Raw genomic sequence first — 228,278 nt, forward strand, 5'->3', positions numbered from 1 at the left:
TCAGGTCGCGCGTCTCCAGCAGCGGCCGGACGCCGGCCGCCGCGGCCGTGCCGCGCTGGGCCGCGGGCGACTGCGACGCCGGCAGGCCGGCAGAGCGGGCGGAGGGGGCGGAGGGGGCTGGCGCGTTCATCAGCGTTGGTTGCGCACGGGCACGTTCATTTCTTCGGGCTTGATCTCGCGCACGAGCTCAGGCACGCCCCAGGCAAAGGCCGGATCCACCTTGATCTTGAAGTGGTACATCGACTGCATCGCCTGGTGGTCTTCCTTGCGGAACGTCATCTTGCCCTTGGGCGTCTCGAACGACATGCCTTCCATCGCCATGATCAGCTTGTCGGTGCCGGTGTCGCCGTTGGTCTTCTTCAGCGCCTCGACCAGCGCGATGCCCGCGGTCATGCCGCCGGCGGTGAAGAAATCGGGCGGCGCCTTGAACTTGCTGTAGTGGTTCGACACCAGCCATTCGTTGGCCTTGTTCTTGGGGATGCCGAAGTAGTAGTACGTGGCGCCCTCCATGCCCGGGAAATTCTTGTAGCTGGTCATCGCCGGCAGGATGTTGCCGCCGGTGGCGATCTCGATGCCGTAGCGCTTGGGATCGAGATCGGCGATCTTGAACGGGTTGCCGGCACCGGCCCAGATGATGAAGATCACCTTGCGGCCGGGCTTGTCCTTGAGCGCATCGAACAAGCGCTGCGCGCCGGCAGTGAAGTCCGTCGTGCTGGTGGGCAGGTATTCCTCATGGACGATCCTGGCATTCTTGAGCGCGCCCTTGAACGCCTTCACGCCGTCACGGCCGAACGCATAGTCCTGCGCCAGCGTGGCGATGGTCACGCCAGGCTTGTCCAGCGCCACGGCGTTGGAGATCGCGTCCTGCGACGAATTGCGGCCGGTGCGGAAGATATAGCGGTTCCACTTGTCGCCGGTGATCGAGTCGGCGACGGCGGGCTCGACCAGCAGCACCTTCTTGTATTCCTCCGCCACCGAAAGCATCGCCAGCGCGGTGCCGGACGAGGTCGGGCCGACGGCGATATCGGCGCGGTCATCGCTGTAGGCGGCAGCAAGCTGCGCCTTGGCTACATCAGGCTTGCCCTGCGTATCCTTTTCGATCACCACCAGCTTGTTGCCGTTGACGGTCATGGTGCCGTTGGTGGCGTATTCCAGGCCCATCAGCAGGCCGGTCTGGGTCTGCTTGGCATACGCTTCCAGCGCGCCGGTCTTGTCGTAGACGTGGGCGATGCGGATGTCCTTGGCCAGTGCGGCGCCGGTGGCCAGAAGGCCGGCGGCCATGACCAGGGCGCGTATGGCGAAGGGGTTGCTTTGCATGGCTGTCTCCTGTGTTCGGTTTCTTTTTTCGTCGGAAGGGCTGGAACCTGCTGCAACTGCGTGGAATCTCTGCTGCCGGGCTACTCTCGCGTGCGCCCGGCAAGAAAGCGGCGCATGCCGTCGGCGCTCTCCGCGCTGGCAATCTGCGCGACGAAGGCGGCGCGCTCGCGCTCCAGGTCCGCCGCCAGCGCTTCGGCGTCCCAGCGCAGCAGCGCGCGGGTACGCGCCACGCTGCCGGGAACCTTGTCCGCCACGCCGCGCGCCAGCGCGATCGCCTCGGCCTCTGCCGCACCGGGTGCCGACAGCGCGAAGGCCAGGCCGTGCGCGACGGCATCCGGCGCCGCGACGACCGTGTTGTTCAACTGCCAGCCACGCGCCCGTGCCGGACCGGCCACTGCGGCAGCATCGCCGTCCAGCCGCCATCCGGGCTGAAGCCCACCACCGTGTAGAACGGGGCGATGCGCGCATCCTGCGCCAGTACGGCCATGTCGCACGCCAGCACCAGCCCGAGCGAACCGCCGGTCAGCCAGCCCTCGACGGCGGCCACTACCGGGCAGCGCAGCGCCGCGAGACGCAGGATCGAACGGTTCAGCAGCGCGAGCAGCTCGCTGGCGTAAGCGGCAATGCCATCGCCTTGCGCCGCGAAGGCCGCCACGTCGCCACCGGTCGAGAAATTGCGCCCGGCATGCGTCAGCACCACGGCGCGGACCGACGTGTCGGCCTCGATTTCGTCCAGCGCGCCCAGCAGGGCTTCCAGCAGGGCCGGCACGAGGCTGTTATGCCGCTGCGGCCGGTTCAGGCGCAGCAGCGCCACGCCGTCCCTGCGTTCGAGCAAGACCAGCGGATTTTCGGCCATGGTCATCGCGGCTGCAGGCCGTGGGCGATCAGGTCGAAGGCGGTGTCGACCACCTTCTCCATGGAGGCCGGACGCTTCCAGCGCGCATAGCGCATGCCGAGGAAGTTGCTGATGCCGATCAGGCACCAGGCGCGCACCTCGGCATCGCCGGGGACGATCTCGCCCTGCTCTTCGGCGCGCTCCAGCCGCCGGCTGTAGAGCTCGGCAAAGACCTGAAAATAGCTGCTGTAGATGGTCTCGTCCACCGAATACGAGTCCAGCACGATGCGGTACAGGTTCTTGTGGCGCGAAACGAATGAGAGAAAGGCCTTCAGGCCCAGCCGCTCGGCTTCCATCTGGCTGGCGGCGTTGGCCACGTGCTTGCGCAGGTGGGCGCGCACCAGTTCCAGCATATGGCTGACCAGCGCGCGGAAAATGTCTTCCTTGTCCTTGAAGTACAGGTAGAAGGTGCCCATGGCGACCTTGGCTTCCTGCGTGATCTCGGAGATCGACGCGGCGTAGTAGCCCTTCTCGCCGAACACTTTTTCCGCGGCGCGCAGCAGTGCCGCGCGGGTCTTCTGCCCCCGCGCGGTCTTGGGCGGGCACATGCCGCCGGCGCGGGCCATGCCGTGTGTTTCGCGGGCTTCGCCGACTTCGCCGACTTCGCCAGTCTCGGTCTGGGACATCTTGTCTCCGGTGGCGCCGAGCGCCTTGTCATTGGAATGCCAGCCGCTTCGGGTCACGCCGCAGGCACCTCCTCGCGCCTGCCGCCACCCCGGAAACCGATATGCAGGCAAAACCTGATATCTGATTCATGTTTCATCGTATAAATTGACCGGCATGGATGTCAATAGAGGGGCACCCTGCCCTCCGTTGCATCGCTTCCCACCCACTGCCTGGAGAGACACGCCGTTGGACGCTCCCGATTCGGCTTGTGTCAGTGCCGCCGCCCCGCCCTTTGCCACCCATCCGGCGCATGGCGCCTTGCCGGGCTGGCGCGAAGCCGGCGACGGCCGGCCGCTGCTGCTACTGCACGGCTGGTCGGTCAACGGCGAAGCCTTCGACGGCCAGCGCGCGCTGGTGCAGGCGGGGTTCCGGGTGATTGCGCCCGACCATGCCGGCCACGGACTGTCGAGGCACGGCACCGGCACCACTATCGCGGCGCTCGCCCGCGATGCCGCGGCACTGGTCGGCCACCTTCGACTGGCCGATGTGGTCGTGGTGGGCTGGTCGATGGGCGCGATGGTGGCATGGACGCTGCTGCGTGACCATCCGGGTTGTCCACTGGCGGCGGTCGGCAGCATCGACATGACGCCACGGCTGGTCACCGACCGGCAATGGCCGCACGGCCTGCATGGCCATTACGACATGGACCTTGCCAGGCAGATGGCGGCACGCATACGTGCCGACTGGCCGCGGCTGGCGCCATCGGTGGCATTGGGATTGTGGGCGGCAGGACGGCGCCCGGACGGCGCGGCGATGCGGCGCATTGCGCGGATGGCAGAGAGCTGCGAGGCCGCCACGCTGGCATCGCTATGGGAAGACATGGCAAGGCAGGATTTCCGCGACACGCTGCGCGCCGCGCGCCTGCCGCTGTTCCACCTGTATGGCGAGGCCAGCCGGCTATATGCGCCGGCGGTAGGCATCGCCACCCGCGCCTTGCAGCCCGGCGCGGGCCTGAGCGTGGTCGCCGACGCCGGCCACAGTCCGCACATGGAACAGCCGCAGGCATTCAATGCCGCGCTGCGCGCGCTTGTGGATCAGGCCAGCACGCGGTAAGTCCAGAGCCCCAGCGCGGTCAGCAGCAGCGAGCCGCCCAGGTGCAGCAGCAGGTGCATCGCTGCCCAGCCGTAATCGCCGGCAAGCAGGTTGGCAATCACCTCGCTGGAGAAGGTCGAGAACGTGGTCAGGCCGCCGAGGAAACCGGTGATTGCCAGCAGGCGCCATTCCGGCGGCAGGCCGGCGTGGGTATCGAAAAAGCCGACGGCCAGCCCGATCAGGTAGCCGCCCAGCAGGTTGGCAGCCAGCGTGCCGTACGGCAGCGCGGGGTTGAGCGCATTCCACAGCACCGAGAAGCCCCAGCGCAGCCATGCCCCCGCCGCGGCGCCGACGCCGACGGCAACAAACCCCATCGGACCCATCAGGGCTTGTCCTCGCTGACCTCGCCGCTGGCGTTGATCGACGCAATGCCCCAACGCTTCAGCGCGTCCTCATCGGTCACGCGCGCATCGACCCAGCGCGCGCCTTCCGGCGTTTCTTCCTTCTTCCAGAACGGCGCTTCGGACTTGAGGTAATCCATGATGAATTCGCAAGCCGCGAACGCATTGCCGCGATGCTTCGATGCGACCGCGACCAGCACGATCTGGTCGAGCGGCAGCAGCGGGCCGACGCGATGGATGATGGTCACGCCCAGCAGTTCCCAGCGCGCGCTCGCCGCCGCCTCGATCTGCGCCAGCGCTTTCTCGGTCATGCCCGGGTAGTGCTCCAGCTCCATCGCGCTGACGGCGCTGCCCTCGCTGACATCGCGCACGGTGCCGATAAAGCTGGCGACCGCGCCGACCTGCGGGTTGCCGGCGCGCAGTGCCGCCACCTCGGCGCCCAGGTCGAAATCCTCGCGCTGAACCCTGACGCTCATCTCAGCCTCCGGTAACGGGCGGGAAGAAAGCCACTTCACAGCCATCGGTGATCGCCGTATCAGGGCGCGCCACCGCGTGGTCGACGGCCATGCGCAGCGCGCGGCCTTCGGCCAGGGTCTCGGCCCAGGCGCCGCCGCGCTGGCGCAGCCACTGGCGCAGCTCGCCCACGGTGCGCACCTCGGCCGGCACTTCGGCGCGCTCCTCGGCCACGCCGAGCTGTTCGCGCACGCTGGCGAAGAATCGTAGTTCGATGGTCATGACTGCCTCTTTGTACTGACGGTACTGACGGGTAATGCGGGCCGGCTACGCGAGCAGGCCGTCAAACGGAATGAATTGCACGGTATCGCCGCGCGCGATGGCCTGGTTGGGCGGGTTGTCGATCAGCCCGTCGCCCCATACCGTGGAAGTGAGCACGCCGGAGCTCTGGTTGGGGAACAGATCCAGCCCGCCCTCGGCGTTGATGCGCGCACGCAGGAACTCATTGCGGCGGTCACCCTTGTTCAGCTCGAAATCGGCGCGCAGCGGCAGGCGGCGCGGCGCCACGTCAGTCACGCCCTGCTGGCGCAGGATGAACGGTCGCACGAACAGCAGGAAGGTGACGAAGCTCGACACCGGGTTGCCCGGCAAACCCAGGAAGAACGCTGGCTCGGACCCCGCGCTGGTGACCTGGCCGAAGGCCAGCGGCTTGCCCGGCTTGATCGCGATCTGCCACATGTCGAGCCGGCCTTCGGCCTCGACCGCAGGCTTGATATGGTCTTCCTCGCCGACCGACACGCCGCCCGACGTGATGATCAGATCGTGGCCCTGAGCCGCGCGGCGCAGCGTTTCGCGCGTCGCCGCCAGCGTATCGGGCACGATGCCGAAGTCGGTGACCTCGCAGCCCAGGTTTTCCAGCAGGCCACGCAGCGTGAAGCGATTCGAGTTATAGATCGCACCCGGCTTGAGCGGCTCGCCCGGCATCGCCAGTTCGTCGCCGGTGAAAAACACCGCGACGCGCACACGGCGCACCACGTCGAGCTTTGCCTGGCCAACCGACGCGGCGAGCCCCAGCGCCTGCGGCGTCAGCCGCGTGCCGGCCGGCAGGATCACGCTGCCGGCCTCGATATCCTCACCTGCACGCCGGATCCATTCACCGGATTGCGGCACGTGGTTGACGATCACATCCTCGCCTTCAGCCGTGCATTGCTCCTGCATCACGACGGCGTCGGCACCCGGCGGGATCAGGCCGCCGGTAAAGATGCGCGCGGCGGTGCCAGGCTGCAGTTCGGTGCCGACATGCCCCGCTGGAATACGCTGCGACACGCGCAGCCGCGCGCCCGCTGCCGGGACGTCGGCGGCACGCATGGCGTAGCCATCCATCGAGGTGTTGTCCGCCGGCGGCACGCGCAGCGTGCTGGTCACGGGCGCGGCCAGCACGCGGCCGTTGGCGTCTAGCGTGTCGAGCTGCTCCACCTGCGCCAGCGGGCGCGCGGCGGACAGCAGTGCGTCGAGCGCCTGGGCCATGGTCAGCATCGGGGGACGGGAAGGTGCTGCGGCTTGGGTCATGGTGCGATGTGCAGGAAGGGTTGGCCCATGCGGGTTGACCAAAAAGAAACGGCCCGCGCATTGCCATCCGCCTATGATGGGGAAAGCAATCCGGGGGCCGAGGATCGGGCCCGCAGCCTGATTGTAGCGAGTTGGCGCGGACACGGCACGCGGCGGTGCCGCAGCGTGCCCATGGCGCCAGCGTGCTTACAGGCCGGTGTGGCCGGCGATATAGGCCTTCACCTTGGCCGCGTCGGCCGGCATCACTTCAAAGCGCTGCGGCAGGCTCTCGATGCCTTCGAACCTGGCCGGGCGCTCCGGCTCATGCCCAAGCGCCTCGCGGATGGTGTCGGCGAACTTGGCCGGCAGCGCGGTTTCCAGCACCACCATCGGCACGCCGGCGCTGAGATGCTCGCGCGCCACCTTGACGCCATCGGCGGTGTGGGTATCGATGGTGATGCCATAGCGCGACGACAGGTCGCGGATGGTCGCCACCCGGTCCTCGTGCGTGCTGCGCCCCGAGACAAAGCCGAACTCGCGGATGCGGTCGAATTCCGGCGTGCCCGACAGGTCGAAGCCGCCCTGCTCTTCCACGTCGCGGAACAGCGCCGCCAGCTTGCCGGCGTCCTGGCCCAGCAGGTCAAACACAAAGCGCTCGAAGTTCGAGGCCTTGGAGATGTCCATGCTCGGGCTGGAGGTGTGGTACGTCTCGGCCGACTTGCGCACACGGTAAGCGCCAGTGCGGAAGAACTCGTCGAGCACGTCGTTCTCGTTGGTGGCAACCACCAGCTTGTCGATCGGCAGGCCCATCATGCGCGCGATATGGCCGGCGCAGACGTTGCCGAAGTTGCCCGACGGCACGCAGAACGAGACCTTCTGGCCCGGGCCATCGGTGGCGAGCAGCCAGCCCTTGAAGTAGTACACCACCTGGGCCACCACGCGCGCCCAGTTGATCGAGTTGACCGTGCCGATCTTCTGGCGGGCCTTGAAATCGTGGTCGTTGGAGACGGCCTTGACGATGTCCTGGGCGTCGTCGAACACGCCTTCGATGGCAAGGTTGAAGATGTTCGGATCCTGCAGGCTGAACATCTGCGCGGTCTGGAACGCGCTCATCTTGCGGTGCGGGCTCAGCATGAACACGCGGATGCCGCGCTTGCCGCGCATCGCGTATTCGGCGGCGCTGCCGGTGTCGCCGGAGGTGGCGCCCAGGATGTTCAGCTCCTGGCCGGCACGGGCGAGCGCGTACTCGAACAGGTTGCCGAGCAACTGCATCGCCATGTCCTTGAAGGCCAGCGTCGGGCCGTTGGACAGGCCCAGCAGTTGCAGCCTGGTGCCGCCTTCCTCGCCCAGCGTGCGCAGCGGCGTGATGTCGGCGGTGTTATCGCCTTCGCGCGCATTGCAGTACACCTCGGCGGTATAGGTCTTGCGCGTCAGCGCGCGCAGGTCCTCGGCGGGAATATCATCGCAGAACTTGCGCAGGATCTCGTAGGCCAGGTCGGCGTACGGCAGCTTGCGCCAGGCCTCCAGCTCGTCGGCCGTGACTTGCGGATACTGCTTCGGCAGATACAGGCCGCCATCCGGGGCCAGACCGCCGAGCAGGATCTCGGAGAACGATTGCGGCATGTCATGGCCGCGGGTCGACTGGTATTTCATGTGGCTCTGTGGCTGTACGGTGGCTGCGCTTAGTTCAGTTCTTCCATGCGCAGGCGCGTCACGGCGGACAGTACGGTCGGCAGCGCCTCGATCTTGGCGATGGCGGCGTTGACGTGCTTCTCGCGCGTGATGTGCGTCAGGATGATGATGTCGGTCTGCGGCTCGCCTTCGCGCGATTCCTTTTGCAGCATGGCGTCGATCGAGATGCCGCCCTCGGCCAGGATGCGGGTGATCTCGGCCAGCACACCGGTCTCGTCGGCAACGCGCATGCGCAGGTAGTACGAACTGTTGATCTCTTCGATCGGCAGCACCGGCACGCTCGACAGCTCGTCCGGCTGGAACGCCAGGTGCGGCACGCGATGGTTCGGGTCGGCGGTGTGCAGGCGGGTCACGTCGACCAGGTCGGCGATCACGGCCGAAGCGGTCGGCTCGGCGCCGGCGCCCTTGCCGTAGTACAGCGTCGCGCCCACGGCGTCGCCCTGCACCAGCACGGCGTTCATTGCGCCTTCAACGTTGGCGATCAGGCGGGCGGCGGGCACCAGGGTCGGATGCACGCGCAGCTCCACGCCGTCATCGCGGCGGCGGGTGATGCCGAGCAGCTTGATGCGGTAGCCCAGTTCCTCGGCGTACTTGATGTCGGTGGCGGACAGCCTGGTGATGCCTTCCACGTGCGCGCGGTCGAACTGCACCGGCATGCCGAACGCGATCGCGCTCATCAGCGTGACCTTGTGCGCGGCATCGACGCCCTCGATGTCAAACGTGGGATCGGCCTCGGCGTAGCCCAGTTGCTGCGCTTCCTTCAGGACCACGTCGAAATCCAGGCCCTTGTCGCGCATCTCCGACAGGATGAAGTTGGTGGTGCCGTTGATGATGCCGGCGATCCACTGGATGCGGTTGGCGGTCAGGCCTTCGCGCAGCGCCTTGATGATGGGGATACCGCCGGCGACCGCGGCTTCGAAGGCGACGATCACGCCCTTCTTGCGCGCGGCTTCGAAGATCTCGTTGCCATGCACGGCCAGCAGCGCCTTGTTTGCGGTGACCACGTGCTTGCCGTTCTCGATCGCCTTGAGCACCAGTTCGCGGGCCACGCCGTAGCCGCCGATCAGCTCGATGACGATGTCGATGTCGGGGCGCGTCACCACCTGGTGCGCGTCGCTGACGATCTCCACTTCCCCGTTGGTCAGTTCGCGCGCGCGTTCGGTGTTGAGATCGGCCACCACGGCAATCTCGATGCCGCGGCCGGCGCGGCGACGAATTTCTTCCTGATTGCGCTTGAGCACGTTGAACGTGCCGCTACCGACGGTACCGATGCCGAGCAGGCCAACTTTGATGGGGTTCATGGACAATCTTCTGAGTTGCTAAGGATGGGTTGCGGCGCGGCCCGCGAAATCAGGCCGCTGCCTTGCCGTGGCGTTTCCGGTACGCCTCGAGGAAACGCGCGATGCGGTTGATGGCCTCGCGCAGGTCTTCCTCATGCGGCAGGAACACGATGCGGAAATGGTCGGGCTTGGCCCAGTTGAAGCCGGAGCCTTGCACCAGCAGCACCTTGGACTCCTGCAGCAGTTCGTAAATGAACTCCTGGTCGTCCTGCACCGGATACATCGACAGGTCCAGCTTCGGGAACAGGTACAGCGCCGCCTTGGGCTTGACGCAGGTCACGCCCGGAATCGCGGTGATCAGTTCATAGGCCAGGTCGCGCTGGCGGCGCAGGCGCCCGCCTTCCGCGACCAGGTCGTTGATGCTCTGGTAGCCGCCCAGCGCGGTCTGGATCGCCCACTGGCCCGGCACGTTGGCGCACAGGCGCATCGACGACAGCATGTTCAGGCCTTCGATGTAGTCGATGGCCGGGCGCTTGTCGCCCGACACCACCATCCAGCCGGCGCGGTAGCCGCACGAGCGGTAGTTCTTGGACAGGCCGTTGAAGGTCACCGTCAGCACGTCGGTCGACAGCGACGCGATCGAGGTGTGGGTGACGCCGTCGTACAGGACCTTGTCGTAGATCTCGTCGGCGAAAATGATCAGGCCGTGCTCGCGCGCGATGGAAACGATTTCGAGCAGCAGTTCGTCCGAATACAGTGCCCCGGTGGGGTTGTTCGGGTTGATGATGACGATGGCCTTGGTATGCGGCGTGATGCGGGCACGGATATCGGCCGGATCCGGCATCCAGTCGTTGGCCTCGTCGCAGATATAGTGCACCGGCGTGCCGCCCGACAGGCTGACCGCGGCGGTCCACAGCGGGTAGTCAGGCGCCGGCACCAGCACCTCATCGCCGGTGTTGAGCAGCGCGTTGACCGCCATCACGATCAGTTCGGAGGCGCCATTGCCAACATAAATATCGTCCAGGCCAACGCCTTCGATATTTTTTTGCTGGGTATAGTGCATGATCGCCTTACGCGCGGCGAAAATACCCTTCGAATCAGAATAACCTGCCGAATTCGGCAGGTTTCGCATCATGTCCTGCTGAATCTCTTCCGGCGCGTCAAAACCGAAAACGGCCAGGTTGCCGATATTCAGCTTGATGATCTTGTGCCCTTCTTCCTCCATCTGCTTGGCCTTTTCCAGCACCGGACCGCGGATGTCGTAGCAAACGTTATTGAGTTTGTTGGATTTCTGGATGGGTTTCACGGCGATGTCGGGGCAGGCTGTCGGGCAGGGATAGTGTGCCGCGTCGGCGGCACCGGGCAGAGCATCTGGCTAAATCTGAACGAACGCGGAGGCGCCGTCCGCTGCAATGCAACGCGGGTGTGGCACGGGCGTGGCAAACAGGGAGGCAAAAGCTATAATTTATCGGATTATGACAGACTTCGGCAGGGATTCTTGCATTGCAGCGTACGCCAGCCGCGCGTACGGCAATCGACCGCGGGCCATGGCCCGCCCCTGCGCCTGTCCTGCCCGTCACACCACGACCGCCCGCGCTGCCGGCCATCCGCCCCACGGGCCGGCCAGGCAATCCGCGGCGGCCGCCGCAGAGGCCTCCAAGTGAAACTCCACGCCGACCAGACCCCGTCGCTGAATACCGTCACGGCCTATGGGCCTGACTACATCGAGATCAACCTCGTCCGCCACACCACCTCGATCCTGGTCATGCCCGAAGGCGAGATCCGGCCCTGGCCGGTGAACCGCTTCGAAGACTTGGAGCCGGCTCATTTCGAGCAACTGGCCGAACTCGGGCCCGAAGTGGTGCTGCTCGGCACAGGCTCCCGGCTGCGCTTCCCGCATCCGCGCCTGACCGCGTCGCTGTCGCGCCGCCATGTGGGCGTCGATGCCATGGACATGCAGGCCGCCTGCCGCACCTACAACATCCTGATGGCCGAAGGCCGCAAGGTGGCCGCGGTGCTGCTGCTCGAACCGGCTGCCGACGCCGTCTGACACCGACGCGGCCCCGCGGCGCCCAAGCAAAGTTGAGCCCACGCCACGCTTGAAGTCCGGGTGCGCGCCCCAATCTGCTCACGCTACGGTGGCAGCACCCCCTTCCCGAATCTCCCTGCCCCTTGCCCAGGAGCCACAAGAATGACGATCAGTCTCAACAAGGCCGTACCCGACTTCAGCGCGCCGATGACAGGCGACGCCACCTTCCGCCTTGCCGACTTCCGCGGCAAGACGGTGGTGCTGTACTTCTACCCGAAGGACAACACGCCGGGTTGCACCACGGAGGCCATGAACTTCCGCGACCAGTACGATGACTTCATCAAGGCCGGCGTGCAGGTGTTCGGCCTCTCTCGCGACAGCATCCGCTCGCACGAAAACTTCAAGGCCAAGCTCGAGCTTCCGTTCGAACTGATCTCCGATGCCGACGAAGCGGTGTGTTCACTGTTCGATGTCATCAAGATGAAAAAGCTTTATGGCAAGGAGCATCGGGGCATCGAGCGCAGCACCTTTGTCATCGACGGCAAGGGCATCCTGCGGCACGAGCTGCGCGGCATCAAGGTGCCGAACCATGTCGACGAAATCCTGGAACTGGTGCGCGCCATCTGAGGTATTGCGTGCGTGCATTCCGCGTACAGCCGGCGCCGCAAAGGGTTGGCAAACCCAATTGCCAAACCCGGGACCTTCGGATACATTGGCCCGTAATGAGTTCAGATTCCGGATGCCACGCTGATTCGACTTCCCGGCCCAGGCGGTTCGCGCCACAGGCCGGTCGCGGACCCGCCGTGTCGCCGGTCCGCAAAGAAGCCGCCAACCCTGTTATGCAGGCATGGCGGCTTTTTTGTTTGCACTCATGCCTGTCCGCGCCGGGTGCCTCGCGCATGCATGCCCCGGCCCCTGGCCACGACGCCGCCGTGCGTCGCGGCACGGACGCTTTCGCCCCTCTCTCGTCCCCCTGAAAGGAAAGCCAAGCATGCCGCTGCCTACCATGCCCGCCAAGCCTGCCCAATTGCTGGATCCGAGCGAATTCGCTCCGGTCTCCGCGGTGCCCAAGGCCAAGTCCGCCACACAGGCCAAGAAACCTGTGCCGGCACTCGAGCGCGTGGCATTGCTGGAAACCGGCGAGGCCAAGCAGCCTGCCGTGAAGGCACGCGCCGCCGGTGGCACCCGCGCCCGCAGCACCGAAACCCCGGCAGGGCCGGCGCCGGCGGTCAACGCCCCGCCGGTCAGCCTGGTCAAGCCCGTGGCCGGCACCTCGCGCCGCGCGCGCAAGACCGAAGGCCCGAGCAAGCTGTTCGTGCTCGACACCAACGTGCTGATGCACGACCCGAGCTCGCTCTTCCGCTTCGAGGAACACGACATCTATCTGCCGATGATGACGCTCGAAGAACTGGACAACCACAAGAAGGGCATGAGCGAAGTCGCGCGCAACGCGCGCATGGTCAGCCGCACGCTCGATTCGCTGGTGGGCGGCACCGACGGCGTACTCGACGAAGGCTTGCCGCTGGAAAAACTCGGCAACCGCGACGCGCAGGGCAAGCTGTTCTTCCAGACGCGACTGAACGACATCAAGCTGCCCGAGGGCCTGCCGCAAGGCAAGGCCGACAACCAGATCCTGGGCGTGGTCAGCGCGCTGCAGCAGCAGTACCCCGAGCGCCAGGTCGTGCTGGTGTCCAAAGACATCAACATGCGCATCAAGGCGCGCGCACTGGGGCTGCCGGCTGAGGACTACTACAACGACCAGGTCCTGGAAGACAAGGACCTGCTCTACGCCGGCGTCATGCAGTTGCCCGGCGACTTCTGGGCCAAGCACGGCAAGGGCGTGGAAAGCTGGCAGGACCCCAAGTCCGGCGCGATGTTCTATCGCCTGACCGGGCCGCTGGTGCCGTCCTTCCTGGTCAACCAGTTCGTCTACCTGGAACCGGTCGACGGCAGCCTGCCGCTGTACGCGCAGGTCAAGGAAATCAATGGCAAGACCGCGCTGCTGCAGACGCTCAAGGACTACACGCACCACAAGAACAACGTGTGGAGCGTGACCGCGCGCAACCGCGAGCAGAACTTCGCGCTCAACCTGCTGATGAATCCGGACATCGACTTCGTCACGCTGCTGGGCCAGGCCGGTACCGGCAAGACGCTGCTGGCGCTGGCAGCGGGGCTGGAGCAGGTGCTCGACCAGAAGCTCTACAACGAGATCATCGTCACTCGCGCCACCGTGCCGGTCGGCGAGGACATCGGCTTCCTGCCCGGCACCGAGGAAGAGAAGATGCAGCCGTGGATGGGCGCCTTCGACGACAACCTGGAAGTGCTGCAGAAGAGCGACGACAGCGCCGGCGACTGGGGCCGGGCGGCCACGCAGGAGCTGATCCGCTCGCGCATCAAGGTCAAGAGCATGAACTTCATGCGCGGCCGCACCTTCGTCAACAAGTTCGTCATCATCGACGAGGCGCAGAACCTGACGCCCAAGCAGATGAAGACGCTGGTGACGCGAGCGGGCCCCGGCACCAAGATCATCTGCCTGGGCAATATCGCGCAGATCGACACGCCGTACCTGACCGAGGGCTCGTCTGGCCTGACCTACGTGGTGGACCGCTTCAAGGGCTGGAGCCACAGCGGGCATATCACGCTGGCGCGCGGCGAGCGCTCGCGCCTGGCGGACCACGCCGGCGACGTACTCTGACGCGGGCAGCGGGCCGGCGCGCCTACCCCTTGCGGGCGGGTGCGCCGGCCCGTTGTCGTGAATGGCAAGCGCATTGCGGCTATGATGTCCGCACATGCGCTTGTTGTCCCGCACCCCACTGGAGGCGTCGATGAACCAACAGCATCTCCGCCTGGCCGCGCTGATCGCCGCAGCCATGGCACTGGCCGGCAGCCCGCGCCCTGCGCGCGCCGCGGCTGACGACCTGGTGATCCGCACCATGGGCCCGGTGAGCTATGTCTGCGGCGGTGTCGCCGAAGACGAGCGCCAGGCGCTTGCCGCGCGCGAAAAGGATTTCAATATCGGCATCCTGTTCACCCAGGGCACCGCGGGCGAGTTCCTGTCCGATGTTGCCGTCAAGCTGGTACGCGACGAACAGGAGGTCGCTACCTTCCGCGCCGCCGGCCCCCGCTGCCTGATACGTGCGCCAGAAGGCAGCTACAATATCGAAGCCAGTTACAAGGGCCAGGCCAAGTCGATCAAGGTCAGCACCGGTACGCGCAACGCCCAGCTACGCTGGTAGCGGCAAGGTTTCCGGTGCGCCGGCAGGCCGGCGACCGGAATCCAAGGATGCCATTGCGCCGTACCCATAGTTCTTCCCATCCTCCCGCACCGCCAGGCCTGCTTGCCCGGGCCGGCCTGCCGCTGCTATGCGCCACCGCGCTGCTGCTGGCAGCGTGCGCCAGTTCCCCTCCCTCTCGCCATGGCAGCTTGCCACGCACGCCCGGCAAGCCCATGGTCGATCCGAGCGCCGGGCTGGAAGAAATCTCGATCCAGGCGATGTCGCTGGTCGGCACGCCTTACCGCTATGGTGGCAACACGCCGGACTCCGGCTTCGACTGCAGTGGACTGGTGCGCTATGTGGTATCCCGTGCCGCCAACGTGAACCTGCCGCGCACCACCGAAGCCATGGGGACCCGCGGCAGCACGCTCGACCGCAGCGAAGTCGCTTCAGGCGATCTGGTGTTCTTCAACACCACCGGACGCGCCAACTCGCACGTCGGCATCTATGTCGGCCAGAACCGCTTTGTCCATGCGCCGTCGTCTGGCGGCACCGTGCGGCTGGAGGACATGGGCAAGCCCTACTGGGCCTCGCGCTACAACGGCGCGCGGCGGGTGGTTTCCGGCGCGATCAACCTGCCCCCGCCAGCTACACCAGTCCCTGCGCCGGCCCCGCTGGTACCAGAACCGGCCCCACTGCCTGACGACGACGACCCCATCGCCGCCTTCGCCAACCGCTGAGCGCCCGGCACGCGGGCAAACAAAAAAAAGCCAGGCAGCTGCCTGGCTTTTTGCATGACCGCCCAATCCCGCGTTACAGGATATGGCGCCCGATCCACCATGCGATCGCCGCCATGAAGGCCGATGCCGGAATCGTCAACACCCAGGCCCACACGATATTGCCGGCCACGCCCCAGCGCACCGCGGACATCTTCTGCGCAGAACCGACGCCGACGATGGCCCCTGTGATCGTATGCGTGGTCGACACCGGCACGCCCAGCGCCGAGGCAAAGAACAGCGTCAGCGCCCCGCCGGTCTCGGCACAGAAGCCGCCCACCGGCTTGAGCTTGGTGATCTTCTGTCCCATGGTGCGCACGATGCGCCAGCCGCCGAACAGCGTGCCCATGCCGATGGCCACGTAGCAGCTCACGATCACCCAGGTCGGCGGCTGGCCGCCAGCCATCACGTGGCCACTGGCGATCAGCAGCATCCAGATGATGCCGATGGTCTTCTGCGCGTCATTGCCGCCATGGCCCAGGCTGTACAGCGAGGCCGACACCAGCTGCAGCCGGCGGAACCAGCGGTCTACACGCGACGGCGGAGTGCGGAAGAAGGTCCAGCCCACCATCACCATCATGATCGAGCCCAGCAGGAAGCCCAGGAACGGCGAGATCAGGATAAAGGCCACGGTCTTCAGCAGGCCGCTGCCGACCAGCGCACCGGTGCCGGCCTTGGCCACCGCCGCGCCCACCAGCCCGCCGATCAGTGCGTGCGACGACGACGACGGGATGCCGTAGTACCAGGTAATGACGTTCCAGGCGATCGCCCCGACCAGGGCGCCGAAGATGACGTAGTGGTCGACGATCCCGACATCGATGGTGCCGGTGCCTACGGTGGCCGCCACCTTCAGGTGAAAGACGAAGATCGCGACGACGTTGCACATCGCCGCCATCGCGACCGCATGGTGCGGCTTGAGCACGCCCGTGGACACCACCGTGGCGATCGAGTTGGCCGCGTCGTGGAAGCCGTTCATGAAGTCGAACAGCAGCGCGAGCGCCACCAGCAAGGCGATCACCCACAGGCTCATTTGAATGGTCTGCATGCCGATTGCCGCCTCAGGCGTTTTCCAGGACGATGCCTTCGATGATGTTGGCGACGTCCTCGCACTTGTCGGTGATCGTCTCGAGCTGTTCGTAGATGGCCTTCAGCTTGATCAGGCGCTTGACATCGGTCTCGTCGCGGAACAGCTTCGACATGGCCGAGCGCATCACGCGGTCGGCCTCGGACTCGAGCTGGTCGATCTGCTGGGCGGTCTTCAGGATGGTGCTGGCGTTGCCCATGTCCTCGAGCAGGCCTACCGCGATCTTGACCTGGTCGCAGCACTGCACGCAGATCGCGGCCAGGCGCAGCGCCTCGTCGGTCAGGTTGGTCACGTCGTACAGCGAGATGGTTTCGGCCACGTCTTCCATCAGGTCCAGGATGTCGTCCATGGTCGTGATGAGCTTGTGGATCTCGTCGCGGTCCAGCGGCGTGATGAAGGTCTTGTGCAGCAGGTCGATGGTGTCGTGCGTGATCCGGTCGGCCTTCTTCTCGGTGGCCTGGACGCGGCGGGCATGCGCCTCGGCGTTGGGCAAGTCGTTGACCAGGGCCTGGAGCTCGTGGGCGGCGGTCACCGCGCAGTCGGCATGCTGGTTGAAATATTCGAAGAACTTGCCCTCAGTGGGCATGAATCGGCCGAACATGGAATGTTCCTTAAGGCGGCGCGTGTAGCGCTGCTGATGTGTTACAGATTGAACGAACGCGTGTTATGACAGCCACCGGTTAGGCGGCTGTCATCAAAGCGCAATATTTTACAGGGTTACGCGGACATTGCCCGCCAATTTGGCACAGACGAGACGGTATACGCCGCGATCTCGCAGGCGGCTTGACTTCGTCAGGTGTCGTTGTCGAAGAAGGCCGGGCCGCCGGTGAAGTTGTCGAACTTGGTGAACTGGCCCAGGAAGGTCAGCCGCACCGTGCCGATCGGGCCGTTACGCTGCTTGCCGATAATGATTTCGGCGGTGCCCTTGTCCTGCGAATCCGAGTTGTAGACTTCGTCGCGGTAGATGAACAGGATTACGTCGGCATCCTGTTCGATAGCGCCGGATTCGCGCAAATCGGACATCACCGGGCGCTTGTTGGGGCGCTGTTCCAGGCTTCGGTTCAGCTGCGACAGCGCGATCACCGGGCAGTTGAGTTCCTTGGCCAGACCCTTCAGCGAACGTGAAATTTCTGAAATTTCCGTCGCGCGGTTCTCACCGCCGCCGGAGCCCGACATCAGCTGCAGGTAGTCGATGATGATCAGGCCGAGCTGGCCGCACTGCCGCGCCAGGCGGCGCGAGCGGGCCCGCAGTTCCATCGGGTTCAGCGCCGGGGTTTCGTCGATGAACAACTGCGCATCGTTCATGCGCTGGATGGAATGCGTCAGGCGCGGCCAGTCTTCATCCAGCAGCCGGCCGGTACGCAGCCGGTGCTGGTCCAGCCGGCCGACCGAGCCGAGCATACGCATGGCCAGCTGCGTGCCCGCCATTTCCATCGAGAACACCGCTACCGGCAGGCCCTGCTCCACCGCCACATGCTCGCCAATGTTCAGCGAGAACGCGGTCTTACCCATCGACGGGCGGCCCGCCACGATGATCAGGTCGCCGCCCTGCATGCCGCTGGTCATCCGGTCCAGGTCCACGAAGCCCGTGGGCACGCCGGTCACGTCGCTGGTGCTGTCGCGGTGGTACAACTCGTCGATACGCTCAACCACCTGCGTCAGCAGCGGCTGGATTTCCTGGAAGCCCTGCTGGCCACGCGAGCCTTCCTCGGCGATCGCAAAGACCTTGGACTCGGCTTCGTCCAGCAGCTCGCGCACTTCGCGGCCCTTGGGCGCGAAGGCGGCCGAGGCGATGTCGTCGGCCACGGTAACCAGCTTGCGCAGCACCGCACGCTCGCGCACGATTTCCGCATAGCGACGGATATTGGCCGCGCTGGGCGTGTTCTGCGCCAGCGAATTCAGGTACGCCAGCCCGCCCACCTCCTCGGCCTTACCCGCAACCTGCAGCATTTCGTAGACCGTGATCACGTCGGCCGGTTTGGTGGCCGAGATCAACCGGGCGATGCTCTGGAAGATCATCCGGTGGTCGAAGCGGTAGAAATCCGCCTCCGAAAGGAAGTCCGCAATGCGGTCCCAGGCGGCGTTGTCCAGCAGCAGGCCACCGAGCACCGACTGTTCGGCTTCGATGGAGTGCGGCGGGACCTTGAGGTTGTCGAGTTGGGGGTCGGCGACGGGCGCGTTCATGGGGAGGGATTATAACGGCGGGACGCTGGCAGGAGGACGCACTACGCCGGACATTTGCCAGACACTTGCCTGACAACAGCCGGACATCTGCCAGCCAGCGCCAGCGGAAAACAAAAAAGGCAGGAGCCAGGGCTCCTGCCTTTTCTGCTTGCAGTGCTTCACGCGGCGCCGGGTCCGGCACCGCTGCAGCGGGTCTTCAGACCTGCTCGCCCAGCACCGACACGGTCACGTCGACCACCACGTCGGTGTGCAGCGCGACGCTGATCGGGTGGTCGCCCACCATCTTCAGCGGGCCGTTCGGCAGGCGAACCTGAGCCTTCTCGACCTTGAAGCCCTGGCCTTCCAGTGCCACGGCGATGTCGGCGTTGGTGACCGAGCCGAACAGACGGCCGTCGACACCCGACTTCTGGCTGATCTGGACGGTCAGGCCGTTCAGCTTCTCGCCTTCAGCTTGCGCAGCAGCCAGCTTCTCGGCGGCGGACTTTTCCAGCTCGGCGCGCTTGACTTCGAATTCGGCGATCGCGGTTTGCGTGGCGCGGCGCGCCTTCTTCGACGGGATCAGGAAGTTACGAGCGTAACCGTCCTTCACCTTGACGATGTCACCCAGGTTGCCCAGGTTGATGACTTTTTCCAGCAGAATGACTTGCATCGTGTTTTCTCCGTTACGGACCTAGGGCCTATCAGTTCTTGTGCAGGTCGGAGTACGGCAGCAGCGCGAGGAAACGCGCACGCTTGATTGCCGTATCCAGCTGACGCTGATAGTGGGCCTTGGTACCGGTCAGGCGGGCCGGCGTGATCTTGCCGTTGTCGCCGACGAAGTCCTTCAGGGTGTCCAGATCCTTGTAGTCGATCTGTTCCACGCCAGCCACGGTGAAGCGGCAGAAGCGCTTGCGCTTGAACAGCGGGTTCTGTTGCTGGAAGCGCTTCTTGTTCTTGTTGTCACGTTTGACGAATGCCATGATTCAATCCTTTACGAATGCTTTACATCCGGTGATGTGAAAGACGAGAGCCTTGCTGTTGCGGTGCTTGCGAGCGAGGAATCCTTCGCAGTCGAGCAGCGTGCCGAGCGGTAGCCGCTCAAGCCGCTGGCCGACCGGCCCGATCCCCATCGCTGCGATGGCAAACTCGACCTGGCGTGGCGTTTCCGCCTCGACGGCCTCGCCGCTGTACTGCAGGATGCAGTTCACGACGGGCACCCCGGCCGGGGTAAAGCGCAGGGCATCGCGTTCCGCCAGGGTGGCGGCAAGCCGAAGCTGATTCAACGCGGGGCCTCTCGCTGTTTGCCATCGATGCTGCCGTGGCCGACGCTGTCAGCCATGGCTCGCACCGCAGTCCGCACTCAGGCGGGCTGGCCTTCGGTGGTCGTTTGCGCGGCCTTGCGGGCTTCTTCGCGCTGCACTTCCTTCATCATCGGCGAAGGAGCGGTCTCGGCCTTCTTGGTCTGCACGATCAGGTGGCGCAGGACGGCGTCGTTGAACTTGAACGCGTGTTCCAGTTCAGCCAGGGTGTCCTTGCCGCATTCGATGTTCAGGCAAACGTAGTGAGCCTTGGCCAGCTTCTGGATCATGTAGGCCATCTGGCGACGGCCCCAGTCTTCCACGCGATGAACGTTGCCGTTCTGCGAGGTCACGAGCTGCTTGTAGCGCTCGATCATGGCCGGCACTTGTTCGCTCTGGTCCGGGTGGACGATGAAGACGATTTCGTAATGACGCATTGACGCTCCTTTTGGATTAGCCACCCGGGCGTCACGAGTCCGGTGTGGCAAGGTTGAATAGCCTTAAAGTATAGCTCGGCGACGGACTGGCGCGCAAGCGCACCACTGCATCAAGCCCTGGCAAAAGCCGCCTGCAGGCGCACGGGATCGCCGGCCAGGGCAGGATCCGCCGCCAGCGCCAGCGCCAGCAGCACCCTTGCCTTGTACGGATTCAGATCCGCCGCAGAGACGAAAACGCCATCTGACGGGCTGGGGTGCGGCGGGATCGCCACGTGACCCGCACCGGTACGCGAACTGCGGACCACCGCCACGCCAGCGGCGGCGGCATCCACCAGGGCCTCCGCCAGCACTTCATGGATCGAACCATTGCCGGCTGCGGCCACCACCAGGCCCGCCACGCCGGCCCGCACCAGCGCGTCGACGGCGATACGGCCCGGCTGAGCGTAGCTCGCCACGATCTCAACCACCGGCCATGCGCGCGGCATCGGCCCGATCGCCCAGGCCTGCCGGGGCGTGCGAGCGAACCGCACGAAATCGTCCTGCACCAAGCCAAGCGGCCCGCACTGGGACACAAAGGCATCCACCGCCGACGTATGCGCCTTTGCAATATCGCGCGCCGCGTGGATCTGCTGGTTCAGCACCACCAGCACGCCCTTGCCGCGCGCATCCGGATGTGCTGCCACCCGGACCGCATCAAGCAGGTTGAGCGGCCCGTCGGCTGACAGCGAGGTGGACGGCCGCATCGCCGCTGTCATCACCACCGGGATTGGACACGCCTGGGTCAGGTGCAGCGCCATTGCCGTCTCTTCCAGCGTATCCGTACCGTGCGTAATCACGATGCCCGCCACACCCGCCTGCGCCGACCAGTGCTCGACACGCGCCGCCAGCACGGCCCACAGCGCGAAGGTCATGTCCTTGCTGTCGACTTGCGCCACCTGCTCGGCTTCGATCCGCGCCACCGACTTCAGCGCCGGCACCGCCGCCAGCAACGACGACACGGGCACGGTTGCCGCCTGGTAGTGCGCGCTGCTGGCGGGGTTGCCGGAAGCGCCGGCAATGGTGCCGCCGGTAGCCAATACGACGATGCGAGGCAATTGGGTCATAGGTGCTGGGGGCTCAGGAGACAAGAAGGGAAACGCATGCGCTGGGCGATGGAATCGCGATTGTAATGGCGGACCTCCCCCGGCGGGCCCGCGCCACCGCGGCCGATCGGTCCACGCGCGCCACCAAAAAAATTCTGCTTGCGCTGCCGCCGATACTGTATAAAATCACAGCATACTGTTTAAACATACAGTGCCCGGCGCGCCGGATGCAGGATTTGCGGAAAGCCCCAGCTTGCGGGGCAGCCCTCCCAGCCCTGCCCCCAGCGCGCCCGCACGGAACGGCGATCCCATGGCGACCCTGACACCCCGGCAGCAGCAGATTTTCGATCTGATCCGCAATACGATCCGCCGCACCGGCTTCCCGCCAACGCGCGCCGAGATTGCCGCCGAGTTCGGCTTTTCCTCGCCAAATGCCGCGGAAGAACACCTGCGCGCGCTGGCCCGCAAAGGCGTGATCGAGCTGACGCCGGGCGCCTCGCGCGGCATTCGCCTGAAGGTCTCGCGCAGTGATTCAGAAATGCCGGACCAGTTCTCGCTGCCTATACCCGGCGTATTGCAGCTGACGCTGCCGCTGGTGGGCCGCGTCGCCGCCGGCAGCCCCATCCTTGCCGCCGAGCATATCGACCGCCAGTACCAGGTCGACGCCTCGGTCTTCGATGAACGCCCCGACTACCTGTTGCGCGTACGCGGCCTGAGCATGCGCGACGCCGGCATTCTCGACGGCGACCTGCTCGCAGTGCGCCGCGCCAGCGAAGCGCCCAACGGCAAGATCGTGGTGGCGCGACTGGGTGACGATGTCACGGTCAAGCGCCTGCAGCGGCGCGGCGGCCATATTGAGCTGATCGCCGAGAACCCGGACTTCGCCAACATCATCGTTGAACCCGGGCGCGAAGAGTTTTCGCTGGAAGGCATCGCGGTCGGCCTGATCCGATCCTCCGGCTTCTAGCCGGGCACGGCAGGCCTTGCGCCTGCGCGGACCCACCCGCTTCCATTGCTTTGCAGACGCCGCCCGGCTTGCCGGGTGTTGACCCCGCTTTTGCCTGAAAAAGAGGTGCAACCATGCCGCAAATCCACCACGTCGCCACCCGCCGCCCGGTCAAGCCGGTACCCTTCCGCCAGTGCAAGGGCGTACGCGTCTATCAGGGCGCACAGCGCCGGACTATGGTAGGCAGCATGGCCGCGATCTGCAGGATGCTCGAACTGGAAACCATGGACAAGCTGGCCGTCTGAAGCGGTCCGGTTTCCCGACCAACGGCCTGCCCCGCGTCAGCTACGCGCGCACGCCTTGGTTTCCGTTTCCAGTTCCTGAGGCGTCAACTGCGGAAACCATGTATTGGTCTTGCGCAGCTCGACCGCCGTGCCATCCGGCTTCGCCGTCAGCGAAATCAGATAGGCATACGCAAACTCGCCGGCTCCGTTTAGCTGACCGATCCGAATTTCCGTCTGGTTCTGTGCCGGCAGGCTGACGACCGTGGCGTCATCGCCGAGATTGTTGCGCAGGCATTTGGCAACGTCGGCCATTTTTGCCGGCGTGAACAAGCGCATCGGCGGGCGCGCGCGAACATCTTTCTCCGACGTGCCGGTGGCGCATCCGGCCATCATCGCGGCCACTGCCACGCCAGCGCCAATTACCGCTGCTCGAAGGAACATACGACCTCTTTGGAATTCAAGGCGCGTATGGTACAGGAGCCACATCGATCGCGTGCGGGTCGACATGGAAAGTCACTGCTCCACTAGCGCCTAATGTCGAACATCGATGCTGAGCACCAGCGTTCAGCCAGCGCCGAAACAGCCTGGACCGCACCAGCCTCGCGTCGCACATGCCTACAAAGCAAAACAGCGCCCGTAAAGGCGCTGTTTGCAAAGCAATCTGGGGTGGCTGATGGGACTCGAACCCACGACGACAGGAATCACAATCCTGGACTCTACCAACTGAGCTACAGCCACCGTAGAGGTCATCAGCGAAGCGCTGATCGACGAAAACCAAGATTATACAAACACTTTTTCGAGATGGCTAGTATCCCGCACAAATTTTTTTCAGAATCTGCATCACGCCTTGGGCCGGTGCCACTTGGCCTCCAGCAACACCGCCTGCTTGATGGCTTCGATGGTCTCTGCCTCGGTGTCGAAGTGGCCCAGCAGCCGGCGTGACTTGCCATTGAGGACGGCTTCCTGCAGCGCCCTGCCCGCGCCTTCCGAGATACCGTGGTGCCAGCAGTAGCGCGCTGTCCATTTGCCGTCCTGCAGTTGCTCGGCGACCCAGACCAGCCTGAAGTCCTCAAACACCTCGCCGAATGACTCTTCGTTGTTTGCGTTCGCTTTTTCCACGCTTACTGCCGTCCCTTCGCCTGTGGCGATGCGAAGAATCGTAGCACGCAGGCCAGCTAGCCAGACGGGGCCACAGCGCGCAGGCGCGACAGACCATAGCGGCAAGTCACCAAGCGGCACAGCATATGGCGTGCAAAGCCCCTACCCCTGCAGGGCTCTTGCTTCCTTCCCCGCAGTTTGCTTGGTTTGACAGCAAGGTTCGCTGGAACCTCGCGCATTGGTCATGGCCAAACCATTTTCAGGAATATTGCGAGGATGGAGCATGAGAACAATGCCTGGACGTCTGGCGGGAGTCTTGGCGCTGCTGGGAATGGTGGCGGCGCTGGCAGCCTGTGCGGGCGGCGGAGCCGATGGACGGGAGTCGGGAATCACGACCTATGGAACGCTGGATGTGGGCATCAGCCATACATCGCGATAGCCCTCCCGCCGCAGCGTGACCGGTGGAACTCTTTTCCGGGCAGCCCGGTCAAACCGGCTCGACTGGCGCGATCGCGAAAGATCAAAAAAAGAGTCCGCAGCGCGGACTCTTAACTTTAGCGATCTCAAATGCCCTGAAGGCCGTTGCAATGTAACTGTCATCCGGCAATTGCACCATTCGGGTAAACGAAGAGCGCAAAACGCGCCGACGAAAAAAAGCCCGCCGAGGCGGGCTGAATAATCAGTTGAAGAAAGCCCTGTATTCGAGGGCAGGGCACAGTGTAAAAAAGTGCCCTGCCTCGGCGAATTAGGGGAATCCCTTTGCAGACGCCAGTTACCGGCCGAATTGGCATCGCAAGTGTCGCGCGCGCAACCCTCGGGAATCCCTGCACAATTTGACGATTCGGTGTTAGAGCAAGCACTCAAGCGCTATGTGGCGGCGTCGTTCAGCGCGGCTTGCTTTATGCCGCCAGCGGTTCTGACGCCAGGGGACGCAGGTGTGCGCGCGCCTCTTCAAACAGCGCATCGACATCGGCACGCGTGCGTGCGGCATGCATGCGCTTCGCATCGGACAACACACGGCGCCAGCCGCGCCCTCCGGCAATGCCGCGGTACAGCCCCAGCATATGCCGAGTGACCGCACCCATATACCCGCCGCGTTCGACCAGGTCGCCGATATAGCGCTGCATCGATAGCTCGGCATCCAGCCGCGACCGTACCGGCGCATCAGCATCGCCGTAGAAGCGCTTATCCATTTCGGCCAGGACATAGGGCTGGTGATACGCCTCGCGGCCGATCATCACGCCGTCGACGTGTTGCAGATGCCGCGCCATCTCGTCATGGGTGACGATGCCACCATTGATCAGGATCTCCAGTTGCGGAAATTCCTGCTTCAACTGATAGGCCACTTCATAACGCAGCGGCGGGATTTCGCGGTTTTCCTTCGGACTCAGGCCTTTCAGGATGGCATTGCGCGCATGAACGATAAATGTGTCGCACCCCGCCTCCGCGACCGTGCCGACAAAATCGCGCACAAAATCGTAGTGCTCGATCGTATCGATGCCGATGCGATGTTTCACCGTTACGGGGATGCTGACCGCATCGCGCATTGCCTTCACGCAATCGGCGACCAGTTGCGGCTCCGCCATCAGGCAGGCGCCGAAGGCGCCGCGCTGCACGCGCTCGGACGGACAGCCGCAATTCAGGTTGACCTCCTTGTAGCCCCATTGCTCGCCCAGCCTGGCTGCCTCGGCTAGGTCGGCCGGCTCGCTGCCGCCCAACTGAAGCGCGACCGGGTGCTCTGCCGCATCGAAATCCAGGTGGCGCGGCACGTCGCCATGCAGCAGCGCACCGGTGGTCACCATCTCGGTGTACAGCCAGGTATGGCGGCTGAGCTGGCGGTGGAAGGTGCGGCAATGGCGGTCAGTCCAATCCATCATCGGCGCCACGGATACGCGGCGCGGACTTGCCGCGGCAGGTTTACCTTGAAAATGGGTCATTTCGGAACGGATCGGCGTGGCCAATCCTCATGCTACTCGTAGATATCAACAGCGCCCGGTGGAGGCAGCTCCCGTGCGCCGGGGGCGTCGCACACAATGCAGCCGCAGCGGTATCGCGGCTTTTCGGAAGGCGCATCAGTTTACCACCCCGGCAGATCTTTCGCCGGGGGGCACCAACCTTCAGTAGCGCCCCGGGCCGGTTGCCCGCGAGATCATCGCGCGGCCGCAGTCTTGTCGATCCACGCGCCGAACGTGGTCAGGAATTTGTCGAGGAAGCCCCGCGTCGATTCGTTGGCAATGCCGCCCTGCTCGTCGAACAGCTTGTCGACGCCGCTGATATACGCCTCGGGCTGCTGCAGGATCGGCATATTGAGGAACACCAGCGACTGCCGCAGGTGATGATTGGCCCCAAACCCGCCGACTGCTCCCGGCGAGGCACTGATGATGGCGGCAGGCTTGCCGTCCCAGACGCTTTTGCCGTACGGACGCGAGCCCACGTCGATGGCATTCTTCAGTGGCGCGGGGACCGAGCGGTTGTATTCGGGTGTGACGAACAGCACCGCATCGGCGCGGCGCACGCGGTCGCGGAATGCGGCCCAGGTCTGGGGCGGCTTGTCGTCCAGGTCCTGGTTGTAGAGCTGCAGGTCGCCGATCTCGACGATCTCCAGCTTGAGTTGTGCCGGCGCTTGCGCGATCACCGCCTTGGCCAGCTTGCGGTTATATGACTCCTTGCGCAGGCTTCCCACCAGTACAACGACATCACGAGGATTGCTCATCACGGCTCCTTTGTCTGCGTGGACAGTTGAAGCGGACGGCGCAGGCGCCATGGTTGCCATGGCTGCCCGCGCCGGTCCAGCCACCACTCTACCCGAGTCGCGACTGGCCTGCCGTGAGGGGGGCGGCGCGCGCGGCCGCCGGCGGTTGGACGGACCGATCAGGCGCCCTTTCCCAACGCGGCGAGTGGATGGTCTTCCGTACGCCACGGGCTGTCGAAGAACGACTGGACTGTCTCGCGGCCAACCTCATCCAGCCGGGCATGCTGCCAGCGCGGGTTGTGGTCCTTGTCGATCGCCAGCGCTCGGATGCCCTCGACGCCGTCGCCCTTGCGGAACACGTAATACATCATGTCCAGTTCCATGCGCAGTTCATCTTCGAGCGACATGCCGCGCGCGCGGCGGATCTGCTCCAGCGACACGCACAGCATCAACGGCGAGCGGCTACGCAGCATGGCAGCGGTCTGCGCGGCCCAGTCGCCCGGCGCATCGCTGATGGCCGCCAGGATATCCTGCGCGGTATTGCCGGCGAACAGATCGTCGATCTGTGCGGACAGGCCCGCGAGCGTACTTTGCGCAGGCAGGCAGTCAGCGCGATGCGGCGCGGTGAAGCCTTCGATATGCGCGAGGACGGCATCGCAGCTGGCAAACTGCTGCGCGCGCAGCGAATCGACCAGCTCGGCCAGTCGGTTGCCCGGCAGGTAGGCATCGGCCAGGCCTGCGTACAGCGCATCGGCCGCGTTGATCGCAGTGCCGGTCAGCCCGAGGTATTCGCCGATATGGCCAGGCGTGCGTGCCAGGAACCATCCGCCGCCGACATCGGGGAACAGGCCGATATTGGTTTCGGGCATGGCCATCCTGGTGCGCTCGGTGACCAGGCGCAACCGGGCCCCTTGCGAGATGCCCATGCCGCCGCCCATCACCACGCCGTCCATCAGCGCGATGTAAGGCTTGGCGTAGCGGTGGATCAGGAAATTGAGCGCGTACTCCTCGACAAAGAACCGGTCGAGCAGCGGATCGCCTTCATGCGCCGCCTTGTGGAAGTAGCGGATATCCCCGCCGGCGCAGAACGCCTTGCCGCCGGCCCCGGCGACCACGACTGCCACCACTTCGGGCGCCGAAGCCCACGCCTGCAGCGCCTGGGTGATGGCGCGGATCATGTCCAGCGACAGCGCGTTGAGCGCCTGCGGACGATTCAGCGTCAGGTATCCGATGCCACCATGGACCTCGGTCGTGACGAATTCAGTCATGTCTTACTCCTCCAATGCAACTGGCGATTTTACGCCAGTCGCACCGGCAGGCGTACCCCATGGGCAGCTTGCGGCGCATGCACAGGCGTTGCACGGGCGCCGCGGGCGGTCGCTCAGGCCAGCCTGAATGTCGCCACCAACGAGGTCAGGCGCTGGGCCTGGTCTTCCAGCGAGGCAGCCGCGGCGGCGGCCTGCTCCACCAGCGCCGCGTTCTGCTGGGTCATGCTGTCCATCTGGGACACCGCCACGTTGACCTGCTCGATGCCGTGCGACTGTTCGTCCGACGCCGCACTGATATCGCCAATGATGCCGCTCACGCGCCGCACCGCGTCGACGATGTCCTGCATGGCACGGCCGGCATCGTCGACCAATCCCGATCCTTCGCGCACGTTCGCCACCGAAGTGCCGATCAGCGTCCGGATTTCCTTGGACGCGCTGGCGCAGCGCTGCGCCAGGTCGCGCACATCGCCCGCCACCACCGCGAAGCCGCGGCCGTGCTCGCCGGCGCGCGCCGCTTCGACAGCGGCATTGAGCGCCAGGATATTGGTCTGGAACGCGATCTTCTCGATCACGTCGATGATGTCGACGATCTTGCTCGAACTGCCGTCGATCGAGCGCATGGTATCGACCACGCGCGACACCGCCTCGCTGCCCCGCTCGGCCAGCGCGCTCGCGTCAGTGGCCAGCGTGCGCGCCTCGCGTGCGCTGTCGGCGTTCTGGCGCACGGTGCTGGTCAGCTCTTCCATGCTGGATGCGGTTTCTTCCAGCGATGCGGCCTGCTGCTCGGTACGCTGCGACAGGTCGGCATTGCCGCTGGCGATCTGCTTGCTGGCCGAGGCAATCGCGTCGGCGCCGCCGCGCACGTCACCCACCATCGCCACCAGGCTGTGTTGCATCCGGCCCAGCATGCCGAGCATGCGCGCCGTTTCGTTGCGCGCCGACTCATCGGCATGCGTGCCACCGCTGGTCGCTGCCTGGGCACTCAGGTCGCCGCCGGCGATCCTGTCGAAGCGCGTAATGGCAATGTCGAGCGGCCGCACGATCGAACCGCGCAGGCGCCACGCCACCACCGTACTGAACACCAGGCCCAGCACCAGTGCAATAACCGACGTCGTGAACAGGTTGCGATAGCGATGCTGCGACGCTTCGTAGACCTCCTTCGCGCCGGCGAGCTGCAGCTTGTTGAGTTCGGCATTGACCGCGGTGAAGGCGATGTCGCGCCTGGGGATTTCCTCGAGCACGTACCGCATCACCGCATCACGATCGGCCGCGTGCAGCGCTGCGATCATCGGGGCCACGCCTTGCTTGAACAATGCCTCGCGCTTGGCGGTGACATCATCGACCAGCTTGCTCTCTTCGGCCGAGCGCGGCAGCGCGAGGTAAGCCTTCCATGCCTTCTCGGAATCGCGCGCAAAGCCCTCGGCGGTCGCGGCGCGGGCCCTGGCATCGGAGGGGTCTGTGGCAAAGGTGGCCTGGTCGAGCAACACACGCACCAGCAGTTGGTTCGAGCGCGCTTCGGCAAGATGCACCGCGGCCGACAATTGCTGCGAATAGATCTGGCGCGTGGCATCGTTGCTGCGCGACATGCCGAGCCAACCGACTGCGCCGACAATCAGAATCAACAAGTTGGTAACGATCGTCAGGAACCACAATCTGGCTCCGATGGTTGTGTTCTTGAACATTGAAGCTCCGGGGTAGTAACGCGAAAAATAGCGGGTCGAAGAAGTTTGCGAAATCAGGGACGCGGTATGCCGCCGCCCTGCTCATCTACGGCGCTCACAAGGGTTCCTTAACCCGGATTAGTTGCCTTCCTATGCGCGACACAACTGCGTATCCGTGCAGGAATACGAGGATGGCCGGATGCAGCGCAGCCACATGATGGCGAACGTTTGGAGGAACCCCTCGTAGCAATTCCGGATGGAATGTGCAAACTTGCGGAATGACAACCGAATCGCTCGATCCCGGACTCGTGCTGCTGGCGTTTGCGCCGGTCTTCCTGCTGACCATTGCCGGCGAGGCCTGGTACTGGGCGCGCCGCGACCGGTCGGTGTACAGCCTGCGCGATACCGTCTCCAATGCAGCGCTCGCGCTGATGCACCAGGCCTCTGACGCGTTCTTCCTGTGGCTGATGATTCGGACGGTGTACAGCTGGTGTTACCAGCATGGACTGCGCGCCGTCCCGGAAACGGCGTCGTCGTTCGCGTTATTGCTGTTGCTGCAGGACTTCCTCTACTACTGGTTTCACCGCGCCAGCCATCGCGTGCGCTGGCTATGGGCGTCGCACGTGACGCATCACTCGTCGGAAGGCATGAATTTCTCGACGGCGTTCCGGCAAAGCCTGACGTATCCGCTGTCCGGGATGTGGCTGTTCTGGATTCCGCTGGCGTATATCGGCTTTACGCCGGACTGGGTGATCCTGGCCGTCGGCCTCAACCTGGCATTCCAGTTCTTCGTCCATACGCGGCTGGGGCGGCGCTGGCCGTGGATCGAATCGGTGCTCAATACGCCTTCGGTCCATCGCGTGCATCATGCGAAGAACCCGCAATATATCGACCGTAACTACGCCGGCGTGCTGACGGTCTGGGACCGGCTCTTCGGCACCTTCGTCCACGAGCGGGAGGCTCCGGTGTACGGCATCACGCGCCAGGTAAGCACGCACAATCCGCTGACGCTGACTTTCCACGAATGGCGCGACATGTTCGTGGATGCGTGGCGCGACCGGGATCTCCGCTACCTGTGGAAGCCACCGGAATGGCGCAGCCCGCGCTCGCCCGCGGCGGAGACGCTTCCGCGAACGTAGGTCGGTGCCAGGTGCGCGTGGTGACGCGGCAAAAAAAACCGCGCTCAAAGGCGCGGTTTTTCTGACACCGGGAACGCTTACGCGCCTTCGCGCGAAGCACGCTTGCGCTCGTGCTCCTTCAGGTGGCGCTTGCGCAGGCGGATGCTCTTGGGCGTGAGCTCGACCAGCTCGTCGTCGGCGATGAATTCCACCGCATATTCCAGCGACATCTGGATCGGCGGCACCAGGCGCACCGCTTCGTCGGTACCCGAAGCACGCACGTTGGTCAGCTGCTTGCCCTTGATCGGGTTGACCACCAGGTCGTTGTCGCGGCTGTGGATGCCGATGATCATGCCTTCATACAGCGCATCACCCGGCTTGACGAACATGCGGCCGCGGTCCTGCAGCTTCCACAGCGCGTAGGCCACGGCGTCGCCGTCATCCTGCGAGATCAGCACGCCGTTGTGGCGCTCGCCCAGGCCGCCTTCGCGCACCGGCGCGTAGTCGTCGAAGATATGGCTGATCAGGCCGGTGCCACGCGTCAGCGTCAGGAACTCGCCCTGGAAGCCGATCAGGCCGCGGGCCGGAATGCGGTATTCCAGGCGGGTACGGCCCTTGCCGTCCGACGCCATGTCGAGCAGTTCGCCCTTGCGGCGGCCCAGCTCTTCCATCACGCCGCCCTGGTGGCTGTCTTCGACGTCCACGGTCAGCAGTTCGTACGGCTCGTTCTTGACGCCGTCGATTTCCTTGAACACCACGCGCGGACGCGACACGGCCAGCTCGTAGCCTTCACGGCGCATGTTTTCCAGCAGGATGGTCAGGTGCAGTTCACCGCGGCCCGACACTTCGAAGATGGTGTCGTCGCCGGTATCGGCCACGCGCAGCGCCACGTTCGACTTCAGTTCGCGGTCCAGGCGCTCGCGCAGCTGGCGGCTGGTCACGAACTTGCCTTCACGGCCCGCCAGCGGCGAGGTGTTGACGCAGAAGTTCATGGTCAGCGTCGGCTCATCCACCTTCAGCATCGGCAGCGCGTCCTGGGCGTCCGGCGCGCACACGGTGCAGCCGATACCCAGTTCTTCGATGCCGTTGATCAGCACGATGTCGCCGGCTTCGGCCTCGGATACGATCTCGCGCTCCAGGCCCTGGAACTTCAGCACCTGGTTGATACGGCCCTTGATGGGGTTGCCTTCCGGGCCGAACTTGACCACCACGTCCTGCAGCGGACGGGCGCGGCCACGCGAGATGCGGCCCACGCCGATCTTGCCGACGTAGCTGGAGTAGTCCAGCGAGATGATCTGCAGCTGCAGGGGGCCGTCCCGATCGTCGTCACGCACCGGCACCTTGTCCAGCACGGTTTCGAACAGCGGCTTCATGTCGCCGTCGCGCACGTCTTCGGTCAGGCCGGCAAAGCCGTTCAGGCCCGAGGCGTAGATCACCGGGAAGTCGAGTTGCTCGTCGGTGGCGCCCAGCTTGTCGAACAGGTCGAAGGTCTGGTTGATGACCCAGTCCGGACGCGCGCCCGGGCGGTCGATCTTGTTGACCACCACGATCGGCTTCAGGCCCAGCGCCAGCGCCTTGCGCGTGACGAAGCGGGTCTGGGGCATCGGGCCTTCCACGGCGTCGACCAGCAGCAGCACGCCGTCGACCATCGACAGCACGCGCTCCACTTCACCGCCGAAGTCGGCGTGACCCGGGGTGTCGACGATGTTGATATGGGTGCCGTTGTATTCGACGGCACAGTTCTTCGCGAGAATCGTGATCCCGCGTTCCTTTTCCAGGTCGTTCGAGTCCATCACCCGCTCGGCGACTTGCTGGTTGTCGCGGAAGGTGCCTGCCTGGCGCAGGAGCTGGTCGACCAGGGTGGTCTTGCCATGATCGACGTGGGCGATGATGGCGATGTTTCGGATGGCGCGGGTCATTGCTGCGTCTCGCTAAAAGCGACTCTCGCAAGGAGGGTCGGAGAATCTGAGGTAACCCAACATTCTAGCATGTTGCGGCGCAAGATGCGTTGACCTCAACCGTCACTCCCATAGCAATTATTATTGCCAAAAAAGAAATAACGAATTTCCGTTCTTGCGCATCTTTAAACGCGAACATATATTTGCCTCAGCAAAGATTGCAAAGGCAAAGATGTCAAAGGACGACCCTACCTCCGGCCCCCCGGCGCCGGATTCCGCACCGTTCGATCCCGCCAAGTACCAGATGTCCGACAGCGTCGGCTACCTGCTGCAACGCGCGAAGAACACGCTCGCACATAGCGTCGAGCAGGAGGTCAGCAGCCTGGACATCACACATGCGCAGGCCAGTTGCCTGATCATGATCGCCACCGGGCGTGCCGGCACCGTCACAGACCTGGGCCGTGAACTGAATACCGACATGGGTTCGGTCACGCGCCTGCTGAGCCGCATGGAAAAGCGCGGCCTGGTCGCACGCCAGCGCCGCGACGACGACCGCCGCGTGGTCGACCTGTTGCTGACCGAACAGGGCCAGGCTCTGGCAGACCGCCTGCCAACCATTTTCTGCAAAGTGCTGTCGCAGCACTTCAAAGGGTTTTCCGCCGACGAACTCCAGTTGCTGAAATCCATGCTGCGCAGGGTCATCGATAACTACAGCGGGTAGTGCGGCGCCGGCCAGGCTCCGGCAAAGCAGATCGTCCGGCACGCCGGACACACCTTACTACCCGTCACAAAGCATGGCTCCGTACCCGGAGCGACACCATGAAACACGCCCTCTCTTCACAAGCCCCCCTGTCGGCCCGCCCGCGCGAGCTGGCTCGCCGCGCGGGCACGCTGGCACTGACCGCCGTAGCCGTGGCGGTGCTGGCCGGCTGCGCCGCGCTCGGCAATTCGCACAGCACCCAGACCATGGCCGACCCGGCCGCGATGGCCACCTCGCAAACCCTGCCCGGCGAACACGGCCAGTGGCCCACGCAGGACTGGGTAGACCAGTTCAAGGACCCGCAACTGAGCGCGCTGGTCGACGAAGCGGTCAAGGACAATCCCAGCCTGCAGGCCGCCTTTGCCCGCGTGGAAGCCTCGCGCGCCATGGCCGAGGCCACGCGCAGCGCGCTCTACCCGCACCTGGAGTTCGAAGGCAGCCTGATCCGCCAGCGCTTCTCCAACAACGACCTGTTCATGGGCACGCCGCTGGCCGGCTCCTGGCAGAACCAGTCGCGCCTGCAGGTGGGCCTGTCCTATGACTTCGACTTCTGGGGCAAGAACCGCGACGCCCTTGAAGCCGCGCTGTCAGACGACCGCGCCGCCGAGGCGGAAAGCCAGGCCTCGCGCCTGATCCTGGCGACCTCGATCGCGCGCAACTACGCCCGCCTGGCCGCGCTGTATGCCCAGCGCGACGTCGCCGATCGCGCGATCGCGCAGCGCCGCGACCTGACCGAGCTGTCGCGCCAGCGACTGGCCGCAGGCCTGGATACGCAGGTCGAGACCACGCAGGCACGCGGCACCGTGGCCGCATCGCAGACCGACCTGCAGCGCGTCGACGAAGAGATCGCGCTGGCCCGCAACCAGCTCGCCGCGCTGCTGGGCAAGGGCCCGGACCGCGGCCTGCAGATCCAGCCTCCGGTGCTGCTGGCACAGGCCACGCCCACCCTGCCCGACGACCTGACCATCGGCCTGCTCGGGCGTCGGCCCGACCTGGTGGCGGCACGCTGGCGCGTCGAAGCGGCGTCCAAGGACATCAACGTCGCCAAGAAGGAGTTCCTGCCCGACGTCAGCCTGACCGCCTTTGCCGGCCTGGCCGCGCTGGACCCGTCCAAGCTGCTGATGGGCATCAGCCGCACCTTCGGCATCGGCCCGACCATCCGCCTGCCGATCTTCGAGGGCGGCAAGCTGCGCGCCAACCTGAAGGGCAAGTACGCCGGCTACGACATCGCCGTGGCCAACTACAACCAGGCGCTGGTCGATGCGCTGCGCGAAACCGCAGACACCATGACCAGCATCCGCAGCGTCGACAAGCAGATCCAGACCCAGCGCGAAGCCCTGGACCTGGCCGAGCACGCCTACGCGCTGGCGACCACGCGCTACAAGGCAGGCCTGGGCACGCAGCTGACCGTGCTCAATGCGGAAAGCAACGTGCTGCAGCAGCGCCGGCTCGCGACCGACCTGCAGGCGCGCCGCCTTGACTTGCAAATGGGCCTGATGAAGGCGCTCGGCGGCGGCTACCAGGAGCCCGCCGAAGGCGAGGAAGGCCATGCAGGCCACCGCCAGGCCGGCACCGCACAGCAACAGGACAAGACCCAGGCGGGCGCCCGCGGCTGATCCGCGCACCCAGTGATTGCAGACAAGATTCACCAGAGAACATCATGAGCAATAACCAGCAAGCGGCCGGCACCAATAATCCCCAGCAAGCCCCGGCCACCGACAACAACAGCAAGCGCAAGCGCCTGCTGCTGTCGCTGACCGCGGCGATCGTCGTCGCCGGCATTGGCTACGGCGTGTACTGGGGCATGTACGCCCGCCATTTCGAAAGCACCGACGATGCCTACGTTGCCGGCAACGTGGTGCAGGTAACCCCGCTGGTCGGCGGCACCGTGGTGTCGATCGCCGCCGACGACACGCAGCTCGTCACCGCCGGCCAGCCGCTGATCCAGCTTGACCGGGCCGATACCCAGGTGTCGATGGAACAGGCCGAGGCGCAACTGGCGCAGGCCGTGCGCGAGGTGCGCACGCTGTACGTCAACAACGGTTCGCTCGCCGCCAACGTGGCGCTGCGCGATGCCGATGTCGCCAAGGCGCGCGAAGACCTGCGCCGCCGCCAGGCCATCGCCGGCTCGGGCGCGGTCTCCAACGAAGAGATCTCGCACGCGCAGGCCGCGCTCAAGGCCGCGGAATCGGCACTGCTGGCCGCGCGCGAGCAACTCGCATCGAACAAGGCGCTGACCGACCAGACCACGGTGGAGAAGCACCCCAACGTGCAGCGCGCCGCGGCCAACCTGCGTTCGGCCTATCTGTCGTTCGCGCGCTCGACGCTGCCGGCGCCGGTGACCGGCTACGTGGCCAAGCGCTCGGTGCAGGTGGGCCAGCGCGTGGCCGCTGGCGCGCCGCTGATGGCGGTGGTGCCGCTGGACCAGGTCTGGGTCGACGCCAACTTCAAGGAAGTGCAGATCACCCATATGCGCATCGGCCAGCCGGTGACGCTGGAGGCCGACGTGTATGGCTCCAAGGTGGAGTACAAGGGCAAGGTCGCGGGCTTCTCGGCCGGCACCGGCTCGGCCTTCTCGCTGCTGCCGGCTCAGAACGCCACCGGCAACTGGATCAAGGTGGTGCAGCGCCTGCCGGTGCGTATCGCGCTGGATCCGCAGCAACTCAAGGACCACCCGCTGCGCGTGGGCCTGTCGATGACCGTGAAGGTCGACGTGCACCGCGAGGAAGGCGCCGCCATGGCCAACGCCGCGCCGGCCAGGCCGATGCAGACCGATGTCTATGACAAGGTCGCGCAGGACGCCGACCAGCTGATCTCGCAGATCATCACCGCCAACAACGGCGGCCGCGCAGCAGGGCTGCCCTCTGCTAACGGGGCCAACACCGCCAACGCGGCCAGCGCCGCGAACGCCAAGCCTGCCCATACCTGATCATGGCCAACTCCATCACCGCCGCGCAGTCCGGCGGCGCAACGGCGCGGCCTGCCGCGCCGCTGGCGCCGCAGCAGCCGCAGCCGCTGACCGGCGGCAAGCTGGTGATCGGCACCATCGCGCTGTCGCTGGCCACGTTCATGAACGTGCTCGACTCGTCAATCGCCAACGTGTCGATCCCGGCAATCTCGGGCGACCTCGGCGTGGCGCCGAACCAGGGCACCTGGGTCATCACCTCGTTCGCGGTGGCCAACGCGATCTCGGTGCCACTGACCGGCTGGCTGACCACGCGCTTCGGCGCGGTGCGGCTGTTCATCACGTCGATCCTGCTGTTCGTGGTGGCGTCGTGGCTGTGCGGCGTCGCGCCCAACCTGGAAACGCTGCTGGCCGCGCGGGTCCTGCAAGGGGCGGTGGCGGGGCCGATGATCCCGCTGTCGCAGTCGCTGCTGCTATCGAGCTATCCGCCCGCAAAAAGCACCATGGCGCTGGCGCTGTGGGGCATGACCACGCTGGTGGCGCCCATCATGGGTCCGCTGCTGGGCGGCTGGATCTCAGACAACATGACGTGGCCGTGGATCTTCTATATCAACGTGCCGGTGGGGATCATCACCGCCTACGCCACCTGGGCCATCTACAAGGACCGCGAGACGCCGACCAAGATGCTGCCGATCGACCGCATCGGCCTGGCGCTGCTGGTGATCTGGGTGGGGTCGATGCAGCTGATGCTCGACAAGGGCAAGGAGCTGGACTGGTTCCACTCCACCGAGATCGTCGTGCTGACGCTGGTCGCCATTGTCGGCTTCCTGTTCTTCCTGGCGTGGGAGACCTATGAGAAGCATCCGATCGTGGACATCAGCCTGTTCAAGGGCCGCAACTTCAGCTCCGGCGTGGTGGCCATCTCGGTGGCATACGGGTTGTTCTTCGGCAACCTGGTGATTTTGCCGCTTTGGCTGCAGACTATCGTCGGCTATACCGCGACGGATGCAGGCATCGTGATGGCGCCGGTGGGGATCTTCGCGATCCTGCTGTCCCCGGTCATCGGGCGCAACCTGCCGAAGATGGATGCGCGCTGGGTCGCAACGGCCGCGTTCATCACCTTCGGCATCGTCAGTTTGATGCGTTCGGGCTTCACCACGCAGGTCGATACCTGGACGCTGATGGTGCCGACCCTGATCCAGGGCGCGGCGATGGCGATGTTCTTCATCCCGCTGACGTCGATCATCCTGTCGGGACAGCCGGCCGAGAAGATTCCGGCGGCATCGGGCCTGTCGAACTTCGTGCGGATCACCTTCGGCGGCATCGGCGCCTCGATCTCGACCACGGTTTGGGAGAACCGCTCTGCCCTGCACCATGCGCAGCTGGTCGAGCAGGTGAATCCGTTCAACCCGGCCTACCACGACCAGCTCGACCACCTGATGCAGATGGGCATGAGCCAGGCGCAGGCGGTGGGCGTGATCGAGCGCAACATCAGCCAGCAGGCGGCCATGCTGGGTGCCAACGATATCTTCTGGATCTCGGGGATGCTGTTCTTCGTGCTGATCGGCTTCGTCTGGCTGACGCGGCCTGCAAAGGGCGGTGGGGGCTCGGCGGACGCGATGGCGGCGCACTGAGGCACACGCCTGTTTATGGACAAAGGGACGCTTTCGAGCGTCCCTTTTTTTGCCTTCTCGCCGGACCCCTTGTATTCCGATCCCAGCCGTCCTATGATTTCCGAACCGATTTACGGAACTTAGGTTCCGAAAAACGGAACCTAACGGAAAGACAGCAAGACGGAGCGACGGTGTGAGCATTCTCGAAGGCGTGGAAAGCGTGCTGGCCATGTTCGAACAGGGCCGGCACGAGGTCACGTTTAACGACGTCATTGATGAACTCGGCCTGGCCAAGAGCTCGGCTTCGCGGTTGCTGGCGCAGATGGTGCGCTACCGGCTGCTGGAGCTGCAGCCATCCTCGCGACGCTACCGCCCCGGGACGCTGCTGATCCGCGCCGCCCAGGCGGCGACACAGGCGCATCCGTTCGACGAGCAATGCCGGGCGATCCTGGCCTCGCTGTCGGACTCCACCGGCTTCACCGCCTACCTGTCGATGCTCGACGGTACCGACACCGTGGTCCTGCAGCGCCTGAACGGCAGCAACCCGGTGCAAGTGCTGTCGCCGCCGGGCGCACGCCGGCCGGCATTCACCACCGCGATGGGCCGCGTCCTGCTCTCGCGCCTGCCGGAAGCTGAATTCAGCGCACGCTATGGCACCTCCGGTGCGCGCAAGTTGCCCGGAGCGCCCGCCGGCTGCCCCACTACCGTGGCCGAACTGGCCGAGCGCGTGGCAAGCGCCAGCCGCGAGCGCAGCGCGGTCGCGGTGAATGAAGGCATGCCGGGCATTGGCGCCGTGGCCACCACGCTGGCCGATCCGCTCTCCGGCGATGTGCGCGGCCTGTGCCTGTCCTTCACCGCGATGCAGGTCAGCCAGGCCCAGGCCCACGCGCTGCGCGAAACACTGGTGCAAGCGGTGGCGCCGGTCGGGCAGCGCATCGGCGATCCGCTCTGGCTCCACCCCCGCGACACCGCCTGACTTTAGCAATCCAGCCAGCATATCCCCATGGAACTCCTGTTACTGAGCAATTCCACCAGCGACGCGGGCTACCTCGTCCATGCGCACGCCGCCATCCGCGAACTGGCCGGCGGGCGCACCCGTGCCTGCTTCCTCCCGTTCGCCGGCGTCACGCGCGACTGGGACAGCTACGAAACGCAGGTGCGCGACGCGCTGGCACCGGCTGGCATTGAAGCGCACTCGCCGCACCGGCTGTCCGATGCCGACTGCGTGCGGGCGGTGGAAGCGGCCGAACTGATCGTCATCGGTGGCGGCAATACCTTCCGCCTGCTGCAATGCCTGCGCGAGCGCGGCCTGCTGCCCGCCATTGCGCGCCAGGTGCGCTCGGGCGCCGCGCGCTTTATCGGCTGGAGCGCCGGCACCAACGTGGCCTGCCCGACCATCCGCACCACCAACGACATGCCCGTCGCCGATCCCGGCGGCCTCGATGCGCTCGCGCTGGTGCCCTTCCAGATCAACCCGCACTACTTCAACCTCGTGGTGCCGGGATTCCGCGGCGAAACGCGTGACCAGCGGCTGGCCGAATTCACCGTGCTGCAGCCGCAGATGCCGGTGCTGGGCCTGCCCGAAGGCAACTGTTTGCGCGTATCCGGCGATCGCATGGAGATGGGCGGCGCACATGCCGCGCGCTGGTTCCTCGGCCCGGAGATCGTCGACGTCGCACCCGGCACCTTGTCCGTGCCGGACTGCGCCACCGCCATCTGACCCATCGCACCACAGGAAGCAAGCAAGATGTCCATCAAGCAGGTGATTGAATCGATCGAGCTGCTGTCCGCGGCCAATGTCGACGGCGAAGCCGTTGCCACTTTGCTGCGCGCACGCGGCATCAGCGACGTCACAGTGACGCGCGTGGAAGAAAACGGCCTCTACACCGACTTCCTCGCCTGCACGCTGCCCGGCCGCAACCCCGATGCGCCCGCGCTGGGCGTGGTCGGCCGCCTCGGCGGCGTGGGCGCGCGGCCGGCCGTCACCGGCCTGGTGTCCGATGCCGACGGTGCCATCGTCGCGGTCGCCACCGCACTCAAGCTGGCCGACATGGCCGCCGGCGGCGACGTGCTCGCCGGCCCGGTCCGCATCCACACCCACATCTGCCCGCATGCCGCCACGCGGCCGCATCAGCCGGTGCCGATGATGAAGTCGCCCTTCGCCATGCGCACGATGATGTCGCATGAGGTGCACCCGCAGATGGCGGCGATCCTGTCGGTCGACACCACGCGCGGCAACCGCTTCGTCAACCGGCGCGGCGTGGCGCTGACGCCGGTCGCCAGGGAAGGCTGGCTGCTGCGCCTGCCCGAACGCATGCTGGACCTGATCGGCTGGGTCAGCGGCGAGTTGCCGGTGGTGCTGCCGCTAACCACGCAAGACATCACGCCCTACGAGAACGGGCTGTGGCACGTCAACTCGATCATGCAGCCGGCCATCGTCACCGATGCACCGGTAGTCGGTGTCGCGCTGACCTCGCAGACCACGGTGCCGGGATGCGCGACCGGCGTGACCAACGCCCATGACCTGGACGTGGCCACGCGCTTCTGCATCGAGGTGGCAAAGCTGTTCGGCCAGGGCCAGTGCCCTTTCCATGACGTTGACGAGTGGGCCGAGCTGCAGCGGCGCTACGGCTCGCTGGCGCACCTGCAGACCGTAGGGGTAACGGCATGACTGACATGGCCGAACGCCTGCCGCGCGTGGCCTTCGTCACCATCGGCCAGGCGCCACGCACCGACGTGGTCCCGCAGATGCTGGCCGACCTGGGATTGCCGGTGGCGGCCGAAGAATTCGGCATCCTCGACGACCTCGACGCGGACCAGATCGCCGCACTCGCGCCTGCACGCGACGAATACCGCTTCGCCAGCCGACTGCGCGACGGCTCGCAGGCGGTGATGGGCAAGCCGGTGGCCGAGGCCATGCTCGCGCGGCTGATGGCCTCGCTGGACGATGGCCGCTTCGACGCGCTGGTACCGCTGTGCACGGGCACCGCGCTGCCGCCGATGCGCACGCTGGTGATCGAGCCGCAGCAGGTGGTGGACCACCTGACCGTCGCGCTCGCACAGGGATGCAAGCGGCTTGGCATCGTGCTTCCGCTCGAAGGCCAGGTCGGCAGTTTCCATCTGATCGAGCCCGTGTCCTGCGAACTGCGCGTCACGCATGCGTCGCCCTATACCGACACGGGCACCGGCCGCTTCGCGCAGGCCGGCGAAGCCCTGCGCGGCTGCGACCTGGTGGTGATGCACTGCATGGGCTACACCGAAGCCATGCGGGCGGAAGTCGCGCGCCATGCCCGTGCGCCGGTGCTGCTCTCCAACCGGATGGTGGCCAGGCTGCTCGGCCAGGTATTGGCAGGCCGCAACGAATTTGGCCTGTGATGATTCTTTCGGGTAAGGGCAAGCCCGCTGACAGATTGCCCGTGACACTGCGGAGTGGAAGTAACGATGGAAAAGGTGGCGAAGTGGATGGGGCCGCTGGTGCGCGGCATGGTGTGCATGGGCCTGGGCGCTGTAGCCGCCACCGGCGCGCATGCGCAGGAGTGGAAACCGTCGAAACCGGTGCGGTTGCTGGTGGGCTTCGCGCCCGGCGGCTCCGCCGACCTGCTGGCGCGGCTGGTGCAAGGTCCGTTGTCGGAAAGCCTCGGCGTGCCGGTAGTGGTGGAAAACGTCCCCGGCGCCGGCGGCAATATCGCCGCCGACAAGCTGGCCAAGGCGCCGGCTGATGGCTACACCATCGGCATGGGCGCGGCCGGTGCGATGGCGGTGACGCATGTGCTCAACGCGAAGGGCACGCCCTACAAGGCGGACGATTTCACGCCCATCGCCATGCTGGCGACGCAGCCTAATGTGGTGATCATCAACCCGGCCTTGCCGGTCAAGTCGATGGCCGACTTCGCCGCGTACGTCAAGAAGACGCCGCAGGTCACCTATGGCACGGCCGGGGTTGGCACCTCCAACCACCTGATCGCCGAGACCATGCTGCATCGCCTCGGCGTCGACATGGTCCACGCGCCGTACAAGGGTGCCACGCCGGTAATCACCGACCTGATGGGTGGCCACATCGCCATGACCGTCGACAACATCACCACCGCGGCATCGCTGGTCAAGTCCGGCAAGGTGCGCGCCATCGCCGTCACGAGCAGCAAGCGCTCGCCGCTGTTGCCTGAGGTGCCGACGCTGGCCGAGAGCGGCCTGAAGGACTTCAATATGCCGACCTGGCAAGGCATTTTCGGCCCGAAGGACCTGCCCAAGCCAATTGTGGCCCGTTACAACCAGGCACTGGTGAAGGCGCTGGCGAATCCGGAAGTGAAGAAGAAGATGGCGGAATTCGGCTCCGAGCCGGTCGGCGACACGCCTGAGCATTTCGCCAGCTTCCTGGCGCAGGACCGCAAGATGTGGGCCGACGTGATCAAGGCGGCGAAGATCACGCTCGACTGATCCGGCTGCCGGCGCGGGGCGCGCTTACAGCCTGACCAGCCGCTCCGGGCGCAACGCCCCCTCGCGCATGCGCGCGACGCCGAGCAGGCGTACGGGCTCGCCGGCATAGACGCGTGCCAGCACGCCTTCCGCCACCTCGGTACCGCCCGGCAGGTCCCGGTGCGCAATGCGCTGTCCCTGCAGGAAGCGCCCGGCTGCGGCCTCGTCGAGGGTCACGGGCGGGCACTTCTGCAGCAACGCGTCGACCGGCGCCAGCATGCCCGGCCGCGCGGCATCGTCCTGTTGCTCGATCTGCCCGAGCGTCACGGCACCGTCCAGCGTCAGGTCGCCCACGGCAATGCGGCGCAGCCCGGTCAGGTGCGCGCCGCAACCCAGTGCCTCGCCGATATCCTCGGCCAGCGTGCGGATGTAGGTGCCCTTGCTGCAGGTCACGCGCATGGTGAAAGCAGGCGATTCGGGCAGAGCACAATCAATCAGTTCGATCGCATGGATGGTGACGCGGCGCGCGGCGCGCTCGACCGTCTGCCCGGCGCGCGCATACTCGTACAGCGGGCGGCCATCCTTCTTCAGCGCCGAATGCATCGGCGGCACCTGTTCGATCTCGCCGGCAAAGCGCGCCAGCGCCTGCTCCACCGCGGCGCGGTCGCAGGTCACTTCACGGATATCGAGCAACTCGCCCTCCGCGTCGCCAGTACTGGAGCGCGCACCCAGCCGCACCACGGCGTCATAGGTCTTGTCCGCTTCCAGCAGGTCCTGCGAGAACTTGGTGGCCTCGCCAAAGCACAGCGGCAGCAAGCCGGTGGCGAGCGGGTCGAGCGTGCCGGTGTGGCCGGCCTTGGTGGCGCGCAGCAGGCGCTTGGCGCGCACCAGCGCATCGTTGGACGACAGGCCCAGCGGCTTGTCGAGCAACAGCACACCATGGACGTCGCGGCGCGGCAGGCGCGGCGGGCGAGCGGCGTTGGAATCGGTCATCGGAGAAAACAGGAGCAACGCTGATGCGGCGCGGCGTGCGGCCCTGAGGACCGCGTTGCCCATGCCTGGCGGCACGGGCGCCGGCTCAGTCGTCTTTCGAACGCGTGGCGTTCGCTTCGTTGATCAGCTTGGACATCTCGATCGCGTGTTCGACCGAGGTATCGTGCAGGAAGCGCAGCGTCGGCACGGTATGGATGTGCAGGCGCTTGTACAGCAGCGAATGCAGGAAGCCAGCCTTCTCGTTGAGGATGGCTTCGGCCGTCGCCGGCTCGGCACCCAGCACGGTGAAGTGCACCTTGGCATGGGCGTAGTCCGGCGTCAGCGTGACCGACTGCAGCGTGACCAGGCCGAGGCGCGGGTCGCGCAGTTCGCGCTGGATCATCTCGGCCAGGTCCTTCTGGATCTGGTCGGAGATGCGGAGATTGCGGGAGGAGATATTGCCTTTCTTGGCCATTCAATGCTGTTCTGCTGAGATGACAACGGCAGGCCGAAGCCTGCCGTTGTTTGCGACGCCTTACAGCGTACGCGCCACCTCGGTGATTTCGTACACCTCGAGTTGGTCGCCTTCCTGAACATCGTTGAAGTTCTTGATCGACAGACCGCACTCGAAGCCTTGCTTCACTTCCTTGACGTCGTCCTTGAAGCGCTTCAGCGAATCCAGCTCGCCGTCGTGGATGACCACGTTGTTGCGCAGCACGCGCACCAGCGAATTGCGCTTGACCATGCCGTCGGTAACCATACAGCCGGCCACCGCGCCGATCTTCGGCACGCGGAACACCTGGCGCACCTCGACCTGGCCGATCGTGGTCTCGCGCTTCTCTGGTGCCAGCATGCCCGACATCGCCGCCTTGATCTCGTCTACCGCATCGTAAATGATGTTGTAGTAGCGGATATCGATGCCGTTGTGCTCGGCGAGCTTGCGCGCACCAGCGTCGGCACGAACGTTGAAGCCGATGATGACCGCCTTCGATGCCGTCGCCAGGTTGACGTCGGACTCGGAGATGCCACCCACGCCGCCGTGCACGATCTGCACGCGCACTTCCGCGGTCGACAGCTTCTGCAGCGACTGCACCAGCGCTTCCTGCGAACCCTGCACATCCGCCTTGACGATCAGCGGCAGCGTCTGGACTTCGCCTTCGGCCATCTGCTCGAGCATGTTCTCCAGCTTGGCGGCCTGTTGCTTGGCCAGCTTCACATCGCGGAACTTGCCCTGGCGGAACAGCGCGATTTCGCGCGCCTTGCGCTCGTCCGGCAGCACCAGCACTTCTTCACCGGCGGCAGGCACTTCCGACAGACCCTGGATTTCCACCGGGATCGACGGACCGGCTTCCTTGGTCGCCTTGCCGTTCTCGTCCAGCATGGCACGAACGCGGCCGTAGGCGCTGCCAGCCAGGACCACGTCGCCACGCTTGAGCGTGCCGCTGCTGACCAGGATGGTAGCGATCGGGCCCTTGCCCTTGTCCAGCTGGGCTTCCACCACCAGGCCCTTGGCCGGGGCGTCGACCGGCGCCTTCAGTTCCAGGATTTCCGCCTGCAGCGAAACCTGCTCGAGCAGCTCTTCGATGCCCGTGCCGGCCTTGGCCGACACCGGCACGAACGGCGAATCGCCGCCGTACTCTTCCGGCACCACCTGCTCGGCCACCAGTTCCTGCTTGACGCGGTCCGGATTGGCTTCGGGCTTGTCGATCTTGTTGATCGCCACCACGATGGGCACGCCGGCAGCCTTGGCATGCGCAATCGCTTCCTTGGTCTGCGGCATCACGCCGTCGTCGGCCGCGACCACCAGGATCACGATGTCGGTCGCCTTGGCACCGCGGGCACGCATGGCCGTAAAGGCCTCGTGACCCGGGGTGTCCAGGAAGGTGATCACGCCACGGTCGGTTTCCACGTGGTAGGCACCGATGTGCTGCGTAATGCCGCCGGCTTCGCCCGCGGCAACCTTGGTGCGGCGGATGTAGTCCAGCAGCGAGGTCTTGCCGTGGTCGACGTGACCCATCACGGTCACCACCGGCGGACGCGGCAGCTGTTCGGCGTCGGTGTGTTCTTCACCGCCCACCACCAGCAGCGCTTCCGGATCATCCAGCTTGGCGGCGAACGCCTTGTGGCCCATTTCTTCCACCACGATCATGGCGGTTTCCTGGTCCAGCACCTGGTTGATGGTCACCATCTGGCCGAGCTTCATCATCTGCTTGATGACCTCGGATGCCTTCACTGCCATCTTGTGGGCGAGATCGGCCACGGAGACGGTTTCCGGCACGTGCACTTCACGCACCACCGGTTCGGTCGGCGCCTGGAAGTTGCTACGGCTGTCGTCGTGCTGCTGCTGCCTGCCGCCGCGGCCACGCGGGCCACCGCGCCAGCCGCCCGTGCCGCCCGACGAATCGCCGCGCGTCTTCAGGCCGCTGCCCTTCTTGCGGCTGCCTTCGTCCTGCCACGTACCAGGCTTACCCACCTTGCCCTTCTTGTCGGCGGTGGTGGTAGTGGTCGTGGTCGTGGTGGCGGGCTTCTTGTCGCCAGTCTTGGCTTCGGTCGCGGTCGCGGAAGCCGGCTTGACCGGCTTGTGCAGCGTACCGGTCTGCTCGGCCTTCTTTTCCTCAGCCTTGCGCTCGGACGGCGCCTTCAGCACGCGTGCCGGCGCATTCAGCATCTGCTGGATGGCGCGGGCTTCGGCTTCGGCAGCCTCGCGGCGCTTGCGCGCGGCAATCTCTTGCTCGGCACGGGCCTTGTCGGCGGCAGCCTTGGCCTCGTCGGCGGCCTTCTGCGCCTCGGCGCGCTCGGCGGTCACACGGGCCTTCTCGTCCTCGGCCTTCTTGCGCGAGGAGTCTTCCGCGGCCTCGGTCACGGCACGCGACGCGGCAGCCTCTTCCTCCGCCTTCTTGGCGGCGAGTTCGGCCTGGCGGCGCTGTTCCGCTTCCAGTGCTTCCTGGCGGGCGCGGCGCTCGGCTTCCTCGCGCTCGGCAGCCTCGCGGGCGGCCTTGGCTTCGGCTTCCTGGCGCGCCAGCTGTTCGGCCTGGCGGCGTTCTTCCTCTTCGCGGCGTGCCTGCTCGGCAGCGTCGACGACCGGGGCCTGGGCCTCGGCTGTATCAGCGTGCGCCTCGGGGTGGGCCTCGTCGCGCTTGATCAGCACGCGCTTCTTACGCACTTCCACCTGGACCGTGCGGGTCTTGCCGGCGCCATCCGACTGGCGGATCTCGGAGGTTTCACGCTTCGTCAGCGTGATCTTCTTCCGGGAGCTGTCGTCGGCCTGGCCGTGCGAACGCTTCAGATAGTCCAGCAGCCTGGTCTTATCCGATTCCGTGATGATGTCTTCTGGCGCAGCTTTGCCCACCCCAGCCGCCTGCAATTGTTCCAGCAGGGCAGCTGCGCTGCGACTCAGTTCTGCGGCCAGTTGGGCAACTGTTGTGCTTGCCATTCAAACCCTTTCAATGCTTGGTGTCTTCGTCGGGACAAATCGTATGCGGAAAGCGCGCCCGGGCTGGTGTTGGCCGGCCCGGCCCCGTGTCCCTCAGTTGAACCAATGTTCCCGTGCTTTCATGATCAGCGCCTTGGCTTCTTCCTCGCTGACGCCGGTCATCTCGACCAGCTCGTCCACGGCCAGTTCGGCCAGGTCGTCACGCGTGTGGATATCACCTTCGGCCAGCTTGCCGATCAGTTCCGGGTTCAGGCCGTCGAGGGCGCGCAGATCCTGCGATACCTCTTCCACCTTTTCTTCCCGGGCCAGTTCCATCGTCAGGAGCGCATCACGCGCGCGGTTGCGCAGCTCGTTGACGGTGTCTTCGTCAAAGGCCTCGATCTCCATCATTTCACTGATGGGGACATAGGCCACTTCTTCCAGCGTGGAGAAGCCTTCCTCGATCAGGATGTCTGCCACTTCCTCATCCACGTCCAGCTTGGACATGAACAGCTTGCGCACGACACCACTCTCTTCGGCTTGCTTCTGCGCCGATTCTTCCTGCGTCATGATGTTGATCTGCCAGCCGGTCAGTTCGGACGCCAGGCGTACGTTCTGACCACTGCGGCCGATGGCGACGGCGAGATTTTCCTCGTCGACCACCACATCCATGCAGTGCTTCTCTTCATCAACCACGATCGACTGCACCTGTGCCGGTGCCAGCGCGCCGATGACGAACTGCGCCGGGTCTTCCGACCACAGCACAATGTCCACGGCCTCGCCGCCGATCTCGTTGCGCACCGCGGTCACGCGCGTACCGCGCACGCCCACACAGGTGCCGATCGGGTCGATGCGCTTGTCGTGCGCCACCACCGCGATCTTGGCACGCACGCCCGGATCACGCGCGGCGGCCTTGATTTCCAGCAGGCCCTGCTCCATTTCCGGCACTTCGTTTTCGAAGAGCTTGATCAGGAACTCAGGGGCGGTGCGCGACAGCTCGATCTGCGGGCCGCGCGCGGCGCGGTCCACGTTCAGGATATAAGCACGCACGCGGTCGCCGGTGCGCAGGTTTTCCTTCGGAATGATCTGGTCGCGGGTCAGCAGCGCTTCCACGCGGCCGGATTCCACGATCAGGCCCTTCTTGTCGGCGCGCTTGACCGTGCCGGTCATGATTTTCTCGCCGCGATCCAGGTAGTCGTTCAGGATCTGCTCGCGCTCGGCGTCGCGGATGCGCTGCAGGATCACCTGCTTGGCGGCCTGCGCGCCGATACGGCCGAATTCCACCGACTCGATCTGCTGCTCGATATAGTCGTCCAGTTCGATGCTGGGGTTCTCATCGCGGGCCTCGAACAGCAGGATCTGCTTGTCCGGCTCCTGCAGACCCTGCTCGTCGGGAACGACCAGCCAGCGGCGGAAGGTTTCATGCTCGCCCGACTCGCGATCGATCGCGACCCGGATATCCACGTCTTCTTCGAAACGCTTCTTGGTGGCCGAGGCGAGCGCCGCCTCCAGGGCACCGAATACCACATCCTTGTCGACGTTCTTCTCACGCGCAAGCGCATCGACGAGCAACAGAACTTCGCGGCTCATTGCTTGTTCCCTTTTCTTTGATTTCCTTTGAAGTCGAATACCGGCACCAGGCGTGCCTTGTCGACATCGGATACGGCAAATTCCAGCAGTGCCGGGCCATCCTTGCCCTCGAACTCCAGGCCGACCTTCTCCGCGCCCGTCTCGCCGGTCGGTTCGCGCAGGATGCCCGTGAAGTTCTTTTGCCCGTTGACCGGCAGGCGCAGCGTCACGCGCGCCTCGGCGCCGGTAAAGCGGACATAGTCGGCCAGCTTCTTCAGCGGCCGGTCCAGTCCGGGCGACGAGACCTCGAGGCGTTCATAGTCGACGTTCTCGACCGTAAACACGTGGGTGAGCTGGCGGCTCACCTTTTCACAATCCTCGATGGCAATGCCGGTTTCAGGCTGATCGATATAGACACGCAGCAATCCGGCCGGGGCACGCTCGAGCTCAACCAGCTCATATCCCATGCCGTTAAGGGTGGTTTCGATCAAATCTGCCAGATGCACTGTTATCCCGAGTAATGGCCATCAACACCGTGGCAGGCAAACCCGCCGCTGCCGTCCGGGACGACCCTGCTGCAGTGCTGCCTGTCCGCCATCCGCCCGCGCCAGGGCGCAGGACCGAAATCGGGCGAACCAAAAAAAAATGGGCGCAATGCCCATCATTCGCCCACCCTCGGCGAGGATGGCTTTTTGAATAGACTTGAATTATACGCGGATTATGTCGAAAAGGCAAAAGCCAGACATACTCGCAGATTACTTGCCGCGCCGGCGGGCCTTCCACCCGCCATGCGCAGCATCTGACACTCAGCGGTTGCCGCCGCGATTGCCCCCACGGTTCCCACCGCGGTTGCCACCACCACCACCGGCGCCGCCGCCGCCGCCGCCGCCGCGCTGGGTGCGGTTTCCGCCCGGCTTCGCGGCCTTCGGCATGACATTTCCGTTTGCTTCGCCACCGCCACGACGTGGCGGCTTGCCCTGTCCGCCGAGGCCGGTGCCACCGCCCCCGCGCGCCTGGCGCGTGCCGGGGCCGCGGCCGCCGCCGAGATTGGCCGCATGCGAGGTCAGCAGCGTGGGGCCGTGGCTGATATAGCCCATCGACGTCTTCATCGGGTCCGGCTGGCCGCCCCGGCTGCCGCCACGGGCGCCGCCCTGTTCGTAGCGCGGCAGGCCATCCATCCCGGTGTGCATCGGCATGCCGGCAATCGCGGCTTCGGTTCGCTGCTTGCGTCCGCCGACCTTGGTCGCGCCCTTGCCCGACTGCTCGGCCTTGCCCGGTACCTTCAGGCCGACCGCAGTCATCAGCGCCTTGACGTCATTGGGCTCGACTTCCTGCCAGCGGCCACGCTTAAGGCCGCGCGGCAGCAGGAACTGGCCGTAGCGCGTGCGGATCAGGCGCGACACGGTCAGGCCGACCGCCTCGAACATGCGCCGCACTTCGCGGTTGCGGCCTTCGGTCAGCGCCACGTGGTACCACTGGTTGACACCCTCGCCGCCGCCATCGGCGATGCGCAGGAAGTTGGCCTCGCCGTCGTCCAGCTTGATGCCGTGCAGCAGGCGCTGGCGGTCGGCTTCGGCCAGTTCGCCGAGCGTGCGCACGGCGTATTCACGCTCGACGCCGTAGCGCGGATGCATGAAGCGGTTGGCGATATCGCCCGAAGTGGTGAAGATCAGCAGGCCCTCGGTATTGAAGTCCAGCCGGCCGACCGCAACCCACTTGCCCGACTTGATGCGCGGCAAGCTGTCGAACACGGTCGGACGGCCCTCGGGGTCCGACTGGCTGACGATTTCACCGGCCGGCTTGTGGTACAGCAGCACGCGCGGCGGCTTGGTCGACACCTTGCGGTGGATCAGCTTGCCGTTGACCCGCACCTGGTCGGCCGGCAGGATGCGCTGGCCGATATGCGCAGGCAGGCCGTTGACCGAGACCCGACCCTGCAGGATCAGTTCTTCCATTTCGCGGCGCGAGCCCAGGCCGCCTTCAGCCAGCACCTTGTGCAGCTTGGGCGCATCGTCCTCGGCCGACAGTTCGCGCACCGGCTTGGCCTTGGTGCGCGGGATGACCGTGTCTTCGTTGTCGTACTGCTCGGAAATCACGAAGCGGAACAGGTCCTCGCTGCTGGACGCGGCCTTGTCGGCGCCGCCCTGGCCCTTGCGCTGGCCTTGCGGCCTGGCACCATCCTTGCGGCGGCCCTGCGGCTGGCGGCCGGCAGCGCCCTGCCCCTCGACCGGCGCGGCAGGCTTGACGCCACGCGGGCTGGGCTTACGCTTGCGGCCCGCCTGTTCACCCTTGTCTGCCTTCTCGGCTCTTTCGGCCTTCTCGGTCCTTTCAGCCCGTTCAGCCCGTTCAGCCTTGTGCGCCTTGTCCACCGGAGCCTGCGCCGGCTGGCCGCCATCGCCCTGCGCCGGCTTGCGCTTGCCGCGGCCACGCTGGGCACCGCGCCCGCCGGCCGCCGCCGGCGCGGCGGCCGCTTCCGCGGCGTCGCCGGGCGTACCGGCCTCGGCGCCTTCGGCGCGACCGGCATCGCGGTCTTGCGCCGCCTGGCGGCGGGACGCCACCAGGTTCCTCAGCCCACGGCGCAGCCCCTTGCGGCGGGGCGCGGCTTCGCTGCCCGATCCGGGTTCTGCGGCGCCGGAATCGGCGGGTGCGCCCGCGTTGCGGGCGTCTTGCTCAACGGAATCAGACAAGGTATTCACTATCGGATGTTGCATGTTGTTCAGTTCGGCACGCGCTCGTCGTGCTCGCTCGGGTGCGGCGGGGCGCTGTCTTCCAACAGCTCTCCCCGCGCCCCGTCCGGATCGGATTCGGCCGGGTCGGCAGGTTCGTTCGGTTCGCCTTCGGCGCCCATTTCCTCAGCCCCATGCTGGTGCGGCTGCAGGTCGAATCCGTTGGCGATTTCGCCGTTTGTGGATGCCTGGCCGGCGTCCGTGACTTCGGGCTCGCCGGCGGCGGATGCTTCGCCCCCCGCCGGCTCGGCAAACGCCTCTTCATCGGCGCTACCGGGCTTGCCTGCCGCCAGCGCCTCGAAATCGATGGCCTGCTGATCCAGCAGCGTTGCCTGCGCCTGCGCCTGGGCATCTTCAAGCGGCGGCAACTCGTCCAGCGTGCGCAGCCCGAGGTCGTCCAGGAAGGCCTTGGTGGTGGCATACAGGGCCGGCCGGCCCGGCACGTCGCGGTGGCCGATCACCTCGATCCAGCTACGGTCTTCCAGCTTCTTAATGACTTCCGTACTAACCGTCACGCCGCGGATTTCCTCGATATCGCCGCGCGTCACCGGCTGGCGATAAGCGATGATCGCCAGCGTCTCCATCACGGCGCGCGAATATTTCGGCGGCTTTTCAGGATTCAGGCGGTCGAGGTATTCGCGCATTTCGGGGCGGCTCTGGAAGCGCCAGCCGCTGGCCAGCGACACTAGCTCCACGCCGCGCGGGCGCCAGTCCTGGCGCAACTCCTCCAGCAGCACGCGGACGGTGTCCGCGCCGACATCGTCGGCGAACAGCCGTCGCAGATCATTGACGCGCAAAGGTTCCTGCGCGCAGATCAGCGCCGTCTCGAGGACGATCTTCGCCTCTTGGGTATTCATGTTGATGGTGTGCAGCCTGTCTTTGCACCTGCTCCCGGACGGATCCGGGGCACCGGAGATTTTGGATACAGCGACGCCAATGCCATCGCCATCTCATTGCGCAGCTCACCCGGATACCTGCTGCATCCAAGCCGTGCACTTCCATTCTTTGCATCGAGTTGCCGGGTCACTCCGGCAGGAGATCGTTCGCATGCCGCCATGGGCCGGTCAGCGAACCTCTTGCGTGGCACATCCGAAAACCGGACGCTGCTGTCGGCGAACTGAACGCCTCGGACGCAAGAAAAACGGGTATCGGGAGCAAGGCCGGCATCTCCAACACCGCAGTGCCAGCCGGGCTTTGATCTTTTGAACCGGATGGACCGCGGGCCGGGCCGGGCATCGAACCACCAACGCTTCCCGCCGCCGTGGGCGTGCCTTCTGGTAGGAAGGCCGCTTGGCGCTGCTCGCCGTTGCTTACAAAACACCGCGCGATACCGCAATGTTGGCGATTGTATGGCATTCCCGCCCTTGCCCGCAACCATCATTCGCTGCGCCGCGCGCCCCATGCGCCTCAAAAGACCAGGCAGAAACCCTGCTCTGCCAGCGAATGTGGCAGCAACACCGCGCGCGCCAGGCCAAGGGCCCCGAACGCCATGACCGCCACGCCCGCGCCCACCCGCACCGCGCGCTGCCGCGACAGGCTGCGCAGGTAGCCGGACAGCCCCGACAGCACCATCAGGTTGGGCAGCGTGCCGACGCCGAACACGCCCATCACCAGTGCGCCGGAACCGGCATTGCCGGCGAGCAGCGCAAGCGTCAGCGCACCATAGACCATGCCGCACGGCACCAGCCCCCAGGCCAGTCCAACCCCGTAGCGCCTGGCAAGGCCCCCATGCGCACGCACGAACGCGGGCATGTTGCCGCCTAGCCGGCCCAACTGCCGCGCCACGCCACTGCCAGCCCGCGCCGCCAGCCGCTCCAGCCATGCCACGGTAAAGGCATTGCCGCGCAGCAGGCGCCAGCCCGACCACAGCAGCATCGCGCTGCCGGCACCGAACAGCCAGCGCTGCAACGGCAGGTAATCCTGCTTCCACGCGCCGGCGCCGATCGCGCCCAGTAGCGCGCCTAGCATCATGTAGGTCGAAATCCTGCCCAGGTGCATTGCCAGCAACTCGCCGACCCAGGCAGCACGGCTGCGCACGAAGGTCATGGCCGCAACGCTGCCACGTGGTTGTTCGACTGCCAGCGCGATGCCGCCACACATTGCTGCACAGTGCACGCCGCCCAGCAATGCCAGCATAAAAACGCTAATTAGCACACCAAATGTCAAATCTGGCTCCCTGCCGCATCACATCGCACGGTAAAATGTCCTGATCGCGCCCTCGCATCCAATCTTGCAGGTTCCAATTGCTTACCTCCATTCCAATCACCGAAATGTCGCCCCGTTGCTCCACATGCGCGATGGGGCAACTGTGCCTTCCGGTTGGCATGTCCCAGCAAGACCTTACCAAGATGGACACGCTGGTGCAGGAACGCATCCGGGTCCATAAGGGTGAGACCTTGTATCGCATGGGCGATCCCCTCACCGCGGTTTATGCCGTTCGCTTCGGCACGCTCAAGACGCACGTCACGACCGAAGACGGCCGTTCACAGATTACCGGTTTCCATCTGCCAGGCGAGATCGTCGGACTCGACGGCCTGGGGGAAATGCAGCATGCCTCTGACGCGACCGCGCTGGAAGATACCGAAGTCTGCGTAGTCCGCCTTGGTGACCTCCAGACCCTGTCCGCAGACCTGCCTTCGCTGCAGCACCAGTTCCTGCGGCTGATGGGCAAGGAAATCACGCACGACCAGCTGATGCTGGTGACACTCGGCTCGATGCGCGCCGAAGAGCGCCTGGCCGCGTTCCTGATCAACCTGTCGGAGCGCCTTTCGGCACGCGGGTACTCGTCGACCGAATTCGTGATGCGCATGAGCCGCGAGGAAATCGGCAGCTACCTGGGCCTGAAACTGGAAACCGTCAGCCGCCTGTTCTCGCGCTTCGCTGAAGCCGGCCTGATTCAGATTCGCCAGCGCCACGTGAAGCTGGTGGATCTCGCCGGCATCAAGCAGCTCTACAGCCGCAGCTGCTGACCCTTTCCCACACCACACCACACCACACCGCATTGCGCTTGCGCCGCACAGGGCGGCGCAAGCATCCCCCTTCACTCCAGCTCGTCGGTATCGCTAAGTCGCGTCGGCATCGTGTACAGCGTCAGCCCGCTGGACAGCGCGCAGAATATCCACGCCAGCAGGAAGCTCATCGTATAGATCGATTCGCGCGACGCCTCGATCGGATGCCCGAAGAACTTCAGGTCGCCGGGATCCACGACCGAGAACACCGTCGCGGTGGCGAAGCCCGCCATCAGGAACCCCGGCCACAAGACCCACATCAGCCAGCGCAACCTCATGGCTGCCTCGCTGCGCTCGGCTGAGGCCGCACTGCCTCCGCCTTCTCGACCACCAGTCCATGACGCGCCGCGCCCTGCACCGGCATGTCAGGATGCGACGACGCAAGCCAGATGGTGACGCCGCACGCCACCATCGCGACCAGCGGGCCGCTCATCAACAGCCACGGCCACGGCTCTTTCCACCACGGATTGCCTTGCTGATTCATCATGCCCCCTTAAGTTCTGCACCGAGCGCCTGGCGTCACAGGTCGCGCGGCACGATAAAGCTGGTGGTTTGCCGGATCTCGGCGCTGCCCCGCTCAGTTGCTTCGCTGGTCACCGTCACGCTGATCTTGTGCGTGCCTTGCGCGGCGTATTCGATCGGCACGCGTATGCGGATCGGCAACAGCCGGTTCGACGTCGGCGCCAGCGACTCGGCCTGCTTGTCGTATTCGACCGTCAGGTTTTTCAACTCGTCGCTGTCGGCTCGCACGCTGATGTGCATCGGCCCTTCAGTCGTGTTGATCAGCTGCAGGCGATAGACGTTCTCGATCCAGCGGCCCTCGACTTCCCGGCCCAACGCGCCGCGGTCGCGGATGATGTCCACCTTCAGCGGCGTGCGCAGCGCGATCGAAGCGACGAAGCCCGCAAGCAGCGCAACCCACACCACCGAATAGATGATGACACGCGGGCGCATCAAGCGCTTGCGCGACGCTGCCGCCGACAGCGCCTTGCGCATGGCATTTTCCGACGTGTACCGGATCAGGCCGCGCGGATAGGACATCTTGTCCATGACCTGGTTGCAGGCGTCGATGCAGGCACCGCAGCCGATGCATTCATACTGCAGGCCGTCGCGGATGTCGATGCCGGTCGGGCACACCTGGACGCAAATGCTGCAGTTGACGCAATCGCCCAGGCCCGCCTGGCGATGATCGGTCTTGCGCGAACGGCTGCCACGCGGCTCGCCCCGGCCGATGTCGTAGGTAACGACATAGGTGTCGCGGTCGACCATCACGCTCTGGAAACGCGCGTACGGGCACATGTACTTGCATACCTGCTCGCGCATGAAGCCCGCGTTGCCCCAGGTGGCAAACGCGTAGAACAGCATCCAGAACGTCTGCCACGGGCCCAGCGACAAACTCGCCAGCTCGCCGCCAAGTTCACGAATCGGCGCGAAGTAGCCGATGAAGGTGAACCCAGTCCACAGGGCGATCAGTACCCACAGGAAGTGCTTGGTGGCCTTGAGGCGCAGCTTGCGCAGGCTCCAGGGATCGCCATCCAGGCGGATGCGCGCGATCCGGTCGCCCTCGATCCGCCGCTCGATCCACATGAATATCTCGGTATAGACCGTCTGTGGACAGGCATAGCCGCAAAACAGCCGCCCGGCAATTGCCGTGAACAAGAACAGCGCCAGCGCCGAAATGACCAGCAGCACGGCGAGGTAGATGACATCCTGCGGCCACAGCACCAGCCCGAAGATATAGAACTTGCGTTCGCCAAGGTCGAACAGCACGGCCTGGCGTCCGTTCCACTGGAGCCAGGGCGTGCCGTAGTAAATCAGCTGGGTGAAGAGGACCAGCCAGACGCGCCAACTGGAGAATGCGCCCGTGACCGAGCGCGGATAGATCTTGCGGCGGACCTCGTACAGTGTTTCATCCGAGGTCTCGGCAGGCGCAGCGGCCGACCGCTGGGGGTCGGCCGCCCGGGCCACTTCTTCGGTCCCGGGTGCGTTCATGGATGGTTTCTCCTGCGGGCGGCCCGCGCCCGCGCAGATGAGTCGCCTGTCATTGGCCGGCACCCCCGCCGGTATTGGACAGGCCCCAGACATAAGCCGTCAGCATGCGGATCCGCTCTGGCGTCAGGATCTCTTCATGTGCCGGCATATGGTTGTTATGCCCCTTCAGGATGGCATCGACGATGCTGGCTTCCGAACTGCCATACAGCCACACGTTGTCGGAGAGGTTCGGCGCACCCAATGCCTGGTTGCCCTTGCCGCCGGCACCGTGGCAAGCCGCGCAGGTCGACTTGAAGGTGCTCTCGCCACGCGAGGCGCGGATGGGGTCCGATGAAAGTCCCGACAGCGCGCGGACATACTGTGCCACGTCGCCAGCCAGCTTGCCGTCGATGGTGGATGCGAACGGCGGCATCACACCATTCCGGCCCTTGGAAATTGTCTGCTGGATGGTTTCGGGTTCGCCGCCATACAGCCAGTCACCGTCGGTCAGGTTGGGGAACCCGCGGCTGCCGCGCGCATCCGAACCATGACATTGCGCGCAGTAGTTAAGGAAAAGACGCTGGCCGATCTCGCGCGCCTGCGGATCGCCCGCCACCTGCTTGACGTCCATCTTCAGGTACTTGGCGTAGATCTCGTTCTGCATCTTCTCCTGCGCGGCACGGTGCGCCGCCAGTTCGTCTTGCGTCGAGAACTTCAGCACGCCGGCGTAGGAACCCAGGCCCGGATACAACACCAGGTAGACCAGCCCGAAGATGCAGGTCAGCAGGAACATCCACATCCACCATCGCGGCAGCGGGTTATTCAGTTCGCGCAGGTCGCCGTCCCAAACGTGGCCGGTGTCGCCGCCAGCGTTGGCGGTCTTGGTGATCTTGCGTTGCGAGAACAGCAGCCAGACACACCAGACGATGCCCACGAGCGCAATCGCGGCAATGTAGTAACTCCAGTAATCGGAAAAGAAATCGCTCATGGCTAGGTGTTCCGGCTCGATGTTGTCGTGGTTTCGTCAGGCAGCGCGAACGGCAGCATGGCGGATTCCCGATTGGCGTTCTGCCGGCCGGCCGACCAGGCCCACCAGCAAATCCCGAGGAAGACGACCATCGACACGACGGTCGCAATTGCGGTGATCATGGCTGCCATGGCTTACTCCTTGGCCGGTGCGGCCGCTTCCGCGGCGGGTGCCGCCGGCGTAGCCGTTGCAGCAGTGTCCACGCGCACGTTGCGGCGGTTGGTGCCCAGCGCCTGGAGATAAGCCACCAGCGCATCTTCCTCGGTCTTGCCCTTGAGTTCGTCCGGCGCCTTGGCGATATCGGCGTCGGTGTATGGCACCCCAAGCCTTACCAGTGCCCGCATGCGAGCCTGGATATCGTTGGTCGGCAATGCAGCCTTCTCCAGCCACGGGTAGGAAGGCATCACCGACTCGGGCACCACGTCGCGCGGATTGCGCAAGTGGATACGCTGCCAGTCGTCCGAATAGCGGCCGCCGACGCGCGCCAGGTCGGGGCCGGTACGCTTCGAGCCCCACAGGAACGGGTGGTCGTAGACCGACTCGCCCGCGGTCGAGAAGTGGCCGTAGCGCTCGGTTTCGGCCTGCAGCGTACGCACCTGCTGCGAGTGGCAGCCGACGCAGCCTTCACGGATGTAGACATCGCGGCCCATCAGCCGCAGCGGCGAATACGGCGTGATACCCGGATCCGGCTTGGTGGTGGAGTGCTGGAAGAACAGCGGCACGATCTGCACCAGACCCGCGATGCTGACCACGAGGATCGTGCAGATGATCAGCCAGCCGATGTTCTTCTCCAGCGTTTCGTGGGAAAAGAATCTTTGTTTTTCCGACATCTTTCTATCCTGGAATGATCAGTGTGCGGAGGCAGGGATGCTGGCCGGGATCGGCGCATCCACGGCACGCTTGCCGACGATGGTCTTGGCGACGTTGTAGGCCATCAGCAGCATGCCGGACAGGAAGCAGATGCCACCCAGCAGACGGATCAGGTAGAACGGATACTTGGCCTTGACCGCCTCGACGAAGGCATAGGTCAGCGTGCCGTCGGGTTGCGTGGCGCGCCACATCAGACCTTCCATCACGCCGGCGATCCACATCGAGGCGATATACAGCACCACGCCGATGGTCGCGATCCAGAAGTGCCATTCGATCAGGCGCACGCTGTACATCTGCTTCTCGCCGAACAGTCGCGGGATCAGGTAATAGAGGGAACCGATGGAGATCATCGCGACCCAGCCCAGCGCGCCGGAGTGCACGTGGCCAATGGTCCAGTCGGTGTAGTGCGACAGCGCGTTGACGGTCTTGATCGACATCATCGAGCCTTCGAACGTGGCCATGCCGTAGAACGACAGCGCCACCACCAGGAACTTCAGGATCGGATCGGTGCGCAGCTTGTGCCAGGCGCCCGACAGGGTCATGATGCCGTTGATCATCCCACCCCACGAAGGCGCCAGCAGGATCAGCGAGAACACCATGCCGAGCGACTGCGCCCAGTCCGGCAGCGCGGTGTACTGCAGGTGGTGCGGGCCGGCCCACATGTAGGTGAAGTTGAGCGCCCAGAAGTGAACGATGGACAGGCGGTAGGAATAGATCGGACGCTCGGCCTGCTTGGGAATGAAGTAGTACATCATCCCCAGGAAGCTGGTGGTCAGGAAGAAGCCCACCGCGTTATGGCCGTACCACCACTGGATCATCGCATCCTGCACGCCGGCATAGGCCGAGTAGGACTTCCACAGCGACACCGGCATCTCGATATTGTTGACGATGTGCAGCAGCGCGATGGTCAGGATGTAGGCACCGAAGAACCAGTTGGCGACGTAGATATGCCGCGTCTTGCGCTTGACGATGGTGCCGAAGAACACGACCGCGTAGGCCACCCAGACCGCGGTGATCAACAGGTCGATCGGCCACTCGAGCTCGGCGTATTCCTTCGACGAGGTGATGCCCAGCGGCAGCGTGATGGCCGCGGCGACGATGACCAGTTGCCAGCCCCAGAACGTGAACGCAGCCAGCGGGCCGCAGAACAGGCGAGCCTGGCAGGTCCGCTGGACCACGTAGTACGAGGTCGCGAACAGCGCGCTGCCGCCGAAGGCGAAGATCACCGCATTGGTATGCAGCGGCCGCAGGCGGCCGAACGACAGCCAGGGCGTGTTGAAATTAAGTTCAGGCCAGATCAGCTGTGCTGCCAGCAGCACGCCGACGGCCATGCCGACGATCCCCCAGACTACCGTCATGACAGCGAACTGTCTTACGACGCCGTAATTGAAGGTGTCGACGCGTGAAGACGCGGCAGTGACATCCATTCAGACCCCCAAAGCTTAGAGAAGAGAAAAAACCTACTGACGTTGTGACTTTAGAAAAACCCCAGCTTCGGTGCGTTGATCTTTATCAAGTCGCTCAAGACCGGCAATGAACCTCGTGGCGCGGCGCCGGTCCGAAGCCCACGGCGTGCCAGGACATGCGTGCATCAAGGCTTGTCGTTGTCCAGCAGGATCGATTCCGCGGGCCGGTCAAGGTCGTCGTACTGTCCCGCATGCAGCGCCCACCACAGCGCGGCCGCAATCACGACGACCAGCACCAGGCTCATCGGCACAAGCAGGTAAAGCGTTTCCATGAAGCTCCTAGGCTGACTTGCGGCCGGCGCTCAGCAAACGCCAGGCATTGGCCACCACCAGCAGCGACGACAGCGACATGCCGATGCCGGCCATCCACGCCGTCACCAGCCCGGTCGCCGCCAGCGGGATTGCCACAACGTTGTAGAGGAAGGACCAGCCCAGGTTCTGCCGCACCACGCGCCGCGCCTTGCGCGACACCGCCAGCGCGGTCGCGATCTCGTCGATGCCGCCGTGCGTGAGCACGGCGTCCGCGCCGGCCTGGGCCAGCGGCGCGCCGCTGCCGATCGCGATCGAGACCTGCGCCTGCGCCAGCACCGGGGCGTCGTTGATGCCGTCGCCCACGGCCAGCACCACCGCCCCGCCCTGCTGCAGCCGCGCGACGTAGTCGCGCTTGCCTTCGGGAGTGACCTCGCCGGCGACGTGGGCGATGCCGAAGTGCTTTGCCCACCAGTGCACGGCCGCGGCGTTGTCGCCGGAGACGAGGTGGTAGCGCACGCCCAGCTCACCGAGCCGCGCCAGCAGCGCGGACGTCTGCGCGCGCTCGACATCGGCCAGCATGAAGCTCGCGAGCACGCCGTCCCGTGCTGCCAGCCACACGACCGTGGCACCGGGATGGGTCGGGTCCGCAACCGCCGGCTCCAGCACGGGGGTGTCGCGGGCAACGAGGCCGCGCGCGAAATCCAGCCGGCCGAGCCGCAGGCGGCGCCCATCGACCGTGGCCTCAAGGCCCTGCCCGGGCACGTTGCGGATCCCGGTGACCGTCCCCGCATGGCCCCCGCCGTCAGGCGCCGCCGCGAGCAGCGCGCGTGCGATGGGGTGCTCGCCGCCGCGTTCCATCGCCGCGGCCAGTGCGAGGCATTGCGATGCGCTCAGGTCGGCCTGCGGCCGCACCGCGGCCACGGCAAAACGCCCTTCTGTCAGCGTGCCGGTCTTGTCCAGCACCACGTCGGTCACGCGCGCCAGGGTCTCGAGTGCGTGGCCGCGCGTCAGCAGCACGCCGCGCCGCGACAGCGCGGCGCCCGCGGCGGCCAGCGCGGCCGGGGTGGCCAGCGACAGCGCGCACGGGCAGCTGACCACCAGCACCGCGATCGTCACCAGCAGCGCGCGTGATGGATCGATCCACAGCCCCCACACCAGCCCGGTCAGCGCCGCAAGCACCAGCAGCGTCGCCACGAACCAGCCGGCGACGCGGTCGGCCAGCGTGGCCAGGCGAGGCTTCTCGGCCAGCGCGCGATCGAGCACCGCGACGATCTCGGCCAGGCGGGTTCCGGCACCCACGCGCGACACGCGCAGCTCCAGCGGGCTGGCGGTATTGAAACAGCCGGCCAGCACGCTGTCGCCGGCACTGCGGCGCACCGGCCGGCTTTCGCCGGTCAGCATGGACTCGTCCAGTTCGCTGGCGCCGGCGACGACGGTGCCGTCGGCGGGAACGATCTCGCCCGCCTTCACCCGGATCAGGTCGCCCTGGCGCAAACGTGCCACCGGGATGCGTTCACCCGTGGCCCCTACTCCGCCAAGGCGCTCGCAGGTGGCGGGCAGCTGGCGGGCGAGCATCTCGGCGCCGCTGCGCGATGCCTGGCGCACGCGCAGTTCGAGGTAGCGGGCAAGCAGCAGGAAGGCGACAAACATCGTCACCGAATCGAAATAGACCTCGCCGATGCCGCGCACGGTGGCCAGCGCGCTGGCGAGAAACCCGGCGCCGATGCCGATGGCGACCGGTACGTCCATGCCCATATGGCGCTGGCGCAGGCTGCGCCAGGCGCCGGCAAAGATCGGCGATGCGGAATAGAAGACCACCGGCAACGTCAGCGCAAAGCTGGCCCAGCGCATCAGCTGCAGCTGGCCGGGGTCGATGGTGGCCTCGTGGGTGTAGATGGGCCACGCGTACATCATCACCTGCATCATGCCGAGCATGGCCACGGCCATGCGCATCAGCAGGCCGCGGCGCGCGCGGCGGTCCTGCTGGTCGCTGCGCGAGACCTCGAACGGCCATGCCATGTAGCCAATGCCGGCGAGTGCCGCCAGCAGCCCGGCCACGGACTGCGTGCCTTCGCGCCAGCGCACCACCACGCGGCGGGTGGCGACATTGGCAACCGCGGACTCCACGCCAGGCTGGCGCGTCAGGTGCTGCTCGATCAGCCAGGCGCAGGCGGCACAGCGGATGTTTTCTGGCGCCAGCGTGATTTCGGCGCGGCCGTTGTCGAGCGGGCGCACGAACTGGCTGCGCAATTCGGGGGTGTCGTAGGCGGCCCAGACCGGCTCGGCCTCGCGCCGCGCCGCGTCGTCGATCGGGCGGGCAAAGCGGGCCTCGTCGCCGTAGAGATGGGCAAAGCCGGCGGCATGGAGGGTCTGCGCCAGCGCCTGGCAGCCGCCGCAGCAGAAGATCCTGCGCGCGCCGTCCAGTTCGGCGGCCAGCGGTTCGGCCTGCGTGACCGGCAGGCCGCAATGGAAACACGCGAGCCGCGCCCCGGCTGCGGCCGCGTTGACGCCAGGCGACGCGGACGTTGCATGCGAGGCCAGCAGGCTGGCGGAAGGAATGGTGACTGGGGACGACATGGGGACCTTTTTCTACCCACTGCAGGGTATAGGGCGGTCCCGGCATCGACCTTGATATAGGTCAATGCGGCCCGGCTATCGTCGCGCCGGGCCGAAATACAACACTCGGCAACCCTCAGGTGAGCGACGTGTCCATGGTGCGGCGCTCGGATTCCAGGTACTCGCGCGACTGCATCTCGATGATGCGTGACACGGTCCGGTGGAATTCGTTGGCCATCTGCCCCTCTGTGTAGAGTTCGTCAGCCGGCACTTCCGCCGACATCAGCAGCTTGACCTTGTGGTCGTAGAAGACGTCGATCAGCCAGGTAAAGCGCCGTGCTTCCGACGACATGCGCGGCGTCATGCGCGGCACGTCGGACAGGATCACGGTATGGAACTGCGAAGCCAGCTCCAGGTAATCGTTCTGCGAGCGCGGCCCGCCGCACAGCGTGGCGAAGTCGAACCACACCACGCCATTGGCCTTGCGCAGCGAGCGCAATTCGCGGTGCTCGATATGCAGCAGCGGGGACTCGTCGGCCACGCCGGCAATCGACGTAAAGGCATCGCGCAGCGCCGAGTTCGCCTTGGCGTCGAGCGGCGTGTGGTAGGCCTGTACCTGTTCCAGTGCGCGCTTGCGGTAGTCGATGCCGGCATCGACATTGAGCACGTCCATCTTCTGCTGGATCAGCGCGATGGCTGGCAGCACACGGTCGCGATGCAGGCCATCCGTGTAAAGCAGGTCGGGCCGGTAGTTCGAAGTCATCACGAACTGCACGCCGTTGTCGAACAGCTGCTGCAGCAGGCGGTGCAGCATCATCGCATCGGCGACGTCGCTGACGTGGAACTCATCGAAGCAGATCAGGCGGAACCGGCGCGCGATGCGCTTGGCCAGTTCGTCGAGCGGGTCCGGGCGGCCGCGCAGCTCTTCGAGCTGGCGATGGACCTCGCGCATGAATTCGTGGAAGTGTAGCCGCGTCTTGCGCACCACCGGCACGCAGGTATAGAAGCTGTCCATCAGGAAGGACTTGCCCCGCCCTACCCCGCCCCACATGTAGACGCCCTTGGGCACGTCGGGACGGACCAGCAGCTTCTTCAGCGCGTTGTTGCGGCGGCTCTTGTAGGCCACCCATTCGTCGTAGCACTGCTGCAGCCGCGCCACGGCCCGCAACTGCGCCTCGTCGGACGTGTAGCCGCGCTCCTTCAGTTCCTTCTCGTAGTACTCAGTGACGTTCATGCTGGGGGCTCACGCGGCACGCGCCGCAAGTGAAAACGGCGCGCCGCTGGTGCGGCGCGCCGGTACTCAAACAATGCGAGGCATGCGCCTTACATATTGAGCTGACGCTTGTCGACAGCCAGCGCGGCTTCGCGCATGACTTCCGACATCGACGGGTGCGGATGGCAGACGCGGCCGATATCTTCGCTGGCGGCCTTGAACTCCATTGCCACCACGGCTTCGGCGATCAGGTCCGACGCATTGGCGGCAACGATGTGCACGCCGAGGATCTCGTCGGTCTTGGCGTCGGCCAGCATCTTGACGAAGCCTTCCGGATGGCCCATGCCCAGCGCACGGCCGTTGGCCATGAACGGGAACTGGCCAGCCTTGAACTCGCGGCCTTCGGCCTTGAGCTGGGCTTCGGTCTTGCCAACCCATGCGATTTCCGGGAAGGTGTAGATCACCCACGGCACGCAGTTGTAGTCGATGTGCGGCTTCTGGCCGGCGATGCGTTCGGCCACGGCCACGCCTTCGTCTTCGGCCTTGTGCGCCAGCATCGGGCCGCGCACCACGTCGCCGATGGCCCACAGGCCCGGCACCTTGGTAGCGCAGTGGTCGTCAACCTCGATGAAGCCGCGCTGATCGGCGGCCAGGCCGACAGCGTCCAGGCCCAGGTTGTCGGTATTGGGCACGCGGCCGACCGACACGATCAGGCGATCGACTTCCAGGGTCTGGGCGGCGCCATCCTTGTCGGTGTACTTGACGGTGACGCCATTCTTGCCGGTGGTCACTTCGTTCACGTTCACGCCGAGGCTGAACTTCAGGCCCTGCTTGGTCAGCTGCTTCTGGGCTTCCTTGGCCACGCCTTCGTCGGCGGCGCCCAGGAACGCGGGCAGCGCTTCCAGCACGGTCACGTCGGCACCCAGGCGGCGCCATACCGAGCCCAGCTCCAGGCCGATCACGCCGGCGCCGATCACGCCCAGCTTCTTCGGCACGGAAGGGAACTTGAGCGCGCCCTCGTTATCGCTGACGAGGTCGTTGTCGACCGTGATACCCGGCAGGTGGCGAGCCTTCGAACCGGTGGCGATGATGACCTGCTTGGCGGTCACGACCTCACCGGCGACCTCGACCTGGAAGCCCTCGGCGGTTTTGCCGACGAACTTGCCGTAGCCCTTGAGCAGCGTCACCTTGTTCTTGCGGAACAGGAACTCGATGCCCTTGGTCATCTTGCCAACGACATCGTCCTTGCGCTTGAGCATCTTGGACACGTCGACCTTGACGTCGCCCACGGTGATGCCGTGGTCGGCCAGGTGGTGCTGGACGTTCTCGAACTCTTCCGAGGAAGCCAGCAGTGCCTTGGAGGGGATGCAGCCCACGTTCAGGCAGGTGCCGCCCAGGCGCGGTTCGTTCTTGGGATCGTCGTAGGCGTTGCCTTCGCAGCAGGCCACGTTCAGGCCGAGCTGGCCGGCGCGGATCGCGGCGATATAGCCGCCGGGGCCGGCGCCGATCACCAGCACGTCGAATTGTTTGCTCATGGGAATTCCTTTGTGGCGCCGGCGGCGTGTGCCGGCGCGCGATCAACACTGGAGATGCGCACCGCGCGCGTCGGCGTTGACCGACGCGCGCGCGGGGACCGTCGATTACAGGTCCAGCAGCAGGCGGGCCGGATCTTCCAGCGCGTCCTTCATGGCGACCAGGCCCAGCACGGCTTCGCGGCCGTCGATGATGCGGTGGTCATAGGACATCGCCAGGTAGTTCATCGGGCGGATCACGATCTGGCCGTCTTCCACCACCGGGCGATCCTTGGTGGCGTGCACGCCCAGGATGGCCGATTGCGGCGGGTTGATGATCGGGGTCGACAGCATCGAGCCGAACACGCCACCGTTGGAGATCGAGAAGGTGCCGCCGCTCAGTTCTTCCAGCGACAGCTTGCCGTCACGGGCCTTCACGCCGAATTCAGCGATCTTCTTTTCGATGTCAGCCAGGCTCATCTGGTCGGCATTGCGCAGGATGGGCACCACCAGGCCGCGCGGCGAGCCCACGGCGATACCGATGTCGAAGTAGCCGTGGTAGACGATGTCGTTGCCGTCGATCGAGGCGTTGATCAGCGGGAACTTCTTCAGCGCGTGCACCGCTGCCTTGACGAAGAACGACATGAAGCCCAGCTTCACGCCGTGTTCCTTCTCGAAGCGGTCCTTGTACTTGTTGCGCAGGTCCATCACCGGCTTCATGTTGACTTCATTGAAGGTGGTGAGGATGGCGTTGGTCGCTTGCGATTGCAGCAGGCGCTCGGCGATACGGGCGCGCAGGCGGCTCATCGGCACGCGCTCTTCCGGACGGTCGCCCAATGCGGCGAAGTCGACCGGAGCGGAAACCTGCTGCAGGGCCGGCTTGGCCGCGGCCGGAGCCGGGGCAGCCTTGGCGGCAGGTGCGGGAGCAGCGGCGGCGCCCAGCACGTCGCCCTTGGTGATGCGGCCGTCCTTGCCGGTGCCGGCAACCTGGCCAGCCGACAGGCCGGCTTCGGCCATCAGCTTGGCAGCCGACGGCATGGCCACGGCGCCAGCGGCGGCCGGGGCAGCTGCAGCGGCCGGTGCCGGGGCGGCAGCAGCGGGAGCCGGGGCGGCGGCTGCGGGGGCAGCGGCGCCGGCGGTGGCATCGGTGTCGATCCTGGCGATGATTTCGTCGGCCACGACGGTGTCGCCATCGTTCTTGACGATAATCGACAGGACACCAGCCGACGGGGCCGGCACTTCCAGCACGACCTTGTCGGTCTCGATCTCGATCAGGATTTCGTCCTGAGCAACGGCTTCGCCCGGTTTCTTCTTCCAGTTGAGCATGGTCGCTTCGGCGACCGACTCGGACAGCTGCGGAACCTTGACGTCAACAATAGCCATGGTTGTGAATTCCTCGTGTTATGCGTGTTGTCTTGATGCCGGCCAGCCACGGCGCACCTGCGCGCGCCACCGTGGCTGCCGCTTGATTTACTTGGTCAGAACAAAGCCCTTGAGCTTGGCGAAGGCAGCGTCCAGCAGCGCCTTCTGTTGCTCGTTGTGCTTTGCGTAGTAGCCCACCGCCGGCGAAGCCGAGGCGGGACGACCGGCATAACCGAGCTTCTGGCCATCCGTCATGTTTTCCATGATGTAGTGCTGCACGAAGAACCAGGCGCCCTGGTTCTGCGGCTCGTCCTGGCACCACACGATTTCGGTGGCGTTCGGATACTTCTTCAGCTCCGCGGCAACAGCCTTGTGCGGGAACGGGTACAGCTGTTCCAGGCGGATGATCGCGGCATCGTTGGCCTCGCGTTCCTTGCGCGTGTTGACCAGGTCGTAGTAGACCTTGCCCGAGCACATGATGACGCGCTTGACCTTGCTGGCGTTCAGTTCTTCCTGGTCGGCGATCACGGTCTCGAAGTGGCCCTTGGCCAGTTCCGACAGCGACGACACGGCGTCCTTGTTACGCAGCAGCGACTTCGGCGTCATGATCACCAGCGGCTTGCGGAACAGGCGGATCATCTGGCGGCGCAGCAGGTGGAAGATCTGGGCCGGCGTAGTCGGCTGGCAGACCTGCATGTTGTGGTCCGCGCAAAGCTGCAGGAAACGCTCGATACGGGCCGAGCTGTGTTCCGGACCCTGGCCTTCGTAGCCGTGCGGCAGCATCAGGGTCAGGCCCGAGGCGCGGCCCCACTTCACTTCACCCGACGAGATGAACTGATCGATCACGACCTGCGCGCCGTTGACGAAGTCGCCGAACTGGGCTTCCCAGATCACCAGCGCGTTCGGTTCGGCGGCCGAGTAGCCGTATTCGAAGCCGAGCACGGCTTCTTCCGACAGCACCGAGTCGATCACCGTGAACGGTGCCTGGTTTTCCGACACGTTCTGCAGCGGCACGTAGCTGCCGGCATCCCAGCGCTCGCGGGCCTGGTCGTGCAGCACGGAGTGACGGTGGGTGAAGGTGCCGCGGCCGGCATCCTGGCCCGTGATACGCACCGGGTAGCCCGAGGACACCAGCGAAGCGAAGGCCAGGTGCTCACCCATGCCCCAGTCCAGCGGCTGGTCGCCGCGGCCCATGTTGGCGCGGTCCTTGACGACCTTCTCCACCAGCGGGTGCAACTTCAGCGTCTCAGGCGTGGTGGTGATGCGTTCAGCCAGGCGCTTCAGTTCGGTCACCGGCACGGCGGTGTCGGCGGCGTCGGTCCACTTGCGGTTCAGGAACGGCATCCAGTCCACGGCGAACTTGTTCTTGAAGTTCGACAGGACGGGGTCGGCGGTGTGCTTGCCGGCGTCCATCGCGGCGCGGTACTCCTTGACCTTCTCGTCGCCGAACTCGGCCGGGACCAGCTTCTGCGCGGCCAGCTTTTCGGCGTACACCTTGCGCGTGCCGGGGTGCTGGCTGATCTTCTTGTACATCAGCGGCTGCGTGACCGCCGGGGTGTCCTGCTCGTTGTGGCCCAGCTTGCGGAAGCAGATGATGTCGACCACGACGTCCTTGTTGAATTCCATGCGGAAATCAACGGCCAGCTGCATGGCGTACACCACGGCTTCGGGATCGTCGCCGTTCACGTGCAGCACCGGGGCCTCGATCATCTTGACCACGTCCGTGCAGTACAGCGTCGAGCGGGCGTCGCGCGGGTCGGAGGTGGTGAAGCCGATCTGGTTGTTGATGACGATGTGCATCGTGCCGCCCGTGCCGTAGCCGCGGGTCTGCGCGAGGTTCAGCGTCTCCATCACCACGCCCTGGCCGGCAAAGGCGGCGTCGCCGTGCACTTGCACCGGCAGCACTTCCTTGTGGCCGACTTCGCCGCGGCGTTCCTGGCGGGCCTTGGCCGAGCCTTCCACTACCGGGTTGACGATTTCCAGGTGCGACGGGTTGAACGCCAGCGACAGGTGAACCGGGCCGCCTTCGGTCGAGACATCGCTCGAGAAGCCCTTGTGGTACTTGACGTCACCGGCCGGCAGGTCGTCGACGTGCTTGCCTTCGAATTCGGCGAACAGGTCGGCGGGCATCTTGCCCAGGGTGTTGACCAGCACGTTCAGGCGGCCGCGGTGGGCCATGCCGATCACGATTTCCTGCACGCCCTTGGTGCCGGCGCGCTGGATCAGTTCGTCCATCGCGGCGATGAAGCTTTCGCCGCCTTCCAGCGAGAAGCGCTTCTGGCCGACGTACTTGGTGTGGAGGAAGCGCTCCAGGCCTTCGGCCGCGGTCAGGCGGTCGAGGATGTGCTTCTTCTTCTCCAGCGTGAAGACCGGCTTGGAACGCGTGGTTTCCAGGCGCTCCTGCCACCAGCGCTTTTGCGCCTGGTCGCTCACGTACATGAATTCGGCGCCGATGGTGCCGCAGTAGGTTTCGCGCAGGTTGTTCAGCAGCTCGCGCAGGCTCATCGACTCCTTGCCAAAGTACGTATTGCTGGCATTGAAGACGATGTCGAGGTCAGCTTCGGAAAAACCGTAGAACGCGGGGTCCAGATCCGGCAGGGGCGGACGCTCCTGGCGCTTGAGCGGGTCCAGGTCGGCCCAGTGCGAACCGATGTTGCGGTAGGCGGCGATCAGCTGGGTGGCAGCGACGCGCTTGCGGCCCATGTCGGAATCGGCCGAGGCAACGATGGTCTTGATGGGGCCTTGCTTGGCGCGCTCGGCGAACGAGGCAACGATGGGAGCGTGGGCGACATCCCGGCCGTTCGAGCCGTCGACGGCAGGAACGTTCTGCATGGCGTCGAAATACGAACGCCAGTTGTCGGGAACCGAGGCGGGATTCTGGAGGTAGGCTTCGTACAGTTCTTCGACATACGGGGCGTTACCGCCGAAGAGGTACGAATTGCTCTGATACTGCTGCATCATGGGACGCTCACTATTCTCCGGGTATGCCGGAGTTCAGCGGGTTATTCAACCTTCCGCGACACGGCTTGACCGGTTAGCGGATCGCAAACAACTCTTGGGAGCCCAACGGAGGAGATCCTGCGCAAACGGCACCACAGGGGTGCCGCATGTGCTGGCTTCCTCACAAGGCCCGAAAGGGCAAGTTGTGCGGGGAAGGACCTAAGTCTTCACGGCGGTAAGAATAGCATGTTTGCCTACACGGGATGTGGACTTTTCGCGATGCGAAACTTCATCGCACGGCAATTCACATCGTCATCGGCGTTTTAGCAACAACCGCACAACAACTAGACGCGCGGCTCTATCTGATCGACGGCATCGGTAATCAGCCCGTCCAGTCCCCAGCCTAGTAATTGCGCTGCCTTTGCCGGGTCGTTCACGGTATAGCTGAGGACTCGGTAGCCAGCCGCGTGCGCGGCCGCAATGACGCCCTCGTCCAGCTCGCGGTAGTTCGTATCGAGTGCCACGCAGCCCAACCGGCGCAGCCGCTCAAGCCAGTCGCCCGGCAGCTTGTCGAGCAGCAGCGCGCGCGGCAGCGCGGGCGCCACGCGCGCGGCCGCGGCCAGCGCCTCTTCCGAGAACGACGACAGCAGCGGCGGCACCGCGGCGCCAGCCCAGAGCGCCACGGCATCGAGCGCCACCGCGGCGCCGGTGCGGACTTCGGTGCCGGGCACCGGCTTGATCTCGATATTGACCAGGAAGCCATTGGCCTGCGTATAGCGGGCGATGGCTGCCAGCGTCGGCACCGGCTCGCCGGCCCAGGCCGGGCTATGCCAGCTGCCTGCATCCAGCAGCGCCAGTTCGCCCAGCGTCAGCGCATCGACCCTGCCCTTGCCGCTGGTGGTGCGGTCGAGCGTCGCGTCGTGCATCAGCACCGGCTTGCCATCGGCCGACAGCTTGACGTCGAATTCGAACATCCGGTATCCGAAGCCCGCGCCGTGGCGAAACGCGGCGAGCGTGTTCTCGGGCGCCAGCTTGCCCGCGCCGCGGTGCGCGATGTGGCGCGGGTACGGCCAGGTCTTGGTATCTGCGATGTCTGCCATGTCAGGCCTCGATGCGCTTGCCGGTATCCGACGCGAAGAAATGCAGGTGGTCGGGCGATGAGGTCACTGGCAGGCGGTCCCCGGCGCTCACCCTGGCATGGCTCTCCAGCCGCACCACCACTGGCTGGCCGCCGAGCGAGCCGTACGCGAACGAATCGGCGCCGAGCGCCTCCACCACGCGCACATCGACTTCGGCGATGGCTTCGTGCGCGGCGCACGGCTCGATATGTTCCGGCCGCAGCCCCAGCAGGGCCTGTTCGGGCAGGTGCAGCCCCATCGGCAGGTGACCCAGCGTGGCGGTGGCGCTATCGGCGCCCTCCTTTGCCACCACGCGCATCTGCGCGGCACCATTGCCCCCGTTATTGCGCACCACCGGGATCAGGTTCATCGGCGGCGAGCCGATAAAGCCTGCCACAAAGGTGCTGGCCGGCCTGGAATAGACTTCCAGCGGCGTGCCGATCTGCTCCACGCGGCCGGCGTTGAGCACCATCATGCGGTCGGCCAGCGTCATCGCCTCGACCTGATCGTGCGTCACATACAGGCTGGTAGTGCCGAGGCGGCGATGCAACTCCTTCAGCTCCAGCCGCATCTGCACGCGCAGCTTCGCGTCCAGGTTGGACAACGGCTCGTCGAACAGGAACACCGCCGGCTCGCGCACGATCGCCCGGCCCATGGCCACGCGCTGGCGCTGCCCGCCCGACAGCTGGCGCGGCTTGCGGTCGAGCAGTGGCGACAACTCCAGGATGCCGGCGGCATGCTCCACCCGCTGCTGGATCTCGGCCTTGGCCATGCCGCGGATCTTCAGCCCGTAGGCCATGTTGTCGTACACGCTCATGTGCGGGTAGAGCGCGTAGTTCTGGAACACCATGGCGATGTCCCGCTCGGCAGGCTCCAGGTTGTTGACGACCTTGTCGCCGATATGGATTTCGCCGCCGGTGATGGTTTCCAGCCCCGCCACCATGCGCAGCAGCGTGGACTTGCCGCAGCCCGAAGGGCCGACGATGACGATGAATTCGCCGTCGGCGATTTCCATGTCGATGCCGTGTACCACCTGGGTACCGCCGGCGTAGGTTTTCTGAACGTTGCGAAGCGACAGTTTTGCCATTGCTGTTGTCCTGCGCGCGCGCGGGTAGCGCGCCACGCCTTATTTTTCGGTTTCGACCAGGCCCTTGACGAACCACTTCTGCATCAGCACCACCACCACCGCCGGCGGGACCATCGCCAGCATTACCGTGGCCATCACCAGGTTCCAGTCGGTGGCGGCATCGCCCGAGCGCGAGATCATCTGCGTCACGCCCACCACCACCGGCGTCATCGACTTCTGCGTGGTGATCAGCAGCGGCCACAGGTACTGGTTCCAGCCGTAGATGAACTGGATCACGAACAGTGCGGCGATGCTGGTGCGCGACAGCGGCAGCACCACGTCCCAGAAAAAGCGCAGCGGTCCGGCGCCGTCGATGCGCGCGGCCTCCGCCAGTTCATCGGGAATCGTCAGGAAGAACTGGCGGAACAGGAAGGTCGCCGTCGCCGAGGCGATGATCGGGATGGTCAGCCCGAAATAACTGTCGAGCAGCCCGAGGTCCGACACCACCTTGTAGGTCGGCAGGATCCGCACCTCCACCGGCAGCATCAGCGTGATAAAGATCAACCAGAAGAAGGTCTTGCGCAGCGGGAACTTGAAATAGACGATGGCAAAGGCCGAGATGATCGAGATCGCGATCTTGCCCAGCGCGATGCCCAGCGCCATGATCAGGCTGTTCTTCATCATGGTCGTGACCGGCGAGGCGGCCTCGCCCACGCCCTGGAACAACACGGTGCGATAGTTCTCGATCAGGTGGCTGCCGGGGATCAGCGTCATCGGTGCATCCAGCACTTCTTCCGCGGTCAGTGTCGACGCCACGAAGGTCAGGTACACCGGGAACACCACCACCACGATGCCGAAGATCAGCACCACATGGGTCAGGAAATCAAGGAAAGGACGTCGTTCTACCATGGCTGCCTCCGTCAGTACTGGACCTTGCGTTCCACGTAGCGGAACTGCACCACGGTCAGCGCGATCACGATCACCATCAGCACCACCGACTGCGCGGCCGAGCCACCGATATCCATGCCGCGGAAGCCGTCATGGAAGACCTTGTACACCAGCGTGTTGGTCGAGTTGAATGGCCCACCGTGCGTGACCGCATCGATGATTGCGAAGGTATCGAAGAACGCGTAGACCACGTTGATCACCATCAGGAAGAAGGTGGTCGGCGACAGCAGCGGGAAGATAATCGACCAGAAGCGGCGCCACGGCCCGGCGCCGTCGATGGCGGCGGCCTCGATCAGCGAGCGCGGAATGCTCTGCAGGCCGGCCAGGAAGAACAGGAAGTTGTAGCTGATCTGCTTCCATGCCGCGGCCAGCACCACCAGCAGCAGCGCCTGGTTGCCGTTCAGCAGGAAGTTCCATTCCACGCCCATCTTGCGCAGCGCGTACGAGACCACGCCCAGCGTCGGGTTGAACATGAACATCCACAGCACGCCTGCCACCGCCGGCGCGACCGCGTATGGCCAGATCAGCAAGGTCTTGTAGCCGACCGCGCCACGGATCACGCGGTCTGCAAAATACGCCAGTGCCAGCGCGGTGGTCAGGCCCACCACCGTGACGCCGATGGCGAAGATCGCCGTGGTCTGGAAGGACTCCACGTACAGCGGGTCGTTCCACAGCATGCGGAAGTTATCGAGGCCGACAAATTCCAGGTTGATGCCAAAGGCATCCTGCTGCAGCATCGACTGGTACAGCGCCTGCCCGGCGGGCAGGAAGAAGAAGATCAGCGTGATCGCGATCTGCGGCAATACCAGCAGATACGGCAGCCACGGCGAGCGAAAAACGACGCGTTTTTCCATAAACGGATTCCGGCGGATGCCGCGGGTCGCGGCATCGTTCTAGGTATGGCGTTGCGGCCCGTCCGATGGGTCTGGCCACAATGCAAGCGGGCGGAGGTTTCGCCGCCGCCCGCCCTTTCCATCAGCCTGCTGTCAGGCCGCGCTTATTCGCGCGCGGTCTTCTGGAAGCGCTCCAGCAGATCGTTGCCACGGGCCACGGCCGAATCCAGCGCCGCCTTGGGCTCCTTCTTGCCGGCCCAGACGGCTTCCAGTTCCTCGTCTACCACGGTGCGAATCTGCACCATGTTGCCCAGGCGCACGCCGCGCGACTTGTCGGTGGTCTTGACGACCATCTGCTGCACGGACACATCGGCACCCGGATTCTTGTCGTAATAGCCGGACTTCTTGGTCAGCTCGTACGCGGCCATGGTCACAGGCAGGTAACCGGTGGCCTGGTGCCAGTCGGACTGGATATCTGCACGCGACAGGAAGTTGAAGAACTTGGCCACACCCTTGTACTCTTCAGGCTTCTTACCGCCCATCACCCACAGCGAGGCGCCGCCAATGATGGTGTTCTGCGGAGCGCCCTGCACTTCCGGGTAGTACGGCAGCTGCGCCACGGCAAACCCGAACTTCGCGTTCTTGCGGATATTGGCCAGCGACGCCGACGAGCCGGTGAACATCGCGCACTCGCCGTTATAGAACTTGGCCTGCGATTCCGCCTTGCGGCCGCCATAGCTGAAGTAGCCCTTCTTCACCATGTCCTGCAGGTTGGTGATGTGCTTGACGTGCAGCGGGCTGTTGAAGACCAGGCGTGTGTCGGTGCCGCCAAAACCGTTGTTCTTGGTGGCGTACAGCGTGTTATGCCAGGCCGAGAAGCTTTCCAGGTGGACCCAGCCCTGCCAGTCGGTGGTGTACGCGCAGTTGGTGCCCGACGCCTTGAGCTTGGCCGAGTACTGCATCACCTCCGGCCAGGTCTTGGGCGCCTTTTCCGGGTCCAGGCCGGCCTTCTTGAAGGCGTCCTTGTTGTAGTAGAAGACCGTGGTAGAGCTGTTGAACGGGAACGACAGCATCTCGCCCTTGGACGAGGTGTAGTAGCCAGCCACCGCCGGGATGTAGGCCTTCTGGTCGAATTTCTCGCCGGCGTCCTTCATCACCGTCGACACCGGCTTGATCGCGCCCTTGGCACTCATCATGGTGGCGGTGCCAACTTCAAACACCTGCAGGATCGCCGGGGCGCCGCCGGCACGGAACGCGGCGATGCCGGCCGCCATGGTTTCGTCGTAGTTGCCCTTGTTGACCGGCACGATCTTGTATTCGGCCTGGCTCGCGTTGAACTTATTGGCGATCTCGTTCACCTTGTCGTTCAGCGCGCCCTGCATGGCGTGCCACCACTGGATTTCAACGGCGGCATGCGCGCTGCCGGGCCCGGTCAGGGCGGCCAGCGCGACGAGTTTGAGCGCGGTACGGGATACGGACATCGATGCTCTCCTTGGTCTGTCTGTTTCTGTGCGGTCGAAAACCCGCCAGCATGTGATTATTTTGTGACAGCGGCATGTTACGCCGGTCGCACCCGGGCAAGCAAATCAGCAACTTCACCGAGTCTCGCCGTTTTGCAGTGCAATAACCGACGAAGGCGGCAGGACGGCGGTTACAATGGCCCGCCATGCAATCCCTGAACAAGCTCTCTAATTCCGTGCTGCAGCGCGTGCGCGGCGTGCTGACCGATATCGACGGCACGCTGACGACCGACGGGCGGCTGCCCGCCTCCACTTATCTGGCGCTGGACGGGCTGCGCCAGGCCGGCCTGCACGTAATTCCGGTGACGGGGCGCTGCATTGCGTGGGCCGAGATCCTGACCCGCCTGTGGCCGGTGGACGCGATCATCGGCGAAAACGGTGCCTTCTATTCGCACTTGCGCGATGGCCGGCTGCATACCCGCTTCCTGGACGATGCGCCCACCCGGGCGCGCAACCTCGAGCGCATCCATGCGCTTGGCCAGCGCATCCTGCTTGAGGTGCCGGGCTGCGCGCTGGCGTCGGACCAGGCCTGGCACGCCGCCGACCTGGCGATCGACCATGCCGAAGACGTGCCGCCCCTGCCGCAGGAAGCGGTGGACCGCATCGCCGCGCTGATGCGCGAGGCCGGTATGACCGCCACGATCAGTTCAATCCACGTTAACGGCTGGTTCGGACAGCATGACAAGCTGTCGATGAGCAAGCTGTGCGTGGCGGAACTGCTGGGCGAAGACCTGGAGGCGCGCCACGACGAATGGCTGTTTATCGGCGATTCGGCCAACGATGCCAGCATGTTCGCGCATTTTCCGCTGTCGGTCGGGGTGGCCAACGTGCGGGATATCCTGCCGCAGTTGCCGGTGCCGCCGGCCTATATCACCGCGGCGTCGGGTGGCGAAGGATTCGCGGAGATGGCGCAGCGGCTGGTGCAGGCGCGCGGCTGAGAGCCGGGCCAGGCCTGAAACGCAAAACGGCCGGGCATATGCCCGGCCGTTTTTTTTGCTGCGATGCCCGCTCAGTCGAATCCCAGCTCCTGCAGCTTGCGGGTAATGGTATTGCGTCCGATCCCCAGCCGTGTCGCGGCCTCGACCCGGCGCCCGCGCGTGACGCCGAGCGCGGCCTCCAGCACCGCCTTTTCGAACCGGCGTGTCAGCACATCCATGACCTCCGGCTGGCCAGCCTCGAGCATGGCGCGGGCTTCCCCGGCCAGCAAATGCTCCCAGCCGGCGGCGGTGCCGACCGGCGCGGCGCTGACGGCCGGTGCGGGCCGCACCACGGTAGCCGTGTCCGCGTCCGCCACCGGCATGGCAAAGCCGCCGTAGTCGGCCAGTTCATGGCCGGTTTCGTACTCAGCGGCACGTGCCTCGACCACGCGCTCGGGCCGCGGCGCATTGATCGGCTCGCTGGTGCCCGCCTCCAGCATCTCGCGCGGCAGGTCCTTGACCTCGATGGTCTGCGCCGGCGCCATCACAGTCAGCCAGTTGCACAGGTTTTCGAGCTGGCGCACGTTGCCCGGGAACGGCAGCGTGCTGACATAGGACAGCGCCTCGTCGGACATGCGCTTGGGCTCGACGCCCAGTTCCTTGGCGCTCTTCTGCAGGAAATGGCGGGCCAGCAGCGTGATGTCCTCCGGCCGCTCGCGCAGCGGCGGCAAGCGCAGCCGGATCACGTTCAGGCGGTGGAACAAGTCCTCGCGGAACAGGCCCTCCTTGACGCGGACTTCCAGGTTCTGGTGCGTGGCGGCAATGACCCGCACATTGGCGCGCAACGGGTTATGGCCACCGACGCGATAGAAGTTGCCGTCGGAGAGCACGCGCAGCAGCCGGGTCTGCAGGTCGAACGGCATGTCGCCGATTTCATCGAGGAACAGCGTGCCGCCCTCGGCCTGCTCGAAGCGGCCGCGCCGCATGGTCTGCGCGCCGGTGAAGGCGCCGCGCTCGTGGCCGAACAGTTCGGACTCGAGCAGGTCCTTCGGAATGGCCGCGGTGTTGAGCGCGATAAACGGACCGTTGGCGCGCGGGCTGTGCTTGTGCAGCGCGCGTGCAACCAGTTCCTTGCCGGTGCCGGACTCGCCGGTAATCATCACCGTGACGTTCGACTGCGACAGCCGGCCGATGGCGCGGAACACGTCCTGCATCGCCGGCGCCTGGCCGAGGATTTCGGGCGCGTCGACCAGCCGGTCGTCCATCTCCTCTTCGCGCAGGCTTTCTTCCAGCGCACGGCGGATCAGCTCGACCGCCTTGTCGACATCGAACGGCTTGGCCAGGTATTCAAAGGCACCGCCCTGAAACGCCGCCACGGCGCTATCCAGGTCCGAGTAGGCGGTCATCACGATGACCGGCAAACCCGGGTGCCGCGCCTTGAGGGCCTGCAGCAGGTCCAGCCCGGAGCCGCCGGGCATGCGGATATCGGAAATCAGCACCTGCGGCTGGTCTTCTTCCAGCGCGGCCAGCACGTCTCGCACATTGGTGAAGCTGCGCGAGAGCAGGCTTTCACGGGCAAGGGCCTTTTCCAGGACCCAGCGGATTGATTGATCGTCGTCGACTATCCAGATCGGCTTCATGTGCGTCGCTTGTCTGCTCGGTGTCATTTGGTCTTCCGCATGCCCGGCACTGCGGCGCGATCGCTCGCGGACAGCTAGTGCAACGGCAGCAGGATACGGAAGTCGGTACAGCCCGGCCGGCTCTCGCATTCGATCAAGCCCTCGTGCTGCTGCACGAAGGTTTGAGCGAGTGTGAGACCGAGACCGCTGCCGCCATCCCTACCCGATACCAGCGGATAGAAGATGCGCTCGCGAATGTCTTCGGGGATTCCCGGGCCGTTGTCGATCACATGCAAGTCCAATGCCAGCTTGAACAGTCGCTTGGCGATAGTGACCTGCCGCGCCACACGCGTGCGCAGCACGATCTGCGCATCGCCGCGCGCAACGCGATCGGCCAGCGCCTGCGCGGCGTTGTGCACGATGTTGAGCACGGCCTGGATCAACTGCTCCATATCACCCTGCAGCTCGGGCAGGCTGGCGTCGTAGTCGCGCACGATCTCCAGGCCGTTGGGAAACTCCGCCAGCACCACCGAGCGCACGCGCTCCAGCACCTCGTGGATATTCAGGCTCGACACGATGTGCGGATGGCGGTGCGGCTCCAGCAGCCGGTCCACCAGCGTCTGCAGCCGGTCCGACTCCTTGATGATGACCTGCGTGTATTCGCGCAGCGAGCGCTCCGGCAGCTCGAATTCCAGCAACTGCGCCGCGCCCCGGATGCCACCGAGCGGATTCTTGATCTCGTGCGCCAGGTTGCGGATCAGTTCCTTGTTGGCCGCGGTCAGGTCGAGGATGCGCTCCTCGCGGTCGCTGCGCACCTTCTGTTCGTTGGGGAGGATTTCCACCACCACGGTGTCGCCGGCCGCGTCCAAGGCAGCGATCACTACGTGCGCATGGATGGGTTCCTGGAGCGGCGGGTGCAGCACCAGGTCCTGGCGGCGCACGTCGAACTGGCGCGCGACCACGGTGTCGAGCATGCTGTGCAGTTCGTCCGAGCGGCCAAACAGGTCCGGCAGCGACAGCTCCACCATGCCCCGGCGCGACACGCCGAAGGTTGCCTCCGCGGCAGGGTTGGCGTAGGCCACGCGCAGGCCGGGCTGCCGCACCAGCAGCACCGGGTTGGCGACCACGTCGAGGCCGGCGTGGAAGGCCACCACGCCCATGGGCAGCACCTGGGCGCTGCCGCCCGATGGCGCCAGGTCAGGCGCGGAGGACTCGCCACGGGCACTGTCGGCACTCCCGACCTTGCGTGACACACCGCGAATCAGGCGACGCATGAGACTTAGTCCTTCAGGTTGCCAAGCTCGCGCCGCAGCGATGCCGCATTGGCCTCGCTGCGCGCGATGTCGTCGCGCAGCGCCGCGGTGCGATCCAGGTATTTCTGATAATTGCGCTCGTTCCCCTGGCGCTCGGGCTGGCCGTTGTTGTACTCGGCGCGCAGCGCCTGCAGCTTGACCTCTTCGGCCTGCAGCTCCTGCGTGAGCACGGTGCGGCGCTCGCTGTCGCGGCTGCGCTGCGTGGCACTGTCCACGCGCGGGAAGCTGGTATTGCTCGCCGTGGGCGCACTGCCCTTGGCCGGCGCCGGCGCGACGCGCCCGCCGGGCACGGTCACCACGTCGGGCAGGTTCAGCTTCTTGCACCCTTTGCCGGCGTTGCCGTTGCGATATTCGGGTACGCCGTTGGGGCCGGTGCAAACGTAGACGTCGGAAGACGACTGCGCCTGCGACAGCCCGGCCCAGGCACCCAGCGTCAACGCCACGGCACTCACCAGAACAGGGAATCGAACACGAATTTGGTGCGGCGACGCGGCCCGGCCGGCCTTGCGCGAAGAAGCGTCCATGGACATGGCGTTAGGTTTGAACAGGGATGGATCGGGATGGGATCGGATTCCCCATTCTAGCGAGCAAAGCAAAAAGGGACAGCCGAAGCCGCCCCTTTCTGGTGCCACTGTTGCCCGGTCACAACCTGCGTCATTCCCGGGCAAGGGCCGCTTACAGCGAGTAGTACATTTCGAACTCGACCGGGTGCGTGGTCATGCGGAAACGCGTGACTTCTTCCATCTTCAGTTCGATGTAGGCATCGATCATCGAATTCGAGAACACGCCGCCGCGGGTCAGGAACTCGCGGTCGTTGTCCAGGTACTCCAGCGACTGGTCGAGGCTCGAGCAGACGGTCGGGATCTTTGCGTCCTCTTCCGGCGGCAGGTCGTACAGGTTCTTGTCGGCGGCTTCGCCCGGGTGGATCTTGTTCATCACGCCGTCCAGGCCGGCCATCAGCAGCGCCGAGAAGCCCAGGTACGGGTTCATCAGCGGATCCGGGAAGCGGGTCTCGATGCGGCGGCCCTTCGGGTTGGCCACATACGGGATACGGATCGAAGCCGAACGGTTGCGGGCCGAGTAGGCCAGCTTGACCGGCGCTTCGAAGCCCGGCACCAGGCGCTTGTACGAGTTCGTGCCCGGGTTGGTGATGGCGTTCAGCGCGCGGGCGTGCTTGATGATGCCGCCGATGTAGTACAGCGCGAATTCCGACAGGCCGGCGTAGCCGTTGCCAGCGAACAGGTTCTGGCCGTCCTTCCACACGGACTGGTGCACGTGCATGCCCGAACCGTTGTCGCCAACGACCGGCTTCGGCATGAAGGTGGCGGTCTTGCCGTAGGTGTGCGCGACGTTCTGGATCACGTACTTCTGCAGCTGGGTCCAGTCGGCGCGCTGCACCAGCGTGCTGAAGCGGGTGCCGATTTCGTTCTGGCCCTGGCCAGCCACTTCGTGGTGGTGGACTTCAACGGGAATGCCCAGCGATTCCAGGATCAGGCACATTTCCGAACGCATGTCCTGGAAGGTGTCGATCGGGGCAACCGGGAAATAGCCGCCCTTCTTGCCCGGACGGTGGCCGGCGTTGCCGTGCTCGAATTCCTTGCCCGACGACCACGGGGCTTCTTCGGAATGGATCTTCACGAAGCAGCCTTGCATGTCGACGTTCCAGGTCACGCCGTCGAAAATGAAGAACTCGGGTTCCGGACCGAAGAAGGCGGTGTCGCCCAGGCCGGTGCTCTTCAGGTAGGCTTCGGCGCGCTTGGCGATGGAACGCGGGTCGCGGTCATAGCCCTTGCCATCCGACGGCTCGATCACGTCGCACGACAGCACCAGCGTCGGCTCTTCATAGAACGGGTCGATGTGAGCCGTATTCGAATCCGGCATCAGCAGCATGTCCGAAGCTTCGATACCCTTCCAGCCGGCGATCGACGAACCGTCGAAAGCGTGGCCGCTTTCGAACTTGTCTTCGTCAAAGTGCGACACGGGCACGGACACGTGTTGCTCCTTGCCTTTGGTATCGGTGAAACGGAAGTCGACGAACTTGACGTCGTTTTCCTTCACCAGCTTCATCACGTCTGCAACGCTGTGGGCCATGCCAATCTCCTGGGTATTCGGCAAATGTCTGAGAAAGCCAATTCTTGGGCCTGTCGCCGGCTGCGCCGCTGCATGTTGCCGCGCTTGCCGACCCCGCCACGAAAGGACGAGAAATGTTAGCAGAAAGCGTGCCAAGCAAACGCCCCTCTGCCCTCCCCGGCCCGAAAAATGTGCAACTCCGGCGAACCGCGCACCGTCGCGGGGTAGGCGCCCTGCGGATCGTCACACCTCGGCACGACCGGGTGGCGCACCATCGACATGCACGCTCGCGGAGCGTCCACCAATAAAACACCACAATGGTGCAATGAGCAAGTATTCGCACCGCATTAGTGCGGCGGCACCAAAACCGGTCATTGCGTGCCCGGTCGTGGCGCCATCGCGCCAGCGCAACGCGCGTTGCGGCCGCCGGATTGCCGCGGCGCTATAGAATACCGGGTTACGGCCTTCGTGCCTCTATTCCATCCATTTCATTTGTCACGCAGATGACCACCCGAGACGATCTCCTCCAGGCCGCCCAGCAGCGCCAGCAACAGAACCAGCTCCCGTACTTCGGCGCGCTGTCGCCGCAGGAAGCCTATGCCCTGCTGCAGAACGACCCCGCCGCGGTGCTGGTCGACGTGCGCACGCAGGCCGAGCTGGACTGGGTCGGCGGCGTTGACGTGCCGGACGCGCAGTTCGCCCATGTCGAGTGGATGTCCTACCCGGGCGGCGCGCAGAACGCCCGCTTTGTCGAGGAACTGAAGGCGCGCGTGCCGGCCGACGTGCCGGTGCTGTTCCTGTGCCGCAGCGCGGCCCGCTCCAAGCACGCCGCGCGCGTGGCGACCGAAGCCGGCTACCACTTCGCCATGGACGTGCTTGAAGGCTTCGAGGGCAACCGCGACGAGCATCACCACCGCAAGATGGTCGAAGGCTGGTGCGTGCGCGGCCTGCCGTGGCACGGCGCCTGAGCGCCTGCGCGCCAGCATGACGAAAGGGGCAGCCTGGCTGCCCCTTTTTGTCTGGTCCGCCGCCGCGGACGTTCAGGCCTGCGCGGATTCCCGCGCAGGCTGCTCGACGACTTCAAATCCCATCGCGCGCACCCCGTCCAGCAGCATGGCATAGGCGGGCGCCACCAGGTCGGCTGGCCCCTTGACCCCCAGGTCGATATGCCGGCGCGCGAAGCGGTCGCCGCGCTGCACGTCGCCGACCGACGGCAGGCTGAACACGCGGATGCCGGCAAAGGCGGCTTCGACTTTCTCCATCAGCGGTGTCAGCGTGGACTCCGGCGCCTCAAACACATAGAAGGCGCGTTCCTGGTGCTGCACCTGATGGAACAGGTGCGCGTACTCATGGCCGAGCACCCATTCCATCATCGGCCATGCCATCACCGGGAAGCCGGGCATGAAGTGGTGATTTCCTACCGAAAAGCCCGGGATGCGGTTGTAGCTGTTGGGAATGATGCGCGCGCCTTCGGGAAACTCGCCCATCTTGAATCGGTGCTGGTTCTCCGGCTGGTTCAGGTCGGCCTTGACGGGGTCGCCGCCGGCGGTCTCCGCAATGCGCAATGCGATCTGCTCACGCGCCTCGGGATGCAGTTGCAGCGGCACGCCCAGTGCCGCTGCCGCGCACTGGCGCGTATGGTCGTCTGGCGTTGCGCCGATGCCTCCGGTGCAGAACACCACGTCAGGCCCGGCAAAGGTGCGCTTGAGCGTGGCGGTGATGCGGTCGCGGTCGTCGCCAACATACTGCGCCCAGTCCAGCACCAGGCCGCGCGCGCCCAGCAGTTCGATGGTGCGGCGCAGGTGCTTGTCTTCGCGCCGCCCCGACAGAATCTCGTCGCCGATGATGATCAGGCCGAAACCCATGTTGCCCTCGCTTCAGGAATGTTCGATGCGCCGCACGTCGGAGGGCGCCAGGTCGATGATGTCGCCGCCCGCGGACGGGCCGGCGGGCTGCTGTGCCGGCGGCGGTGCGGCGCGTTCGGCGCGCAGCTGCGCGAGCGCGCGCAGGCAGAAGTGGCCGAACCACAGTGCCGAGAAGATAAAGATCAGCACGTACAGCCATAGCGTGCCGGCCAGCACGAACGGGAACAGGAAGATCACCGCCGCGGACGACACCCACAGCAGTGTCGGCGCCGAGCCCAGCAGACCTACCGCCACGCCGATCACCAGGAGCGGCGTGCGATGGCGCTGCATCAGCGTCTTGCGTTCTTCCGCACTGGCATGGTCGGACAGCGCGTCATAGGTCATCACCCGGTAAGTCAGCCAGCCCCACAACACCGGCGGGATCAGCGCGAAGAACGGCGGCACCAGCCACAGTGGCAGCGTCACCAGCACCAGCAGCAGGAACACGACGGTGCTGCCCAGCGACTGGAACACGCTGCCGAGCAGGCTGCCCCCGTGGGACTTGGCCAGGTCCGGGTAGCTGCGCTCCAGGTGGCGCACCACCGCCGGCACCGAGAACACGCCGATGAACATCAGCATCGATGCGATCACCAGCGGGACCGCCAGCGCGGCGACAAACAGCGGCGCCACCACGGCCCGCATCGATTGCAGGCTGAACCAGTCCAGTGCGCTGTAGATCCAGCTGGTCAGCACCGAGGTTTCGAGAAAACCGCGCGTGGCGGTCATGATGGGATCCCAGCCCCACCAGAGAAGCCCACCCCAGAAGAGCGTGGCCAGGACGAAAGGCAGCACGGTCAGCATCAGCATGCGGGGATGCAGCTGGCTGACGAGCGCGCGGCCAAACGAGCGGAAGATATCGTTCATGCAGCGTGGTTTCGAGCGTGGGCTCGGCGTTTATGCAATGGATGGCGGATAGCGGCCGGGAGCCCCCGCAGGAGCCGGCCGCAACCCGGAACACTAGCATACGCCACTTGCCGCCGCCGCGCGGACTGCGGCGTCAGCGGTAGAGGTGCGCTTCAGCGCAGCCGCAGCAGGCGCTTGATGCCGTACCACTGGTGGGCGAGGAAGCCCGTGCCGTAGTCGTGGCCCTTGCCCAGCGGCGGCGGCAGCTGGTCGCGGATACCGGTGGGGTGGTAGGTCTCGGTGTAGACCGCAGTGCCGAACAGCATGTCCCACCACGGAAAGATCACCCCGTAGTTGCAGCCGCCCAGCCGCGCCGGGGCGCCGTCGGCTTCATGGCCGATGCCAACCGCATGGTGGGTACGATGGAAGCGCGGCGAGATCAGCAGGCGCTCGCCGATCACGCCGAAATGCAGCCGCACATTGGCATGCTGCAAGCTCTGCAGAAGCTGCGACAGCGCCACCAGCAACACATATTGCGATGGCTCGACGCCGACGCCCAGTGCCACCAGCGCGAACACCAGGTCGCGCAGCATATCGTCGAGCAGGTGGTTGCGGTTGTCGCTCCACAGCGTCATCTGGCGCTGGCTGTGGTGCACCGCGTGCAGGTGCCACCACCATCGGAACGTGTGCGACAGGCGGTGGTACCAGTAGTCGAGCAGGTCGAACAGCAGCAGGTAGACGAAGAAGCTGACCAGCGGCACGGAAGTCACGCCCGGCCACCAGTCCTCGACGTTGATCCGGTGCCAGCCCATCAGGCGCAGGTGCCCTTCGAGCGAGTCGGTCAGCGGCGCCAGCAGGAAGAACATGGCGAGCCGGAACAGCCCGAGGCGGTGGATCGCCGTGTAAAGCATGTCGGTGCGGATCGCAGCGCGGTCGGCCACCGGCTCGACCGGACGCCATTTTTCCAGCGGGCCCAGGATCAGGAACATCACGGCGATCTGCACCAGCCCTACCAGCAGCCACTCCGTGCCGGTGAAGGCCTCTTCGGCATAGCGGCCAAACCCGAGGTCATAAACCACCGGCAGCACCACGTCCTGGAACAGCGTGCCTTCGACCTGTCCGATCCAGCCGTTGAGCGACTCCCACATTACCGCCTGCCCTCCTGTTGTCCGATGGCATGCCGGGCGATCCAATCGCGGTAGGCCGGATGCTCGCGCAGCGTCGCGAAGCAAAAGCCCTTGCGTTCCAGCCCGGACAGCAGCGGCTCCAGCACGCCCGGCGCCCATGGATCCTTGCGCGACCAGATACCCAGGTGCGCCATGGTGATGTCGCCATCGCGCAGCTTGTCGAGCGCGCGCTCCAGCAGCATTGCATTCGGGTAGCGGTCCGACGCCAGCTCATCGCCCAGGAAGCCGGCCGGCGCCCAGCCGACGTGGCGGAAGCCGCACTGCTCGGCCCATTGCAGCGTCTGCGGCGCGGTGCGCCCGCCCGGGGCGCGCCAAAGCGGCATCATCTCGGCACCAACCATGTCGCGGAAGGCGTCCACGCTGCGGCGCAGTTCGCGGCAGAAACCAGCCGCGTCCATCACCATGTCCTTGCCAGCCTGCCCGCCAAACTGCGGCCGCATGGTCACCTGTCCGGCGCGCACGCCGCGCAGGTAGACGTGGTCGAACGTATGCGTGCCGAAGGCATGGCCGTCGGCGGCCAGCGACTTCCAGTACGGCGCCCAGGACGGGTCGAGCGAACTGTCCTGCCGCACCGTGGGTTCATTGGCCAGGAAGAAGGTTGCGCGGATCTTGTGGCGGCGCAGCGTGTCGGCGATCAGCTGTGCCTGGCTCATGCTGCCGGTATCGAAGGTCAGGTAGAGCGTGCCGGCCGGGCAGGCTTTTGCCGCGGCCCGGGTAGCATCCGCGGCCTGCAGCGCAGAGGGCAAGACGCAGGCAAGCGCCAGCACTGCCAGCAGCTTGCCGAATCGCTTGAAACGCGAAGTCCTGGTATCGCGCATGATCCTGCCCCGATTCCGATCAGTACAGCGGCGCGCGCGTACGGAAATAGATGCCGTGCGGCGAGCGGCCGACGCGCACGGTCTTGACCAGCTTGCGGCTCGGCACGTCGATCAGCCCGACCGAGCGCGCCCAGCGGAACGTCACCCACAGCGTCTTGCCGTCGGCGGTCAGTTCCATGTCGTCCGGGCCCGGCGGCAGGCCCGTGATGTCGCCGATCTTGGTCAGCGTCTGCTGGTCGATGATGCTGATGCTGCCGGTCACGCGATTGCTCAGGAACAGGTGGCGCTTGTCGCCCACCGCGCGGAAGTTATGCGCGCCCTTGCCGGTCTGGATCTGCTTGACCACGGTGCGGGTGCGCCAGTCGATCACGGCAATATAGTCCGCGCCGGTCATGCCGACCAGCAGGTATTTCTGGTCCGGCGTCACCCAGATGCCCGCCGGCGCCGAGCCGGTCTCCATGCGCCACAACACGTTCTGCGTAATGAGGTCGATCGCGGCAACCTCATTGGAATCCTGCAGCGTGATAAAGGCGATGCGGCTGTCGGCGGTAAAGGCGATATGGCTGGGCGTCTTGGCCAGCGGGTATTGCTTGGCCAGCTTCAGCGCCTTGCCGTCCCAGCGGTAAACATCAACGCGGTCGAGCCGGTTGCCGGTGGCGACAAACCACTTCTGGTCGGGCGAGAAGCCGATCTGGTATGGGTCGTCGATATTGGGAACGCGCTGCTGTACCTTGCCGGTCACCGGGTCCAGGAACACCAGGTCGTTGCCGACCGCGTTGGCAACGATCAGCGACTTGTCGTCCGGCGTCGCGATCAGGTGGTGAGGCTCCTTGCCAATCGGGAAGGTTTCCAGAATCTTCTGCGTGTCCTTGTCGATCAGCGTGACGGTTGCATCACCCGAATTGAGGATCACCACCACTTCCGCCGCTGCCGGCGCAGCCATCAGGCCCAGCGCGAGCGCGCCCACCGTGATCCCACCAGCCACCCACCGACGCAATGCGAACATAAGACCCGCTACAAGAAGAACTGAATCGGCGATTCTAACGTTTGGGCGGCTAAATCCGCTGACGCCGCGACTGACGGCAGACAATAATTTGGCAGATTGTTGCGCCGGCACGACCATTTGCGGCCGTACCGGCGCCCTCGCGTCAGCGCTGCATCGATTCCCACACTTTCTGCAGCCGCTTTACCGACATCGGCACGGGGGTGCGCAGCTCCTGCGCGAACAGCGCAATGCGCAGTTCCTCCAGCATCCAGCGAAACTCTTCCAGCCGCGCGTCCTCGCCGCCCCGCCCTTGCGTGCGCAACTGCTTTTCGGCGCGCTGCCATTGCTGCACCAGCGGCGCCATCTCCTGCATGCGCTGGGTATCGCGCGCCGGGTCGCCCTTGAGCTTGTCGATGCGCATGGCGATGCCCTTCAGGTAGCGCGGGAAGTGGACCAGCTGCGTGTATGGGGTCTCGTCGATAAAGCGCTTGCTCATCACCCGGCCAAGCTGGCCTTCCATGTCGGCGTAGGTGGTGGCGAACGGCTTGGCCTGCAGCAGCTTGCGCGGCAGCCCGGCGTATTCGGCAAGGATGGCGCCGGCCAGCCGTGCGATCTCCTGCGCCAACAGCGACAGCCGCGTGCGGCCTTCGTCCTTGCGGGCGTTGAACTCGGCCTCGTTGCGTGGCAGGGGCGACTGCATGCAGGCGCGCTCCAGCGCCAGCATCACGATCTGGTCGCGCAGCATTTCCTGCGTGCCCAGCGTCATGTACTGCATGGCCATCTGCTGGAGCCCGGGGATGTTCTTTTCGATGAACTTGACCTGCTCGCGCAACTGCAGCGCGAACAGCCGGCGCAGCCCCAGGTGGTGGATGCGCGCGGCTTCCTGCGGATCGTCGAAGACCTCGACGTCGCAGTGCGTGCCGCGGTCGACCAGCGCCGGGTAGCCGAACAGCGTCTGGCTGCCCTTGCGGATCTCCAGCAGCTCGGGCAGTTCGCCGAAGGTCCATGCCGTCAGGTTCTCGTACTGGCCCGGCTCGGCCGCCGGTAGTTGCGCGGCCTGATCCGGCGAGCCGGCTTGCGCTGCCGCCTGCGCGGCAACGCGCTGGAACGATTGCTGCGCCTGGCCGCCCAGCTCGGCGCGCAGCTGCGCCAGGTTGCGGCCCATGTCGAGCTGGCGGCCGTGCTCGTCGATGACCTTGAAATTCATCGTATGGTGCGCCGGCAGCGTCTCCAGCTTGAAGTCGGCGCGCTTGACCATGGTGCCGGTCTGTTCGCGGATATCGGCGATCAGCACGTCCAGCAACTCACCCTCGCCAAACGGCTGGCGCGAGACAAAGCCGGCGGCAAAGTCCGGCAGCGGTACGCAATGGCGGCGCAGCTTCTGCGGCAGCGACTTCAGCAGCAGGTGGACCTTTTCCTTGATCATGCCGGGCACCAGCCAGTCGGCACGCTCCTGCCGCACCTGGTTTAGCGCGTACAGCGGCACGGTCAGCGTCACGCCGTCGCGGTGGCTGCCCGGCTCGAAGTGGTACGTCAGCCCCATGTCCACCCCGGCCACGTTCATGGCCTTGGGGAACAGGTCGGTGGTGATGCCGGCCGCCTCGTGCCGCATCAGCTCGTCGCGGTTCAGGTAGAGCAGCTTGCGGTCCCTGGCGCTTTCGGCCTGATACCACTGCTCGAATGTCGTTTGCTGGTTGATCTCCGCCGGGATGGCGCGATCGTAGAAGGCATAGATCAGCTCGTCATCGACCAGCACGTCCTGCCGGCGCGACTTGTGCTCCAGGTTTTCGATCTCGCGCACCAGGCGCTGGTTGTGCGCGAAGAACGGCAGGCGCGTATCGAATTCGCCCTCGACCAGCGCGCGGCGGATAAAGAGCTCGCGCGCTTCCTGCGGGTTCATCGGCCCGTAGTGGACGCGGCGATGCTGGTAGACCACCAGCCCATACAGCGTGGCCCGCTCCAGCGCCAGCACCTGGCCGGCCTTCTTTTCCCAGTGCGGATCGCTCCAGCTCACCTTGAGCAGGTGGCCGCCGATCTGCTCCAGCCACTCCGGCTCGATCCGCGCCAGCGTGCGCGCGAACAGGCGGCTGGTCTCGACCAGCTCGGCCGCCACGATCCAGCGGCCGACCTTGCGCGCGATCAGCGAGCCCGGCCACAGGTGGAACTTGATACCACGCGCGCCCAGGTACTCGCGGCCCTTGCCGTCGCCATCCTCGATGCGCACGCCGACGTTGCCGAGCAGGCCGGTCAGCAGCGCCTTGTGCACCTGCTCGTAGGTCGGCTCGCTCTCGTTCAGGCGCCAGCCCTGCTCGGCCACCGTGGTCAGCAGTTGGGAATGGACGTCGCGCCATTCGCGCAGGCGCAGGTGCGACAGGAAGCTGGCACGGCACTGGTCCTGCAGCTGGCGGTTGGACTTCTTGTGCGCGACCGCGTCCTCGAACCACTTCCACAGCTTGACCCAGCCCAGGAACTCCGACTTCTCGTCCATGAACTTGCGGTGCGCCTGGTCGGCGGCTTCCTGTGCTTCCTGCGGGCGGTCGCGCGGATCCTGCACCGACAGCGCGCTGGCGATGACCAGCACCTCGCGCAGGCACTGGTGCTCGCGCGCGGCCAGGATCATGCGGCCCACGCGCGGATCGAGCGGCAGCTTCGCCAGCTGTCTCCCGGTCGGCGTGAGCTGGTTGGCGTCGTCGACCGCGCCCAGCTCCTGCAGCAGCTGGTAGCCATCGGCGACGGCGCGGCCCAGCGGCGGCTCGATGAACGGGAACGATTCGATATCGGTCAACCGCAGCGCCTTCATGCGCAGGATCACCGCAGCCAGCGACGAGCGCAGGATTTCGGGATCGGTAAAACGCGGCCGGCCGGTGAAATCCGACTCTTCGTACAGCCGGATGCAGACACCATCGGCCACGCGGCCGCAGCGGCCGGCGCGCTGGTTGGCGGCGGCCTGCGCGATCGACTCGACCTGCAGCTGCTCGACCTTGTTGCGGTACGAGTAGCGCTTGACGCGCGCCATCCCGGTATCGACCACGTAGCGGATGCCCGGCACCGTCAGCGAGGTCTCGGCGACGTTGGTCGCCAGCACGATGCGGCGCGCATTGGACGGCTTGAACACCCGCTCCTGCTCCTGCACCGAAAGCCGCGCGAACAGCGGCAGGATCTCCGTATGCGGCGGATGGTGCTTGCGCAGCGCCTCGGCGGCCTCGCGGATCTCGCGCTCGCCGGGCAGGAACACCAGCACGTCACCCGGGCCGACGCGGCACAGTTCATCGACGGCATCGACGATGCCGTCGTAGAGGTCGCGCTCGCGCGCCTGCGCGCTGCGCGGCGCGGCCCCCGGCGGCGCGTCGTCGGTGATCGGGCGGTAGCGCACTTCCACCGGGTACAGCCGGCCGCTGACCTCGATCACCGGCGCGGGCTTGCCGTTGAGCGTGAAATGCTCGGCAAAGCGCTGCGCATCGATGGTGGCCGAGGTGATGATCACCTTCAGGTCGGGCCGCTTCGGCAGGATCTGGCGCAGGTAGCCGATCAGGAAGTCGATGTTCAGGCTACGCTCGTGCGCCTCGTCGATGATGAGGGTGTCGTACGCGCGCAGCAGCGGATCGTTCTGCGTCTCGGCCAGCAGGATGCCGTCGGTCATCAGCTTGACCGAGGCCCCGGCCGACATGGTGTCGTTGAAGCGCACCTGGTAGCCGACATGCTCGCCCACCGGCGACCCCAGCTCCTGCGCGATGCGCTTGGCGGTAGAGGTGGCGGCGATGCGGCGCGGCTGGGTGTGGCCGATCAGTCCCCCGCCTTCGCGCCCCGGCCCGCGCCCGATCGACAGGCAGATCTTGGGCAGCTGCGTGGTCTTGCCCGAGCCGGTCTCGCCGGACACGATCACCACCTGGTTGGCCAGCAGCGCCGCGGCGATCTCGTCGCGGCGGGCCGAGACCGGCAGGGCCTCGGGGAATGTGATCGGCGGCAGCGGGTTGACCGCCCGTGGTGGCCTTGGCGGCCGCGGCGGGCGCTCTTGGCGCGGGCCGCGCGGCGGACGCTGGCCGGGTTCGCCGGCCGGACGGGCGGCAGCGGGTTCCGGACGGCCGGACGGCGGCCGAGCCTGGCCCGTGGGCGGCCCTTTTGGTGGTCGGGGCGGTCGGGGCGGCCGGGACGGATTGGGTGGCGTGGACTGGCCGGCACTGGCCGGCGTCTGCGGCGCGGCGTGTTGACCTGGCCTGGCAGGCTTTGCAGCCTTGAAGGGGCGTTGTTCTGACATTGGCCGGGATTATAATCCGCGGGATGAACGCAAGAACCGATACGCCGCAGCCGGCGACCTCGACCGACACCGCAGCCGCCACGGCGGCGGAGCCGCCCGCCACGGCCGAGCTCCCCCCGCCTGCCCCGCCTTCCACCGAGCCCGCCACCGCACCGGTGCCGGCGGGCGCCGACGCCATCGAGCGCGGCGGCCCCGACCACCAGCAGTTCGTCGACTGGCTGCGCATGGTGGCGCCGTATATCCATGCCTTCCGCGGCAGGACCTTCGTGATCGCCTTCGCGGGCGAACTGGTCAAGTCGGGCGTGCTCAACGCACTGGTCAACGACGTAGCGCTGCTGCACGCGATGGGCATGCAGATCGTGCTGGTGCACGGTTCGCGCCCGCAGGTGGAAGAACAGCTGGCGCTGCGCCATGTCGAGTCGCAATTCGTTGACGGCGTGCGCATCACCGATAACGCCGCGCTCGAATGCGCCAAGGAAGCCGCCGGCGAGCTGCGCCTGGACATCGAGGCCGCATTCAGCCAGGGCTTGCCCAATACGCCGATGGCGGGCGCGCAGCTGTCGGTGATTTCCGGCAACTTCGTCACCGCGCGCCCGGTCGGCATCGTCAACGGCACCGACTACCAGCACACCGGGCTGGTGCGCAAGATCGACGCCGAGTCGGTGCGCATGTCGCTGTCGCACGGCAAGGTGGTGCTGCTGTCGCCGCTGGGCTTCTCGCCGACCGGCCAGGCCTTCAACCTGTCGATGGAAGACGTGGCCAGCGCCACCGCCACCGCGCTCAAGGCCGACAAGCTGATCTTCATTACCGAGGTGCCGGGCGTGCCCGACGCGGTCGGCAAGCTGATGCCGGAAATGTCGCTGCGCACGGCCGTGGAGCGCCTGCAGAACAACCACTTGCCGCCCGACGTTGCCGACTACCTGCACCACCTGGTCAAGGCGCTCAAGGGCGGTGTGCCGCGTGCGCACCTGATCCCGTATTCGCTGGATGGCTCGGTGCTGCTGGAGCTGTTCCTGCACGATGGCGTCGGCACCATGCTTTCCGATACCGACCTGGAAAGCCTGCGCGAAGCCACGCTGGACGACGTCGGCGGCATCCTGCAACTGATTGCGCCGCTGGAGCAGGATGGCACGCTGGTGCCGCGCGGACGCCACCTGATCGAGCGCGATATCTCCAATTTCTCGGTGATCGAGCACGATGGCGTGTTGTTCGGCTGCGCCGCGCTCTATGACTACCCGCGCGAGAACATGGGCGAAATGGCCTGCCTGACGGTGTCGTCCGAGGCGCAGGGCACCGGCGACGGCGAGCGCCTGCTCAAGCGCATCGAACGCCGCGCGCGCGCGCTGGGCCTGGACAAGCTGTTCGTGCTCACCACGCGCACCGAACACTGGTTCCTCAAGCGCGGCTTCGTCCACGCCACCGTCGACGACCTGCCCGAAGACAAGCGCAAGCTCTACAACTGGCAGCGCAAGTCGATGGTGCTGATGAAAAAACTGTGACGGCGTAGGGTCAATGGCCGCCTCGCCGCGGCCAGCCGCCTTGCTTGGCTACAATAGCGCCAGCGCCCTGAGCTCAGTCTAACGAACGAACAAGGAGTCCCCCATGGCCCGAATGGTCCATTGCATCAAGCTGAACAAGGAAGCCGAAGGCCTCGACTTCCCGCCGCTGCCCGGCGAACTGGGCAAGAAGATCTGGCAGAGCGTGTCGAAGGAAGCGTGGGCCGGCTGGCTCAAGCACCAGACCATGCTGATCAATGAAAACCGCCTCAACATGGCCGACACACGCGCCCGCCAGTACCTGATCAAGCAAACCGAAAAGTACTTCTTCGGCGAAGGCGCCGACCAGGCGCAGGGCTACGTGCCGCCGCAGTCCTGATTCCGGACCGCGTCAACGAAAAAAGGGGTGCCCGAGGCACCCCTTTTTGCTGGGCCGTTTCAACCGGCCGATGCGTCGGATCAGTAGTCCGTGCGCTGCACACCGTCGCCGGTGCCGAGCAGCAGCACGTCCGCGCCACGTAAGGCAAACAGGCCCACGGTGACCACGCCCGGCACCTGGTTGATGGTCTGCTCAAGCCCGCGCGGATCGTCGATCTTCAGGCCTACGACGTCCAGGATCACATTGCCGTTGTCGGTCGTGTAGATGCCACCTTCCTTCGTCATGCGCAGCTTCGGCTGGCCACCCAGCGCCTGCAGCTTGCGCGCGACCGCCGCACGTGCCATCGGGATCACCTCGACCGGCAGCGGGAAGGCCCCCATGGTGCCGACCAGCTTGCTGCCGTCGGCGATGCAGACAAAGCGCTTCGCCACCGAGGCCACAATCTTCTCGCGCGTCAGCGCGCCGCCGCCGCCCTTGATCATGGCGCCGCTGGCATCGATCTCGTCGGCACCGTCGACATACACCGGAATCTCGTCGACTTCGTTCAGGTCCAGCACCTTGAACCCGTGCTGCTGCAGGCGGCGCGTGGAAGCCTCGGAGCTCGACACGGCACCCGCGAAGCGCTCCTTGAACGCCGCCACGGCGTCAATGAAGAGGTTCGCGGTGGAGCCGGTGCCCACGCCCAGCACGGCGCCTTCGGGAACTTCCTGCTTCACATAGTCGGCGGCGGCCTGCGCCACCAACGCCTTGAGTTCATCCTGAGTCATGACAACAGCCAGATTGCGTTGGGGGAAAGGCATAGTGTAGCGGATAGAGCGGCATACCCCGCCACCGGCGGTACAATGGATCGGCCGGGGCCAGCGCTTGCCGCCCCGCCACCGCAAACCGAATCGCCAACGATTCAGCGCCAACTCAGCGCCAATTCAGCGCCAATTCAGCGCCAATTCAGCGCCAATTCAGCGCCAATTCAGCGTCAACGACAAAGCGACATGAACCAGCTCGAACAACTCAGGCAGTTCACCACGGTAGTGGCCGACACCGGCGACTTCCAGCTGATGAAGCAATACACCCCGCGGGACGCGACCACCAACCCCTCGCTGATCCTGAAGGCCGTGCAGAAACCGGAATACCGGCACCTGCTGGAGAAGGCGGTGCAGGACCACCACGGCAACGGCGGCGTCGATGCGGTGATGGACGAAGTGCTGATCGCCTTCGGCTGCGAGATCCTGGCGATCGTGCCGGGCCGCGTCTCGACCGAAGTCGACGCGCGCCTGTCGTTCGACACCACCGCCACCGTCAACAAGGCCCGCCACCTGATCCAGCTGTACGAGCAGCGCGGCATCGCGCGCGAGCGCGTGCTGATCAAGATCGCGTCCACCTGGGAAGGCATCCGCGCGGCCGAGATCCTGCAGCGCGACGGCATCCGCTGCAACATGACGCTGCTGTTCTCGCTGGTGCAGGCGGTGGCCTGCGCCGAGGCCGGCGCGCAGCTGATCTCGCCCTTCGTCGGCCGCATCTTCGACTGGTACAAGAAGCAGGCCGGCGAGCAATGGGACGCGGTCGCCAACGGTGGTGACAACGACCCGGGCGTGCGCTCGGTGCGGCAGATCTATGACTACTACAAGAAGTTCGGCTACCCGACCGAGGTGATGGGCGCCAGCTTCCGCAGCACCGCGCAGATCTTGTCGCTGGCCGGCTGCGACCTGCTGACCATCAGCCCGGAACTGCTGGAGCAACTGGCTTCCGGCCAGGGCACTGCCGAGCGCAAGCTGTCGGTCGACCAGGCTCAGGCCGCCAATATCGCCCGCATCGCGGCGGATGAGGCATCGTTCCGCTGGCAGCTGAATGAAGAGGCAATGGCCACCGAGAAGCTGGCCGAAGGCATCCGCCTGTTCGCGGCGGATGCGGTCAAGCTGGAGAAGCTGATCGGCGAGATTGCCAGATAAGCGCCAGGTAAGCCGACGCGGCCGGCTCAGTCCGGCTCAGTCCGGCTCAGTCCGGCTCAGTCCGGCTCAGTCCGGCTCAGTCCGGCTCAGTCCGGTTCAGCGCCCGGCTGCGGCCACAGCAGCGGCAGGCAGGCGCCTGCCGCCGCCTGCACCATGAGGTCCGCGGTCTGGTCCAGCGCGGACGGCAGCGGGTTGATCACGATGACGGGCGCGCCGTGCTCCTTCGCCAGCCCCGGCAGCGCGGCAGCGGGATAAACCAATCCCGACGTTCCGACCACCAGGCACAGGTCCGAGGTCTCCGCCGCATGCTCGGCGCGGAAGCGCGCCACGCGCGGCAGGTCCTCGCCGAACCACACCACGCCCGGGCGCATCAGCGCGCCGCACAAGTGGCAGCGAGGCGGCATGCCGGGCAGCGCGCTCGCTTCGTCGCAGCGCCCGCACCCATCCAGCCACTTGTTGGCGAACAGGTTGCCATGCAGCTCGATCACATGCTGGCTGCCTGCGCGCTGGTGCAGGCCATCAACGTTCTGCGTTACCAGCGTGACGTTCTTCTGCGCGGCCAGCGCCACCAGCGCGTGGTGTGCCGGATTGGGATGCGCGGCAGCGACCAGCGCGCGCCGGTGCAAGTACCACTCCCACACCAGTTCGGGCTGGCGCCGGTAGGCCTCTTCGCTGGCCAGTTCCTCCGGATTGAACCGTTCCCACAGGCCCGTCATCGCATCGCGGAAGGTCGGCACGCCCGACTCGGCGGAAATGCCGGCGCCGGTCAGCACGAAGATGCTGCGCGCCTGCGCGATCAGCCGACGCGCCTGCTCCATCCCGGGCCAGGGCTCAGACGTGGGGCGTAGCGGATCGGCCACCATGGCTTCAGCGCGGCAGGCGCCGCTGGCGCACCACTTCGTACAGGCAGACGCCGCTGGCCACCGAAACGTTGAGGCTCTCGACGCCGCCGGCCATCGGGATGCCGACCAGTTCGTCGCAGGTCTCGCGCGTCAGGCGGCGCATGCCCTCGCCTTCCGCTCCCATCACGATCGCCGTCGGGCCCTTGAAGTCGATGTCGTAGAGGGATTTTTCGGTGCCGTCGGCAGTGCCGATCACCCAGATGCCGCGTTCCTGCAGCTCGCGCAGCGTGCGCGCCAGGTTGGTCACGGTGATATACGGCACGGTCTCGGCTGCGCCGCTGGCCACCTTCGCCACGGTTGCATTGAGGCCGACGCTGCGGTCCTTGGGCGCGATCACCGCGTGCGCGCCGGCACCGTCGGCCACGCGCAGGCAAGCGCCCAGGTTGTGCGGGTCGGTGACGCCGTCGAGCACCAGCAGCAGCGGCGTGCCTTCGATGCCATCCAGCAGTTCGTCCAGGTTCAGCGCCAGCGCCACGTCCTCGGCGCGCGCCACCACGCCCTGGTGGCGGTCGGTGCCGGCCATGCCGCGCAGGCGCTCGGCGTCGACCGGATGCAGGCGCACGCCCAGGCTTTCAGCCAGTCGGACAAAGTCTTGCATACGCCGGTCGCGGCGGGCGGATTCGATGTAGATATCCGACACGCCCTTGGGATCTTGCCGCAGGCGCGCGGTCACGGCGTGGAAGCCGATCAGGAGTTTTTGTTTAGCCATGGGCGCGATTGTACTCGCCCGCCCGCCGTCCCCACGCATGCGGGGGGACGGCGGTTGGCCTCAACTCTCCTTAACTCGCCTTAACGCTTGCGCGGAGTGCGCTTGGCGGCCGACTTGCCGGCCGTTTTGGCGGGGTGCGACTTGGAAGCCGGCTTGCGCGGCTTCTCCAGGTGCGCCGGCTTGGGCTTGGCCGCGCGCTTGGCCGGCTTGCCGCCGGTCTTGACGTGCGGCTTGAGCGGCGTGATCACCGCTTCGAAGACCGGCTGCTCTTCGATGACGCGGTCGAGCGTCTCGTCGAACGACTCTTCCGGCTTGGACGATCCGCCCAGCAGCGCCGCCAGCTGGCGGCCCTTCTTGCGCGCCGGCACCGCGTGGGCGGCCGGGACGCGCGGCTGGGTGTCGGTGCCGGTCGCGCGCGCACGCAGCGTCCGGGCCGACGGCTCCTGCACCAGGCGGAAGTCGATCTTGCGTGCATCCAGGTCCACACGCGACACCTGCACGCGCACGCGGTCGGTCAGGCGATAGCGGATGCCGGTGCGCTCGCCGCGCAGCTCGTTGCGGGCCTCGTCGTACTGGAAGTAATCGCTGCCCAGTTCGGTCACGTGGACCAGCCCTTCGACGTACAGTTCGTCGAGCTGGACGAAGATACCAAACGACGTCACGGCGCTGACGGTGCCGGCAAAATCGCTGCCCAGCTTGTCGCGCATGAAGTAGCACTTGAGCCAGGCCTCGACATCGCGCGAAGCCTCGTCGGCACGGCGCTCGTTGGCCGAGCAATGCAGGCCAAGCTCGTCCCAGATGGCCTCGTTGCGCTTCGCGCGCGCGGCGGTCAGCTCCGCCTTCTGCTCGGCGTCCTTGGCCTGCAGGCGGCGTGCCTTGGGCGAGATCGCGGTGTTCAGCTCGGTGCCGTGGGCGAACGCGGGCTGGTACTTGGTATGCGCCAGCACCGCCTTGATCGCGCGGTGCACCAGCAGGTCGGGATAGCGGCGGATCGGGCTGGTGAAGTGCGCGTAGGCTTCGTACGCCAGGCCGAAGTGGCCAATATTGTCGGGGCTGTACACCGCCTGCTGCATCGAGCGCAGCAGCATGGTCTGCAGCATCGGCGCATCGGGGCGGGACTTGATCTTGTCCATCACCTCCGCATAGTCGGACGCCTGCGGCTTGTCGCCGCCGCCCAGCGACAGACCCGAGGTCTTCAGGAACTCGCGCAGGTTTTTCAGCTTCTCTTCGCTCGGGCCGGCGTGGATGCGGTACAGCGCCGGGTGCTTGAAGCGCTCGAGGAAGTCCGCCGCGCACACGTTGGCGGTCAGCATGCATTCCTCGATCAGCCGGTGCGCATCGTTGCGGGTGCGCGGCAGGATCTGCTCGATCTTGCCCTGCGCGTTGCAGACGATATAGGTCTCGGTGGTGTCGAAGTCGATCGCGCCGCGCTCGCGCCGCGCCTTGAGCAGGACCTGGAACAGCTCGTACAGGTTCTGCAGGTGCGGCACCAGTTCGGCGCGCTTGTGCGCCTCGGGACCCTTGGTGTTGGACAGCACCGCCCAGACCTCGTTGTAGGTCAGGCGCGCGGTCGAGTGCATCACCGCAGGATAGAACTGGTAGCCCTTGAGCTCGCCCTTGGCCGTAAGCACAGCATCGCAGACCATGCACAGCCGGTCCACGTTGGGATTGAGCGAGCACAGCCCGTTGGACAGCTTCTCCGGCAGCATCGGGATCACGCGGCGCGGGAAGTACACGGACGTGGCACGGTCCAGCGCATCGCCGTCCAGCGGCGTGCCGGGGCGCACGTAGTGCGACACGTCGGCGATCGCGACGATCAGGCGCCAGCCCTTGGCACGGCCGATCTTGACCGGCTCGCAGTAGACCGCATCGTCGAAATCGCGCGCATCTTCGCCGTCGATGGTAACCAGCGGGATGTCGCGCAGGTCGATGCGGTGGTCCAGGTCGGCCTGGCGCACCTCGTCGGGCAGCGCGGAGGCTTCGTGCGCCGCCGCGGGCGAGAAGGCATGCGGCACGCCGTACTTGCGCACCGCGATCTCGATTTCCATGCCCGGATCGTCGATATCACCGAGCACTTCCACCACGCGGCCCACCGGCTGCACATAGCGGTCGGGATACTCGATCAGCTCGACACTGACCACCTGCCCCACGCGCGCCTTGCCCTGCGCCTTGGGCGGAATCAGGATGTCCTGGCTGATGCGCTTGTCCTCGGGCGCGACCACCAGCACGCCGCCTTCACTGAGCAGCCGCCCGATCACGAAGCGGTTGGCGCGCTCGATGATCTCGACGATTTGCCCTTCGGGCCGGCCACGGCGGTCGTAGCCCACCACGCGCACTTGCGCGCGGTCGTTGTGCATGGCCTTCTGCAGCTCGCGCTCGGGCAGGAAGATATCGTCTTCGCCATCGTCGCGGATCAGGAAGCCGAAACCGTCGCGGTGGCCCTGCACGCGGCCAGTGACAAAGTTGGGCTGGTTGGCCAGTTCATAGCGGCCCTTGCGGTTCAGTTCGATCTGGCCGTCGCGTTCCATCGCCGCCAGGCGCTTCTGGAAGCCGTCATGCTCCTTGCGCGTGACCGACAGGGCCTTGGCGATATCGCCTGCCGACTGCGGAGATCCCGACGTTCTCAGCACGCCCAGGATTTCTTCCCGGCTGGGGATCGGATAGTTGTTCTGATTCAATTTTTTCTGGAAACTATTTGACAAAATTCTCGCGCTCCCTATAATGAGCGCTTCGGTTGTTTCGACACCTGCCCAGGTGGCGGAATTGGTAGACGCACTAGGTTCAGGTCCTAGCGGTGGCAACACTGTGGAGGTTCGAGTCCTCTCCTGGGCACCAGATCACCGGGAAACCCGCAGCGCTTTCGAGCCCTGCGGGTTTTTTGTTTTTGGCGCTTTGTTGGCGTACCAGATCCGGCAACTTCCACTCCTTGCTTGGCGGCAACTTGCCGCAGTGTCATACGTGAGCGTACGGGGTTTTTCCCGTCCTTGAAACCGCGCACAGTGCCATGCGCGGCAACCAAACCACATTGGTCCGGCAATGTCGAGGAGTGTAACAGCTTCAGTGGCGATTCCGGCATTCCGGCGGCCACCATATCGCGTCCCCACCCCGGCGCCATCGACGTTGACAGCGGCCATGATATGTAACTATCATGGTTTCATATTACCCACGACACCATGAGCACGAGCAGCCGGTTCGCCGTAGCGGTCCACATCCTTACCCTGCTGGCCAGTTCCGAGGAACCGGTGCCGTCGTCGATGATCGCCGGCAGCGTCGGCACCAACCCCGCCCTGATCCGTCGGCTGGTGGGCCAGCTTGCCGAAGCCGGCCTGGTCAGCACCACCATGGGCAGCACCGGCGGCGCCACGCTGGCACGTCCGGCCGCATCGATCACGCTGCTCGAAGTGTTCCGCGCGGTGGAAACCACCGCGCTGATCACGCTGCACCAGAGCGCGCCGAACCCGGCCTGCCTGGTCGGCCGCGAAATCACCGGCGCGCTGCGCAAGGTTGCCAACCGTGCCCAGGCGGCCATGGATGACACGCTGGCCGGCATCACCATTGCCGGTATGCTCGCCGATGTCAAAGGCGCCGGCGAAGGCGCCGGCCAGCGCCGCAAGCGCTGATTTTTTTACCCATATGTGTAACCAAATTGGTTTCACATTGACTCTGCCACCCAGTAAAGAAGGAGTGACCATGCATATCGCAATCATCGGCGCCACCGGGCGCGTCGGCACGCGCCTGATCGACGAAGCCCTGCGCCGCGGCCACCAGGTGACCGCCATCTCGCGCCAGGCAAGCCGGTTGCCGGAACGCGCCGGCCTGATCGCCAAAGACGTGGACGGTACGGATGGTGCCGCACTCGCGGCGGCGCTGGCAGGCAATGACGTCGTCATCAGCACGGCGCGCTTCGCGCAACTGAACGCGCAGCAGGTCACCTCGGCCGTGCGCCAGGCCGGCGTGCCTCGACTGCTGGTGGTGGGCGGTGCCGGCAGCCTGTATGTGGCACCGAATGTGCAACTGGTCGACACGCCGGCTTTCCCCGAGGCGTACAAGCCTGAAGCCCTGGCTGGCCGCGACTTCCTCAACGCGTTGCGCGGTGAACAACAGATCGACTGGACCTTCCTGTCGCCGTCGGCGCTGTTCGAGCCGGGCGGGCGCACCGGGAAGTTCCGTATTGGCGAGGAAGCCCTGCTGAGCGATGGCGCGGGCAAGAGCTGGATCTCGATGGAGGACTACGCGATTGCGATGCTCGACGAGATTGAAAAGCCAACGCATTCGCGCCAGCGTTACACGGTCGGCTACTGACGCCTTCCGGTCCCGTGCCGCGCGGCGGGCGCCGCGGGCACGGATGGGACGGGGCAGCGCTCAGGCGCTCGCGTCGTCGTCGAGCAGGCTGGCCCGCTTGCCGCGCTTGAGCCAGGCGCCCAGGTTGTGCGGGCGCAGCGTGTCGTACTCTTCGAACGGCTGGTGGATCCAGGGGTTCGACGGCAGGAACGTCACATGGTAGTCAGGCTCGATCTTCGAGCAGGCCTTGTACCACAGCACCGCCGAGCGCACCTCGGTCACCGCCGGATAGCGCTCCTTCAGGTGACGGCCCACGCGTTCCAGCGTAATGCCCGAATCAACCAGGTCGTCGACCAGCAGGATCTTGCCCGACAGGTCGCCGCGCGTCATGGTGATGTATTGCGCGATGTCCAGGTCGCCCTGCTGAGTGCCGGCTGCTTCCCGATAGCTGCTGGTGGCCAGGATCGCCAGGGGCACGTCAAAGATACGCGACATCTGGTCGCCCACGCGCAGGCCACCGCGCGCCAGGCACAGGATCTTGTCAAACTTCCAGCCCGACTCGTGCACGTTCAGCGACAGGCGTGCGATCAGGCGATGGTATTCGTCCCACGAGACCCACAGGTTCTCTTCGTCGTTGGTTGGCAGGTTCATCGTTTTGCTCTTGATATCTTCGTGGCCGGTTGGCCCGGATAGCCAATAAGGCTCGGCCCGCTTGCGCGGGCCGATGGTCTGTCTGCAGGCCGCGGCGTTCGTGGCGCCGCGGCACTACGTCGTGCTGCTGGTTGCCAGGTCAGGCCTTGTACGGGTGACGCAGCAGGATGGTCTCGTCGCGGTCCGGGCCGGTCGAGATCATGTCGATCGGGATGCCGACCACTTCTTCTACGCGCTTCAGGTAGACGCGGGCCGCCTCGGGCAGCGCGTCCCACGACTTCACGCCGAAGGTCGACTCGTTCCAGCCCGGGAATTCCTCGTAGACCGGCTCGCAACGCGCCACGGCGTCGGAGCCGCGTGGCAGGATATCGACCGTCGAGCCGTCGAGCGTGTAGCCGACGCACAGCTTGATGCTGTCCAGGCCATCCAGCACGTCCAGCTTGGTCAGGCACAGGCCCGACACGCCGTTGATCTGCACCGAGCGCTTGAGCGCGGCGGCATCCAGCCAGCCGGTGCGGCGCGGACGGCCAGTGACCGAACCGAATTCCTTGCCGACATTGGCCAGGCGCACACCGACCTGATCCTGGCGCTGCGGGTTGTCGTTGTCGTACAGCTCGCTCGGGAACGGGCCCGAGCCCACGCGCGTGCAGTAGGCCTTGGTGATGCCCAGGATGTAGTTCAGGCGGCCCGGACCCACGCCGGCGCCCGCGGCGGCCGCACCGGCCACGCAGTTGCTCGAGGTCACGTACGGATAGGTGCCGTGGTCCACGTCGAGCAGCGTGCCTTGCGCGCCTTCGAACATCAGGTTGCCGCCGGCGGCGTTGACCGCGTACAGCTCGGCCGAGACGTCGGCCACCATCGGGGCCAGGCGCGGCGCGAAGGCCAGCGCATCGTCCAGCGTCTGCTGGAAGTCCACGGCTTCAGCGCCCAGGTACTGGGTCAGCATGAAGTTGTGGTAGTCAAGGTTCTCGCGCAGGCGCTCGGCGAACTGCTCGGGGTCGAACAGGTCCTGCACGCGCAGCGCGCGGCGGGCAACCTTGTCTTCATAGGCCGGGCCGATGCCGCGGCCGGTGGTGCCGATCTTGGCCGCGCCGCGACGGGCTTCGCGTGCCTTGTCGATGGCCACGTGGTACGGCAGGATCAGCGTTGCCGCTTCGGAGATGCGCAGGCGGCTCTGCACCTGCAGGCCGGCAGCTTCGAGTTCTTCGATTTCACGGAACAGCGCCTCGGGCGACAGCACCACACCATTGCCGATGTAGCAGATCGTGCCTTCGCGCATGATGCCCGACGGGATCAGGCGGAGAATGGTCTTCTTGCCGCCGATGATCAGGGTGTGGCCAGCGTTGTGGCCGCCCTGGAACCGCACCACGCCCTTTGCATGGTCGGTAAGCCAATCGACGATTTTTCCTTTGCCTTCGTCACCCCATTGGGTGCCGATCACGACGACATTGCGTCCCTGGCCTACTGCGGATGCGGACATATTGCTTTGGTCAATAGGTTAAAAACGTATTCTACTCTTGTTGCAGGGCGATTCCCGATTTTTGGCCGGGATTGCTCGCCCGGCGTCAGCGCGGCACCACGGCCCAACCGGAATCCTGGCGCACCAACTGGCGATCGCAGTTGAATTCATCGAGCTCGTGGGTATGGCCCGGCAGCGACTGGATCACGATCTCGCCGGCGGCGCGGAGCGCCGAAATGGCGGCGCGCAGTGCCGGATCCGCGTCCCAGGGCGCGAAAATCGCCTGGGCGCGCACTTCTACTGGTGACAGCGACGCCACTTCGCGCAGGTCGAGCGAAAAACCCGTCGCCGGCCGGGCGCGGCCGAAGGCTTCGCCCACCTTGTCATATCGCCCCCCACGGGCCACGTAGTTGGGCAAGCCCGCCACGTACGCCGCGAACATCACGCCGCTGTGATAGTGATAACCGCGCAGGTCCGACAGGTCGATATTGACGCTGGCACCGCGCACCTGCACCGCCAGCGCGGCCAGTTCGTCCAGCGCGCGGCCGATCGCCGGGCTTGCCGGCAGCGTGGCGCGGGCGCGGTCCAGCACCTCCACCCCGCCGTACAGCGTCGGCAGCGCCAGCAGCGCATCGCGTTCCGTTTGCGGCATGCCCAAGGTCAGCTCGCGCAGCGCGGGCACGTCCTTGGTCTCGAGCGCGGCGAAGAGCGCATCCTCGATCTTGCGGATCGACGGCAGTCCCGCCAGCAGCGCTTCCAGGATGCCGGCGTGGCACAGGTCGATGCGGATCTCCGACAGCCCCGCCGCCTGCAGCGCCGCCAGCATCAATTCCTGGATCTCGACGTCGGCTTCAAGGCCGGCGTGGCCGTAGATCTCGGCGCCGATCTGGATCGGCTCGCGCGTGGCATGGAAGCCCGCCGGGCGCGCGTGCAGCACGTTGCCGGCATAGCACAGGCGGGTCACGCCCGGGCGGTTCAGCAGGTGGGCGTCGATGCGCGCGACCTGTGGCGTGATATCGGCGCGCAGGCCCATGGTGCGGCCCGACAGCTGGTCCACCAGCTTGAGCGTGCGCAGGTCCAGGTCATGGCCGGTTCCGGTCAGCAGCGACTCCAGGTACTCCAGCATCGGCGGCATCACCATCTCGTAGCCGTAGGTGCGGAACAGGTCCAGCATGCGGCGGCGCAGTTCTTCAATCTTGCGCGCTTCCGACGGCAGCACGTCGGCAATGTTTTCTGGCAGCAGCCAATGGTTGGACATGGTGAATCTCTTCTCGGTCATTCGGTTACCCCGCGGGCTCGGCGCCCGCGGTGCCGGGCCACGCCCGGGCACATTGTTGCCGCAGTCTTGCCTCGCTGCGCGCCCGGTCCATCACTCGGCAATGATGGCTCCAGCCGGACAAAACCCCGGCAAGCCGGGGTTTCGTCAATTCGCCACACGGACAAGCGACGTTGCTAGCGCTTGCCTCCGGACCCGCCCGCGGCAGCCGCCGCGGCGCCGCCGCTGGAGCGCATATAGCGGAAGAACTCAGAGTTGGGCTCGAGCACCAGCACATCGCGCTTGTCGCGGAAGGTATTGCGATACGCCTCCATGCTGCGCCAGAACTGCGCGAACTGCGGATCACGGCCAAAGGCATCGGCATAGATCTGCGATGCCTTGGCATCGCCATCGCCCTTGATCTTCTGGGCATCGCGATAGGCTTCAGCCAGCACCACTTCGCGCTGGCGGTCGGCGTCGGCGCGGATCTTCTCGCCTTCGGCCGCGCCGGTGGAACGCAGCTCGTTGGCCACGCGCTTGCGCTCGGCTTCCATGCGTCGATACACCGATTCGCTGATCGCGGGCAGCAGGTCGACACGCTTGAGGCGGACGTCCAAGATCTCGACGCCCACCGACTTGGCGTATTCAACCATGCCGTTACGGATGGCCTGCATCACCTGTTCGCGCTCGCCCGCGACCACATCGGCCACGGTACGCCTGCCGAACTCCTCGCGCGCCACGGCGTCGATGCGCTGGGTCATGCGGTCCTGCGCGCCGCGCAGGTTGCCGCCGAAGGCGACAAAGAACTTGCGCGGATCGGTGATGCGCCATTTGACGAACCAGTCCACCACCATGCTTTTCTTCTCGGCGGTCAGGAAGCGCTCGTTGGCGGCCACGTCGATGGTCTGCAGTCGACGGTCCATGAACACTACGTTCTGGAACGGCGGCGGCAACTTGAAATGCAGGCCGGGCTCGCGCACCACCTGCTTGATCTCGCCGAAGGCGAACACCACGGCGTACTGGCGCTGGTCAACCACGAACAGCATGGAGGACAGCACCGCCAGCAGGATGAAAAAGCCGATCGCGAAGGAAATCAGTCGGTTCATGACGGGTCTCCTCAGCGCGAGTCGCGGTCACGGTTGCGCAGCGATTCGCGCGACCGGGTATCCGGCGAAGTCTCTGGAGCCGGTGCCGGCGTACCGGCGCCCGGCTGCCCCGGCGCGGCGGCACGGCCGTCGCCCTGGCCCTGCGCCATCAGCTTGTCCAGCGGCAGGTAGAGGAGATTGTTGCCCTGGCGCGCATCCACCAGCACCTTGGTCGAATTGCTGTAGATCTGCTGCATGGTCTCAAGATAAATCCGGTCGCGCGTCACCTGCGGCGCCTTGGCGTATTCGGTCTGCACCGAGCGGAAGCGCGAGGCATCGCCCTCGGCCTGCGCCACCACGCGGGAGCGATAGGCTTCGGATTCTTCCTTCAGGCGCGCGGCGGTACCCTTGGCGCGCGGAATGATGTCATTGGCATAGGCCTGGCCTTCGCTGATCGCGCGCTCGCGGTCCTGGCTGGCCTTGTTGACGTCGTCGAACGCGGCCTGCACCTGCTCGGGCGGCTGCACGCTCTGCACGTTCACGGAAAGCACGCGAATGCCGGTCTTGTAAGCCGTCAGGATCGCCTGAATCGACTTGGCCAGGCCTTGCGCGATCTGTTCGCGGTTCTCGTACAGCACCGAGTCCATCTTGTTGCGGCCGACGATCTCGCGCACCGAGGTCTCCGCCGCCTGGGTCACCAGTTCTTCGTCGCCGCCGCGGTCGGTCTTGTTGAAGAACAGGAACTCGGTGGCGTCCTGGATGACGTACTGGACGGTGAAGCGGACGTCGATGATGTTCTCATCCTGCGTCAGCATCGACGAGTCCTTCAGGTTGCTGTCCTTGATCGACGTGGAGCGGCCCACCTCGACCGAACGCACCGCCGACAGGTTGACGATCTCCGCCGACTGCACCGGCCAGGGCATGCGCCAGTTGATGCCGGGACCGGTCGAATACTTGAACTTGCCGAACTGCAGGATCACCGCGGTCTGGCCTTCCTGCACCATGAAGAAGCCGCTGGCCAGCCAGATGCCGACCACCGCGGCCACGATCACGCCGACGCCCACGCCTGAGCCCTTGCCCGGCGTGCGCGGGCCGCCGAAGCCCTGGTTGCCGCCACCGCCATTTTCCTTGCGGCCCAGCAGGCCGTTCAGACGGCGGTTGAAGTCGCGCCACAACTCATCCAGGTCCGGCGGACCGCCATCCTGCTGCGGCCGCTGGTTTTGCTGGCGGTTGTCGTCGCGGCCGTCCTTCTTGTCGTCGTCGTCACCGTTGCGACCCCAGCGCGGATCGTTCAGCGAGAAGATGGCGCGCAGGCGCTGCCAGCCCGCGCGTGGCGCGGAGCGGCTGCCTGGTGTCAGGCTCGAATCAGCATTCCGGGGAAACTGGGGCATGAAGTGCACGGGTCCGGGGAAGTTTGTAACAGGGGGATTCTAGCAGTCATCTGCGCCACATTTGCCCAAATCGCCACCAATCCATGGAAAGGCCCTCTGAACCGGGCGGCAGAAGCACCGCCACGGGACCGAAGTCGCGCTGAACTGCCGCGCCACCGCGGCTCAGGACCTGCGTCCGGCCACCGCCTGGGCACCTTCGGCGCCGTCGCCGTCCGAGTCGTCGCTGTCGCTGCCGTCGTCATAAAGGTGGGCCTCGCCCAGCCGCGGATCGTATGGCGCGGGCTCCGGCGGACGGCCGGCCAGCCACTGGGCTACCTCGACCACCGATTCGCGCAGCGCATCCGTGCCGATACCTTCGCGGGCGCTCAGGAACACCCGCGTGGGAATGCCGTCTTCATCGCGCTCGATGCGCGGGCCCTGCTCCAGCAGTTCGGGCGCCGCATCGATCTTGTTCATCACCACGATCTGCGGAATGTCGGAAGCATCGATTTCGGCCAGCACGCGGTTGACCTGTTCGATCTGCTCATGGCGCACCGGGCTGGAAGCGTCGACCACATGGAGCAGCAGGTCGGCGTGAACCGTTTCCTCGAGCGTGGCACGGAACGCCGCCACCAGCTGCGTGGGCAGGTCACGGATGAATCCGACCGTGTCGGACAGCACCACGTTGCCCAGCCCGTCCAGGAACAGCCGGCGCGAGGTGGTATCGAGCGTGGCGAAGAGCTGGTCGGCCGCATAGGCGCGCGCCTTGGTCAGCGCGTTGAACAGCGTCGACTTGCCCGCGTTGGTATAGCCCACCAGCGAAATACTGAGCGTATCGTTGCGCGCGCGCGCGCGCCGCTGCGTGCTGTGCTGGCGCTGCAGCCGCGACAGGTCTGACTTGAGCCGCTTGGCGCGGTCGTCCAGCATCCGCCGGTCCAGTTCGAGCTGGCGCTCGCCGGGGCCGCCGCGCATGCCGATACCGCCCTTCTGCCGCTCCAGGTGGCTCCACGCGCGGACCAGCCGCGAAGCGCGGTACTGCACCTGCGCCAGCTCGACCTGCACCTTGCCGACGTGGCTCTGCGCACGCTGCCCGAAGATGTCCAGGATAAGACCGGTACGGTCGATCACGTGGCGGTTCAGGAAGCGCTCGAGGTTACGCTGCTGCGCCGGGCTGAGTGCGTGGTTGAACACGACTACGTCGGCATCGAGCGCGTCGGCGGCTTCCTTCAGCTCCTCGGCCTTGCCCGAGCCGATGAACAGCGCCGGGTCCGGCCGCGAGCGACGGCCCGTCAGCGTATGCACTGGCAGCGAGCCGGCGGTGGAAGTCAGCAAGGCCAGCTCGCTGAGGCTTTCCTGGAAGTCATGCTTGCCGAAATCGACGCCGACGAGGATGGCGCGCGACGGGGCTGTATTGGAAGTAGCTCTGGGATCCAAGGGATGGCGCGAATGCGCTGGGAATTTGGAAAAGCGGAATGCTTTCCGATGGTTTCAGGGGGATGGCCGACGGAAGTCACGCCCTGCCCTGTCCCCAGCCGGGACGGCTACCCGCACCGGGCGGGAGGCCACGGCGGCGGGATGCGTCGCCGGTCCGGCAGGCACCGGCCGCGCTCGCGCGCCGGTACCGGGCATCGGTGCAGCCCCACGGGGCGCAGGACCGATGCCTTGGGTCAGCGGCCGCAGGTTGGTGCGGCCGCGAGGCAGATCAGTTCTCGGAGGATTCATCCACGCGGAAATTGACCGCGCGCGCCGGAACGACGGTGGAAATCGCATGCTTGTAGACCATCTGCGTCACGGTGTTACGCAGCAGCACGACATACTGGTCGAACGATTCGATATTGCCTTGCAGCTTGATGCCATTGACGAGGTAGATGGACACCGGCACGTGCTCTTTGCGCAGCGCGTTCAGGAACGGGTCTTGTAGCAGTTGCCCTTTGTTGCTCATGGCACACTCCAAATTTATAGGTTTAGTGGTGAATGATGGGGATGGAAATCCCCGGTTCAAGTCAGTCAGCGCAAAAACGCGCCAGAAAAAAGATCAAAAAACGGTACCAAGTCGGCGTCAATGCACAGGGAACCCCCTGCTACCGTGAATTTAGCCGCAGTTCCAAACGAACGCAAACGAAAACTGGCCCCGCCAAGGATCCGATTCCGGACTCAATCCTTCGAGTCCGCGTACGGATTTTTGTTCGTACGAAATTCGATGCGCAGGGGCGTGCCCTTGAGCTTGAAGGCCGCACGGAAACGGTTTTCCAGGTAGCGCCGGTAGGTCTCCGCAACTCCCGACAGCGCATTGCCATGGACCACGATGATCGGCGGGTTCGAGCCACCCTGGTGCGCATAGCGCAGCTTGGGACGCGACGCGCCGACCCGCTTGGGCTGCTGGAATTCGACAGCTTCCTGCAGCACGCGCGTCAGTTGCGGCGTCGGCAGCTTGACCATGGCAGCGGCATAAGCGTCGTCGACGGAACGCATCAGCGCGCCGATGCCCGTGCGCTCGCGCGCCGACACAAAGTGGCAATTCGCAAAACTCAGGAATTGCAGCTTGCGCTCGAGGTCATGCTTGATGCGGTCGCGGGCATGGCCGTCCAGCCCGTCCCATTTATTGACTCCGACCACCAGCGCGCGTCCCGATTCAACGATAAAGCCCGCAATGTGCGCGTCCTGCTCGGAAATGTCCTGCTGCGCATCCAGCAGCAGGATCACGACGTTGGCATCGGCGATCGATTGCAGCGTCTTGACCACTGAAAATTTTTCAATCGCCTCGAACACCTTGCCACGCCGGCGCAGTCCGGCCGTGTCGATCAGCGTATAGGGCTTGCCGCCACGTTCGAATTCCACGTAGATGGCGTCACGGGTCGTGCCCGGCATGTCGAACGCGATCACGCGCTCTTCACCGATCAGCGTGTTGACCAGCGTGGACTTCCCCACATTGGGGCGCCCCACGATGGCGATCTTGACGCCCTTGCCGTCGGCAGGCTCTTCCGCGGCCAGCTCCGGGCGCTCCTGCACTGCCAGCTCGATCGCTTCGTCGACCAGTTCGCGCACACCATCGCCGTGGGCAGCGGAGATCGCGTACGGATCCCCCATGCCGAGCTCGTAGAAATCCGCGGCGACCGACGTGTACTTCATGCCCTCGGCCTTGTTGACCGCCAGCATGATGCGCCGGCCGGTCTTGCGGAGGTAGTCGGCAATGGCGCGGTCCTGCGGCGCCAGGCCCAGGCGGCCGTCGACGATGAAGATCACCACGTCGGCCTCGACCACGGCCTGCTTGGTCTGCTTGGCCATCTCGGCGACGATGCCTTCCTTGACCACGGGCTCGAAGCCGCCGGTATCGATGGCAATGAACGGACGCTCGCCGACGCGCCCCTCGCCATAGTGACGGTCGCGCGTCAGGCCCGGCAGGTCGGCGACAAGGGCGTCGCGCGAACGGGTCATGCGGTTGAATAGCGTCGACTTCCCCACATTGGGGCGGCCGACAAGTGCGATAACTGGTTTCATGCAATAAACGGAAACGGGGGCCGGCACCTGCCGCCCCCCGGTTACTCCGGAGTCAATGGATCCGACGGCACGCGCGCCCGGTGGGCGCGCGTGCCGCTTGTCCTGTCGGGGGCGCGGCGCTGGTCAGCGACCCGCTGCGCAATTTGCCGCACGACCAGGGATCATGCTACCGGATTAGGCGCGCACCGTACCGACAGGTGTACGGCAGCGCGCACTGCTTGCTGGTCAGCCCGGCTGGAACCCGAAGACGTCGCCGTCACGGGTCTGAATCACCAGCGTCTGCCCCGCCACCACCGGCGCGGCGGTGATGGCGCTGCCATCGGTTTTCATACGGGCGACAACCTGGCCGTCCTCGCGCGACAGGAAGTGGACATAGCCTTCGAAGTCGCCCATCACCACCGAGCGACCCAGTGCCAGCGGCGCACCCAGGCGGCGGTTGCGCATCTGGTCGTTCTTCCAGCGCTCGTTGCCGTTCTGGCGGTCGAAGGCATGCACGACCGACTGCTCGTCGCTGGCATAGATCGCATTGTCATCCTGCGCGGGACCGCTCGGCGACGAGAAATCCTTGCCCCACTGTGGCTGGCCGGTGGCCAGTTCCAGGCAGGCCACGCGCCCCTGGAAGGTCGTGGCGCAAACCTGGCGGCCGCTGATCATCGGCTGGCCGGTGACATCGTTCAGCCGTTCGATCTCGGACACGCCCTTGGGATAGGACACCGTGCTTTCCCAGCGCAACACGCCGTTGCCCGGCGTCAGCACGCCCAGCTTGCCGCCTGGGAAGCCCATCACGATACCGTCGCCGGCAAACACCATGCCCATCGAAGCACGCAGGTTCAGCGGCGTCTGCGAGCGCTGGTAGATCCACCGGCGCTCGCCGGTCTCGGCATCGAGGCCGAACACGCGCGTGTCGGTGGTGCGCACCACCACCAGGCCGTTGCCGACCAGCGGCGCGGACAGCACCTCGCCGTTGACCTGCTTCTTCCAGATCTGCTTGCCGCTGGCGTCAAAGGCGTAGATCGCACCCTTCTCGCCAGCGACCGCGGTCACCGAGCCATCGCTGCCCGGCCCCGAGGTCAGGTCCAGGTCCGTCTTGGCCTTCCACAGCACGCGCCCGGAGGCGCCTTCCAGCGCCATCACGTTGCCGTTATTGGACGACACGTAGACATTGTTGCCCGCCGCGGCAGGCTGCATCGAATACGGGCCGCTCTTGCCCACATCGGCCTTCCACGCCTGGCGCACCGTCAGCGTGGCCGAAACCGGCTTGAGTTCGGCGGGCGGGTGCTTGTTTTCCTTGCTGAACAGCGAGCAGCCGCCCAGCGCGGCCAGGCAGGCAGCCGCCACCAGCGCACGGGTCATGGTACGGGCGGGCTGGCGATGTACGGCACGGGAAAGCACTGACGTCATAAGGTTACGATCCTGGTTTTGCGTGATGCCACAAAGCGCGTGCGGCCGCATCAGGCCGCGCCCAGCGCATCGAGCTTGAACTGGATGATCTGGCGCGTGGCCGGCTCGGCCTCGCCCAGCTTGTCCAGCGCCTTGCGATAGGCCGCGCGCGCGTCGTCGCGCTTGTCCTGCGCTGCGAGCAGGTCGCCGCGACGGTCGGCATACAGCGACGCGAACGCTGCCGGCGGTTCGTCCTTCAGCAGCGCAAGGCCTTTGTCATAGGCCTTTTCGTCGAGCAGCACGCCGGCCAGGCGGACCCGTGCCAGATGTGCGTATTCTTCGTCGCCGTGGTCGATGGCCCACTGCAACTGGGTCTTGGCGGCGGCCAGGTCACCCGCGTCATACAGCACGCGGCCGGCGACCAGCGCACTCATCTGGCCATAGGCGGTACGCCCGAACTTGTCTTCCAGGTCGGTCGCGGCGCGCTTGATGCGTTCGACATCGCGCGCCTCGGCGGCCTTGAGCACCTGCTCGTACAGCACCGCGGCCTCGCCGGCCTGCTTGCGCTCCCAGTACTTCCAGCCGTTCCAGCCGGCAAATGCCAGCAGCGCGATGATAAGTACCCAGGTCAGCGCATTGCCATACTGGCGCCACCAGGCCTTCAGATTCTCAAGCTGTTCCTGTTCTTCTAGATCGTAAGCCATGTCGAGGCAATCACCTGCGTTGGTTGGATACGGGCGTCTTGGATGACGGTGTGGTCAGTGCGCGCTTAGTCGCTGGCGCCGACCATGGCGTCGATCAGGTAGTCGACCAGGCCGTCGGCCTGCACGGTGGCTTGTTGCCCACCGCCTTCGGCCTGATCGCGCTGGCGAAGTTCCTTGATCTGGACCACGCCAGCGGCCACTTCGTCGTCGCCAATGATAACGGCATAGGCCGCGCCGCTTGCATCGGCACGCTTCATCTGCGACTTGAAGCTGCCGCCCTTGCCATCGGCGCTGGCATGCAGCACCACGTCGAGGCCGGCGTCGCGCAGCCGCTCGGCCGCGATCATGGCCTGCTGCGCGGCGGCTTCGCCCTGGTGCACGAGGTAGATATCGCAACCGACGGCGTCGGGCACAACGCCCTCTTCGCGAATCAGCTCGATGATGCGCTCGACGCCCATGGCCCAGCCGCAAGCCGGTGCCGGCTTGCCGCCCATCTGCGCGATCAGCGGGTCATAGCGGCCGCCGCCGGCGATGGTGCCCTGCGCGCCGAGCTTGTCGGTGATCCACTCGAATACCGTCAGGTTGTAGTAGTCCAGCCCGCGCACCAGGCGCGGATTGATCTTGAACGGGATGTTGTTGGCCTTGAGCAGGCGCTGCACGCCCTCGAAGTGCGCCAGCGACTCTTCGCCCAGGAAGTCGATCAGCTTGGGTGCGTTGGCGGCCATTTCCTGCAGCGCCGGATTCTTGGTATCCAGCACGCGCAGCGGGTTGGTGTACAGGCGGCGCTTGCTGTCCTCGTCCAGGATGTCCTGGAAGCCTTCCAGGTACTTGATCAGCTCCTCGCGGTGGGCGGCACGCTCATCGGCCTGTCCCAGCGAATTGATTTCCAGGCGCACGCCGACCAGGCCCAGGTCGTCCCACAGGCGCTGGCACATCAGGATGATCTCGGCGTCGACGTCCGGACCGGCGAAGCCCAGTGCCTCGGCGCCCAGTTGGTGGAACTGGCGATAGCGGCCACGCTGCGGACGCTCATGGCGGAACATCGGGCCGGTGTACCACAGGCGCTTGGGGCCGTCGTACAGCAGGTTGTGTTCGATGGTCGCGCGCACGGCGGCGGCGGTGCCTTCGGGACGCAGCGTCAGTTGCTCGCCGTTGAGCGCATCGGTGAAGGAATACATCTCCTTCTCGACGATATCGGTCACCTCGCCGATGCCGCGCACGAACAACTGCGTGTGCTCGACGATCGGCGTACGCAACTGCTGGTAGCCGTAGGCGCGCAGCATGGCGCGTGCGGCATTCTCGAAATGCTCCCACAGCGGCGCGTCGGCCGGCAGCATGTCGTTCATGCCCTTCACGCCCTGCAGGGCCTTGGCGGGCTTCACCTTCTGCACGGCCTTCGGTTCAGCCTTCGGTTCGGTATTGGCAGCGCCGGCGGCGGCTGCGTTATCGGATTGCGTCATTCTGTTCTTGTCAGCTTCTCGGGCCTGGCCGGTGCGGCTCAGGCTGCCACTTCTTTATCGGCCCGTGCAGCGCCCGGGCCGTAATGCGTGCGAACGTACTCGTCGACAATCGCCTGGAATTCCTCGGCAATACGCTCGCCACGCAGCGTCTTCACCTTGACGCCATCGACGAACACCGGCGCCGCGGGCGACTCGCCCGAGCCCGGCAGCGAAATGCCGATATTGGCGTGCTTGCTCTCGCCCGGGCCGTTGACGATGCAGCCCATCACGGCCACATCCATCTCCTCGACGCCCGGATAGGCGGTTTTCCAATGCGGCATCTGCTCGCGCAGGTACGTCTGGATGCTTGCCGCAAGCTCCTGGAACACCGTGCTGGTGGTACGGCCACATCCCGGGCATGCAATCACCATCGGGGTGAAGTTGCGCAGGCCCATGGTCTGCAGGATTTCCTGCCCCACATAAACTTCCTTCTCGCGCGGGGCGCCGGGCTCCGGCGTCAGCGAGATGCGGACGGTATCGCCGATGCCTTCCTGCAGCAGCACCGACAGCGCCGCGGTGGAAGCGACGATGCCCTTGCTGCCCATGCCCGCCTCGGTCAGGCCCAGATGCAGCGCGTACTCGCAGCGGCGCGCCAGGTCGCGGTAGACCGCGATCAGCTCCTGCACCTGTGACACCTTGCACGACAGGATGATCTGGTTGCCCGGCAGGCCGATTTCCTCGGCCTTCTTCGCGGACTCGATCGCCGACGTGATCAGCGCCTCGATCATCACGCTCTGCGCCGGCCACGGCTCGGCACGCGAGGCGTTCTCGTCCATGATGCGCGCCAGCAGGTCCTGGTCGAGGCTGCCCCAGTTCACGCCGATGCGCACCGGCTTGTTGTAACGGCACGCCATCTCGATCATCTGCGCGAACTGCGTATCGCGCTTGGCGCCCTGCCCCACGTTGCCCGGGTTGATGCGGTACTTCGACAGCGCCTCGGCGCAGGCCGGATAGTCCTGCAGCAACTTGTGGCCGTTGTAGTGGAAATCGCCCACCAGCGGCACATCGACGCCCATGCGGTCGAGCTGTTCGCGGATCGACGGCACCGCGGCGGCCGCCTCGGGGGTATTCACCGTGATGCGCACGATCTCCGAACCCGCGCGCGCCAGTTCCTTGACCTGGATCGCCGTGCCGATGGCATCGACCGTGTCCGTGTTGGTCATCGACTGCACGCGCACCGGAGCGTCGCCGCCGATGGTCACCACGTTGTCGCCCCACACGACGCGCGCCTGGCGCGTCTGGCGGCGCGGCAGCGAGCCGGGCAGGACCGGGAGACAGAGCTGTTGGTTCATAGCATTACCACCTTGCATAGACGCACTGCGCCGCACCTCTCGCCGGCCCGGATCAGGGCAGCGTCAGGCGCGCCACGTTGTTGCGGTTGGCTGCCTTCAGGTCGACCGCCTCGCCGTTGCGCGTCAAGGACTCGACACCTTTGACGTTGCCGATCACCACCTTGTACGGGGCCTTGCCGCCACCGGCCACGGCCTGGCCGGCCTTGGCCGTGCCGCCCAGCACGATCTTGCCGCTGCTGTCGCGGATTTCATACCAGGTGTCGCCGGCAAAACGCATCTGCAGTTCGCCCTGGCCTGCCGGCGCTGCCGGTGCCGCTGCAGGCGCGGCAGCAGAAGGCGCAACAACAGGCGCAACAGCAGGCGCAACAATCGCGGCCGATGCCGGCTCGGCAGGCGCCGCCACGGCGCTGGCCGGCGTGGTCTCGGCCGACGGCGCCGGCGAGTCGGCGGCGGCCATCACCGGCGGCAGTGCCGCGGTCACCGTGCCGGGTTCGGTCGATTGCGCGGCGGCATGTTCTTCCGTGGCCACGGCCTCGCTCGCGCTGCTGCGCGTCTCGATCCACTGGCGGATGTGGTCCAGGCCAAACCAGCCACCGGCAGCCAGCACCACGGCGACCAGCGCCAGCCAGACCCAGCGGCCGCCCGCGCCGCCGGTGCGGAAGCGCTTGCGGTCGTCGAATGCGGCATTGATGCTGCCCTCGCGCTGGCGTGCAATCTCGGCCACCTGTGCCACCGGCGGCTGGAAGCGCGCCAGCAGCGCGTCGATATCGACATGCAGCATGCGCGCGTAGGCCCGCATCACGCCCTTGGCGAAGGTCACGTCAGGCAGCGCCTGCAGGTCGCCGGCTTCGATCGCGCGCAGCTTCGGCGCCGCCACTTTCAGGCGCGCGCTGACGTCTTCCACCGACAGCCGCTGCGCTTCGCGCTCGCGCGTCAGTGCCGCGCCGATCTCCCGCGCGGCGGCTTCACGGTCCCCTTCGTGCGCGCCACCGCCGACATATTGCGTCGGTACGGCCTGGCCTGCGGCGCGGTCGTGCTCACTCATCCCATGCTCCTTGTTCGTAGGCGGTCAACTCACGCGAATCGGGGAAGCGGCTGCGCAGCTGCGCGACCAGCGCATCCTGCGTGCGGCCATCGCCCTGGCGATGTGCAATGCGCGCTCCCAGCCAGAGGGATTGCGCACTGACAAATTGGCTGCTGTTGACGCGCTGGGCATACTGCCGGGCCTGCGCGAAATCGCCGCGCCGATAGTAGACCAGTGCCAGATTGGTGTTTGCCACCGGATTATTGCGGTCGTAGCCGAGCGCAGCCTTCAGGTTCTTTTCCGCCTCGGCGCTGTTGCCGCGACGCAGCTCGCACGCGCCCAGGCTGATCAGCGGCTTCACCGGCCCACCCGCCGACGGCGCCGACACGGCGCGCTGCAGCATCGGCACGGCGTCGCCATATCGGCCCGACTGGCACAGGAACCAGCCGTAGTTGTTGAGCAGATCGCCGTCGTTGCCGCGCATCGACACCGCAGTGCGGAAGCTGTCGTCGGCCAGCGCCTGCTCGTTCATGTTCATATAGATCAGCGCGCGCACATGGTAGGCATCCGCGAGCGACGGATCGATGGCGATCGCCTGCTTGATCTCGTCAAGCGCGACCGCATTCTGGCCGGCCTCGAGATAGTTGGTGGCCAGCTGCAGCCGGATGCCGGCGCGGCGCCTTGCATCGGTCTGGTCGGAAGCGGTCTGGAGATCCTGCGCCGGCGAGTGCGGCAGCTGGCAGCCGGACAACATCAGCAGCCCGAACAGGGCCGCAGCGATCAGACGGATCATGCAGGGCGAGCCTCCCGAGGCTGGCCGGCGCTGTTGACCGGCACCAGTGGCGTGATCTTGCCGAACTTGCCGCGCTCGGCCAGGCGGGTACGGTCCTTCACTTCCCCGGCCAGTTGCCCGCAAGCCGCGTCGATATCATCGCCGCGCGTCTTGCGAATGGTGGTCACGATGCCCGCGTCCATCAGCACCTGCGCGAAGCGCCGGATCTGCTCGTTGTTGGAACGCTTCAGGCCCGACTCGGGGAACGGGTTGAACGGGATCAGGTTGAACTTGCACGGCACGTCGGCGACAAGCTTCAGCAGTTCCCGCGCATGCTCGACACCGTCGTTGACGCCGTCCAGCATGCAGTATTCAAAAGTAATGAAATCGCGCGGCGCGAATTCCAGGTAGCGGCGGCATGCCGCCATCAGTTCGGCCAGCGGGTACTTCTTGTTCAGCGGCACCAGCACGTCACGCAGCGCGTCGTTGGAGGCGTGCAGCGACACGGCAAGGGCCACCGGCAGGTCCTTCGACAGCCGGTCCATCATCGGCACCACGCCCGAGGTGGACAGCGTCACGCGGCGCCGCGACAGGCCGTAGGCGTTGTCGTCCAGCATCAGCCGCATGGCCGGCACCACGGCATCGTAGTTCAGCAGCGGCTCGCCCATGCCCATCATCACCACGTTGGAGATGACGCGGTCGTCCTTGGGGCCACGGCCCAGTTGCTCGCGCATGGCGAACTCCGCCATCCACAGCTGGCCAATGATCTCGCCCGTGGTCAGGTTGCGAGAGAAGCCCTGCTTGCCGGTCGAGCAGAAGCGGCAGTTGACCGCGCAGCCCGCCTGCGAGGAGACGCACAGCGTGCCACGCGTTTCCTCGGGGATGTACACCGTTTCCACCGCGTTGCCCTGGCCGACGTCGAGCAGCCACTTGCGCGTGCCGTCGGCCGACAGGTTGTCGGTGATGGCGGCAGGCGCGCGGATCTCGGCCCGGGTCGAGAGCTTTTCGCGCAGCGACTTGGCGAGATCCGACATGGCGTCGAAGCGGCTGGCACCGTAGTGGTGGATCCAGCGTTGCAGTTGCCGCGCACGGAACGGCTTCTCGCCGAGCTCGCCGCAATAAGCAGTGAGCGCGTCCGCGTCGAGGTCGAGCAGGTTGACGAGATCGTTCATGACGGCAAACTCAGCTTCAGTTCAGTCAGCAGCCAATCAGCGGCTGTAGACGTTCATGCCCGGGAAGAAGAAGGCGATTTCCACGGCAGCGGTTTCCGCGGCGTCCGAGCCGTGCACGGCGTTGGCGTCGATGCTGTCGGCGAAGTCGGCGCGGATGGTGCCCTTGTCGGCCTTCTTCGGGTCGGTGGCGCCCATCAGGTCACGGTGCTTGGCGATAGCGTTTTCGCCTTCCAGGGCCTGGATGATGACCGGGCCCGAGACCATGAAGTCGACCAGATCCTTGAAGAACGGGCGCTCCTTGTGGACCGCATAGAATTGCTCGGCTTCGCCGCGCGACAGGTGCACCATCTTGGCAGCAACGATCTTCAGGCCGGCGGCCTCGAAACGGGCGTAGATCTGGCCAATGACGTTCTTGGCCACGGCATCCGGCTTGATAATCGACAGGGTGCGTTCGATCGCCATGAAAAACTCCGAAAAATGAAGGGGTTACAAATGGATTAAACATGCAATTCTAGCACGAAGACGATGACCCTTTCGAGGGTCTGGGCCGCTCTGGCACAGGTGTAACCGGTCGAAAGGCACATCCTCGCCGCAAGTAGCACTGGCTGCACATTACATCCTTGTCATGTCCGGAACGTGGCGCCCCCGCATCCGTCAAACGAAGGCAGCGCTGGATGGGCTGAAACAGGGGCATGGGTGCCCGCGGGATTACCCCGCCCTTGCAATTCGGCCAACCAGATGCCACATTGACGATGGTTCCGTCCGCGGTCGATCCGAAAATTCTCTTTCTTTCGGACAGGCCCGGCGCCTCACCGTTTTGAGACAGGAGTCACCATGGATAACAAGCTGAATACCTACGGTTTCGGCAACAGTGCGTCGACCGTCACTGACGTCGTCGTTCGCAATCGGGTCTTGCGCAACACTTACTGGCTGCTGGCCCTCTCGATGATCCCCACCGTGCTCGGTGCGTGGGTCGGCGTGGCCACCGGCTTCAGCTTCATGGCGGGCAGCCCCGGCTTGTCGCTGATCCTGTTCCTGGCTATCGCGTTCGGGTTCTTCTTCGCCATCGAGAAGACCAAGAACAGCAGCATGGGCGTGGTCCTGTTGCTGGCGTTCACGTTCTTCATGGGGCTGATGCTGTCGCGCCTGATCAGCGCAACGCTAACGTTTTCCAACGGACCGGCGCTGATCATGTACGCCTTTGGCGGCACGGCGGCAGTGTTCGGCGCGATGGCGACCATCGCCACCGTCAGCAAGCGCGATTTCTCCGGCCTGGGCAAATTCCTGTTCGTCGGCGTGATCCTGCTGATCCTGGCCAGCGTTGCCAATATCTGGCTGCAGCTGCCGGCGCTGATGATCACGGTGTCGGTGATCGCGATCGGTATCTTCTCGGCGTACATCCTGTTCGATGTACAGCGCGTGGTGAATGGCGGCGAGACCAACTACATCACCGCCACGCTGGCGATCTACCTGGACGTGTACAACGTCTTCGCCAACCTGCTGGCGCTGCTGGGCATCTTCGGCGGCAACCGGGAATGACGGTAAACGCCGCGGCATGAAAAAGCCGGCCGGATGGCCGGCTTTTTCTTTGGTGGCACGCCGCAAGATCAGTCGCGGTCGAACACCGCGATCGACTCCACGTGGGACGTGTGCGGGAACATATTGACCACGCCGGCGCCGCTCAGGCGGTAGCCCGCCTCGTGCACCAGCAGGCCTGCATCGCGCGCCAGCGTGGCGGGACTGCACGACACATAGACGATGCGCCGCGGCAGCACGTCGCTGCCCTGCTGCGCCAGTTCGCCGAGCGCCTTGCTCACCGCGAGCGCGCCTTCGCGCGGCGGGTCGACCAGCCAGCGGTCGAAGCGGCCCAGCGCGGCGATGTCGTCGGCCGTGACCTCGAACAGGTTGCGGCACGCGAACTCGGTCCTGGCGGCCAGCCCGTTGTATTCCGCATTGGCCAGCGCGCGCGTGGTCAGCGCCTCGCTGCCTTCGATGCCCATCACCGACCTTCCCTGCGTGGCCAGCGGCAGCGTGAAATTGCCGATGCCGCAGAACAGGTCGAGCAGGCGGTCGCCCGGCTTCGCGTCCAGCAGGCGCAGCGCGCGTCCGATCAGCACGCGGTTGATCTGGTGGTTCACCTGCGTGAAGTCGGTCGGCTTGAACGGCATGCGGATGCCGAATTCCGGCAGCGTATAGGCCAGCTCGACGTCGGTCGGGTAGAACGGGTAGACCGTGTCCGGCCCCTTCGGCTGCAGCCAGAACTGCACCTTGTACGCATCGGCAAAGGCGCGCAGCAGGTCCTTGTCGGCGTCGGTCAGGGGCTCGAGGATGCGCAGCACCAGCGCCGTCACTTCCTGCCCGACGGCCAGCTCGATCTGCGGCATGCGATCGCGGATCGACAGCCCGACCACCAGTTCGCGCAGCGGCACCAGCATCGCCGACACATGCGGCGGCAGGATTTCGCAGCGGGTCATGTCGGCGACATAGCTGCTCTTGCGCTCATGGAAGCCCACCAGCACGCCGCCCTTCTTCACCACGTGGCGCACGGTCAGGCGCGCACGGTAGCGGTAGCCCCAGTCCGGACCGGCGATCGGCCTGAACATCACGTCGGGCTTGACCTTGGAGAGGTGCCACAGGTTGTCTTCCAGCACACGCTGCTTGATCGCCAGTTGCGCGCGCGAATCCAGATGCTGCATGGAGCACCCGCCGCAGACGCCGAAATGCTGGCAGCCCGGCTTCACGCGCATCACCGATTCCTGCAGGACTTCGCCAAGGTGCGCCTGCTCGTAGCTGGGCTTGCGGCGATAGCTGCGGTAGCTGACGGTTTCTCCGGGCAGTGCGCCTTCGACAAAGATGACCTTGCCAGGCGTGCCGTCCTCGTTCACCAGGCGGCCGACGCCGCGCGCCTCCATGTCGAGGCTGTCGATAGACACCACGGGGTCGGCGGCGGGAGCATTGCCACTGGCATTGCCACGGCCACGGGCCTCTTTTGCGGCGGGAGCGGCACCCGATGCGGCTGTTTCGGGCACAACGGCGGACGTTTCTTGTGGGGAGGACACGGCTTGGGACACCAGATGAAACCTGACGTATTGTTTTACGAAAGCGCGATTGTATGCCAGACCTGTCGGGTCAACGATGGAGGCTTGCATGGAACTGATTTCGTGGAATATTCAATGGGGCCGCGGCGCGGACGGGCGCGTGGACCTGGCGCGGCAGGTGGACACCCTGCGCGCGATGGCCGATGCCGACGTGATCTGCCTGCAGGAAGTCACACGCGGCTTCGGTGAACTGCGCGGCAAGCCGGGCGACGACCAGGTGGCCGAGCTGACAGCCCTGCTGCCAGGCTACCACTTGCTGTTTGCGTCGGGCGTCGACCGCCGCGACCGCAACGGCGCGCACAAGCAATTTGGCAACATGGTTGCTACGCGGCTACCGGTACGCGAGGTATTCCGCCACGCATTGCCGTGGCCGGCGGATCCGCAAGTGGCGTCGATGCCGCGCGTGGCGCTGGAAGTCACCGTGGAGGCCGGTACGCAGCGGCTGCGCGTGATCTGCACGCACCTTGAGTATTATTCGGCGCTTCAGCGCGCTGCGCAGGCCGAAGCGCTGCGCGACTGGCATGCCCAGGCCTGCGACCATGCGCGACGCCCCGGCCGTAGCGAAAAGTGGCCCGGCCCGTTCACCCCGGAGCCGCGCCCCGCCGAGGCCATCCTCTGCGGCGACTTCAACAGCAAACCCGACGACATTGCCTATCGCCGCATGCTGGAGCCGTTCGAAGATGCCACCACGCCATGGCGCGACGCCTGGCTGCAGGCGCATCCTGGCCAGCCGCACGAACCGACCTGCGCCATCCATGACAAGGAGCAATGGCCCGAGCCACCATTCGCCTGCGATTTCATGCTCGTCACGGACAATCTGGCCGCGCGGATCCGGCGTTGCGAGGTCAACGCGGATTCCGCCGACTCGGACCACCAGCCGATCCTGCTGTCGCTGGACCTGTAAGGCCGTGGCGCATGCCGGCGGATGCCGGCGCGATCAGTCCTCGAAGTCGTCGACTTCGGGCGTGAGACGCTGCAGGCGGAAGGCCTGCAGGTATTCCATCCACTGTTCGCCGGGCAGTTCCGCCAGCGATTCCTGGACAAGCGCCATCTCCATGTCGAACTCGCGCGGCGACATGCCCCCGCGCATCAGCTGGAAACGGCAGTACATCAGGTAGGTGTTGACGACGTCGGTCTCGCAATAGGCGCGGATCTCGTCGAGCTGGCCGGCCTGGTAAGCGTGCCAGACCTTGCTGCCATCCATCCCCATCTTGCCCGGGAAACCGCACAGCTTGGCCAGGTCATCCAGCGGCGCGCTGGCGCGCGGCTGGTACATCGCCAGCAGGTCCATCAGGTCCAGGTGCCGCATGTGGTAGCGGCTGATGTAGTTGTTCCACTTGAAGTCGCGGCTGTCGTCCTCGCGGCCCTCGCCCATCTCCCAGTAGCGCGGCGCGGTGACGCCGTTGACCAGGCCGCGGTAATGCAGCACGGGCAGGTCGAAGCCGCCACCGTTCCATGAAACCAGTTGCGGGCTGTACCGGGCGATCAGTTCGTAGAACTTCTGGATCAGCGTGGCTTCGTTGTCCTCGGCGGCACCGAGCGAACCCACGTGGAACACCGCCGAGCCATCGCGATGCGTGCGCCGCAGCACGCAGGAAATTGCAGCAACGCGTTGCAGGTAGTGCGGCAGGAAATCGCTGCCGGTTTTCTCGCGGCGGGCGGCGAAGGCGTGTTCGGCGACTTCGCCGTCGCTCATCGCATCGGGGTGGTCATGCAAACGGCGCAGGCCGGCGACATCGGGAATGGTCTCGATGTCGAATACCAGCACAGGGGTCATAAAACGGCGTCCTTCCTGACACCTTGCGAAGCGAAATGCCGCTTGAGCTTGACCAGCGCTTCCTGCTGGATCTGCCGTACGCGCTCGCGCGTGAGGCCCATTTCCTCGGCAAGCTCTTCCAGCGTGGCGGGCTCGATATGGTTGAGGCCGAAGCGGCGCTCTACCACATAGCGATGCTTTTCCGACAAGCGCGCAAGCCAGAGCTTCATCAGCCCTTCCAGCTCGCGGTGCGCCACCTCCTGGTCAGGGGCGGCATTGTGCTCGTCGGAGAGGAAATCCAGGAGGCTCGAGCCGGGATCGAGGTCGAACGGCGTATCGAGCGAGGTGGTATGTTCGTTGAGTGCCAGGACGTCCTGCACTTCGTCCGGCGTCTTGCCCAGCAGGTGGGCGATGTCTTCCAGGCTGGCGTCGCGCCCGTCCGTGCCGCCCTTCTCCAGATGGCGCTTGGCACGCAGCACCTGGTTCAGTTCGCGGATCACGTGCACCGGCAGGCGAACGGTGCGGGCCTGGTTCATGATGGCGCGCTCGATGCTCTGGCGGATCCACCAGGTTGCATAGGTCGAGAAGCGGAACCCGCGCGACGGATCGAATTTCTCGATTGCGTGCATCAGGCCGAGGTTGCCTTCCTCGATCAGGTCGAGCAGCGGCACGCCGCGATTGAGGTAACCCTTGGCGATGCTGACCACCAGCCGCAGGTTGCGCTCGATCATGACCTGGCGCGCGGCAAAGTCGCCGTCCTTGGCCAGCGTGGAGAAATGCAGTTCCTCCGGCGCGGACAACAGCGGCTTGATGCTGATGCGGTTCAGGTAATGCTGGACGGTGTCGGCGGCCAGCTCGGTATGCAGCACCGTGCGGAAGTCGTCGTGTTCCGCTGCTGCGCCGTCGCTGCCGTTCTCGCCTTCGCTGTCTTCCTCGTCCTCAGACTCGTCATCGTCGTCTTCGCGCAGATGGCGGTCATTGTCGTCGGCGAGCAGGTCCGCTTCGCGCAGGCCCACCGAAGTGGACGTGGCGATCGGCTCGTCGGTCACGGGAATCAGCTCGGCAGCAAGATCCGGCTCGAATGCTTGCGCGTCGGCGTGCTCGTCGGGATGTGCCACACCAGCCTTCACTTCCGGCTGCTTGGGACGGCGAGCCCTACTGACAGTTGTTCCGGAAGAGACAGTTTTCTGGCGTGGCATGAACCCTCACTGTGGCGGCAGGTACCGCATCGGATCAACCGGTTTTCCGTTCTTGCGAACTTCGAAGTGAAGCTTCACCCGGTCGGTATCACTGTTGCCCATCTCCGCAATCTTCTGGCCCTTGCGAACCGCCGATTGCTCTGTCACGAGCACCTTTTCGTTGTGCCCGTACGCAGTAAGAAATGTCTCGTTGTGTTTGATGATGACAAGATTCCCGTAGCCGCGCAAGGGGCCAACGTGAATCACTCGGCCATCATCGGCGGCCAATACCGCGTCGCCCTTCTTGCCCGCAATATCGATGCCTTTATTACCCTTGTCATCGAATTTGGCAACCATCTGGCCGGTCGCCGGCCAGGCCAGCTTCATCGCCCCATCCGCAACCGGTGCGGCCGAGGTGGCGGCCGCTGCCGCGGGCGTTGCCGGCGCCGGCGCCGGCGCTGCGGCTGCCGGCGGAGGCACAGGCGCGCCCGGCGGGCGCGCCTGGTCGATCGGCTGGGCCTGCACCGTGGCCGGGGCGATCGGCGTAGTGGAAACCCCGGGCGCAGTGTTGACGTCGGCACCTGGCGGCACGATGCGCAACAACTGGCCAACTTCGATCTGGTTCACGTTGGACAGGTTGTTCCAGGTGGCCACATCGCGGTACGACTGGCCGTTTTCCAGGGCGATTCGATAAAGCGTATCGCCTCGCTTGACCCGATAGTATCCCGGCGGGGCTGGTTCCGTCGACGCGGCGGCGGCGCCCGAGATGGAGGTGCGGTCAACGACAGGGGCCGGCATCGGCGAATTGGCGCATGCGGCCAGCAGGGCCGTCAGCGCGGAAGCCGTAAAAAGTTGACCGGCGCGTGCGAAATATTGCGATTTCACGATGTTGTGCATAGTTCGACTCAGATGGTGCCCGATTTTAAGGGCACAAAGAAAACGGCTTCAAGCGCGGTTCTGTGAAAGCGATGGCGGTTGCGCCGCTCGATCAGCAGCAACTGCTGCGTCACGGTCTGGCCGGGCACGCCCGCCGGCGGCACCACGGCCACCGGGGCGATCAGCCGCCCGCCTACTTCCAGTTGCTCCAGCAGCGCCTGTGGCACCTCCATGCCGGCGGCGGCCAGGATGATGGCCGAGAACGGTGCCGCCTGGGGCAGGCCGAGCATGCCGTCGCCATAGTGCAGGCGCAGGTTGGGTACGCGCAGCGGGCGCAGGTTCGCCTTGGCCTGCTCGTGCAACGGCCGGATGCGCTCGATCGAGAAGACTTCGCGCGCTACCTGGCTCAGCACAGCGGCCTGGTAGCCGCAACCGGTGCCGATCTCCAGCACGCGCTCCAGCGGCGTGTCGGCGGCCAGGCCGTCGCGCAGCAGCTCGATCATGCGCGCCACCACCGATGGCTTGGAAATGGTCTGCTGGTGGCCAATCGGCAACGCGGCGTCTTCATACGCCTGCGACGCCAGCCCCGGCTCTACAAACAGGTGGCGCGGCACCGTAGCGATAGCCGACAGCACGCGCTCGTCACGGATGCCGCTGGCGTGCAGCCGGGCCGCCAGCGCGGCGCGCGCGCGCGCGGACGCCATGCCGCCCCCACCGGCCGTGGCCGCCGAGGCGCGCTGCTCCACGGCGCTCGCGGGTGCGGGCGCCGGCGCCGGCGCCGCGGTACGGGGCAGCCTTGCCTTGGCCGGTTTCGGCGGCGCTGCGGACGTTCCCGTGCGCCGGGCGTCTACGGCAGGCATGCCGGCGGTGCGGGCCGGTGCGGGCTTGCGTTCAACGACCGCGTCCAGCGGCAGGGGGAACTTGTTGCGTCGGGGCGTGGAACTCATCGGGGGCGCGACACTGCGAAGCGGCTGCCTATTTCAGCCACTGGTCGAGCGCGTCGAGCTGTCCGCGATGGGTCAGGTCGAGCTGCAACGGCGTCAGCGAGACATAGCCGGCGGCGGTGGCATGGAAGTCCGTGCCTTCGCTGGCATCGCGCGCGTCACCGGCCGGTCCGATCCAGTAGTTGGTGTCGCCGCGCGGATTGACCTGCGTGATCACCGGCTGCGAAGGATGGCGCTTGCCCAGGCGCGTGGCGCGATAGCCCTTGATGTGTTCGAATGGCAGGCTGGGAATATTGACGTTGAGCAGGAAGGGCTCGGCCTGTGGACGCGCGATGATGCGCTCCACCACGGTGCGCGCTACGCGCGCGGCTGCGTCGAGATGCTCCCAGCCCTTATCGACCTGAGAGAAGGCTACCGACGGGATGCCGAGCAGGTAGCCTTCTATGGCGGCGGCGACGGTGCCGGAATACAGCACGTCCTCGCCCATGTTCTGCCCCTGGTTGATGCCGGACACCACCAGGTCGGGCTTCTCTTCGAGCAGCCCGGTCAGCGCGATATGCACGCAGTCGGTCGGCGTGCCGTTGACGAAGCGGAATCCCTTCTGCACGCCTTCGCGCGCTTCGTAGATCGAGAGCGGGCGCTGCAGCGTCAGCGAGTTGGACGCGCCGCTATGGTTCTGCTCCGGAGCAATGACCGTGATCCGGCCCAGCGGGGCGAGCGCAGCATGCAGAACGGCCAGTCCCGGCGCGAGATAACCGTCATCGTTGGCAAGGAGGATATGCATGGCGCGATTGTACCTGAGCGCGGCCCGCGCAAGCGCCCCGCGCGCCGCGCCGGCGTTGCGTTCCGGTGCGTTCCGCGACCCGGTATGCAGGGCGCAAATAACCGACCCAGCGCCTTCGGCATGGAACAGAACGACCGTGCTATTTGTACGCTACACTTGCCCTGCCCGCCCGCATAAGCTTGACTGGTGCGGAATGCCACACGAATGCCACACATATCGAACGGAGACAAGATGAAAGCCGTACTGTGCAAAGCCTGGGGCCCCCCTGATTCGCTGACCGTCGAAACCCTGCCTGACCTGGTGCCGGGCGCGGGCGAAGTGGTCATCGACGTGAAGGCGGCCGCGGTCAACTTCCCGGATGTTCTCATCATCCAGAACAAATACCAGGCCAAGCCTGCGCTGCCGTTCAGCCCCGGCTCAGAACTGGCCGGCGTGGTCAATGCGGTGGGCGAAGGCGTCACCCACGTCAAGCCGGGCGACAAGGTCATCGCTTACCTGGGCAACGGCGCATTTGCCACGCAGGCCAAGGCGCCCGCCGCCTCGGTGGTGCCGATGCCGCCGGGCATCGACTTCGAGACCGCCGCGGCCTTCACGCTGACCTACGGCACCTCGCACCATGCGGTGATCGACCGCGGCGAACTGAAGGCGGGCCAGACCATGCTGGTGCTGGGCGCGGCCGGCGGCGTGGGCATCGCGGCGATCGAGATCGGCAAGGCCATCGGCGCGCGCGTGATCGCCGCCGCCTCGACCGACGAAAAGCTGGCGGTGTGCAAGGAACATGGTGCCGATGCGCTGATCAACTACAGCACCGAAGACCTGCGCGAGCGCGTCAAGGCGCTGACCGACGGCAAGGGCCCGGATGTCGTCTACGACCCGGTGGGCGGCATCTATGCCGAGCCGGCGTTCCGCTCGATCGGCTGGCGCGGCCGTTACCTGGTGGTGGGTTTTGCCAATGGCGAGATCCCGAAGCTGCCGCTGAACCTGGCGCTGCTGAAGGGGGCGTCGCTGGTGGGCGTGTTCTGGGGCGATTTCGTGCGCCGCGAGCCCAAGGCCAACCAGGCCAACATGGCGCAGATGCTGGGCTGGATGAAGGAAGGCAAGATCCGCCCGCATATCTCGGCGCGCTATCCGCTGGAACAGGCACCGCAGGCGCTCAAGGACATGGAAGCGCGCAAGGTGACCGGCAAGATCGTGATCGTGCCGTGATCATGTCCTGAGCGTGTCCTGAAGCAGGCACCGGTGGCGGGCGCCCTGCCCCCTCTCCCGCGAGCGGCAGAGGGGAGCAGACCAGCGCGGATTCGGAGGTCAGAGCTTCTCCGTCTCCCCGCTCCTGGGCTGCCACTTCATCAGCCGCTTCTCGCCGATGCCGACCATCCAATCCAGCATCAGGGCAAACGCCGTCAGCACCACGATGCCGGCGAACACCGTGTTGATGTCGAAGGTGCCCTCGGCCTGCAGGATCAGGTAGCCTACGCCGCGCGCCGAGCCCAGGTACTCGCCCACCACCGCACCGACAAAGGCCAGCCCCACCGAGGTATGCAGCGACGAAAACACCCAGCTGGTCGCACTCGGCAGATACACGTGGCGCAGCAGCTGATGCTGGTTGGCGCCCAGCATGCGCGCGTTGGCGAGCACCACCGGACTCACTTCCTTGACGCCCTGGTAGACGTTGAAGAAGACGATAAAGAACACCAGCGTCACCGCCAGCGCCACCTTCGACCAGATGCCCAGCCCGAACCACACCGCGAAGATCGGCGCCAGGATCACGCGCGGCATCGAGTTCATCGCCTTGACGTAGGGATCGAGGATCGCCGAAGTCATCGGGCTCAGCGCCAGCCACAGGCCCACGCCAAGGCCCGCCAGCGTGCCGATGCCGAAGGCCAGCACGGTCTCGAGCAGCGTCACGCCCAGGTGCAGGTAGATATCGCGCTCGATGAAAAACCAGTTCCAGATCCGCTGCGTGACCATCAGCGGTTCGCCGAAGAAGAAGGCAACCTGCTGCGAGCGCGTGGCCACGTGCCACACGCCGAGGATCACCACCAGCACGAGCAGCTGCCACACGCGCAGCATGCCCTTGGAGTCGTAACGGAATGCCATCGGATTGAGGTCTCTTTATGATCGGGCGGCTCAGGCCACCTTGCGCTGTTGCGCATAGCCCTTGAGCACTTCCTCGCGCAGCACGTCCCAGATCGCGGCGTGCAGTTCGACAAAGCGCGGGTGGTTGCGGATCTCGGCCACGTCGCGCGGGCGCGGCAGGTCGATGGCGAACTCGCCGATGGGATGCGTGGCCGGACCCGCCGACAACACCACCACGCGGTCGCTCATGGCGATGGCCTCGTCGAGGTCGTGGGTGATGAACAGCACGGCCTTGCGCTTGGCGGCCCACAGGTCCAGCACCTCGTTTTCCATCAGCTGCCGAGTCTGGATATCGAGCGCGGAGAACGGCTCGTCCATCAGGATGATGTCCGGGTCCAGCACCAGGGTCTGCGCCAGCGCCACGCGCTTGCGCATGCCTCCCGAGAGCTGGTGCGGATAACGGTCGCCGAAACCGCCCAGGCCCACGCGGCGCAGCCATTCCTCGCCCTGCCGTACGGCCTCGGCGCGCGCCACGCCGCGGAATTCGAGCCCCGCGACGACGTTGTCGAGCGCGCTGCGCCACGGCATCAGCGCCTCGGTCTGGAACATGTAGCCGGCGCGCCGGTTGATGCTGCGCAGCGGCTCGCCGAACACGCGTACCTCGCCGCTGGAGGGCTCCAGCAGGCCGGCGCCGACATTCAGCAGCGTCGACTTGCCGCAGCCGGTCGGGCCGACCACCGAGACGAACTCGCCAGGCTGGATCGACAGCGTGACGTCCTTGACCGCGGTATAGCGCTGGCTGCGGTCATCGCGCGAGACAAAGGTGCAGGTGACCTTGTCGAGGGAAAGTGCGGGAATGCTCATGGTGCACCGTGTCGTTCGCCGTCCGTGCCGCTGGCGAGTGATGAGGGAATGCCTGCCGCTGCCGCAAAGCAAAGGCCCGCTGCGGGCAGCGGGCCGGTGATCGTGCGCGGCGCGGTCTTACTTGTACTTGGCGTTGGCCTTCTGCACGAAGGCGTTGGTGTAGGTGTCTTCCAGCTTGATCGACTTGCCCTTCAGCTCGGCGTCGAACTGCTGCAGCGTGCTCAGCGCGGTGCGCGGGCCGTCGGCCGGCATGGTGCCATCCGGCGAGATCGCTTCCTTGACCTTGTCCCACGCGGCCAGGTACAGCGCGCGGTCGCCCAGCAAGTAGCTTTCCGGCACGGTCTTGACGATGTCCGACGGGCCCGCCTTCTGCATCCACTTGAGCGCGCGCACCATGGCATTGGTCAGCGCCTGCGTGGTGTTGGGGTTCTGCTGGATAAAGGCCTGCGACGCATACAGGCAGCCCGACGGCATGCTGCCGCCAAACACCGCCTGCGTGTCCTTGAGCGTGCGCGTGTCCGAGGCAATGCGCACCTCGTTCTTCTGCGTCAGCATCGAGATCACCGGGTCGAGGTTGGCCATCGCATCGATCTGGCCCGAGCGCATCGCCGCCACCGCGCCGGCGCTGGCGCCCACCCCGATGAACGACACGTCCGACGGCTTCAGCCCATGCTTGGCCAGCACGAAGTTGGCCATCATGTTGGTCGACGACCCCGGCGCTGTCACCCCGATCTTCTTGCCCTTCAGGTCGGCGATCGACTTGAAGTTGGGCATGGTCTTGTTCGACACCACCAGCACGATCTGCGGCGCACGGCCTTGCAGCACGAATTCCTGGTAGCGCTGGCCCTTGCCCTGCAGGTTGATGGTGTGCTCGTAGGCGCCCGAGACCACGTCGGCGCTGCCGCCCACCACGGCCTGCAGCGCCTTGGCGCCGCCGGCGAAGTCGACGATCTCGACGTCCAGGCCTTCGTCCTTGAAGTAGCCCTGGCGCTCGGCGATGGTCAGCGGCAGGTAGTAGAACAGGTTCTTGCCGCCGACCGCGATGGTGACCTTGGTTTTCTCTGGCTTGCCCTGCGCCTGCGCATGGCCGAAGGTGAACCAGCCGGCCAGGAACAGCGCCAGTGCGATCAGGAACTGCTTCCAGAATTTCTTGTTATACATGCTTGTCTCCTACCCTTTTCCTGTCCGTTTGGATCCGGACGGCGATGCGCAAAAGCACGGCGTGCCGCCGTGCGGCAAGTTGCGATGCTACCGGGTGGATCGTGGGTCCGCATCGGTATCTATACCTACGCGGGCTGCCGGTGTGCTCCCCTCTCCCGCATGCGGGAGAGGGGAGACAACATTGGCAGCCTGGACTTGTCAGCGACCGGAGGCGTCGCTTACTCAGCGTGGATATCCGCAGACTTGATCACCTTGCCCCAGCGTGCCAGTTCTGCCTTCTGGTACTGAGCCAGCTGCTGCGGGTTCATGTACTTGGCCTCGGCGCCCAGTTCCTCGGCCTTCTTGCGGAAGGCTTCGGTACGCATGATCTTCTCGATCTCGCCGGTGAGCTTGTCGACCACGGCCTTGGGCGTGCCGGCCGGCGCATACATCGCGAACCACGACGACACGTCGAGATCGGGGTAGCCGGCCTCGGGTGCCGACGGCACGTCCTTCAGGCTGGGCAGGCGCGTCTTGCTGGTCACCACCAGCGGGCGCAGCTTGCCGGCGGCGATATGGCCCATCAGCGGCGGCGGCGTGGTCATGGTCAGGTCGACCGTGCCGCCCAGCAGGTCGGTGATGGCCGGCCCGGTGCCCTTGTACGGCACGTGTGCGATCTTGGTGCCGGCCATCTGGTTCAGCAGCTCGGTCGAGACATGCTGCAGCGAACCGTTGCCCGACGAGGCGTAGTTGAGCTTGTCCGGGTTGGCCTTGGCGTACGCGACCAGTTCCTTCAGCGACTTGACCGGCAGGTTCTGGCGCACTACCAGCACCTGCGGCGCCGACAGGATATTGGCTACCGGCGCGAAGTCCTTGACCGGATCCCACGACAGGTTCTTCATCAGCAGCGGCGTGATCACGTGGAAGCCCGAGTACTGCAGCATCAGCGTGTAGCCGTCCGGCTTGGCGCGCGCCACCAGCTGCGCGGCGATGCCGCCGTTGCCGCCGGGCTTGTTATCGACCACCACAGGCTGGCCAAGCGCCTTGGATAGCGGCTCCGAGATCATCCGTGCCGCGATGTCGGTGGTGCCGCCTGCCGCGGCGGATACCACCAGCGTGACCGGGCGGTTGGGATAGGCATCCTGCGCGAACGCGGCAGGCGCCAGCCATGCAGCACCGAGCGCCGCCAGCGTGGCAGCGACGGCCTTGCGCCGGGCGGCAAAGGTAGACGTGGCGGGCCTGGCAGCGATGCGTTGAAGGGCTTGTTTCATGAGGGTCTCCATTTGTATTGCCAATGTCTTGTTGTTGTCCGGGTGCGGCGCTAGGCTTGCGCCGCGAAATGCTCCGCCATCCATGCCGGCGGCTGGTGCGTGCGCAGGCGCGGGCCGGCGCTGAGCAACTGGCTGTGGATGTCGCGCCCGACCAGCGCGGGCAGGCCGGCCACCGCGTCGAGCAGCGCACCGAGATTGACGCCGGTCTGCACGCCCATGCAGTCGAACATGTGGACCAGGTCCTCGGTGCTGACGTTGCCGCTGGCACCGGGCGCGTACGGACAGCCGCCCAGGCCGCCGGCGGCCGCGTCGAAGCGGGTCACGCCGGTCTGCCATGCCGCCAGCGCATTGGCCAGGCCCATGCCGCGCGTGTTGTGCAGGTGGATGGTCAGGCCGGTGCCGGGCAGCGCAGCCTGGAACCGCTCGCACAGTGCGGCCACTTGCGTGGGATAGGCCATGCCGGTGGTGTCGCACAGCGTGATGCCAGCCGCGCCGGCTTCGGCGAAGCGCGTGGCCAGCGCCATCACCGCGCCGGCATCGACCTCGCCCTCGAAGGGGCAGCCGAACACCGTCGACAGCGAGATGTTGACCGGCACGCCCGCGGCGCTGGCGGCTTCGATCATCGCCAGCAACTGCGCCCGCGACTGCTCGCGCGTCATGCGCAGGTTGGCACGGTTATGCGTCTCGCTGGCCGACATCACCAGGTTGACCTCGTCCGGCCGGCACGACAGCGCGCGTTCCAGCCCGCGCAGGTTGGGAACCAGCACGGTGTAGCGCACGCCGGGGTAGCGCTGGACCTGGTGCATCACCGCTTCGGCATCGGCCAGCGCGGGGATGGCCCGTGTCGACGTGAACGAGGTGGCTTCGATGCGGGCAAAGCCGCAGGCCGACAGCGCGTCGACGAAGGCGACCTTGCCGTCGGTAGGCACCACCACCGGCTCGATCTGCAGGCCGTCGCGCGGCGCGACTTCATTGATTTCGACGCGGGCCGGGCCGCGCAGCTGGGCGGCGGCGCTCATGCGATCACCTTGCGCGCGCGCAGGTCGGCAATGGCGGCGTCATCGAAGCCCGCCTGCTTCAGCACGGCATCGGTGTGCTCGCCCAGCGCGGGCGCGCGGTCATGGATGCCGCCCGGACTGGCCGACAGCTTGGGCACCACGCCCGGCACTTCCACGGTGAGTCCGCCGGCCGAGGTCACCGACTCGATCACGCCGCGGGCGCGGTAGTGCGGGTCTTCGGCAATGTCCTTGACGGTATAAATGCGGCCCGACGGCACCTGCGCCTCGCGCAGTACGGCCAGCACCGATTCCACGGTCTGCGTGCGGGTCCAGTCGGCGATGGCGGCATCGATCTCGTCGACACGCTTCACGCGGCCGTCGTTCTGCGCCAGCGCCGGATCCTCGGCCAGGTCAGGCCGGCCGATGGCCAGCATCATGCGCTTGAAGATGGCATCGCCGTTGGCCGCCACCAGCACGTATTCGCCGGTGCTGCAGGGATAGGCGTTGGACGGGGCGATGCCGGGCAGCGCGCCGCCGGCGGGCTGGCGCACCGCGCCGAAGGCAGAGTATTCCGGCAGCAGGCTTTCGCTCAGGTTGAACAGCGATTCATACAGCGCCACGTCGATCACCTGGCCCTCGCCGCCACGCGCATCGCGCTGGTACAGCGCGAGCAGCACGCCCATGGCGCCGTGCAGGCCGGCGATGGTGTCGCCCAGCGACAAGCCGGCACGCACCGGCGCGCGGCCCGGTTCGCCGGTCAGGTGACGCAGTCCCGCCATGGCCTCGGCCACCGCGGCAAAGCCCGGCTCGTCCTTCTTGGGGCCGGTCTGGCCGTAGCCCGACACGCGCAGCATGATCAGGCGCGGGTTGTCGGCATGCAGCACGTCCCAGCCCAGGCCCCACTTCTCCATGGTGCCGGGGCGGAAGTTCTCGATCAGCACATCGGCCTCGGCGGCCAGCTTGCGCACCAGCGCCTGCCCTTCCGGCTGGCGCAGGTCGATGCAGATCGATTCCTTGTTGCGCGACTGTGCTTCCCACCACACCGACGTGCCCTCATGCAGCATGCGCCATTTGCGCAGCGGATCGCCCTGCCCCGGCGGCTCTACCTTGATGATGTGTGCGCCGAAGTCGGCCAGGGTTTTCGCGGCAAAGGGGCCGGCGATAAGTTGTCCGAGTTCGAGAACGCGGATGCCCTCGAGGATCTGTTGCGCCATGGCGTGTCTCCGTGCAATGCGGGGGATTTGTTGCGCCGCGGAAATCCGATCCGTTGATCGATCCCGCCGCGTCTGTCATTGGCACGGAGTGTGCCCCAGCGAGGGGCGAGCCAGGAATCGGCAATCGGAGAAGCGGGTTTTCTCGGAACGCGAAAGGCTCCGGGGGCGCTTGGCACCCAAGGCGTCAGAACGGCGCCTTGTCCCCGCACAGGTGAGTGATCAGCAGCCGCGCCGACACCGTCAGCCCGGCCGGGTCGCGCAGGCCGATCAGCAGCGAGCGGCGCGCCCAGGCATCCTGCAGCGACACCAGCGACAAACCCATCGACTTGACGTGCGGCTCGGCCGCGATGCGCGGCAGCACGCCCACGCCCAGGCCGGCCATCACCATGCGGCACATGGCATCGAAGCTGCGCACCTGGATGCGCAGGCGGAACGGCCGGTCGAGCCGGCTGCTTTCCTCGAGCAGCCGCGCCGCCAGCGAGGTTTCCTGCGGCAGGCTGACAAAGTCGAACTCGAGCGTATCGGCGTAGCGCACCGGGCCGCGCGCAGCCAGCGGATGGTTGGGCGGCGTGATGATGACCAGCTCGTCCTGGCGGTACTCGACCGTCATCAGCCCCGCCGCCGGCGTGCGGTCGGCAAAGATGCCGACATCGGCGCGGTTCTCCACCAGCGCGGCGACGATGTCGCGGCTGTTCTGCTCTTCCAGCTCGATGCGGATGGTGGGATGGCGCTGCATGAACGACGCCAGGTCGTCCGGCAGGAACTGCGTAATCGCCGACGTGTTGGCGCAGACGCGCACCTGCCCGCGCACGCCGGACGCATAGTCGGACATCACGCCGGCCATGCGCTCGACATCCTGCAGGATGGTCAGCGCATGGTGGAAGCAAGCCTGTCCGGCTTCGGTCAGTTGCACGCCGGCGGCATGGCGGAAAAACAGCGGCGCACCCACCGCGGTCTCCAGGTCCGAAATGCGCTTGCTGGCGGCCGCAATGGCTAGGTGCGACTGACGCGCGCCGGCAGATATGCTGCCTTGCCGTGCCACGGCGACGAACAAGCCAAGCGTGACGAGATCGAAGCGGGCCAGGTTCATGGGGCAGGCAGGGACGCGGAAGAATCCGGAAGCGGCGTGCGGGCATGCAGCGCCGCGCGGCCGGGATCAGAGGTTGCGGCGGTCCATCACCGCGCGAGCGATGGTGCCGGCATCGACGTACTCCAGCTCGCCGCCGACCGGCACGCCGCGCGCCAGGCGCGACACCTTGAGGCCGCGCGCCTTCAGCATTTCGCCGATGTAGTGGGCGGTGGCCTCGCCTTCGCTGGTGAAGTTGGTGGCGACGATGACTTCGCCGACCGGGCCGCCCAGCTCCGGCTCGGTGGCGCGCGCCAGCAGCCGGTCCAGGTGGATCTCGCGCGGGCCGATACCGTCCAGCGGCGACAGCCGGCCCATCAGCACGAAGTACTTGCCGCGGTAAGTCAGCGTCTGCTCGATCATGATCTGGTCGGCCGGCGTTTCCACCACGCACAGCAGCGCGGCGTCGCGGCGGTCATCCAGGCAGGTCTCGCAGATCTCCTGCTCGGTGAAGGTGTTGCAGCGCTGGCAGTGGCGGATATGGTCCGCCGCGCCGCGCAGCGCGTCGCCCAGCTTGCGCGCGCCCTCGCGGTCGTGCTGCAGCAGGTGGTAGGCCATGCGCTGGGCGGACTTGGGCCCGACGCCCGGCAGCACCCGCAGCGCCTCGACCAGCGCCTGCAGCGAAGTCGGCGCGGAACCCTTCACCCCCGCTTTCACGCTTGCCTTCAGAACGGCAGCTTGAAGCCCGGGGGCAGCGGCAGGCCCGAGGTCATCGAGCCCATCTTTTCCTGCGTGGTGGCCTCGGCCTTGCGCACGGCGTCGTTGAAGGCGGCGGCGACCAGGTCCTCCAGCAGGTCCTTGTCCTCGCCCTCGGCCAGCAGGCTGGGGTCGATGGTGACGCGCTTGACGTCGTTCTTGCAGGTCATGACCACCTTGACGAGACCGGCGCCGGACTGGCCCTCGACCTCGATCTGGGCCAGCTGCTCCTGCATCTTCTTCATGTTTTCCTGCATCTGCTGGGCTTGCTTCATCAGCCCGGCGAGTTGACCTTTCATCATGATGGAACGCTCCTGGATTCGGTAGGAAATTCGGTGGTGGAAATTCGTGGCGGATGGTGCGGACCGGGCCGTCAGGCCGCGCGCGGCTGGATCGAGCCTGGCACGATCTGGCCGCCAAAGTCGCGCAGCAGGCCTTGCACGAAGGGATCGGCCTCGATCACGGCCTCGGCTTCGCGCTGGCGCTCGGCACGTGCCTGGGCATCGGCCGCCGCGGCGGTGACCGCGACCGCGCCGACTTCGCACAGCACGCGCACCGGCTGGCCGAAGTGGTCGCACAGTGCCTGCTGCACGCGTTCGGCGACGCCGTTCTCGCCGAGGGCGGCCACCGGGATGCGCAGGTTGAAGGTGGTGCCGACCACCTGCGTCAGTTCGCTCTGGTATGCAAGTTGTTGCGCCAGGCCCTTGAGCGGCAGGCCAGCAGCCAACACCGGCCAGTCGCCGGTGAAGACCGGCGGCGAGCCGTCTTCGCCCGCTGCGGGCGGGCGTGGGGCGACGTACCTGGCGCCCTCGGCCGGTGCAGTTGGCGCCGCGGTCTCGCGCGCGGGCTCGGCTTCGCGCACGGGCGCGCTGGCGGGCCTGGGGGCGACGTTCCGTGCGCCGTTGCCTGGATTGGCACGTGCCGGCGGCTCGCCGAAACCGTTGTCGCTGAAACCGTTGTCACGCTCGTCCGCACGGAAACCCGGGTCGCTGTCATAGGGGCCGATGACCGGCAAGTCCGGCGGCAGGTCTTCCCATGGCGGCACATCGCTGCCGCCGGAAATCTCCCACGGCGGCACCGATTCGGGTTCAGGCTGGCGCGCGGCCGGAGCCGGCCTGGCGGGCGCCGCCGAGGGCTGCGGCACAGCGCGCTGCGCCGGTGCCTGGGCTTGCGCGGGCGGCTGCGGAGCCGGCCGGGCCGGAGCCGCGGCAGGACGGCTCACGGCAGCGGCACCCGGCGCGCGCAAAGGCTGTGCCGGCGGACGCTGCGCGGGAGCCGCTGCGGCGGCGGGCGCGGCAGGCGGCGGGGCATTCCGCGAGCCACCGCGCGCGGATGCGGCACGTGCGGCCGCCAGCGCGGCACGGGCCGGCGACATGGCAGCGTCTGGCGCGGAGCGCGCTGGTGCGGCGGCCGCAGCCGGTACAACCGATACAGCCGGCGCGGCGGACCTGGCCACGGGTTCGGATACGGGTGCCGGCGCGGCCGGCTTTGCCGCCGCCGGCATCGGCGCCGCTATAGCAGCAGGGGCGGCTGCCACCGCGGGCGCAGCCGCCACCGCGGCATGCCGGGGCGTGGCCGGATCGGCTGCCATCGCCGCATTGCGCGGGCGCGACGGCGCGGCGCCGCCACCCTGCCCTTGCGCGACGGTCGGGGGCGTCGGCTCCGGCGACGCCGACGGCCGGAACGCCAGCATGCGCAGCAGCGTCATGGTAAAGCCGGCGTACTCGTCCGGCGCCAGCGCCAGCTCATTGCGGCCGAGGTTGGCAATCTGGTAGAACAGCTGCACTTCCTGCGCGTCGAACACGCCGGCGAGGCGGCGCACATCGTCCGCCTCCGGCCATTCGTCCTGCACCGAAGCCGGCACGGCCTGCGCCAGCGCCACCTTGTGCAGCAGCGAACCCAGGTCCTGCAGCGCACCGGCGAACGACAGGCTGCGGTCGGCCATGGCATCGGCAATGCCCAGCATGGCGGCGCCGTCCTCGGCGGCGAGCGCATCGAGCAGCTGCACCAGGTAGCCCTGGTCGATCGCGCCCAGCATGCCGCGCACCGCTTCCTCGGAGACCTCACCCGCGCTGTAGGCGATCGCCTGGTCGGTCAGCGACAGCGCATCGCGCATCGAGCCATGCGCGGCCTGCGCCAGCAGCCGCAGCGCGTTGCCGTCATGGCCGATGCCTTCCTGCGACAGGATATGGTCCAGGTGCGAGACGATATGCCCCGGGGGCATCTGCTTGAGGTTGAACTGCAGGCAGCGCGACAGCACCGTGACCGGGATCTTCTGCGGATCGGTGGTGGCGAGGATGAACTTGACGTGCCCGGGCGGCTCTTCCAGCGTCTTCAGCATGGCGTTGAAGGCGTGGTTGGTGAGCATGTGCACTTCGTCGATCATGTAGACCTTGAAGCGCCCGGTGCCCGGGGCATAGACCGCCTTGTCGAGCAACTGCGCCATCTCGTCGACGCCGCGGTTGGAGGCGGCGTCCATCTCGATGTAGTCGACGAAGCGGCCGCTGTCGATCTCGGTGCAGGCCTTGCACACCCCGCATGGCTGGGCGGTGATGCCGCCGTTGCCGTCAGCGCCGGTGCAGTTCAGGGCCTTGGCCAGGATCCGCGACAGCGTGGTCTTGCCGACCCCGCGCGTGCCGGTGAAGAGGTAGGCGTGGTGCAGCCGCTGCTGTTCCAGCGCGTGCGTGAGCGCGCGGACCACGTGCTCCTGGCCGACCAGCGTGGTGAAATCCCTGGGGCGCCATTTGCGCGCTAGAACTTGATAACTCATGGCGGCGATTGTAGCAAATGGCGACCGCCCGCTGCCCGCCGCCGGGCCGGAGTTTGCGGCCTGGAGCGCAGGCCCGCCGGCGGCGCCGCGCCGCTGGCGGGTTTCCGGCGCGGGGCGACTTCAGCCGCATTCGCCCACGTAGCCGCAATTCGCGCATTTCGCACAGCCATCGACCTTGTGCAGGGCGTGCGCGCCACACTCCGGGCAAGGCTTGCCGGTACCCACCCCGGGGGTGACCACGCCCGCGCCGGCCTGGACGGCGGACCCGGCATCCGCGGCCAGCGCCGCCCCGCCGCTCTCGCGCTGCGCCAGCCGGGCCGCCAGCGCCGCCACCGGCACCTGCCCGCCTTCGGCATCGAGGAAGCCGCGCTTGATCAGGATGCGCTGCAGCGCGTAGCCGAGCGCCGCGACCTCCGAGTCATGGAAGCGCGGCACCTCGGTGCCGTCCTGCCGCACCAGCGCGCCGTAGCGCACGGTGCCCTTGTCCCACACCACGTTGCGCATGTCGGCCAGCGCCTTGGCGACCGAGCCGCCCGAGCGCGCCACCATCGACAGCAGCCGCATGGTCGAGGTGATCCACTGCTGGCCCTCGCTGCGCTGCCCGGCCGGCATGAAGAATTCCACCGGCCGCTCGATCGTCACCGGGCTGCCGTCGATGACGCCGGCCACGCGCATGAAGTTGACGGTCAGGTAGACGGTCTTGTGGCCCTCGTAGGTCAGGTACTCGACCTTGGAGGTCACGCCCTCCAGATCGCCGACCGGCCGGCTGTTGAACGGGCGCACCAGCGGGTTGTCATCAGCCACCGTTGCAGACGCTGCCGCCGGCGCGTCGACCGACAGCACTGCGCCAAGCACCGAATTGGGGCGATAGGTCGCCAGCCCTTTCAGCCCCGCCTGCCACGCCTCCAGGTACAGGTGGCGGAAGGCCTCGTACGGATAGTCCTCTGGCACGTTGACGGTCTTGCTGATGCTGGTGTCGATATACGGCTGCACCGCCTCCAGCATGCGCATATGATCCAGCGCCGACATCTGCAGCGCCGTGACGAAGCTGTCCGGCAACTGCGCCATGTCGGCGCCCATGTGACGGTAGAGGCGCCAGGCGTGGTCCGCCACCTCGAACGAGCGGTAGCTGTTGTCCGGCATCCGCTTGCGGCGGTTATAGGTCCAGGAGAAGGCCGGCTCGATGCCGTTGGAGGCATTGTCGGCAAACGCCAGCGTGATCGTGCCGGTCGGCGCGATCGACAGCAGGTGCGAGTTGCGCAGGCCGTTGCGCGCAATGGCATCGCGCACGGCCTGTGGCAACCGGCTGGCGAAGCCGCTGTTCAGGTAGGCGTCGACATCCAGCAGCGGGAAGGCACCCTTCTGTGCCGCCAGTTCGGTCGAGGCCAGGTAGGCCTCGTCACGCATGCGTTCGACAATGCGCGCCGCCAGTTGCCGCGCCGGCTCGGTGTCGTAGCGCAGGCCCAGCATCACCAGCGCGCTGCCCAGCCCCAGGAAGCCCAGCCCCACGCGGCGCTTGGCATGGGCCTCGGCCTGCTGCGCCGGCAACGGCCAGAAGGTCACGTCGAGCACGTTGTCGAGCATGCGCGTAGCCACGCGCACCACCTCGGCAAAGGCATCGAAATCGAATTCAGCCTGCGCCGAGAACGGCTGGCGCACGAAGCGCGTCAGGTCGATCGAGCCCAGGCAGCAGCAGCCATACGGCGGCAGCGGCTGCTCCGCGCAGGGATTGGTGGCCTCGATGCGCTCGCAGTAATAGAGGTTGTTGTCGGCGTTGATGCGCGACAGGAACAGGATGCCGGGCTCGGCGTGGTCGTAGGTGGCCTGCATCACCTGGTCCCACAATTGCCGCGCCGGCAAGCGGCGGTACACCCACTGGTCGTCGTCGCGGCGGTAAGCGCCGGCGGCAATCATGTCGGCGCCGGGCTCGGCTTCATGGATCAGCTCGATCTCGCCATCGTCCTGCACCGCGCGCATGAATTCGTCGGTCACGCCGATCGAGATATTGAAGTTGGTCAGGTCGCCCTTGTCCTTGGCGTGGATAAAGCTTTCGACATCCGGATGGTCGCAGCGCAGCACGCCCATCTGCGCGCCGCGGCGCGCGCCAGCGGATTCCACGGTCGCGCACGAGGCATCGAACACCTTCATGAACGACACCGGCCCCGACGCGCGCGAATGCGTCGCGCGCACCAGCGCGCCCGCCGGCCGGATCGCCGAAAAGTCATAGCCGACGCCGCCACCGCGACGCATGGTCTCGGCCGCCTGCGCCACCGCGGTGTAAATGCTGGGCCGCCCGTCCCGCGCTTCCGACACCGAATCACCGACCGGCTGCACGAAACAGTTGATCAGCGTGGCCTGGATGCCGGTTCCCGCAGCGGAATTGATGCGCCCGGCGGGCACGAAGCCGTTCTCCTGCGCCCACAGGAAGCGCGCGCTCCAGGCCTCGCGCTCGTCCTCGGGCTCGGCCTGTGCCAGCGCGCGCGCCACGCGCTGCCTGACCTCGGCAATGCTGTGCTCTTCGCCCTTGGCGTATTTTTCGATCAGGACTTCGGTGGAGATTTCCTGCGGCGCCATGGCACCGCGAATGATCTGGTCGTTTGCGTTCATGTCTGGGCTCACCACGCTCCGAAGGTTGGGTGATTCAGTGGGTCCGGGACGCACCGCCGGTGCGCCGCGCCGCGAAAGTGCGGCGGCCTGCCATGGTCGGGCCCCCGCGACTGGCATCGCCTGCGCCAGATCAAGCCGCGGCGTTGCCAAACGCTATGACCCGCGAGTGGTGAGGCAATTCGACGCGATCGCCCAGACTAGGTTACAATGCCGCTCGGACGGGCCTCCTCGCATGGTGGCGCGGTCAACCTGGTCAGGTCGGGAACGAAGCAGCCACAGCCGTTTTCCGCCAGTGCCGAGGGTCAGGCTCGTCCACCTCTACCTCCCTCCTGCTGTACCCTTCCACCGCTTCAGCCGCTTCGCCGCTTCAGCCTGCGCTCCCGCGAACAGCTCATCGCATCGGCATCCGCACGCCGCTTGCAGCGCCGTCCCTGTCACTTTAGTACAGCGGGCCCGCAGGCGTGCGCCCCACACGGCGCACCCACGGCCATTCTGCGCCGATTCTCCGGAGCTGTCCGGCGCGCGCGCCACTCAGAACAACGAACCCTGTTGCGTCAGCATCGGCGGTGCCAGGCGCTCGGCGGGAATCCACTCGCCGTCCGCGGTGGCCACGCCGGCCTCGATCCGCTTGCCGGGGAACAGCGGCGCGACCGCAGCCACGTAGCGCCCCAGCTGCGCACGATAGGCCGCGTGCTCCTGGGGCAGCAGCCGCAGCTTGTAGTCGACGATGACGACCCGATCTTCGAACTCCACCAGCCGGTCGATGCGCAACAGCCGGCCACGCGCGTCATACAGCTCGACTTCATTGCGCGCGCTGCCGGCCTCATCTGCCGACAGCAGCGGTGCCAGTGCCGGCGCGCCCAGCATCACACGCACCGCCGCCAGCGCTTCTTCCACCTGCTCGCGCCACGCTTGCCGCGCCCCGGGAGTGTGCGCGCCGGTCAGCGGGAACCAGCGCAGCACCGTGTCGATGTCCGGAATGCCGGCGAAGGTTTCCGGATAGCGCGTCAGCCGCTCCAGCAAGGCATGCACCAGCTCGCCATGGCGGGCCGCCGCGGCGTTGAAGACGATGCCGTCGTGTTCCGTCGGCTCTTCCTCGGCCTGCGCGTCGTCCTCGAACGATGGCAGCGCATCGGCGTCGCGGTAGCGCAGGCGGAAGTCGGTAAAGCGCACCGGCTCGCTCAGGCGCGCCGGCACGGGCGCATCGCCGTCGCCCGCGGGCGCAAGTTGCCCGGGGTACGCGGGCAGCATTTCGCCCACGCCCGCGGCCTGCAGCCGCACGTACCAGCTGCCGGCAATCTCGGCGTTGTTCTCGCCGGCGGCGGCGCGGCTGGCGCGGCCCTTCACGCCGCTGACCAGCAGGCCTTGCTGCGCCCGCGTCATGGCGACGTACAGCAGGTTCCAGTTCTCGCGCTCGCCCAGCGCGGCCTCGGCCTCGAACATCGGCGCGCGCGCCAGGCCGCGCTCGCTGCGCTTGCCGTACGCCGAGAAATGCCGCGGCACCGGCGATGACGGCGGCCAGTCGACCAGGATCCCTCCCTTGTCCGCGGCAGGATCGCTGTGGTTGGCATCGAGCAGCACCACGAACGGCGCCTCCAGGCCCTTGGCCGCGTGCACCGTCAGGATGTGGACCGCATCGAGGCCGGCGAAGGCGGCATCGTCCTCGGCCGGCTCGATGTCTTCGGCGCTGTCGCCCATGCCGCCTTCGTCAGGGCTCTCGCCCTCGTCGCCACGGCGGATTTCCTGCAACTCGTCGATGAACTTGGGCAGGCTCGGATAACGGCCGCCGTCGAGGTCGAGCGACAGTTTCAGGAAGGCGTCGAGATTGGCCAGCACCTGCTCGCGGATATCAGGCGGCGCGGCTTCGGCATAACGGCGCCGGACTTCGCCGCCGTGGAAGATCTGGTCGATCAGGTCGTGCACCGGCTGGTGCGGCGCGATGCGCAGCCACTGGCGCAGCCGCGGCACGCCGTCGCGCAATGCGTCCGAGACGTGCTCGGGCAGGCCGTTGGTTTCGATGCGCGCCCACCAGCCGCCCTCGCCTTCCAGCTGCGCCAGGGCCAGCAGGTCATCGTCGGTCGCTCCGACCAGCGGGCTCTTGAGCACATGCGCGAGATCGAGATCGGACTCCGGTGTCATCAGGAAGGCCAGCAACGCCGACAGGTCCAGCGCTTCCAGCGTGGCCAGCAGGCCGCCGCGGCGCGGGCTCAGGCATGGGATGCCCGCCTCGCGCAGCGCGCGCTCATAGTCCGCGAGGTGGGTCTTGCGGCGCACCAGCAGGTGCATGTCGCTCCAGCGCGCGGGGCGCGTGCCGCCGTTCTCGTGGACCGGCACGGTGTCGCGCACATGGCGCAGCCAGGCGGCCACACGCCTGCCCTCTTCCAGACGCAGCGAATCGCCGGCCTGCCGGCGTGGCTGGAGCAGCGTGTCGCGGTGCGTGTCGCCGTGCGTGTCGGTGCCTTCCGCGCCTTCTGCCCGCGCGTCCTTGTCGCTCGCCTCGCGGCTGTTATCAGCCTTGTCATCAGCCTTGTCGGCCTCCACCATCGGCAGCAGCCACACCGGCCCGCCGCCTTCGGCAAGCGCCGAGGTCTGCGTCTCGTACAGCGGGTAGCGGCCTTCGGCACGCGCCGCGTCGAACACGGCATTGACCCAGTCCAGCACCTCGGCACGGTTGCGCCGCGTGCGGTTGGTACGCAGCACCGTCGCCCCGAACGCGTCGCGCAGCATCTCGCCGGCAGCGCCGAACAGGCGTGCATCGGCGCGGCGGAAGCGGTAGATCGACTGTTTGGGATCGCCCACCAGGAACACGGTCGGGCGCTCCCCCAAACCCGCGTAGCCGGCCAGCCAGCCCTGCAGGATGCGCCACTGCAGCGGGTTGGTGTCCTGGAACTCGTCGAGCAGCAGGTGGCGGTAGCGTGCGTCGAGCCGCACCTGCAGGTACGTCGCAGTCTCTTCGTCGGACATCAGCTGCGCGGCCTGCCATTCCAGGTCGGCGAAGTCCATCGCGCGCTGTTCCTGCTTGTGCTGCTGGTAACGCGCCAGCAACGCGTCGCCGATGCAGAACAGCGCCTGGTTGATGGCAAGCACCGCGGCCTCGCAGCAGCGGGCGGCGATCTCGTCGAGCATCGCGCAGATGGACGCGTGCTGGTCGAGCAGCGTGTCGACCATGCCCTCGCCGCCGGCTGCCTTGACCAGCGCGTTGGTCCGGCGCAGCGAGCGCGGCTCGCCCGTGGTGGTGAAGAAGGCCGCGCGCAACTGCCCGAACACGCGATCGGCGGGCTTGCCCGGCGCGGCGCCGGCTTCGCGCCACGCGGTGATGGCCATCAGCCCGTCAGTGATGCGCGTGGCATGGGCCTGTTCGGTCTTGCCGCCGGCGCCCAGGCGCAGCGCCAGCGTCTCGCACGCATCGCGCCAGCCTTCGTCGGCCAGCGCCTGCAGCAGCACGTCGCCCTGCGCGTCTTCGCCCAGGCAGTCGCCCAGCGCCTGCAGCGGGCTGCCGCCCTCCTGCATCGCCCACCATTCACTGCGCGCATGGAACATGGCGTCGAGCAGCGCGCGCGCCTGGAAGTCGCCCACGGTGTCGACCAGCGTTTCCCAGGCGGCACGCAGGTCTTCGTACTGCGGCGTGGCCAGCGCGCGCCATACCGGCGCCCACGCTTCACGCTTCATGCGCAAGGCATCTTCGCGCAGCGACGCGCCGGGCACGATGCCCGACGCCAGCGGCGCGCCGCGCAGCAGCGTGCCGAACCAGCCGTGGAAGGTGTCGATGGCCATGCGCCCGGGTGCGGCCAGCACCTGCGCATGCAGGCGGCGCGCGCGCGGCAGCGCCTCGCGCGCTGCCTCCGGCGTCAGGCCACGCTGCATCAGCGCAGCGATGACGTCCTCGTCGGGATCGCGCGACAGTTGCGCCAGCACTTCCAGCAGGCGGTCGCGCATTTCTTCAGCAGCCTTGCGCGTGAAGGTGATCGCGAGGATCTCGTGCGGCGCGGCGCCGGCCAGCAGCAGGCGCACCAGGCGCGCCACCAGCAGCCAGGTCTTGCCGCTGCCGGCACAGGCCTCGACCACGACCGAGCGCGCGGGATCGCAGGCCGCGCGGGTGAAATCGGCCTCCGACACCGGATGGCCATCGCGCTGGTAAGGCTGGACCTGGGTATTGAGTGGATCGTGGACCATCATGTTTTCAGCACCGGCACGGCGGTAGATTCCCAGAAGCCCTTGCGGCACAGGCCGCGGGCGGTGCAATACACGCAGGCCGAGGCATCGCCAAATGCTGGAAGCTTAGCCCCCTGGCGCAGGCGCATCACGTCATGGCGCATCTGCCGTTCGAGCCAGGTGACGGCGGCCTGGAAGTCGGGCAGGCCGACCTCGCGTTGCGCCGCCGCCGAGGTGTCGCGCGCGCTCTCCTTCGCGCCTTCGAGCGACACCCAGCTGCCATCCACCGCATCGGCGCGCAATAGCCCGTAGAACGGCAGCTGGCAATCTTCCTCGACCTCGGCCAGCTTGCGCTTGAGCCGCGTGGCACTCTGCGTCTTGTAGTCCAGCACCGCATGCGCGCCGTCCGGCCCCTGGTCGAGGCGGTCGATGCGTCCGGTCAGCCGCAGCGGCTGGCCGTCGGGCATGGGCAGGTCGATGCCGGCATCGAGTTCGCCGCCGCGCCAGAACCAGCCCTCGGCCTCGCGCGCCGACTGCCAGGCGACATACGAGGGCAGCACCTCGCACCAGCGGCGGTAGTAGGCGATGGCATTGCCGTCCTCGGCCATCAGCGCGCCGAACACATCGTCGGAGATCTCGCGCAGCCGCGCCAGGCGCTGGTCCTGCACCAGCGTCTCGCCACGCTCGCGGCGCGTGTGCAGGTCCTTGTGGTAGCGCAGCAGCACTCGGTGCAGGTGCTCGCCGATCTCGCGCTTTTCCAGTTCGTCGCTGACAGTCTCCAGCCCGGCCAGGCCGAGCATGCGGCCGGCGAAGAACTGATACGGGCAGCGGCGCAGCATGTTGTAGGCCTGCGCGCTCCAGCGCTGCGGCACCAGTTCCGGCAACGCGGACGGCGCGGGCATGCCTTGCGGTTCGGCGAAGGTTTCGTAGGCCTGCGGCACGGCGTTGCTGTCGATGATGACGCCGCTACGGGCGCAGCATGCCGCCAGCCGCTCGATCCAGCCCGACACGTGGTGCGGTTCGCCGCGGCCGCCGTAGCGCTGCCAGGTCATCACCACATCGGCATTGTTCAGCAGCACTTCGGCCAGGTCGCGCGCCTGCTGGGCGAAGCGCGCCTCGCGGTCCTCCAGGTCCAGCTCGCGCCGCATCTGGTTGGAGAAAAACATCAGCTCGGCCGCGCTCGATGGCAGCTGCGCGTCGTCGCAACCCACGATCACCACGCCCTCGAAACGGCGCATGCGCGCGCCGTTCAGCGGCAGGATGGTGATGCGCGCCGGGCCGCTGGCGGATGGCTCCTTGTAGGGCACTGATTCGAGCAGCGCCGACAGCATGGCGCGGAATTCGCCCTGCGAAAGCGTGGCATGGCCGCCGGTTTCGTCCAGCGGCAGCTCGTGCAGCCGCGCCAGTGCATCGAGCAGCTGGTTGCCCGCATCGTCGCTTGCCAGCGCGGCGCGCATGCCGAGGCCGTCGAGCATGCCGTCGAGCCGCTCCAGCCACGTTGCCAGGGGATGCTGCGCAAGTCCGCGCGGCCAGCGTGCCGCCTCGTCGGCCAGCACGGCAACCAGCGCCCGCGCGGCGCGGCGCGGCGCTTCGGCTGCCTCCTCCTCGTCGCTGCCAGGTTCGGGCGCGCTGGTCGGTGCGGTGCCGAACAGTTGCCGCAGGCGCGGCCAGCCGCCGGTAATGCCTTCGCGCCGCACCTGGCGCTCCAGCAGCGCGATGGCCGCACCGCGCTCGGCGAAATCGGGCAGGCAGAACGGGCTTTTCAAAAGGTCGAGCAGCGCCGCGGTATCGCCGTCGCGCACCAGCAGGTCGAACCAGCGCATCAGCGCGGCGGCCGCGCGGGTGGTCGACAGTTTCCAGCCGGTCTCGTCGCGTACCGGCGCGCCGGCACGGGCCAACAGGGCTCGCGCACGCCGCGCCACCACGCGGTCGTGGGCGACCAGCGCGACCTGGCGGCGGCCCTCATTGAGCCATTGCACCAATTGCGCCGCTGCGGCCGCGGCTTCGTCCTCGAAGCGCGCGCTGCCGATCACGCGGATGGCCGGGCGTTGCTCGGGCAGTGCCAGCGTGGCGGGCGGCGGCGCAATGGCGTCTTCGGTCTCGGCAATCCGTGCTTCGGGCCACAGCGAGAGCAGCGTCTGGTACCAGTCGGCATCGGCGTGCGCTTCGCCCTGCCCCGACCAGTCATAGCCGACCTGCAGCACCGGCACCAGTTCGGCGGCATCGCGCAGGAACGCGGCTTCAAGCGGCGTGGGCGGGGTCGGCGCGATCCAGATCACCGGGCCGCGCAATGGCTGCGACAGCTCGCGCAGCGCGCGGCGCCGTGCCGGGAGTGGATCATCCGGCCCGGACAGTGCCTGCCAGAATGCCAGCACGATGCGCGCCTCTTCGCCGAGGAAGCGTTCGGACAGGTGCGAGTAAGTGCGTTCCAGCGCCCCCTGCAGCAGCGCGGCGCGGTCGTCGCCGTCGATGTCGTCGTCATCGCGGATGGCAGCGTCCTCTAGCCAGCGCGCATTCAGCTCGTCGCAAATCGCAAGCAGCGTCTGCGACAGGCCCCACGCCGCGGTCTCGTTCTGCGCGCCAAAGGCGCGGCGCAGCCAGTCCTGCCCGCGCACTGCCTGCTGCACCGCCAGCAGCCGCGCAGCGTGGCTGCGCACCGGCGTGCCGTCGGGCGGCAGGTCGAGCAGCCAGTGCCCCAGCGTCAGCACGCGCGGCAACAGGCGCGGCCGCCCGGCCGCACGCGCGGCGGCGTCGAGCGCCTCGCGCACACCTGGAATCTGCGCGGCGGTCGGCACCACCACGTGCGCGGCGGCTTCGGGCGCGCCGCAGCGGTCCATGAAAAACCAGGCAGCGGTGGCCGCCTGCTCGAGGAAATCAGGGCCAGGGCGAAAACTTAGCGACGTCATGGGCTCATGGGCCGCAGCGCGGCGTGGCTGCGGTAACTGCGTCGGTCGGGGAAGACGTCGGGGAACAAGGCAATGAAAATACCGGACGCCGCCGGCCAGCATGGCGGGCGGCGATTTTCAGGCAACGGCATCGGCGCCAAGGGCCCGGCGCCGCCGGCGGGGGTCGGACCGCTCAGTGCGTGCCGCCCTCCAGCCGGGCGCGGATCTCGCGCGCGGTTTCGAGCAAGCCCTCATAGCCGGAGCGCGCGTGTTCGGGCAGGTCCGGGTCGCCCACCAGGGTACCCAGCGTTTCGATGATGCTGTAGACCAGGCCCTTGGCGGCGCCGCTGGCAATGCTGTTGGTCTCGACCGCGCTGCTGATATGGTCCAGCGCATCGCTCAGGTGGTCCACGTCCGGCGCCTGGCCGGACTCGGGCTGGGTAGGCTTGCGGGGATCGGTGTTCATGTCGATGACCTTGTCGATGACCTTCTCGATGACCTTCTCGGAAGAGCAGGGTACGTGAGGGCCGGCGGGCCGGTGCGCGGCCCGCCGACCGCTTTCTATTCTACGCGCACGCAATGCGGATCCGGCACTGCGCCGCGCCCGCATGTGCACGCCATGGCACCCACGCCGATTGCCGGAATCTCTTGGCGCCATTGAAAATAAGCATTTCTACTAATCACCCGATTGCAGCAGAATCATTACCGTTGCCGGCGACGTTTTCAGCCCAGTCCCAGGGCCGGTCTTGAAAATCGGCAAACTGGTAACATATCGCCAGCAACGGGCGCGGCTGCGGCCGCCAGAGCCAGCCGGCAGGCGGCAAAGGCGTCCCCGGCGGGTCCGCGCAATCTCGTGTAAGGTTACGGTTCTGCCCTACCCAGTTTCCCGGCCTTCAACATAAACAGAGCGAAACCAGAGGTTTTCCGCCATGAGCGAACAAATCAAGTATGTGAGCGACGCCTCCTTCGACGCCGACGTCCTCCAGTCCGACAAGCCCGTCCTGCTCGATTTCTGGGCGGAATGGTGCGGCCCCTGCAAGATGATCGCCCCGATCCTGGACGAAGTCGCCAAGGACTATGGCGACAAGCTGCAGGTCGCCAAGATCAACGTCGATGAAAACCAGCAAGTGCCGGCCAAGTTCGGCATCCGCGGCATCCCGACGCTGATCCTGTTCAAGAACGGCGCAGTCGCGGCCCAGAAGGTCGGCGCGCTGTCCAAGTCGCAACTGACCGCGTTCCTCGACGGCAACCTGTAAGCTGCGCGCCGGAGCGAAACCAACCGCTCCGGTTTTGTCACGATCCGACGTGCGTGCACCACACCCTGGCGCACCGGTCGGATTGTGCTAAGATGCCACCAACAACTCCCCGAGCGTTCGCTCATTTTTCCCCCTTCTCTTTCAGTCTCGCCCGTCCGGGCAAATCTGTACCCCTCGTCTATGCACCTGACAGAACTCAAATCGCTTCACGTGTCTGCGCTTCTCGAAATGGCGGCAACGCTCGAGATCGACAACGCACAGCGGATGCGCAAACAAGAACTGATGTTTGCGATCCTGAAGAAGCGCGCCAAGATGGGCGAAACCATCTTCGGAGACGGCACGCTGGAAGTTCTGCCCGACGGCTTCGGCTTCCTGCGCTCGCCGGAGACTTCGTACCTGGCCAGCACGGACGATATCTATATCAGCCCGTCGCAGATCCGCCGCTTCAACCTGCATACCGGCGATTCGATCGAAGGCGAGGTACGCACGCCCAAGGACGGCGAGCGCTACTTTGCGCTGGTGAAGGTGGACAAGGTCAACGGGCAGCCGCCCGAAGCGGTCAAGAACCGCATCATGTTCGAGAACCTGACGCCGCTGCACCCGAACCGGCCGCTCACGCTCGAACGCGACATCAAGGCTGAAGAGAACATCACCGGCCGCATCATCGACATGATCGCGCCGATCGGCCGCGGCCAGCGCGCGCTGCTGGTGGCATCGCCCAAGTCCGGCAAGACCGTGATGCTGCAACACATTGCGCACGCGATTGCCAACAATCATCCGGAAGCCGACCTGTTCGTGCTGCTGATCGATGAGCGCCCGGAAGAAGTGACCGAGATGCAGCGCTCGGTGCGCGGCGAAGTCGTGGCATCAACCTTCGACGAACCGGCCATCCGCCACGTGCAGGTCGCCGAAATGGTGATCGAGAAGGCCAAGCGCCTGGTCGAACTGAAGCGCGACGTGGTGATCCTGCTGGACTCGATCACCCGCCTGGCGCGCGCCTACAACACGGTGGTGCCGGCCTCGGGCAAGGTGCTGACGGGTGGTGTCGACGCCAACGCGCTGCAGCGCCCGAAGCGTTTCTTCGGTGCCGCGCGCAACCTGGAAGAAGGCGGTTCGCTGACCATCATCGCCACCGCGCTGATCGAAACCGGCAGCCGCATGGACGACGTGATCTATGAAGAGTTCAAGGGCACCGGCAACATGGAAGTGCACCTGGAACGCCGCCTGGCGGAAAAGCGCGTCTACCCGTCGATCAACCTGAACAAGTCGGGCACGCGCCGCGAAGAACTGCTGATCAAGCCGGAAATCCTGCAGAAGATCTGGGTGCTGCGCAAGTTCATCTCCGACATGGACGAAGTGCAGGCGATGGAATTCATCATGGACAAGATGAAGGCCACGAAGAACAACGCAGAGTTTTTCGATATGATGCGCAGAGGCGGCTAAGCCTCGCTGCGGCGTACTGCACCAGGACGCGCCGCAAGATGGACAGGAAGGCGTGCCACGGCACGCCTTTTTTGTGTCCGATGGGTTTCTATGCTCGGCAAACTGACTACATTCCTGCGCACCCGCTCCAGGGCCCGCAAGCTGGAGCACTATGCGATCCCCGATGACCTGTGGGAGCGCACCGTCGCCACGCTGCCTTTCGTGCAGCGCTACGGCAGCGAAGACCTGGCCGCGCTGCGCGAACTGGCCACCCTGTTTATCGCCGAGAAGGAATACTCGACCGCGCATGAGCTGCCGCTGGCCGACGACATGGTCGTCAGCGTCGCTGTTCAGGCGTGCGTACCGATCCTGAAGCTGGGGCTGGCGTGGTATCGGGGCTGGCGCGGCATCGTGCTCTATCCGGGCGAATTCATCATCCGCCGGACCGTGCAGGACGAGATCGGCCTGGTGCACGGCGTGGTCGAGGAAGCCAGCGGCGAAGCCTGGGAGCACGGGCCGGTGATCCTGTCCTGGCCTGACGTGCACACTCCGGGCGCGGGCATCGACAGCGACCATGAGTTGCCGGCCGACACCTACAACGTGGTCGTCCACGAGTTTGCCCACAAGCTGGACATGCTCGACGGGGAGCCGGACGGGGTGCCGCCTTTCTCGCGCGTGCTGCACCCGGATATCGATGCTGCAGCTTGGGCCGAGACCTTCCTGACCGAGTACGACCGGTTTGCCGAGGCCTGGGACGCGCGCGATGAGTCGGATTGGGAGCATCCGGAACGGCTGCCGCCGGCGTTGCGCATCATCGACCCTTACGGCAGCGAGGCACCCAGCGAGTTCTTTGCGGTGACGTCGGAGGCATTTTTTGTCGAGCCTGGCGGGCTGGCACGGCATTGGCCGGTTGTTTACCAGTCGCTGGCCTCCTTTTACCGTCAGGATCCCGCCGCGATGTGAATAAAAAGGCATGGCCGGCCAACCAGCAGACAGCGCGCGATATGCCTTCCCCCTTCCCCAAGTTATTGTTTTTCTGCCATAATCCCGTTTTGCCCGTTACCGGCAAGTGGTTCGTTCGTCGACGCGTCGTGTTTTCAGCGGTAAAGCGGATCGCAACGGACTGGCTACCCAACCAGAAAGGACTCACCATGAAAGAAGGCATTCACCCGAATTACCGCGAAGTCGTGTTCCAGGACATGTCCAGCGACTTCAGCTTCATCACCCGCTCGACTATCCAGACCAAGGACAAGATCGTGAAGGACGGCAAGGAATACCCGCTGGCCAAGATCGAAGTCTCGTCGGAATCGCACCCGTTCTACACCGGCACCCAGAAGATCATGGACACGGCCGGCCGCGTCGAGAAGTTCCGCCAGAAGTTCGGCAGCAAGCTGGGCAAGGCGGCTGCGAAGTAATCGCTTTCGGCGAACCCCGCTTCGCGCGGCCCGCGGACAGATGCTCCGGGCCGACGCGAACCAGCAAAGAGGCAGCATCGGCTGCCTCTTTGCTTTTGTGCCCGCCGTTTGCGCGCCCCTGGCCAGCCGGCGCCGGCACTGTTGTATCCACCGGAATCCCTCACCTGCGTGAGGCTTCAACGGCATGTCACGGCCCTCGCGGCCGCCGCATGCGCGATACTGTGGCCTTCGCGCCATTGCGCCACGGCCCGACCTGAGCATCGATGCGTCAAGCCAATACCTCACCCGTCCAGTTGACCGCTGCCGCGACCGGCGCCCTGCCGCGCGCCCTGCTGCTTGCGATCTGCATCATCTATGGCCTGGTCGGCCTGTTCGGCCGCGATCCGTGGAAGAACGAGGACGCCGCCGGCTTCGGCGTGATGTGGCAACTGGCCACCGGCGGCCTGCACGACTGGCTGATGCCGAACATCGTCGGCCGTCCGTTTACCGAGGACGGCCCGCTGGTGTTCTGGATTGGCGCCATCATGATCCGCGGCTTCGGCAGCTGGCTGGGCCCCACCGACGCCGCGCGCCTGGCTACAGCCCTGTTCTTTTTCTCGACCTGCGCCTGCATCTGGTACACAACCTACCTGCTGGGCCGGCGTGACGAGGTCCAGCCGTACGCCTACGCGTTCGGCGGACAGCCCAATGCGCGCGACTATGGCCGTACGCTGGCCGACGGCGCGCTGCTGATCTTCCTCGCCTGCGTAGGCCTGGCCATGCGCGGGCATGAAACCACGCCACAGGTCGGCCAGGTGGCCTTTATCGCGCTGGCTCTGTACGCGCTGGTGCGCAGCCTCGACAAGCCGCTGATGGGCAGCCTGGTCTATGGCGCCGCGCTCGGCGGCCTGGCGCTGGCCAGCGGCCCCATCCTGCCCCTGGCGCTGCTGTTTGGCACCGCCGTCTGCGTGCTGGTGTGCAAGCCGCTGCCGTGGCGGCGCCTGGCTGCCATCGGCATCCCGCTGGCGCTGCTGATCGTGCTGGCCTGGCTGGTCGCGGCCTACTTCGGCGCGGCGGACCGCACCGAGGCGGTCACCTACATCCGCGAATGGGCACGCTACGACCGGCGCAACTATGGGTCGCCGAATACGCAGACGTTCGGCTTCAACATGCGCAACCTGTTCCTGTACACGTGGCCGGTGTGGCCGATCGCGGCATGGGCCTGGGTTGCCTGGGCCGGCATGCGCCGCGCCGCCCATGTGGCGATGCCGCTGGCGGTGCTGTTGCCGGTGGTTGTGCTGCTGTTCCTGCAACGCAGCGGTGGCGATGTGCAGTTCATCCTGCTGCTGCCGCCCATGGCCGTGCTGGCGGCCTTCGCGCTGCCTACGCTGGCGCGCGGCGTGATCAACGCAATCGACTGGTTCGCGCTGCTGTTCTTCACCATCTTCGGCGGCACGGTCTGGTTCATGTGGATCGCCAAGACCACCGGCTGGCCGCCGCGCGTCGCGCGCAACGTGTTCCGCCAGCTGCCCGGCTACCAGCATGAGTTCACCATCACCGCGGTGCTGATCGCGCTGGCGGCGACCATTGCCTGGGTGCTGATCGTGCGCTGGCGGCTGTCGCGCGCGCCCAAGCAGATCTGGCGGCCGGTGGTGATTTCCGCGGCCGGCACCACGCTGATGTGGGTGATGGCGATGACGCTGTGGCTGCCGTCGATCAACTATGGCAAGACCTACCGCGACGTGGCCCAGGCCGCGGCAATGGCGCTGCCGCCCGCGTACCGTTGCGTGCAGCCGATCCGCATGGGCGATGCGCAACTGGCTTCGTTCGCCTACTTCGGGCATGTCCGTTTCGGTGGCCCGAGCGACGGCTGCGACGTGCTGCTGCGCCACGATGCGGTCGACTACGGCGAGCCGGGCAATATCTCGCACTTCGAGTGGCGGCTGATCTGGGAAGGCCGTCGCCCGGCGGACCGCGACGAGCGCTTCCGCATGTACCGGCTGGTCGATACCGCGCGCGCCGTGCACCCGCGCCCTGACCTGCCGCGCCGCCGCCTGCCGCGGCAGCCCTGACCCACCACCGGCACGAGCCCCGCAGCGCACCGCAGCGCCATCGAACCATTCCGGCCGCAGGCGGCTGCGGGCATCGTGCCCGGTCAACGCCCCTGACATTGCCCCTGAGGCCTGAATGACCCTGTTCCAAGACCTTCGTCGCATCTTCGGCCTGGCCGCGCCGGTACTGGCCGGCCAGTTGGCCGTGATCGCCTTCGGCGTCATCGACACCGTGATGGCTGGCCGCGCCTCCGCCACCGACCTCGCCGCCGTCGGCCTGGGTGGCTCGATCTACATCACCGTCTATATCAGCCTGATGGGCGTGCTGCAGGCACTGGCGCCTGTCGCCGGCCAGCTCTATGGCGCCGGCCGCGTCGAGGCGATCGGCGCCGAGGTGCGGCAGGCCGCGTGGCTCGGTGCCGCGCTGGCAATCCCCGGCGTGCTGTTGCTGGCCTTCCCGGCGCCGCTGCTGGCTTTCGCCAAGGCGCCGCCCGAACTGGTCGTCAAGGCCACCGCCTACCTGCATTTCGGCGCGTTCGGTCTGCCCGCGGCGCTCGGCTTCCGTATCTATTCGGCGCTCAACAATGCGCTGTCGCGTCCGATCATGGTCACGGTGCTGCAGGTCGGCGGGCTGGCGCTGAAGATTCCGCTCAACGCCTGGTTTATCCACGGCGGCCTGGGCGTCCCTGCCATGGGCGGGCCCGGATGCGGGCTGGCCTCGACGCTGATCAGCTGGACGTGGTGCATCGCCGGGCTGCTGATCCTGCGCTACAGCGCCGCCTACCAGCCGCTGCGGATCTTCGCCACCTGGAGCTGGCCGGCAGCCGCGCCGCTGCGTGCGCTGCTGCGCCTGGGCGTGCCGATGGGGCTGACGTACCTGATCGAGATCACCTCGTTCACGCTGATGTCGATCTTTATCACGCGGCTGGGCACGGTCACGCTCGCGGGGCACCAGATCATCGCCAATCTGGGCGCAGTCGCCTATATGCTGCCGTTGTCGCTGGGCATCGCCACATCGACGCTGGTCGCGCAGCATATCGGGGCACGCGATCTCACCGGCGCAAGCCGCATTGCCTGGCGCGGCATCCGCGCGGCCGTGGCACTGGCCATGCTGACCGGCGTGCTGCTGTGGCTGCTGCGCGAACCCATCCTGCACGCCTATGCGAGCGATCCCGCCGTGGTGGCGGCCGCGCTGCCGCTGGTGCTGTTCGTGGCCTTCTACCAGGCGTTCGATGCCGTGCAGGTGATGACGGCGTTTATCCTGCGGGCCTACAAGATCGCGGTGATTCCGACGCTGATCTATGCGGGGTCGCTTTGGGGCATCGGGCTGGGCGGCGGCTATGTGCTGGGGTTCGGTCTGGTCGAAGGCCTTCCGGCATTCACGCATGGCGCCAGCGGGTTCTGGCTCGCAAACAGTGCAAGCCTCGCCATTGCCGGCGGATTGCTGGTGCGGTATTTCGCGCGGGTAAGTGCCGAAGTCAAAGACTGAGCCGGCCGCATGCTTCGATCACGCGCCTGCGCTTGCCGCAGGCGTGCATCCGGACCGATGCGTGAGGAAAAACCTGGAGCTGAAAAGAAAAACGCCCGCTTGCGCGGGCGTTTAATTTGGCGGAGTGGACGGGACTCGAACCCGCGACCCCCGGCGTGACAGGCCGGTATTCTAACCGACTGAACTACCACTCCTTAGTCGGCGTCGTTTCAGGCATGTGGCTTGAAACGACTGCTGGACGTCTGATTACGCCCGGCTGTTTTGGCGTCCCCTAGGGGATTCGAACCCCTGTACTCACCGTGAAAGGGTGATGTCCTAGGCCTCTAGACGAAGGGGACAGAAACTTGTTTTACAACGCGTTTTCTGTCTTGCGCTGGAAAGTCCAATATTCTAACAGACTTTTTCGCGCCTGGGAAGCATCTTTTTATGCTTCCCGAATCCTTGGTGGAGCTAAGCGGGATCGAACCGCTGACCTCTTGCATGCCATGCAAGCGCTCTCCCAGCTGAGCTATAGCCCCATACGGGTAACTGCCTGGATACTGCTTTCGCCGCTCTCACAAACTGCTGTGTTTGCAGCGAAGTCAGGATTATATATCGATTTCCGCAACGATTGCAACATTTTTTACTGTTGCCGTGGCGATTATCAACATAATCCCTCACCCTAAAAGAAAAACCCGCATGGCGATTAACCATGCGGGTTTAGATTTGGCGGAGTGGACGGGACTCGAACCCGCGACCCCCGGCGTGACAGGCCGGTATTCTAACCAACTGAACTACCACTCCTTAGTCGGCTGCCACCTCGAGCAAAGCTCTTGGTGACGCGCTGGACGTCTGGTTACGTCCGACTGTTATGGCGTCCCCTAGGGGATTCGAACCCCTGTACTCACCGTGAAAGGGTGATGTCCTAGGCCTCTAGACGAAGGGGACAGAAACTTGTTTTTCAACTTGTTCCGTCTGGCGCCATCCGATACTGACTGGATGCCACCTAAATCCTGGTGGAGCTAAGCGGGATCGAACCGCTGACCTCTTGCATGCCATGCAAGCGCTCTCCCAGCTGAGCTATAGCCCCATGGTACTGCTAATTTACTGCAACTTGCGTTGTTTTCGCTTGATTTAACTGCCGTTTCAAGCGAAGCCAAGATTATATATCAACTACTAATCTTTGCAAGCTCCCGTTTTAACTTTTTCGCTTTTCTCTTTGCCTTCTAAAAAGCTCCGAGATCGCGCGGATCCTTTCGGATCCATCAGCCCGCTTGGCCAGGGACCGCGCTGCAGGGAGAACGAGATTATGCGCAACTCCGTGCCGGAGCGCAAGCCCCCGGCACGGTGTTTTGCGAGATTTTTTACGCTGCGATGCCGGCGCCCAGGCGGCGCAGCACCATATCGCGGCCGAACAGTTCGAGCACGGCGTCAATGCTCGGCGTTTGCAGCTGGCCGGCCACCAGCAGGCGCACTGGCATGGCCAGCTTAGGCATCTTCAGGCCGAACTCACCAAGCACCGCCTTGAAGGTCCCGTTGATAGCCTCGCGCTTCCACTCCGGCAGCGCGGCCAGCTGGCTGGACAGCGCGGCAAGCGCGGGCTGGATCTCCGGCGTCAGGTGCTCGGCCTTGAGCGCGGCATCCGCCTGCGGCTCGCCGCGATAGAACAGCAGCGCGGCCTGCGCGACTTCCTTCAGCGTGTTGGCGCGATCCTTCACCAGGGCCACCACGCCGACCAGGTCGGCGCCTTCCACCTTGCCGCCGAGCGCTTCGATGAACGGCTGCGTCAGCCCGGCCAGGCGCTGGTTGTCGCCAACCTTGATGTAGTGGTTGTTCAGCCAGGCCAGCTTTTCGGGGTTGTACTGCGCCGGCGACTTGCCCAGGTGTTCCAGGTCGAACCACTCGACGAACTGCTCGCGCGAAAAGATCTCGGCATCGCCATGGGCCCAGCCCAGGCGCGCCAGGTAGTTCAGCACGGCTTCGGGCAGGTAGCCTTCGTCGCGGTAGCCGGTCACGGCCATGGCACCGTGGCGCTTGCTCATCTTCTCGCCCTGCTCGTTCAGCACGGTCGGCAGGTGCGCGTACACCGGCGCGGTGCCGCCCAGCGCGCGGATGATGTTGATCTGGCGCGGGGTGTTGTTGACGTGGTCGTCGCCGCGGATCACGTGCGTGATCTTCATGTCGAGGTCGTCCACCACCACGCAGAAGTTGTACGTAGGCGTGCCGTCCGGGCGCGCAATCACCAGGTCATCGAGTTCGTCGTTGGAGATCTCGATGCGGCCCTTGACCGCGTCGTCCCACACCACGCTGCCGCCGATCGGGTTCTTGAAGCGGATCACCGGGTCCACGCCGGCCGGCGGCTCGGGCAGGACCTTGCCCTCCTCGGGGCGCCAGAAGCCGTTGTAGCGCGGCTTCTCGCCACGCTCGCGCTGGGCCTCGCGCAGGGCGTCGAGCTCCGCGGTGCTCATGTAGCAGCGGTAGGCCAGGCCGGCGTCAACCATCTGCGCCACCACCTCGCGATAGCGGTCCATGCGCTGCATCTGGTAGAACGGGCCTTCGTCGATGTCCATGTCCAGCCAGGCCATGCTTTCCAGGATCACGTCGACCGCTTCCTGCGACGAACGCTCGACGTCGGTGTCTTCGATGCGCAGGATGAAGTCGCCCTTCATGCGGCGGGCGAAGGCCCAGGGATAGAGCGCGGAGCGGATGTTGCCGAGGTGGATGAAGCCGGTCGGGCTCGGCGCAAAGCGGGTGCGGACGCGTTGGGTCATGGTCAGGGGCAGAAACAAGAAAGCCCGCGCGCAGGGGCGCGCGGGCTGGTATGTGCAGGCTTTGCATTATACCCATGCGTACTGCCGCGCCCCGGGTCCGAACGTGCCGCGGCGCCCGGCGCGCGCGGAATCATTTATGCTTGCGGCGGTCTGAAATCCAGCCGGTCGCCAGGCATTGAGTAATGTCGACATCACATGCCGCCGCAATACCGGCCACCACACCTGATTTACTGATCCCGCTTCATGCAACGACGTCATTTCCTCGGCCTCTCCGCAGCTGCCCTGCTCGCGGGCTGCGCGTTCGGCCCGCGCCCCGCGCCGCCGGTGGCACTCACGCCCGCCACCCCGCCCGGGCCGCGCCCGATCAAGATCGGCCTGGCGCTCGGCGGCGGTGCCGCGCGCGGCTTTGCCCATATCGGCGTGATCAAGGCGCTCGAGGCGCAAGGCATCCATGCCGACCTGGTGACCGGCACCAGCGCCGGCGCGGTAGTGGCCGCGCTGTACGCGAGCGGTCTGGATGGCTTCAGGCTGAACAAGCTGGCGCTGACCATGGACGAGGCGTCGATCGCTGACTGGGCCCTGCCCTTTGGCACCCGCTTCGGCGGCTGGCTCAAGGGCGAGGCGCTGCAGAACTATGTCAACCGCCAGGTGCAGAACCGCCCGATCGAAGCGATGAAACTGCCGCTGGGCATCGTCGCCACCGACCTGAAGACCGGCGAGAAGATCCTGTTCCGCCGCGGCAATACCGGGCAGGCGGTGCGCGCGTCGAGCAGCGTGCCGGGCGTGTTCCAGCCGGTGTCGATCCAGGGACATGACTATGTCGATGGCGGCCTGGTCGAGCCGGTGCCGGTCGACTCGGCGCGCAGCATGGGCGCCGACTTCGTCATCGCAGTGAATATCTCCGCCGAGCCGTCGGCGCAGAAAAACGCCGGCCAGAGCGGTGTGCTGCTGCAGACCACCGCGATCATGGGCCAGTCGATCAACAAGATAGCGCTGTCGCGCGCCGACGTGGTGATCCGCCCGGAACTGCCCGACATGGGCGGGAGCGATTTCAATGCCCGCAACCGCGCGGTGCTGGCGGGCGAACAGGCAACCGCCGCGGTAATGGCCGCGCTGCGGCAGAAGCTGGAGCAGGCGCGGCTGCAGCCGGCCAGTACGGTCGCCACGCAATAGCGGCGCCCGGCGCGAAAAAACAAAAGGACTGCCGCGGCAGTCCTTTTTGCTGGTGGCGATGCGATGTAGCTCAGCCGCCGTACATGGTGGCGCGTACGGCTTTGGGGTCGTAGCGCTTGAGCGTTTCGACCATGTCGCCGAGGCTTTCGCTGCGGCTGCCGCCATCGTCCTCGATGCGGCGCGCGCCGTTGTAGCGCGTTACCCAGTAGGCGGCGCGCATGTCGTCGACACGAATCTTGCTGCCCGTGGACGGGGCATGCACGAACTTGTTGTCGCCGATATAGATGCCGACGTGCGAGAAGGTCTGGCGCATGGTGTTGAAGAACACCAGGTCACCCGGACGCAGGTCGCTTGTCGCCACATTGGTGCCGACACGGCTGATTTCGACAGAGCGGCGCGGCAGCATGAAGCCGAAGGTGTCTTGGAACACGTAGCGGACGAAGCCGCTGCAGTCCAGGCCGGATTCGGGGCTGTTGCCGCCGAAGCGGTAACGCACGCCAATCAGGCCCAGCGCATTCATGACCAGGTCGCCAGCCTTGCTGGCAACGTGGCTGGTGGAATTCACCACCGACGACAGCAAGCCACGCTTGCCTTCCACATGCGAGTCCGCGGCCGAAGCCGTGGCATCGATACGGGTGTCGGCATCCTTGAACACCGTGTCCGCCAGCACTCCATTCGACACAGTCGCACCGCAGGCAATGGCAATTCCGACGGCGGCGCGCGCCAGGGAATGAAGTACCGATCGCTGCATTGGTTCTCCCGTTGATCGTTTCCAAAGCAAGCCCCGGCACAAAGTCCGGGGCGGCTGGGTATTTGCGTACGGCGTGTGCACCACGCCGGCACTACAGGGAGGACGTTACGCAACATCCGCGCCAGGCAACGATGACACTATTGCGTCATGATCGCGCCGACGACCGCACCGTCAACGTGCACTGCACGATTCAATGCGTCGGACACACCACCCCCGAAAGTAGTACTCGCGGGATGGTAAAGGGTTGTCATTCACATGTCAAAGTTCGTTACAAATTCGCCGGATTTGACTTGCGAATCAACGATATAGGCCGAATTTCGCATCTTGTTTATCGGATTGCGCATATGAAAACGCCGCCAGTCCGGCGGCGTGAAAAGCAATGCTGCAAGGCAGCCTGGTCAGGCGGCACCAACCTGCGCCGCTGCCATCAGCTTGCGGGTATAGGGATGCTGCGGCGCACCGAGCACCGCCTCGGTTTCCCCGGTCTCGACCACCTCCCCCGCCTTCATCACGATCACCCGGTGCGCCATGGCGCGGATCACCGCCAGGTCGTGGCTGATAAAGAGGTAGCTGAGGTTGTACTTGTGCTGAAGCTGGGACAGCAGCGCCAGCACCTGCTGCTGGATCGAGACGTCAAGCGCCGAGGTCGGCTCGTCCAGCACCAGCACCTGGGGCTTGAGGATCAGCACCCGGGCGATCGCGATGCGCTGGCGCTGCCCGCCGGAGAACTCGTGCGGATAGCGCCCCAGCGCGGTGCGGTCCAGCCCCACTTCGCGCAGGGCGTCGATCACGCGCTCGCGCGTGGCCTCGCGCGACAGGCCGGCCTGGTGCAGCGCCAGGCCTTCGCCGACGATCTGCTCGATGGTCATTCGCGGCGACAAGGAGCCGAACGGATCCTGGAACACTACCTGCATGCGCGAGCGCAGCTGGCAGCGATCCTTGCGCGTGGCGCCGTCGAAGCTGCGGCCGAGGAAATGGATGGTGCCCGCGCCCTTGCGCTGCAGCGCCAGCACGGTATGCGCCAGCGTGGTCTTGCCCGAGCCGGATTCGCCGACGATGCCGATGGTCTCGCCCTCGCGCAGCTGGAAGTCGACATCCTTGACCGCCGCGAACTGGTCCTTGCCGAACCAGCCAGCCACGCCGCGGCGCTTGCGCGCGTAATTGACGCTGAGGTTGTGCGCCTCCAGCAGCACCGGCGCCAGCGGCACCAGCGGCAACACCTCGCGCTTGGGGCGGCTGTCGATCAGCTTGCGCGTGTACGGGTGCTGGGGCGCGGCAAACACCTTGGCAGTCTCGCCGGTCTCGACCAGCACGCCCTTCTCCATCACGCCCACGCGCTGGGCAAAGGAACGCACCAAGTTCAGGTCGTGGGTGATCAGCATCACCGCCATGCCGAACTCTGCCTGCAGGTCGCGCAGCAAGTCCATGATCTGGGCGCGGATGGTCACGTCCAGCGCCGTGGTGGGCTCGTCGGCGAGCAGCAGCTTGGGCCGGCACGCCAGCGCCATGGCAATCATGGCGCGCTGGCGCTGGCCGCCCGAAAGCTGGTGCGGGAAGCTGTCGAAACGGTGCGCGGCGTCGCTGATGCCGGTGCGCTCCAGCAGCGCGATGGCACGGTCGCGCGCGGCGCGGCGGTCCAGGCCTTCGTGCAGCGCCAGCGTTTCGACGATCTGGTTGCCGATGGTGTACAGCGGGTTCAGCGCCGTCATCGGTTCCTGGAAGATCATCGCGATCTCGGCGCCGCGGATCCCCCGCATTTCGCGGTCGGAGACGTCGAGCAGGTTCTTGCCTTCGAAGCGGATCGCGCCGTCGTAGTAAGCGTCTTCCACCAGCCGCAGCATGGCCAGCGCGGTCACGGTCTTGCCCGAGCCGGATTCGCCGACCAGCGCGTAGCGCTCGCCGGCGCGCAGGTCGAAGCTGACCTCGCGCACCGCGCGGGTGGCATGATCGCCATGGCCGAAGGTGACGGACAGCTTGTCCACGCACATCAGCGTAGAGCCGGGTGCCGGGGCCGCAGCCTGCGCGGCGCCAGCGTCGGCCTGAAAGACTGGGGACAAGGCGCTCATGGCGTCACCCCCGGTGCCGTCCCCGCCGGCGCGCCGGCCGGGACCTTGGGTTCGACCCGGCCGCGCAGCGCGGCCAGGCCCAGGCGGGTGTCGAAGGCATCGCGCAGCGCATCGCCCATGAAAGTCAGGAGCATCAGCGTCACTACCAGCACGGTGAAGGTCGACAGCGAAATCCACCAGGCGTCGAGGTTGCCCTTGCCTTGCGCCAGCAGCTCGCCCAGGCTGGGCGTGGTCGGCGGCACGCCCAGGCCGAGGAAGTCCAGGCTGGTCAGCGCCAGGATCGCCGCGCTCATGCGGAACGGCAGGAAGGTGATCACCGGGGTCAGGCTGTTGGGCAGGATATGGCGCCACATGATCTGCACGTTGGACAAGCCCAGCGCCCGCGCCGCCTTGACGTAGTCGAGCGAGCGGTTGCGGTAGAACTCGGCGCGCACGTAGTCGGACAGCCCCATCCAGCCGAACAGCGACAGCAGGATGATCAGCAGCGCCAGGCTGGGCTCGAAGATCGACGCGAAGATGATCAGCAGGTACAGCTCCGGCATCGAACTCCAGATCTCGATGGCTCGCTGCGAGAACAGGTCGAAGCGACCGCCGAAGAAGCCCATCAGCGCCCCGGTCAGCGTGCCGATCACCACGCCGATCACGGTCAGTGCCAGGCTGAACAGCACCGACACGCGGAAGCCGTACAGCAGCCGCGCCAGGATGTCGCGGCCGCGGTCATCGGTGCCGAGCCAGTTTTCGGCCGAAGGCGGCGCCGGGTTGGGCTCCTTGGCGAAGTAGTTCAGCGAATCGTACGAATACCGGTTCAGCGGGAACACCGCGAAGTTGCCGTCGGTGGTGATGCGGTCGCGGATAAACGGGTCGAGGTAATCGGCCTGCGTCGGGAAGTCGCCGCCGAAGGTCGTCTCCGGGTAGGTCTTGACGATCGGGAAGTAGTAGTCGCCCTTGTACCGCACCATCAGCGGGCGGTTGCTGGACAACACCTCGGCGCCCAGGCTCAGCACGAAGATGGCGACGAAGATCACCAGGCTCCAGTAGCCGCGGCGGTTGCGCCGGAAGCGCTGCCAGGCGCGCTGGCGCGGCGAGGGCGAATGCGGCAGGCCGTTGGGCACTGCGTGCGAGAACGGTTTCATCGGTGCAGGCCCTCGAAATGGATGCGGGGATCGACCAGCACGTAGCAGACATCGGAAATCAGGCGCGTGACCAGCCCGATCAGCGTGAACAGGTAGAGCGTGCCGAGCACCACCGGGTAGTCGCGCCGCAGCACGGCCTCGTAAGACAGCAGGCCCAGCCCGTCGAGCGAGAACAGCGTCTCGATCAGCAGCGAGCCGGTAAAGAAGGCGCCGATGAAGGCCGCCGGAAAACCGGTGACGAGCGGGATCAGCGCGTTGCGGAACACATGCTTCCACAGCACGCGGCGCTCGCCCAGGCCCTTGGCGCGCGCGGTCAGCACGTACTGCTTGCGGATTTCCTCAAGGAAGGCATTCTTGGTCAGCATGGTCACCACGGCAAAGCTGCCTACCACCGAGGCGGTGATCGGCAGCACCAGGTGCCACAGGTAGTCCATCACCTTGCCCATCAGCGACAACTGCTCCCAGTTGTCCGAGGTGAGCCCGCGCAGCGGGAACCACTGCACGAAGGTGCCGCCGCCGAACAGCACCAGCAGCAGCACGCCCAGCACGAAACCGGGAATCGCATAGCCGATCAGCACGATGATGCTGGTGACCACGTCGAATCGGCTGCCCGCCCGGATCGCCTTGGAGATGCCGAGCGGCACCGATATCAGGTAGGTCAGGAAAAACGTCCACAAACCCAGGCTGACCGACACCGGCAGCTTGGACTTGACCAGCTCCCACACGCTGCGGTGCTGGAAATAACTCTGGCCCAGGTCGAACTGGGCAAAGCGCTTGAGCATCAGGAAGTAGCGCTCCAGCGGCGGCTTGTCGAAGCCGTACAGGGCCTGGATCTCCTTGATCTTCTCGGGGTCGACGCCGCGGCGGCCGCGGTACTCGGCGCCGCCGCCGCTGGCTTCGCCGGCGCCGCCCCGCCCTTTCAGTTCCATCATCATCTGCTCGACCGGTCCGCCCGGCACGAACTGGATGACGACAAAGGTCAGCGTGATGACGCCGATCAGCGTCGGGATCATCAGCAGGATGCGCTTGAGCAGGTAGGCAAGCATCGGCCGGTCCTCATTCTTTAGCTAATCTGCACTGACCGCGTCAGCGCGCTTGCGGCTTGAGGTCCTTGCGCCACCACTGGCTCAGGATCCAGCCTTCGGCCGTGTAGAAATAGGGAAGCCGCTCCGGGTACCCGAGTTCCTTGCGGTAAGACACCCGGTGTGACGCACTGTACCAGTTGGGCACGATGTAGTAGCCGTGCATCAGCACCCGGTCGAGCGCGCGCCCGGCGGTGATCAGCTCCTCGCGGGTGTGGGCATGCAGCACGTTGTCGACCAGCTTGTCGATGACCGGCGACTTCACCCCGAACAGGTTGTCCGAGCCGGGCGTGGTGGCGGCCTCGCTGGCGAAGCGGTCGCGCAGCTCATTGCCGGGGCTCTGCGAGTCGGGGAAGCGGATCGACACCATGTCGAAGTCGAAGTCCTCCAGCCGCTTCTGGTACAGCGCAAAGTCGGTGGTGCGCTGGTGTACCTGGATGCCGAGCTTTTCCAGGTTGCGCACATAGGTGGTGATGACCCGGCTCATGGCGCCGCCGTCGTCCAGGAACTCGAACACCAGCGGTTCGCCCTTGGCGTTGCGCAGCGCGCCGTCGCCGTAGGTCCAGCCGGCCTGCGCCAGCAGGCGCCGGGCCAGGCGCAGGTTGTCGCGCAGCGAGCGGGGCGCCGCGGTGCTGGGCTGCACCACCTCGGGGCCGAAGACCTCGGGCGGCAACTCGGCACGCAGCGGCTCCAGCAGCGCCATCTCGCCAGGGCCGGGCCGGCCGTCGAAGGTGGCGCTGGCGGCCAGCTCGCTGTTGGAGAACCAGCTGTCCAGGCGCTTGTAGGCGCCATAGAACAGCTGCCGGTTCAGCCATTCGAAGTCCAGCGCCAGGATCAGCGCCTGGCGCACCCGCACATCCTGGAACACCGGCTTGCGCATGTTCATCACGAAGCCCTGCATGCCGGCGCCGTTGCGGTGCGGGAATTCGGTCTTGATCAGCTCGCCGTTGCGGAAGCGCGTGCCCTGGTAGCTCTTGGCCCAGTTCTTGGCGCGGTATTCGACGATGGCGTCGAACTCGCCGGCCTTGTAGGCCTCCAGCTTGGCGGTCTCGTCCTTGTACAGCCGGTAGACCACGCGCGAGAAGTTGAAGGTGCCGCGCCGTACCGCCTGGTTCTTGCCCCAGTAGTTGGGATCGCGCTTGAAGATGATGCCGCGGCCGGCGTCGTAGCGCTCGATCAGGTAGGGACCGCTGGTAATGGGCGGCTCGAAGGTCAGCTTGTCGAACGGCACCTTGGCGGTCCACTTCTTCGAGAACACCGGCAACGCGCCGACGATCAGCGGCAACTCGCGGTTGCGCTGCTTGAAGTCGTAGCGCAGCGTGCGCTCGCCGGTCACCACCACCGCCTTCACGTCGGTGCACATGCTGCGATAGCCGGGGCTCGACGCCTTGCTCATCAGCATGTCATAAGAATGTTTGACATCCGATGCCAGCACCGGGTCGCCGTTGGAGAAGCGCGCCTGCGGGCGGATGCGGAACGTGACCGACAGTTCGTCCGGCGCGACCGTGACGTCCTCGGCCAGCAGGCCGTAGGCGCTGGCGGTTTCGTCGGCGCTGCTGACCAGCAGCGACTCGAACATCAGCGCATTGAGCCCGGGCGCAGAGGTGCCCTTCAGCGTGAACGGGTTGAACTTGTCGAAACTGGTGCGCCGGTCCGGATTGGCGAGCGTGAGCGTGCCACCAACCGGGGCGTTGGGATTGACATAATCGAAGTGCGAGAAATTCTCGGTGTACTTCAGGTCCCCGTGCAGCGCAAAGCCATGCGCCGCCATGGCCGGAGATGGGACCAGAGTGGCCAGGGAGCTCCCCGCCGCCAGCATCGTCGCCAGCCCGAACCGCAGTACCGCATCCCGCCGGAAGCACTGCCATGCCGCCTGAAGCGGCCAACGTGCTTGAATAGGCATCCCGTTGGATTCCTCCACTATGACCTCTGGGGTCCCGGCGTTCTGCGGCCGGGCCAAGTATGAGACAATTTTACATGCGTCCGGGGTAGCGCCAGCCATCCGGACATTCCCTCTGCGCGGCGCAATAAAACGGCCGCAGAACAGCCAAGGCACGCGCACGGCCGCACGGCGGACGCAGGAAGCGTGCCTGATACACCACCTTGGAGAACTTATGGGATTTCTGGCAGGTAAGCGGATCCTCATCACGGGCTTGCTCTCGAACCGCTCGATCGCCTATGGCATTGCGTCCGCGTGCAAGCGCGAAGGCGCCGAACTCGCCTTCACCTATGTCGGCGAACGGTTCAAGGACCGGATCAGCGACTTTGCCAAGGAATTCGGCACCGACATGGTGTTCGAGTGCGACGTCGGCAGCGACGAGCAGATCGCCTCGACCTTCGCCGCGCTGGGCCAGCGCTGGGAGAAGTTCGACGGGCTGGTGCACTCGATCGGCTTCGCGCCGCGCGAGGCCATCTCCGGCGATTTCCTCGAGGGCCTGTCGCGCGAAGGCTTCCGCATCGCCCACGACATTTCCGCCTACAGCTTCCCGGCGCTGGCCAAGGCCGCGCTGCCGCTGCTGTCGGACAAGGCCTCGCTGCTGACGCTGACCTACCTGGGCGCCGAGCGCGTGGTCCCCAACTACAACACCATGGGCCTGGCCAAGGCCGCGCTGGAAGCCAGCGTGCGCTACCTGGCTTCGTCGGTCGGCCCGCGCGGCATCCGCGCCAACGGCATCTCGGCCGGCCCGATCAAGACACTGGCCGCCTCCGGCATCAAGGACTTCGGCAAGCTGCTGGGGCACTTCGAGCAGGCCGCCCCGCTGCGCCGCAACGTGACCATCGAAGAAGTCGGCAACGTGGCCGCCTTCCTGCTGTCCGACCTGGCCAGCGGCGTAACCGGTGAGATCACCTACGTCGACGGCGGCTTCAATATCGTCGGCGCGAGCGTCGCGGACGCCTGACGGCAGGACTGCCGGCGCCTGCGCCGGGATCGACAAGGGGCGCCAGCGATGGCGCCCTTTTTTCTTGGCAGGTTTTCCTTTCTCGCGCGTCGGCCGGGAGGCAGAGATCAAGCCGCCGCGGTAGCGCCGCGGCGGTCCATGTCGAGCACCGACCAGGCATAGATCGCCAGGCCGCCCAGCGCCAGCAGCAGGCCAACCCAGCCGGTCGAGGTCCAGCCATAGCCGGCGGCGATGGTCACGCCGCCCAGCCACGCGCCCAGCGCATTGGCCATGTTGAACGCCGAGTGGTTGAGCGCTGCCGCCAGCGCCTGCGCGTCGCCGGCCACGTCCATCAGCCGGATCTGCAGCGCCGGGCCGAGCGCGACCACGGTGCCGATCAACAGCACATTCGCTGCCGCAAGCCACGGATGCGGCGCGGTGAAGGTGAAGGCGCCCAGCACCAGTGCGGTCCACACCAGCACGCCGCCGATGGTCGGCATCAGCGCCTTGTCGGCCAGCCGCGCACCGGCGAGATTGCCCACCACCATGCCGACGCCGAACAGCGCCAGCACCACGGGGATGCCCGCGGCAGGCATGTGCGCCAGTTCTAGCATGGTCGGCTTGATGTAGCTGAACACGGAGAACATGCCGCCAAAACCGATCGCGCCGATACCCAGCGTCAGCCACACCTGCTTGCGCTTGAGCGCCGACAGTTCGCGCAGCGGGCTGGCATGCCGGTCGGCCGGCACAAACGGCACGAAACGCCACACCAGCAGCGCCGTCAGCGCGCCGAGCGCGCCGACGATCACGAAGGCCGATCGCCAGCCCAGCCAGGTGCCGACCGTGGCGGCGATCGGTACGCCGACCAGCGTCGCGGTGGTCAGGCCCAGCATCACCAGCCCCACCGCCTGCGCACGCCGCTCGCGCGGCACCAGCCCGGCGGCGACCAGCGCCGCCACGCCAAAGTACGTGCCGTGCGGGAAGCCGGTCAGCAGCCGCGCCACCAGCATCGACAGGTAGGCCGGCGCCATCGCGCTGGCGAGATTGCCCGCCGCGAACACCGCCATCAGCGCCACCAGCAGGTTGCGCCGCGGCCAGCGCGCGCCCAGCACCGCCAGCAGCGGCGCGCCAATGACCACGCCCAGCGCATAGGCACTGATCAGGTGTCCGGCTTCGGGGATCGAGATAGCGAGGTCGCGCGCGGCATCGGGCAGCAGGCCCATGATGACGAATTCGCCGGTGCCGATGGCGAAGCTGCCGACGCCGAGTGCCAGCAGCGCAAGGCGGCCGGAGCGGGCTGGCGGTTCAGCGGACCTGGCAGGAGAGTGGGACGTGCTCGCATCGCGCGAGACGCCGGAAGGCGGTACGCCGCGGACGGCGTCCGCGGCGGCGTGTGCATGTGGGGCGGCCATGTACAGGATTGCAGAGGGTTCTACGGAATGCCGCCCGCTGCCGGGCGGGTCGATGACCCCGCCTCTGGTGATCCAGCGTGCTCCTGTGCGGCGCGCAAGGCGTTATTGTGAGGCAAAACGCGGAAACGTGCCGGGGCGCCGGCACGTTTGCCATGCGCTCAGGCCTGCAGCTGGTAGCGCTCGAGCCAGTGCGCGTAAGGCGCGGGCAGCACCCACGACGGCTTCTGCACCTGCAGGCGCTGGGCGGCCTGGTAAGGCCAGTGCGGATTGGCCAGCAGCGCGCGGCCGACCATGACGAGGTCCATCTGGCCCGCAGCGACGGCACGGTCGGCCAGCACCGGGTTGTCGATGCCCCACGACGAGGCCACCGGCAGCTTCGCCTCGCTGCGCACGCGCTCGGCGATCGGCGCGAGGAAGGCCGGCCCCCAGGGAATCTTTGCGTCCGGCGTGGAAAAGCCGACGCTGACGTTGAGCAGGTCCAGCCCGCCCTCGCGCATGGCGCGCGCCAGTTCGATCGAATCGGCCAGCGTCTCTTCGTCGTTGCCGTCGAACTCGATCACGCCGAAGCGCGCGGTCAGCGGCAGGTTGGCGGGCCACACTTCGCGCACCGCGGCCAGCGTTTCCAGCAGGAAACGGCTGCGGCCGGCCAGGTCGCCACCATACGCATCGTCGCGCTGGTTGGCATGGCGCGAGAAGAAGCTCTGCGCAAGGTAGCCATGGGCGAAATGCAGTTCAAGCCATTCAAAGCCGGCATCGCGCGCACGGCGTGCCGCGGCGACGAAATCGCGCTGAACGCGCGCAATGTCGTCAAGCGTCATGGCCTTGGGGACCTTGGGCAGGTGCGCGCCGAACGGCACCGCTGACGGCGACAGCGTCTGCCAGCCGCGCGGATCGTCTGCGCCGATATGGTCGTCGCCTTCCCACGGGCGGTTGGCGCTGGCCTTGCGGCCGGCATGCGCGATCTGGATGCCCGGCACCGCGCCGCCGGCCTTGATCGCCGTGGCAATGCGCGCCATGCCGGCTTGCTGCGCATCGTTCCACAACCCGGTGCAGCCGGGGGTGATGCGGCCTTCGGGCGACACGGCAGTCGCTTCGACGATCACCAGGCCGGCGCCGCCACGCGCCAGGCCGGCATAATGCGTCTGGTGCCAGTCATTGACCATGCCGTCGACGGCGCTGTACTGGCACATCGGCGGGATCGCGACGCGGTTGCGCAGCGTGACATCTTTCAGTTCAAACGGGGAAAACAGGGCAGACATGCTGGTTGGGTTCCTGCGTCATTGCATGAGCCCAGATGGTAGGCGCGCGGCGCTATAATGAAAACCACGTACCAGTTATTGAATCAATAAATATTCATTATGGTGAACCCGCAGTGGCTTCGCTCCTTCGTTACCCTTTCTGAACTGGGCAGCTTTACCCGCACCGCCGACCGCCTCGACCTGACCCAGGCCGCCGTCAGCCAGCATGTGCGCCACCTGGAAGGCCAGTTCGGCCCCCTTCTGATCCGCCGCCCGCGCGCCATCGAACTGACCCCGGCCGGCCGCGCCCTGCTCGACTACTGCCGCGAGATGGACAAGGCCGGCGAGCGGCTGAACGCCCGGCTCTCCGATGCCGACAGCACCAACGGCGAGGTCTCGCTGATCACGCCGGGCAGCATCGGCCTGTACCTGTACCCGATCCTGCTGGCCTTCCAGCAGGCCAATCGCGGGCTGATCGTGCGCCATCGCTTCGCGCCCGACCACGAAGTCGTGGAAGCCGTGCTGCAAAATCATTATGAGCTTGGGCTGGTCACGCTGAAGCCAGACGATGCACGGCTCGCGGCGTGCCCGTTTATCGAAGAGCGCCTGGAACTGGTCGTGCCCGCGCACGAAGACGTGCACACCTGGCAGGATCTGGAACGCATTGGCTTTATCGACCACCCCGACGGCAAGGCGATGGCAAGCCGCTTGTTCGGCAGGCGCTTTCCGGGCAATCCTGGCGTGCGCAGCCTGCCCTGCCGTGGCTTCAGCAACCAGGTTGGCCTGATCCTGGAGCCGGTGGCACGCGGGCTGGGCTTCACCGTGATCCACCAATACGCGCGCAAGGCCTTCGCGCATGCGGAGGCGGTCAAGGTGGTCGACTGTGGCCCGCCGGCGGTCGATACGCTCTGGCTGGTCCATCGTGCAGAGTGGCCGCTGTCGCCGCGCGCCGCGCGGGTGCTGGAGCATCTGCGGCAGGAAGTCGCGCACTGACGGCACGCACGCGCGTCGGCCGCCCCAGCGCGGAAGCTGAGCCAGGCCCTGCTCGCCGGCCTGAATGACTCCGCCAACGCCAAGAAATATGCCCGGTGTCGTGGCAAAATGCAGTGCAAACCCACTACGCTGCGTCGGCCGGCTAGCCGCCCACGGCACGGCCCCGCCGCTTTGCCCCGACCATGAACCTGTCCCAACTGCAAGCCCGCGTCGCCCGCGAAATCGTTGCGCTTGCCCGCCTCGACACCCTGCGCGCCGGCGACCACCTTGCCGAAAGCGTGCTGGCGGATCGGATCGGGGTGTCCCGCTCCCCCGTCAACGTCGCCTTACGCTACCTGGTCGAAATGGGCGCCGTGGTCCACGACCACAACCGCGGCTATTTCCTGGCCGAAGATGCGTCAGCGCTGTCGGCGATCGCCGAGGCCTTGTCCGCGGAACCTGACGACCCCCTGTACCTGAAGATTGCCGAGGACCGGCTGAACAAGACGCTGCCGGACCTGGTGAACGAGGCCGACATGATGCGCCAGTACGACGTGTCGCGCAGCGCGTTGCGCAAGGCGCTGTCGCGCATCCAGGAAGAAGGCTGGGTCGAGCGCTCGATCGGGCATGGCTGGACCTTCCTGCCGATGATCGATTCGGCGCAGGCCTATGAAGAATGCTACCTGTACCGCACGGCGCTGGAGCCGACCGGCTTGCTGAGCCCCTGGTTCAAGTCCGATCCGGTCGAACTGGCCTCATTGCGCCGGCAGCAGCGCGCGATCGTGGAGGGCGGCTATAAGTCGATGACGCCGATCGAGCTGTTTGAATCGAACAGCCGCTTCCACGAGATCCTGGCGAAGTGGTCGGGCAACCGCTTCATCATGCAGTCGGTCAAGCGCATGGATTCACTGCGCCGGCTGGTCGAGTACGGCCAAGCCAGGAACCGCAAGCCGCGCCAGGAGCAGGCGATCGAGCATCTCGCCATCCTCGACGCGATCGCCGCGCAAGACATGCTGAAGGCCGCCTCGCTGATGCGCGAGCACCTGGAAGGCGCGCGCCGGCGGAAGGTCCATACCACCAACGTGTTCAAGAGCGCAGCTTAGAGGGCGGCAGGCCGCGGTCCTGATGACGGCGGCCGCCCTGCCCGCGTCGCATTCTTTCGCCACATAACTCATTCCGACCCACCACCTCGGCGGATCGCGAAAGGGGCCTTACTTGGGCGCCACCGCCCAGAAAGTGCGGGCGTTGGTGAACTCGCGGATACCCGCCGCGGCGAGTTCGCGGCCATAGCCGGACTTCTTGGTGCCGCCGAACGGGATGCGGGCATCGGACGCGGTGACGGCGTTGATGAACGCCGCGCCGCTGGTCACGTTGCGGGCCACATTGAGCGCGCGCTCGGCCGAACCCGACCACACGCTCACCGACAGGCCGAATGGCGTGGCATTGGCAAGGCGCGCGGCATCCGCATCGTCACGGGCCACCGCAATGGCGGCCAGCGGGCCGAACGTCTCCTCGTCGAACGCCGCCATGCCGGGCTTCATGCCGCCCAGCACCGTCGGCTCGTAGAAGCTGCCAGCACCGTCGACCGGCTTGCCGCCGGCGAGCAGCACCGCGCCGGCCTCGATCGACTGGCGCACCTGCCGGTCGAGCGCGTCGCGCAGGTCGCCCCGCGCCAGCGGCCCCATCTGCGTCGCCGGCGCGGCCGGGTCGCCTACCACCAGCGCGCGAGCGCCATCGACGAAGCGTCGGGTGAACGCCTCGGCAATCGCTTCCGAGACAATGAATCGCTTGGCGCAGACGCAGCTCTGGCCGGCATTGTGGTAGCGCGCCTTCAGCGCCGCGGCCACAGCGGCGGGCAGGTCGGCGTCGTCCAGCACGATGAAAGCGTCGGAGCCGCCCAGCTCCAGCACTGACTTCTTCGACGCGCGGCCCGCCGCCGCACCCACCGCCGCGCCGGCGCGGTTGGAGCCGGTCAGCGTGACCGCGGCGATGCGGTCGTCGTCGATCAGCCGGTCGATGGTTTGCGGCACATCCGGCTCGGCGATGACCATGGTCGTCACCAGGTGCTTGGGCAACCCCGCATCCAGGAACAGTTGCTCCAGCGCCAGCGCGCAGCCGGTGACATTGGGCGAATGCTTCAGCAGCACGCCATTACCCGCGGTAATCGCCGGGATGGCGAAACGCATGACCTGCCACACCGGGAAATTCCACGGCATCACCGCCAGCACCAGGCCGATCGGCTCGTACGCGACCCAGGCATCGACGCCGTCGATGCTGACCCGCTCGTCGGCCAGGATCCGGTCGGCGTTGTCAGCGTAGTACAGGGCCGTGACGGCGGACTTCTCCATCTCGCCCGCGGCCTCTGCCAGCACCTTGCCCATTTCGGCAGTGACCAGCGCGGCAAACTTGTCGCGCTGGTTGCGCAACTCGGCGGCCAGGCGCCGCACGGCGTCGACGCGCACCGCGAGCGGCTGGCGACCCCATGCCGCCGCCGCGGCATGCCCGGCGGCGACGGCGTCTTCGATCTGCTGCGCCGACCATGCATCGTAGGTCTGCAGCGGGTTTCCGTTGAACGGATTGATGGTGGTGATGGTTCTGGTCATGACGGTCGCTTCCTGCCGTGGATCTTTCGGGGCCAGCGCGCCGGCTTTCGGGCGGCTGGCCAATGCGCCTGCTAGGCGTGATGGAACAGTCGGGTGCACAGGGTATTGACCTGGCTGCCCTTGACGACACATACGCCGGCGGCCTCGCGCCACTTCGCGAAATGCGGTGCGGCGCGATGGGCGTCGATGGCGGCCTCGTCTTCGTACAGCTCGTAGAAGACGAACCGGTGCGGGTTCTTCAGGTCGCGCGTGACATCGAAATACTTGCAGCCGGCTTCGTCGTTGAAGGTGCGCGCGGCGTTCTCTTCGATGGCGGCCAGGAACTGCTCCAGGCGCTCCGGATAGACTTCCAGGGTGACAATGAGTGCGATCATGCAAGGCTCCGAAATCAGGCAATGGTCAGGCAATGGTCGAGGACGGCAGTGCCGCGCCGGTATCGGCGGCGAGCTTTGCCATGCTCTGCCACGTGTTGTCTGCAATGGTGATGCCGGCTTCCCTGAGCTGGCTGGTGCTGCGGTCTTCCAGTTCGCCCGGGAAGAAGATTTCCTGCACGCCTTGCGCGGTCGGCACGTTCTTCACTTCATCGATCAGCGTCTCCATGCGCCGCTCGAACTCCTCGGGCACCATCATCGATTCGATATCGATGGTCAGCAGCAGGTGCCCGCAGCCGCTCTGGCGATTGGCCTCGTACGGCCCGGCCACGTTCGCGCCGAATTGGCTGCCGGTCAGCACGCCGGCCAGCACGTCCATCATGAAGGAGATGACATAGCCCTTGTGCCCCGCCATCGGCAGGATCAGCCCATGGATCGCGTCATTCGCGTCCGTGGTCGGCACGCCGTTCTCATCGGCGGCCCAGCCGTCGGGAATCGGCACGCCACGCTCGGCGGCCAGGTAGATCTTGCCGCGCGCCACCGCCGTGTTGGCGATGTCCATCACGGCAACGCCGCGGCGACCGGCGGGCGCGGCGATCGACCAGGGGTTGGTGCCGATGCTCTTGGCACGGCCGCCCCAAGGCGCCATCGCGGGACTGGCATTGGTGGCGAGCATCGCGACGCACCCTGCCTCGGCGGCCATGCGCGTGAAATACGCCGCCGTGCCAAAGTGGTTGGAATTGCGCACGGCCACGGCGCTGATGCCATGCTGGCGGGCGCGCTCGATGCCCAGCGCCACGGCCTTCGCCGTCAGCACCTGCCCGATCCCGTGGTTGCCGTCGATGACCGCAATCGCGCCGGCATCGACCGCCAGCGAGGTCGCCGCCACCGGCGACATCACGCCGCTGCGCAGGCGTTCCACGTACCAGGGCAGCCGCAGCATGCCGTGCGACGAATGCCCCCAGAGTTCCGCGGCGACCAGGCTGTCCGCAAGCAGGTGCGCATCGGCGGCGGGGACGTGCAGGGATTCCAGCACAGCCGTGCCGAAGCGGGTTAGATCATTTGCCTGAGCGATCTGCGGCATTTCAAGACTCCTAAAGACTTCAGATATCGATGCGTAGTGTCCGTGCGGCGCTGAACTAGACCGCGAAGGCGCCGGTCAGGCCGCCTGCCGCGAGCATCACCAGGCCGACCAGCACCGCACGCCAGATGGTCTTGCGTGCGTGTTCGCCGATCTCGACCTTGGCCAGGCCTGCCAGCAGCAGGAACGAAGCCACCAGCGGGCTCGACTGGTGCAGCGGCTGGCCGACGATCGCGGCGCGCGCCATCTCCTCCGGGGGGATGCCGAAGTGCGATGCGGTCTGCGCCAGGATCGGCAGCACGCCGAAGAAAAAGGCATCGTTGCTGGTAAAGAAGGTCATCGGGATGCTGACCAGCCCCGTCACCAGCGCCATGTGCGGCCCCCACGACTGCGGAATCACGTTGACCAGCCAGCGGGCCATGGCATCGACCATGCCGCTGCCGCTCAGCACGCCGGTCAGGACGGTGGCGGCGAACACCATGCCGACCACGCCGACGATGCTCGATGCGTGCGACTTGATCTGGTCCGACTGTTCGGCGACCTCGGGGAAATTGATGACCAGCGCGATCGCCACGCCAAGCAGGAACACCACCGGCGACGGGATCACGTCGACCACCAGCAGCGTCATCAGCCCGAGCGTGAGCAGTGCGTTCAGCCAGGTCAGGTGCGGCTTGGCATGCGGGCGGTGCAGCACCAGCCCGCCGTCGGAGATCGGCACCGAGAAGTCATCGCCCGTGCCGCCCGTCACCGCCGGCTGCGCGGCATGGCGCTCCAGCGCGATCGACGCGGCACCGCCCGCCCCTGCCATGGCCATGCCGACCGTCGCCCCGCCACCCGCTGCAAGTACCGGCTCGGGGGTAAGCGTGCCTGCCGGGGCGCGTGCCTGCGGTTGCCGCGGGTTCCACGCGACATATCCGATACGCGCCCGCTCCTGGCGGCCCAGCACATACGCCAGCACCAGCAAGGCACCGATCGCCGCGGCAATGGCCGGGATCATCGGCACGAAGATATCGACCGGGTTGAGCTTGAGCGCCGCAGCCGCGCGCGCGGTGGAGCCGCCCCAGGGCACCGTGTTGAGAATCCCGTTCGCGGTCGCCGCGATGAAGGTCAGCACCCATGGGCTCATGCCGAGGCGGAGGTAGATCGGCAGGAACGCGGACGTGACGATGATGAACGTGGTCGACCCGTCGCCGTCCAGCGAAACGATCGTCGTCAGCAGCGCCGTGCCGATGGTCAGCCGCACCGGATCGTGATGCACAAAGCGCAGGATCAGCCGGATCAGCGGGTCGAACATGCCCACGTCGATCATCATGCCGAAATAGATGATTGCGAAGAACAGCAGGCAGGCCGTCGGCGCCGCGGTCTTGATGGACGCGACGATGGCCTTGCCAAGGTCCAGTCCGCCACCGGCGATCAGGCCGAATACGATCGGCACGATGATCAGCGCTGCGACAGGCGTGATCCGCTTTGCCATGATCAGGTACATGAACGTGGCAATCATGCCGAAGCCGAGGAGTACCAGCATTTTCTGTCTCGCGTCGTTGTAATCGGGGCGTGGATGTCGGTCGCCAGGGCGGCTTATCGAACCCCGCCCTCTTGCAGCAAGGCACTGCTGCGCCGACTGCCCGTTTGTCATGAAGCGCAACGCGTTGGACCCTGCTGATGCAGCCGGCCCAGACCTGCGCAATGCCCGTTGGAAACGGGTGGAATGCACGCCTCTCGCGCGTTAAGCCGCGGAAGGCGTGCCGCTTGCTGCGGCGCGATGCCTCAGCGCTTGCCGTGTTCCGCGGCAACGGGGTTGGTTGCCCCGGTTTCCGTCAGCGTCCGCGTTGCATCGACCGTCGCATAGATCCACAGGATCTTCATCGGCCGGGTCGCCGAGACATTGCGGAACCGGTGGTTCACGTTCGGCGGGATGAAGGTGACGTCGTGCGGCTTGAGGGGGTACTCGAGTCCGTCGATGTCCAGGATCGCCTCGCCTTCCATCAGCACGACGCTCTCCTGGCAGTTGTGGCTGTGGAAAGGGATTTCCACGCCAGGATCGAACGAGGTGTAGCCGGTGATAAAGCTGCTGGTGCCGAGTTCGCGTGACACCAGCGGCGTCGTGCGTGCGCCACCGCCACGCTCGTGGACCGGCAGCGTCTCCGGCTTCAGCAGAACGGCGCCTGAAGGGGTCTTGTTGCTCATGCTACATCTCCATGCAAGGGGGTTGGGCGAACCCGACGCGGTGTCGCCCGATGAATCGAGTATAGTTTTTTATGATCATATAATGCAATAAGATCGGCCCGGGCGTAAACCCTTGTTACGAAATTCAAGCTAACAAGAGCAGGATCTCGCGGCACCTCCCCATGGCGGCTTTTTGCACTATGAAGCTATATTGCGCACTTTACTGCGACGATGCCCCGCTCGCGCAAGGATCGCCAGCTCAATCCGCCGAAACGTTTGCGGTCTTCACGACGGTCGACCACCTTGCCGACTCGCCGCGCATGAAGCGCGCAAAATCCTCCGGCGTGCCACCTGACGGCTCGGCGCCCAGCTGCGCCAGCCGTTGCCGGGTGCCCGGCTCTTTCAGGATTTCATTGATCTGCGCATTGAGGAACTGCACGGCCTGCTTCGGGGTGCCAGCCGGCGCCAGCAGGCCGTACCAGGCCGGCGCATCGAACCCCGGCAGGCCAGCCTCGGCGAAGGTCGGCACGTCCGGCAGCTCGGGCAGCCGATGCGTCCCTGTGACAGCGATCGCGCGCAGCTTGCCGCCCTTGAGCTGCGGCAGCGCCGATGCCGCGGTGTCGAACATCATCTGCACCTGGCCGCCGATCAGGTCGGTCACGGCGGGACCGCTGCCCTTGTAAGGCACATGGACCATGTCCGCATGGATCATGCTGCGGAACAGCTCGCCGGCAAGGTGGACCGACGTACCCTTGCCGCCCGAGGCGAAGTTGACCTTGCCGGGGTTCGCCTTGATATGGCGGATCACCCCTTTCAGGTCCTTCTCGGGAAACTCCCTGGTCACCACCAGCACGGTCGGCGACGTCGCGATCTGCACCACCGGGACGAAGTCCTTCTCGATGTCGTAGCGCAGCTTCTTGTAGACGAAGGGATTGATCGACAGCGCAACCTGCCCGAACAGCAGGGTCTGCCCGTCGGGCGTGGACCGTGCCGCAACCTCGTTGCCGATATTGGTGCCGGCGCCCGGCCGGTTGTCGATCACGAACTGCGCCCTGGTGCGGTCCGACAACCGCGTGGCGATATAGCGCGAGACATTGTCGCTGCCGCCTCCGGGCGCAAAGGGAACGATGATACTGACCGGCTTGGACGGGTAACCGTTGGTTGCGCCAGCGCTGCCGATGACCGATACGCTGGCGAGCGCGACCGCCAGCCATGACTTGAACGCGTTCATGCTGTCTCCGTTGTGTTCTATTGGAAGGCGGGCGCAGCGGGCTGCCCCGCTGCGCCGAAAAGAGACGCGGCCGCTCAGGCCGATGCCACGCCCGTGGCGACTTCGCGGCCGAAGGCTGCGCAGCCCATGGTGCCGCCCAGGTCGGCCGTGCGCGTCGCCGGGTTGGCCAGCACCTTGTCGACCGCCGCCTCGATGGCGTCCGCCGCGTTAATGAAGTTCGCCTTCATGTGGCGCTCGCCGAGCCAGCGCACCAGCATGCCGACCGACAGGATCATCGACGTGGGATTCGCCTTGTCCTGCCCCTGGATGTCGGGGGCCGAGCCATGCTGCGCCTGCGCGCAGCACAGCGCATCGCCCGCCATCATCGACCCGCCCAGGCCCAGGCTGCCCGACAGCTCGCTGGCCAGGTCGGAGAGGATGTCGCCGTAGAAGTTGGTGGCCACGATGACGTCGAAGCGGGACGGGTCGCGCACCAGGTACGCGGTCGAGGCATCCACCAGCAGGTCGTCGAACTTCACTTCGGGGAACTCCGCCGCGACCTTGCGTACTTCGCGCAGGAACAGGCCGTCGGTCATATGGAAGCTGTTCGCCTTGTGGATGGCGGTCACATGCTTCTTGCGCTTCATCGCCAGCTCGAACGAGCGCCGGGCAATGCGCTCGGAGCAATGCGCGGTGATCTTGCGCACCGAGATCGCCATGTCCTTCGAGGGCATCATCTCGCCCCAGCCCTCGTACATGTTGCGGTCGGGATAGAAGCCCTCGGTCGCTTCGCGCATGATCACCAGGTCCATGTTGCGCACGCCCTTGCCCAGGAACTCGCGCGAGCGCGACGGGCGCACGTTGGCGTACAGGTCCAGGTCGCAGCGGAACGCCGCGGAGATATTGCGCCCGCCCTGGTCGGGCGGCGGATAGTCGGCGTGGGATTGCGTACCCAGGATGACGCCGTCGTAGGTGGTGGCCTTGTCCAGGACTTCCTGGCGCAGCGTGGTGCCGTGTTTTTCGAGGCTGGCGAAGCCGACATCTTCGTAGTCGAACTGCAGGCCGAGGTCGCAGGCCTTGTCGGCCTGCCTGAGTACGTCGATCGAGGCGGCCACGATTTCGGGGCCGATGCCGTCGCCGGGGAGAACAAGGATTCGCATGATGTAGCTCAGTCAGATGGCGGGGTGGGTGAAGCCGTACAACCGTGCGGGGTTGTCGACAAGAATGCGTTGCTTCAGGTCTGGCGCCGGCGCCCAGCTGGCAAGCTGATCGAGGGCGCGGCCGGCGTTTTCCTTGCGGAACGGCTCGACCTGGTCGAGGTTGCCCGTGCGGTTGCCAGAGCTGCCGGTATGGGGCCAGTCCGACGCCCACACCATGCGGTCCGCGCGGGCCTGGATCAGCGCCGCGCCGAATGCGCTGACATCGTCGAAGTCGGGCACGCTGCGCGATGCGCGGTATGGCGCGGACAGCTTGACGTACACGTTGCCGCCCTTCACCAGCGCGAGCACCTGCCCGAACGCGGCCTTCTGCTCGTCCTTGCGGTAGGCCTTTACGCCGGCGAAGTGGTCGAGCACGACCGGCACCTTCAGCGCCGCAATCCCGGGCGCCAGTTCGGCGATGACATCGACATCCGCATAGACCTGCACCGCCCAGCCCAGCGGCCCGACCACCTGCTCGGCGCGCCTGAGCTGTGCCAGCGCGAAGTCATGGTTGCGCTGGCCGCTCACTTCGAGGTTGAGGCGGATGCCGCGCACGCCCTGCCGGTGCATGGCCGCCAGCTCGGCGTGACCGGCCTTCTCCAGGTCGATCACGGCGACACCGCGCGCCCGGCCGCCCAGCCGCGACAGCGCGTCAAGCATGGCGGAATTGTCGAAGCCATAGACGCTCGGCTGAACCAGCACGATGCGGTCGATGCCGATGCGCTGCTCGAATGCCGCCAGGTCCTCGACCCGTGCCGGGCCGGGCGTGTAGGAACGCTTTGCCGCGAACGGAAACCTGGCGCCATCGAATACATGGACATGGCAGTCGCAGCTTCCCGCCGGGGGCGCGACAGCCGGGGCACTGACGCCGCGAATGAGGTCTGGATTCACCTGCCCTCCTTGCGACCCTCCCGGCGGCGTGCCGGCGGCGATGGCGTTGAGAAAAGGAAAGCCACCCATGACTGACAGGCCGGCCTGTAGCAGTTGTCTCCGATGCACATGTATCTCCTGGGAAGTATGGCGCCTGGTCCAGCGGCGCGATGGATGGCATTTTATTTGAGCAAACGACCATGTAAAGGGTTTTTTACAGAAACAAAAGACCATTCGGCAGGAAACAGGGCGCGAACCATTGATCGACAAGGCCAAGCGCCATTCGGCTATGGTTTACACCTAACTGGGAAACTGGATCGGAGAATTGGGTGAAATGTGGCGCATCGGCCGCATATGCATGCGCACCAATTAGGTCTTTTGCAATATCAAAGACCCAATCGCAGGATGTGATAGCATCAGGCAGTCAGATCCCGACCCAGCGCCATATGGCCCGCCAGCTCGCCGACGTTCTCGCGGCAAACATTCACCAGCACATTGCAAGCACCGGCATTGCGCCGGGCACGCGCCTGCCCGAGCGGGCGCTGGCAGAACAGTTCAGGGTGTCGCGCTCGCCGGTGCGCGAGGCATTGCGCCGCCTGGCGACGCAGTCGGTAGTGACGCCCCACCCGGACGGCGGTTATGCCGTGGCGGAAGGCGGCGTTGCGCCGCCCGCGAACGACACGCACGCCGGCAGGGATGATGGCGACGACAGCGAAGCCACATACCTGCGGATCGCAGAGGAACGGCTGAACGGCCAGTTGCCGGACCGCTTTACCGAAAACGAGATGATGCGCCGGTACGGCATCACGCGCGGCCAGCTCGGCGCGATCCTGCGGCGCATGGCGCAGGAGGGCTGGGTCGAGCGGCTACCCGGCCACGGCTGGACGTTCCTGCCCGTGCTGACCTCGGCCGAGACCTACAAGCAGGGCTACCGGTACCGGCTGCTGATCGAGGCCGCCGGCATCCTGGAGCCGACCTTCAAGCTCGATCGCGAAGCCTTGCTGAAATGCCGGACCGAGCAGGAAGCGCTCGCCAACGGCGGCGTCCGCACCGCATCGCCCGCCGCGCTGTTCGATGCCAACAGCCGGCTGCACGAGACGATTGCCGCATGCTCGGGGAACGCTTTTATTTTGGAAGGATTGCGCCGCCTCGACCGGCTGCGCCGGCTGATGGAGTACCGCAAGGCGGTCGACCGGGACCAGGCGGAGCGCCGTTGCCGCGAACACCTGGAGCTCATCGATTTATTGCTGGCGGGACAACAGGAGGCGGCTGCCGACTTCCTGCGGCTGCACCTGCGCAACGCGGCGCGGGAGAAATCTGAAGGTCACGCGTAACCGCATTGCGCATCGGGGGGGTGCGAGAAAAAGGCGCGGTTTCCTTAGCCCCTAGCGATCCTGCCCTTCACGCCACGCCTCGTAGAGGTCGGGGCCCTCGTCGCGCGCCGGCACGTAGACGACCTTCATCTCGCGCTGTTCGATCGGCCGCGCCAGTTCGACATAGCCGCGTTCCGCGGAGAGGTCGTAGGGGGCGCCATCATCGTTGGAATAGGCGTAGTAGACCGCCCCGACGCCGGCCAGGTACATCGCGGTCAGGCACATCGGGCATGGGTAGCCGCTGGCGTAGACCGTGCAGCCGCTCAGGTCGGGCTTGCCCAGCGCCCGGCTCGCGGCGCGCACTGCCTGCATTTCGGCGTGCGCGCTGGGATCGCAGGTCGCCTCCACCTCGTTGACCGCGCGCGCCAGCACCTTGCCATCCCTGACCACAACGGCGCCGAAGGGCCAGGTATTGCGCTCCCGCACGTTTTCCATGGCGAGGCGGATGGATTCGATCAGATAGGTTTCCGTGGTCGACACGCGTTGTCTCCGGTGAGGCTCGGCCCAGCGCGGGCCGATGAGGTTGCAGGCCGACAGACTATAGGCCAGCGTGCGTGCGCGGCGTGCTGCAAGTTGTTATACGGCGTATTTGAATCCAGGCCCTGGCCGCTCGTGCCCCCTACAGGACGGCTTTCTCTAACCCCTCGCCAACCGCCGCTTGCGCAAAAATGCAACGTCAAGGGTGTGCGGCGCTACCATCGGTGTGAATCCTTGCCTACAGTAAAGGCGGCGGCACCTGCCCAATCCGGCGGCGCCGCTTTCGTTGTCCGGTCTCGCCCAGGCACCTGCCCGCCCGGGATCCGCAGGAACGATGCCCTGGCACCGGCCAGCCAGGCCGGGCATCGTCGCAGACCTCCACCGTGGGCAGGCCTGCCTGGGGCGCGCCAGTGTCGACCACTTCCCTCGATTCCCAATCCGCCGAAGTGCGGCCGCGCCTGCTCGACACTGTCGACCGGGTGTGCGAGGTGTGCTTTGGCCTGTTCATGGCCCTGACCTTCGTCGGGGCGGTGTCGGCCATCGACGCGCCGGCGGATGCCCCGCGTACGATGTTCTACACGGCGCTGGGCTGCAACCTGGCCTGGGGGCTGGCCGATGCCGTGATGTACCTGGTGCGCACGCTGACCGAGCGCGGGCGCAGGCTTTCGCTGATCAAGGCGGTGAGCAATGCCGGCGACCCGGCTGACGCCATCGGCCGCCTGCGCGACGCGCTCTCGCCGGCCCTGCGCACGCTGGTCGACGACGCCGAACTGGAATCGATACGAAGTCGCATCGCACGGAACACCAACGTGGCCGGGCGCCCTACGCTAGGCCCGGAAGATTTCCTTGCGGCCGCCGGGATCTTCCTGTTGGTGGTGATTGCCACCTTCCCGGTGGCCTTGCCCTTCATCGTCTTCGCTGACTTATCCACGGCGCTGCTGGTTTCGCGCGTGCTGACCATCCTGATGCTGTTCGGGGCCGGCATCGCCCTGGGGCGCCATGCGGGCTTCGGCGGATGGATAGCAGGCGTGGTCATGACGCTGGTGGGTATTGCGCTGACCATGGCCATCATCGCGCTTGGGGGCTGAGCATGCGCGCCAAGGGCACGGCTTTACGACTGGCTGCCACCTGGCTGGTGCTGGCCGCGGCAACCGCGCCGCTGCCGTCGCGCGCGGCCGATGACAGCGCCCCCTCCACGACCGCGGAGGCGCCGGCATGGAGCGGCGGGGTCTCGGCATATCTCAACCTGCCGAAGGGCAGCGAAGCCTATGTCACCGGCATCGCCATCGCCAAGCGCGGCGCCTTGCACCTGGAGGCGCGCAGCAACTACGAAGGCATGGACGCGTACTCGTTTTTCGTCGGCTATAACCTGGGTTGGGGAGACGCCTTGCGCCTTGATTTCACGCCGATCCTGGGCGTGGTCACCGGCAGCACCCACAGCGTCGTGGGCGGGTTCGAGGCCACGCTGACAGGGCGCTATGCCGATGCCTATATCGAATTCGAGTACGTGCCGGACGCCGAGCCCTCCGGGTATGTCTACGCATGGACCGAGCTGGCCTGGCGCCCGCGAGACTGGCTGCGGCTGGGCCTGGCGGCCCAGCGCACGCGCGTGCCTGACAACGATCGGAATTTGCAGCGTGGCGTCTTTGCGCAGGTGAAGGGCAAGCACGTCTCCTGCGCGGTGTACTGGTTTAACCCTGCAGCGCACGACCAGATCGGAGTCGTCTCGGTGGCGCTCAGCTTCTGACGGGAAAACGGTCGCGAATGACGCTGCAATCCCGGCAGCGCTCTGTCCATGTTTTCTATGCGGACCATCGCTCTCCCGTGCCCACCGCGGCAAACCGTTCGCGCATCACCTTCTTGTTGAGCCTGCCAATACTCGTCTTGGGCAGCGCCTCGACCAAACGAACGGCCTGGAGGTGACACTATTCTGGACGGTGCGCTGGCATTTCGTTTATCCTTCCGTCACACCGTCAAATACTGATGACACACCAGGGAAAACCCTGAGCGCATGAAGCCAGAGACTCGCTCCGTCCCCATTGGTACGCTTGCGCGCCTGGTCGAGGCGCTGGAGTCAATCGGCACGGCTCCGTGGCCGATCCTCAGGCGCCATGGCGTGACACCTGGCGCGCTGGAAGAGCCCATGGCCCCGGTAGCGCTGTCGATCTGCGCCCGCATCCTCGCGGATGCCGCGGAAGCGGCCGCCTGCCCGCACCTCGGCATACTGGTCGGCGCCCGCGCCAATATGGAAAATGCCGGGCCGTTGCGCCTGCTGCTGCTGTCGTCCCGCACGCTGCAAGACGCGGCAGACGGCATCCTTCGCTATGGCCGTATCTGGTATCGGGGCATCGATACTGCACTCACCACGCGAGAGGGATTCGCCTCGTTCTCGGTAGAGATTCCTGGCTTGTTTGCCGGACGCGACGACCTCGTCAGCGCGTATCTGGCGGCCAATGTGCAAATGTTTCGGATGCTGCTTGGAAAGTCATGGGCGCCGGCAGCGGTTCACCTGTCCCGCCCGTCACCAACGCGCATCGGGCCATACACGGCACACTTCAAGACGCATGTCCTGTTCGACCAGCCCCGCGATGAGTTCCTCTTCCCGGCCGACACGCTCGACGCGCTCTGCGGCGCAACGGACAAGGCGCTGGAGTCGTCCGTGGTTCGCTACCTTGGCGAACTGGAATCGCACGTCAGGCCGGATTTCCTAGGCCAGGTCCGCCAGGCGATACGGGACCTGATGCTGCTGGGCGAATGCACGGCACCGCGGCTGGCGTCATTGTTTGCCGTCCATCGGTTCACACTGCACCGTCACCTGCAGGACCACGGAACGTCCTTCGCCCTGCTGCTGGACGAGGAGCGGGACGCGATTGCCCGGCGGCTGCTGACGAGCACCGACATGCCGCTGGGCGATATCGCGCGTGTGCTGGGATTCAAGTCGCAGGCGGGATTCAACAAGGCATTCATGCGCTGGCACGGCGTGTCGCCCGGTACGCTGCGCACCGGCCAGCGCCGGCGCCCCACGCTGACGGTGCGCCGCACCTGAGGTTCCCCCGCGCCGGAGGCTACCGGCAAACCTCTTGCGGCTGCCCTCCTCTACTGCGACATCAACCGTCACGGTATCGCCGGCAATAGCGGTCGGATATACCGTGACCATGAAATCCGGATCAGAAAAAGGTCCCTAACGGCCTCTTTGATCGCGGGCTGACCACCCCGTATGGCCTGAGCGCTTCGTCCCACAAATTTCACTTTCTAAATTTCCATGTTTCGACTATATTCGAAACATGGAAGCCGATAATGCCTTGAAGGCTGGGTCACCTCACGGAAAACTGCTGTAGCGCATTCCGAGCCGCGCCCCAACCATTTCGTACGCCCCATGACCACCAACGTACTGATTTTGTGTACCCACAACTCGGCTCGCAGTGTGCTGAGCGAAGGGATGTTGAACCATCTGGCCAATCAGTTTGGCCGCGATGTGCGCGCCTATAGCGCCGGAAGCTCGCCCAGCGGGCGCATCAATCCGTTCGCCATCGAGGTGCTTGGCAATGCCGGCGTCGACGTCAGCGACTTCCGCAGCAAGAGCTGGGATGAATTTGTCGGCGAGAACGTCCCTGAGATGCGGGTGGTTATCACGGTGTGCGACAGTGCCGCCGAAGAGGAGTGCCCGTATTGGCCGGGCAGCCCGGTGACGGTGCATTGGGGCTACCCTGACCCGTCGAACGCGGAAGGCGGCGACGAAAAGAAGCGGCAGGCTTTCGAGCTGACCCGCCAGGCCATCGGCTACCGCATGCTGCAACTGCTGACGCTGCCGCTCGACACGCTGAGCAATGCGGAACTGCAGGACCACCTCAACCGTATCTCGCAAAGCTGAGCGTCATGGTCGATCTGCGTAACAGACTGGGCGCCGAAGCCTTGGGAACGGCGCTGCTGCTGGCCATCGTCATCGGCTCCGGCATCATGGCCGAGCGGCTTGCCGGCGGCAATGTCGCCGTCGCCCTGCTGGCCAACACGGCGGCCACGGTCGGCGGCCTGTATATCCTGATCGAGGTCTTTGGCCCGATCAGCGGCGCGCACTTCAATCCAGCCGTCAGCGCGGTGATGGTGGCGCGGGGTGAGCTGCCTGGCGCGGCGCTGCTGCCGTACATCGGCGCCCAGCTCGCGGGTGCGGTACTCGGAGCGTGGCTCGCCCATGCAATGTTCGACATGACGATCCTGCAGCTTTCCACCAAGGTCCGCAGCGGTCCTGGGCAATGGATTGCTGAAACCGTTGCGACCGCCGGACTGCTACTGGTGATTCTGCGCGCGCCGAACGGGCGCGCCTCCGCCATGGTGGCGGCCTATATCGGCTCGGCATACTGGTTCACCGCATCCACATCGTTTGCCAATCCCGCCGCCGCGTTCGGGCGCATGTTCAGCGACAGCTTTGCCGGCATCGCACCGGCGAGCGTGCCGGGCTTCATGCTGGCGCAGTGTCTCGGCGCGGCCATCGGACTGGGGCTGCACCGGCTGCTGGAACCGCGTGCGCTACCACACGGCCACCCCAACGTCATCGAGGCATCCGGCGAGCACCAGGCGGACTGACGCAAACGGGAGCCTGGGCGCCACGCTTGCCGCCTTGGTTGGAATCCTTATTCCACTGCTCGCAACCAGACACGATCCAATTCCACGAATCGCCATGTCCGTCACCATCTATCACAACTCCGCATGCGGCACCTCGCGCAACACGCTGGCCATGATCCGCAATGCGGGTATCGAGCCGAATGTCATCGAATATCTGAGCACGCCCCCTGACCGGCAGACGTTGCAGCAGTTGATTAGCGATGCGGGCCTCGCGGTTCGTGAAGCCATCCGCGAGAAGGGCACTCCCTACGCCGAACTGGGCTTGTCCGATCTATCCGTGACCGATGAGCAGTTGCTCGATGCGATGCTGGCCCATCCGATCCTGATCAACCGGCCGTTCGTCATCACGGAGCTTGGCGTGCGGCTGTGCCGGCCATCGGAAGTCGTGCTCGAGATCCTATCCGCGCCCCAGCAAAACGCCTTCATCAAGGAGGATGGCGAAGTCGTCATCGACGCGCAAGGACGGAGGGGCAAATGACCGTGGATCTGCCCAATGTCGTCCCGGCCGTGCTCGATAGCCCGGACCTGAACAAGCTGCAACCGCCACGCGTCAGCACGCATCCGCCGCGCATCCTGCTGCTCTATGGCTCGCTGCGCGAAACGTCTTATAGCCGCCTGCTCGTGCAGGAAGCCGAGCGGATCCTGCAGCATTTCGGCGCGGAGACTCGCGTGTTCGATCCGCATGACCTGCCGGTGTGCGACAGCGTCCCCGCGGATCACCCCAAAGTGGTCGAACTACGCAGGCTCTCGGAGTGGTCTGAAGGCCAGGTGTGGTGCAGCCCCGAGCGGCACGGCACGCTGACCGCGGTTTTCAAGAACCAGATCGACTGGCTGCCCCTTGAGATGGGAGCCATCCGACCGACTCAGGGGCGCACGCTCGCCGTGATGCAGGTCTGCGGCGGCTCGCAGTCGTTCAACGCGGTCAACGCGCTGCGCGTGCTGGGGCGCTGGATGCGCATGGTGACGATTCCGAACCAGTCGTCGGTCGCCAAGGCGTACCAAGAGTTCGACACAAACGGCCGCATGAAGCCCTCGTCCTACTATGACCGGGTGGTCGACGTGATGGAGGAACTGTACAAGTTCACGCTGCTGGTGCGCGATCGCAGCGACTACCTGACGGATCGCTACAGCGAGCGCAAGGATGCGGCGCCGGCGAACGTCACCGCCCTCGCTGCGGCGGCTATGAGCCATGAGCGGGATGCGCAGGTCAGCGACACGGATAGCGGCGAAGTCGAATAACAAAAAAACGGGATGGCCATGGAGCCGACGACCAGTGTGATCGCCAGGCTGGGGGTTGCCCAGACGCTGGCATGGGGCTCCACCTACTATCTGCCGGCCATGCTGGCCACGCCCATGTCCCGCGATCTCGGCGTAGCACCGGCCACGATCTTCGCGGCGTTCAGCGCCGCGCTGATCGTGTCGGCGCTGATCGGCCCCTCCGCGGGCAGAATGATCGACCGCACCGGCGGGCGCCGGGTGTTGGTTGCTACCAGTCTCGTTTTTGCTGCGGGACTGGCCGGCCTTGGCGTCGCCCAAGGCGTCGTTGGCCTGTTCGCCGCGTGGCTGATTCTCGGTATCGGAATGGGCGCAGGCCTGTACGAAGCTGCCTTTGCTACGCTCGTCGCGCTGTACGGAAATCGTTCTCGCGGCGCGATCACCGGCATCACCCTGATCGCCGGCTTCGCCAGTACGGTCGGCTGGCCCCTGTCGACCTTCATGGAATCGCACATCGGATGGCGAGGCGCCTGTCTTGCCTGGGCCGCGCTGCATCTGACCCTGGGGCTGGCGCTCAATCTCGGCATGCCCCGCAGGACGGCAATTGAGCCGCCACCGGCCAAAGCCACATCGTCGCAGGCTGCTGGCGACGGCGCGCCGTCTCAGCGGCTTGCCTCCTTCGCACTCGCCTTTGTCTTCGCCGCGACCTGGTTCATCAGCACCGCCATGGCTGCACACCTGCCGCGATTGCTGCAGGCAGGCGGAGCGACATTGGCAACTGCTGTGATGGTCGGTGCGCTGATCGGGCCCGCCCAAGTGAGTGCCCGCATATTGGAGTTCGGCCTGCTACGCAAGATCCATCCACTCCTTTCCGCCCGCATCGCCGCTGCCCTTCACCCCGCCGGTGCCATCGCGTTCGGCGTTGCCGGAGCGCCTGCTGCAGCGCTGTTTGGGGTCCTGCATGGCGCAGGCAATGGCATCCTCACGATCGCCAAGGGAACCCTGCCGCTCGTGATCTTTGGCCCCGATGGCTATGGCCACCGACAGGGAATTTTGATGGTTCCCGCTCGCGTAGCCCAGGCCCTTGCGCCATGGCTCTTTGGCATCTGCCTGGATGCTTTCGGAGCCAAGGCGCTTTGGCTTTCCTCATCCCTTGGTGTTGCTGCAATCATGATGCTAATGACCATCAGGCAAGAGCATGGGTCGCAGTAGTTGAGTCGACCGGCTCAGCCTCTGCCACTCATGAAAATCCCTAGTGCTCGCATTTCTACCGGTCAGTGGCAGCATCCTCTTTGCTGTTGGATCGATGGGCACTTCACCGTTCCGTAGGAGCAAAACACGCAGCAATCACCGGGTTTCGGCCGCAGCAGTGCGCCGCAGTTGCCACACTCGTAATAGAACAGGCAAGCATTCGCAGGCATGACTTCCCTCCTTGCGAAACCACACTGTGGGCAAGTAAGGATCGATTCAAGTTGAATCGTGTTCATCGTGGTTTGGGCCAACCGGTCACACGTCAACAGTGTATGCCTGTCGGTTGGCATATTGCCGTTGCATCCGAGCGAGTCGGTGCCAGAGGCTTAAGCGGTCACGTGGCGAGTGCGCCGGGAGCATCCGCCACATGAGGCGGAGATCATCAGCCGAACGGCGCCGGCAAGCCTTTGTCGTCCGTGGACACTGGGCGAAGTCCGGGTGCAAACCCGTTGCCGCGGCTGTCGCTCGATAGTTGTCCTTCTGTTGTCCTGCAGCACCTGCTGACCATCGGGACACACCGCTAAACTACTCGCCAACGCCGGGAAATCGTGGCAATGGCGCGTCCTAGAGGACTCGAACCTCTGACCGCTCGCTTAGAAGGCGAGTGCTCTATCCAACTGAGCTAAGGACGCGAAGGCGAGCATTCTACCGCAGCGCCGGGCGGCAGTGCGGGTCCGCGGCGCTCAGGACGCCATGCGCTCGTTGTCGCGGGTGACGTAGCGGCCCGCCGCCGACGCATGATTGCCGGCAACCGGATGCATCGACACGCCGTTGCGGCCCTTGAGCTTGGCGTCATACAAGGCGCGGTCGGCGCGGCGCATCAGCGCGTCGGCGCCCTCGCCGGGGTTGCGCGTGGCCAAGCCGATGCTGACGGTGTAGGCGATCGCATCGGGCTCGGATGGGCACGGGCTGGCGCGCACGGCGGTTGCCAGCCGCATACAGGCCAGGCGGCCGCTTTCCATCCCGGTATCGGGCATGACGATGGCAAATTCTTCGCCCCCAAGGCGCCCGATTACGTCGTGCGGGCCGCTGGCACGGCGCAGCAACCCGGCGAAATGCCGCAGCACGCTGTCGCCGGCCAGGTGGCCGTAGACATCGTTGATGGCCTTGAAGTGGTCCAGGTCGACAAAGGCCACCGTCAACGCCTTGCGCTGGCGCTCGGCGTGCAGGCAGGCTTGTTCGAGCGCTTCCCAGAAGGCGCCGCGCAGCAGTACGTCGGTCAGGTCGTCATGCCGTGCGCGCCACTCCAGCATGCGCCGCAGCCGGTCGTGCGCCAGCAGCGCAAAGCTGACCGAGAGACCGACCAGCGCAATGACGTTGAGCATCGCCAGTTCGCCATCCCACGGCAATGGCCGCGGCCAGGCGCCATCCCGCACCAGCGCGGCAACCGGCAATGCCATGGTCCACGCATTGGTCGCGGCCACGGCCATGGCAATCAGCACCAGCGAAGCGGCGGCCAGGCGCCCGATGCCCCGAGCGGTTCGCACCGATGGGCCGATGCTGCGGGTGACGTCGAGAAGCAAGGCGATATGGCATGCCGTCAGCAGCGGCGCCATCTCCAGTCCGGTCAGCGGCGCATCGGGGTAGCCAGGCGCCACCATCTGCCACGCCACGCCGACCGAGGCAGCCAGGCAGGTTCCCAGCAGCAACCCGGCCCTGCCGGAGCGACCGGCAAAGTGCCGCGCTCCGATCGTTACCGAGGCGAGCGCAGCCAGCAACGCGAGGTCGGTTGCCTCCGGCATCAGCCACGCGGGGCGCGTGCCCTGCACCGCAGCCAGCACCGAGGCGATCGCCCCGGCGACATTGCCCAGCGCCCATGACGTCAGGCCGCTGCGGCCCATGCCCGCGGACCGACGCAATACGACACAAACCACCGCCATCTGCAAGGCAAACAGCCCTGCGATGAGCACAACAATATGCGACTGAAACATCTTCATTCCCGTCCAGGGCAACAAACGGCGCTCCGCTAGGCGCCGTCTTTCCCTTTCTTATGCCGGTCCTGTGCCGGACCGTTGTCATCGATTGCCGCATATCCTGTGTCGGGACGCCGTGGCGTTGCCAGCGGCAACGCCAACGCGCCGAGGCGCTCGCCCGGAAAGGGAGCGCCGTTCTTGTTATGGTGATCAGGTCAGTCCGGAAGGAATCTGCAAACCAGCATCCCCAACATCACGCCGGCCGGACTTAAGCGGTGTGCGGATTATCGCAGCGCGCAAACCCAAGTCAAGCCAAAGCGTCCCCGCCAAAAGGAGGAGCGCGCCCGTGGACTGGCCGAATCCCAACATGTGCCGCCTACGCCTGATTGACCGACAGTACCCGCGCGCGCTACAATCCTTGGCTTCGGGGCGTAGCGCAGCCTGGTAGCGCATCTGATTTGGGATCAGAGGGTCGCATGTTCGAATCATGTCGCCCCGACCAGTTTTGGCTTTAAGGAACACGGCCTGGACAGCAATGTCCAGGCCGTTTTTCTTTTTCGCCCCCGCACTTTGCCCTCCTCCGGCATTTGCTCACCACCTCGGCATCATGTCCGGCCAGATCACCGCGGCAGCGGTCAACAACAGCACCACGGCGGCCAGGACAAGACCGCGGCTGAAGCCGCCGGGTTGTTCATCCACCTGCGGCTGCCAACCGGGGACACCCTCGCGTTGCGGCGATACAGGCGGTGGCGGCACCACGTTGGCCGCGGAAGCCGCCACCCCTTGCGCGACAGCCCGCGACACATAGTCCGGCTGCGCCAGCAGAAAGCCCATCGGCGTGGCCTGGCCTACTGCCCCCATCTGCTGGAACAAGAGCTTGGACAGCGCCAGGCAGTCATCCAGCGCGATCTGCGGCCGCGGCCGGAAGATGCGCAGGTGTTCGCAAAGCGTATCGAGCTTGTGGTTGGGCGCATGGAAATACTGAGACCAGCGCACCTGGCGCACCGAGCAGCGCCAGCGCTTGCGCTGTATGTCGGGCAGCACTTTTTCCAGCATCCGGACATTGAATTCAGCGCCGTGGGCGACCAGCACGTCGGCATCTTCGACGATGGCGCGGATCGCGCCGACGTCGAAACGCTGCCCGCGCAGCATCTCGGCGGTCAGGCCGTGCATGCCCGTAGCAGCCTCGCTGATCGGCACGGCGGGCTCCTGCGAACCGTAATAGTCAGTGATTTCGCGCACGAGACTGCCCACCCTCGGCGCCACTTCGACAAGCAGCAGGCCGATGCTGACAGGCTCGTCCGCTGGCGTGAGCCCGGTAGTCTCAGTACTGACGATTGCGACCCGCATGGGCACTCCGGTGTGGCCGCCCGCAAGGCGCGTTGGCGGCGGCCGCTGTGGTCGGTTGCCTCTAGCGTAGTGCGAGGGTGCCGAACGTCATATCAACCAGATGGGCTAGCCGAAAACGCCAGCCAGTTGTAGACGGCTGGCGCGAAGGACGGGGCCAGCGATTTCAGCCCGGCTGCGGTCCAGCGGTGTCGGCGCGGCGCCGCTCGAGGTTGCAATACACATCGGCCGCAACCAGCCCGAACAGTGCGTGGGCGAACAGACTTTCCCATCCGCGTGCCTCGTCGAACCAGTTGAAATAGCGGCCAAATACATAGAAATTGACCAGGTAGACCGCGACGCCGAACACGATGCCGACCAGCGACGCCAGCGCCATGCTGGAATCGAGCCGGAATGACGACAAGATCATCGCCAGCACCGCCGAAAGTATGATCGACAGCGCGAAATGGACCGTGCCGGCCGACAGCACCACGGTCCAGTTGAAGGCATCGGCGGAAAGCGCTTCGCGGCCGAGGATAATGGCCGCCACCATTTTCACCGTGCCCCAGGCGCCCTGGTACATCAGGAAGCGCGCCGTCAGCAGCTCCAGCACCATGTAGACCGCGCCGGCGATCAGCCCGGCCACCACGGCGGCCCGCCAGTCCGGCGTACAGCGGACGTAGCGGTGCGAGTCCAGATGGAGTTCCATGGCAGTCTTCTCCTTGCGAGATTCCGGCCCCGCCGACTCCGGCCGGCCGTACGAGTTAGTTCTAGCTCATACCGGACAAATACCAAGCTACGCGGGCCACACGGAGTGGATCATGCATCACCAGGATGCGAGACGCACCACGCGAGTTCCCCGACGGCTTGCAGTGCGACGGGGGCAATGCTGCAACTGCGTACGTGATACAATACCGGAGCAAGTAGCCCCGGGGTGTCCGTGCATCCCTGTAACCGGGCGTTCTCACCAGCGCGCTCTTGCGAGCGTTCAGCAGCAGCCGGCGCGGGCCTTCCGCGGCGACACCAGAACTGGCGAACCACCGGGTACACCTGCCCGCCCTGCTCCGCGTAGCGAACGGCCGCCCAGGCCGTCACCGGCAGCGTCCACGCCAGGCAATCCGCATGCGCCTGGCCGAAGCGCGACCGGTATGGATCGAGTATCTGGCGCCACGCGTGGCGCCGCGCGGCAATGTCCGCGTGCGCCTGCCCCGACCGACTTCAATGGCGCGGTTCGCCAGCCATGGCGAATGTGCGTCGGTTTTGCGCCGGTTCTGCGCCGTGCCTCTGGCCGACCGAACCGGATCGGAATTTTTGATAACCAAACCCAGCCTTCGCGGGCTGCCGAAAGGAAAACAGATTGGCTAAGGAAGAACTCATTGAATTTGGCGGCGTGGTGTCGGAAGCCCTGCCTGACAACCGCTATCGTGTCACGCTGGAAAACGGCGTGGAAATCTGGGCATACGCTTCGGGCAAGATGCAGAAGCACCGCATCCGCATCCTGGCCGGCGACCGCGTCACCCTGGAAATGTCGCCCTACGACCTGACCAAGGGCCGCATCAACTTCCGCCACAAGTCCTGAGTCTTCGCACGGCCGGAGTTGCCACTCCCGCCGTTACAAGTGGATTCCGGGGCGTCGCAGACGCGCTGTCATGCAGCTGACACCGCGCCCGGACACACTTGCGGGCTGCCCGACGGGCGGCCCGATTTCGTTTACGGTCATTGACGGCACCTGGCCGTCCGCTCGCGCCCGCTTGCGCCAGTCAGGCAGCTTCACCATACTCGAAGCATCACCACCGCCACGCCCGACATGAACCTGATCCTCTGGCGCCACGCCGAAGCCGAAGACCTCCCCGACGCCCTCAGCCTGAGCCGCCACGCCGACCTGCAGCGGCCGTTGACGCGCCGGGGCCGCAAGCAGGCGGAGACCTCCGCCAGATGGCTGCGCGCGCATCTGCCGGCGGATACCCGCGTGCTGTGCAGCCCCGCCGTACGCACCCGCGAGACGGCGGCGGCGCTGACAGGTGACGCGCAGATCGTCGAGGCGCTGGCCCCCGGCGCCGACGTCAGCGCGGTCCTCGCCGCGGTCCAATGGCCCGAACGCACCGAGCACGTGGTGGTGGTCGGGCACCAGCCATGGATCGGCCGCGTCGCCAGCCTGCTTCTGGCCGGCAACGAGATGGACTGGAGCGTGCGCAAGGCAGGCATCTGGTGGCTGACTGGACGGACTCGCGAAAGCGAGGCGCAGACCGTGCTGCGTGCCGTCATCAACCCCGAATTCCTCTGACGCAGCCCAGGCATTTCCGACTTCGCCATGCGCAGCCGGCTCGCGCGAGCCGGCCGCAGGCCGTGGCATGGCCGGCATCATTGCGCCTGCAAAATCTGAAATAGCTGATGGCAGCCGGAATCTCCGCTCCCTAGAGTCGCTACGGCGCCGCCCCCTGGCCGCGCCGCCCTAGCCATGCCAGGCATGGGCATCGACTGCAGGTGTCACGGAGATTTCCCATGGATTGCCCGTCGGATCCCCATCGTCCCCGCCAACCCGCCGGCGCGCCGGCAGCCCCGTCCCCAGAACCAGTCCGGCCGTGCAACATCGCCACCGGCACCGGCAACCCGGCGGACGTCACGGAAGCGTCATCGGCGGGTCACGGCACTGTCACCGCGCCTCACTACATTGCATCGCAACAGTTTCGTCACCAAAAGGACATACTGATGCGAGACCTCCCCACGCCGACCCAGCCGCTTTTCGACTCCTTGCCCAATGGCCTCGGCGGCCAGACGGCGCGGAGCCGTCTTCATCGTCAATCGGATAAGGCAAGTGAGTCGCCTGCTCTCAGCGTGGCGTGGGCGCGCCACCAGGACGAAGTAGTCGAGGCGCAGCGCCTGCGCTACAAGGTGTTCGCCGAAGAGATGGGCGCGCGCCTGACGTCTTCGGTGCCCGAGCTGGACATCGACATGTTCGATGCCTACTGCGACCACCTGATCGTGCGCGACATGGCCACGCTGCGTGTGGTCGGCACCTACCGCGTGCTGCCACCGCACCAGGCCAAGCGCCTGGGCTGCCTGTACGCGGAATCGGAATTCGACCTGGTGCGCCTTTCCCACCTGCGCCCCAAGATGCTGGAGCTGGGCCGCTCCTGCGTGCACCGCGACTACCGCTCGGGCAGCGTCATCATGGCGCTGTGGGGTGGGCTGGGCGAGTACCTGCAGCGCTGGGGCATCGAGTCGATGCTGGGCTGCGCCAGCGTGCCGATGAGCGACGGCGGCCACTATGCAGCCAGCCTGCACCGGCTGTTCAGCGAGCGCTACCTGGCACCGATCGAATACCATGCCTTTCCGCGCCTGCCCCTGCCGGTCGAGGACCTGAACCAGCAGCTCGAGGTCGAGCCGCCCGCGCTGATCAAGGGCTACCTGCGCCTCGGGGCGAAGATCTGCGGCCAGCCGGCCTGGGATCCGGACTTCAACGTGGCCGACTTCCTGACGCTGCTGCGCGTGAACGACATGAACCCGCGCTACGCCCGCCACTTCCTCGGCCTGACCCAGGGCGGCTGAACCAAACCGGCTGAACCAAACCGGCTGAACCAGGCCGCCTGAGCGGCGGCCCCCTTCCTCCGCGCTCAGCCGCGCATCAGTCGTAGATGACCTTGTAGCGCTTGCCGATCCGCTGCCATTCGTCGGCCTCCTGGGCGAGGCTGTATTCGATCAGCGGATTGGCATCGATCCACATCTTGGGCAGGCGCACCTCGAAGCCCTCGTCGAGCGCCTCGGCCAGCTGGCTGACGCGGATATCGGGCAACCCGACGTCCGAACGGCGCCGGCACAGAACGAAGGCCAGGCGCAGGCTGAACAGCATGCGCCAGTCGACGAACTTGCCGCTGCCCGACAGCTTGCCGAGCTTGCCCGCATGCCCCAGCAACAGCGTGGCCAGGCGCGCCTGGTCGGTCTTGGAGAAGCCGGGCATGTCCGCATGCGTGGCGATATACGCCGAATGCTTGTGGTAGCCGCTGTGCGAGATCGACATGCCGATCTCATGCAGGCTGGCGGCCCAGCCCAGCAGCGCCAGGTTGTCTTCGCGCCGTTCATTGGCGGGATCCGGGAAGTGTGACAGCAGGGCCTGCGCGCTGCCACGCACGCGCCCTGCCTGGGCGCGGTCGACGCCGTAGCGGCGCATGAACTGATCGACCGTGACGGTGCGCATATCCTCGTGGTGGCTGCGCCCCAGCAGGTCATAGAGCACGCCCAGGCGCAGCGCGCCGTCGGTCACATCCATGCGGTCGATGTCGAGTTCGGCGAACACGCCCAGCATGATCGACAACCCGCCCGGCAGCACCGGGATGCGGTCCGCCTTCAGGCCGGTGAGCTTGACCCGGTTGGTGTTCTCGGCCTTGACCAGCGCGCGCTTCAGGCGCTCCAGCCCTTCGCGCGTGATGCCATGGTCGGCCGGGTTGTCGTTCATGCCGTTGAGCTCGATCAGCTCGGCCAGCGCGCGCGCCGTGCCCGACGAACCGACCGCCTGCTCCCAGCCGGCGGCGCGGTACTGGCGCACCAGCACCTGGATCTCACGCCGCGCGGCCAGCTCGGCCTGCTTCATCGCGTATTCGTCGACATTGCCGCTGGGGAAGAACTGCCGGCTGTGCGATACGCAGCCGATGTACAGGCTCTCCATCAGCTTGGACTGGTAGCCGCTGCCGATGATGAATTCGGTCGAGCCGCCGCCGATGTCCACCACCAGCCGGTTGCCCTGACAGGCCGGCGCATCGTGCGAGGCACCCAGGTAGATCAGCCGCGCTTCTTCCCGCCCGGCAATGACTTCGATCGGGAAGCCGAGCGCGTTCTCGGCCTCGATCAGGAACTCCGACGCGTTCTTGGCCACGCGCAGCGTATTGGTGGCGACCGCGCGCACCTGGTTCGGTGCGAAGTCGCGCAGGCGGTCGCCGAAGCGCCGCAGCGCATCGATGCCGCGGCGGCGCGCGGGCTGGTCAAGGTATTTGTCGGGCGTCAGGCCAGCCGCAAGCCGCACCGGCTCGCGCAGGGCGTCGACCTGGAAGATCTGGCTCGCCGGGCCATTGGCGGTGGTGGTCTCGTCCACCCGCCCGATCATCAGGCGGAAGCTGTTCGAGCCCATGTCGACGGCGGCGAGCAGGTGTGGAGTGTCGTTCATCGTGTGCCTGGAGGGCTGGTTCGCTTGGATGTTGCGTGGCTCGGCCGGGGCACTGCCGGGTGCCCCGGTGCCGGCGCTCGCGCCCCGGAAAAATATGTCCTTGTCATGTCATCCTCATGACAAAATCAAACTGTCATGAAAGTGACACGATTCTATGGAAAAGTCGCCACATTACCAAAAGAAGGTCATGACCATGTCGACGACACCGTCCAGCACGCTGCTCAATCGCGAGCTGGGCATTCTGGAATTCAATGCCCGCGTGCTGGCGCAAGCCGCGGACCCCAAGGTACCGCTTCTGGAGCGCCTGAAGTTTATCTGCATCGTGTCCAGCAACCTGGACGAGTTCTTTGAAATCCGCATGGCGGGCCTGAAGGAACAGATGCGCGACAACGCGTCGGGGCTGACGCCGGACGGACTGTCCTTCCAGCAGGCTTACCAGCTTGTCACCGAGCGCACGCAGCGGCTTGTTGCTTCGCAGTATGACATGCTGCAGAACACCATTTTTCCACTTCTTGAAAAAGAAGGTGTCTTTTTCCACCTGACCACGACCTGGACCGACGCGCAGCGCGAATGGGCGCGCGAGTTCTTCCAGCGCGAGCTGGCACCGGTGCTGACGCCGATCGCGCTGGACCCCGCCCACCCCTTCCCGCGCGTGCTCAACAAGAGCCTGAATTTCGTGGTGGAACTGTCCGGCAAGGATGCCTTCGGCCGCGAGGCCGATCTCGCCATCGTGCAGGCGCCGCGCGCGCTGCCGCGCGTGGTGAAGATGCCGGAGAAGCTGTCGGGCTACCCGTTCGGCTTCGTGATGCTGTCGTCGTTCATGCAGGGCTTCGTGCACGAGCTGTTCCCGGCGATCGCGGTGCACGGCTGCTACCAGTTCCGTGTCACGCGCAACTCCGACCTGTTCGTTTCCGAAGACGAAATCACCGACCTGCGCGAAGCGCTGCAGGGCGAACTGCCGACGCGCCATTTCGGCGACACGGTGCGGCTGGAGGTGTCCTCCGATACCCCGATGCCGCTGGCGCGCCGGCTGCTGCTGGAGTCGGGCCTGAGCGAGCAGGACCTGTACCGTGTCTCCGGCCCGGTGAACCTGGTGCGGCTGATGCAGATCCCCGACATGGTCGATCGCCCCGCCCTCAAGTACCCGCCTTATGTGCCGGCACCCGTGAAGGCCTTCGCCAGCGGCATGTCGATGTTCGACGTGATGCGCCAGCAGGACGTGCTGCTGCACCACCCGTACGAGAGCTTCAGCTCGGTGCTCGACCTGCTGCAGCTGGCGGCCGCGGATCCCAACGTGGTCGCGATCAAGCAGACCGTCTACCGCACCGGCAACGAGTCGCTGGTGATGGAAGCGCTGATGACCGCCGCGCGCAACGGCAAGGAAGTCACCGTGGTGGTGGAACTGCTCGCGCGCTTCGACGAAGAGACCAACATCAACTGGGCCGAGCGGCTGGAATCGGCCGGTGCGCACGTGATCTACGGCGTGGTCGGCCACAAGTGCCACGCCAAGATGCTGCTGATCGTGCGGCGCGAGCCGACCGGCCCCAAGGCCAAGCAGGTCAAGCTGCGCCGCTATGCGCATCTGGGCACGGGCAACTACCATCCGCGCACCGCGCGCCTCTATACCGACTTCGGGCTGCTGACCGCCGATGAGGCGATCTGCGAAGACGTCCACCACGTGTTCCAGCTGCTGACCGGCACCGCCGGCACGATCCGGCTGAACCACCTGTGGCAGTCGCCGTTCACCATGCAGACCAACCTGGTCGAGCATATCCGCGCCGAAGCCCGCAACGCGCGCGCCGGCAAGCCGGCCCGGATCATCGCCAAGATGAATGCCCTGCTGGAGGCGTCGATCATCGACGAGCTCTACAAGGCCTCGCGCGCGGGGGTGAAGATCGACCTGATCGTACGCGGCGTCTGCGCGCTGATGCCGGGCGTGCCGGGCATGTCCGAGAACATCTCGGTGCGTTCGGTCGTCGGGCGGTTCCTGGAACACCATCGCGTCTATTATTTCCGCGCGGGCGGCGAAGAGGTGCTGTACCTGTCCAGCGCCGACTGGATGGATCGCAACCTGTTCCGCCGCGTCGAGGTGGCCTTCCCCGTGCTGGACAAGGCGCTGAAGGCGCGCGTGATCAAGGAAAGCCTGCAGGTCCACCTGCGCGACAATGCTTCCGCGTGGATCATGCAGCCGGACGGCAACTACGTGCGCAAGCAGACGCGGTCCAAGCATCCGCGTGTCAGCCAGAACGACATGCTGGTGATGTTCGGCGGCAATCCGTGAATCCCTGCCGAAAAGCAACAAGCCCCGCCGCGGCGGGGCTTGTTGCTTTGGCGGACCGGTGAGGCAAACCGCTCAGGCGGCCCGGCGTGACGAATCCGGTGCCTGCGGCGATGCCGGCACGGCGGCGGACGCGTCGCTCAGGGTGCGCACGCTGCGCTCCAGCGGGAAGATGATGCGGAACACGCTGCCGCGCCCTTCCTCGCTGGTCACGCGCAGGTCGGCATGGTGGCGCGACAGCACGTGCTTGACGATGGCCAGGCCCAGTCCGGTGCCGCCAGTATCGCGCGAGCGGCTGCGGTCGACGCGATAGAAGCGCTCGGTCAGCCGCGGGATATGTTCGGCGCCGATGCCGAGGCCGGTATCGGCTACCGAGAAGACGGCATGGCCCTCTTCCCAGCCCAGTCGCAGCGAAATGCGCCCACCTTCCGGCGTGTAGCGCACTGCGTTGGACACCAGGTTGCCCAGCGCCGACAACAGCTCGGTCTCGGCGCCGCGGAATCCCACCGTGGGGTCGATCTCGGCCGCAATCTTGTGCCGGCCTTGCGACAGCGCCTCGGCATCATGCATCAGGTGCGCCACCATCGCCTGCACGGCCACCATGTCGTTGCCCGGCGGCTGCGCATCGCTCTCCAGCTTGGCCAGCGCCAGCAGGTCCTCGACGATGCTCTGCATGCGCATCGACTGCACCAGCATCATGTCGATATAGCGGCGGCGATCCTCTTCCGAAACCGGCAGGTCGCGCACGGTTTCCAGGAAACCGGTCAGCACCGTCAGCGGCGTCTTGAGCTCATGCGAGACGTTGGCGACGAAGTCGCGGCGCATCGATTCGGTGTTTTCCAGCTTGGTGATGTCCTGCGTGATCACCAGCTTGCGGTTGTCGCCATAGGGCAGTATCTGCACCGCGATCACGCTGTGCTTGTGCTCGCCCATGTCGCGCATCAGCAGCGGATCGTCGAAGCGCTGCCGCGTCAGGTAGTGCACGAATTCGGGCCGACGGATCAGGTGCGTGATGCGCTGGCGCACGTCGCGCCGCGCGTTCAGGCCGAAGTGCTGCTCGGCCACGTCGTTGCACCATTCGATCTGGTCGGCGTCGTCCAGCATCAGCACGCCGTTGGGCGAGGCCTGGATCGCCTGGATAAAGCGGGTGTGCTGCTGCTCAACCTGCAGTACCTGCGTGCGCCAGCGCTTGACCAGCCGGTGCAGCCGGTAATACACCTCGCCCCACAGGCCCACGGCGCTCGGGATCTCGCCGTAGACCGGCGCGTCCAGCACTTTCCACAGGCGGTTGATCTGGTAGAGGTAGAAGCAAAGCAGCCCGAGCAGCACGACGCACGAGAGTGCCAGCGCGGCGACCGGGCCAAAGGCCAGGTAGACGCCGGCGGACACCACCAGCAGGCTGATCAGGATGGCCACGGAGCGGGCCCAGATGACATTCATGCGCAGGGTTCAGGCTCTAGCGGCCATTGCGTGGCCGCACGGGTTGCGACGGAGTGTGCCACGGATTCGCCGCGCCCTGCCAGCAGCGTGGGTTGTAGCGCGGGGTGGAATGGCGCCGCCCCGCGCCGCCGGCCGTTCAGGCGCCGGGAGAGCGCGCGAGGCGGTAGCCGCTGCCGCGCACGGTTTCGATCATGTTGCTGTAGCCACCGGGGGTGAGCGCTGCGCGCAAACGCTTGATATGCACGTCGACGGTGCGCTCTTCAACAAAGACGTGGTCGCCCCAGACCTGGTCGAGCAGTTGCGAACGGCTGTGCACGCGCTCCGGATGCGTCATCAGGAAGTGCAGCAGGCGGAACTCGGTCGGCCCCAGGTCGAGCTTGATCGGGCCACTGTCGTCCTGGCCGGTAACGCGGTGCGTGGCCGGATCCAGCCGCAGGCCGTTGATGGCCACCACGTCGTCGGTCAGCTGTGGCGCACGGCGGCGCAGCACGGCCTTGATGCGGGCCAGCAATTCCTTGGGCGAAAACGGCTTGGTGACGTAGTCGTCGGCGCCGGCCTCCAGGCCCATCACCTTGTCCTGCTCCTCGCCGCGGGCGGTCAGCATGATGATCGGGATCTGGCGGGTGCGGTCGTTGGCCCGCAGCTCCTTGGCGAAGGTCGCGCCCGACTTGCCCGGGAGCATCCAGTCCAGCAGCACCAAGTCGGGCAGCACGTCGCTCATCAGCGACAGCGCCTGCTCGGCGTTATAGGCCCGGATCGGATAGTGCCCCGCGTGCTGCAGGTTGACGGCAATCAGTTCGGCGATCGCCGGTTCATCTTCGACAACGAGAATACTACTCGGCATGTGTATCGTTCTCCGCAATCAGCCCGCTCAACTCAGCGCCTCGCGCTCCATGTCCTCGCGCGAGACATGGCGGACATCCGTCCCCTTGACGATGTAGATAATAAACTCCGCGATATTCTTGGCGTGGTCGCCGATACGCTCCACCGCCTTGGCGATAAAGAGGAAATCCAGCGCGACCGAGATGGTACGCGGATCTTCCATCATGTAAGTGATCAGCTTGCGCACGAAACCGCGGAATTCCTCGTCGATGGCCTTGTCGTCCTTGACGATACGCGCCGCCGCCACGGTGTCCAGGCGGGCAAAGGCATCCAGCGCCTGGCGCAGCAGCGAGATCGCCATCTCGCCCGACAGCTTCACCTCGGCATAGTTGATGCTGTGCGCCGACGCGTCTTCCATGATGTGCTTGGTGCGCTTGGCGATCTTCTCGGCCTCGTCTCCGGCGCGTTCCAGGTTGGTGATGGTCTTGGAAATGGCCATCACCAGGCGCAGGTCGCGCGCGGTCGGCTGGCGCCGGGCGATGATGTTGCCGCAATCGGCATCGATCTCGACTTCCAGCGCGTTGAGCTGCTGTTCGCGCGTGATGACCTGGTCGGCCAGGTCGGCGTCGAAGTCGGCAAGCGCGCGCATGGCAACTTCGATCTGCGACTCGACCAGCCCGCCCATCTGCAGCAGCTTGGTATTGATCGCATTGAGGTCGGCGTCGAACTGGGTCGACAGGTGCTTGTCAGTCATGGGTTTCTCCTGGCTGCTATGGGTATGCTAGTCCCTGCCCTGCTTTTCAGTCCTGGCATCAACCGAAACGGCCGGTGATGTAGTCTTCCGTTTCCTTGCGGTGCGGCTTGATGAAGATCTTCTCGGTCTCGCCAAACTCGATCAGCTCGCCCAGGTACATGTAGGCGGTGTAGTCCGAGCAGCGCGCGGCCTGCTGCATGTTGTGGGTCACGATCACCACGGTGTACTCGTCCTTCAGCTCGGCGATCAGCTCTTCGATGCGGCCGGTGGAAATCGGGTCCAGCGCCGAGCACGGCTCGTCGAGCAGCAGCACTTCCGGGCGGATGGCGATGCCGCGCGCGATGCACAGGCGCTGCTGCTGGCCGCCGGACAGGCCGTAGCCCGACTGGTGCAGCTTGTCCTTGGCCTCGTTCCACAGCGCCGCCTTGGTCAGCGCCCATTCCACGCGGTCGTCCATTTCCGAGCGCGACAGCTTCTCAAACAGGCGCACGCCGAAGGCGATGTTGTCGTAGATGGACATCGGGAACGGCGTCGGCTTCTGGAACACCATGCCGACCTTGGCGCGCAGCAGCGCGATGTCCTGCTTGGCGGTCAGCAGGTTTTCGCCGTCCATGTTGATCTCGCCCTCGGCCCGCTGCTCGGGGTAGAGCGCGTACATCTTGTTGAACGTACGCAGCAGCGTCGACTTGCCGCAGCCCGACGGGCCGATAAAGGCGGTGACCTTGCGGTCGGGGATCGACATGTTGATGTTCTTCAGCGCATGGAACTGGCTGTAGTAGAAGTTCAGGTTGCGCACGTCGATCTTGGCGCGTACCGAATCAGGAATGTCGATGACGGTGGAGGTCATTGCGTTCTCTCGCTTGCAGTCAGCTTGCAGTCTTCAGGGCGGAACGTGGGATTGTCGTCCCGCCGCTTATCTCTTCTTGAACAGGATGCGCGCCAGGATATTCAGGGCCAGCACGCCGATCGTAATCAGGAACACGCCCGCCCAGGCCAGTTGCTGCCATTCGGTGAATGGGCTCATGGCGAAGCGGAAGATGGTCACCGGCAGGTTGGCCATCGGCTTGTTCAGGTCGGAGGTCCAGAACTGGTTGGACAGCGCGGTGAACAGCAGCGGCGCGGTTTCACCGGCGATACGCGCGACCGCCAGCAATACGCCCGTCACAATGCCGGCGTACGATGACTTCACCGTAATCGACAGCACCATCTTCCACTTGGGCGTGCCCAGGGCGAAGGCCGCTTCACGCAGCGCGTTGGGCACCAGGTTCAGCATGTTTTCGGTGGTGCGCACCACGATCGGGATCTGCAGCAGCGCCAGCGCGCAGATGCCGGCCCAGCCCGAGAAGTGGCCCATGCGGGTCACCACCAGCGCGTAGACAAAGAGGCCGATCACGATCGACGGCGCCGACAGCAGGATGTCGTTGATGAAGCGGATGAAGCTGGCCAGCGGCGAGCTCTTGCCGTATTCAGCCAGGTAGATGCCGGCCAGGATGCCCAGCGGCGTGCCGAACAGCGTGGCCATGCCCACCATCACGAAGCTGCCGAAGATGGCATTGGCGAGGCCGCCGCCAGCGGTGTTGGGCGCCGGGGTCATCTGCGTGAACAGGTCCAGCGACAGGCCGCCGACGCCCAGCGTGACGGTGGTCCACAGGATCCACGCCAGCCAGAACAGGCCGAAGGCCATGGCGACCAGCGAGGCGGTCAGTGCATAGAGGTTGGTGCGACGCCGGCGCGCCTGCAGCCGGGCGCGCACGGCGTCGGCGTCGGGACGGACGGCGGGGATCGATACAGACGACACGGCTTGGCTCGCGTGGCTCATTTGGTTCCCTCATTCTTTGCCAGTCGCAGCAGCAACAGCTTGGACAGCGCCAGCACCACGAAGGTGATGAAGAACAGGATCAGGCCCAGCTCCATCAGCGCAGCGGTGTGCAGGCCGGCGCCGGCTTCGGCGAACTCGTTGGCCAGCGCCGAGGTGATGCTGTTGCCCGGCGAGAACAGCGACGCGCTGTCCAGCAGGTTGGTATTGCCGATCACGAAGGTGACGGCCATGGTCTCGCCCAGCGCACGGCCCAGGCCCAGCATCACGCCGCCGATGACGCCGGCGCGGGTGTAGGGCAGCACCACGTTCCACATCACTTCCCAGGTGGTGCAGCCCACGCCGTAGGCGGATTCCTTGAGCAGCACCGGGGTGACTTCGAACACGTCGCGCATCACCGAGGCGATGTACGGGATGATCATGATCGCCAGGATCACGCCCGCGCACAGCAGGCCGATGCCCAGCGGCGCGCCCTGGAACAGCTTGCCGATCACCGGCAGCTGGCCCACCGTGGCGGCCAGCGGCTTCTGGAAATATTCGCCGAAGATCGGCGCGAACACGAGCAGGCCCCACATGCCATACACGATCGACGGCACCGCGGCCAGCAGTTCGATGGCGGTGCCGAGCGGGCGGCGCAGCCAGGCGGGTGACAGCTCGGTCAGGAACAGTGCGATGCCGAAGCTCACCGGCACCGCGATGATCAGCGCGATCAGCGAGGTCACGATGGTGCCGTAGATGGGCACCAGCGCGCCGTAGACATCGGCGGGTGGATCCCACTCCGCGGTCCACAGGAAGCGCGCGCCAAAGGTCTGGATCGAGGGCCAGGCGCTGATCGCCAGCGAGACGATGATGCCGCCCAGCAGCAGCAGCGTCACGATGGCGGCGCCGCGCGTGAGGCCGCCGAACAGGATGTCGCCGAGCCGGCTTGGAGGCTGCACGCCGCGGGTGTCGGAGGGGATGGTCGCCATGTCGGAGAATTCAGGTTGGATCGCCGCTCCCGCCTGGGCGGGAGCGCGGTGTCCGGGCGAGAGTCAGGCCGCCCGGACACCGGCCCCGCGCTCGCACGGGGCCGGCGATGCCGTCAGATCAGTACAGCGCCTTGCCCGAGGCGTCCTTGACGATGGTCTTCCAGGTCGTGCGGATCTGGTTGACGACGTTTTCCGGCAGCGGTACGTAGTCCAGGTCGGCAGCCATGCCGGTGCCATTCTTGTAGGCCCAGTCGAAGAACTTCAGCACTTCGGCACCCTGCGCCGGCTTGTCCTGGTTCTTGTGGACCAGGATGAAGGTGGCGCCGGCGATCGGCCATGCATCCTTGCCCGGCTGGTTGGTCAGGATCTGGTAGTAGCTCTTGCTCCAGTCCGCGCCGGCGGCGGCTGCCTTGAAGGCATCGTCGCCCGGCTTGACCACGGCACCCGACGCGTTCTTCATGTTCACGTGGGTCATCTTGTTCTGCTTGGCGTAGGCGTACTCGACGTAGCCGATGGCACCATTCAGGCGCTGCACGAAGGCGGCCACGCCCTCGTTGCCCTTGCCGCCGGTGCCGCCGCCCGGCCAGTTGACCGTGGTGCCCTCGCCGACCGAGCCCTTCCAGTCAGCGCTGACCTTGGACAGGTAGTTGGTGAAGATGAAGGTGGTGCCCGAGCCGTCGGCACGGCGCACCGGCAGGATGTCCTGGCTCGGCAGCTTGGCTTGCGGGTTCAGCGCCTTGATCGCGGGGTCGTCCCACTTCTTGATCTTGCCCAGGTAGATGTTGGCCAGCACCTCGCCGGTGATGGTCAGCTCGCCCGGCTTCACGCCTTGCAGATTGATCACCGGCACCACGCCGCCGATCACGGTCGGGAACTGGACCAGGCCCTGCTTGCTCAGTTCCTCGTCCTTCAGCGGCGCGTCAGAGGCGCCGAAATCGACCGTCTTGGCGCCGATCTGCTTGATGCCGCCCGACGAGCCGATGGATTGATAGTTGACCTTGTTGCCCGTTGCTTTGTTATATGCGTCGGCCCACTTGGAATAGACGGGCGCCGGGAAGGAAGCGCCTGCACCGGTAATTTCCGCCGCGAACGCAGTACCCGCTACGACCATCGAAACGATGCCTGCCACGGCAGTCTTGACCAGCTTCATATGTCCTCCAGAGAACATTGGTTGGGAATGACAAATTTTTGACAAGACGAACTCTAAGCTCCCTATATGACAATTCCATGACATCTTTGAATCTTCTTGAAACCCGCTGCCAGCCTGGGTTTCAAGGCGCCATCGAACTGTCACGCGGTCGCAATGTTACGGCAGTTAATTGCAAAACAGCATAAAAAAACGCCGGGATCAACCCGGCGTTTGCGCTTCAGGTGCGACGAATCAGGCGCTCAGCGCATCGGCCAGCGTCTTCGCGGCGCGTTCGGCCATCTCGGCCTGCTCGGCCTCCACCATCACCCTCACCACAGGCTCGGTGCCGGAGGCGCGGATCAGCACCCGGCCTCGGCCTTCAAGTGCCGGCTCGACCGCGGCGCGCGCGGCCTTCAGGCCGGCGTGCGACTGCCAGTCGAAACCTTTCTGCACGCGCACGTTGATCAGCGTCTGAGGGAACAGCGCGACACCTTCCAGCAGTTGTGCCAGCGTCTTGCCGCTGCGGCGCAGTGCGGCCAGCACCTGCAGCGCCGAGACAATGCCGTCACCGGTGCTGTGGCGATCGAGGCACAGCAGGTGGCCGGATCCCTCCCCGCCCAGTGTCCACTTGCGCTTGTTCAGCTCTTCCAGCACATAGCGGTCGCCAACCTTGGCGCGCACGAATTCAACGCCCTGGCGCTGCAGCGCCAGCTCCACCGCCATATTGGTCATCAACGTGCCCACCGCGCCCGGCACGACCTGGCCGTTGGCCTGCCGGTCGCGCACGATCAGATACAGCAGCTCGTCGCCGTTATATAGGCGGCCGTCGGCGTCCACCACCTGCAGCCGGTCCGCGTCGCCATCGAAGGCCAGGCCCAGGTCGGCACCGTTGGCCTTGACCGCCTCGATCAGCCTGGCGGGCGCGGTGGCGCCATAGCCTGCGTTGATATTGCGGCCGTCCGGCTGGTTGCCGATCGAGACCACGTCGGCACCCAGCTCGTGGAAGACGTGCGGCGCGATGTGGTAGGCGGCGCCATGGGCGCAATCGACCACCAGCTTCAGGCCGTGCAGGTCCTGCTCGTGCGGGAAGGTACTCTTGCAGAACTCGATGTAGCGGCCCGGTGCGTCGTTGATGCGGCGGGCGCGGCCAAGGTCGTCGGAGGGTGCGCACAGCATCGGCTCGTCGATGGCGGCCTCGATCTCGGCCTCGACCGCGTCAGGCAGCTTGTCACCGTCGGCGGAAAAGAACTTGATGCCGTTGTCATAGTACGGGTTGTGGCTGGCCGAGATCACCACGCCGGCCGACAGGCGCAGCGCGCGCGTCAGGTAGGCAATGCCCGGCGTAGGCAGCGGCCCGGTCAGCAGCACATGCACGCCGGCCGAAGTAAAGCCGGCTTCCAGTGCGGCTTCGAGCATATAGCCGGAAATGCGGGTGTCCTTGCCGATCAGCACGGTCGGACGGCCCTGCCCCGTCCTGGCGCCGTGCGCCAGCACCTTGCCGGCGGCATGGCCCAGGCGCATCACGAAGTCGGGGGTGATCGGCGCCTCGCCAACGCGCCCCCGGATGCCATCAGTCCCGAAATACTTGCGTGTCATTCGCTGTTCCCTTTCGTTCTGTTTGCGTTGCGCTGCCTGGCGCTCTGCGGCGCCTGGCTTGCGTAGACATTGGCGGCTCAGCCCGCCGCGACGGACTCGTTGCGCACGGCCCACCAGGTCTTCACCGCGTCCACGGTCTGTTCCACATCATGCACGCGTACGATAAACGCACCGCGCTCTACCGCACACACCGCGGCAGCAATACTGGCTGCAATTCGTTGCTGCGGTGGGCGGCCGCCCAGGATCGTGCCCAGCGTGGACTTGCGCGAGATCCCCGCCAGTACCGGCAGCCCTTCGACCGCCACCCGCGGCAACTGGCCGAGCAGGCGCAGATTATGATCCGGCGTCTTGCCGAAGCCAAACCCCGGATCGAGGGATATGCGCGCGTCATCGATGCCGGCGGCGCGCAGCACGGCAATGCGCTCGGCCAGGAAGTCCGCCACCTCGCCGACCACATCGTCATAGTGCGGGTCTTCCTGCATGGTCTGCGGATCGCGCTGCATGTGCATCACGCATAGCCCGGCCTGCCCCGCCTCCGGCGCCGCCAGTGCCTCCACCGCGCCCGGCATGCGGAAGCCCCAGATATCGTTGATGAGATCCGCGCCGGCCGCAAGCGCGGCGCGCATGACCTCGGGCTTGTAAGTGTCGATCGACAGCGGCTTGCCACAGTCGCGCAATGCCTCGACTACCGGGATCACGCGCGCCAACTCATCCTCGAGCGGCAATGCGGCCGAGCCCGGCCGGCTGGATTCGCCACCGATGTCGATGATGTCCACGCCCTCCGCGAGCATCTGCTCGGCGTGGCGCACGGCGGCATTGCGACTGGCGTGCTGGCCGCCGTCCGAGAAGGAGTCGGGCGTAACGTTGAGGATGCCCATCACGAGCGGGCGCTGGTCGAGCGCAAAGCGGAAGCGTCCGCACTGGAAATACCGGGTCTGTGGAGTTTGCTGCAAGGTCTGAATACTCAAGAAAGCGATGCGCGAACCCGGTCGCGCAAAAGGAAAAGCCGGTGCACCAGGCACCGGCTTCAGGGTCATGCACTTACAGCCAGCATGCAGGCGTCGTCAGTCTGACGAGCCGGGCAATCAGGCCGTGGCAGGCGCGTTCGTCGGCGCCACCGGCGAGCCGCCCGAAGGCGTGCTGCCACCACCGTTGGGGCCCGATGCGCTGCGCGGCGGGCGCGGAGGCTTGCCGGCCATGATGTCGTTAACCTGGTCGGCATCGATGGTTTCCCACTCCATCAGCGCGTTGGTCATGGCTTCGACCTTGTCGCGGTTATCTTCGAGCAGGCGCTTGGCCAGCGCGTATTGCTCGTCGATGATGCGGCGGATCTCGGCGTCGACCTTCTGCTGCGTGGCTTCCGACACGGTCTTGGAAGACAGCTTGCCGAACATGCCATCCTGCTCGGTGTCCACGTAGACCATGGCGCCAAGCGAATCGCTCATGCCGAAGCGGGTCACCATGTCGCGGGCGATCTTGGTGGCACGCTCGAAGTCGTTGGACGCCCCGGTGCTCATGGCGTTGAGGAAGACTTCTTCCGCCGCCCGGCCGCCGAAGAGGATCGCGACCTCTTCCAGCATGCTGTCCTTGTACTTCGAATACTTGTCATGCTCCGGCAGCTGCCAGGTCACGCCCAGCGCCCAGCCACGCGGCATGATGGTGACCTTGTGCACCGGGTCGGCCTTGGGCAGCAGCTTGGCAACCACCGCATGACCGGACTCGTGGTAAGCCGTGGCACGGCGCTCTTCCTCGCGCATGACCGTCGACTTGCGCTCCGGACCCATGTAGATCTTGTCCTTGGCGTCCTCGAAGTCCTGCATGTCGACCACGCGCTTGTTGCGGCGGGCGGCAAACAGGGCAGCTTCGTTGACCAGGTTGGCCAGGTCAGCGCCCGAGAAGCCCGGGGTACCACGCGCGATCACCGAGGCATCGACGTCGTTGCCGATCGGCACCTTGCGCATGTGGACCTTCAGGATCTGCTCGCGGCCGCGGATGTCCGGCAGGCCCACGTAGACCTGGCGGTCGAAACGACCCGGACGCAGCAGCGCCTTGTCCAGCACGTCGGCACGGTTGGTCGCGGCGATCACGATCACGCCCGAGTTGGCCTCGAAGCCGTCCATCTCGACCAGCATCTGGTTCAGGGTCTGCTCGCGCTCGTCGTTGCCGCCGCCCATGCCGGCGCCACGATGGCGGCCGACCGCGTCGATTTCATCGATGAACACGATGCAGGGTGCCTGCTTCTTGGCGTTCTCGAACATGTCGCGGACACGGGCCGCGCCCACGCCGACGAACATTTCAACGAAGTCCGAACCAGAGATGCTGAAGAACGGCACCTTGGCCTCGCCGGCAATGGCACGCGCCAGCAGCGTCTTGCCGGTACCCGGAGGGCCGACCAGCAGCACGCCACGCGGGATACGGCCGCCCAGCTTCTGGAACTTCTGCGGGTCCTTCAGGAAGTCGACCAGTTCGACCACTTCTTCCTTGGACTCGTCGCAGCCGGCCACGTCCTGGAACGTGACGGCGTTCTGGTTCTCGTCGATCAGGCGCGCGCGCGACTTGCCGAATGAGAATGCGCCGCCTTTCCCGCCGCCTTGCATCTGGCGCATCATGTAGAACCAGAACACGATGATCAGCAGGGTCGGTCCGAGGTAATACAGGGCCTGGACCAGCACGTTGGGTTCGTCATCCGCCTTGCCGGTCACCTGGACGCCATACTTCATCAGGTCGCCGACCATCCAGATGTCGCCCGGCGAGATGATGGTGTACTTGGCGCCTTCCTTCGGGGAGACCACCAGGTTGCGGCCCTGCACGTCGACACGCGACACCTTGCCGTTCTTGGCGTCATCCATGAACTGCGAATAGGTGACGCTGTCCTGCGCACGGGGCTTGTCGAACTGCTTGAAGACGGTAAACAAAACCAGCGCGATCACGAGCCAGATTGCCGCCTTTTGAAACAGGTTGTTATTCAAGGCCGAACTCCTTTGCAATTGCCTTGCCAACGGATAGCTGCATTGTAATGCAGCGCCCGCCCTCGGGGGGAAACAGCGAAACTATGACGCCGATAGCTGCGGGTGGGGCACTTTCGCCCTCTTATTTCGCCCTGGCCTCGATCGGGATCGATCAATCCACCGCCTTCAGGTAGCGCCCAAGGATAAAGGTTTCGGAAGATTTGTCGCGCGACGCCTTGGGCTTGCGCTTCGCGACCACTTTGAACTGCCGTTTGAACTTCTCCACGATCTGGCTGTAGCCGCTCCCGTGGAAACACTTTACCAGCAATGCGCCTTCCGGCTTCAGGTGGGCCTGAGCAAACTCAAGGGCCAGATCGCACAAGTACTCGATCCGCGCCGAATCGGCGGAGGCTACACCGGACAAATTGGGGGCCATGTCGGAGATAACAAGGTCGATTTTGTCACCGCCAGAGGCCTCCAGCACGACATCTTCGAGCTGGCGGAAGACTTCCTCCTCGCGGAAATCGCCCTGGATAAATGTGACGTCCGCGACAGACTCCATCGGCAGGATATCGATCGCCACCACCGCGCCGTCGATCTTTCCGTCCCTGGCCCGCGGTGAAGCCGCCAGCTTGTTGCGGGCGTACTGGCTCCAGCTGCCTGGCGCCGCCCCCAGGTCGACGATCACCTGGCCCGGATGGATCAGCTTGTCCTGCTCGTCAATTTCCTTGAGCTTGTATGCGGCGCGGGCACGATAGCCCTCCCGCTGCGCCATCTTCACGTAGGGGTCGTTGATGTGGTCGTGCAGCCACGAATGGTTAAACTTGTTCTTTGCCATGCCAGATCCAGCCTGTTGCCTGCCCAGGCACGCGGCCGATGCCACATGCGCAAGGTTTTTGTACTGTTTTGATGATTTTGCCGCCCGACAGTGCCGGATTGACGGATAATACGCGCCAATTCGCGCTCCGCCCGCCTGCCTTGCCGGCACCTGCCGGGCCTGCAGCGCACAAAACTCCAGCGCCAGTGGCGCCTACCTATGCCCGCACTACAACTGATTCCTGCCCAGCGTTCAGAACTGCGCTCCCGTGCCCATGCCCTGAACCCGGTCGTCATGGTTGGCGCCGAAGGCCTTACCGGCGCCGTGCTGGCCGAGATCGACCGCAGCCTGGCTGCGCACGACCTGATCAAGATCCGCGTGTTCGGCGACGACCGCGACGCCCGTATCGCAATCTACGAAGAAATCTGCGAAGCGCTGAGCGCCGCGCCGATCCAGCATATCGGCAAGCTGCTGGTGGTCTGGCGCCCGGGCGAAGCGCGCCTGAAGGAAAACCAGCCGGACAACCTGGGCCGCCATGCCCCGCCGGCCCGCCGCGGCGGCGCCGCGCCGCGCACGGTCACGGTCAAGAAACCCAGCGCCGCGCCGAATCGCCGCCCGACCCGCAAGGAAGTGACCGTACTGGGTAACGAGCGTGTCACCGCGGGCGGCAACGTCAAGCGCTCGCGCGCGCGGCCGACCAGCCAGAAGAAGAAAGCACTGGGCTGATTCGCCCATCCGGACATGCGGCCACCGCCCGGTGGCCGCCGGCCGCCCCCCCCCTGGGCCCCTACTCCCCCGCCGAACGTGGCGCCGAAGCGCGCCACACCAGCACCAGTGCCAGCAGGCTTTGCAGCAGGTAAAAAGCACTGGACACGCCGTGCAGCATGCCGAACTGCGACTTGTAAGGCGACTCCGAAACCCCCACTCCCAGCGCCAGCGCCTTGGCCTTCAGGCTGCCCATGAAGGGTTGCGTGCCGAAGTAGCCCACCAGCACGCAGCACAGCATGCCCAGCACCAGCCAGCGCAGTGCGCGGTAGCGGTTGGCGCCGCGCCGGATCATCACATTGCACAGCACCAGCTGCAGCACGCCGATGGTCACGCCTACGATGGCTTCGGTATGGAACAGGTGCCCGGCGATCATGCCGGCCATCTCACGGCTGGGCAGCACGGAAAACAAGGTCGGCGCCACCATGTAGCCGACCGTCCAGAGGCTGCCCGCCCAGACCACCGTCAGCAGCAGAAAGATGCGGTGCGGCAGCGGCGGCAGGCTGTTATAGGAGGAAGAGAACAAGCGGCCTCAGATATAGCGGACGGTAATGACTTCGTACTCGCGCTCACCGCCAGGGGCCAGCACGGTGGCGACGTCGCCCTCGAACTTGCCGATCAGCGCACGCGCGATCGGCGAGCTGACCGAGATCTTGCCGGTGTCGAGGTCGGCCTCGTCGTCGCCCACGATCTGGTAGCTGACCGGCTTGCCGGACTCCAGGTCTTCCAGGTCGACGGTCGCGCCAAAGACGATGCGGCCATCGGTGTCGAGCTGGGTCGGATCGATGACCTGGGCCGTGGACAGCTTCGACTCCACTTCGATGATGCGGCCTTCGATAAAGGCCTGCTTTTCCTTGGCGGCGTCGTATTCGGCGTTTTCAGAAAGGTCGCCCTGCGCACGCGCTTCGGAAATGGCAGTGATCACCGCCGGACGCTCGACAGCCTTGAGGCGCTGCAGCTCTTCCTTGAGCAGCTCGGCGCCACGCTTGGTAATTGGAATGGTGCTCATGTCTTCTTCAACAAAAAAATGAGCCGCAGCGGAGCTGGAGCCATCCCCGGCAATACACAGCCAGGGCACTTCCGCTCAACCGCGGCTTTCAGACAGGACCGAAGGGCCGCACACTGCTTGCACCGGTGCGCCAGGCCAATTCGATCGACGAATTTGACGTAGTTTAGGCCAGGAAGCCCGCCGGCATCAACACCGGCGGGCTTCCGGGCCCTGCCGACCCTTGACCGGACGCAAGCGCCCGGCGGGATGGCAATGTGCAGCGTGGCTTACGCCAGCGTGGCGTGCAGGCCTTGCAGGTCATAGACCTCGAGGCTCTGCATGTGCTTCAGGCCTTCCACCGCGGCGCTGGCGCCGGCGATGGTGGTGTAGTAAGGCACGCGGTTGGCCAGCGCCGAGGTACGGATCGAGCGCGAATCCGCGATCGCGCCGCGGGTCTCGTCCACCGTGGTGAACACCAGCGCCAGTTCGCCGTTCTTGATCATGTCAACAATGTGCGGACGGCCGTCCTTGACCTTGTTCACCACCTTGACCGGGATGCCGGCGGCTTCGATGGCCGAGGCGGTGCCGCGGGTGGCGACGATCGGGTAGCCCATGTCGTGCAGCATGCGGGCCACAGCAACGGCGCGCGGCTTGTCGCTGTCCTTTACGGTGATCAGCACGGTGCCCTTTTCCGGCAGGCGCGAACCCGCGGCCAGCTGGCTCTTGAACAGCGCTTCGCCGAAGGTCTTGCCCACGCCCATCACTTCGCCGGTGGAGCGCATTTCAGGTCCGAGGACCGGATCGACGCCCGGGAACTTGTTGAACGGGAACACTGCTTCCTTGACGCTGTAATACGGCGGCACCACCTCGTTGGTAATGCCCTGCTCGTCCAGCGACTGGCCGGCCATGCAACGCGCGGCGATCTTGGCCAGCTGCATGCCGGTGGCCTTCGACACGTAGGGCACGGTACGCGAGGCGCGCGGATTCACTTCCAGCACGTACACGGTGTCGACACCGTTGTTCTGCTGGATGGCGAACTGCACGTTCATCAGGCCGACCACGTTCAGCGCCTTGGCCATCGCGGCGGTCTGGCGCTTCAGTTCAGCCACGGTCTCGGCCGACAGCGAGTACGGCGGCAGCGAGCAGGCGGAGTCGCCCGAGTGCACGCCAGCCTGCTCGATGTGCTCCATCACGCCGCCGATGAACACGCGCTTGCCATCGCTCAGGGCGTCGACATCGCACTCGATGGCGTCATTCAGGAAGCGGTCCAGCAGCACCGGGGAGTCGTTCGACACCTTGACGGCCTCGCGCATGTAGCGCTCGAGGTCGCGCGGCTCGTGCACGATTTCCATGGCGCGGCCGCCCAGCACGTAAGAGGGGCGAACCACCAGCGGGTAGCCGATTTCCTCGGCCAGGCGCAGCGCTTCGTCCTCGGCACGCGCGGTGCGGTTGGGCGGCTGGCGCAGGCCCAGTTCCTGCAGCAGCTTCTGGAAGCGCTCGCGGTCTTCCGCGGCGTCGATCATGTCGGGGCTGGTGCCGATGATGGGCACGCCATTGGCTTCCAGGTCCAGCGCCAGCTTCAGCGGGGTCTGGCCGCCGTACTGCACGATCACGCCGACCGGCTTCTCGATCGCGACGATCTCCAGCACGTCTTCCAGCGTCACCGGCTCGAAGTACAGGCGGTCCGAGGTGTCATAGTCGGTCGACACGGTTTCCGGGTTGCAGTTGACCATGATGGTCTCGTACCCGTCTTCGCGCAGCGCCAGCGCGGCGTGCACGCAGCAGTAGTCGAACTCGATGCCCTGGCCGATCCGGTTCGGGCCGCCGCCCAGCACCATGATCTTCTTCTTGTCGGTCGGCTGCGCCTCGCACTCGCCATGCTCGGCCTCGTAGGTCGAGTACATGTAGGCGGTGTTGGTGGCGAACTCGGCCGCGCAGGTGTCCACGCGCTTGTAGACCGGGCGCACGTTCTGGGCGATGCGCGCCTCGCGCACGGCCTTGGCGTCGGTCTTCAGCAGCCTGGCCAGGCGGCGGTCGGAGAAGCCCTTTTGCTTCAGGAAGCGCAGCTCGGCGGCCGACAGGCTGTCCAGCGTGCGCGCCTTGACCAGGTTTTCGGTCTTGACGATGTCTTCGATCTGGGCCAGGAACCAGGGGTCGATGTCGGTCTCGGCATAGACCTCTTCCAGCGACATGCCCAGGCGGAACGCGTCGCCCACGTACCAGATGCGGTCCGGGCCGGCTTCGCCGATTTCCTCGACCACTTCATCACGGTTCGACGACTTCTCGTCCAGACCATCCACGCCGACTTCCAGGCCGCGCAGGGCCTTCTGGAACGATTCCTGGAAGGTACGGCCCATGGCCATCACCTCACCCACCGACTTCATCTGGGTAGTCAGGTGGCTGTCGGCCTGCGGGAATTTCTCGAACGCGAATCGCGGCACCTTGGTGACCACGTAGTCGATCGACGGCTCGAACGAGGCCGGGGTCGCGCCGCCGGTGATCTCGTTCTTCAGCTCGTCCAGCGTGTAGCCCACGGCCAGCTTGGCAGCGACCTTGGCGATCGGGAAGCCGGTGGCCTTGGAAGCCAGCGCCGACGAACGCGACACGCGCGGGTTCATCTCGATGACGATCATGCGACCGTCCTTCGGGTTGATCGAGAACTGCACGTTGGAGCCGCCGGTGTCGACACCGATCTCGCGCAGCACGGCCAGCGAGGCGTTGCGCAGGATCTGGTATTCCTTGTCGGTCAGGGTCTGTGCCGGAGCAACGGTGATCGAGTCGCCGGTGTGGATGCCCATCGGGTCCAGGTTCTCGATCGAGCAGATGATGATGCAGTTGTCCTGCTTGTCGCGGACCACTTCCATCTCATACTCTTTCCAGCCCAGCAGCGACTCTTCGATCAGCAACTCGCGCGTCGGCGACAGGTCCAGGCCGCGCTTGCAGATCTCTTCGAATTCTTCGCGGTTGTAAGCGATGCCGCCGCCGGTACCGCCCAGCGTGAACGACGGGCGGATCACGATCGGGTAGCCGCCGGAGCCGGTTTCCTGGGCGATGCGCGACTGCACGGCCATGGCTTCGTCCATCGAGTGGGCGATGCCCGACTTGGCCGAACCCAGACCGATCTTGGTCATGGCGTCCTTGAACTTCTGGCGGTCCTCGGCCTTGTCGATGGCTTCGGGCGACGCGCCGATCAGTTCGACCTTGTACTTGTCCAGCACGCCGTGGCGGTGCAGGTCCAGCGCGCAGTTCAGCGCGGTCTGGCCGCCCATGGTCGGCAGGATCGCGTCAGGACGCTCCTTCTCGATGATGCGCTCGACCACTTCCCAGGTGATCGGCTCGATGTAGGTCACATCGGCCGTGTTGGGATCGGTCATGATGGTCGCCGGGTTCGAGTTGACCAGGATGACCTTGAAGCCTTCTTCGCGCAGGGCCTTGCAGGCCTGGGCGCCGGAGTAGTCGAACTCGCACGCCTGGCCGATGATGATGGGGCCCGCGCCGATGATCAGGATGCTCTTGATGTCTGTGCGTTTTGGCATTGCACGCTCTCTTTATGGGCCGGCCCGCTTGCATGCGGGCCGCGCCGGTAATCAGGGAATCCGTGGGGATTCGAAAATGTCAGTTTGTCCGCCGCTGCGGCTAGTTCATGGTGGCCGTCGCCAGCTTGGCGCCGAAGCCGATGAACATCGCGCCCACCCCGCTCGACATGCCCGCCGACAGGCGCCGGCGGCGCCGGAATGCATCGGCCAGCTTGGCGCCCACGAAAATGATCGTGGTCAGGTAGGCAAAGCTGCACAACTGGGCGACCACACCCAGCACGGAGAACGACAGCACCGGATAGCCGAAGGCCGGATCAACGAACTGGATGAAGAACGAGATGAAGAACAGGATCGCCTTCGGGTTCAGCAGGCTGATCAGCAACGCCTTGCGGAACGGGTTGGACTGGTCCGACTTGCCAACGGGCACCGTGGCGGCGGCATCGCCGCGCGCGGCCCAGTTGCGCACCGCGCCGCGCAGCATGCTGAAGCCGATCCACGCCAGGTAGGCCGCGCCGATGTACTTCACCACGTAGAACAGCGCCGGGCTGGCCTTCAGCAGCGAGGCCACGCCCGCCGCCGACAGCACCATCAGCACGAAGTCGCCCAGGAACACCCCGCACGCGCCCTTGTAGCCGGCGCGCACGCCGCGCTGCGCCGCCACCGACAGCACATACATCGAGTTCGGCCCCGGCAGCAGCACGATAAAGATCGTGCCGAGCAGGTAGGTCCAGAAATCGGTGATGCCGAAGGCGGTTTGCATAAAGGCGTTCATGGGATGTCCCTTGGTCCAGCGCTTTCCCGGTGCGCGCTTACTTGCGCGCGTCCGTCATGTGCTGGATGAAGCGGTCGAACAGGTAAGCCACGTCGTTCGGGCCGGGCGAGGCTTCCGGGTGACCCTGGAAGCAGAACGCCGGCTTGTCGGTCAGCGCGAAGCCCTGCAGCGTGCCGTCGAACAGCGACACATGCGTCACGCGCGCGTTGGCGGGCAACGTGTCGGCATCGACCGCGAAACCGTGGTTCTGCGACGTGATCATCACACGGCCATCCTCCAGGTCCTTGACCGGGTGGTTGGCGCCGTGGTGGCCGGCCTTCATCTTCAGCGTCTTGGCGCCGACGGCCAGGGCCATGATCTGGTGGCCCAGGCAGATGCCGAAGGTCGGGATGCCGCGCTCGATGAACTCGCGCGTGGCGGTGATGGCGTAGTCGCACGGCTCCGGGTCGCCGGGGCCGTTGGACAGGAACACGCCGTCCGGATTCAGTGCCAGCGCGTCGGCGGCAGTCGCCTGTGCCGGCAGCACCGTCACCTTGCAGCCGCGCTCGGCCAGCATGCGCAGGATGTTGAACTTGACGCCGTAGTCATAGGCGACCACGTGGAACTGCGGCTTGTCCTGCTTGCCGTAGCCTTCGCCCAGCGCCCATTCGGACTGGGTCCACTCGTACGGTTCCTTGACCGAGACCACCTTGGCCAGGTCCATGCCGGCCAGGCCGGGGAACGAGCGGGCCAGGTCGATGGCCTTCTGCACGTTGTCCTCGCCAGCCAGGATGCAGCCGTTCTGGGCGCCCTTCTCGCGCAGGATGCGGGTCAGCTTGCGGGTATCGATGCCGGCGATCGCCACCACCTTTTCCTGCTTCAGGTAGTGCGCGAGGGTGTGTTCCTTGCGGAAATTGGAGGCCAGGATCGGCAGATCCTTGATGATCAGGCCGGCGGCATGGACTTTCGTGGCTTCGACATCCTCAGGATTGACACCGTAGTTGCCGATATGCGGGTACGTCAGCGTGACGATCTGCCGCGAATAGCTCGGGTCGGTGAGGATTTCCTGGTAACCGGTAATGGCGGTGTTGAACACCACTTCACCGATGGTATGGCCGGAAGCGCCAATGGAATAGCCACGAAAGACCGTGCCGTCTGCTAGCGCGAGAATGGCGGACGGAAAAGACGGTAACACGGGTAGGCTCCTGCTGGACTCACCCCGTGACCGACCAATCGACGCCTCGTGCCTCCCAGGCTGGATCCGTGACGTCGGCAGCGGCATTGCGCCGATGCGGTCGGATCCGGTCGCAACATGCTCCTTGCATCACATAAATTGTGGTTGGCAAAGGCGGCGCGGATGGGGGCGGCGGAAGGTGGAAAGCGGTTGGCGCTAGGGTGAAGGGTTCTGAAAGCGAAACTTTCGAATTATATCCCGCGCCACCCAATTTCTCAAGTTTTCAAGGACTTGCATCAACCGGGCGGCGCCTCGGGCAGCCGCGACAGCGGTGCCGGGGCGCCGGTCCGGTGGTGTGCCGCAGCCGTTACGCCTGCGGCGGCACAACCGCCGTGACCTCGATTTCGATCTTGGCGCGCGGCTCGACCAGGTCAGCCACTTCGACCGCGGTCATGGCCGGGAAGTGCCGGCCGATGATGGCGCGGTAATGTTCGCCGATCGCCCGATAGGCCGCGACGTATTCCGCCTTGTCCTTCACATACCAGGTCATCCGTGCGATATGTTCCGGCCGCGCGCCGCCGGCGGCCAGCACATCGACCACATTGCGCAGCGTTTGCGCCACCTGCATGCCGAAGTCATCGGTCTCGAACTCGCACTTGCCATTCCAGCCGATCTGGCCGCTGACAAAGATCAGGCGGCTGCCGGCATGCATTTCAGTCATCGTGCCGTTGGCGTAGCCACGCGGGGGCGCCCAGTCGGGCGGCTGCAGGATTTTCATGGTCATGTCCTGTTGCTCTCTGTATCAGTGGATTGAAAATTCAGTCATGGGTCGGGCGGTCACGCCGCGGTCACCAGATAGGCGGCCATGGCCTCACGCACCGCTTCTGGCAGCGGCTGCGGCGCGATCGAACCGGTGTCGACGCACACCAGCCGCTGCGTCACTTCCATGCGGGTATCGTCATGTGGGCCGGCAAAGCGGATCGCCAGCGTGAAGCTGGACTGTCCGAGCTTGAGCACGCGCAGCTCGCGCGTCAGCACCTCGCCGAGCCGGCTCGGCGCCAGGAAGCGGCACTCCAGCTCCGCGGTCGGCACGCCGGCCCGACCCTCGCCGTGCATGGCGTCGAAGGGCCAGCCCAGCGCCTCGCCGAACCAGTCTTCGATCAGGTCATTGAGCATCTCGAAATAGCGCGGGTAGAACACGATCCCGGCTGCATCGCAGTGCTTGAAACGCACCAGAACGGTGCTACGGAATACCGGGCTCATGATTTGCTCCCACCGTGGTTAGTGCCATCGCCCTGCTCCGCCATCTGGCGCAGCCGGAAGCGCTGCAGCTTGCCGGTCTCGGTGCGCGGCAGCGCCGGCACGAACTCGATGCGGCGAGGATACTTGTACGGCGCGATCTGGCGCTTGACGTAGTCCTGCAGTGCGGAGCGCGTGGCGTCGTCCGCCGGCACGCCTTCGCGCAACACCACGTAGGCCATGACCACCTGCCCGCGCCCGTCGTCGGGTGCGCCCACCACGCCGCATTCGGCCACGGACTCATGCTGCATCAGCGTGCTCTCCACCTCCGGGCCGGCGATGTTGTAGCCGGCCGAGATGATCATGTCGTCGGAGCGCGCCTGGTAAAAGTAATAGCCGTCTTCGTCGACCGTGAAGGTATCGCCCGGCAGGTTCCATCCGGCCTTGACGTAGTTGGCCTGGCGCGGGTCGTCCAGGTAGCGGCAGCCGGTGGGACCCTGCACCGCCAGCTTGCCGACCTGCCCCGGCGGCAGCGGCCGCATCTCGTCGTCGACAATCTGCGCGACATAGCCAGGCACCACCTTGCCGATGGCACCGGGCTTCACTTCGGCGCCGGCACTGGAGATAAAGATGTGCATCATTTCCGTGCCGCCGATGCCGTCGGTCATCTCGATGCCGGTGGCGGCTTTCCAGCTTTGGCGGGTAGCGTCGGGCAGTGCCTCGCCCGCGGACACGCTTTTCCGCAGGCTGGAAATGTCGAAGCGCGGTGCCAGCGTCGCCATCTGCCGGTAGAAGGTGGGCGCGGTGAAGACGATGGTGGCGCGGAAGTCGTGGATCAGTTCCAGCAGCGTCTCCGGCGTCAGCTTCTCCGCCAGCACCGTGCTGGCGCCGATGCGCAACGGGAAGCACAGCATGCCGCCCAGCCCGAAGGTGAAGGCGATCGGCGGCGTGCCGCAGAAGATATCGTCCGGCCCGGAGCGCAGCACGTGGCGCGGGAACAGGTCGCACATGGCCAGCACGTCGCGGTGGAAATGCACCGTACCCTTGGGCTGTCCGGTGGTGCCGCTGGTGAAGGCGATCAGGCAGATATCATCGCTGGCGGTGTCGCAGGCGTCGAAGCTGTCGGGCTTGCCCGCCATCGCGGCTTCGAGCGACCCCTCGCCGGTGCCGTTGAAATACATCGCGCGCGCCAGGCTAGGGCAATGGTGTTCGCCGCCGGCCCGCTGGTTGGCATCGAGGTCCTCGCGCAGCCGCGCATCGCAGAGCGCCGCGGTGACCTGCGCCTTGTCAACGATCTGCTTCAGTTCCTTGGCGCGCAGCAGCGGCATGCTCGGCACGGCGATCAGGCCGGCCTTGATGGTGGCGAGCCAGCTTGCCGCCATCATCAGGTTGTTGGGTCCGCGCAGCAGTACGCGGTTGCCGGGCACCAGCGCCATGTCCTCGACCAGCACGTGGGCGATGCGATTGACCAGCGCCGCCAGCTGCGCGTAGGTGACCGTCTCGATCTGGCCCGTCTGACCGTTGCGGTGGCGGATGGCGGCGCGCTCGCCGCGGCCTTCGCGCACATGGCGGTCGACCAGTTCCACCGCGCAATTCATCCGCGCCGGGTAGTCGGTATCGGCATTGAAGCGGAACACCGGCCACTGCTCGGGCGGCGGCAGGCGGTCGCGGGCGAAGGTATCGAGGTGGGCGGTGGTCGCCATGGCTTGTCTCCTGTCTGCTCTCGGTACGGCAGTTCCGGGGCTTATGGCTCAGGCCTTCCGGCCGGCCAGCGTCTCGCGGGCGATGATCAGCTTCTGCACTTCGGTGGCGCCTTCATAGATGCGCAGCGAGCGGATCTCGCGGTACAGGCTTTCGACCCGCGTGCCGACCTTGACGCCGAGGCCGCCGAACATCTGCACCGCACGGTCGATGACCTGCTGCGCATTCTCGGTGGCGACCATTTTCGCCATTGCCGCTTCGCGCGTGGTGCGCTCTTTTCTGACGTCCCGCTGCCAGGCCGCGCGATAGGTCAGCAGCGCGGCCGCGTCGATGGCCGTGGCCATGTCGCCGATGGCGGCCTGCGTCAGCTGCAGGTCGGCAAGCACGCCGCCGAACATCGGCCGCTCGCACGCACGCGCCAACGCATCGTCCAGCGCGGCACGGCCGAAGCCCAATGCCGCCGCGGCTACGGAGGCACGGAAGATGTCGAGCGTCATCATCGCCACCTTGAAGCCCTGCCCCGCTTCCCCTAGCCGGTTGCCAACCGGCACGCGGCAGTTGTCGAAGCGCAGCGTGGCCAGCGGATGCGGCGCGATCACGTCGATGCGCTCGGCGATGGTGAGGCCTGGCGTGTCGGCATCGACCACGAAGGCCGAGATGCCGCGCGCGCCGGGCGCTTCGCCGGTGCGCACGAACACGCAATAGAAATCGGCAATGCCGCCGTTGGAAATCCAGGTCTTGGCACCGTCGATCACATAGTGCTTGCCATCTTCGGACAGCCGCGCGCTGCATTGCATCGCCGCGACATCGGACCCGGCCTCGGGCTCGGACAGCGCAAAGGCGGCGATGGCTTCCCCGCGCGCCACGCGCGGCAGGTATTGCGCGCGCAGCGCATCGCTGCCGGCAATGGAGATCGCACCCGAGCCCAGCCCCTGCATCGCGAAGGCAAAGTCGGCCAGGCCGTCGTGACGCGCCAGCGTTTCGCGCAGCAAGCACAGCGAGCGCGAATCCAGCGCGGGCAGCGCGCCGCCGTGCGCTGCCGGCACGCAATAGCGCAGCCAGCCCGCCTCACCCAGCTGGCGCACCAACGCACGGCACGCGGCGTCGGTGTCGCTGTGGTCGACATGCAGGTGTTGCCCGCACCACGCGTCGAGCTCGCGCTCCAGCGTGCGGTGCGCGTCGTCGAACAGCGGCAAATCGAGATAGGTCTTGTCTGACATCGCGGCTCCCTGGCTCAGTCGCCTTCGAACACCGGCTTCGATTTGGCCACGAAGGCCTCGTAGGCGCGGCGGAAATCGCGTGTCTGCATGCAGATGGCCTGCGCCTCGGCTTCGGCTTCGATGGCCTCGTCCAGCCCCATGTTCCATTCCTGGTGCAGCAGCTTCTTGGTCACGCCATGGGCGAATGTCGGCCCGGCGGCGAGCTGCGCGGCCAGTGCCTGCGCCTGTGCCAGCACGGCTTCCGACGGATGCAGCGCATTGAAGAAGCCCCACTGCAGCCCTTCCTCCGCGTTCATGGCGCGGCCGGTGTAGAGCAGTTCGCTGGCGCGCCCCTGCCCGATCACGCGCGGCAGCAGCGAGCAAGCACCCATGTCGGCGCCAGCCAGCCCCACGCGCACGAACAGGAATGCGGTCCTCGCCTGCGCCGTGCCCAGCCGCATGTCCGAGGCCAGCGCCATCATCGCGCCCGCGCCGGCACAGATGCCGTCGACCGCGCTGATCACCGGCTGCGGGCATGCGCGCATCGCCTTGACCAGGTCGCCGGTCATGCGCGTGAAATCGAGCAGCTCGGGCATGGTCATCTGCGTCAGCGGCCCGATGATTTCGTGCACGTCGCCGCCCGAGCAGAAGTTGCCGCCAGCGCCGGTGACCACCACCGCCTTGATGTCGCTGGCGTAGCAGAGCGCGCGAAACAGGTCGCGCAGCTCCGCATAGGAATCGAACGTCAGCGGGTTCTTGCGCTCAGGCCGGTTCAGCGTGATGGTGCCGACCTTGCCGTCGTCGGACACCGACCACAGGAAGTGCCGCGGCTCATAGCCGGCAAAGCTGCGCTTGTGATGGCGCATGTCGAGTGCGATTTCAGTCATGGTTCTCTCTCTGTCCTTGTCTTTGTCAGCCCGCCATCACTTCGCCGCCGGCCACCGGGATCGCCTGCCCCGTGATCGCGCCGGCGGACGGCTGGCACAGCCATGCCACGGCGTCGGCCACTTCCTCGGGCTGCACCAGTCGCCGCTGCGGGTTGCGCGCGGCCAGCTCGGCGCGCGCCTGGTCCTCGGTGCGGCCGGTCTTGCCGACGATATTGGCCACTGCGTCGCGCACGATATCGGTCTCGGTGTAGCCTGGGCAAACTGCGTTGACGGTGACGCCCTTGGGCGCGGTTTCCAGCGCCAGCGCGCGCGTAAGACCGATCACGCCGTGCTTGGCCGCGCAATACGCGCTGACATAGCCATAGCCGATCAGTCCCGCGGTACTGGCCACATTGACGATGCGGCCCCAGCCCGCTTCGAGCATCGCCGGCAGCGCTGCCTGCGTACACAGGAAGGTGCCGGTCAGGTTGACGTCGAGCATGCGCTGCCACAGCGCGGCATCGGTCTTCATGAACGGCGCGCTGTGCGCCTGCCCGGCGTTGTTGACCAGCATCGACACCGGGCCGGCGTGCTCCGTGGCCGCGGCAAAGGCGCGTGCCACGCTATCGGCATCGGCGATATCGGCTGTGACGAACGAGACCATGGCGCCCGCTGGCGCCTGCTCGCGCAGCGCCTGCACCGTCGATTGCAGCGTGCCGGCATCGCGCCCCAGCAGCGTGACGCTGGCCCCGTCGGCCAGCAGCCGCCGCGCGATCGCGGCGCCAATGCCGCGCCCGCCGCCGGTGACCAGCGCGTGGCGTCCCGCCAGTGTTGCCGTGCCGGCCGTCATGCCTGCTTCTCCTGCGCCGCGGCGCGTTCGAGGTTGGTTTCCAGTTGCCGCTTGCCCGCCATGTACTGCTTGGGCCAGGCGATATCGCGGTAGCCGATGCGCGCGGCTTCCTGCAGCGTCCATGCCGGGTTGGCCAGGTGCGGGCGCGCGATCGCGCACAGATCGGCGCGGCCGGCGGCGATGATCGAGTCGACGTGGTCGGCCTCGAAGATCGCGCCCACCGCGATGGTGGCGATGCCTACCTCGTTGCGGATGCGATCGGCGAACGGGGTCTGGTACATGCGACCGTACACCGGTGCCTGGTCCGGGCTGACCTGCCCAGACGAGCAGTCGATCATGTCCGCTCCGGCGGCCTTGAAGGCGCGGGCGATTTCAACGGCATCGTCAGGCGTGATGCCGCCTTCGACCCAGTCGTGCGCCGAGATGCGCACCGACATCGGCTTGTCCTGCGGCCACACCGCGCGCACGGCTTCGAACACTTCCAGCGGATAGCGCAGCCGCGCCGCCAGCGAGCCGCCATACTCGTCTTCACGCGTATTGGTCAGCGGCGAAATATAGCTCGACAGCAGGTAGCCGTGGGCGCAGTGCAGTTCGAGCCAGTCAAAGCCCGCTTCAGCCGCGCGCCGCGCGCTGGCCACGAAGTCGTCGCGCACGCGTTCCATGTCGGCGCGCGTCATCTCGCGCGGCGTCTGCGATTCGCCAGGCAAGTACGGCAATGGCGAGGCCGACATCACCGGCCAGTTGCCCTCCGGCAGCGGATGGTCCATCGCTTCCCAGCCCAGTTGTGTCGACCCCTTGCGGCCAGAATGGCCGATCTGCATGGCAATGCGCGCATCGCTGTTGGCGTGGACGAAGTCGACGACGCGCTTCCATGCGTCACGCTGCGCGTCATTCCACAAACCCGGGCAGCCCGGCGTGATGCGCGCATCGGGCGACACGCAGGTCATCTCCGCCACCACCATGCCGGCGCCGCCCAACGCACGCGAGCCAAGGTGCACCAGGTGGAAGTCGCCCGGCATGCCGTCGGCGCAGGAATACATCGCCATCGGCGACACCACCACGCGGTTCTTCAGCGTGATGCCGCGCAGCCGGAACGGCGTGAACATCGGCGGCAGCGGCTCATGGTCGCGCAGCTGCAGGCTTTGCCGCGGCACCCCGGCCTCCTGCGCCAGCCAGTGTTCGAACTGGGCCACGTAATCGGCGTCACGCACGCGCAGGTTTTCGTGCGAGATACGCTGCGAGCGCGTCAGCAGCGAATAGGCGAACTGCTCTGGCGGCAGGCTGCCCGCGTAGCGTTCGACGTTTTCGAACCACTCGGTCGAATTGCGCGCCGCGTTCTGGATCTTCAGCACTTCCACGCCGCGCGTGGCTTCGTAACGCGCCAGCGCATCGGGCAGGCCGTCGTGGCCGCTGCCACGGATCTCTTCGGCCAAATCAATCGCGTCTTCCAGCGCCAGCTTGGTACCGGAGCCGATCGAGAAATGCGCCGTGTGCGCGGCATCGCCCATCAGCACCACGGGCACGCGACGGCCGTCAGGCAAGGTATTCCAATGCACCCACTGGTGGCAGATCACGCGCGGGAACCGGATCCAGATCGCCGAGCCGCGCAGGTGCGACGCATTGGAAATCAGCTTGTTGCCATCAAGGTAGCGCGCGAACAGCTTCTCGCAATATGCCACGCCCTCTTCCTGGCTCATCTCGTCGATGCCGGCGGCTTGCCAGACCGATTCGGGCGTCTCGACGATAAAGGTCGAGGTGTTGTCGTCAAAGCGGTAGGCATGCGCCTGGAACCAGCCGTGCTCGGTCTTCTCGAAGGCAAAGGTGAACGCGTCGAACAGCTTGTGCGTGCCGAGCCAGACGAAGCGGCACTGGCGCGTATCGATATCGGGCTGGAAGGTGTCGGCGTAGCGGGTGCGGATGCGGCTGTTGAGCCCGTCCGAGGCGATCACCAGGTCGGCCTGGTATTGCATCGCCAGCGCCTGGTCGTCGGCGACATCGGTCTCGAACACCAGCCTGACGCCGAGCGCTTCGCAGCGCGCCTGCAGGATATTGAGCAGGCGCTTGCGGCCGATGCCGATAAAGCCGTGGCCGCCTGAGCGGATGGTGCGCCCGCCGATATGGATGTCGATATCGTCCCAGTGGTTGAAGGCGGCGTTGATCTCGGCGGCGCTGACCGGATCGGCCTGCTTGAGGTTGTCCATGGTGGCGTCGGAGAACACCACGCCCCAGCCGAAGGTGTCATAGGGCCGGTTGCGCTCGACCACGATGACCTCGTTGGCGGGATCCTGCAATTTCATCAGCAGGCCGAAATACAATCCGGCCGGTCCGCCACCAATACAAAGCACTCGCATCTGTTGCCTCCTGCTGGGCCCGCGCCGGACAATGCGGCCCGACGGCGTCACGATCTAGATCAGACCTAAATATTTTATGCTTCAAATATTAGACTGCATCACGAGCCAAGGCAAGCCCGCGGTGCGAAGTGGCCGGTTCGGCACCCGCACCGCCTGACGTGCCGGTGTCAGCCCTTCAGCGCGGCCTGAACCTGCTCCAGCGCTGCCGGATCCTCGATCGTGGTCAGGTCGCCGGGATCCCGCCCTTCCGCCACCGCCTGCATCGCGCGCCGCAGCAACTTGCCGGAGCGTGTCTTCGGCAGCGCATTGACAAAGAATACGCGCGCCGGCCGCGCCACCGCGCCGAGCTGTTGCTCGACGGTCTTCATCAGTTCGCCCTCCAGCGCCAGCCGGTCCGCCTCCGTGGCGGTGCGCGCCGGGTCGCGCGCGATGCAGAAGCCCATCGCCACCTGGCCCTTGAGCGCGTCCTGCACGCCGACCACCGCCACTTCGGCAACGGCCGGGTTCGACGACAGGCTTTCCTCGATCTCGCGCGTCCCCAGCCGGTGGCCGGCGACATTGATCACGTCGTCGGTGCGCCCGAGGATAAAGACATAGCCGTCCTCGTCGCGCACGCCCCAGTCGAAGGTGGAATAGCATGGCCGGTTGGGCACCGCCTGCCAGTAGGTGCGCACGAAGCGGTCGTCGTCACCCCACACCGTGCTCATGCAGCCCGGCGGCAGCGGCCCGTCGATGGCGACCACGCCCTTCTGGTTGGGCGGGCATTCCTCGCCGGTGTTTTCGTCGACGATCTTCAGGTCGTAGC

General features: G+C 66.0%; 203 protein-coding genes, 10 tRNA genes and 1 other RNA gene (2 of these 214 only partly in view). 57 read left to right on the plus strand and 157 right to left on the minus strand.

Annotated elements, in window-relative coordinates; all coding sequences use genetic code 11:
* The 5 genes from LPA45_RS10310 to LPA45_RS10330 form a co-directional block, all read right to left on the minus strand.
* On the minus strand, positions 1–22 hold the start of the coding sequence (locus tag LPA45_RS10310; RefSeq protein WP_317921207.1) for an ABC transporter ATP-binding protein. Its footprint begins 749 nt before the window's first position; only the first 22 of its 771 coding nucleotides appear in the window; it begins with the start codon at positions 20–22; its stop codon lies off the left edge, out of view.
* Between the two features lie 107 nt (positions 23–129).
* Positions 130–1,317: a substrate-binding domain-containing protein gene (locus LPA45_RS10315; RefSeq protein WP_317921154.1), complete on the minus strand. Its 1,188-nt coding sequence runs from the start codon at positions 1,315–1,317 to the stop codon at positions 130–132.
* Positions 1,318–1,397: 80 nt separating this feature from the next.
* Positions 1,398–1,679, minus strand: coding sequence for a hypothetical protein (locus LPA45_RS10320; protein ID WP_317921155.1), 282 nt, complete (start codon positions 1,677–1,679; stop codon positions 1,398–1,400).
* Positions 1,676–2,179: an enoyl-CoA hydratase/isomerase family protein gene (locus LPA45_RS10325; RefSeq protein ID WP_317921156.1), complete on the minus strand. Its 504-nt coding sequence runs from the start codon at positions 2,177–2,179 to the stop codon at positions 1,676–1,678. The genes LPA45_RS10320 and LPA45_RS10325 overlap by 4 nt, the downstream gene beginning before the upstream one ends.
* The gene (locus tag LPA45_RS10330; protein WP_317921157.1) at positions 2,176–2,838 is read right to left on the minus strand and encodes a TetR/AcrR family transcriptional regulator; all 663 of its coding nucleotides are present in this window, start codon (positions 2,836–2,838) and stop codon (positions 2,176–2,178) included. The genes LPA45_RS10325 and LPA45_RS10330 overlap by 4 nt, the downstream gene beginning before the upstream one ends.
* A gap of 226 nt (positions 2,839–3,064) precedes the next feature.
* Here LPA45_RS10330 and LPA45_RS10335 point away from each other — a divergent pair, with 226 nt between their 5' ends.
* Entirely contained in the window at positions 3,065–3,931 is an 867-nt protein-coding gene (locus LPA45_RS10335; protein WP_317921158.1) for an alpha/beta fold hydrolase, read from the plus strand.
* Here LPA45_RS10335 and crcB read toward each other — a convergent pair.
* From crcB to LPA45_RS10370, 7 genes are all read right to left on the minus strand, one after another.
* Positions 3,913–4,293 carry a fluoride efflux transporter CrcB gene (gene crcB, locus LPA45_RS10340; protein WP_116320473.1) on the minus strand — a complete coding sequence of 127 codons (381 nt, stop codon included), beginning with the start codon at positions 4,291–4,293 and terminating at the stop codon, positions 3,913–3,915. The genes LPA45_RS10335 and crcB overlap by 19 nt on opposite strands.
* Positions 4,293–4,787 (minus strand): molybdopterin synthase catalytic subunit MoaE, encoded by a 495-nt coding sequence (gene moaE / locus LPA45_RS10345; RefSeq protein WP_317921160.1) that lies wholly within the window; start codon positions 4,785–4,787, stop codon positions 4,293–4,295. The genes crcB and moaE overlap by 1 nt, the downstream gene beginning before the upstream one ends.
* 1 nt (position 4,788) lies before the next feature.
* Entirely contained in the window at positions 4,789–5,046 is a 258-nt protein-coding gene (moaD, locus tag LPA45_RS10350) for a molybdopterin converting factor subunit 1 (protein ID WP_029048714.1), read from the minus strand.
* Between the two features lie 45 nt (positions 5,047–5,091).
* On the minus strand, positions 5,092–6,333 hold the full coding sequence (gene glp / locus LPA45_RS10355; protein WP_317921161.1) for a gephyrin-like molybdotransferase Glp: 1,242 nt from the start codon (positions 6,331–6,333) through the stop codon (positions 5,092–5,094).
* 186 nt (positions 6,334–6,519) lie between these two features.
* Positions 6,520–7,965 carry a threonine synthase gene (gene thrC / locus LPA45_RS10360; protein ID WP_317921162.1) on the minus strand — a complete coding sequence of 482 codons (1,446 nt, stop codon included), beginning with the start codon at positions 7,963–7,965 and terminating at the stop codon, positions 6,520–6,522.
* Positions 7,966–7,994: 29 nt separating this feature from the next.
* Positions 7,995–9,305 carry a homoserine dehydrogenase gene (locus LPA45_RS10365; RefSeq protein ID WP_317921164.1) on the minus strand — a complete coding sequence of 437 codons (1,311 nt, stop codon included), beginning with the start codon at positions 9,303–9,305 and terminating at the stop codon, positions 7,995–7,997.
* Between the two features lie 49 nt (positions 9,306–9,354).
* Positions 9,355–10,590 (minus strand): pyridoxal phosphate-dependent aminotransferase, encoded by a 1,236-nt coding sequence (locus tag LPA45_RS10370; protein WP_116320468.1) that lies wholly within the window; start codon positions 10,588–10,590, stop codon positions 9,355–9,357.
* 354 nt (positions 10,591–10,944) lie between these two features.
* Here LPA45_RS10370 and LPA45_RS10375 point away from each other — a divergent pair, with 354 nt between their 5' ends.
* From LPA45_RS10375 to LPA45_RS10395, 5 genes are all read left to right on the plus strand, one after another.
* Positions 10,945–11,334 carry an Mth938-like domain-containing protein gene (locus LPA45_RS10375; RefSeq protein WP_317921166.1) on the plus strand — a complete coding sequence of 130 codons (390 nt, stop codon included), beginning with the start codon at positions 10,945–10,947 and terminating at the stop codon, positions 11,332–11,334.
* A gap of 141 nt (positions 11,335–11,475) precedes the next feature.
* Positions 11,476–11,940, plus strand: a complete 465-nt coding sequence (locus LPA45_RS10380; RefSeq protein WP_116320466.1) for a peroxiredoxin — start codon at positions 11,476–11,478, stop codon at positions 11,938–11,940.
* A 364-nt stretch (positions 11,941–12,304) separates the two neighbouring features.
* On the plus strand, positions 12,305–14,008 hold the full coding sequence (locus LPA45_RS10385) for a PhoH family protein (RefSeq protein ID WP_317921168.1): 1,704 nt from the start codon (positions 12,305–12,307) through the stop codon (positions 14,006–14,008).
* A 130-nt stretch (positions 14,009–14,138) separates the two neighbouring features.
* Positions 14,139–14,549, plus strand: coding sequence for a hypothetical protein (locus LPA45_RS10390; RefSeq protein WP_116320464.1), 411 nt, complete (start codon positions 14,139–14,141; stop codon positions 14,547–14,549).
* 47 nt (positions 14,550–14,596) lie between these two features.
* Positions 14,597–15,268, plus strand: coding sequence for a C40 family peptidase (locus LPA45_RS10395; RefSeq protein ID WP_317921171.1), 672 nt, complete (start codon positions 14,597–14,599; stop codon positions 15,266–15,268).
* Between the two features lie 73 nt (positions 15,269–15,341).
* Here the strand turns inward: LPA45_RS10395 and LPA45_RS10400 are convergent, their stop codons facing one another.
* The 8 genes from LPA45_RS10400 to LPA45_RS10435 all read right to left on the minus strand — a co-directional run bounded on the left by LPA45_RS10400 (position 15,342) and on the right by LPA45_RS10435 (position 21,389).
* Complete coding sequence (locus tag LPA45_RS10400) at positions 15,342–16,349, minus strand: inorganic phosphate transporter (RefSeq protein WP_029048704.1); 1,008 nt, start codon at positions 16,347–16,349, stop codon at positions 15,342–15,344.
* Between the two features lie 13 nt (positions 16,350–16,362).
* Complete coding sequence (locus tag LPA45_RS10405) at positions 16,363–16,989, minus strand: DUF47 domain-containing protein (protein ID WP_010809517.1); 627 nt, start codon at positions 16,987–16,989, stop codon at positions 16,363–16,365.
* Positions 16,990–17,180: 191 nt separating this feature from the next.
* Positions 17,181–18,572, minus strand: coding sequence for a replicative DNA helicase (locus LPA45_RS10410; RefSeq protein WP_116320462.1), 1,392 nt, complete (start codon positions 18,570–18,572; stop codon positions 17,181–17,183).
* Positions 18,573–18,768: 196 nt separating this feature from the next.
* Positions 18,769–19,221, minus strand: a complete 453-nt coding sequence (rplI, locus tag LPA45_RS10415) for a 50S ribosomal protein L9 (protein WP_116320461.1) — start codon at positions 19,219–19,221, stop codon at positions 18,769–18,771.
* Positions 19,222–19,252: 31 nt separating this feature from the next.
* Positions 19,253–19,531: a 30S ribosomal protein S18 gene (gene rpsR, locus LPA45_RS10420; RefSeq protein WP_317921179.1), complete on the minus strand. Its 279-nt coding sequence runs from the start codon at positions 19,529–19,531 to the stop codon at positions 19,253–19,255.
* Between the two features lie 3 nt (positions 19,532–19,534).
* A complete protein-coding gene (gene priB, locus LPA45_RS10425) occupies positions 19,535–19,834 on the minus strand; it encodes a primosomal replication protein N (protein WP_116320459.1) in 300 nt (99 codons plus the stop codon).
* A 77-nt stretch (positions 19,835–19,911) separates the two neighbouring features.
* Entirely contained in the window at positions 19,912–20,286 is a 375-nt protein-coding gene (gene rpsF / locus LPA45_RS10430; RefSeq protein ID WP_042886264.1) for a 30S ribosomal protein S6, read from the minus strand.
* A 110-nt stretch (positions 20,287–20,396) separates the two neighbouring features.
* Positions 20,397–21,389 carry an asparaginase gene (locus LPA45_RS10435; protein ID WP_116320458.1) on the minus strand — a complete coding sequence of 331 codons (993 nt, stop codon included), beginning with the start codon at positions 21,387–21,389 and terminating at the stop codon, positions 20,397–20,399.
* Between the two features lie 289 nt (positions 21,390–21,678).
* Between LPA45_RS10435 and lexA the strand changes: the two genes are divergently transcribed.
* A complete protein-coding gene (lexA, locus tag LPA45_RS10440; protein ID WP_029048697.1) occupies positions 21,679–22,335 on the plus strand; it encodes a transcriptional repressor LexA in 657 nt (218 codons plus the stop codon).
* A gap of 113 nt (positions 22,336–22,448) precedes the next feature.
* On the plus strand, positions 22,449–22,619 hold the full coding sequence (locus LPA45_RS10445; protein ID WP_199414611.1) for a hypothetical protein: 171 nt from the start codon (positions 22,449–22,451) through the stop codon (positions 22,617–22,619).
* A 36-nt stretch (positions 22,620–22,655) separates the two neighbouring features.
* On the opposite strand, the gene LPA45_RS10450 is transcribed toward LPA45_RS10445, so the two are convergent.
* The 7 genes from LPA45_RS10450 to LPA45_RS10480 form a co-directional block, all read right to left on the minus strand.
* A complete protein-coding gene (locus tag LPA45_RS10450) occupies positions 22,656–23,105 on the minus strand; it encodes a hypothetical protein (protein ID WP_233528172.1) in 450 nt (149 codons plus the stop codon).
* 155 nt (positions 23,106–23,260) lie between these two features.
* Positions 23,261–23,336, minus strand: a tRNA-His gene (locus LPA45_RS10455).
* Positions 23,337–23,438: 102 nt separating this feature from the next.
* Entirely contained in the window at positions 23,439–23,717 is a 279-nt protein-coding gene (locus LPA45_RS10460) for a hypothetical protein (protein WP_116320456.1), read from the minus strand.
* Positions 23,718–24,595: 878 nt separating this feature from the next.
* Positions 24,596–25,573: a tRNA dihydrouridine(20/20a) synthase DusA gene (gene dusA, locus LPA45_RS10465; RefSeq protein ID WP_233528171.1), complete on the minus strand. Its 978-nt coding sequence runs from the start codon at positions 25,571–25,573 to the stop codon at positions 24,596–24,598.
* A gap of 272 nt (positions 25,574–25,845) precedes the next feature.
* Complete coding sequence (locus LPA45_RS10470) at positions 25,846–26,409, minus strand: NADPH-dependent FMN reductase (RefSeq protein ID WP_116320454.1); 564 nt, start codon at positions 26,407–26,409, stop codon at positions 25,846–25,848.
* A 158-nt stretch (positions 26,410–26,567) separates the two neighbouring features.
* Entirely contained in the window at positions 26,568–27,656 is a 1,089-nt protein-coding gene (locus LPA45_RS10475) for an enoyl-CoA hydratase/isomerase family protein (RefSeq protein ID WP_116320453.1), read from the minus strand.
* 113 nt (positions 27,657–27,769) lie between these two features.
* Positions 27,770–29,338, minus strand: coding sequence for a methyl-accepting chemotaxis protein (locus tag LPA45_RS10480; protein ID WP_317921185.1), 1,569 nt, complete (start codon positions 29,336–29,338; stop codon positions 27,770–27,772).
* Positions 29,339–29,595: 257 nt separating this feature from the next.
* Here LPA45_RS10480 and LPA45_RS10485 point away from each other — a divergent pair, with 257 nt between their 5' ends.
* Positions 29,596–30,456 (plus strand): sterol desaturase family protein, encoded by an 861-nt coding sequence (locus LPA45_RS10485; protein WP_317921186.1) that lies wholly within the window; start codon positions 29,596–29,598, stop codon positions 30,454–30,456.
* A 77-nt stretch (positions 30,457–30,533) separates the two neighbouring features.
* Here LPA45_RS10485 and typA read toward each other — a convergent pair whose 3' ends face one another.
* Positions 30,534–32,354 (minus strand): translational GTPase TypA, encoded by a 1,821-nt coding sequence (gene typA / locus LPA45_RS10490; RefSeq protein ID WP_018309183.1) that lies wholly within the window; start codon positions 32,352–32,354, stop codon positions 30,534–30,536.
* Between the two features lie 211 nt (positions 32,355–32,565).
* On the opposite strand from typA, the gene LPA45_RS10495 reads away from it, so the two are divergent.
* From LPA45_RS10495 to LPA45_RS10535, 9 genes are all read left to right on the plus strand, one after another.
* Positions 32,566–33,054 carry a MarR family winged helix-turn-helix transcriptional regulator gene (locus tag LPA45_RS10495; RefSeq protein ID WP_317921187.1) on the plus strand — a complete coding sequence of 163 codons (489 nt, stop codon included), beginning with the start codon at positions 32,566–32,568 and terminating at the stop codon, positions 33,052–33,054.
* A 98-nt stretch (positions 33,055–33,152) separates the two neighbouring features.
* A complete protein-coding gene (locus tag LPA45_RS10500; RefSeq protein WP_317921188.1) occupies positions 33,153–34,709 on the plus strand; it encodes an efflux transporter outer membrane subunit in 1,557 nt (518 codons plus the stop codon).
* Between the two features lie 44 nt (positions 34,710–34,753).
* Positions 34,754–36,022, plus strand: coding sequence for an HlyD family efflux transporter periplasmic adaptor subunit (locus tag LPA45_RS10505; RefSeq protein ID WP_116320448.1), 1,269 nt, complete (start codon positions 34,754–34,756; stop codon positions 36,020–36,022).
* 2 nt (positions 36,023–36,024) lie between these two features.
* A complete protein-coding gene (locus LPA45_RS10510) occupies positions 36,025–37,632 on the plus strand; it encodes a DHA2 family efflux MFS transporter permease subunit (protein ID WP_317921189.1) in 1,608 nt (535 codons plus the stop codon).
* A gap of 172 nt (positions 37,633–37,804) precedes the next feature.
* Positions 37,805–38,587, plus strand: coding sequence for an IclR family transcriptional regulator (locus tag LPA45_RS10515; protein WP_317921190.1), 783 nt, complete (start codon positions 37,805–37,807; stop codon positions 38,585–38,587).
* 27 nt (positions 38,588–38,614) lie between these two features.
* Positions 38,615–39,331: a dipeptidase PepE gene (pepE, locus tag LPA45_RS10520; protein WP_317921191.1), complete on the plus strand. Its 717-nt coding sequence runs from the start codon at positions 38,615–38,617 to the stop codon at positions 39,329–39,331.
* A gap of 27 nt (positions 39,332–39,358) precedes the next feature.
* A complete protein-coding gene (locus tag LPA45_RS10525; protein WP_116320444.1) occupies positions 39,359–40,282 on the plus strand; it encodes a DUF1177 domain-containing protein in 924 nt (307 codons plus the stop codon).
* On the plus strand, positions 40,279–40,986 hold the full coding sequence (locus tag LPA45_RS10530) for an AroM family protein (RefSeq protein WP_116320443.1): 708 nt from the start codon (positions 40,279–40,281) through the stop codon (positions 40,984–40,986). The genes LPA45_RS10525 and LPA45_RS10530 overlap by 4 nt, the downstream gene beginning before the upstream one ends.
* Positions 40,987–41,052: 66 nt before the next feature.
* Positions 41,053–42,045 carry a tripartite tricarboxylate transporter substrate binding protein gene (locus LPA45_RS10535; RefSeq protein ID WP_317921192.1) on the plus strand — a complete coding sequence of 331 codons (993 nt, stop codon included), beginning with the start codon at positions 41,053–41,055 and terminating at the stop codon, positions 42,043–42,045.
* Between the two features lie 24 nt (positions 42,046–42,069).
* Here LPA45_RS10535 and truB read toward each other — a convergent pair whose 3' ends face one another.
* The 8 genes from truB to LPA45_RS10575 form a co-directional block, all read right to left on the minus strand.
* Positions 42,070–43,017 (minus strand): tRNA pseudouridine(55) synthase TruB, encoded by a 948-nt coding sequence (truB, locus tag LPA45_RS10540; protein WP_317921193.1) that lies wholly within the window; start codon positions 43,015–43,017, stop codon positions 42,070–42,072.
* Between the two features lie 85 nt (positions 43,018–43,102).
* On the minus strand, positions 43,103–43,471 hold the full coding sequence (gene rbfA / locus LPA45_RS10545) for a 30S ribosome-binding factor RbfA (protein ID WP_029046201.1): 369 nt from the start codon (positions 43,469–43,471) through the stop codon (positions 43,103–43,105).
* Between the two features lie 60 nt (positions 43,472–43,531).
* Entirely contained in the window at positions 43,532–46,429 is a 2,898-nt protein-coding gene (gene infB, locus LPA45_RS10550) for a translation initiation factor IF-2 (RefSeq protein ID WP_116320441.1), read from the minus strand.
* Positions 46,430–46,522: 93 nt separating this feature from the next.
* Positions 46,523–47,998, minus strand: a complete 1,476-nt coding sequence (gene nusA, locus LPA45_RS10555) for a transcription termination factor NusA (RefSeq protein ID WP_116320440.1) — start codon at positions 47,996–47,998, stop codon at positions 46,523–46,525.
* A complete protein-coding gene (gene rimP / locus LPA45_RS10560; RefSeq protein ID WP_116320439.1) occupies positions 47,995–48,483 on the minus strand; it encodes a ribosome maturation factor RimP in 489 nt (162 codons plus the stop codon). Before rimP ends, nusA begins: the two co-directional genes overlap by 4 nt.
* Before the next feature lie 300 nt (positions 48,484–48,783).
* Positions 48,784–50,688, minus strand: coding sequence for a 23S rRNA pseudouridine(2605) synthase RluB (gene rluB, locus LPA45_RS10565; RefSeq protein ID WP_317921194.1), 1,905 nt, complete (start codon positions 50,686–50,688; stop codon positions 48,784–48,786).
* 5 nt (positions 50,689–50,693) lie between these two features.
* Positions 50,694–51,560: an SMC-Scp complex subunit ScpB gene (gene scpB / locus LPA45_RS10570; RefSeq protein ID WP_317921195.1), complete on the minus strand. Its 867-nt coding sequence runs from the start codon at positions 51,558–51,560 to the stop codon at positions 50,694–50,696.
* A 550-nt stretch (positions 51,561–52,110) separates the two neighbouring features.
* The gene (locus LPA45_RS10575) at positions 52,111–52,869 is read right to left on the minus strand and encodes a sulfite exporter TauE/SafE family protein (RefSeq protein WP_317921196.1); all 759 of its coding nucleotides are present in this window, start codon (positions 52,867–52,869) and stop codon (positions 52,111–52,113) included.
* A 77-nt stretch (positions 52,870–52,946) separates the two neighbouring features.
* Here LPA45_RS10575 and fnr point away from each other — a divergent pair, with 77 nt between their 5' ends.
* On the plus strand, positions 52,947–53,672 hold the full coding sequence (fnr, locus tag LPA45_RS10580) for a fumarate/nitrate reduction transcriptional regulator Fnr (protein WP_116320435.1): 726 nt from the start codon (positions 52,947–52,949) through the stop codon (positions 53,670–53,672).
* Positions 53,673–53,743: 71 nt separating this feature from the next.
* Here fnr and LPA45_RS10585 read toward each other — a convergent pair whose 3' ends face one another.
* From LPA45_RS10585 to ugpB, 18 genes are all read right to left on the minus strand, one after another.
* Positions 53,744–53,989 carry a hypothetical protein gene (locus tag LPA45_RS10585; protein WP_029046193.1) on the minus strand — a complete coding sequence of 82 codons (246 nt, stop codon included), beginning with the start codon at positions 53,987–53,989 and terminating at the stop codon, positions 53,744–53,746.
* A complete protein-coding gene (locus tag LPA45_RS10590; protein WP_116320547.1) occupies positions 53,986–54,195 on the minus strand; it encodes a FixH family protein in 210 nt (69 codons plus the stop codon). Before LPA45_RS10590 ends, LPA45_RS10585 begins: the two co-directional genes overlap by 4 nt.
* Before the next feature lie 35 nt (positions 54,196–54,230).
* Positions 54,231–55,703 (minus strand): cytochrome c oxidase accessory protein CcoG, encoded by a 1,473-nt coding sequence (gene ccoG, locus LPA45_RS10595; RefSeq protein ID WP_317921198.1) that lies wholly within the window; start codon positions 55,701–55,703, stop codon positions 54,231–54,233.
* A gap of 49 nt (positions 55,704–55,752) precedes the next feature.
* Positions 55,753–56,670 carry a cytochrome-c oxidase, cbb3-type subunit III gene (gene ccoP / locus LPA45_RS10600; RefSeq protein WP_317921199.1) on the minus strand — a complete coding sequence of 306 codons (918 nt, stop codon included), beginning with the start codon at positions 56,668–56,670 and terminating at the stop codon, positions 55,753–55,755.
* A 2-nt stretch (positions 56,671–56,672) separates the two neighbouring features.
* Complete coding sequence (locus tag LPA45_RS10605; protein WP_317921200.1) at positions 56,673–56,840, minus strand: CcoQ/FixQ family Cbb3-type cytochrome c oxidase assembly chaperone; 168 nt, start codon at positions 56,838–56,840, stop codon at positions 56,673–56,675.
* A 3-nt stretch (positions 56,841–56,843) separates the two neighbouring features.
* Positions 56,844–57,539 (minus strand): cytochrome-c oxidase, cbb3-type subunit II, encoded by a 696-nt coding sequence (gene ccoO, locus LPA45_RS10610; protein ID WP_116320431.1) that lies wholly within the window; start codon positions 57,537–57,539, stop codon positions 56,844–56,846.
* Between the two features lie 18 nt (positions 57,540–57,557).
* A complete protein-coding gene (ccoN, locus tag LPA45_RS10615; protein ID WP_116320430.1) occupies positions 57,558–59,006 on the minus strand; it encodes a cytochrome-c oxidase, cbb3-type subunit I in 1,449 nt (482 codons plus the stop codon).
* A gap of 164 nt (positions 59,007–59,170) precedes the next feature.
* Positions 59,171–59,317 (minus strand): cbb3-type cytochrome oxidase assembly protein CcoS, encoded by a 147-nt coding sequence (gene ccoS, locus LPA45_RS10620; protein WP_063238066.1) that lies wholly within the window; start codon positions 59,315–59,317, stop codon positions 59,171–59,173.
* 7 nt (positions 59,318–59,324) lie between these two features.
* A complete protein-coding gene (locus LPA45_RS10625; protein ID WP_317921202.1) occupies positions 59,325–61,874 on the minus strand; it encodes a heavy metal translocating P-type ATPase in 2,550 nt (849 codons plus the stop codon).
* Between the two features lie 115 nt (positions 61,875–61,989).
* Complete coding sequence (gene zapE, locus LPA45_RS10630) at positions 61,990–63,087, minus strand: cell division protein ZapE (RefSeq protein ID WP_116320427.1); 1,098 nt, start codon at positions 63,085–63,087, stop codon at positions 61,990–61,992.
* A gap of 89 nt (positions 63,088–63,176) precedes the next feature.
* A complete protein-coding gene (gene lpdA, locus LPA45_RS10635; RefSeq protein WP_116320426.1) occupies positions 63,177–64,601 on the minus strand; it encodes a dihydrolipoyl dehydrogenase in 1,425 nt (474 codons plus the stop codon).
* Positions 64,602–64,706: 105 nt separating this feature from the next.
* The gene (gene odhB / locus LPA45_RS10640) at positions 64,707–65,960 is read right to left on the minus strand and encodes a 2-oxoglutarate dehydrogenase complex dihydrolipoyllysine-residue succinyltransferase (protein ID WP_116320425.1); all 1,254 of its coding nucleotides are present in this window, start codon (positions 65,958–65,960) and stop codon (positions 64,707–64,709) included.
* 87 nt (positions 65,961–66,047) lie between these two features.
* Positions 66,048–68,900 carry a 2-oxoglutarate dehydrogenase E1 component gene (locus LPA45_RS10645; RefSeq protein ID WP_116320424.1) on the minus strand — a complete coding sequence of 951 codons (2,853 nt, stop codon included), beginning with the start codon at positions 68,898–68,900 and terminating at the stop codon, positions 66,048–66,050.
* Between the two features lie 323 nt (positions 68,901–69,223).
* On the minus strand, positions 69,224–69,979 hold the full coding sequence (ugpQ, locus tag LPA45_RS10650; protein ID WP_116320423.1) for a glycerophosphodiester phosphodiesterase: 756 nt from the start codon (positions 69,977–69,979) through the stop codon (positions 69,224–69,226).
* 1 nt (position 69,980) lies between these two features.
* Positions 69,981–71,084, minus strand: coding sequence for a sn-glycerol-3-phosphate import ATP-binding protein UgpC (locus LPA45_RS10655; protein WP_116320422.1), 1,104 nt, complete (start codon positions 71,082–71,084; stop codon positions 69,981–69,983).
* Between the two features lie 39 nt (positions 71,085–71,123).
* Positions 71,124–71,972 carry a sn-glycerol-3-phosphate ABC transporter permease UgpE gene (ugpE, locus tag LPA45_RS10660; RefSeq protein WP_116320421.1) on the minus strand — a complete coding sequence of 283 codons (849 nt, stop codon included), beginning with the start codon at positions 71,970–71,972 and terminating at the stop codon, positions 71,124–71,126.
* Positions 71,973–71,983: 11 nt separating this feature from the next.
* The gene (gene ugpA, locus LPA45_RS10665; protein WP_317923474.1) at positions 71,984–72,865 is read right to left on the minus strand and encodes a sn-glycerol-3-phosphate ABC transporter permease UgpA; all 882 of its coding nucleotides are present in this window, start codon (positions 72,863–72,865) and stop codon (positions 71,984–71,986) included.
* Between the two features lie 143 nt (positions 72,866–73,008).
* Entirely contained in the window at positions 73,009–74,325 is a 1,317-nt protein-coding gene (gene ugpB, locus LPA45_RS10670) for a sn-glycerol-3-phosphate ABC transporter substrate-binding protein UgpB (protein ID WP_116320419.1), read from the minus strand.
* Positions 74,326–74,510: 185 nt separating this feature from the next.
* Between ugpB and LPA45_RS10675 the strand changes: the two genes are divergently transcribed.
* Entirely contained in the window at positions 74,511–75,302 is a 792-nt protein-coding gene (locus tag LPA45_RS10675; RefSeq protein ID WP_317923476.1) for an HAD-IIB family hydrolase, read from the plus strand.
* Positions 75,303–75,373: 71 nt separating this feature from the next.
* Here the strand turns inward: LPA45_RS10675 and ntrC are convergent, their stop codons facing one another.
* The 4 genes from ntrC to LPA45_RS10695 form a co-directional block, all read right to left on the minus strand.
* Entirely contained in the window at positions 75,374–76,921 is a 1,548-nt protein-coding gene (gene ntrC, locus LPA45_RS10680) for a nitrogen regulation protein NR(I) (RefSeq protein WP_116320417.1), read from the minus strand.
* Positions 76,922–76,995: 74 nt separating this feature from the next.
* Positions 76,996–78,174, minus strand: coding sequence for a nitrogen regulation protein NR(II) (glnL, locus tag LPA45_RS10685; protein WP_317923479.1), 1,179 nt, complete (start codon positions 78,172–78,174; stop codon positions 76,996–76,998).
* 5 nt (positions 78,175–78,179) lie between these two features.
* Positions 78,180–78,737 carry a DUF4124 domain-containing protein gene (locus tag LPA45_RS10690; protein WP_317923480.1) on the minus strand — a complete coding sequence of 186 codons (558 nt, stop codon included), beginning with the start codon at positions 78,735–78,737 and terminating at the stop codon, positions 78,180–78,182.
* Positions 78,738–78,888: 151 nt separating this feature from the next.
* Positions 78,889–80,304 carry a 3-hydroxylaminophenol mutase gene (locus tag LPA45_RS10695; RefSeq protein WP_116320415.1) on the minus strand — a complete coding sequence of 472 codons (1,416 nt, stop codon included), beginning with the start codon at positions 80,302–80,304 and terminating at the stop codon, positions 78,889–78,891.
* A 482-nt stretch (positions 80,305–80,786) separates the two neighbouring features.
* Here LPA45_RS10695 and LPA45_RS10700 point away from each other — a divergent pair, with 482 nt between their 5' ends.
* On the plus strand, positions 80,787–81,251 hold the full coding sequence (locus LPA45_RS10700; RefSeq protein WP_116320414.1) for a rhodanese-like domain-containing protein: 465 nt from the start codon (positions 80,787–80,789) through the stop codon (positions 81,249–81,251).
* A 72-nt stretch (positions 81,252–81,323) separates the two neighbouring features.
* On the opposite strand, the gene LPA45_RS10705 is transcribed toward LPA45_RS10700, so the two are convergent.
* The 6 genes from LPA45_RS10705 to hrpA all read right to left on the minus strand — a co-directional run bounded on the left by LPA45_RS10705 (position 81,324) and on the right by hrpA (position 90,275).
* Entirely contained in the window at positions 81,324–82,148 is an 825-nt protein-coding gene (locus tag LPA45_RS10705; RefSeq protein ID WP_116320413.1) for a molybdopterin-binding protein, read from the minus strand.
* Between the two features lie 12 nt (positions 82,149–82,160).
* Complete coding sequence (locus LPA45_RS10710; protein WP_116320412.1) at positions 82,161–83,051, minus strand: EI24 domain-containing protein; 891 nt, start codon at positions 83,049–83,051, stop codon at positions 82,161–82,163.
* 152 nt (positions 83,052–83,203) lie between these two features.
* Positions 83,204–84,178, minus strand: coding sequence for a sterol desaturase family protein (locus tag LPA45_RS10715; RefSeq protein WP_116320411.1), 975 nt, complete (start codon positions 84,176–84,178; stop codon positions 83,204–83,206).
* Positions 84,178–85,035 (minus strand): polysaccharide deacetylase family protein, encoded by an 858-nt coding sequence (locus LPA45_RS10720; protein WP_317923910.1) that lies wholly within the window; start codon positions 85,033–85,035, stop codon positions 84,178–84,180. The genes LPA45_RS10715 and LPA45_RS10720 overlap by 1 nt, the downstream gene beginning before the upstream one ends.
* Positions 85,036–85,054: 19 nt before the next feature.
* Positions 85,055–86,041: a beta-propeller fold lactonase family protein gene (locus LPA45_RS10725; protein WP_116320409.1), complete on the minus strand. Its 987-nt coding sequence runs from the start codon at positions 86,039–86,041 to the stop codon at positions 85,055–85,057.
* 142 nt (positions 86,042–86,183) lie between these two features.
* Positions 86,184–90,275, minus strand: a complete 4,092-nt coding sequence (hrpA, locus tag LPA45_RS10730; RefSeq protein WP_317923911.1) for an ATP-dependent RNA helicase HrpA — start codon at positions 90,273–90,275, stop codon at positions 86,184–86,186.
* 23 nt (positions 90,276–90,298) lie between these two features.
* Here hrpA and argA point away from each other — a divergent pair, with 23 nt between their 5' ends.
* Complete coding sequence (argA, locus tag LPA45_RS10735; RefSeq protein WP_116320407.1) at positions 90,299–91,774, plus strand: amino-acid N-acetyltransferase; 1,476 nt, start codon at positions 90,299–90,301, stop codon at positions 91,772–91,774.
* Between the two features lie 103 nt (positions 91,775–91,877).
* Complete coding sequence (locus LPA45_RS10740) at positions 91,878–92,150, plus strand: oxidative damage protection protein (protein ID WP_029046163.1); 273 nt, start codon at positions 91,878–91,880, stop codon at positions 92,148–92,150.
* An 80-nt stretch (positions 92,151–92,230) separates the two neighbouring features.
* Here the strand turns inward: LPA45_RS10740 and rpiA are convergent, their stop codons facing one another.
* The gene (rpiA, locus tag LPA45_RS10745; protein WP_116320406.1) at positions 92,231–92,917 is read right to left on the minus strand and encodes a ribose-5-phosphate isomerase RpiA; all 687 of its coding nucleotides are present in this window, start codon (positions 92,915–92,917) and stop codon (positions 92,231–92,233) included.
* 222 nt (positions 92,918–93,139) lie between these two features.
* Here rpiA and tal point away from each other — a divergent pair, with 222 nt between their 5' ends.
* Entirely contained in the window at positions 93,140–94,096 is a 957-nt protein-coding gene (gene tal, locus LPA45_RS10750) for a transaldolase (RefSeq protein WP_317923912.1), read from the plus strand.
* 86 nt (positions 94,097–94,182) lie between these two features.
* Here the strand turns inward: tal and LPA45_RS10755 are convergent, their stop codons facing one another.
* The 3 genes from LPA45_RS10755 to rnr form a co-directional block, all read right to left on the minus strand.
* Entirely contained in the window at positions 94,183–94,959 is a 777-nt protein-coding gene (locus LPA45_RS10755; protein ID WP_116320403.1) for an NAD-dependent deacylase, read from the minus strand.
* Positions 94,960–94,963: 4 nt separating this feature from the next.
* Complete coding sequence (gene rlmB, locus LPA45_RS10760) at positions 94,964–95,707, minus strand: 23S rRNA (guanosine(2251)-2'-O)-methyltransferase RlmB (protein ID WP_116320402.1); 744 nt, start codon at positions 95,705–95,707, stop codon at positions 94,964–94,966.
* 80 nt (positions 95,708–95,787) lie between these two features.
* Complete coding sequence (gene rnr / locus LPA45_RS10765; RefSeq protein ID WP_116320401.1) at positions 95,788–98,385, minus strand: ribonuclease R; 2,598 nt, start codon at positions 98,383–98,385, stop codon at positions 95,788–95,790.
* A gap of 70 nt (positions 98,386–98,455) precedes the next feature.
* On the opposite strand from rnr, the gene LPA45_RS10770 reads away from it, so the two are divergent.
* The 3 genes from LPA45_RS10770 (at position 98,456) to LPA45_RS10780 (ending at position 100,009) form a co-directional block, all read left to right on the plus strand.
* A tRNA-Leu gene (locus tag LPA45_RS10770) sits at positions 98,456–98,542 on the plus strand.
* 338 nt (positions 98,543–98,880) lie between these two features.
* Positions 98,881–99,327, plus strand: coding sequence for an Rrf2 family transcriptional regulator (locus tag LPA45_RS10775; RefSeq protein WP_116320400.1), 447 nt, complete (start codon positions 98,881–98,883; stop codon positions 99,325–99,327).
* A 70-nt stretch (positions 99,328–99,397) separates the two neighbouring features.
* Positions 99,398–100,009 carry an NAD(P)-dependent oxidoreductase gene (locus LPA45_RS10780; RefSeq protein WP_116320399.1) on the plus strand — a complete coding sequence of 204 codons (612 nt, stop codon included), beginning with the start codon at positions 99,398–99,400 and terminating at the stop codon, positions 100,007–100,009.
* A gap of 60 nt (positions 100,010–100,069) precedes the next feature.
* Here LPA45_RS10780 and LPA45_RS10785 read toward each other — a convergent pair whose 3' ends face one another.
* From LPA45_RS10785 to ndk, 16 genes are all read right to left on the minus strand, one after another.
* Complete coding sequence (locus LPA45_RS10785) at positions 100,070–100,639, minus strand: phosphoribosyltransferase (protein WP_116320398.1); 570 nt, start codon at positions 100,637–100,639, stop codon at positions 100,070–100,072.
* Positions 100,640–100,778: 139 nt separating this feature from the next.
* Positions 100,779–102,119, minus strand: coding sequence for an adenylosuccinate synthase (locus LPA45_RS10790; protein ID WP_116320397.1), 1,341 nt, complete (start codon positions 102,117–102,119; stop codon positions 100,779–100,781).
* Between the two features lie 85 nt (positions 102,120–102,204).
* The gene (locus LPA45_RS10795; protein ID WP_317923916.1) at positions 102,205–103,356 is read right to left on the minus strand and encodes an ATP phosphoribosyltransferase regulatory subunit; all 1,152 of its coding nucleotides are present in this window, start codon (positions 103,354–103,356) and stop codon (positions 102,205–102,207) included.
* A gap of 194 nt (positions 103,357–103,550) precedes the next feature.
* Positions 103,551–104,459, minus strand: a complete 909-nt coding sequence (gene hflC, locus LPA45_RS10800) for a protease modulator HflC (protein ID WP_116320396.1) — start codon at positions 104,457–104,459, stop codon at positions 103,551–103,553.
* A gap of 11 nt (positions 104,460–104,470) precedes the next feature.
* Positions 104,471–105,829 carry an FtsH protease activity modulator HflK gene (gene hflK / locus LPA45_RS10805; RefSeq protein WP_116320395.1) on the minus strand — a complete coding sequence of 453 codons (1,359 nt, stop codon included), beginning with the start codon at positions 105,827–105,829 and terminating at the stop codon, positions 104,471–104,473.
* A 162-nt stretch (positions 105,830–105,991) separates the two neighbouring features.
* Positions 105,992–107,242: a GTPase HflX gene (hflX, locus tag LPA45_RS10810; protein WP_116320394.1), complete on the minus strand. Its 1,251-nt coding sequence runs from the start codon at positions 107,240–107,242 to the stop codon at positions 105,992–105,994.
* Positions 107,243–107,510: 268 nt separating this feature from the next.
* The gene (gene hfq / locus LPA45_RS10815) at positions 107,511–107,750 is read right to left on the minus strand and encodes an RNA chaperone Hfq (RefSeq protein WP_116320393.1); all 240 of its coding nucleotides are present in this window, start codon (positions 107,748–107,750) and stop codon (positions 107,511–107,513) included.
* 212 nt (positions 107,751–107,962) lie between these two features.
* A complete protein-coding gene (gene der / locus LPA45_RS10820; RefSeq protein WP_116320392.1) occupies positions 107,963–109,306 on the minus strand; it encodes a ribosome biogenesis GTPase Der in 1,344 nt (447 codons plus the stop codon).
* Between the two features lie 225 nt (positions 109,307–109,531).
* Positions 109,532–110,707: an outer membrane protein assembly factor BamB gene (gene bamB, locus LPA45_RS10825; protein WP_116320391.1), complete on the minus strand. Its 1,176-nt coding sequence runs from the start codon at positions 110,705–110,707 to the stop codon at positions 109,532–109,534.
* A 50-nt stretch (positions 110,708–110,757) separates the two neighbouring features.
* Positions 110,758–111,390 (minus strand): tetratricopeptide repeat protein, encoded by a 633-nt coding sequence (locus tag LPA45_RS10830; RefSeq protein ID WP_116320390.1) that lies wholly within the window; start codon positions 111,388–111,390, stop codon positions 110,758–110,760.
* Positions 111,391–111,455: 65 nt separating this feature from the next.
* On the minus strand, positions 111,456–112,850 hold the full coding sequence (gene hisS / locus LPA45_RS10835; protein WP_317923921.1) for a histidine--tRNA ligase: 1,395 nt from the start codon (positions 112,848–112,850) through the stop codon (positions 111,456–111,458).
* Between the two features lie 38 nt (positions 112,851–112,888).
* On the minus strand, positions 112,889–114,181 hold the full coding sequence (gene ispG / locus LPA45_RS10840) for a flavodoxin-dependent (E)-4-hydroxy-3-methylbut-2-enyl-diphosphate synthase (protein WP_116320388.1): 1,293 nt from the start codon (positions 114,179–114,181) through the stop codon (positions 112,889–112,891).
* 52 nt (positions 114,182–114,233) lie between these two features.
* Positions 114,234–115,226, minus strand: coding sequence for a RodZ domain-containing protein (locus LPA45_RS10845; protein ID WP_116320387.1), 993 nt, complete (start codon positions 115,224–115,226; stop codon positions 114,234–114,236).
* Complete coding sequence (pilW, locus tag LPA45_RS10850) at positions 115,219–115,998, minus strand: type IV pilus biogenesis/stability protein PilW (protein ID WP_116320386.1); 780 nt, start codon at positions 115,996–115,998, stop codon at positions 115,219–115,221. Before pilW ends, LPA45_RS10845 begins: the two co-directional genes overlap by 8 nt.
* On the minus strand, positions 115,995–117,149 hold the full coding sequence (gene rlmN, locus LPA45_RS10855) for a 23S rRNA (adenine(2503)-C(2))-methyltransferase RlmN (RefSeq protein ID WP_317923925.1): 1,155 nt from the start codon (positions 117,147–117,149) through the stop codon (positions 115,995–115,997). Before rlmN ends, pilW begins: the two co-directional genes overlap by 4 nt.
* A gap of 36 nt (positions 117,150–117,185) precedes the next feature.
* A complete protein-coding gene (ndk, locus tag LPA45_RS10860) occupies positions 117,186–117,611 on the minus strand; it encodes a nucleoside-diphosphate kinase (RefSeq protein ID WP_116320384.1) in 426 nt (141 codons plus the stop codon).
* 372 nt (positions 117,612–117,983) lie between these two features.
* Between ndk and LPA45_RS10865 the strand changes: the two genes are divergently transcribed.
* Positions 117,984–118,688: a Bax inhibitor-1/YccA family protein gene (locus tag LPA45_RS10865; RefSeq protein ID WP_317923927.1), complete on the plus strand. Its 705-nt coding sequence runs from the start codon at positions 117,984–117,986 to the stop codon at positions 118,686–118,688.
* Between the two features lie 68 nt (positions 118,689–118,756).
* Here LPA45_RS10865 and rlmD read toward each other — a convergent pair whose 3' ends face one another.
* Entirely contained in the window at positions 118,757–120,061 is a 1,305-nt protein-coding gene (rlmD, locus tag LPA45_RS10870; protein WP_317923988.1) for a 23S rRNA (uracil(1939)-C(5))-methyltransferase RlmD, read from the minus strand.
* Positions 120,062–120,296: 235 nt separating this feature from the next.
* Here rlmD and LPA45_RS10875 point away from each other — a divergent pair, with 235 nt between their 5' ends.
* Positions 120,297–121,151 carry an endonuclease/exonuclease/phosphatase family protein gene (locus tag LPA45_RS10875; protein WP_317923929.1) on the plus strand — a complete coding sequence of 285 codons (855 nt, stop codon included), beginning with the start codon at positions 120,297–120,299 and terminating at the stop codon, positions 121,149–121,151.
* A gap of 33 nt (positions 121,152–121,184) precedes the next feature.
* Here LPA45_RS10875 and LPA45_RS10880 read toward each other — a convergent pair whose 3' ends face one another.
* Genes LPA45_RS10880 through surE form a run of 5 tightly spaced genes read right to left on the minus strand, consistent with a single transcriptional unit; the run spans position 121,185 to position 125,785 of the window.
* Positions 121,185–122,024, minus strand: coding sequence for a 3'-5' exonuclease (locus LPA45_RS10880; RefSeq protein ID WP_116320380.1), 840 nt, complete (start codon positions 122,022–122,024; stop codon positions 121,185–121,187).
* A complete protein-coding gene (rpoS, locus tag LPA45_RS10885; protein WP_116320379.1) occupies positions 122,021–123,202 on the minus strand; it encodes an RNA polymerase sigma factor RpoS in 1,182 nt (393 codons plus the stop codon). Before rpoS ends, LPA45_RS10880 begins: the two co-directional genes overlap by 4 nt.
* A 6-nt stretch (positions 123,203–123,208) precedes the next feature.
* A complete protein-coding gene (locus LPA45_RS10890; RefSeq protein ID WP_317923932.1) occupies positions 123,209–124,078 on the minus strand; it encodes a peptidoglycan DD-metalloendopeptidase family protein in 870 nt (289 codons plus the stop codon).
* A gap of 8 nt (positions 124,079–124,086) precedes the next feature.
* Positions 124,087–125,004, minus strand: coding sequence for a protein-L-isoaspartate(D-aspartate) O-methyltransferase (locus LPA45_RS10895; protein WP_116320377.1), 918 nt, complete (start codon positions 125,002–125,004; stop codon positions 124,087–124,089).
* A 28-nt stretch (positions 125,005–125,032) separates the two neighbouring features.
* Positions 125,033–125,785, minus strand: coding sequence for a 5'/3'-nucleotidase SurE (gene surE, locus LPA45_RS10900; protein WP_116320376.1), 753 nt, complete (start codon positions 125,783–125,785; stop codon positions 125,033–125,035).
* A 231-nt stretch (positions 125,786–126,016) separates the two neighbouring features.
* Between surE and LPA45_RS10905 the strand changes: the two genes are divergently transcribed.
* Positions 126,017–126,991: an NADPH:quinone oxidoreductase family protein gene (locus tag LPA45_RS10905; protein ID WP_116320375.1), complete on the plus strand. Its 975-nt coding sequence runs from the start codon at positions 126,017–126,019 to the stop codon at positions 126,989–126,991.
* Between the two features lie 99 nt (positions 126,992–127,090).
* Here the strand turns inward: LPA45_RS10905 and LPA45_RS10910 are convergent, their stop codons facing one another.
* The 11 genes from LPA45_RS10910 to LPA45_RS10960 all read right to left on the minus strand — a co-directional run bounded on the left by LPA45_RS10910 (position 127,091) and on the right by LPA45_RS10960 (position 140,547).
* Entirely contained in the window at positions 127,091–127,882 is a 792-nt protein-coding gene (locus LPA45_RS10910; RefSeq protein WP_317923936.1) for an ABC transporter permease, read from the minus strand.
* 30 nt (positions 127,883–127,912) lie between these two features.
* Complete coding sequence (locus LPA45_RS10915) at positions 127,913–128,725, minus strand: ABC transporter ATP-binding protein (RefSeq protein ID WP_317923940.1); 813 nt, start codon at positions 128,723–128,725, stop codon at positions 127,913–127,915.
* A 117-nt stretch (positions 128,726–128,842) separates the two neighbouring features.
* Positions 128,843–129,886: an ABC transporter substrate-binding protein gene (locus LPA45_RS10920; RefSeq protein ID WP_116320372.1), complete on the minus strand. Its 1,044-nt coding sequence runs from the start codon at positions 129,884–129,886 to the stop codon at positions 128,843–128,845.
* 218 nt (positions 129,887–130,104) lie between these two features.
* Positions 130,105–131,136 (minus strand): tripartite tricarboxylate transporter substrate binding protein, encoded by a 1,032-nt coding sequence (locus tag LPA45_RS10925; protein ID WP_317923944.1) that lies wholly within the window; start codon positions 131,134–131,136, stop codon positions 130,105–130,107.
* A 50-nt stretch (positions 131,137–131,186) separates the two neighbouring features.
* Complete coding sequence (locus LPA45_RS10930) at positions 131,187–132,155, minus strand: hydroxymethylglutaryl-CoA lyase (RefSeq protein WP_317923945.1); 969 nt, start codon at positions 132,153–132,155, stop codon at positions 131,187–131,189.
* Entirely contained in the window at positions 132,152–133,348 is a 1,197-nt protein-coding gene (locus tag LPA45_RS10935) for a CaiB/BaiF CoA-transferase family protein (RefSeq protein WP_317923946.1), read from the minus strand. Before LPA45_RS10935 ends, LPA45_RS10930 begins: the two co-directional genes overlap by 4 nt.
* Positions 133,349–133,532: 184 nt before the next feature.
* On the minus strand, positions 133,533–134,438 hold the full coding sequence (locus LPA45_RS10940) for a LysR substrate-binding domain-containing protein (protein ID WP_116322040.1): 906 nt from the start codon (positions 134,436–134,438) through the stop codon (positions 133,533–133,535).
* A 66-nt stretch (positions 134,439–134,504) separates the two neighbouring features.
* The gene (gene recR, locus LPA45_RS10945; RefSeq protein ID WP_317923949.1) at positions 134,505–135,119 is read right to left on the minus strand and encodes a recombination mediator RecR; all 615 of its coding nucleotides are present in this window, start codon (positions 135,117–135,119) and stop codon (positions 134,505–134,507) included.
* A 20-nt stretch (positions 135,120–135,139) separates the two neighbouring features.
* The gene (locus LPA45_RS10950) at positions 135,140–135,472 is read right to left on the minus strand and encodes a YbaB/EbfC family nucleoid-associated protein (protein WP_012353187.1); all 333 of its coding nucleotides are present in this window, start codon (positions 135,470–135,472) and stop codon (positions 135,140–135,142) included.
* 71 nt (positions 135,473–135,543) lie between these two features.
* Complete coding sequence (locus LPA45_RS10955) at positions 135,544–137,940, minus strand: DNA polymerase III subunit gamma/tau (protein ID WP_317923955.1); 2,397 nt, start codon at positions 137,938–137,940, stop codon at positions 135,544–135,546.
* Positions 137,941–138,060: 120 nt separating this feature from the next.
* The gene (locus LPA45_RS10960; protein ID WP_317923956.1) at positions 138,061–140,547 is read right to left on the minus strand and encodes an adenosylcobalamin-dependent ribonucleoside-diphosphate reductase; all 2,487 of its coding nucleotides are present in this window, start codon (positions 140,545–140,547) and stop codon (positions 138,061–138,063) included.
* Positions 140,548–140,764: 217 nt separating this feature from the next.
* On the opposite strand from LPA45_RS10960, the gene ffs reads away from it, so the two are divergent.
* Positions 140,765–140,863, plus strand: an RNA gene (ffs, locus tag LPA45_RS10965) — signal recognition particle sRNA small type.
* A gap of 215 nt (positions 140,864–141,078) precedes the next feature.
* On the opposite strand, the gene LPA45_RS10970 is transcribed toward ffs, so the two are convergent.
* The 3 genes from LPA45_RS10970 to LPA45_RS10980 all read right to left on the minus strand — a co-directional run bounded on the left by LPA45_RS10970 (position 141,079) and on the right by LPA45_RS10980 (position 148,050).
* Positions 141,079–144,723: a UvrD-helicase domain-containing protein gene (locus LPA45_RS10970; protein WP_367394549.1), complete on the minus strand. Its 3,645-nt coding sequence runs from the start codon at positions 144,721–144,723 to the stop codon at positions 141,079–141,081.
* Positions 144,720–147,605: a PD-(D/E)XK nuclease family protein gene (locus LPA45_RS10975; RefSeq protein WP_317923958.1), complete on the minus strand. Its 2,886-nt coding sequence runs from the start codon at positions 147,603–147,605 to the stop codon at positions 144,720–144,722. Before LPA45_RS10975 ends, LPA45_RS10970 begins: the two co-directional genes overlap by 4 nt.
* A gap of 172 nt (positions 147,606–147,777) precedes the next feature.
* On the minus strand, positions 147,778–148,050 hold the full coding sequence (locus tag LPA45_RS10980) for a hypothetical protein (protein WP_116322035.1): 273 nt from the start codon (positions 148,048–148,050) through the stop codon (positions 147,778–147,780).
* 463 nt (positions 148,051–148,513) lie between these two features.
* On the opposite strand from LPA45_RS10980, the gene trxA reads away from it, so the two are divergent.
* The 6 genes from trxA (at position 148,514) to LPA45_RS11010 (ending at position 155,196) form a co-directional block, all read left to right on the plus strand.
* A complete protein-coding gene (gene trxA, locus LPA45_RS10985; protein WP_029046118.1) occupies positions 148,514–148,840 on the plus strand; it encodes a thioredoxin TrxA in 327 nt (108 codons plus the stop codon).
* Positions 148,841–149,020: 180 nt separating this feature from the next.
* Positions 149,021–150,283 carry a transcription termination factor Rho gene (gene rho / locus LPA45_RS10990; protein WP_042886485.1) on the plus strand — a complete coding sequence of 421 codons (1,263 nt, stop codon included), beginning with the start codon at positions 149,021–149,023 and terminating at the stop codon, positions 150,281–150,283.
* Positions 150,284–150,373: 90 nt separating this feature from the next.
* Positions 150,374–151,225 (plus strand): M90 family metallopeptidase, encoded by an 852-nt coding sequence (locus tag LPA45_RS10995; RefSeq protein WP_116322034.1) that lies wholly within the window; start codon positions 150,374–150,376, stop codon positions 151,223–151,225.
* Between the two features lie 188 nt (positions 151,226–151,413).
* Complete coding sequence (locus tag LPA45_RS11000) at positions 151,414–151,677, plus strand: type B 50S ribosomal protein L31 (protein WP_116322033.1); 264 nt, start codon at positions 151,414–151,416, stop codon at positions 151,675–151,677.
* A gap of 263 nt (positions 151,678–151,940) precedes the next feature.
* On the plus strand, positions 151,941–153,728 hold the full coding sequence (locus LPA45_RS11005) for a glycosyltransferase family 39 protein (RefSeq protein ID WP_116322032.1): 1,788 nt from the start codon (positions 151,941–151,943) through the stop codon (positions 153,726–153,728).
* Between the two features lie 115 nt (positions 153,729–153,843).
* Positions 153,844–155,196, plus strand: a complete 1,353-nt coding sequence (locus LPA45_RS11010) for an MATE family efflux transporter (RefSeq protein WP_116322031.1) — start codon at positions 153,844–153,846, stop codon at positions 155,194–155,196.
* A gap of 117 nt (positions 155,197–155,313) precedes the next feature.
* Here the strand turns inward: LPA45_RS11010 and LPA45_RS11015 are convergent.
* From LPA45_RS11015 to gltX, 7 genes are all read right to left on the minus strand, one after another.
* Positions 155,314–155,390 (minus strand) — tRNA-Asp (locus tag LPA45_RS11015).
* 68 nt (positions 155,391–155,458) lie between these two features.
* A tRNA-Glu gene (locus LPA45_RS11020) sits at positions 155,459–155,534 on the minus strand.
* Between the two features lie 104 nt (positions 155,535–155,638).
* Positions 155,639–155,714: transfer RNA gene (locus tag LPA45_RS11025), tRNA-Ala, on the minus strand.
* A gap of 188 nt (positions 155,715–155,902) precedes the next feature.
* Positions 155,903–155,979: transfer RNA gene (locus LPA45_RS11030), tRNA-Asp, on the minus strand.
* 68 nt (positions 155,980–156,047) lie between these two features.
* A tRNA-Glu gene (locus tag LPA45_RS11035) sits at positions 156,048–156,123 on the minus strand.
* A 66-nt stretch (positions 156,124–156,189) separates the two neighbouring features.
* Positions 156,190–156,265: transfer RNA gene (locus tag LPA45_RS11040), tRNA-Ala, on the minus strand.
* Positions 156,266–156,539: 274 nt separating this feature from the next.
* Positions 156,540–157,946, minus strand: coding sequence for a glutamate--tRNA ligase (gene gltX, locus LPA45_RS11045; protein WP_317923970.1), 1,407 nt, complete (start codon positions 157,944–157,946; stop codon positions 156,540–156,542).
* Positions 157,947–158,189: 243 nt separating this feature from the next.
* Between gltX and LPA45_RS11050 the strand changes: the two genes are divergently transcribed.
* The gene (locus LPA45_RS11050) at positions 158,190–159,119 is read left to right on the plus strand and encodes a patatin-like phospholipase family protein (protein ID WP_116322029.1); all 930 of its coding nucleotides are present in this window, start codon (positions 158,190–158,192) and stop codon (positions 159,117–159,119) included.
* A 70-nt stretch (positions 159,120–159,189) separates the two neighbouring features.
* Here the strand turns inward: LPA45_RS11050 and LPA45_RS11055 are convergent, their stop codons facing one another.
* The 5 genes from LPA45_RS11055 to LPA45_RS11075 form a co-directional block, all read right to left on the minus strand.
* Complete coding sequence (locus LPA45_RS11055) at positions 159,190–159,870, minus strand: C40 family peptidase (protein ID WP_317922121.1); 681 nt, start codon at positions 159,868–159,870, stop codon at positions 159,190–159,192.
* A gap of 398 nt (positions 159,871–160,268) precedes the next feature.
* Entirely contained in the window at positions 160,269–161,936 is a 1,668-nt protein-coding gene (locus LPA45_RS11060; RefSeq protein ID WP_376790604.1) for an ABC transporter ATP-binding protein, read from the minus strand.
* Positions 161,933–163,069, minus strand: a complete 1,137-nt coding sequence (locus tag LPA45_RS11065) for an ABC transporter permease (protein WP_116322026.1) — start codon at positions 163,067–163,069, stop codon at positions 161,933–161,935. Before LPA45_RS11065 ends, LPA45_RS11060 begins: the two co-directional genes overlap by 4 nt.
* Positions 163,066–164,115 (minus strand): microcin C ABC transporter permease YejB, encoded by a 1,050-nt coding sequence (locus LPA45_RS11070; protein ID WP_116322025.1) that lies wholly within the window; start codon positions 164,113–164,115, stop codon positions 163,066–163,068. The genes LPA45_RS11065 and LPA45_RS11070 overlap by 4 nt, the downstream gene beginning before the upstream one ends.
* A 40-nt stretch (positions 164,116–164,155) precedes the next feature.
* Entirely contained in the window at positions 164,156–166,054 is a 1,899-nt protein-coding gene (locus tag LPA45_RS11075; RefSeq protein WP_317922120.1) for an extracellular solute-binding protein, read from the minus strand.
* A gap of 211 nt (positions 166,055–166,265) precedes the next feature.
* Between LPA45_RS11075 and fabI the strand changes: the two genes are divergently transcribed.
* Positions 166,266–167,051, plus strand: a complete 786-nt coding sequence (gene fabI / locus LPA45_RS11080; protein ID WP_116322023.1) for an enoyl-ACP reductase FabI — start codon at positions 166,266–166,268, stop codon at positions 167,049–167,051.
* A gap of 107 nt (positions 167,052–167,158) precedes the next feature.
* Here the strand turns inward: fabI and LPA45_RS11085 are convergent, their stop codons facing one another.
* Both LPA45_RS11085 and LPA45_RS11090 read right to left on the minus strand, forming a co-directional pair.
* Positions 167,159–168,442: an MFS transporter gene (locus tag LPA45_RS11085; protein ID WP_116322022.1), complete on the minus strand. Its 1,284-nt coding sequence runs from the start codon at positions 168,440–168,442 to the stop codon at positions 167,159–167,161.
* A 158-nt stretch (positions 168,443–168,600) separates the two neighbouring features.
* On the minus strand, positions 168,601–169,701 hold the full coding sequence (locus tag LPA45_RS11090; protein ID WP_116322021.1) for an NADH:flavin oxidoreductase/NADH oxidase: 1,101 nt from the start codon (positions 169,699–169,701) through the stop codon (positions 168,601–168,603).
* A gap of 99 nt (positions 169,702–169,800) precedes the next feature.
* On the opposite strand from LPA45_RS11090, the gene LPA45_RS11095 reads away from it, so the two are divergent.
* Together LPA45_RS11095 and LPA45_RS11100 are read left to right on the plus strand one after the other, a co-directional pair.
* Entirely contained in the window at positions 169,801–170,673 is an 873-nt protein-coding gene (locus LPA45_RS11095) for a LysR family transcriptional regulator (RefSeq protein ID WP_317922115.1), read from the plus strand.
* A 182-nt stretch (positions 170,674–170,855) separates the two neighbouring features.
* Positions 170,856–171,755: a GntR family transcriptional regulator gene (locus tag LPA45_RS11100; protein WP_317922114.1), complete on the plus strand. Its 900-nt coding sequence runs from the start codon at positions 170,856–170,858 to the stop codon at positions 171,753–171,755.
* Between the two features lie 108 nt (positions 171,756–171,863).
* On the opposite strand, the gene LPA45_RS11105 is transcribed toward LPA45_RS11100, so the two are convergent.
* The 8 genes from LPA45_RS11105 to LPA45_RS11140 form a co-directional block, all read right to left on the minus strand.
* Positions 171,864–173,255, minus strand: a complete 1,392-nt coding sequence (locus LPA45_RS11105; protein WP_116322018.1) for an aldehyde dehydrogenase family protein — start codon at positions 173,253–173,255, stop codon at positions 171,864–171,866.
* A gap of 71 nt (positions 173,256–173,326) precedes the next feature.
* A complete protein-coding gene (locus tag LPA45_RS11110) occupies positions 173,327–173,629 on the minus strand; it encodes a putative quinol monooxygenase (protein ID WP_116322017.1) in 303 nt (100 codons plus the stop codon).
* 25 nt (positions 173,630–173,654) lie between these two features.
* Positions 173,655–174,710, minus strand: coding sequence for an Ldh family oxidoreductase (locus LPA45_RS11115; RefSeq protein WP_317922110.1), 1,056 nt, complete (start codon positions 174,708–174,710; stop codon positions 173,655–173,657).
* Between the two features lie 55 nt (positions 174,711–174,765).
* Positions 174,766–176,232: a CitMHS family transporter gene (locus LPA45_RS11120; RefSeq protein ID WP_317922109.1), complete on the minus strand. Its 1,467-nt coding sequence runs from the start codon at positions 176,230–176,232 to the stop codon at positions 174,766–174,768.
* A 242-nt stretch (positions 176,233–176,474) separates the two neighbouring features.
* Positions 176,475–176,894 carry a cupin domain-containing protein gene (locus LPA45_RS11125; protein ID WP_116322014.1) on the minus strand — a complete coding sequence of 140 codons (420 nt, stop codon included), beginning with the start codon at positions 176,892–176,894 and terminating at the stop codon, positions 176,475–176,477.
* 238 nt (positions 176,895–177,132) lie between these two features.
* Positions 177,133–178,104, minus strand: coding sequence for a tripartite tricarboxylate transporter substrate binding protein (locus LPA45_RS11130; RefSeq protein WP_317922108.1), 972 nt, complete (start codon positions 178,102–178,104; stop codon positions 177,133–177,135).
* Positions 178,105–178,178: 74 nt separating this feature from the next.
* Complete coding sequence (locus LPA45_RS11135; RefSeq protein ID WP_317922107.1) at positions 178,179–179,243, minus strand: isocitrate/isopropylmalate dehydrogenase family protein; 1,065 nt, start codon at positions 179,241–179,243, stop codon at positions 178,179–178,181.
* A gap of 12 nt (positions 179,244–179,255) precedes the next feature.
* Entirely contained in the window at positions 179,256–180,173 is a 918-nt protein-coding gene (locus tag LPA45_RS11140; RefSeq protein WP_367394550.1) for an amidohydrolase, read from the minus strand.
* A gap of 425 nt (positions 180,174–180,598) precedes the next feature.
* Between LPA45_RS11140 and LPA45_RS11145 the strand changes: the two genes are divergently transcribed.
* The gene (locus LPA45_RS11145; protein WP_367394551.1) at positions 180,599–181,486 is read left to right on the plus strand and encodes a GntR family transcriptional regulator; all 888 of its coding nucleotides are present in this window, start codon (positions 180,599–180,601) and stop codon (positions 181,484–181,486) included.
* A gap of 51 nt (positions 181,487–181,537) precedes the next feature.
* Here LPA45_RS11145 and LPA45_RS11150 read toward each other — a convergent pair whose 3' ends face one another.
* The gene (locus tag LPA45_RS11150; RefSeq protein WP_116322009.1) at positions 181,538–182,005 is read right to left on the minus strand and encodes a nucleoside deaminase; all 468 of its coding nucleotides are present in this window, start codon (positions 182,003–182,005) and stop codon (positions 181,538–181,540) included.
* 407 nt (positions 182,006–182,412) lie between these two features.
* Here LPA45_RS11150 and LPA45_RS11155 point away from each other — a divergent pair, with 407 nt between their 5' ends.
* From LPA45_RS11155 to LPA45_RS11190, 8 genes are all read left to right on the plus strand, one after another.
* Positions 182,413–183,090 carry a hypothetical protein gene (locus tag LPA45_RS11155; RefSeq protein ID WP_367394552.1) on the plus strand — a complete coding sequence of 226 codons (678 nt, stop codon included), beginning with the start codon at positions 182,413–182,415 and terminating at the stop codon, positions 183,088–183,090.
* Between the two features lie 2 nt (positions 183,091–183,092).
* A complete protein-coding gene (locus LPA45_RS11160) occupies positions 183,093–183,749 on the plus strand; it encodes a hypothetical protein (protein ID WP_233528288.1) in 657 nt (218 codons plus the stop codon).
* Positions 183,750–184,013: 264 nt separating this feature from the next.
* Entirely contained in the window at positions 184,014–185,048 is a 1,035-nt protein-coding gene (locus tag LPA45_RS11165) for an AraC family transcriptional regulator (protein ID WP_116322008.1), read from the plus strand.
* A 330-nt stretch (positions 185,049–185,378) separates the two neighbouring features.
* The gene (locus LPA45_RS11170) at positions 185,379–185,873 is read left to right on the plus strand and encodes an arsenate reductase ArsC (protein ID WP_367394553.1); all 495 of its coding nucleotides are present in this window, start codon (positions 185,379–185,381) and stop codon (positions 185,871–185,873) included.
* A gap of 5 nt (positions 185,874–185,878) precedes the next feature.
* Entirely contained in the window at positions 185,879–186,583 is a 705-nt protein-coding gene (locus LPA45_RS11175) for an aquaporin (RefSeq protein WP_367394554.1), read from the plus strand.
* 94 nt (positions 186,584–186,677) lie between these two features.
* A complete protein-coding gene (gene arsC, locus LPA45_RS11180; protein ID WP_367394555.1) occupies positions 186,678–187,100 on the plus strand; it encodes an arsenate reductase (glutaredoxin) in 423 nt (140 codons plus the stop codon).
* Positions 187,097–187,861, plus strand: a complete 765-nt coding sequence (arsH, locus tag LPA45_RS11185; RefSeq protein WP_317925695.1) for an arsenical resistance protein ArsH — start codon at positions 187,097–187,099, stop codon at positions 187,859–187,861. Before arsC ends, arsH begins: the two co-directional genes overlap by 4 nt.
* Before the next feature lie 18 nt (positions 187,862–187,879).
* A complete protein-coding gene (locus LPA45_RS11190) occupies positions 187,880–189,049 on the plus strand; it encodes an MFS transporter (RefSeq protein WP_317925694.1) in 1,170 nt (389 codons plus the stop codon).
* A gap of 62 nt (positions 189,050–189,111) precedes the next feature.
* On the opposite strand, the gene LPA45_RS11195 is transcribed toward LPA45_RS11190, so the two are convergent.
* The 3 genes from LPA45_RS11195 to LPA45_RS11205 all read right to left on the minus strand — a co-directional run bounded on the left by LPA45_RS11195 (position 189,112) and on the right by LPA45_RS11205 (position 191,019).
* Complete coding sequence (locus LPA45_RS11195) at positions 189,112–189,324, minus strand: GDCCVxC domain-containing (seleno)protein (protein ID WP_116322048.1); 213 nt, start codon at positions 189,322–189,324, stop codon at positions 189,112–189,114.
* A 319-nt stretch (positions 189,325–189,643) separates the two neighbouring features.
* Positions 189,644–189,720, minus strand: a tRNA-Arg gene (locus LPA45_RS11200).
* 51 nt (positions 189,721–189,771) lie between these two features.
* Complete coding sequence (locus tag LPA45_RS11205) at positions 189,772–191,019, minus strand: GGDEF domain-containing protein (RefSeq protein ID WP_116322047.1); 1,248 nt, start codon at positions 191,017–191,019, stop codon at positions 189,772–189,774.
* Between the two features lie 407 nt (positions 191,020–191,426).
* On the opposite strand from LPA45_RS11205, the gene LPA45_RS11210 reads away from it, so the two are divergent.
* Positions 191,427–191,503: transfer RNA gene (locus LPA45_RS11210), tRNA-Pro, on the plus strand.
* 89 nt (positions 191,504–191,592) lie between these two features.
* Here LPA45_RS11210 and LPA45_RS11215 read toward each other — a convergent pair.
* Positions 191,593–192,351 carry an exonuclease domain-containing protein gene (locus tag LPA45_RS11215; RefSeq protein WP_116322003.1) on the minus strand — a complete coding sequence of 253 codons (759 nt, stop codon included), beginning with the start codon at positions 192,349–192,351 and terminating at the stop codon, positions 191,593–191,595.
* A gap of 163 nt (positions 192,352–192,514) precedes the next feature.
* Positions 192,515–193,036, minus strand: coding sequence for a hypothetical protein (locus LPA45_RS11220; RefSeq protein ID WP_116322002.1), 522 nt, complete (start codon positions 193,034–193,036; stop codon positions 192,515–192,517).
* A gap of 413 nt (positions 193,037–193,449) precedes the next feature.
* Here LPA45_RS11220 and LPA45_RS11225 point away from each other — a divergent pair, with 413 nt between their 5' ends.
* The 4 genes from LPA45_RS11225 (at position 193,450) to LPA45_RS11240 (ending at position 195,876) form a co-directional block, all read left to right on the plus strand.
* The gene (locus LPA45_RS11225) at positions 193,450–193,692 is read left to right on the plus strand and encodes a hypothetical protein (protein ID WP_147316264.1); all 243 of its coding nucleotides are present in this window, start codon (positions 193,450–193,452) and stop codon (positions 193,690–193,692) included.
* Positions 193,685–193,906, plus strand: a complete 222-nt coding sequence (gene infA, locus LPA45_RS11230) for a translation initiation factor IF-1 (RefSeq protein WP_008641674.1) — start codon at positions 193,685–193,687, stop codon at positions 193,904–193,906. Before LPA45_RS11225 ends, infA begins: the two co-directional genes overlap by 8 nt.
* Before the next feature lie 228 nt (positions 193,907–194,134).
* A complete protein-coding gene (locus LPA45_RS11235; RefSeq protein WP_116322001.1) occupies positions 194,135–194,611 on the plus strand; it encodes a histidine phosphatase family protein in 477 nt (158 codons plus the stop codon).
* A gap of 425 nt (positions 194,612–195,036) precedes the next feature.
* Positions 195,037–195,876, plus strand: coding sequence for a GNAT family N-acetyltransferase (locus tag LPA45_RS11240; protein ID WP_116322000.1), 840 nt, complete (start codon positions 195,037–195,039; stop codon positions 195,874–195,876).
* Positions 195,877–195,952: 76 nt separating this feature from the next.
* Here the strand turns inward: LPA45_RS11240 and ppx are convergent, their stop codons facing one another.
* A complete protein-coding gene (gene ppx / locus LPA45_RS11245) occupies positions 195,953–197,485 on the minus strand; it encodes an exopolyphosphatase (RefSeq protein WP_116321999.1) in 1,533 nt (510 codons plus the stop codon).
* Positions 197,486–197,678: 193 nt separating this feature from the next.
* Here ppx and ppk1 point away from each other — a divergent pair, with 193 nt between their 5' ends.
* Entirely contained in the window at positions 197,679–199,766 is a 2,088-nt protein-coding gene (gene ppk1 / locus LPA45_RS11250; RefSeq protein ID WP_233528287.1) for a polyphosphate kinase 1, read from the plus strand.
* Between the two features lie 72 nt (positions 199,767–199,838).
* Here ppk1 and phoR read toward each other — a convergent pair whose 3' ends face one another.
* The 11 genes from phoR to LPA45_RS11305 all read right to left on the minus strand — a co-directional run bounded on the left by phoR (position 199,839) and on the right by LPA45_RS11305 (position 212,074).
* On the minus strand, positions 199,839–201,203 hold the full coding sequence (gene phoR, locus LPA45_RS11255; RefSeq protein WP_116321997.1) for a phosphate regulon sensor histidine kinase PhoR: 1,365 nt from the start codon (positions 201,201–201,203) through the stop codon (positions 199,839–199,841).
* 136 nt (positions 201,204–201,339) lie between these two features.
* Positions 201,340–202,047: a phosphate regulon transcriptional regulator PhoB gene (gene phoB / locus LPA45_RS11260; protein ID WP_116321996.1), complete on the minus strand. Its 708-nt coding sequence runs from the start codon at positions 202,045–202,047 to the stop codon at positions 201,340–201,342.
* 27 nt (positions 202,048–202,074) lie between these two features.
* Entirely contained in the window at positions 202,075–202,779 is a 705-nt protein-coding gene (gene phoU, locus LPA45_RS11265; RefSeq protein WP_116321995.1) for a phosphate signaling complex protein PhoU, read from the minus strand.
* A gap of 58 nt (positions 202,780–202,837) precedes the next feature.
* Entirely contained in the window at positions 202,838–203,626 is a 789-nt protein-coding gene (pstB, locus tag LPA45_RS11270; protein WP_116321994.1) for a phosphate ABC transporter ATP-binding protein PstB, read from the minus strand.
* A 66-nt stretch (positions 203,627–203,692) separates the two neighbouring features.
* On the minus strand, positions 203,693–204,598 hold the full coding sequence (gene pstA / locus LPA45_RS11275; RefSeq protein WP_116321993.1) for a phosphate ABC transporter permease PstA: 906 nt from the start codon (positions 204,596–204,598) through the stop codon (positions 203,693–203,695).
* Positions 204,595–205,563 (minus strand): phosphate ABC transporter permease PstC, encoded by a 969-nt coding sequence (gene pstC / locus LPA45_RS11280; RefSeq protein WP_116321992.1) that lies wholly within the window; start codon positions 205,561–205,563, stop codon positions 204,595–204,597. Before pstC ends, pstA begins: the two co-directional genes overlap by 4 nt.
* 118 nt (positions 205,564–205,681) lie before the next feature.
* On the minus strand, positions 205,682–206,713 hold the full coding sequence (gene pstS, locus LPA45_RS11285) for a phosphate ABC transporter substrate-binding protein PstS (RefSeq protein ID WP_116321991.1): 1,032 nt from the start codon (positions 206,711–206,713) through the stop codon (positions 205,682–205,684).
* Positions 206,714–206,944: 231 nt separating this feature from the next.
* Entirely contained in the window at positions 206,945–208,288 is a 1,344-nt protein-coding gene (gene glmM, locus LPA45_RS11290) for a phosphoglucosamine mutase (RefSeq protein WP_116321990.1), read from the minus strand.
* A 77-nt stretch (positions 208,289–208,365) separates the two neighbouring features.
* Positions 208,366–209,241, minus strand: a complete 876-nt coding sequence (gene folP / locus LPA45_RS11295) for a dihydropteroate synthase (RefSeq protein WP_116321989.1) — start codon at positions 209,239–209,241, stop codon at positions 208,366–208,368.
* Positions 209,242–209,373: 132 nt separating this feature from the next.
* The gene (gene ftsH / locus LPA45_RS11300; protein WP_029046380.1) at positions 209,374–211,257 is read right to left on the minus strand and encodes an ATP-dependent zinc metalloprotease FtsH; all 1,884 of its coding nucleotides are present in this window, start codon (positions 211,255–211,257) and stop codon (positions 209,374–209,376) included.
* Positions 211,258–211,408: 151 nt separating this feature from the next.
* Positions 211,409–212,074 carry an RlmE family RNA methyltransferase gene (locus tag LPA45_RS11305; RefSeq protein ID WP_116321988.1) on the minus strand — a complete coding sequence of 222 codons (666 nt, stop codon included), beginning with the start codon at positions 212,072–212,074 and terminating at the stop codon, positions 211,409–211,411.
* Between the two features lie 198 nt (positions 212,075–212,272).
* Here LPA45_RS11305 and LPA45_RS11310 point away from each other — a divergent pair, with 198 nt between their 5' ends.
* Positions 212,273–212,779 carry a YhbY family RNA-binding protein gene (locus LPA45_RS11310; protein ID WP_116321987.1) on the plus strand — a complete coding sequence of 169 codons (507 nt, stop codon included), beginning with the start codon at positions 212,273–212,275 and terminating at the stop codon, positions 212,777–212,779.
* Positions 212,780–212,840: 61 nt separating this feature from the next.
* Here the strand turns inward: LPA45_RS11310 and LPA45_RS11315 are convergent, their stop codons facing one another.
* The 13 genes from LPA45_RS11315 to LPA45_RS11375 form a co-directional block, all read right to left on the minus strand.
* Positions 212,841–213,344 carry a DUF4149 domain-containing protein gene (locus LPA45_RS11315; RefSeq protein ID WP_116321986.1) on the minus strand — a complete coding sequence of 168 codons (504 nt, stop codon included), beginning with the start codon at positions 213,342–213,344 and terminating at the stop codon, positions 212,841–212,843.
* Between the two features lie 6 nt (positions 213,345–213,350).
* A complete protein-coding gene (gene greA / locus LPA45_RS11320; protein ID WP_116321985.1) occupies positions 213,351–213,827 on the minus strand; it encodes a transcription elongation factor GreA in 477 nt (158 codons plus the stop codon).
* 266 nt (positions 213,828–214,093) lie between these two features.
* A complete protein-coding gene (gene carB, locus LPA45_RS11325; RefSeq protein ID WP_116321984.1) occupies positions 214,094–217,342 on the minus strand; it encodes a carbamoyl-phosphate synthase large subunit in 3,249 nt (1,082 codons plus the stop codon).
* Between the two features lie 100 nt (positions 217,343–217,442).
* Complete coding sequence (gene leuE / locus LPA45_RS11330) at positions 217,443–218,114, minus strand: leucine efflux protein LeuE (RefSeq protein ID WP_317925691.1); 672 nt, start codon at positions 218,112–218,114, stop codon at positions 217,443–217,445.
* A 37-nt stretch (positions 218,115–218,151) separates the two neighbouring features.
* A complete protein-coding gene (gene carA / locus LPA45_RS11335; protein WP_116321982.1) occupies positions 218,152–219,288 on the minus strand; it encodes a glutamine-hydrolyzing carbamoyl-phosphate synthase small subunit in 1,137 nt (378 codons plus the stop codon).
* Positions 219,289–219,634: 346 nt separating this feature from the next.
* Positions 219,635–220,045, minus strand: coding sequence for a RidA family protein (locus LPA45_RS11340; protein ID WP_317920366.1), 411 nt, complete (start codon positions 220,043–220,045; stop codon positions 219,635–219,637).
* Positions 220,046–220,104: 59 nt separating this feature from the next.
* A complete protein-coding gene (locus LPA45_RS11345; protein ID WP_116321981.1) occupies positions 220,105–220,530 on the minus strand; it encodes a thioesterase family protein in 426 nt (141 codons plus the stop codon).
* Positions 220,527–222,209, minus strand: coding sequence for an AMP-binding protein (locus LPA45_RS11350; RefSeq protein WP_317920363.1), 1,683 nt, complete (start codon positions 222,207–222,209; stop codon positions 220,527–220,529). The genes LPA45_RS11345 and LPA45_RS11350 overlap by 4 nt, the downstream gene beginning before the upstream one ends.
* 48 nt (positions 222,210–222,257) lie before the next feature.
* Positions 222,258–223,427: an acyl-CoA dehydrogenase family protein gene (locus LPA45_RS11355; protein WP_116321979.1), complete on the minus strand. Its 1,170-nt coding sequence runs from the start codon at positions 223,425–223,427 to the stop codon at positions 222,258–222,260.
* A gap of 14 nt (positions 223,428–223,441) precedes the next feature.
* Positions 223,442–224,293, minus strand: coding sequence for an enoyl-CoA hydratase family protein (locus tag LPA45_RS11360; RefSeq protein ID WP_116321978.1), 852 nt, complete (start codon positions 224,291–224,293; stop codon positions 223,442–223,444).
* Positions 224,294–224,318: 25 nt separating this feature from the next.
* Positions 224,319–225,122 (minus strand): SDR family NAD(P)-dependent oxidoreductase, encoded by an 804-nt coding sequence (locus LPA45_RS11365; protein ID WP_116321977.1) that lies wholly within the window; start codon positions 225,120–225,122, stop codon positions 224,319–224,321.
* The gene (locus LPA45_RS11370; protein ID WP_317920359.1) at positions 225,119–227,473 is read right to left on the minus strand and encodes a bifunctional salicylyl-CoA 5-hydroxylase/oxidoreductase; all 2,355 of its coding nucleotides are present in this window, start codon (positions 227,471–227,473) and stop codon (positions 225,119–225,121) included. The genes LPA45_RS11365 and LPA45_RS11370 overlap by 4 nt, the downstream gene beginning before the upstream one ends.
* A 167-nt stretch (positions 227,474–227,640) precedes the next feature.
* Positions 227,641–228,278, minus strand: the 3' portion of a protein-coding gene (locus tag LPA45_RS11375; RefSeq protein WP_367394556.1) for a propionate--CoA ligase. Its footprint extends 1,255 nt past the window's final position; 638 of the gene's 1,893 nt are visible here — the last part of the coding sequence; its start codon lies off the right edge, out of view — the gene reads right to left on this strand; the stop codon is at positions 227,641–227,643.

The organism is Cupriavidus sp. Agwp_2, assembly GCF_040784895.1.
In the GTDB taxonomy this organism is placed as follows: Bacteria; Pseudomonadota; Gammaproteobacteria; order Burkholderiales; family Burkholderiaceae; genus Cupriavidus.

Bases quoted from the DNA above. Each gene is read 5' to 3' on its own strand.
- LPA45_RS10315 (WP_317921154.1), bottom strand. From the start codon at position 1,317: ATGCAAAGCAACCCCTTCGCCATACGCGCCCTGGTCATGGCCGCCGGC.
- LPA45_RS10325 (WP_317921156.1), bottom strand. From the start codon at position 2,179: ATGACCATGGCCGAAAATCCGCTGGTCTTGCTCGAACGCAGGGACGGC.
- LPA45_RS10330 (WP_317921157.1), bottom strand. From the start codon at position 2,838: ATGTCCCAGACCGAGACTGGCGAAGTCGGCGAAGTCGGCGAAGCCCGC.
- crcB (WP_116320473.1), bottom strand. From the start codon at position 4,293: ATGGGTCCGATGGGGTTTGTTGCCGTCGGCGTCGGCGCCGCGGCGGGG.
- moaE (WP_317921160.1), bottom strand. From the start codon at position 4,787: ATGAGCGTCAGGGTTCAGCGCGAGGATTTCGACCTGGGCGCCGAGGTG.
- moaD (WP_029048714.1), bottom strand. From the start codon at position 5,046: ATGACCATCGAACTACGATTCTTCGCCAGCGTGCGCGAACAGCTCGGC.
- glp (WP_317921161.1), bottom strand. From the start codon at position 6,333: ATGACCCAAGCCGCAGCACCTTCCCGTCCCCCGATGCTGACCATGGCC.
- thrC (WP_317921162.1), bottom strand. From the start codon at position 7,965: ATGAAATACCAGTCGACCCGCGGCCATGACATGCCGCAATCGTTCTCC.
- LPA45_RS10365 (WP_317921164.1), bottom strand. From the start codon at position 9,305: ATGAACCCCATCAAAGTTGGCCTGCTCGGCATCGGTACCGTCGGTAGC.
- LPA45_RS10380 (WP_116320466.1), top strand. From the start codon at position 11,476: ATGACGATCAGTCTCAACAAGGCCGTACCCGACTTCAGCGCGCCGATG.
- LPA45_RS10385 (WP_317921168.1), top strand. From the start codon at position 12,305: ATGCCGCTGCCTACCATGCCCGCCAAGCCTGCCCAATTGCTGGATCCG.
- LPA45_RS10390 (WP_116320464.1), top strand. From the start codon at position 14,139: ATGAACCAACAGCATCTCCGCCTGGCCGCGCTGATCGCCGCAGCCATG.
- LPA45_RS10395 (WP_317921171.1), top strand. From the start codon at position 14,597: ATGCCATTGCGCCGTACCCATAGTTCTTCCCATCCTCCCGCACCGCCA.
- LPA45_RS10400 (WP_029048704.1), bottom strand. From the start codon at position 16,349: ATGCAGACCATTCAAATGAGCCTGTGGGTGATCGCCTTGCTGGTGGCG.
- LPA45_RS10405 (WP_010809517.1), bottom strand. From the start codon at position 16,989: ATGTTCGGCCGATTCATGCCCACTGAGGGCAAGTTCTTCGAATATTTC.
- LPA45_RS10410 (WP_116320462.1), bottom strand. From the start codon at position 18,572: ATGAACGCGCCCGTCGCCGACCCCCAACTCGACAACCTCAAGGTCCCG.
- rplI (WP_116320461.1), bottom strand. From the start codon at position 19,221: ATGCAAGTCATTCTGCTGGAAAAAGTCATCAACCTGGGCAACCTGGGT.
- rpsR (WP_317921179.1), bottom strand. From the start codon at position 19,531: ATGGCATTCGTCAAACGTGACAACAAGAACAAGAAGCGCTTCCAGCAA.
- rpsF (WP_042886264.1), bottom strand. From the start codon at position 20,286: ATGCGTCATTACGAAATCGTCTTCATCGTCCACCCGGACCAGAGCGAA.
- LPA45_RS10435 (WP_116320458.1), bottom strand. From the start codon at position 21,389: ATGACCCAATTGCCTCGCATCGTCGTATTGGCTACCGGCGGCACCATT.
- lexA (WP_029048697.1), top strand. From the start codon at position 21,679: ATGGCGACCCTGACACCCCGGCAGCAGCAGATTTTCGATCTGATCCGC.
- LPA45_RS10445 (WP_199414611.1), top strand. From the start codon at position 22,449: ATGCCGCAAATCCACCACGTCGCCACCCGCCGCCCGGTCAAGCCGGTA.
- LPA45_RS10450 (WP_233528172.1), bottom strand. From the start codon at position 23,105: ATGTCGACCCGCACGCGATCGATGTGGCTCCTGTACCATACGCGCCTT.
- dusA (WP_233528171.1), bottom strand. From the start codon at position 25,573: ATGATGGATTGGACTGACCGCCATTGCCGCACCTTCCACCGCCAGCTC.
- LPA45_RS10470 (WP_116320454.1), bottom strand. From the start codon at position 26,409: ATGAGCAATCCTCGTGATGTCGTTGTACTGGTGGGAAGCCTGCGCAAG.
- LPA45_RS10475 (WP_116320453.1), bottom strand. From the start codon at position 27,656: ATGACTGAATTCGTCACGACCGAGGTCCATGGTGGCATCGGATACCTG.
- LPA45_RS10480 (WP_317921185.1), bottom strand. From the start codon at position 29,338: ATGTTCAAGAACACAACCATCGGAGCCAGATTGTGGTTCCTGACGATC.
- LPA45_RS10485 (WP_317921186.1), top strand. From the start codon at position 29,596: ATGACAACCGAATCGCTCGATCCCGGACTCGTGCTGCTGGCGTTTGCG.
- typA (WP_018309183.1), bottom strand. From the start codon at position 32,354: ATGACCCGCGCCATCCGAAACATCGCCATCATCGCCCACGTCGATCAT.
- LPA45_RS10495 (WP_317921187.1), top strand. From the start codon at position 32,566: ATGTCAAAGGACGACCCTACCTCCGGCCCCCCGGCGCCGGATTCCGCA.
- LPA45_RS10500 (WP_317921188.1), top strand. From the start codon at position 33,153: ATGAAACACGCCCTCTCTTCACAAGCCCCCCTGTCGGCCCGCCCGCGC.
- LPA45_RS10505 (WP_116320448.1), top strand. From the start codon at position 34,754: ATGAGCAATAACCAGCAAGCGGCCGGCACCAATAATCCCCAGCAAGCC.
- LPA45_RS10510 (WP_317921189.1), top strand. From the start codon at position 36,025: ATGGCCAACTCCATCACCGCCGCGCAGTCCGGCGGCGCAACGGCGCGG.
- pepE (WP_317921191.1), top strand. From the start codon at position 38,615: ATGGAACTCCTGTTACTGAGCAATTCCACCAGCGACGCGGGCTACCTC.
- LPA45_RS10525 (WP_116320444.1), top strand. From the start codon at position 39,359: ATGTCCATCAAGCAGGTGATTGAATCGATCGAGCTGCTGTCCGCGGCC.
- LPA45_RS10530 (WP_116320443.1), top strand. From the start codon at position 40,279: ATGACTGACATGGCCGAACGCCTGCCGCGCGTGGCCTTCGTCACCATC.
- LPA45_RS10535 (WP_317921192.1), top strand. From the start codon at position 41,053: ATGGAAAAGGTGGCGAAGTGGATGGGGCCGCTGGTGCGCGGCATGGTG.
- truB (WP_317921193.1), bottom strand. From the start codon at position 43,017: ATGACCGATTCCAACGCCGCTCGCCCGCCGCGCCTGCCGCGCCGCGAC.
- rbfA (WP_029046201.1), bottom strand. From the start codon at position 43,471: ATGGCCAAGAAAGGCAATATCTCCTCCCGCAATCTCCGCATCTCCGAC.
- infB (WP_116320441.1), bottom strand. From the start codon at position 46,429: ATGGCAAGCACAACAGTTGCCCAACTGGCCGCAGAACTGAGTCGCAGC.
- nusA (WP_116320440.1), bottom strand. From the start codon at position 47,998: ATGAGCCGCGAAGTTCTGTTGCTCGTCGATGCGCTTGCGCGTGAGAAG.
- rluB (WP_317921194.1), bottom strand. From the start codon at position 50,688: ATGCAACATCCGATAGTGAATACCTTGTCTGATTCCGTTGAGCAAGAC.
- scpB (WP_317921195.1), bottom strand. From the start codon at position 51,560: ATGAATACCCAAGAGGCGAAGATCGTCCTCGAGACGGCGCTGATCTGC.
- LPA45_RS10585 (WP_029046193.1), bottom strand. From the start codon at position 53,989: ATGAGGTTGCGCTGGCTGATGTGGGTCTTGTGGCCGGGGTTCCTGATG.
- LPA45_RS10590 (WP_116320547.1), bottom strand. From the start codon at position 54,195: ATGAATCAGCAAGGCAATCCGTGGTGGAAAGAGCCGTGGCCGTGGCTG.
- ccoG (WP_317921198.1), bottom strand. From the start codon at position 55,703: ATGAACGCACCCGGGACCGAAGAAGTGGCCCGGGCGGCCGACCCCCAG.
- ccoP (WP_317921199.1), bottom strand. From the start codon at position 56,670: ATGAGCGATTTCTTTTCCGATTACTGGAGTTACTACATTGCCGCGATT.
- LPA45_RS10605 (WP_317921200.1), bottom strand. From the start codon at position 56,840: ATGGCAGCCATGATCACCGCAATTGCGACCGTCGTGTCGATGGTCGTC.
- ccoO (WP_116320431.1), bottom strand. From the start codon at position 57,539: ATGTCGGAAAAACAAAGATTCTTTTCCCACGAAACGCTGGAGAAGAAC.
- ccoN (WP_116320430.1), bottom strand. From the start codon at position 59,006: ATGGATGTCACTGCCGCGTCTTCACGCGTCGACACCTTCAATTACGGC.
- ccoS (WP_063238066.1), bottom strand. From the start codon at position 59,317: ATGGAAACGCTTTACCTGCTTGTGCCGATGAGCCTGGTGCTGGTCGTC.
- LPA45_RS10625 (WP_317921202.1), bottom strand. From the start codon at position 61,874: ATGTCGTCCCCAGTCACCATTCCTTCCGCCAGCCTGCTGGCCTCGCAT.
- zapE (WP_116320427.1), bottom strand. From the start codon at position 63,087: ATGAACGTCACTGAGTACTACGAGAAGGAACTGAAGGAGCGCGGCTAC.
- lpdA (WP_116320426.1), bottom strand. From the start codon at position 64,601: ATGAGCAAACAATTCGACGTGCTGGTGATCGGCGCCGGCCCCGGCGGC.
- odhB (WP_116320425.1), bottom strand. From the start codon at position 65,960: ATGGCTATTGTTGACGTCAAGGTTCCGCAGCTGTCCGAGTCGGTCGCC.
- LPA45_RS10645 (WP_116320424.1), bottom strand. From the start codon at position 68,900: ATGATGCAGCAGTATCAGAGCAATTCGTACCTCTTCGGCGGTAACGCC.
- ugpQ (WP_116320423.1), bottom strand. From the start codon at position 69,979: ATGGCAGACATCGCAGATACCAAGACCTGGCCGTACCCGCGCCACATC.
- LPA45_RS10655 (WP_116320422.1), bottom strand. From the start codon at position 71,084: ATGGCAAAACTGTCGCTTCGCAACGTTCAGAAAACCTACGCCGGCGGT.
- ugpE (WP_116320421.1), bottom strand. From the start codon at position 71,972: ATGGTAGAACGACGTCCTTTCCTTGATTTCCTGACCCATGTGGTGCTG.
- ugpA (WP_317923474.1), bottom strand. From the start codon at position 72,865: ATGGAAAAACGCGTCGTTTTTCGCTCGCCGTGGCTGCCGTATCTGCTG.
- ugpB (WP_116320419.1), bottom strand. From the start codon at position 74,325: ATGTCCGTATCCCGTACCGCGCTCAAACTCGTCGCGCTGGCCGCCCTG.
- LPA45_RS10675 (WP_317923476.1), top strand. From the start codon at position 74,511: ATGCAATCCCTGAACAAGCTCTCTAATTCCGTGCTGCAGCGCGTGCGC.
- ntrC (WP_116320417.1), bottom strand. From the start codon at position 76,921: ATGAAGCCGATCTGGATAGTCGACGACGATCAATCAATCCGCTGGGTC.
- glnL (WP_317923479.1), bottom strand. From the start codon at position 78,174: ATGCGTCGCCTGATTCGCGGTGTGTCACGCAAGGTCGGGAGTGCCGAC.
- LPA45_RS10690 (WP_317923480.1), bottom strand. From the start codon at position 78,737: ATGGACGCTTCTTCGCGCAAGGCCGGCCGGGCCGCGTCGCCGCACCAA.
- LPA45_RS10695 (WP_116320415.1), bottom strand. From the start codon at position 80,304: ATGGCCCACAGCGTTGCAGACGTGATGAAGCTGGTGAAGGAAAACGAC.
- LPA45_RS10700 (WP_116320414.1), top strand. From the start codon at position 80,787: ATGACCACCCGAGACGATCTCCTCCAGGCCGCCCAGCAGCGCCAGCAA.
- LPA45_RS10705 (WP_116320413.1), bottom strand. From the start codon at position 82,148: ATGGGTTTCGGCCTGATCATCATCGGCGACGAGATTCTGTCGGGGCGG.
- LPA45_RS10710 (WP_116320412.1), bottom strand. From the start codon at position 83,051: ATGAACGATATCTTCCGCTCGTTTGGCCGCGCGCTCGTCAGCCAGCTG.
- LPA45_RS10715 (WP_116320411.1), bottom strand. From the start codon at position 84,178: ATGTGGGAGTCGCTCAACGGCTGGATCGGACAGGTCGAAGGCACGCTG.
- LPA45_RS10720 (WP_317923910.1), bottom strand. From the start codon at position 85,035: ATGCGCGATACCAGGACTTCGCGTTTCAAGCGATTCGGCAAGCTGCTG.
- LPA45_RS10725 (WP_116320409.1), bottom strand. From the start codon at position 86,041: ATGTTCGCATTGCGTCGGTGGGTGGCTGGTGGGATCACGGTGGGCGCG.
- hrpA (WP_317923911.1), bottom strand. From the start codon at position 90,275: ATGTCAGAACAACGCCCCTTCAAGGCTGCAAAGCCTGCCAGGCCAGGT.
- argA (WP_116320407.1), top strand. From the start codon at position 90,299: ATGAACGCAAGAACCGATACGCCGCAGCCGGCGACCTCGACCGACACC.
- LPA45_RS10740 (WP_029046163.1), top strand. From the start codon at position 91,878: ATGGCCCGAATGGTCCATTGCATCAAGCTGAACAAGGAAGCCGAAGGC.
- rpiA (WP_116320406.1), bottom strand. From the start codon at position 92,917: ATGACTCAGGATGAACTCAAGGCGTTGGTGGCGCAGGCCGCCGCCGAC.
- tal (WP_317923912.1), top strand. From the start codon at position 93,140: ATGAACCAGCTCGAACAACTCAGGCAGTTCACCACGGTAGTGGCCGAC.
- LPA45_RS10755 (WP_116320403.1), bottom strand. From the start codon at position 94,959: ATGGTGGCCGATCCGCTACGCCCCACGTCTGAGCCCTGGCCCGGGATG.
- rlmB (WP_116320402.1), bottom strand. From the start codon at position 95,707: ATGGCTAAACAAAAACTCCTGATCGGCTTCCACGCCGTGACCGCGCGC.
- LPA45_RS10775 (WP_116320400.1), top strand. From the start codon at position 98,881: ATGAGCACGAGCAGCCGGTTCGCCGTAGCGGTCCACATCCTTACCCTG.
- LPA45_RS10780 (WP_116320399.1), top strand. From the start codon at position 99,398: ATGCATATCGCAATCATCGGCGCCACCGGGCGCGTCGGCACGCGCCTG.
- LPA45_RS10785 (WP_116320398.1), bottom strand. From the start codon at position 100,639: ATGAACCTGCCAACCAACGACGAAGAGAACCTGTGGGTCTCGTGGGAC.
- LPA45_RS10790 (WP_116320397.1), bottom strand. From the start codon at position 102,119: ATGTCCGCATCCGCAGTAGGCCAGGGACGCAATGTCGTCGTGATCGGC.
- LPA45_RS10795 (WP_317923916.1), bottom strand. From the start codon at position 103,356: ATGTCCAACCATTGGCTGCTGCCAGAAAACATTGCCGACGTGCTGCCG.
- hflC (WP_116320396.1), bottom strand. From the start codon at position 104,459: ATGAACCGACTGATTTCCTTCGCGATCGGCTTTTTCATCCTGCTGGCG.
- hflK (WP_116320395.1), bottom strand. From the start codon at position 105,829: ATGCCCCAGTTTCCCCGGAATGCTGATTCGAGCCTGACACCAGGCAGC.
- hfq (WP_116320393.1), bottom strand. From the start codon at position 107,750: ATGAGCAACAAAGGGCAACTGCTACAAGACCCGTTCCTGAACGCGCTG.
- der (WP_116320392.1), bottom strand. From the start codon at position 109,306: ATGAAACCAGTTATCGCACTTGTCGGCCGCCCCAATGTGGGGAAGTCG.
- bamB (WP_116320391.1), bottom strand. From the start codon at position 110,707: ATGACGTCAGTGCTTTCCCGTGCCGTACATCGCCAGCCCGCCCGTACC.
- LPA45_RS10830 (WP_116320390.1), bottom strand. From the start codon at position 111,390: ATGGCTTACGATCTAGAAGAACAGGAACAGCTTGAGAATCTGAAGGCC.
- hisS (WP_317923921.1), bottom strand. From the start codon at position 112,850: ATGACGCAATCCGATAACGCAGCCGCCGCCGGCGCTGCCAATACCGAA.
- ispG (WP_116320388.1), bottom strand. From the start codon at position 114,181: ATGAACCAACAGCTCTGTCTCCCGGTCCTGCCCGGCTCGCTGCCGCGC.
- LPA45_RS10845 (WP_116320387.1), bottom strand. From the start codon at position 115,226: ATGAGTGAGCACGACCGCGCCGCAGGCCAGGCCGTACCGACGCAATAT.
- pilW (WP_116320386.1), bottom strand. From the start codon at position 115,998: ATGATCCGTCTGATCGCTGCGGCCCTGTTCGGGCTGCTGATGTTGTCC.
- rlmN (WP_317923925.1), bottom strand. From the start codon at position 117,149: ATGAACGATCTCGTCAACCTGCTCGACCTCGACGCGGACGCGCTCACT.
- ndk (WP_116320384.1), bottom strand. From the start codon at position 117,611: ATGGCGATCGAACGCACCCTGTCGATTATCAAGCCGGATGCCGTGGCC.
- LPA45_RS10865 (WP_317923927.1), top strand. From the start codon at position 117,984: ATGGATAACAAGCTGAATACCTACGGTTTCGGCAACAGTGCGTCGACC.
- rlmD (WP_317923988.1), bottom strand. From the start codon at position 120,061: ATGGAGGCGCGCGGCGTCGGCCGCCTGGTGAACGAGGACGGCACGCCT.
- LPA45_RS10875 (WP_317923929.1), top strand. From the start codon at position 120,297: ATGGAACTGATTTCGTGGAATATTCAATGGGGCCGCGGCGCGGACGGG.
- LPA45_RS10880 (WP_116320380.1), bottom strand. From the start codon at position 122,024: ATGACCCCTGTGCTGGTATTCGACATCGAGACCATTCCCGATGTCGCC.
- rpoS (WP_116320379.1), bottom strand. From the start codon at position 123,202: ATGCCACGCCAGAAAACTGTCTCTTCCGGAACAACTGTCAGTAGGGCT.
- LPA45_RS10890 (WP_317923932.1), bottom strand. From the start codon at position 124,078: ATGCACAACATCGTGAAATCGCAATATTTCGCACGCGCCGGTCAACTT.
- LPA45_RS10895 (WP_116320377.1), bottom strand. From the start codon at position 125,004: ATGAGTTCCACGCCCCGACGCAACAAGTTCCCCCTGCCGCTGGACGCG.
- surE (WP_116320376.1), bottom strand. From the start codon at position 125,785: ATGCATATCCTCCTTGCCAACGATGACGGTTATCTCGCGCCGGGACTG.
- LPA45_RS10905 (WP_116320375.1), top strand. From the start codon at position 126,017: ATGAAAGCCGTACTGTGCAAAGCCTGGGGCCCCCCTGATTCGCTGACC.
- LPA45_RS10910 (WP_317923936.1), bottom strand. From the start codon at position 127,882: ATGGCATTCCGTTACGACTCCAAGGGCATGCTGCGCGTGTGGCAGCTG.
- LPA45_RS10915 (WP_317923940.1), bottom strand. From the start codon at position 128,725: ATGAGCATTCCCGCACTTTCCCTCGACAAGGTCACCTGCACCTTTGTC.
- LPA45_RS10920 (WP_116320372.1), bottom strand. From the start codon at position 129,886: ATGTATAACAAGAAATTCTGGAAGCAGTTCCTGATCGCACTGGCGCTG.
- LPA45_RS10925 (WP_317923944.1), bottom strand. From the start codon at position 131,136: ATGAAACAAGCCCTTCAACGCATCGCTGCCAGGCCCGCCACGTCTACC.
- LPA45_RS10930 (WP_317923945.1), bottom strand. From the start codon at position 132,155: ATGAGCGCCGCCGCCCAGCTGCGCGGCCCGGCCCGCGTCGAAATCAAT.
- LPA45_RS10935 (WP_317923946.1), bottom strand. From the start codon at position 133,348: ATGGCGCAACAGATCCTCGAGGGCATCCGCGTTCTCGAACTCGGACAA.
- LPA45_RS10940 (WP_116322040.1), bottom strand. From the start codon at position 134,438: ATGAACCTGGCCCGCTTCGATCTCGTCACGCTTGGCTTGTTCGTCGCC.
- LPA45_RS10950 (WP_012353187.1), bottom strand. From the start codon at position 135,472: ATGATGAAAGGTCAACTCGCCGGGCTGATGAAGCAAGCCCAGCAGATG.
- LPA45_RS10955 (WP_317923955.1), bottom strand. From the start codon at position 137,940: ATGAGTTATCAAGTTCTAGCGCGCAAATGGCGCCCCAGGGATTTCACC.
- LPA45_RS10960 (WP_317923956.1), bottom strand. From the start codon at position 140,547: ATGAACGCAAACGACCAGATCATTCGCGGTGCCATGGCGCCGCAGGAA.
- LPA45_RS10970 (WP_367394549.1), bottom strand. From the start codon at position 144,723: ATGATGGTCCACGATCCACTCAATACCCAGGTCCAGCCTTACCAGCGC.
- LPA45_RS10975 (WP_317923958.1), bottom strand. From the start codon at position 147,605: ATGACGTCGCTAAGTTTTCGCCCTGGCCCTGATTTCCTCGAGCAGGCG.
- LPA45_RS10980 (WP_116322035.1), bottom strand. From the start codon at position 148,050: ATGAACACCGATCCCCGCAAGCCTACCCAGCCCGAGTCCGGCCAGGCG.
- trxA (WP_029046118.1), top strand. From the start codon at position 148,514: ATGAGCGAACAAATCAAGTATGTGAGCGACGCCTCCTTCGACGCCGAC.
- rho (WP_042886485.1), top strand. From the start codon at position 149,021: ATGCACCTGACAGAACTCAAATCGCTTCACGTGTCTGCGCTTCTCGAA.
- LPA45_RS10995 (WP_116322034.1), top strand. From the start codon at position 150,374: ATGCTCGGCAAACTGACTACATTCCTGCGCACCCGCTCCAGGGCCCGC.
- LPA45_RS11000 (WP_116322033.1), top strand. From the start codon at position 151,414: ATGAAAGAAGGCATTCACCCGAATTACCGCGAAGTCGTGTTCCAGGAC.
- LPA45_RS11005 (WP_116322032.1), top strand. From the start codon at position 151,941: ATGCGTCAAGCCAATACCTCACCCGTCCAGTTGACCGCTGCCGCGACC.
- LPA45_RS11010 (WP_116322031.1), top strand. From the start codon at position 153,844: ATGACCCTGTTCCAAGACCTTCGTCGCATCTTCGGCCTGGCCGCGCCG.
- gltX (WP_317923970.1), bottom strand. From the start codon at position 157,946: ATGACCCAACGCGTCCGCACCCGCTTTGCGCCGAGCCCGACCGGCTTC.
- LPA45_RS11050 (WP_116322029.1), top strand. From the start codon at position 158,190: ATGCAACGACGTCATTTCCTCGGCCTCTCCGCAGCTGCCCTGCTCGCG.
- LPA45_RS11055 (WP_317922121.1), bottom strand. From the start codon at position 159,870: ATGCAGCGATCGGTACTTCATTCCCTGGCGCGCGCCGCCGTCGGAATT.
- LPA45_RS11060 (WP_376790604.1), bottom strand. From the start codon at position 161,936: ATGAGCGCCTTGTCCCCAGTCTTTCAGGCCGACGCTGGCGCCGCGCAG.
- LPA45_RS11065 (WP_116322026.1), bottom strand. From the start codon at position 163,069: ATGAAACCGTTCTCGCACGCAGTGCCCAACGGCCTGCCGCATTCGCCC.
- LPA45_RS11070 (WP_116322025.1), bottom strand. From the start codon at position 164,115: ATGCTTGCCTACCTGCTCAAGCGCATCCTGCTGATGATCCCGACGCTG.
- LPA45_RS11075 (WP_317922120.1), bottom strand. From the start codon at position 166,054: ATGCCTATTCAAGCACGTTGGCCGCTTCAGGCGGCATGGCAGTGCTTC.
- fabI (WP_116322023.1), top strand. From the start codon at position 166,266: ATGGGATTTCTGGCAGGTAAGCGGATCCTCATCACGGGCTTGCTCTCG.
- LPA45_RS11085 (WP_116322022.1), bottom strand. From the start codon at position 168,442: ATGGCCGCCCCACATGCACACGCCGCCGCGGACGCCGTCCGCGGCGTA.
- LPA45_RS11090 (WP_116322021.1), bottom strand. From the start codon at position 169,701: ATGTCTGCCCTGTTTTCCCCGTTTGAACTGAAAGATGTCACGCTGCGC.
- LPA45_RS11095 (WP_317922115.1), top strand. From the start codon at position 169,801: ATGGTGAACCCGCAGTGGCTTCGCTCCTTCGTTACCCTTTCTGAACTG.
- LPA45_RS11100 (WP_317922114.1), top strand. From the start codon at position 170,856: ATGAACCTGTCCCAACTGCAAGCCCGCGTCGCCCGCGAAATCGTTGCG.
- LPA45_RS11105 (WP_116322018.1), bottom strand. From the start codon at position 173,255: ATGACCAGAACCATCACCACCATCAATCCGTTCAACGGAAACCCGCTG.
- LPA45_RS11110 (WP_116322017.1), bottom strand. From the start codon at position 173,629: ATGATCGCACTCATTGTCACCCTGGAAGTCTATCCGGAGCGCCTGGAG.
- LPA45_RS11115 (WP_317922110.1), bottom strand. From the start codon at position 174,710: ATGCCGCAGATCGCTCAGGCAAATGATCTAACCCGCTTCGGCACGGCT.
- LPA45_RS11120 (WP_317922109.1), bottom strand. From the start codon at position 176,232: ATGCTGGTACTCCTCGGCTTCGGCATGATTGCCACGTTCATGTACCTG.
- LPA45_RS11125 (WP_116322014.1), bottom strand. From the start codon at position 176,894: ATGAGCAACAAGACCCCTTCAGGCGCCGTTCTGCTGAAGCCGGAGACG.
- LPA45_RS11130 (WP_317922108.1), bottom strand. From the start codon at position 178,104: ATGAACGCGTTCAAGTCATGGCTGGCGGTCGCGCTCGCCAGCGTATCG.
- LPA45_RS11135 (WP_317922107.1), bottom strand. From the start codon at position 179,243: ATGCGAATCCTTGTTCTCCCCGGCGACGGCATCGGCCCCGAAATCGTG.
- LPA45_RS11145 (WP_367394551.1), top strand. From the start codon at position 180,599: ATGGCCCGCCAGCTCGCCGACGTTCTCGCGGCAAACATTCACCAGCAC.
- LPA45_RS11160 (WP_233528288.1), top strand. From the start codon at position 183,093: ATGCGCGCCAAGGGCACGGCTTTACGACTGGCTGCCACCTGGCTGGTG.
- LPA45_RS11165 (WP_116322008.1), top strand. From the start codon at position 184,014: ATGAAGCCAGAGACTCGCTCCGTCCCCATTGGTACGCTTGCGCGCCTG.
- LPA45_RS11170 (WP_367394553.1), top strand. From the start codon at position 185,379: ATGACCACCAACGTACTGATTTTGTGTACCCACAACTCGGCTCGCAGT.
- LPA45_RS11175 (WP_367394554.1), top strand. From the start codon at position 185,879: ATGGTCGATCTGCGTAACAGACTGGGCGCCGAAGCCTTGGGAACGGCG.
- arsC (WP_367394555.1), top strand. From the start codon at position 186,678: ATGTCCGTCACCATCTATCACAACTCCGCATGCGGCACCTCGCGCAAC.
- arsH (WP_317925695.1), top strand. From the start codon at position 187,097: ATGACCGTGGATCTGCCCAATGTCGTCCCGGCCGTGCTCGATAGCCCG.
- LPA45_RS11190 (WP_317925694.1), top strand. From the start codon at position 187,880: ATGGAGCCGACGACCAGTGTGATCGCCAGGCTGGGGGTTGCCCAGACG.
- LPA45_RS11195 (WP_116322048.1), bottom strand. From the start codon at position 189,324: ATGAACACGATTCAACTTGAATCGATCCTTACTTGCCCACAGTGTGGT.
- LPA45_RS11205 (WP_116322047.1), bottom strand. From the start codon at position 191,019: ATGTTTCAGTCGCATATTGTTGTGCTCATCGCAGGGCTGTTTGCCTTG.
- LPA45_RS11215 (WP_116322003.1), bottom strand. From the start codon at position 192,351: ATGCGGGTCGCAATCGTCAGTACTGAGACTACCGGGCTCACGCCAGCG.
- LPA45_RS11220 (WP_116322002.1), bottom strand. From the start codon at position 193,036: ATGGAACTCCATCTGGACTCGCACCGCTACGTCCGCTGTACGCCGGAC.
- LPA45_RS11225 (WP_147316264.1), top strand. From the start codon at position 193,450: ATGCGCCTGGCCGAAGCGCGACCGGTATGGATCGAGTATCTGGCGCCA.
- LPA45_RS11235 (WP_116322001.1), top strand. From the start codon at position 194,135: ATGAACCTGATCCTCTGGCGCCACGCCGAAGCCGAAGACCTCCCCGAC.
- LPA45_RS11240 (WP_116322000.1), top strand. From the start codon at position 195,037: ATGCGAGACCTCCCCACGCCGACCCAGCCGCTTTTCGACTCCTTGCCC.
- ppx (WP_116321999.1), bottom strand. From the start codon at position 197,485: ATGAACGACACTCCACACCTGCTCGCCGCCGTCGACATGGGCTCGAAC.
- ppk1 (WP_233528287.1), top strand. From the start codon at position 197,679: ATGTCGACGACACCGTCCAGCACGCTGCTCAATCGCGAGCTGGGCATT.
- phoR (WP_116321997.1), bottom strand. From the start codon at position 201,203: ATGAATGTCATCTGGGCCCGCTCCGTGGCCATCCTGATCAGCCTGCTG.
- phoB (WP_116321996.1), bottom strand. From the start codon at position 202,047: ATGCCGAGTAGTATTCTCGTTGTCGAAGATGAACCGGCGATCGCCGAA.
- phoU (WP_116321995.1), bottom strand. From the start codon at position 202,779: ATGACTGACAAGCACCTGTCGACCCAGTTCGACGCCGACCTCAATGCG.
- pstB (WP_116321994.1), bottom strand. From the start codon at position 203,626: ATGACCTCCACCGTCATCGACATTCCTGATTCGGTACGCGCCAAGATC.
- pstA (WP_116321993.1), bottom strand. From the start codon at position 204,598: ATGAGCCACGCGAGCCAAGCCGTGTCGTCTGTATCGATCCCCGCCGTC.
- pstC (WP_116321992.1), bottom strand. From the start codon at position 205,563: ATGGCGACCATCCCCTCCGACACCCGCGGCGTGCAGCCTCCAAGCCGG.
- pstS (WP_116321991.1), bottom strand. From the start codon at position 206,713: ATGAAGCTGGTCAAGACTGCCGTGGCAGGCATCGTTTCGATGGTCGTA.
- glmM (WP_116321990.1), bottom strand. From the start codon at position 208,288: ATGACACGCAAGTATTTCGGGACTGATGGCATCCGGGGGCGCGTTGGC.
- LPA45_RS11305 (WP_116321988.1), bottom strand. From the start codon at position 212,074: ATGGCAAAGAACAAGTTTAACCATTCGTGGCTGCACGACCACATCAAC.
- LPA45_RS11310 (WP_116321987.1), top strand. From the start codon at position 212,273: ATGCCCGCACTACAACTGATTCCTGCCCAGCGTTCAGAACTGCGCTCC.
- greA (WP_116321985.1), bottom strand. From the start codon at position 213,827: ATGAGCACCATTCCAATTACCAAGCGTGGCGCCGAGCTGCTCAAGGAA.
- carB (WP_116321984.1), bottom strand. From the start codon at position 217,342: ATGCCAAAACGCACAGACATCAAGAGCATCCTGATCATCGGCGCGGGC.
- leuE (WP_317925691.1), bottom strand. From the start codon at position 218,114: ATGAACGCCTTTATGCAAACCGCCTTCGGCATCACCGATTTCTGGACC.
- LPA45_RS11340 (WP_317920366.1), bottom strand. From the start codon at position 220,045: ATGAAAATCCTGCAGCCGCCCGACTGGGCGCCCCCGCGTGGCTACGCC.
- LPA45_RS11345 (WP_116321981.1), bottom strand. From the start codon at position 220,530: ATGAGCCCGGTATTCCGTAGCACCGTTCTGGTGCGTTTCAAGCACTGC.
- LPA45_RS11350 (WP_317920363.1), bottom strand. From the start codon at position 222,209: ATGGCGACCACCGCCCACCTCGATACCTTCGCCCGCGACCGCCTGCCG.
- LPA45_RS11355 (WP_116321979.1), bottom strand. From the start codon at position 223,427: ATGTCAGACAAGACCTATCTCGATTTGCCGCTGTTCGACGACGCGCAC.
- LPA45_RS11360 (WP_116321978.1), bottom strand. From the start codon at position 224,293: ATGACTGAAATCGCACTCGACATGCGCCATCACAAGCGCAGCTTTGCC.
- LPA45_RS11365 (WP_116321977.1), bottom strand. From the start codon at position 225,122: ATGACGGCCGGCACGGCAACACTGGCGGGACGCCACGCGCTGGTCACC.
- LPA45_RS11370 (WP_317920359.1), bottom strand. From the start codon at position 227,473: ATGCGAGTGCTTTGTATTGGTGGCGGACCGGCCGGATTGTATTTCGGC.